Origin of the sequence: Mesorhizobium carmichaelinearum, from assembly GCF_900199455.1 — a bacterium.
Taxonomy (GTDB): domain Bacteria; phylum Pseudomonadota; class Alphaproteobacteria; order Rhizobiales; family Rhizobiaceae; genus Mesorhizobium; species Mesorhizobium carmichaelinearum.
This window is the reverse complement of sequence record NZ_FZQR01000013.1, coordinates 1-223,279: the sequence shown is the minus strand read 5'-3', so window position 1 is coordinate 223,279 and position 223,279 is coordinate 1. Positions and strand designations below refer to the sequence as shown.

201 protein-coding genes, 1 tRNA gene and 4 pseudogenes are annotated in these 223,279 nt (G+C 63.5%); 92 read left to right on the top strand and 114 right to left on the bottom strand.

Annotation, left to right across the window (positions count from 1 at the left end; translation table 11 throughout):
- Positions 1–388: 388 nt before the first annotated feature.
- From CKW40_RS27640 to CKW40_RS27625, 4 genes are all read left to right on the top strand, one after another.
- A complete protein-coding gene (locus CKW40_RS27640) occupies positions 389–1,915 on the top strand; it encodes an acyl--CoA ligase (RefSeq protein WP_095202991.1) in 1,527 nt (508 codons plus the stop codon).
- A 2-nt stretch (positions 1,916–1,917) separates the two neighbouring features.
- A complete protein-coding gene (locus tag CKW40_RS27635) occupies positions 1,918–2,898 on the top strand; it encodes a 2-dehydropantoate 2-reductase (RefSeq protein ID WP_095202990.1) in 981 nt (326 codons plus the stop codon).
- A 204-nt stretch (positions 2,899–3,102) separates the two neighbouring features.
- Positions 3,103–3,444 carry a hypothetical protein gene (locus CKW40_RS27630; protein ID WP_095202989.1) on the top strand — a complete coding sequence of 114 codons (342 nt, stop codon included), beginning with the start codon at positions 3,103–3,105 and terminating at the stop codon, positions 3,442–3,444.
- On the top strand, positions 3,437–4,531 hold the full coding sequence (locus CKW40_RS27625; RefSeq protein WP_095202988.1) for an ImmA/IrrE family metallo-endopeptidase: 1,095 nt from the start codon (positions 3,437–3,439) through the stop codon (positions 4,529–4,531). The genes CKW40_RS27630 and CKW40_RS27625 overlap by 8 nt, the downstream gene beginning before the upstream one ends.
- Here CKW40_RS27625 and CKW40_RS27620 read toward each other — a convergent pair.
- The 4 genes from CKW40_RS27620 to CKW40_RS27605 all read right to left on the bottom strand — a co-directional run bounded on the left by CKW40_RS27620 (position 4,528) and on the right by CKW40_RS27605 (position 8,758).
- Positions 4,528–5,469, bottom strand: a complete 942-nt coding sequence (locus CKW40_RS27620) for an alpha-glutamyl/putrescinyl thymine pyrophosphorylase clade 3 protein (RefSeq protein ID WP_143748377.1) — start codon at positions 5,467–5,469, stop codon at positions 4,528–4,530. The two genes, CKW40_RS27625 and CKW40_RS27620, sit on opposite strands and share 4 nt — an antisense overlap.
- A gap of 4 nt (positions 5,470–5,473) precedes the next feature.
- Positions 5,474–6,478 (bottom strand): thymidylate synthase, encoded by a 1,005-nt coding sequence (locus CKW40_RS27615; protein WP_095202986.1) that lies wholly within the window; start codon positions 6,476–6,478, stop codon positions 5,474–5,476.
- A 142-nt stretch (positions 6,479–6,620) separates the two neighbouring features.
- Positions 6,621–6,866: a hypothetical protein gene (locus CKW40_RS27610; RefSeq protein WP_095202985.1), complete on the bottom strand. Its 246-nt coding sequence runs from the start codon at positions 6,864–6,866 to the stop codon at positions 6,621–6,623.
- An 11-nt stretch (positions 6,867–6,877) separates the two neighbouring features.
- The gene (locus CKW40_RS27605; protein ID WP_244571305.1) at positions 6,878–8,758 is read right to left on the bottom strand and encodes a putative bifunctional diguanylate cyclase/phosphodiesterase; all 1,881 of its coding nucleotides are present in this window, start codon (positions 8,756–8,758) and stop codon (positions 6,878–6,880) included.
- A gap of 402 nt (positions 8,759–9,160) precedes the next feature.
- On the opposite strand from CKW40_RS27605, the gene CKW40_RS27600 reads away from it, so the two are divergent.
- Positions 9,161–9,553: a lysozyme inhibitor LprI family protein gene (locus CKW40_RS27600; RefSeq protein WP_095202984.1), complete on the top strand. Its 393-nt coding sequence runs from the start codon at positions 9,161–9,163 to the stop codon at positions 9,551–9,553.
- Between the two features lie 26 nt (positions 9,554–9,579).
- Here the strand turns inward: CKW40_RS27600 and CKW40_RS27595 are convergent, their stop codons facing one another.
- Both CKW40_RS27595 and CKW40_RS43920 read right to left on the bottom strand, forming a co-directional pair.
- Positions 9,580–10,539 carry an aldo/keto reductase gene (locus CKW40_RS27595; RefSeq protein ID WP_095202983.1) on the bottom strand — a complete coding sequence of 320 codons (960 nt, stop codon included), beginning with the start codon at positions 10,537–10,539 and terminating at the stop codon, positions 9,580–9,582.
- Between the two features lie 150 nt (positions 10,540–10,689).
- A pseudogene (locus CKW40_RS43920) lies at positions 10,690–10,855 on the bottom strand (ATP-binding cassette domain-containing protein); the annotation flags it as partial.
- A gap of 150 nt (positions 10,856–11,005) precedes the next feature.
- On the opposite strand from CKW40_RS43920, the gene CKW40_RS27585 reads away from it, so the two are divergent.
- The 4 genes from CKW40_RS27585 to CKW40_RS45395 all read left to right on the top strand — a co-directional run bounded on the left by CKW40_RS27585 (position 11,006) and on the right by CKW40_RS45395 (position 16,942).
- A complete protein-coding gene (locus CKW40_RS27585) occupies positions 11,006–11,893 on the top strand; it encodes a glycosyltransferase family 2 protein (RefSeq protein WP_095202982.1) in 888 nt (295 codons plus the stop codon).
- 154 nt (positions 11,894–12,047) lie between these two features.
- Complete coding sequence (locus CKW40_RS27580) at positions 12,048–13,214, top strand: rhamnan synthesis F family protein (protein WP_179298130.1); 1,167 nt, start codon at positions 12,048–12,050, stop codon at positions 13,212–13,214.
- Complete coding sequence (locus CKW40_RS27575) at positions 13,207–16,773, top strand: glycoside hydrolase family 99-like domain-containing protein (protein WP_143748376.1); 3,567 nt, start codon at positions 13,207–13,209, stop codon at positions 16,771–16,773. The genes CKW40_RS27580 and CKW40_RS27575 overlap by 8 nt, the downstream gene beginning before the upstream one ends.
- 46 nt (positions 16,774–16,819) lie before the next feature.
- Entirely contained in the window at positions 16,820–16,942 is a 123-nt protein-coding gene (locus CKW40_RS45395) for a hypothetical protein (protein ID WP_280175404.1), read from the top strand.
- 47 nt (positions 16,943–16,989) lie between these two features.
- Here the strand turns inward: CKW40_RS45395 and CKW40_RS27570 are convergent, their stop codons facing one another.
- Entirely contained in the window at positions 16,990–17,856 is an 867-nt protein-coding gene (locus CKW40_RS27570; protein ID WP_095202979.1) for a helix-turn-helix domain-containing protein, read from the bottom strand.
- 93 nt (positions 17,857–17,949) lie between these two features.
- Between CKW40_RS27570 and CKW40_RS27565 the strand changes: the two genes are divergently transcribed.
- Both CKW40_RS27565 and CKW40_RS27560 read left to right on the top strand, forming a co-directional pair.
- Complete coding sequence (locus CKW40_RS27565; protein ID WP_095202978.1) at positions 17,950–19,494, top strand: 4-hydroxyphenylacetate 3-hydroxylase N-terminal domain-containing protein; 1,545 nt, start codon at positions 17,950–17,952, stop codon at positions 19,492–19,494.
- A gap of 6 nt (positions 19,495–19,500) precedes the next feature.
- Positions 19,501–20,010, top strand: a complete 510-nt coding sequence (locus CKW40_RS27560) for a flavin reductase (RefSeq protein ID WP_095202977.1) — start codon at positions 19,501–19,503, stop codon at positions 20,008–20,010.
- 313 nt (positions 20,011–20,323) lie between these two features.
- Here the strand turns inward: CKW40_RS27560 and hpaR are convergent, their stop codons facing one another.
- Entirely contained in the window at positions 20,324–20,833 is a 510-nt protein-coding gene (gene hpaR / locus CKW40_RS27550) for a homoprotocatechuate degradation operon regulator HpaR (protein WP_439331010.1), read from the bottom strand.
- A gap of 104 nt (positions 20,834–20,937) precedes the next feature.
- Here hpaR and CKW40_RS27545 point away from each other — a divergent pair, with 104 nt between their 5' ends.
- From CKW40_RS27545 to hpaH, 5 genes are all read left to right on the top strand, one after another.
- Positions 20,938–21,324 (top strand): 5-carboxymethyl-2-hydroxymuconate Delta-isomerase, encoded by a 387-nt coding sequence (locus CKW40_RS27545; protein WP_095202975.1) that lies wholly within the window; start codon positions 20,938–20,940, stop codon positions 21,322–21,324.
- A 12-nt stretch (positions 21,325–21,336) separates the two neighbouring features.
- Positions 21,337–22,854, top strand: a complete 1,518-nt coding sequence (gene hpaE, locus CKW40_RS27540; RefSeq protein ID WP_095202974.1) for a 5-carboxymethyl-2-hydroxymuconate semialdehyde dehydrogenase — start codon at positions 21,337–21,339, stop codon at positions 22,852–22,854.
- Between the two features lie 14 nt (positions 22,855–22,868).
- On the top strand, positions 22,869–23,849 hold the full coding sequence (hpaD, locus tag CKW40_RS27535) for a 3,4-dihydroxyphenylacetate 2,3-dioxygenase (RefSeq protein ID WP_095202973.1): 981 nt from the start codon (positions 22,869–22,871) through the stop codon (positions 23,847–23,849).
- Positions 23,850–24,092: 243 nt separating this feature from the next.
- On the top strand, positions 24,093–24,965 hold the full coding sequence (locus CKW40_RS27530; protein WP_095202972.1) for a fumarylacetoacetate hydrolase family protein: 873 nt from the start codon (positions 24,093–24,095) through the stop codon (positions 24,963–24,965).
- Positions 24,962–25,768: a 2-oxo-hept-4-ene-1,7-dioate hydratase gene (hpaH, locus tag CKW40_RS27525; protein ID WP_095202971.1), complete on the top strand. Its 807-nt coding sequence runs from the start codon at positions 24,962–24,964 to the stop codon at positions 25,766–25,768. The genes CKW40_RS27530 and hpaH overlap by 4 nt, the downstream gene beginning before the upstream one ends.
- Positions 25,769–25,780: 12 nt before the next feature.
- Here the strand turns inward: hpaH and CKW40_RS27520 are convergent, their stop codons facing one another.
- The 6 genes from CKW40_RS27520 to CKW40_RS27495 are packed head-to-tail and all read right to left on the bottom strand — an operon-like array spanning position 25,781 to position 32,228.
- Positions 25,781–26,791: a phosphotransferase enzyme family protein gene (locus CKW40_RS27520; RefSeq protein ID WP_244571307.1), complete on the bottom strand. Its 1,011-nt coding sequence runs from the start codon at positions 26,789–26,791 to the stop codon at positions 25,781–25,783.
- A gap of 5 nt (positions 26,792–26,796) precedes the next feature.
- Positions 26,797–28,104: an aminotransferase class III-fold pyridoxal phosphate-dependent enzyme gene (locus CKW40_RS27515; protein ID WP_095202969.1), complete on the bottom strand. Its 1,308-nt coding sequence runs from the start codon at positions 28,102–28,104 to the stop codon at positions 26,797–26,799.
- 37 nt (positions 28,105–28,141) lie between these two features.
- The gene (locus CKW40_RS27510; protein WP_095202968.1) at positions 28,142–29,491 is read right to left on the bottom strand and encodes an aminotransferase class III-fold pyridoxal phosphate-dependent enzyme; all 1,350 of its coding nucleotides are present in this window, start codon (positions 29,489–29,491) and stop codon (positions 28,142–28,144) included.
- 21 nt (positions 29,492–29,512) lie between these two features.
- Positions 29,513–30,181 carry an HAD-IA family hydrolase gene (locus tag CKW40_RS27505; RefSeq protein WP_095202967.1) on the bottom strand — a complete coding sequence of 223 codons (669 nt, stop codon included), beginning with the start codon at positions 30,179–30,181 and terminating at the stop codon, positions 29,513–29,515.
- Positions 30,178–31,458 (bottom strand): Tm-1-like ATP-binding domain-containing protein, encoded by a 1,281-nt coding sequence (locus CKW40_RS27500; protein ID WP_095202966.1) that lies wholly within the window; start codon positions 31,456–31,458, stop codon positions 30,178–30,180. The genes CKW40_RS27505 and CKW40_RS27500 overlap by 4 nt, the downstream gene beginning before the upstream one ends.
- Positions 31,458–32,228 carry an IclR family transcriptional regulator gene (locus tag CKW40_RS27495; protein ID WP_095202965.1) on the bottom strand — a complete coding sequence of 257 codons (771 nt, stop codon included), beginning with the start codon at positions 32,226–32,228 and terminating at the stop codon, positions 31,458–31,460. The genes CKW40_RS27500 and CKW40_RS27495 overlap by 1 nt, the downstream gene beginning before the upstream one ends.
- A gap of 186 nt (positions 32,229–32,414) precedes the next feature.
- On the opposite strand from CKW40_RS27495, the gene CKW40_RS27490 reads away from it, so the two are divergent.
- The 5 genes from CKW40_RS27490 (at position 32,415) to CKW40_RS27470 (ending at position 38,337) form a co-directional block, all read left to right on the top strand.
- The gene (locus tag CKW40_RS27490; protein WP_095202964.1) at positions 32,415–33,863 is read left to right on the top strand and encodes an APC family permease; all 1,449 of its coding nucleotides are present in this window, start codon (positions 32,415–32,417) and stop codon (positions 33,861–33,863) included.
- Positions 33,864–33,925: 62 nt separating this feature from the next.
- Complete coding sequence (locus CKW40_RS27485; RefSeq protein ID WP_095202963.1) at positions 33,926–35,413, top strand: aldehyde dehydrogenase; 1,488 nt, start codon at positions 33,926–33,928, stop codon at positions 35,411–35,413.
- A 244-nt stretch (positions 35,414–35,657) separates the two neighbouring features.
- Positions 35,658–36,512 (top strand): MetQ/NlpA family lipoprotein, encoded by an 855-nt coding sequence (locus CKW40_RS27480; protein WP_095202962.1) that lies wholly within the window; start codon positions 35,658–35,660, stop codon positions 36,510–36,512.
- Positions 36,513–36,602: 90 nt separating this feature from the next.
- A complete protein-coding gene (locus CKW40_RS27475) occupies positions 36,603–37,700 on the top strand; it encodes a methionine ABC transporter ATP-binding protein (RefSeq protein WP_095202961.1) in 1,098 nt (365 codons plus the stop codon).
- Positions 37,681–38,337: a methionine ABC transporter permease gene (locus CKW40_RS27470; protein ID WP_095203010.1), complete on the top strand. Its 657-nt coding sequence runs from the start codon at positions 37,681–37,683 to the stop codon at positions 38,335–38,337. Before CKW40_RS27475 ends, CKW40_RS27470 begins: the two co-directional genes overlap by 20 nt.
- 239 nt (positions 38,338–38,576) lie before the next feature.
- Here the strand turns inward: CKW40_RS27470 and CKW40_RS27465 are convergent, their stop codons facing one another.
- The 5 genes from CKW40_RS27465 to CKW40_RS27445 all read right to left on the bottom strand — a co-directional run bounded on the left by CKW40_RS27465 (position 38,577) and on the right by CKW40_RS27445 (position 44,783).
- Positions 38,577–39,707 carry a glycine cleavage T C-terminal barrel domain-containing protein gene (locus CKW40_RS27465; protein WP_095202960.1) on the bottom strand — a complete coding sequence of 377 codons (1,131 nt, stop codon included), beginning with the start codon at positions 39,705–39,707 and terminating at the stop codon, positions 38,577–38,579.
- A 53-nt stretch (positions 39,708–39,760) separates the two neighbouring features.
- Positions 39,761–40,537 carry an ABC transporter substrate-binding protein gene (locus CKW40_RS27460; protein ID WP_095202959.1) on the bottom strand — a complete coding sequence of 259 codons (777 nt, stop codon included), beginning with the start codon at positions 40,535–40,537 and terminating at the stop codon, positions 39,761–39,763.
- Positions 40,538–40,635: 98 nt separating this feature from the next.
- Positions 40,636–41,004 carry a hypothetical protein gene (locus CKW40_RS27455; RefSeq protein WP_095202958.1) on the bottom strand — a complete coding sequence of 123 codons (369 nt, stop codon included), beginning with the start codon at positions 41,002–41,004 and terminating at the stop codon, positions 40,636–40,638.
- On the bottom strand, positions 40,991–42,682 hold the full coding sequence (locus CKW40_RS27450; protein WP_095203009.1) for a hydantoinase B/oxoprolinase family protein: 1,692 nt from the start codon (positions 42,680–42,682) through the stop codon (positions 40,991–40,993). Before CKW40_RS27450 ends, CKW40_RS27455 begins: the two co-directional genes overlap by 14 nt.
- Positions 42,683–42,698: 16 nt before the next feature.
- Entirely contained in the window at positions 42,699–44,783 is a 2,085-nt protein-coding gene (locus CKW40_RS27445) for a hydantoinase/oxoprolinase family protein (RefSeq protein ID WP_095202957.1), read from the bottom strand.
- Positions 44,784–45,003: 220 nt separating this feature from the next.
- Here CKW40_RS27445 and CKW40_RS27440 point away from each other — a divergent pair, with 220 nt between their 5' ends.
- The 7 genes from CKW40_RS27440 to CKW40_RS27410 all read left to right on the top strand — a co-directional run bounded on the left by CKW40_RS27440 (position 45,004) and on the right by CKW40_RS27410 (position 56,161).
- Positions 45,004–45,831 (top strand): ferredoxin--NADP reductase, encoded by an 828-nt coding sequence (locus CKW40_RS27440; RefSeq protein ID WP_095202956.1) that lies wholly within the window; start codon positions 45,004–45,006, stop codon positions 45,829–45,831.
- A gap of 525 nt (positions 45,832–46,356) precedes the next feature.
- The gene (locus tag CKW40_RS27435; RefSeq protein WP_244571303.1) at positions 46,357–47,505 is read left to right on the top strand and encodes an efflux RND transporter periplasmic adaptor subunit; all 1,149 of its coding nucleotides are present in this window, start codon (positions 46,357–46,359) and stop codon (positions 47,503–47,505) included.
- Positions 47,505–50,663 (top strand): efflux RND transporter permease subunit, encoded by a 3,159-nt coding sequence (locus CKW40_RS27430; protein WP_095202954.1) that lies wholly within the window; start codon positions 47,505–47,507, stop codon positions 50,661–50,663. Before CKW40_RS27435 ends, CKW40_RS27430 begins: the two co-directional genes overlap by 1 nt.
- Positions 50,664–50,760: 97 nt before the next feature.
- Positions 50,761–51,816 carry a deoxyribose-phosphate aldolase gene (gene deoC, locus CKW40_RS27425; protein ID WP_095202953.1) on the top strand — a complete coding sequence of 352 codons (1,056 nt, stop codon included), beginning with the start codon at positions 50,761–50,763 and terminating at the stop codon, positions 51,814–51,816.
- Positions 51,817–51,883: 67 nt separating this feature from the next.
- Complete coding sequence (locus CKW40_RS27420; protein ID WP_095202952.1) at positions 51,884–54,256, top strand: aldehyde dehydrogenase family protein; 2,373 nt, start codon at positions 51,884–51,886, stop codon at positions 54,254–54,256.
- Positions 54,257–54,557: 301 nt separating this feature from the next.
- Positions 54,558–55,289, top strand: a complete 732-nt coding sequence (locus tag CKW40_RS27415; protein WP_095202951.1) for an SDR family oxidoreductase — start codon at positions 54,558–54,560, stop codon at positions 55,287–55,289.
- Between the two features lie 26 nt (positions 55,290–55,315).
- Positions 55,316–56,161, top strand: coding sequence for a fumarylacetoacetate hydrolase family protein (locus tag CKW40_RS27410; protein WP_095202950.1), 846 nt, complete (start codon positions 55,316–55,318; stop codon positions 56,159–56,161).
- A gap of 174 nt (positions 56,162–56,335) precedes the next feature.
- On the opposite strand, the gene CKW40_RS27405 is transcribed toward CKW40_RS27410, so the two are convergent.
- The 6 genes from CKW40_RS27405 to CKW40_RS27380 form a co-directional block, all read right to left on the bottom strand.
- On the bottom strand, positions 56,336–57,334 hold the full coding sequence (locus CKW40_RS27405; RefSeq protein WP_095202949.1) for an ABC transporter ATP-binding protein: 999 nt from the start codon (positions 57,332–57,334) through the stop codon (positions 56,336–56,338).
- Between the two features lie 16 nt (positions 57,335–57,350).
- A complete protein-coding gene (locus tag CKW40_RS27400; protein ID WP_095202948.1) occupies positions 57,351–58,412 on the bottom strand; it encodes a Gfo/Idh/MocA family protein in 1,062 nt (353 codons plus the stop codon).
- Positions 58,413–58,662: 250 nt separating this feature from the next.
- Positions 58,663–59,502, bottom strand: coding sequence for a carbohydrate ABC transporter permease (locus CKW40_RS27395; protein WP_095202947.1), 840 nt, complete (start codon positions 59,500–59,502; stop codon positions 58,663–58,665).
- Between the two features lie 10 nt (positions 59,503–59,512).
- Positions 59,513–60,442 carry a carbohydrate ABC transporter permease gene (locus tag CKW40_RS27390; RefSeq protein ID WP_095202946.1) on the bottom strand — a complete coding sequence of 310 codons (930 nt, stop codon included), beginning with the start codon at positions 60,440–60,442 and terminating at the stop codon, positions 59,513–59,515.
- Between the two features lie 253 nt (positions 60,443–60,695).
- A complete protein-coding gene (locus tag CKW40_RS27385; RefSeq protein WP_095202945.1) occupies positions 60,696–61,955 on the bottom strand; it encodes an ABC transporter substrate-binding protein in 1,260 nt (419 codons plus the stop codon).
- 117 nt (positions 61,956–62,072) lie between these two features.
- Positions 62,073–63,002: an N-acetylmuramic acid 6-phosphate etherase gene (locus tag CKW40_RS27380; protein WP_179298129.1), complete on the bottom strand. Its 930-nt coding sequence runs from the start codon at positions 63,000–63,002 to the stop codon at positions 62,073–62,075.
- A gap of 198 nt (positions 63,003–63,200) precedes the next feature.
- Here CKW40_RS27380 and CKW40_RS27375 point away from each other — a divergent pair, with 198 nt between their 5' ends.
- From CKW40_RS27375 to CKW40_RS27350, 6 genes are all read left to right on the top strand, one after another.
- Positions 63,201–64,082, top strand: a complete 882-nt coding sequence (locus CKW40_RS27375; RefSeq protein WP_095202944.1) for a glucosamine kinase nucleotide-binding domain-containing protein — start codon at positions 63,201–63,203, stop codon at positions 64,080–64,082.
- Positions 64,079–64,861 (top strand): GntR family transcriptional regulator, encoded by a 783-nt coding sequence (locus tag CKW40_RS27370; RefSeq protein WP_095202943.1) that lies wholly within the window; start codon positions 64,079–64,081, stop codon positions 64,859–64,861. Before CKW40_RS27375 ends, CKW40_RS27370 begins: the two co-directional genes overlap by 4 nt.
- Positions 64,858–65,892 (top strand): SIS domain-containing protein, encoded by a 1,035-nt coding sequence (locus CKW40_RS27365; protein ID WP_095202942.1) that lies wholly within the window; start codon positions 64,858–64,860, stop codon positions 65,890–65,892. Before CKW40_RS27370 ends, CKW40_RS27365 begins: the two co-directional genes overlap by 4 nt.
- On the top strand, positions 65,889–67,061 hold the full coding sequence (gene nagA / locus CKW40_RS27360) for an N-acetylglucosamine-6-phosphate deacetylase (protein WP_095202941.1): 1,173 nt from the start codon (positions 65,889–65,891) through the stop codon (positions 67,059–67,061). The genes CKW40_RS27365 and nagA overlap by 4 nt, the downstream gene beginning before the upstream one ends.
- 10 nt (positions 67,062–67,071) lie before the next feature.
- Entirely contained in the window at positions 67,072–68,184 is a 1,113-nt protein-coding gene (locus CKW40_RS27355) for an NAD(P)/FAD-dependent oxidoreductase (RefSeq protein ID WP_095202940.1), read from the top strand.
- 75 nt (positions 68,185–68,259) lie between these two features.
- Positions 68,260–70,323 (top strand): ABC transporter ATP-binding protein/permease, encoded by a 2,064-nt coding sequence (locus CKW40_RS27350; protein ID WP_095202939.1) that lies wholly within the window; start codon positions 68,260–68,262, stop codon positions 70,321–70,323.
- 17 nt (positions 70,324–70,340) lie between these two features.
- On the opposite strand, the gene CKW40_RS27345 is transcribed toward CKW40_RS27350, so the two are convergent.
- The 6 genes and pseudogenes from CKW40_RS27345 to CKW40_RS27325 form a co-directional block, all read right to left on the bottom strand.
- On the bottom strand, positions 70,341–71,855 hold the full coding sequence (locus CKW40_RS27345) for a malonate--CoA ligase (protein ID WP_095203008.1): 1,515 nt from the start codon (positions 71,853–71,855) through the stop codon (positions 70,341–70,343).
- A gap of 178 nt (positions 71,856–72,033) precedes the next feature.
- Entirely contained in the window at positions 72,034–72,777 is a 744-nt protein-coding gene (locus tag CKW40_RS27340; protein ID WP_095202938.1) for a GntR family transcriptional regulator, read from the bottom strand.
- Between the two features lie 500 nt (positions 72,778–73,277).
- A complete protein-coding gene (rpe, locus tag CKW40_RS27335; RefSeq protein ID WP_095202937.1) occupies positions 73,278–73,955 on the bottom strand; it encodes a ribulose-phosphate 3-epimerase in 678 nt (225 codons plus the stop codon).
- Between the two features lie 220 nt (positions 73,956–74,175).
- Positions 74,176–74,955 (bottom strand): annotated as a pseudogene (locus CKW40_RS46200) (hypothetical protein); the annotation flags it as partial.
- A gap of 114 nt (positions 74,956–75,069) precedes the next feature.
- A pseudogene (locus CKW40_RS27330) lies at positions 75,070–78,147 on the bottom strand (DUF7929 domain-containing protein); the annotation flags it as partial.
- Between the two features lie 10 nt (positions 78,148–78,157).
- On the bottom strand, positions 78,158–80,395 hold the full coding sequence (locus tag CKW40_RS27325; RefSeq protein ID WP_179298128.1) for an NHL repeat-containing protein: 2,238 nt from the start codon (positions 80,393–80,395) through the stop codon (positions 78,158–78,160).
- A gap of 213 nt (positions 80,396–80,608) precedes the next feature.
- Between CKW40_RS27325 and dnaK the strand changes: the two genes are divergently transcribed.
- The 6 genes from dnaK to CKW40_RS27295 all read left to right on the top strand — a co-directional run bounded on the left by dnaK (position 80,609) and on the right by CKW40_RS27295 (position 86,507).
- Complete coding sequence (gene dnaK / locus CKW40_RS27320) at positions 80,609–82,525, top strand: molecular chaperone DnaK (protein WP_095202934.1); 1,917 nt, start codon at positions 80,609–80,611, stop codon at positions 82,523–82,525.
- Positions 82,526–82,747: 222 nt separating this feature from the next.
- Positions 82,748–83,878 carry a molecular chaperone DnaJ gene (gene dnaJ / locus CKW40_RS27315; RefSeq protein WP_095202933.1) on the top strand — a complete coding sequence of 377 codons (1,131 nt, stop codon included), beginning with the start codon at positions 82,748–82,750 and terminating at the stop codon, positions 83,876–83,878.
- Positions 83,879–84,027: 149 nt separating this feature from the next.
- Positions 84,028–84,630, top strand: coding sequence for a phospholipid N-methyltransferase PmtA (pmtA, locus tag CKW40_RS27310; RefSeq protein ID WP_095202932.1), 603 nt, complete (start codon positions 84,028–84,030; stop codon positions 84,628–84,630).
- A gap of 238 nt (positions 84,631–84,868) precedes the next feature.
- Positions 84,869–85,465: an NADPH-dependent FMN reductase gene (locus CKW40_RS27305; RefSeq protein WP_095202931.1), complete on the top strand. Its 597-nt coding sequence runs from the start codon at positions 84,869–84,871 to the stop codon at positions 85,463–85,465.
- 11 nt (positions 85,466–85,476) lie between these two features.
- Entirely contained in the window at positions 85,477–86,190 is a 714-nt protein-coding gene (gene pyrF, locus CKW40_RS27300; RefSeq protein ID WP_179298133.1) for an orotidine-5'-phosphate decarboxylase, read from the top strand.
- 29 nt (positions 86,191–86,219) lie between these two features.
- Complete coding sequence (locus tag CKW40_RS27295) at positions 86,220–86,507, top strand: DUF1330 domain-containing protein (protein WP_095202930.1); 288 nt, start codon at positions 86,220–86,222, stop codon at positions 86,505–86,507.
- A 24-nt stretch (positions 86,508–86,531) separates the two neighbouring features.
- Here the strand turns inward: CKW40_RS27295 and CKW40_RS27290 are convergent, their stop codons facing one another.
- A complete protein-coding gene (locus CKW40_RS27290) occupies positions 86,532–87,278 on the bottom strand; it encodes a GntR family transcriptional regulator (RefSeq protein ID WP_095202929.1) in 747 nt (248 codons plus the stop codon).
- A 78-nt stretch (positions 87,279–87,356) separates the two neighbouring features.
- Here CKW40_RS27290 and CKW40_RS27285 point away from each other — a divergent pair, with 78 nt between their 5' ends.
- A complete protein-coding gene (locus CKW40_RS27285; protein WP_095202928.1) occupies positions 87,357–87,908 on the top strand; it encodes an autotransporter in 552 nt (183 codons plus the stop codon).
- Positions 87,909–87,919: 11 nt separating this feature from the next.
- Here the strand turns inward: CKW40_RS27285 and CKW40_RS27280 are convergent, their stop codons facing one another.
- The 8 genes from CKW40_RS27280 to CKW40_RS27245 form a co-directional block, all read right to left on the bottom strand.
- On the bottom strand, positions 87,920–89,239 hold the full coding sequence (locus tag CKW40_RS27280) for a low temperature requirement protein A (RefSeq protein ID WP_244571302.1): 1,320 nt from the start codon (positions 89,237–89,239) through the stop codon (positions 87,920–87,922).
- A 51-nt stretch (positions 89,240–89,290) separates the two neighbouring features.
- Complete coding sequence (locus CKW40_RS27275) at positions 89,291–90,364, bottom strand: D-alanine--D-alanine ligase family protein (RefSeq protein WP_095202927.1); 1,074 nt, start codon at positions 90,362–90,364, stop codon at positions 89,291–89,293.
- Positions 90,365–90,497: 133 nt separating this feature from the next.
- Positions 90,498–91,379, bottom strand: coding sequence for an SMP-30/gluconolactonase/LRE family protein (locus CKW40_RS27270; RefSeq protein ID WP_095203005.1), 882 nt, complete (start codon positions 91,377–91,379; stop codon positions 90,498–90,500).
- The gene (locus tag CKW40_RS27265) at positions 91,379–92,017 is read right to left on the bottom strand and encodes a 2-dehydro-3-deoxy-6-phosphogalactonate aldolase (protein ID WP_095202926.1); all 639 of its coding nucleotides are present in this window, start codon (positions 92,015–92,017) and stop codon (positions 91,379–91,381) included. Before CKW40_RS27265 ends, CKW40_RS27270 begins: the two co-directional genes overlap by 1 nt.
- Positions 92,014–92,964 carry a 2-dehydro-3-deoxygalactonokinase gene (locus CKW40_RS27260; RefSeq protein ID WP_095202925.1) on the bottom strand — a complete coding sequence of 317 codons (951 nt, stop codon included), beginning with the start codon at positions 92,962–92,964 and terminating at the stop codon, positions 92,014–92,016. Before CKW40_RS27260 ends, CKW40_RS27265 begins: the two co-directional genes overlap by 4 nt.
- Positions 92,961–93,728, bottom strand: a complete 768-nt coding sequence (locus CKW40_RS27255; protein ID WP_095202924.1) for an SDR family NAD(P)-dependent oxidoreductase — start codon at positions 93,726–93,728, stop codon at positions 92,961–92,963. Before CKW40_RS27255 ends, CKW40_RS27260 begins: the two co-directional genes overlap by 4 nt.
- A 165-nt stretch (positions 93,729–93,893) precedes the next feature.
- The gene (locus CKW40_RS27250) at positions 93,894–95,243 is read right to left on the bottom strand and encodes a putative bifunctional diguanylate cyclase/phosphodiesterase (protein ID WP_095202923.1); all 1,350 of its coding nucleotides are present in this window, start codon (positions 95,241–95,243) and stop codon (positions 93,894–93,896) included.
- Positions 95,244–95,395: 152 nt separating this feature from the next.
- Positions 95,396–97,189 (bottom strand): polysaccharide biosynthesis protein GtrA, encoded by a 1,794-nt coding sequence (locus CKW40_RS27245; protein ID WP_095202922.1) that lies wholly within the window; start codon positions 97,187–97,189, stop codon positions 95,396–95,398.
- A gap of 163 nt (positions 97,190–97,352) precedes the next feature.
- Between CKW40_RS27245 and CKW40_RS27240 the strand changes: the two genes are divergently transcribed.
- The 4 genes from CKW40_RS27240 to CKW40_RS27225 all read left to right on the top strand — a co-directional run bounded on the left by CKW40_RS27240 (position 97,353) and on the right by CKW40_RS27225 (position 101,445).
- The gene (locus tag CKW40_RS27240) at positions 97,353–98,342 is read left to right on the top strand and encodes a glycosyltransferase (protein WP_095202921.1); all 990 of its coding nucleotides are present in this window, start codon (positions 97,353–97,355) and stop codon (positions 98,340–98,342) included.
- A 3-nt stretch (positions 98,343–98,345) separates the two neighbouring features.
- Positions 98,346–98,720, top strand: coding sequence for a GtrA family protein (locus CKW40_RS27235; RefSeq protein ID WP_095202920.1), 375 nt, complete (start codon positions 98,346–98,348; stop codon positions 98,718–98,720).
- A 71-nt stretch (positions 98,721–98,791) separates the two neighbouring features.
- A complete protein-coding gene (gene gshB, locus CKW40_RS27230; protein WP_095202919.1) occupies positions 98,792–99,733 on the top strand; it encodes a glutathione synthase in 942 nt (313 codons plus the stop codon).
- 179 nt (positions 99,734–99,912) lie between these two features.
- Positions 99,913–101,445, top strand: coding sequence for a YifB family Mg chelatase-like AAA ATPase (locus tag CKW40_RS27225; protein ID WP_095202918.1), 1,533 nt, complete (start codon positions 99,913–99,915; stop codon positions 101,443–101,445).
- A gap of 61 nt (positions 101,446–101,506) precedes the next feature.
- Here the strand turns inward: CKW40_RS27225 and CKW40_RS27220 are convergent, their stop codons facing one another.
- The 8 genes from CKW40_RS27220 to CKW40_RS27180 all read right to left on the bottom strand — a co-directional run bounded on the left by CKW40_RS27220 (position 101,507) and on the right by CKW40_RS27180 (position 109,982).
- Positions 101,507–102,094 carry a TetR/AcrR family transcriptional regulator gene (locus CKW40_RS27220; RefSeq protein ID WP_095202917.1) on the bottom strand — a complete coding sequence of 196 codons (588 nt, stop codon included), beginning with the start codon at positions 102,092–102,094 and terminating at the stop codon, positions 101,507–101,509.
- Positions 102,095–102,306: 212 nt separating this feature from the next.
- Positions 102,307–102,897: a DUF308 domain-containing protein gene (locus CKW40_RS27210; RefSeq protein WP_095202916.1), complete on the bottom strand. Its 591-nt coding sequence runs from the start codon at positions 102,895–102,897 to the stop codon at positions 102,307–102,309.
- Positions 102,898–103,339: 442 nt separating this feature from the next.
- Positions 103,340–105,508, bottom strand: a complete 2,169-nt coding sequence (locus tag CKW40_RS27205) for a malate synthase G (RefSeq protein ID WP_095202915.1) — start codon at positions 105,506–105,508, stop codon at positions 103,340–103,342.
- 266 nt (positions 105,509–105,774) lie between these two features.
- A complete protein-coding gene (locus tag CKW40_RS27200) occupies positions 105,775–107,817 on the bottom strand; it encodes a hydantoinase/oxoprolinase family protein (RefSeq protein ID WP_095202914.1) in 2,043 nt (680 codons plus the stop codon).
- Between the two features lie 161 nt (positions 107,818–107,978).
- Complete coding sequence (locus CKW40_RS27195) at positions 107,979–108,299, bottom strand: endonuclease domain-containing protein (protein WP_280175399.1); 321 nt, start codon at positions 108,297–108,299, stop codon at positions 107,979–107,981.
- A gap of 171 nt (positions 108,300–108,470) precedes the next feature.
- Positions 108,471–109,097, bottom strand: a complete 627-nt coding sequence (locus tag CKW40_RS27190; RefSeq protein ID WP_095202913.1) for a CDGSH iron-sulfur domain-containing protein — start codon at positions 109,095–109,097, stop codon at positions 108,471–108,473.
- 120 nt (positions 109,098–109,217) lie between these two features.
- On the bottom strand, positions 109,218–109,589 hold the full coding sequence (locus CKW40_RS27185; protein WP_095202912.1) for a hypothetical protein: 372 nt from the start codon (positions 109,587–109,589) through the stop codon (positions 109,218–109,220).
- 144 nt (positions 109,590–109,733) lie between these two features.
- On the bottom strand, positions 109,734–109,982 hold the full coding sequence (locus CKW40_RS27180) for a DUF1127 domain-containing protein (RefSeq protein WP_179298127.1): 249 nt from the start codon (positions 109,980–109,982) through the stop codon (positions 109,734–109,736).
- A gap of 238 nt (positions 109,983–110,220) precedes the next feature.
- On the opposite strand from CKW40_RS27180, the gene CKW40_RS27175 reads away from it, so the two are divergent.
- Positions 110,221–111,729, top strand: coding sequence for a winged helix-turn-helix domain-containing tetratricopeptide repeat protein (locus CKW40_RS27175; protein WP_095202910.1), 1,509 nt, complete (start codon positions 110,221–110,223; stop codon positions 111,727–111,729).
- 28 nt (positions 111,730–111,757) lie between these two features.
- Here the strand turns inward: CKW40_RS27175 and CKW40_RS27170 are convergent, their stop codons facing one another.
- The 3 genes from CKW40_RS27170 to CKW40_RS27160 form a co-directional block, all read right to left on the bottom strand.
- On the bottom strand, positions 111,758–112,114 hold the full coding sequence (locus tag CKW40_RS27170) for a hypothetical protein (RefSeq protein ID WP_095202909.1): 357 nt from the start codon (positions 112,112–112,114) through the stop codon (positions 111,758–111,760).
- Between the two features lie 67 nt (positions 112,115–112,181).
- Positions 112,182–113,669: a pyridoxal phosphate-dependent decarboxylase family protein gene (locus tag CKW40_RS27165; RefSeq protein WP_095202908.1), complete on the bottom strand. Its 1,488-nt coding sequence runs from the start codon at positions 113,667–113,669 to the stop codon at positions 112,182–112,184.
- A 12-nt stretch (positions 113,670–113,681) separates the two neighbouring features.
- Positions 113,682–114,770 carry a PLP-dependent cysteine synthase family protein gene (locus CKW40_RS27160; RefSeq protein ID WP_095202907.1) on the bottom strand — a complete coding sequence of 363 codons (1,089 nt, stop codon included), beginning with the start codon at positions 114,768–114,770 and terminating at the stop codon, positions 113,682–113,684.
- Between the two features lie 218 nt (positions 114,771–114,988).
- Between CKW40_RS27160 and CKW40_RS27155 the strand changes: the two genes are divergently transcribed.
- The 3 genes from CKW40_RS27155 to CKW40_RS27145 all read left to right on the top strand — a co-directional run bounded on the left by CKW40_RS27155 (position 114,989) and on the right by CKW40_RS27145 (position 117,812).
- On the top strand, positions 114,989–117,010 hold the full coding sequence (locus CKW40_RS27155) for a transcriptional regulator (RefSeq protein ID WP_179298126.1): 2,022 nt from the start codon (positions 114,989–114,991) through the stop codon (positions 117,008–117,010).
- Positions 117,011–117,109: 99 nt separating this feature from the next.
- Positions 117,110–117,289 (top strand): hypothetical protein, encoded by a 180-nt coding sequence (locus CKW40_RS27150; RefSeq protein ID WP_179298125.1) that lies wholly within the window; start codon positions 117,110–117,112, stop codon positions 117,287–117,289.
- A 142-nt stretch (positions 117,290–117,431) separates the two neighbouring features.
- Positions 117,432–117,812, top strand: a complete 381-nt coding sequence (locus CKW40_RS27145) for a YkvA family protein (RefSeq protein WP_095202905.1) — start codon at positions 117,432–117,434, stop codon at positions 117,810–117,812.
- Positions 117,813–117,883: 71 nt separating this feature from the next.
- On the opposite strand, the gene CKW40_RS27140 is transcribed toward CKW40_RS27145, so the two are convergent.
- On the bottom strand, positions 117,884–118,426 hold the full coding sequence (locus CKW40_RS27140) for a phosphatase PAP2 family protein (RefSeq protein WP_095202904.1): 543 nt from the start codon (positions 118,424–118,426) through the stop codon (positions 117,884–117,886).
- 47 nt (positions 118,427–118,473) lie between these two features.
- Between CKW40_RS27140 and CKW40_RS27135 the strand changes: the two genes are divergently transcribed.
- Together CKW40_RS27135 and CKW40_RS43160 are read left to right on the top strand one after the other, a co-directional pair.
- Positions 118,474–118,947, top strand: a complete 474-nt coding sequence (locus CKW40_RS27135; protein WP_179298132.1) for a DUF2127 domain-containing protein — start codon at positions 118,474–118,476, stop codon at positions 118,945–118,947.
- A complete protein-coding gene (locus CKW40_RS43160; protein WP_143748375.1) occupies positions 118,944–119,279 on the top strand; it encodes a hypothetical protein in 336 nt (111 codons plus the stop codon). The genes CKW40_RS27135 and CKW40_RS43160 overlap by 4 nt, the downstream gene beginning before the upstream one ends.
- An 81-nt stretch (positions 119,280–119,360) precedes the next feature.
- On the opposite strand, the gene CKW40_RS27130 is transcribed toward CKW40_RS43160, so the two are convergent.
- From CKW40_RS27130 to CKW40_RS27120, 3 genes are all read right to left on the bottom strand, one after another.
- Positions 119,361–119,669, bottom strand: coding sequence for a UBP-type zinc finger domain-containing protein (locus CKW40_RS27130; RefSeq protein WP_095202902.1), 309 nt, complete (start codon positions 119,667–119,669; stop codon positions 119,361–119,363).
- Between the two features lie 14 nt (positions 119,670–119,683).
- Positions 119,684–121,423 (bottom strand): FAD-dependent oxidoreductase, encoded by a 1,740-nt coding sequence (locus CKW40_RS27125; protein WP_095202901.1) that lies wholly within the window; start codon positions 121,421–121,423, stop codon positions 119,684–119,686.
- Positions 121,424–121,571: 148 nt separating this feature from the next.
- Positions 121,572–122,117 (bottom strand): cytochrome b, encoded by a 546-nt coding sequence (locus tag CKW40_RS27120; RefSeq protein ID WP_095202900.1) that lies wholly within the window; start codon positions 122,115–122,117, stop codon positions 121,572–121,574.
- Between the two features lie 568 nt (positions 122,118–122,685).
- Here CKW40_RS27120 and CKW40_RS27115 point away from each other — a divergent pair.
- The gene (locus CKW40_RS27115; RefSeq protein WP_179298124.1) at positions 122,686–123,276 is read left to right on the top strand and encodes a DUF4145 domain-containing protein; all 591 of its coding nucleotides are present in this window, start codon (positions 122,686–122,688) and stop codon (positions 123,274–123,276) included.
- A gap of 144 nt (positions 123,277–123,420) precedes the next feature.
- Here the strand turns inward: CKW40_RS27115 and CKW40_RS27110 are convergent, their stop codons facing one another.
- Positions 123,421–124,167 carry a hypothetical protein gene (locus CKW40_RS27110; RefSeq protein WP_244571301.1) on the bottom strand — a complete coding sequence of 249 codons (747 nt, stop codon included), beginning with the start codon at positions 124,165–124,167 and terminating at the stop codon, positions 123,421–123,423.
- A gap of 190 nt (positions 124,168–124,357) precedes the next feature.
- Here CKW40_RS27110 and CKW40_RS27105 point away from each other — a divergent pair, with 190 nt between their 5' ends.
- From CKW40_RS27105 to CKW40_RS27095, 3 genes are all read left to right on the top strand, one after another.
- Positions 124,358–124,996: a recombinase family protein gene (locus tag CKW40_RS27105; protein ID WP_095202898.1), complete on the top strand. Its 639-nt coding sequence runs from the start codon at positions 124,358–124,360 to the stop codon at positions 124,994–124,996.
- 109 nt (positions 124,997–125,105) lie between these two features.
- Positions 125,106–125,807, top strand: coding sequence for a hypothetical protein (locus tag CKW40_RS27100; RefSeq protein ID WP_244571300.1), 702 nt, complete (start codon positions 125,106–125,108; stop codon positions 125,805–125,807).
- Positions 125,808–125,817: 10 nt separating this feature from the next.
- Positions 125,818–126,642 carry a ParB/RepB/Spo0J family partition protein gene (locus CKW40_RS27095; RefSeq protein WP_095202897.1) on the top strand — a complete coding sequence of 275 codons (825 nt, stop codon included), beginning with the start codon at positions 125,818–125,820 and terminating at the stop codon, positions 126,640–126,642.
- 167 nt (positions 126,643–126,809) lie between these two features.
- Here the strand turns inward: CKW40_RS27095 and CKW40_RS27090 are convergent, their stop codons facing one another.
- The 14 genes from CKW40_RS27090 to CKW40_RS27025 all read right to left on the bottom strand — a co-directional run bounded on the left by CKW40_RS27090 (position 126,810) and on the right by CKW40_RS27025 (position 145,103).
- Positions 126,810–127,736 carry a restriction endonuclease gene (locus CKW40_RS27090; RefSeq protein ID WP_095202896.1) on the bottom strand — a complete coding sequence of 309 codons (927 nt, stop codon included), beginning with the start codon at positions 127,734–127,736 and terminating at the stop codon, positions 126,810–126,812.
- Between the two features lies 1 nt (position 127,737).
- Positions 127,738–129,093, bottom strand: coding sequence for a restriction endonuclease subunit S (locus tag CKW40_RS27085; protein WP_179298123.1), 1,356 nt, complete (start codon positions 129,091–129,093; stop codon positions 127,738–127,740).
- Positions 129,090–130,556 (bottom strand): class I SAM-dependent DNA methyltransferase, encoded by a 1,467-nt coding sequence (locus CKW40_RS27080; RefSeq protein ID WP_095203001.1) that lies wholly within the window; start codon positions 130,554–130,556, stop codon positions 129,090–129,092. The genes CKW40_RS27085 and CKW40_RS27080 overlap by 4 nt, the downstream gene beginning before the upstream one ends.
- Complete coding sequence (gene hsdR, locus CKW40_RS27075; RefSeq protein WP_095202894.1) at positions 130,556–134,059, bottom strand: type I restriction-modification system endonuclease; 3,504 nt, start codon at positions 134,057–134,059, stop codon at positions 130,556–130,558. The genes CKW40_RS27080 and hsdR overlap by 1 nt, the downstream gene beginning before the upstream one ends.
- 84 nt (positions 134,060–134,143) lie before the next feature.
- Positions 134,144–135,940, bottom strand: coding sequence for a site-specific integrase (locus CKW40_RS27070; protein WP_095202893.1), 1,797 nt, complete (start codon positions 135,938–135,940; stop codon positions 134,144–134,146).
- 96 nt (positions 135,941–136,036) lie between these two features.
- Positions 136,037–136,121 (bottom strand) — tRNA-Leu (locus tag CKW40_RS27065).
- 202 nt (positions 136,122–136,323) lie between these two features.
- Positions 136,324–136,944, bottom strand: coding sequence for a 2,3-bisphosphoglycerate-dependent phosphoglycerate mutase (locus tag CKW40_RS27060; protein WP_095202892.1), 621 nt, complete (start codon positions 136,942–136,944; stop codon positions 136,324–136,326).
- Between the two features lie 77 nt (positions 136,945–137,021).
- Positions 137,022–137,864 (bottom strand): 4-hydroxy-tetrahydrodipicolinate reductase, encoded by an 843-nt coding sequence (dapB, locus tag CKW40_RS27055; protein ID WP_095202891.1) that lies wholly within the window; start codon positions 137,862–137,864, stop codon positions 137,022–137,024.
- On the bottom strand, positions 137,861–139,717 hold the full coding sequence (locus tag CKW40_RS27050) for an ABC transporter ATP-binding protein (protein ID WP_095202890.1): 1,857 nt from the start codon (positions 139,715–139,717) through the stop codon (positions 137,861–137,863). The genes dapB and CKW40_RS27050 overlap by 4 nt, the downstream gene beginning before the upstream one ends.
- Before the next feature lie 288 nt (positions 139,718–140,005).
- Positions 140,006–141,031: a glucokinase gene (locus CKW40_RS27045; protein ID WP_095202889.1), complete on the bottom strand. Its 1,026-nt coding sequence runs from the start codon at positions 141,029–141,031 to the stop codon at positions 140,006–140,008.
- A gap of 188 nt (positions 141,032–141,219) precedes the next feature.
- The gene (gene mepA, locus CKW40_RS27040) at positions 141,220–142,314 is read right to left on the bottom strand and encodes a penicillin-insensitive murein endopeptidase (RefSeq protein ID WP_095202888.1); all 1,095 of its coding nucleotides are present in this window, start codon (positions 142,312–142,314) and stop codon (positions 141,220–141,222) included.
- A gap of 65 nt (positions 142,315–142,379) precedes the next feature.
- Entirely contained in the window at positions 142,380–143,279 is a 900-nt protein-coding gene (locus CKW40_RS27035) for an SDR family oxidoreductase (protein ID WP_095203000.1), read from the bottom strand.
- Positions 143,276–144,430, bottom strand: coding sequence for a tRNA epoxyqueuosine(34) reductase QueG (gene queG, locus CKW40_RS27030; RefSeq protein ID WP_095202887.1), 1,155 nt, complete (start codon positions 144,428–144,430; stop codon positions 143,276–143,278). Before queG ends, CKW40_RS27035 begins: the two co-directional genes overlap by 4 nt.
- Positions 144,411–145,103 carry a glutathione S-transferase family protein gene (locus CKW40_RS27025; protein ID WP_095202886.1) on the bottom strand — a complete coding sequence of 231 codons (693 nt, stop codon included), beginning with the start codon at positions 145,101–145,103 and terminating at the stop codon, positions 144,411–144,413. The genes queG and CKW40_RS27025 overlap by 20 nt, the downstream gene beginning before the upstream one ends.
- A gap of 160 nt (positions 145,104–145,263) precedes the next feature.
- Between CKW40_RS27025 and CKW40_RS27020 the strand changes: the two genes are divergently transcribed.
- Positions 145,264–146,070, top strand: a complete 807-nt coding sequence (locus CKW40_RS27020; RefSeq protein WP_095202885.1) for an undecaprenyl-diphosphate phosphatase — start codon at positions 145,264–145,266, stop codon at positions 146,068–146,070.
- 46 nt (positions 146,071–146,116) lie between these two features.
- Complete coding sequence (locus CKW40_RS27015) at positions 146,117–146,440, top strand: hypothetical protein (protein WP_095202884.1); 324 nt, start codon at positions 146,117–146,119, stop codon at positions 146,438–146,440.
- 17 nt (positions 146,441–146,457) lie between these two features.
- Here the strand turns inward: CKW40_RS27015 and CKW40_RS27010 are convergent, their stop codons facing one another.
- Together CKW40_RS27010 and rsmI are read right to left on the bottom strand one after the other, a co-directional pair.
- The gene (locus tag CKW40_RS27010; protein WP_179298122.1) at positions 146,458–146,835 is read right to left on the bottom strand and encodes a YraN family protein; all 378 of its coding nucleotides are present in this window, start codon (positions 146,833–146,835) and stop codon (positions 146,458–146,460) included.
- On the bottom strand, positions 146,828–147,739 hold the full coding sequence (gene rsmI, locus CKW40_RS27005) for a 16S rRNA (cytidine(1402)-2'-O)-methyltransferase (protein ID WP_095202882.1): 912 nt from the start codon (positions 147,737–147,739) through the stop codon (positions 146,828–146,830). The genes CKW40_RS27010 and rsmI overlap by 8 nt, the downstream gene beginning before the upstream one ends.
- Positions 147,740–147,927: 188 nt before the next feature.
- On the opposite strand from rsmI, the gene CKW40_RS27000 reads away from it, so the two are divergent.
- Together CKW40_RS27000 and CKW40_RS26995 are read left to right on the top strand one after the other, a co-directional pair.
- Entirely contained in the window at positions 147,928–148,113 is a 186-nt protein-coding gene (locus CKW40_RS27000; protein ID WP_095202881.1) for a hypothetical protein, read from the top strand.
- Positions 148,114–148,120: 7 nt separating this feature from the next.
- Positions 148,121–148,309 (top strand): hypothetical protein, encoded by a 189-nt coding sequence (locus CKW40_RS26995; RefSeq protein ID WP_095202880.1) that lies wholly within the window; start codon positions 148,121–148,123, stop codon positions 148,307–148,309.
- 39 nt (positions 148,310–148,348) lie between these two features.
- Here the strand turns inward: CKW40_RS26995 and CKW40_RS26990 are convergent.
- The 5 genes and pseudogenes from CKW40_RS26990 to rph form a co-directional block, all read right to left on the bottom strand.
- Positions 148,349–148,673, bottom strand: a pseudogene (locus CKW40_RS26990) (low molecular weight protein tyrosine phosphatase family protein).
- 4 nt (positions 148,674–148,677) lie between these two features.
- Positions 148,678–149,856 (bottom strand): radical SAM family heme chaperone HemW, encoded by a 1,179-nt coding sequence (gene hemW / locus CKW40_RS26985; RefSeq protein WP_179298121.1) that lies wholly within the window; start codon positions 149,854–149,856, stop codon positions 148,678–148,680.
- Entirely contained in the window at positions 149,853–150,515 is a 663-nt protein-coding gene (gene rdgB, locus CKW40_RS26980; protein WP_095202879.1) for an RdgB/HAM1 family non-canonical purine NTP pyrophosphatase, read from the bottom strand. The genes hemW and rdgB overlap by 4 nt, the downstream gene beginning before the upstream one ends.
- On the bottom strand, positions 150,515–150,925 hold the full coding sequence (locus CKW40_RS26975) for a VOC family protein (protein ID WP_095202878.1): 411 nt from the start codon (positions 150,923–150,925) through the stop codon (positions 150,515–150,517). Before CKW40_RS26975 ends, rdgB begins: the two co-directional genes overlap by 1 nt.
- 178 nt (positions 150,926–151,103) lie before the next feature.
- Positions 151,104–151,820 (bottom strand): ribonuclease PH, encoded by a 717-nt coding sequence (gene rph, locus CKW40_RS26965; RefSeq protein ID WP_095202876.1) that lies wholly within the window; start codon positions 151,818–151,820, stop codon positions 151,104–151,106.
- 157 nt (positions 151,821–151,977) lie between these two features.
- On the opposite strand from rph, the gene hrcA reads away from it, so the two are divergent.
- The 6 genes from hrcA (at position 151,978) to CKW40_RS26935 (ending at position 157,575) form a co-directional block, all read left to right on the top strand.
- Positions 151,978–153,060: a heat-inducible transcriptional repressor HrcA gene (gene hrcA, locus CKW40_RS26960; RefSeq protein WP_041164512.1), complete on the top strand. Its 1,083-nt coding sequence runs from the start codon at positions 151,978–151,980 to the stop codon at positions 153,058–153,060.
- A 40-nt stretch (positions 153,061–153,100) separates the two neighbouring features.
- On the top strand, positions 153,101–153,298 hold the full coding sequence (locus tag CKW40_RS26955; RefSeq protein ID WP_095202875.1) for a hypothetical protein: 198 nt from the start codon (positions 153,101–153,103) through the stop codon (positions 153,296–153,298).
- Between the two features lie 82 nt (positions 153,299–153,380).
- Entirely contained in the window at positions 153,381–154,751 is a 1,371-nt protein-coding gene (locus CKW40_RS26950; protein ID WP_244571299.1) for a PQQ-dependent sugar dehydrogenase, read from the top strand.
- Between the two features lie 277 nt (positions 154,752–155,028).
- Positions 155,029–155,646: a LysE family translocator gene (locus tag CKW40_RS26945; protein ID WP_095202873.1), complete on the top strand. Its 618-nt coding sequence runs from the start codon at positions 155,029–155,031 to the stop codon at positions 155,644–155,646.
- Positions 155,647–155,825: 179 nt separating this feature from the next.
- Entirely contained in the window at positions 155,826–156,806 is a 981-nt protein-coding gene (cysK, locus tag CKW40_RS26940) for a cysteine synthase A (RefSeq protein ID WP_095202872.1), read from the top strand.
- A 142-nt stretch (positions 156,807–156,948) separates the two neighbouring features.
- Positions 156,949–157,575, top strand: coding sequence for a glutathione S-transferase family protein (locus CKW40_RS26935; RefSeq protein ID WP_095202871.1), 627 nt, complete (start codon positions 156,949–156,951; stop codon positions 157,573–157,575).
- Between the two features lie 3 nt (positions 157,576–157,578).
- Here the strand turns inward: CKW40_RS26935 and CKW40_RS26930 are convergent, their stop codons facing one another.
- The 5 genes from CKW40_RS26930 to CKW40_RS26910 all read right to left on the bottom strand — a co-directional run bounded on the left by CKW40_RS26930 (position 157,579) and on the right by CKW40_RS26910 (position 161,835).
- A complete protein-coding gene (locus CKW40_RS26930; protein ID WP_095202870.1) occupies positions 157,579–158,823 on the bottom strand; it encodes an RNA polymerase sigma factor in 1,245 nt (414 codons plus the stop codon).
- Between the two features lie 7 nt (positions 158,824–158,830).
- Entirely contained in the window at positions 158,831–159,199 is a 369-nt protein-coding gene (locus tag CKW40_RS26925; RefSeq protein ID WP_095202869.1) for a YciI family protein, read from the bottom strand.
- 141 nt (positions 159,200–159,340) lie between these two features.
- On the bottom strand, positions 159,341–161,014 hold the full coding sequence (locus CKW40_RS26920; protein ID WP_095202868.1) for a saccharopine dehydrogenase family protein: 1,674 nt from the start codon (positions 161,012–161,014) through the stop codon (positions 159,341–159,343).
- A 24-nt stretch (positions 161,015–161,038) separates the two neighbouring features.
- Positions 161,039–161,515, bottom strand: coding sequence for a thiol-disulfide oxidoreductase DCC family protein (locus CKW40_RS26915; protein ID WP_244571298.1), 477 nt, complete (start codon positions 161,513–161,515; stop codon positions 161,039–161,041).
- Positions 161,516–161,694: 179 nt separating this feature from the next.
- On the bottom strand, positions 161,695–161,835 hold the full coding sequence (locus tag CKW40_RS26910) for a hypothetical protein (protein WP_080680878.1): 141 nt from the start codon (positions 161,833–161,835) through the stop codon (positions 161,695–161,697).
- A 378-nt stretch (positions 161,836–162,213) separates the two neighbouring features.
- Here CKW40_RS26910 and ku point away from each other — a divergent pair, with 378 nt between their 5' ends.
- Both ku and ligD read left to right on the top strand, forming a co-directional pair.
- Complete coding sequence (ku, locus tag CKW40_RS26905; protein WP_095202867.1) at positions 162,214–163,083, top strand: non-homologous end joining protein Ku; 870 nt, start codon at positions 162,214–162,216, stop codon at positions 163,081–163,083.
- Between the two features lie 12 nt (positions 163,084–163,095).
- Positions 163,096–165,588 carry a DNA ligase D gene (gene ligD, locus CKW40_RS26900; RefSeq protein WP_095202866.1) on the top strand — a complete coding sequence of 831 codons (2,493 nt, stop codon included), beginning with the start codon at positions 163,096–163,098 and terminating at the stop codon, positions 165,586–165,588.
- A 217-nt stretch (positions 165,589–165,805) separates the two neighbouring features.
- Here the strand turns inward: ligD and CKW40_RS26895 are convergent, their stop codons facing one another.
- Positions 165,806–166,480, bottom strand: coding sequence for an ArsR/SmtB family transcription factor (locus tag CKW40_RS26895; protein WP_095202865.1), 675 nt, complete (start codon positions 166,478–166,480; stop codon positions 165,806–165,808).
- A 172-nt stretch (positions 166,481–166,652) separates the two neighbouring features.
- Between CKW40_RS26895 and CKW40_RS26890 the strand changes: the two genes are divergently transcribed.
- Positions 166,653–166,985, top strand: a complete 333-nt coding sequence (locus CKW40_RS26890) for an NIPSNAP family protein (RefSeq protein ID WP_019862263.1) — start codon at positions 166,653–166,655, stop codon at positions 166,983–166,985.
- The gene (locus CKW40_RS26885) at positions 166,982–167,326 is read left to right on the top strand and encodes an antibiotic biosynthesis monooxygenase family protein (RefSeq protein WP_095202864.1); all 345 of its coding nucleotides are present in this window, start codon (positions 166,982–166,984) and stop codon (positions 167,324–167,326) included. The genes CKW40_RS26890 and CKW40_RS26885 overlap by 4 nt, the downstream gene beginning before the upstream one ends.
- A 151-nt stretch (positions 167,327–167,477) precedes the next feature.
- On the opposite strand, the gene mbfA is transcribed toward CKW40_RS26885, so the two are convergent.
- Positions 167,478–168,461, bottom strand: a complete 984-nt coding sequence (gene mbfA / locus CKW40_RS26880; RefSeq protein WP_095202863.1) for an iron exporter MbfA — start codon at positions 168,459–168,461, stop codon at positions 167,478–167,480.
- Positions 168,462–168,637: 176 nt separating this feature from the next.
- Here mbfA and CKW40_RS26875 point away from each other — a divergent pair, with 176 nt between their 5' ends.
- Positions 168,638–168,958: a hypothetical protein gene (locus CKW40_RS26875; RefSeq protein WP_095202862.1), complete on the top strand. Its 321-nt coding sequence runs from the start codon at positions 168,638–168,640 to the stop codon at positions 168,956–168,958.
- A 312-nt stretch (positions 168,959–169,270) separates the two neighbouring features.
- The gene (locus CKW40_RS26870; protein WP_095202861.1) at positions 169,271–170,248 is read left to right on the top strand and encodes a threonine/serine dehydratase family protein; all 978 of its coding nucleotides are present in this window, start codon (positions 169,271–169,273) and stop codon (positions 170,246–170,248) included.
- Positions 170,249–170,328: 80 nt separating this feature from the next.
- On the opposite strand, the gene CKW40_RS26865 is transcribed toward CKW40_RS26870, so the two are convergent.
- The gene (locus tag CKW40_RS26865; RefSeq protein WP_244571297.1) at positions 170,329–171,291 is read right to left on the bottom strand and encodes an AraC family transcriptional regulator; all 963 of its coding nucleotides are present in this window, start codon (positions 171,289–171,291) and stop codon (positions 170,329–170,331) included.
- 158 nt (positions 171,292–171,449) lie between these two features.
- Here CKW40_RS26865 and CKW40_RS26860 point away from each other — a divergent pair, with 158 nt between their 5' ends.
- Both CKW40_RS26860 and CKW40_RS26855 read left to right on the top strand, forming a co-directional pair.
- The gene (locus tag CKW40_RS26860) at positions 171,450–171,746 is read left to right on the top strand and encodes a DUF4242 domain-containing protein (protein WP_095202860.1); all 297 of its coding nucleotides are present in this window, start codon (positions 171,450–171,452) and stop codon (positions 171,744–171,746) included.
- A gap of 80 nt (positions 171,747–171,826) precedes the next feature.
- Positions 171,827–172,066 carry a hypothetical protein gene (locus CKW40_RS26855; RefSeq protein ID WP_095202859.1) on the top strand — a complete coding sequence of 80 codons (240 nt, stop codon included), beginning with the start codon at positions 171,827–171,829 and terminating at the stop codon, positions 172,064–172,066.
- A 123-nt stretch (positions 172,067–172,189) separates the two neighbouring features.
- On the opposite strand, the gene CKW40_RS26850 is transcribed toward CKW40_RS26855, so the two are convergent.
- From CKW40_RS26850 to CKW40_RS26835, 4 genes are read right to left on the bottom strand one after another with little or no spacing between them, the layout of a single operon-like run.
- Positions 172,190–173,326 (bottom strand): ABC transporter permease, encoded by a 1,137-nt coding sequence (locus tag CKW40_RS26850; RefSeq protein WP_095202858.1) that lies wholly within the window; start codon positions 173,324–173,326, stop codon positions 172,190–172,192.
- Positions 173,323–174,243 (bottom strand): ABC transporter ATP-binding protein, encoded by a 921-nt coding sequence (locus tag CKW40_RS26845; protein WP_095202857.1) that lies wholly within the window; start codon positions 174,241–174,243, stop codon positions 173,323–173,325. Before CKW40_RS26845 ends, CKW40_RS26850 begins: the two co-directional genes overlap by 4 nt.
- Positions 174,240–175,193: an HlyD family secretion protein gene (locus CKW40_RS26840; protein WP_095202856.1), complete on the bottom strand. Its 954-nt coding sequence runs from the start codon at positions 175,191–175,193 to the stop codon at positions 174,240–174,242. The genes CKW40_RS26845 and CKW40_RS26840 overlap by 4 nt, the downstream gene beginning before the upstream one ends.
- Positions 175,190–175,933: a CerR family C-terminal domain-containing protein gene (locus tag CKW40_RS26835; RefSeq protein WP_095202855.1), complete on the bottom strand. Its 744-nt coding sequence runs from the start codon at positions 175,931–175,933 to the stop codon at positions 175,190–175,192. The genes CKW40_RS26840 and CKW40_RS26835 overlap by 4 nt, the downstream gene beginning before the upstream one ends.
- A 90-nt stretch (positions 175,934–176,023) precedes the next feature.
- On the opposite strand from CKW40_RS26835, the gene CKW40_RS26830 reads away from it, so the two are divergent.
- From CKW40_RS26830 to CKW40_RS26820, 3 genes are read left to right on the top strand one after another with little or no spacing between them, the layout of a single operon-like run.
- Positions 176,024–176,497, top strand: coding sequence for a CYTH domain-containing protein (locus CKW40_RS26830; RefSeq protein WP_095202854.1), 474 nt, complete (start codon positions 176,024–176,026; stop codon positions 176,495–176,497).
- Positions 176,494–177,438, top strand: coding sequence for a CHAD domain-containing protein (locus CKW40_RS26825; RefSeq protein ID WP_095202853.1), 945 nt, complete (start codon positions 176,494–176,496; stop codon positions 177,436–177,438). Before CKW40_RS26830 ends, CKW40_RS26825 begins: the two co-directional genes overlap by 4 nt.
- 55 nt (positions 177,439–177,493) lie before the next feature.
- A complete protein-coding gene (locus CKW40_RS26820) occupies positions 177,494–178,321 on the top strand; it encodes a C40 family peptidase (protein ID WP_095202852.1) in 828 nt (275 codons plus the stop codon).
- 81 nt (positions 178,322–178,402) lie between these two features.
- Here the strand turns inward: CKW40_RS26820 and CKW40_RS26815 are convergent, their stop codons facing one another.
- Positions 178,403–179,779, bottom strand: coding sequence for an adenylate/guanylate cyclase domain-containing protein (locus CKW40_RS26815; protein WP_095202851.1), 1,377 nt, complete (start codon positions 179,777–179,779; stop codon positions 178,403–178,405).
- Between the two features lie 261 nt (positions 179,780–180,040).
- The gene (locus tag CKW40_RS26810; RefSeq protein WP_095202850.1) at positions 180,041–180,835 is read right to left on the bottom strand and encodes a helix-turn-helix domain-containing protein; all 795 of its coding nucleotides are present in this window, start codon (positions 180,833–180,835) and stop codon (positions 180,041–180,043) included.
- Positions 180,836–180,949: 114 nt separating this feature from the next.
- Here CKW40_RS26810 and CKW40_RS26805 point away from each other — a divergent pair, with 114 nt between their 5' ends.
- The 3 genes from CKW40_RS26805 to CKW40_RS26795 all read left to right on the top strand — a co-directional run bounded on the left by CKW40_RS26805 (position 180,950) and on the right by CKW40_RS26795 (position 182,902).
- A complete protein-coding gene (locus CKW40_RS26805; protein ID WP_095202849.1) occupies positions 180,950–181,810 on the top strand; it encodes an SMP-30/gluconolactonase/LRE family protein in 861 nt (286 codons plus the stop codon).
- Between the two features lie 106 nt (positions 181,811–181,916).
- Complete coding sequence (locus CKW40_RS26800) at positions 181,917–182,297, top strand: nuclear transport factor 2 family protein (protein ID WP_095202848.1); 381 nt, start codon at positions 181,917–181,919, stop codon at positions 182,295–182,297.
- Positions 182,276–182,902: a DNA-3-methyladenine glycosylase gene (locus tag CKW40_RS26795; protein WP_095202847.1), complete on the top strand. Its 627-nt coding sequence runs from the start codon at positions 182,276–182,278 to the stop codon at positions 182,900–182,902. The genes CKW40_RS26800 and CKW40_RS26795 overlap by 22 nt, the downstream gene beginning before the upstream one ends.
- A gap of 26 nt (positions 182,903–182,928) precedes the next feature.
- On the opposite strand, the gene CKW40_RS26790 is transcribed toward CKW40_RS26795, so the two are convergent.
- Positions 182,929–183,819, bottom strand: coding sequence for a LysR family transcriptional regulator (locus CKW40_RS26790; protein WP_095202846.1), 891 nt, complete (start codon positions 183,817–183,819; stop codon positions 182,929–182,931).
- Between the two features lie 205 nt (positions 183,820–184,024).
- Between CKW40_RS26790 and CKW40_RS26785 the strand changes: the two genes are divergently transcribed.
- On the top strand, positions 184,025–184,954 hold the full coding sequence (locus tag CKW40_RS26785; protein ID WP_095202845.1) for a DMT family transporter: 930 nt from the start codon (positions 184,025–184,027) through the stop codon (positions 184,952–184,954).
- Between the two features lie 81 nt (positions 184,955–185,035).
- Positions 185,036–185,758 carry a haloacid dehalogenase type II gene (locus tag CKW40_RS26780; protein WP_095202844.1) on the top strand — a complete coding sequence of 241 codons (723 nt, stop codon included), beginning with the start codon at positions 185,036–185,038 and terminating at the stop codon, positions 185,756–185,758.
- A gap of 124 nt (positions 185,759–185,882) precedes the next feature.
- Here the strand turns inward: CKW40_RS26780 and CKW40_RS26775 are convergent, their stop codons facing one another.
- The 4 genes from CKW40_RS26775 to CKW40_RS26760 form a co-directional block, all read right to left on the bottom strand.
- Positions 185,883–187,640 carry a SulP family inorganic anion transporter gene (locus tag CKW40_RS26775; protein WP_095202843.1) on the bottom strand — a complete coding sequence of 586 codons (1,758 nt, stop codon included), beginning with the start codon at positions 187,638–187,640 and terminating at the stop codon, positions 185,883–185,885.
- A 66-nt stretch (positions 187,641–187,706) separates the two neighbouring features.
- Positions 187,707–187,985: a helix-turn-helix domain-containing protein gene (locus CKW40_RS26770; RefSeq protein WP_013528670.1), complete on the bottom strand. Its 279-nt coding sequence runs from the start codon at positions 187,983–187,985 to the stop codon at positions 187,707–187,709.
- Between the two features lie 307 nt (positions 187,986–188,292).
- The gene (locus CKW40_RS26765) at positions 188,293–188,994 is read right to left on the bottom strand and encodes a phosphatase PAP2 family protein (RefSeq protein ID WP_095202842.1); all 702 of its coding nucleotides are present in this window, start codon (positions 188,992–188,994) and stop codon (positions 188,293–188,295) included.
- Positions 188,995–189,010: 16 nt separating this feature from the next.
- Positions 189,011–189,349, bottom strand: coding sequence for a hypothetical protein (locus CKW40_RS26760; protein WP_027054900.1), 339 nt, complete (start codon positions 189,347–189,349; stop codon positions 189,011–189,013).
- Positions 189,350–189,517: 168 nt separating this feature from the next.
- Here CKW40_RS26760 and CKW40_RS26755 point away from each other — a divergent pair, with 168 nt between their 5' ends.
- Together CKW40_RS26755 and CKW40_RS26750 are read left to right on the top strand one after the other, a co-directional pair.
- Entirely contained in the window at positions 189,518–190,909 is a 1,392-nt protein-coding gene (locus CKW40_RS26755; RefSeq protein WP_095202841.1) for a sensor histidine kinase, read from the top strand.
- Entirely contained in the window at positions 190,906–191,568 is a 663-nt protein-coding gene (locus tag CKW40_RS26750; RefSeq protein WP_095202840.1) for a response regulator, read from the top strand. Before CKW40_RS26755 ends, CKW40_RS26750 begins: the two co-directional genes overlap by 4 nt.
- 157 nt (positions 191,569–191,725) lie before the next feature.
- On the opposite strand, the gene CKW40_RS26745 is transcribed toward CKW40_RS26750, so the two are convergent.
- Positions 191,726–192,289 (bottom strand): hypothetical protein, encoded by a 564-nt coding sequence (locus tag CKW40_RS26745; RefSeq protein ID WP_095202839.1) that lies wholly within the window; start codon positions 192,287–192,289, stop codon positions 191,726–191,728.
- Between the two features lie 275 nt (positions 192,290–192,564).
- Here CKW40_RS26745 and CKW40_RS26740 point away from each other — a divergent pair, with 275 nt between their 5' ends.
- Together CKW40_RS26740 and CKW40_RS26735 are read left to right on the top strand one after the other, a co-directional pair.
- Complete coding sequence (locus CKW40_RS26740) at positions 192,565–194,568, top strand: PhoX family protein (RefSeq protein WP_095202838.1); 2,004 nt, start codon at positions 192,565–192,567, stop codon at positions 194,566–194,568.
- Between the two features lie 136 nt (positions 194,569–194,704).
- The gene (locus CKW40_RS26735; protein WP_095202837.1) at positions 194,705–194,929 is read left to right on the top strand and encodes a hypothetical protein; all 225 of its coding nucleotides are present in this window, start codon (positions 194,705–194,707) and stop codon (positions 194,927–194,929) included.
- 9 nt (positions 194,930–194,938) lie between these two features.
- On the opposite strand, the gene CKW40_RS26730 is transcribed toward CKW40_RS26735, so the two are convergent.
- A complete protein-coding gene (locus CKW40_RS26730) occupies positions 194,939–195,649 on the bottom strand; it encodes a potassium channel family protein (protein WP_179298120.1) in 711 nt (236 codons plus the stop codon).
- Between the two features lie 156 nt (positions 195,650–195,805).
- Entirely contained in the window at positions 195,806–196,987 is a 1,182-nt protein-coding gene (locus tag CKW40_RS26725; protein WP_095202835.1) for a flavin-containing monooxygenase, read from the bottom strand.
- A gap of 440 nt (positions 196,988–197,427) precedes the next feature.
- On the opposite strand from CKW40_RS26725, the gene CKW40_RS26720 reads away from it, so the two are divergent.
- Entirely contained in the window at positions 197,428–198,465 is a 1,038-nt protein-coding gene (locus tag CKW40_RS26720; RefSeq protein WP_095202996.1) for a phosphatidylglycerol lysyltransferase domain-containing protein, read from the top strand.
- 52 nt (positions 198,466–198,517) lie between these two features.
- Here CKW40_RS26720 and CKW40_RS26715 read toward each other — a convergent pair whose 3' ends face one another.
- Positions 198,518–199,279, bottom strand: a complete 762-nt coding sequence (locus CKW40_RS26715; protein WP_095202834.1) for an ABC transporter permease — start codon at positions 199,277–199,279, stop codon at positions 198,518–198,520.
- Entirely contained in the window at positions 199,276–200,202 is a 927-nt protein-coding gene (locus CKW40_RS26710) for an ABC transporter ATP-binding protein (protein ID WP_095202833.1), read from the bottom strand. Before CKW40_RS26710 ends, CKW40_RS26715 begins: the two co-directional genes overlap by 4 nt.
- Before the next feature lie 240 nt (positions 200,203–200,442).
- Between CKW40_RS26710 and CKW40_RS26705 the strand changes: the two genes are divergently transcribed.
- Entirely contained in the window at positions 200,443–201,804 is a 1,362-nt protein-coding gene (locus CKW40_RS26705; protein WP_095202832.1) for a cytochrome ubiquinol oxidase subunit I, read from the top strand.
- A gap of 1 nt (position 201,805) precedes the next feature.
- A complete protein-coding gene (locus CKW40_RS26700; RefSeq protein WP_095202831.1) occupies positions 201,806–202,810 on the top strand; it encodes a cytochrome d ubiquinol oxidase subunit II in 1,005 nt (334 codons plus the stop codon).
- Between the two features lie 17 nt (positions 202,811–202,827).
- Here CKW40_RS26700 and CKW40_RS26695 read toward each other — a convergent pair whose 3' ends face one another.
- Positions 202,828–205,416 carry a helix-turn-helix transcriptional regulator gene (locus CKW40_RS26695; RefSeq protein WP_095202995.1) on the bottom strand — a complete coding sequence of 863 codons (2,589 nt, stop codon included), beginning with the start codon at positions 205,414–205,416 and terminating at the stop codon, positions 202,828–202,830.
- 165 nt (positions 205,417–205,581) lie between these two features.
- Between CKW40_RS26695 and CKW40_RS26690 the strand changes: the two genes are divergently transcribed.
- A complete protein-coding gene (locus tag CKW40_RS26690) occupies positions 205,582–205,932 on the top strand; it encodes a DUF4242 domain-containing protein (protein ID WP_244571296.1) in 351 nt (116 codons plus the stop codon).
- 327 nt (positions 205,933–206,259) lie between these two features.
- Positions 206,260–206,760: a hypothetical protein gene (locus tag CKW40_RS26680; RefSeq protein WP_095202829.1), complete on the top strand. Its 501-nt coding sequence runs from the start codon at positions 206,260–206,262 to the stop codon at positions 206,758–206,760.
- A gap of 163 nt (positions 206,761–206,923) precedes the next feature.
- Here the strand turns inward: CKW40_RS26680 and msrA are convergent, their stop codons facing one another.
- The 6 genes from msrA to CKW40_RS26650 form a co-directional block, all read right to left on the bottom strand.
- The gene (gene msrA, locus CKW40_RS26675) at positions 206,924–207,652 is read right to left on the bottom strand and encodes a peptide-methionine (S)-S-oxide reductase MsrA (protein ID WP_095202828.1); all 729 of its coding nucleotides are present in this window, start codon (positions 207,650–207,652) and stop codon (positions 206,924–206,926) included.
- A 266-nt stretch (positions 207,653–207,918) separates the two neighbouring features.
- Entirely contained in the window at positions 207,919–208,218 is a 300-nt protein-coding gene (locus tag CKW40_RS26670; protein WP_095202827.1) for a hypothetical protein, read from the bottom strand.
- An 86-nt stretch (positions 208,219–208,304) separates the two neighbouring features.
- Complete coding sequence (locus CKW40_RS26665; protein ID WP_095202826.1) at positions 208,305–209,003, bottom strand: DUF1223 domain-containing protein; 699 nt, start codon at positions 209,001–209,003, stop codon at positions 208,305–208,307.
- 110 nt (positions 209,004–209,113) lie between these two features.
- The gene (locus tag CKW40_RS26660) at positions 209,114–209,440 is read right to left on the bottom strand and encodes a hypothetical protein (protein WP_095202825.1); all 327 of its coding nucleotides are present in this window, start codon (positions 209,438–209,440) and stop codon (positions 209,114–209,116) included.
- Positions 209,441–209,638: 198 nt separating this feature from the next.
- Positions 209,639–210,766, bottom strand: coding sequence for a TadE/TadG family type IV pilus assembly protein (locus CKW40_RS26655; RefSeq protein ID WP_095202824.1), 1,128 nt, complete (start codon positions 210,764–210,766; stop codon positions 209,639–209,641).
- 230 nt (positions 210,767–210,996) lie between these two features.
- Positions 210,997–212,076 carry a TadE/TadG family type IV pilus assembly protein gene (locus CKW40_RS26650; RefSeq protein WP_244571295.1) on the bottom strand — a complete coding sequence of 360 codons (1,080 nt, stop codon included), beginning with the start codon at positions 212,074–212,076 and terminating at the stop codon, positions 210,997–210,999.
- Positions 212,077–212,238: 162 nt separating this feature from the next.
- Here CKW40_RS26650 and lepA point away from each other — a divergent pair, with 162 nt between their 5' ends.
- Complete coding sequence (gene lepA / locus CKW40_RS26645) at positions 212,239–214,044, top strand: translation elongation factor 4 (protein WP_095202822.1); 1,806 nt, start codon at positions 212,239–212,241, stop codon at positions 214,042–214,044.
- A 9-nt stretch (positions 214,045–214,053) separates the two neighbouring features.
- Here the strand turns inward: lepA and CKW40_RS26640 are convergent, their stop codons facing one another.
- The 4 genes from CKW40_RS26640 to CKW40_RS26615 all read right to left on the bottom strand — a co-directional run bounded on the left by CKW40_RS26640 (position 214,054) and on the right by CKW40_RS26615 (position 219,180).
- On the bottom strand, positions 214,054–215,163 hold the full coding sequence (locus CKW40_RS26640) for a branched-chain amino acid ABC transporter substrate-binding protein (RefSeq protein WP_095202821.1): 1,110 nt from the start codon (positions 215,161–215,163) through the stop codon (positions 214,054–214,056).
- Between the two features lie 403 nt (positions 215,164–215,566).
- A complete protein-coding gene (locus CKW40_RS26635) occupies positions 215,567–216,223 on the bottom strand; it encodes a tetratricopeptide repeat protein (RefSeq protein ID WP_143748374.1) in 657 nt (218 codons plus the stop codon).
- A gap of 662 nt (positions 216,224–216,885) precedes the next feature.
- Positions 216,886–217,317, bottom strand: coding sequence for a Panacea domain-containing protein (locus CKW40_RS26625; RefSeq protein ID WP_095202993.1), 432 nt, complete (start codon positions 217,315–217,317; stop codon positions 216,886–216,888).
- Between the two features lie 795 nt (positions 217,318–218,112).
- Complete coding sequence (locus tag CKW40_RS26615; RefSeq protein WP_095202818.1) at positions 218,113–219,180, bottom strand: cyclic nucleotide-gated potassium channel; 1,068 nt, start codon at positions 219,178–219,180, stop codon at positions 218,113–218,115.
- Positions 219,181–219,475: 295 nt separating this feature from the next.
- Between CKW40_RS26615 and CKW40_RS43915 the strand changes: the two genes are divergently transcribed.
- The gene (locus tag CKW40_RS43915) at positions 219,476–220,012 is read left to right on the top strand and encodes a hypothetical protein (RefSeq protein WP_179298119.1); all 537 of its coding nucleotides are present in this window, start codon (positions 219,476–219,478) and stop codon (positions 220,010–220,012) included.
- Between the two features lie 200 nt (positions 220,013–220,212).
- Here the strand turns inward: CKW40_RS43915 and CKW40_RS26605 are convergent, their stop codons facing one another.
- Positions 220,213–221,853 carry an ABC transporter substrate-binding protein gene (locus CKW40_RS26605; RefSeq protein ID WP_095202817.1) on the bottom strand — a complete coding sequence of 547 codons (1,641 nt, stop codon included), beginning with the start codon at positions 221,851–221,853 and terminating at the stop codon, positions 220,213–220,215.
- 514 nt (positions 221,854–222,367) lie between these two features.
- Positions 222,368–222,871, bottom strand: a complete 504-nt coding sequence (gene secB / locus CKW40_RS26600; protein ID WP_095202816.1) for a protein-export chaperone SecB — start codon at positions 222,869–222,871, stop codon at positions 222,368–222,370.
- Positions 222,872–223,279: the final 408 nt, after the last annotated feature.

The following is a 223,279-nucleotide window of genomic DNA, read 5'->3' as shown; positions in this document are numbered from 1 at the left end:
GCACAAAGCGCACTCATCGTCTCCTCACCCGCAAGGCAGTCCACAACAAACCGTAGCCGCTCGTCCATGATGCCAGTCTCTCGCCAAACCATCGCCGGTCCTCCGGCGGACAAGAAAACTGTCACCCATGCTATCGGTCCATTCTGTTACCTATCTATCCGGTTCGGACATCGCGGCCACCTCTCCCCCATTTCATGGGGGCGAGGAAACGCTAACCGCCGAAGTCGCGGCCTTGAAAAGCTTGGGTTCCTCGCCCCCACAAAGTGGGGGAGAGGTGGCTCGGCGAAGCCGAGACGGAGAGGGGGCAGCGCCGACGTCGATAATTGTCCGGGGTCGGAATCATCCCTGGGCTTTCTAGAAGCAGTCGTTTGAAACATAGTCGGTGACCATGACCCAGACTGAAACCCACCCCGACCTCTCCCGCCATCTCGCCGCCGGTGCCGATGACACGCCGGCGATCCTGGCGCCCGACAGGGCGACGCTGACCCATGGCGGGCTGCGCAACCTGATCGCGGCCACGGCAAAACAACTGCATGCGCTGGGCATCGGCCGCGGCGACCGGGTGGCGATCGTGCTGCCGAACGGGCCGGAGATGGCGACAAGCTTCGTCGCGGTGGCGGCAACTGCCTCGACGGCACCGCTCAATCCTGCCTATCGGGCGGACGAGCTCGATTTTTATCTCACCGACATCGGCGCCAAGGCGATCCTTGTCGCGGAGAACGAGACTGGCCCGGCGGTTGCGGTGGCCGAGCGGCTGGGCATCGGCGTGCTGCGGCTCATCGTGCAGCCCGATGCACCTGCCGGCAACTTCACCATCGAAGGTGCGGCGGTTGGCCCACAAGCGGCGCCCGACATGGCAGGGGATGGCGACATTGCGCTTTTGCTGCACACATCGGGCACGACATCGCGGCCAAAGCTGGTGCCGCTCAGCCATGCCAACATCGCCGCCTCCGCCCGCCATATCGGCGCGACACTCGGCCTCAGCGCCGATGACCGCTGCCTCAACATCATGCCGCTGTTCCACATCCATGGCCTGATCGCGGCGGTGCTGTCGTCGCTGGCGGCGGGCGGCAGCATCTACTGCACCCCAGGCTTCAACGCGCTGCGCTTCTTCCAGTGGCTGAGCGACGCCAGGCCGAGCTGGTACACGGCGGTGCCGACCATGCACCAGGCGATCCTGCCCCGGGCGGCGCGCAATGAAGAGGTGTTGTCGGCAGCGCGCCTGCGCTTCATCCGCTCGTCCTCGGCATCGCTGCCGGCGCAAGTGATGGGCGAACTGGAGAAAACCTTCGGCTGTCCGGTGATCGAATCCTATGGGATGACCGAGGCCGCCCATCAGATGGCGTCGAACCGGCTGCCGCCGGGCCTGCGCAAGCCAGGCAGTGTCGGCGCCTCCGCCGGCCCAGAGGTGGCTGTCATGGCGCCGGACGGGCGATTGCTCACAGCCGGCGAGACCGGCGAGATCGTCATTCGCGGACCCAATGTCACGGCAGGCTATGAGAAGAACCCGGACGCCAACGCCACGGCCTTCGCGCATGGCTGGTTCCACACCGGCGACCAGGGCGTGCTCGACGAGGATGGCTACCTCAGGGTCACCGGCCGGCTCAAGGAGATCATCAACCGCGGCGGCGAAAAGATCTCGCCGCTCGAGGTCGATGACGTGCTGATGGACCATCCGGCGGTGGCGCAGGTGGTCACCTTCGCCATGCCGCATGACAAGCTCGGCGAGGAGGTGGCGGCGGCCGTGGTGCTGCGCGAAGGCATGAGCGCCAGCGAAAGCGACATCCGCGCTCACGCCGCGACGCGGCTCGCCGACTTCAAGGTGCCGCGCAAGGTGCTGATCCTGGACGAGATCCCCAAGGGCGCGACCGGCAAGCTGCAGCGCATCGGCCTTGCCGCCAAACTCGGGCTTTGACGATGAAGATCACCATTTTCGGCGCCGGCGCGATCGGCGGCTATCTCGCCGCCAAGCTGGCGATCGCCGGCCGCACCGAGCTGTCGATCGTCGCGCGCGGCGCGCATCTCGAAGCGATCCAGTCCAACGGCCTGCGCCTGATCGAGGACGGCGCGGAATCGGTGGCGCCGGTGAGAGCCGCTGCCAGGGCCGGGGAACTTGGCGTGCAGGACACCGTGGTTCTGGCGCTGAAGGCCCATTCGCTGACCCCGGCGCTGGACCAGATCGCGCCGCTGCTTGGGGACCACACATCCGTCGTCACCATGCAGAACGGCGTGCCGTGGTGGTATTTCCATGGCCTCAGTGGGCCGCTTGACGGCACCAGGCTGAACGCGGTCGATCCTGGCGGCGCGATCTGGCAGCGGATCGGGCCGCGGCGCGTCATCGGCTCGGTCGTCTATCCCGCCGTCGAGGTCGACGCGCCCGGCCTCATCCGCCATGTCGAAGGCAAGCGCTTCTCGCTCGGCGAACCCTCGGGCGCGCGCAGCGAACGGGTGACGCTTCTGGCCGAGGAAATGGTCAAGGCCGGCCTGCAGGCGCCGGTGCGCGACGATATCCGCAGCGAGATCTGGGTGAAACTGTGGGGCAACCTTTCCTTCAACCCGATCTCGGCGCTGACCGGCAGCACGCTTGCCGCCATCGTCGCCGACGAAGGCACCCGCACGCTCGCTCGCGCCATGATGCTGGAAGCACAAGCAATCGGCGAAAGCCTCGGCGTGCGTTTTCCCATAGGGGTCGACCGCCGCATCAAGGGCGCCGGCGATGTCGGCGAACACAAGACCTCGATGCTGCAGGACCTGGAACGCGGCCGGCCGATGGAGATCGACGCGCTGGTGACGGCAGTGCAGGAACTTGGCCGGCTAACGGACAAGCCGACACCGACCATCGATGCAGTGCTGGCGCTGGTGCGGCGGCTGGCGGTGGAGCGTGGGTGTTATTCCTGATATAGACGCAAGATCGAAGAGGATGCCAACTCGGATTTATGAAGTGTCAGCTGTTTGCAGGCTCATGAGCCCCTACAGTTTTGTGGGCGGATACATATTTTGGCAATTAAGAATAGCCGTGGTGACTGGAACAATTTTTCGTACTAATCCTGGATCGACGACCCCAATCGTGATTTCCATAAAGTTGGGCGTTCTTGCGATGTCGTGTATCTGGCCATGGAAATCTCGTTTAAAAACCGGGCGCTTCGCTCGCTTTGCGAAGACCCAGAAGCTGCCACTGCAGAATATGGCAGCGATGTTGCTCGTGCTCTTATGAACCGCGTTGCAGATATCGCAGCCGCTGAAACAATCGAGAATGTTATAGCCGGAAATCCGACTATATCTGACTCGGGGAAAGGCGATTCGATCTCGATACTTCTCGGTGAAGGACACAGCATTATATTGATGTGCAACCACCTTAATCCGCCCACGTCGGCTTTAGGCAAGGTTGATTGGTCTAAGGTCAGCAGGGTTCGGATAGAAGGAATCGAGGCCTGCGATGCCTGAAGCTGAAGGATTTCAACCCCGTTGGGGCTCGCCCCCGGGGGCAACCATTACGGACATTCTATCAGAGAATGCAATGAGTGTCGAAACGTTCGCCGACTTGCTTGGCGAAGGTGTCACATTCGCTTCCGAATTGCTCCGTGGCGAAGCGGTCATTGATGATGAGATTGCTTCGTCACTCTCTGAAACAGTTGGTGGGTCGAAGGCATTTTGGCTGCGTCGAGAAGAGCAGTACCGCAAGGCACAGGAGCAAGCCCGATCGAATGCGACCATCTCAAGTTCGGCTGAATGGATAGCAAGGCTTCCAATTGCCGATATGAAACGGTTCGGCTGGATTCCCAATACTCGAAGTGCCGATGTGCTTTTCGCCGAGTGCCTGAAGTTTTTTGCTGTGCCGAACCTCGCTGCTTGGGAAGCCAGTTATAGGCCTGTGGCACGTGCCGCTGCCTATCGCCTTTCAAAGTCATATGTTTCCGATCCGATGGCGATTGTTACTTGGCTCAGGTTCGCGGAGAAAAATGCCGAGCGGATTACTAGCCGTAAGTTTGATGCTGTGGCGCTTCAGGAATCCCTCCCTGCCCTTCGCAAATTGACGCTTGTGAAGGACCTTAGACTTTTCATGCCGCGCGTCTTGGAAATTTGCGCATCATGCGGCGTGGCAGTTGTGGTCGTCCCCACTCCAAGAGGCTGTCCTGCCAGTGGGGCGACTCGGGTAATGGGCGGCGGTACGGCGATGATTGCGCTGAGCCTACGCTACAAGACCGATGACCAGTTCTGGTTCACCTTCTTTCATGAGGTTGCGCACCTCTTGTTGCATTCCGACCGTGCGTTCTTCCTTGAAGACGGGAGTGACGTTACGCAGGTCGAAGAAGACGAGGCGAATGAATTCTCAGCAAAGCTTCTGATTCCCGATGAGTATTCGCAACGCTTGATGACAAGCAATAAGGGCTTCAGAAACGTGATCCGTCTGGCAGTTTCAGTGGGAACTTCACCGGGAATTGTCGTTGGGCAAATGCAGCACAAGGGTTACCTGCGTTTCGATCAACTAAACTCGCTGAAAAGGCGATATCGTTGGAATGAATTGGGCTAACCTCTGAAATATCGATAAAGAGTAGGGCTCTTCTGCCAGTTGCAAAGGGAATCTTCCCAGGCCTGCATACCAACGTCAATTCGCACGTTCAGCGACCGAATTCGATCTTCCAGTTCGCTGGCGCCTGTAGCCGAATCTGGATCATTGTCGAATAGGAGCCGAGCGCCTCGCAACGGTCCGGTCGCTTCCCCCAGGTAGGCCAACTGAGGCTCAATCGGCGCTAAGCCTAGTTTCCCCAACATTGTTAGATAATCGAATTTCGCGAGGCGGCCGAACCTACGTACTCGATTCATTTCACGGTATAAGCGATCAAAGGTTTCGCCAGGGTGTTGTCCCACCGCCTTGTGGGCCTCAACGATGAGATTTTGATTGCTACCAAACTCCATTACCCAATCAACAAATGACTCGATCACCTCAGGTGTCCCTGCTCCCTTTGGAGCTATGAGGCTTTCGTACTTGCGATGGTTGCTGAAACGCCGGCTAACGCCATCATTGCGGATATGATCAATGTTTTTGCGTAGCCAAATTCCAAATGCTGCGGGGTCATCAATTATCTGATCCCAAGTCCAGTACGATTCGTCCCCGAGCTTGCCATAGATGTCGCGGCACAACCTCCAGCCGTCGATAGCGTGCTTACCAAAATGCGTGGCTAGAAATACAAGCCAGAAAGCTTCGTCCGCATGTCTCTGTCGGCCATGAAGTACGGCGGCTTTCAGCGGGTCAAAAAAGTCCGAGGCGGGGTCCATGCGGCGCACATCGTGATCGTGGTCACGAATATGGTGGATGAACTCGATGCGGCGCAAACTGTCGACTAGTTGGTCTACTAACACATCCAATCTGCCGTCAGGAATGATCCCGGGCAAGGGCATGGTGTTGTCGTGAAATCGGACCAGTTCTGTGCGCAGCCAAACACCACGCTCGCGTTCTTTTGGCTTCATAGCGCTATGCCGATTGGGTTGTGAGGTTTGGGAGGGGTAATTGCTCCGCCGCTTTTTCAATTGGAATTAGACGATCATGCTCGCCCCTAATATAGGCGTCATAGACCCTTGAGCTCATTTCTCTCCTTATCTGACGCATGGCGCCCACTTTGCGCTCAGTGAACAGACGCTTAGCCATCAAAAGACGAGCCAAATCAGCCCAATACGGATCAAGCCCGTCAGTTGAGAAGTCTCGAATACTCTCTGTTCGATACTGACTTTCCAAGGCAATTAATTTGGATATCGCGTCGGATGGATCGCCCACGGGCATTGGAGGCATGGCTAGACGCGACTGCACGGCTTCTCCGAAATATTGCCGCACCTTGGCACGATTTTTATCATAAAGGTGCAAGCTGCCGGCAACATGGTGATACTCACCTAATTCGCAACCAACCTTCCGTGCCATAATCTCCTGTAACATGGTAAAGCAGAATACATCGTGCGGCAGCCCTATGAAGGCGTCATTCGAGCGCATGCTGACCAGAAGGTGGAGCCTGTTTTGCCGCTTAAAGAACTGGAGGGTGCACGTGCAAGGTACGTCCTTGTTACCGTCGTTTAGATCATCCCTCTTGAAAATTTGAACAACATTCTGGCGCGAGTCGGCGTTCTCGGAGATGGCTGCGGCAATTTCGTTGAACTGCGACGGGTTACCACCGAACATGCGGGGTCCGTACGCCCCACGAAGGGTCCGCCCATCATTCGAAAAATTGCGATAACGAGGAATGTAGTACTCGATATGGGCAAGGTTGTCGGATCCAGATAATATCCACATGAATTCGCCAAGGCAGCTAAACAATACCGCACGGGTCTCCGCTCGGCTAAAGCGAGCACGTGGATTTAGCAGAGTTAGCTTGGCTCCAATAACTTCTCTAGCATCACCTTTTCGTGGACTGATATTCAATCCGTCTCGCATTATTCGGCGAAAAACCGAACGCAACAAATCATCCAGAGAATCACCCCTTATGTGCATATTCTCTTATAAAACGACTCTTCTCTGGCTGCCAACAGCAGAGTGAATAACTGTAGAGCTGCTTTTTTGTCTAATGGCGGTAGCGAAATGGCCACTGTGGAACTCGAGCGCAACTGCTATTCCCGAGCCGACTTAAGCCCGCTCAAAGCCCCGACATCAGCCTCAGTAACTCGCGCGCATAAGCATGGTGCGACCGCTCGAACAGCTCCTCCATCGGCACCAGTTCGCAGATCTCGCCCGCACTCATCACGCCGATGCGGTCGTGGCGCACCAGGTCGTGGCTGATGATCAGCATGATCAGATGCAGCGCCTCCTGCAAATCCTTCAACAGGTTGAGGATATGCCTGGATGGACGGCGCGATCTCGGCTCGTCGCCGCCGGCCGGCATGCGGCCACTGCTTAAGCGGCGTTGCCCGTCTGAGATTTCCGCAACAGGCCCGCCGCGGGATCAAAAAAGGCCTTGGCGGCAGAGCTGTCGACGCGGCCTGCGTCGAAGGCCAGCGCTTCCTGCATGGGAAGGGCTGGCGAGAAGAGAAAGCCCTGCGCGATCATGCAATCGAGCGACCGCAGGATCATTCGATCCGCGTCGGTTTCGACGCCCTCGGCGACCACCTCTATTCCCAGCGTTCGCCCGAGATCGATGACTGCCTTGACCAGGGCCTGATCATCCACGGAGCTGGCGAGATCGCGGACGAAGTCCTTGTCGATCTTGATCTTGCGGATCCGGCTGTCCTTCAGCGAAACCAGCGTCGAAAAACCGGTGCCGAAATCATCCAGCACGATCGACAGGCCGGCATCCGCCAGGCGCTCCAGCTTTTCGTCAATCCGGTCGCGATCGACGGGCGCTTCTTCGGTGATCTCGATCTCGAGCATCGCCACCGGGACATTCTTCGTCCTGAGGCTGTCCAGTATCATCTCATCGACATTGCCTGCCTCGAGTTCGCGCGGCGACAGGTTCATCGCGACCCGGACATGCTGACGGCCGTTTCTCACAAGCTCTTCGATCATGGCGCAGCAGTTGAGAAACACCGTTTCCGTCAACAGGGAAAGCAGCCCGGTTTCACGCGCGGCGGTGACGATCTCGGGCGGGGAAATGGCGCCATGGACCGGGTGTCGCCAGCGCAGCAGCGCCTCGAAGCCGACGACGGCATTGGTGTCCAGCCGCACCAGGGGCTGGAACCATGAGCAAAGCGTGCCGGATTCGATGGCGCCGCGCAGATCGCGCTCGATGCAGTGCTTGCGTTCGAGCCCGCGGTCGAGCCCGGCATCGAAGAGACGGTATTCATTCCTGCCGCTGCGCTTGGCCGCATAAAGCGCGAAGTCCGCCCGCAGCAGCATCTGCGTCAATTGCGGCCTGTCCGAGACATAGATGCCGATCGACGCGCCGACGCGCACCGAATTCAACGCCGGATCCGGATTGGCGATTGCGGCGATGATCGAGGCGGCCAGTGCGTCGGTTGACTGCAGGGATTTGCCGGCGGGAAAGAGCAGCACGAACTCGTCGCCGCCGATGCGCGAAATGGTTGCGCCAGGCGGCGCATGCCCCTCTATCCTGCGCGCAACCCTGACCAGCAGGCCGTCGCCGATATTGTGACCATAGGTATCGTTGACGGATTTGAAGCCGTCCAGGTCGATCAGCATGGCCACGAACGGACCGTCGGCAAGTCCGAGCTGGCGGATGGCCTGCTCGAGCCCGTACCGGTTGAGCAAATTCGTCAGCGGATCGCGCCTGGAGTTTCGCTCCATCTGGGTGGCGAAGTCTTTCGCCTCGTATTTGAGGCGGCTTGTTTCCCGGAAGCGGGCCTGTCCAAGAAGCGCGCTTCTGATCATTCCAACGAGAAACAGCAGAACCGTGAAAGCCAGAATGTAATTTTCGATACCGCCTTTCGCCGAGAGGCAGCCGATGGCGACCAAAAGCGGCAGCGTCATGAAGTTGATCGAGGCCGGGGCGTATGACGTGCCGTAGGTCACCGAACCGGCCGACGTGCCGGCCAGAACGATCAGATAGATCGGCGCCTGGGGCGTGGTGTAGCCATCGGTCAGCACCGCCAGGAAAGACCAGGCGATGCCCGACGCCAGAGCCAGCATGCCATAGGAAGAAAGCCGCGCACCGACCCGCTTCAGCCAGTTGTCTTCCGTGCCCGACTGGGAGAGAGCGAGGGCGATGCGTGCGCCATTTATGGTGCCGACCGCCGCAAACCACAGCACCGCCGCAAACCCGCCGCCCGCAAGCAGCTGCACGGCCAGGATCAGCGCCGAAAGCACCGTGCCGATAGGCATCGAAATGAAGACACCTGCCCGCAGATCCGCGAACTGATCCCGGAGAATCCCGGCGTCCACGGATTCACCCTGCCCCTGAGGGGCGGACCCTTGAACAGGCTGCATGGAGTGCGTCATAGGGGCAAGTAGCTAGGCCAGTGGTGTGAAAATCGCGTTAAGGATTTCAGCACCTTACGGTGCAATCGCCCGATTGCCGGCCAGTGACGCCCGGTTCTTGTCCTCGCGGCGCTGGTGCGGCGGCTGGCGGTGGAGCGCGGGTCTCATGGGTGAGATGTGCGGGCGGGGCCGAGCCTTGACGCGCTCGCGCCCTGCCCAACATATCGTGAGCCTGCCCTCGTTGCCAATCCGAGAGGGCGTGGCGAAACCGACATGTCCTGACCCGCATTCATCGAGGAATCCCCCATGCGCCGATATGCCTGCCTCCTTGGAATTTCAGCCATGACCGCGGCCCATCCCGCGATGGCGCAGAGCGATGCCGAAATGAAAGCGTGCATCGACCGGTCCGCCGGCGCCACCTCGCAAATGCTGGATTGCGGAAAAGCCGAGATCGACAAGTTCGATGCCAGGTTGAACGCGGCTTACAACACGCTGATGCACCGCGAACATGGCCCCGAACGGACCCGGCTGCAGCGCGAGCAGCGCGCCTGGCTGAAGCATCATCTGCAGGAAACGCACCGTCTTGCCGCCGATCCCAACAACGGATCGGCAGCCTTCCTCTCATCTCAAGGGTTTGAACTGGACGATTTGAGCGCACGCACGGCCGAACTCGAAAAGCGTGTTCAGCAAAACCCGTAGTCACTCAACCGAGATCAAGCGGCCAGTCAGTCTTTCACATCCGTGTCGAGCGCGGCAACGACGCCACTCAGTCGCTCGGGTGTTGGATTGTTCTTCAATCGCAGCAGATTGAAATCGAGGTGCTCCTTCTTGAACATAGAGACCAGGGTGACGCCCGCTGAATTCGTTGAGAAGGCGTAGTCGGCGAGAAATGCGATAGCAATTTCAGTGGGGCTGCCGCGGTATCCGAGGTCGCCAAGGGCGACCAGTATCTCCTTTTGCGCGTTCATTTTCGCGACGATTCTGTCGAGGCCCGAGAATGTCCCGTGCGTTACAAACGTTCTGTGCGCGTGAGCGCGCTCCTTCAGCTTTCCGAGATTTGGTTCCAGCGGGGTATTGGCAATCTGGACGAATCGATAAGGTAGTGATTCATCGAGAGCGGTCATTCCGGCCTCAAGGTCTCCCGCGACCGAAATGGCCCGGGCCTTGCCGTCCTGAAGCACACGCTCCACGGCCCGGATGATATCCTCGCGAACAAGTTCTTCGGCGGTCGGACGGTGCAGCGCAAGAACATCGACGTAATCCGTGCGAAGACGCCCCAGGCTCTCCTCGACGCTGGATCTTATCAACTCCGCGGACAGCGGCACCTTGAACGGTGTGGGGCGCACTCTTGAAGCATACCGCTTGAGCCCCGGAACCGCCGCAATAGCGATCCGCGACAACGGCTTCAGCACGCGCATGGTGGCGGAGGTCTTCGGCGGGCGCATGCCAACCTTGGTGCAGACGCAGACGCGATCGCGCTTCCCAGATGCAAATTCGCCCCAGATCGATTCCGCCATCCCGTCGCCATACGAAGGTGCCACGTCGTACCATGTCACCCCGGCTTCGTACGCACGTTCGAGCGTCTCGAGCCCCTTGCGAACTCCAATGCGAGAACCAAGCGAAGCGCAGCCAAAACCGACACTTGAAACCTTGCTGCCGATAGCTTCGACAAAGACCAGTTTCATGGCGAAGACTCATTCTTCAAGCCGGCATCAAACCCGCCGCCATTTCAGTCGAATGATCTTTTTGACTTGCTGTCAAGGATGGCGCCCCTGACAACGATTGCTTCTGGCGGGGTATCTCGGGAGGAAGGCAGTATGGAATGGCATATCTGCGAGCGCCGAGGTCGGCTCGTCGCAGATGAGAAAGCGCGGCCTTGTCGCCAGCGCCCTGGCGATGGAGATGCGCTGGCGCTGGCCGCCGGAAAATTCGCGCGGGAATTTGTGGCCGGCGGCCTTGCCGAGGCCGAAAAGTTCCAGGAAGATCGTCGACGATGGCCGCGGTCTCCTGTCCGCTCGGTGCCTTATTGTGCCGCCGCGCCCCGTCATCCCCTATATTAGTCAATAGTATGGACTCGACCGCCTGAGTGGCACCGCTTAGATTGCGTATGGACCGCTAGCCTTCCACGGGGAAGCCAACTGAGATATCAGGATGGCTTTGGCAATGAATACGTCGATAACTGCTATCACTGTAACGCATAACAGCGCGCATACCGTGCGTGGCGCGCTTGCTCGCCTGCCGCCGGGGCTGGAGATCGTATGCGTCGACAATGCAAGCACCGACGATCTTTCCGCCGCACTATCCGGCCTTGCCGTTCATCGTATTGATAATGCTGTAAATCTCGGCTTTGGGCATGCCTGCAACATCGGCGCGGCGGCGGCATCGGGGGAGTATCTGCTGTTCATCAACCCCGACGTGCGTCTTGAGCCGGACGCCGTCGATGCGCTTATGCAGGCGGCTGAACGCTACCCAAATTGCGGCGTCTTCGTGCCGCGCACCAACACGGTGGATGGGCGGTTGTGGTTTCGCGAGCAGAGCGAAATCGATCGCCTTTCCGGCGTGTCACTGCCCACACGTGTTCGGCAGGTCTGGGGAGATTGTTGCGTCCGCTTCGTCAATGGCGGCGTGTTCATGATCAAGCGGACGCTTTTCCTGGATACCGGCGGGTTTGATGAGGATATCTTTCTGTATTTCGAAGATGACGACCTCTCATACCGTCTGCTGCAGCGTGACGAGCCGATGATCCTTGTCAGTGGCGCGCATGCCGTCCACGACATTGGCACTTCGGTTGCGCAATCAACCCGCTCACGGATCTTCCGATATCGGTCGAAGATGCGATCGGAGATCCACTTGCGCAAGAAGTACGGCATCGCCTATAGCCCATCCGTGGACATCCTCCGTTATTCGACGAAAATAGGCTTCTATTGCCTGACGCTTAATCGAAACAGACTGATCAATTCCTTGGGCCGACTGATAGGTATATTTGACAGCATCCTTGACCGATCGCGCGCGAATCGGAACAGCGGCTATGTCGCCTGACGCTGCCGACACGAGATTTGTCTTGGCTGATGTCCTGCCCCGCGAGCCGCAAAAAGGCGAGGCATGCGGCGTCGACCAAAGCGGTGCCCGGAGCGAAATCCACGTCCACGCGCCAGGACGATACATCTTGGAGCTTTCCCCTACAGACAGGCGGATGCCGTTTCTTCGCATCAATGTTCACCGCCGAGGACATGCCGACAGGGTCGTCTATATGCCGGCTGTCCAGCGGACTTCCTATCTGCTTCAAAGCAGCGAAGGCGGCCTGGTGTTGCAATTCGATGGAAGCGACATCGTTGCGTCAAGCATCCGCCCCTTGAGGATCAGGGATCTTGGCACAGTGTTGCGCCGCCGCCGTCGCCAGAAGCGATTTGAACTGCCGCTGGGCCAAGGCATTGTCCTGCGCCCTCTCCTGCATATTGCAGGACCGGAAGGGCGCGATCTGACGCATTCGCTCGGCAGCCTCGCCGGTTGGGGCTTTGGGGTGGCAAGTGCCAATCTGCAGAAAACCCTGGCGCGGCACTTTGACGGCCCCTCAATCCGGCCCCCGCAACGCCCGCCCATCGCCGGGCCAAAGATCGCCGTTGCGCTGCATTTGCACTACCCCGATCTCTGGCCCGAATTCGAGGCGCTGCTGGAAACGATCGATCGTCCGTTCCACCTCATCCTTACGCTGACCCGGCTCGACGCGGCACTCACGGAACGCGTTCAGGCGAAATTTCGGGATGCCGAGATCGTTGTCTATGACAATCGCGGTCGCGACGTCGGTCCGTTCATCCAGCTGCTTCGCGAAGGAAGGCTCGATCCTTTCGATCTCATCTGCAAGCTGCATGGCAAGAAGTCGGGGCAAAGTGGGCCGCGCATGTTCCTTGGTGAGATTTGGCGCCAGGCGAGCGCCTTCGACCTGATCGGATCCCGCGACGTGGTTGACCGCATCATCGCCGAGTTCGAGCGCTCGCGGGATATCGAGATGATCGGGTCCAGTCGCTTTCGACTGCCCAATGAATGGAAGGGCGACGAGGCCGCCTCGTGGGGTGAGAATAAGGCGATGATCCTCAACCTGTTGGAGACGATGGGGATAGAAGCTGACGCTCCCCTCGACTTCTTTGCCGGAACGATGTTCTGGGTTCGGCGCAGCGCACTGGAGCCGCTCAAGCGGCTTGATCTGTCTTTGGCGTCATTTCCCGCCGAGGCAGGCCAGCAGGACGGCACATTGCAGCACGCCCTCGAGCGGGTGTTCGCCATGATCTGCACAAAGATCGCCGGAACGGCCTGGGACGATGAGATGAAGCCTGATCGCTACGAGGCGGACCCGATTGAATAGATCCGACTTCATGGTCCTTATAGGATCGAGCACCAGCAGGAAGCGGTGGAAGAGATTTCGGATTTGGCAACGAATTCGCGCCAGCGGACAGTTCGATGAACCGTGGTATCTGGCTCAGAACCCGGATGTAGCCGCGAGTGGGATCGACCCGATCCTGCACTATATCGATCATGGCGTCGCAGAGTCGCGAAACCCGAATCCGGATTTCGACACCGAATACTATCTGACCAAGTATCCCGACGTCGCCTTCGCGGCGCTGAACCCGTTGGATCACTACGTTCGTTTCGGCAGGAATGAACAGCGCGAGACCCGGCGCGCTCCGGCAGCACGTTGGGTAATGGCCGCTAGCCGCGGCATACAAAGGCCCGCCACCTATGTGCCGCGATCCAGCGAGAGGCGACCCGCCGCTTTGCGCGCACGCGTCATCGCCTTCTACCTGCCCCAGTTCCACCCGATCCCTGAAAATGATGCCTTTTGGGGAAAGGGCTTCACGGAATGGACGAATGTAACACGCGCCGTGCCACAGTTTGACGGTCATTATCAGCCCCGACTGCCGGCGGATCTCGGCTTCTATGATTTGCGGGTGAAGGACATCCAGAAGGAGCAGATCGAGATCGCCATGCAGTATGGCATTTCGGGCTTCTGTTTTCACTTCTACTGGTTCAACGGCAAGCGTGTCCTTGAGATGCCGATCGCCCAGTTTGTCGAAAACGACGCGCATGAGATGGGCTTCTGCATCAACTGGGCAAACGAGCACTGGAGCCGCCGTTGGGATGGGCGCGAACAGGAAGTCCTGATCCCACAATCGCACTCACCCGAGGACGACCTGGCTTTCATCGAACATGTATCCGGCTATTTCCGTGACCGGCGATACATCCGGATCGGCGGCAAGCCGCTGCTTATGGTCTACCGGCCCGGATTGTTTCCGTCGCCAGCCGAAACCGCACAGCGCTGGAGAGCCTATTGCCGGGAAGCCGGTATCGGCGAGATTTTTCTTGCCTATCCGCAGTCATTCGCCACGGTTGATCCCGCCGAATTTGGGTTCGACGCCGCTGTCGAGTTTCCGCCAAATCTCGGAACGCTTCCCGAGGTCAGCGCCTCCATCCCAAATCTCAAGAGCGGCTTCACGGGAAGGATCTATGATTGGGGGGCACTTACCGATCGCAGCCGCGCCTATCCGCAGGTCCCCTATACGCTGTTTCGCGGAGTTTGCCCTTCCTGGGACAACACGGCAAGGAGAATGGAGGCCGCCAGCATTCTGGTGAACGCGTCGCCCTCCCGCTACGGAGAATGGCTCAGCAACGCAGTCGCCGATACATGCGATCGTTTCGCCGATTTCGACAGCCGGCTTATCTTCGTCAATGCCTGGAACGAGTGGGCGGAGGGCGCCTATCTCGAACCTGATGCGCGCTACGGCTACGCCTATCTGCAGGAGACGCGGGACGTCCTGTCGGCGCCGCCGGCGGCCGGCAAATCGCCTAGGGGTCGGTCCTGGAGCGTTTTGTTCGTCTCACACGATGCGGCTCTCGGTGGAGCGCAGGCATCGTTGGCCGACATCATCCATTGGCTGCAATCGCACACTGACCTGGAGATCAAGGTGCTGTGCCTGGCGGGTGGCCAACGGCTCGAGCAGTTTCGACGCATCGTCGATACCGTCCTTCTGGACGATCTGGTTTCGCACACCGAGACGACCGCCACAATGCTGGCCCGCATCACCGATTGGTACGGTGGCAGACCGGACCTCATCTATTGCAACAGTCTGGCCACCGGCCGTTTGCACGCGCTGCTTGGTGAACTGGGCATTCCTATCCTGACGCATGCCAGGGAATTGGCGACGAGCATGGCCCGATACGCCAAGGACGACATGAGGGATGTCGTTTCCCACACGCAGAGATTCATAGCGTGTTCCCCAAGTGTCCGGGATTATCTGGCAACCGAGTACAAGGTCGAAACGAACGCCATAGACGTCATTCCAAGTGCGGTTCCGCAAACCGACGCCGATCACAGTCGTACGGAAATCCAGCGCCTTGAAAGTCGCCAACGCGCCGGCTGGCCGATGGACAAGGCCATCGTGCTGGGATCCGGCCTCGGAATGCCATTCCGCAAGGGTGCCGACCTCTTTATCGAGGTGGCCCGCATTCTTCGTGCTCGCGGGGTTGAGGACTATCATTTCTACTGGCTCGGTTCGTTACCGGAGCGGGAACGGGATGAGGCTTTCGGTACGTGGTCGCAGCAACTCGACAGATTGCAAGCGGACGGGCTGGGCGAAAAGGTCACATTTCTGGGCAATGTCGAGGATGTGCGCGGCCATCTGCTGGCTGCCGATCTGTTTCTTCTGACATCCCGAGAAGAGCCGTTCGGCCGTGTCATGCTGGAGGCGGCATTCGCCGAGTTGCCGGTGATCTGCTTCGCAGGCAGCGGCGGGGCACCGGGTTTCGTCGAGGACGATGCCGGCATCGTTGTCAAATGGGCTGATCCTGTCGCGATGGCCGATGCCACGCAGAAACTGATCCAGGACCAGCCATTGCGGACGACGCTCGGCAGGCAGGCAGGCGCCAAGGCACGGCGGCATTTTTCCACCGATCGGGTCTTTCCGCGCCTACTGTCGACGATGCGGAAGGTCGCCGGCAAGCCGCCCGCGGTCTCGATCATCGTGCCGAACTGCAACTACGCCCGCTACCTGCACGAGCGTATGGACAGTATTCTGGGGCAGTCCTTCCAGGATTTTGAACTCATCATCCTGGATGATGCGTCGACGGACGATAGCCAATCGATTCTGGATTATTATGCCGGCGTCCATGGCACCCAGGTCATCGTCAATGAAAGCAATTCCGGGTCGCCCTATCCTCAATGGTTCAAGGGCATAGAGCTCGCAAAGGCCGATTTGATCTGGATCGCCGAAGCCGACGACGTATCCGACCCTAGTTTCCTCGAAACCCTCGTGCCCTTGTTCCGCGATCCAAGCGTGAAGTTTGCTTATTGCGCATCGAAGATCATCAACGATCGAAGCGAGATCGTCGGCGACTATCCGTCCAGCCCGTACCTCACCGATCTCTCCAATTTCAAATGGAACCGCAGCTACCAAGTTTCGGCGGAACAGGAAGTCAACGACGGGCTGGGTGTCAAGAATACGGTCTTCAACATCAGTGCGGCGGTTTTTCGGAAGTTTGAAATCACGACAGATTTCGCCGAGCACCTCCTGTCCCTGCCTACGAGCGGCGATTGGTACTTTATCCTCGAGGCAATACGTAACGGCTCCGTCGCCTACGAGTCCGCATTGCTCAACCATCACCGTCGGCACAGGGACAGCGTAACCAGCCTCATCATGGCTTCCCATTCAGAGGCCCTGCTGCGCACACGGCAGGTGATCCATCACCATGTGTTGCGCACATACGGGACGGATTTGGCCATCAAGCTGAAAATGGCCGAATATGTCGTACAGCTCTGGAACCGGCAGTTCCCCGAGCGCCCGGCGGAAGAAATGGAAAGCTTGTATTCGCTAAAGGCATTGGGCGAGTTCCCTGCGAGACCATCGGAGAGCAGTTCCCCGGTGGCGTGAGCTGGCGAAGTGAGCTGGCTGCGCTTTAATTGCTGGCAGCGACGAGATGGCCGTTGCCGACATCCTGCAAGGCCAGCTTCAGCGGTGCCTCGCCGATCCTGCGGGCGACTGGGAAGCCAACGCGCCCTGGCGCAAGAAGCGGGAAGCGCGCCAGCAGCAGGGGCGTTAGCCCGAAACAGGATGCGGGCCGCAAGGTCCGCATCCATCGGCGCACAATCAAGCCCGCAACTGCTTGCGGCGCCAGGCGGCGGGTGCCTCGCCTGTCCGCTCGCGAAAGAACCGCGAAAAATAGGCTGGGTCGTCGAAGCCGATCTCGTAGGCGATGTCCTCGACCGTGCGCACGGTGAACAGCAGCAGCCGCTTGGCCTCCAGCAGCCGGCGCTCGCTGACCACCCGCTTGACGCCGGTGCCCAGCACAGCATGGGTGGCCTTGTCGAGAAGATGCGGCGTCGTGGCGAGCGTCTCGACATAACGTTCTACCGGCCAGTTGTCGCGGAAATGCGCGTCGACGAGACGACGCAAGCCCATGGCCAGTGATGCATCGGGAGAAGGGGCGGCTGCGACGGTCGCCGGCGCGAGACGCGCGATGTGGGAGAGCGCGACAGCGATCAGCGCCGGCAGGATCTTGTCGTTGCCGGCCTGCGCCTCGGTGTATTCGGCGGCGATCATCTCCAGCACCGCCGCCAGCCTCTTCCACGCGGCACGGTCCGGCAGGCCGTCGGCAAAGACCGGCCTGTCCAGCGGCAGCAGGCTGTGGCCGGCAAGGGCGGCGAGCGCATCGTCGGCGACTGAGACGACGATGGCGTCGGTGCCGGGGCCGATCGAGAAGCCGTGCACGATTGTGCTCGGCACGAAGCTGACGGCGGGCGCCGAAAAGTCCCAGGATCGGTCCTCGATGCGGTAGGTGCCGGAGCCGCTGGTCCAGTAGGTGATCTGGCCCATCTGCGGATGCTTGTGCGCCGCGACCTGGCCGAGATGAATGTTGCTGCGCGCCAGCACTGTCTCGACATGCAGGAAGCCGACATCGAGCGGCCGCACCGGCTCGCCATAGACGAAGAAATCGGGAATGGAATTCTGACTCATGGCGCCGGAAAAAGTCCAATCGGTTTTGCCGTTTCGTCCATAACCGATCCTCAGGCCAGGCGCTAGGATCGGCGTTATCAGTGGAGGAACATCATGCGGTCAGAAGATTTCCGTGCCGACAAAGCGCGCCCGTTCACCGGGGCCGAATATCTGGAAAGCCTGCGCGACGGCCGCGAGGTCTATATCAACGGCGAACGCATCGCCGACGTCACCACGCACCCGGCGATGCGCAATTCGGTGCGGTCGCTGGCGCGGCTCTACGATGCGCTGCATGACCCCAAGCGGCGCGATACGCTGACCTCGGCCACCGACACCGGTTCGGGCGGCTACACGCACAAATATTTCCGGGTCGCCAAATCCTCGGGCGAACTCGCTGCCCAGCAGACAGCGATCGCCGAGTGGTCGCGCATGTCCTATGGCTGGATGGGGCGCACGCCCGACTACAAGGCGGCGCTGATGAACACGCTCGGCGCCAATGCCGACTGGTACGGGCCGTTCAAGGACAATGCGCTGTCCTGGCACAAACGTGCCCAGGAAGCCGTGCTGTTCATGAACCACGCCATCGTCAACCCGCCGATAGACCGCCACAAGCCGGCCGAACAGGTCAAGGACGTCTTCGTCCACATCACCAAGGAGACGGATGCCGGCATCTATGTCTCGGGGGCCAAGGTGGTGGCGACGTCGTCGGCGCTGACGCACTACAATTTCCTGGCGCAGGGCTCGGCGACGGTCACCGAGGATCCGTCGCTGTCGGTGATGTTCATCGTGCCGATGAACGCGCCGGGGATAAAGATGTTCTGCCGCGTCTCCTACGAGCAGACCGCCAACACCGTGGCGGCGCCGTTCGACTATCCCTTGTCGTCACGCTTCGACGAGAATGACGCCATCCTGGTGCTCGACAATGTCTTCATCCCCTGGGAGGACGTTCTGGTGCTGCGCGATGCGCAGAAGATCCTGTCGTTCCATCCGGCGTCGGGCTTCATGCATGGCTATTGTTTCCAGGGTTGCACGCGCTTCGCCGTCAAGCTCGATTTCCTTGCCGGCCTGCTCGCCAAGGCACTGCGCGCCACCGGCGGCGACGCCTTCCGCGGCAACCAGGCGGCGCTGGGCGAGGTCATCGCGCTCAGGCACATGTTCTGGAGCTTTTCCAACGCCATGGCCTACAACCCGATCCCGTGGGCGAATGGCGCCGTGCTGCCCAATCTCGACGCCGCACTCGCCTACCGCACCTTCATGTCGGAGGCCTATCCGCGCGTCATCGACACGGTGCGCCGGGTGATCGCGTCGGGGCTGATCTACCTGCCGTCGTCGGTGCGCGACTTCAACAATCCCGAGATCGACAAGTACCTGGCGCAATATGTGCGCGGCTCCAACGACATGGGCCATATCGAGCGCATCAAGATCATGAAGCTGTTGTGGGACGCGACCGGCACCGAATTCGGCGGCCGCCACGCGCTTTACGAGCTCAACTATGCCGGGGCGCCGGAAGAGGTGCGGCTGCAGGTGCTGAAGGGCGCCGAACGGGGCGGGCGGCTGAAGGCCATGGAGGAGCTCGTCGACACCTGCATGGCCGACTATGACGAGAATGGCTGGACTGATGATACCTGGCTCAATCCGCTAGCCTCACCGGCCGGGTGAACGCCGATGGCCACGCAGATTTCGAAGGCCGATTTCCGCGACGCCATGGCAAGGGTCTGCGCACCGGTCAACATCGTCACCACCGATGGGCCGGCGGGCCGCGGCGGCTTCACCGCCACCGCCATGTGCAGCGTCTCCGACGAACCGCCGACGCTGCTGGTATGCATGAACGGGCGCTCGACGCAGGCCGCCATGTTCCTCGCCAACCGCCGCTTCTGCGTTAACGTGCTGACGCATGACCACATGCATCTGGCGGGAAAATTCGCCGGCGCGACCAGGGACATGGAAGCCCGCTATTCGGCGGCGCGCTGGCAGACGCTGACCTCGGGCACGCCGGCGCTGTCCGACGCGATCGTCAATTTCGATTGCGAGATCGAGGACGTGCATGTCGTCGGTACGCACAATGTGATGATCGGCCGCGTCATCGACGTGCGCCACGGCAGCGGCGGCTCGGCGCTGCTCTATGTCGATCGGAATTATACGCAGCCGACGCGGCTTGGCAGTTTTGGCGGGTGAGGCGGAGCTGGTGCCTCCGCTTGATGGGTGTAGCCGAAGCCCAACTTCGTCATCCTAGGGCGGAGCAGGAGCGAAGCTCCGTCGCGGAGACCCTGGGATCCATTCCGTGACCATGCCACGGAGTGCAGCGGAGCAGAATTCTGCACCGTTGCGGCGCTCAGGAGTCCCGGCATGGATCCTCGGGTCTGCGCCGCGTCGCTTCGCTCCTTGCTCCGCCCGTGGATGACGAAGTGATGGGCGTTGCGGCTAATCAGGACGGCGGTCTGGCAACGCATGTGGCCGTGGAACGTTCTGCTGCGACGAACCGAAAGCCTCAGCTCTCGCCGTCGATCAGCGTCTCCAGCAGGTCGAGCAGCTGCTCCAATTTCTCGTGGCCGAAGCGGCGCTCGATATCGTCATAGATAACACGGCGCTCGGGCGACAGGGCGTCGATCAGGGCGGAACCGGCCGGGGCGATGGTCAGGACGACGCGGCGGCCGTCGCCTTCCGCCTTATTGCGGGTGATGAATTTTCGGCCCTCGAGCGCCTTGATGATGCGCGTCAGGCTGGGCGGCAGCACCGAGGCGCGATCGGCGAGTTCCGTTGCCTCGACCGAGCCGGCCTCGCTCAGCACGCGCAGCACGCGCCATTGCTGTTCGGTCACGTCATGCGCGGCGAGCATCGGGCGAAACCGCGCCATCACCACTTCGCGGGCGTGAAGCAGCGCCATCGGCAAGGAGCGGCGGGTGTTCTCGGGCAGCAAGTGAAATTCTCTCCAGCGCTGGCTTGCGATCGGCGGCAGGCTTTGCCCAGCAGCGCTGGCCGCCAAGCCCGTCACCGTCATCCCGTATCGTCGCCTCAGTCCTGATGCAAGGCTTGACTTCGGCCACACCACATGTAATTAACGCGTTAACTACAACAATACAAGCGACCAGGGAACGAAACGCCGTGCCTCACTTCTCCATCGAGTATTCGGCCAATCTCGATGCCAAGCTCGACATGGGCGAATTGTGCGCGCTGGTGTTGCGCACCGTGCTCGACACCGGGCTGTTCGAGACCGGCGCGGTGCGGGTGCGGGCCTTTCGTGCCGAGGCCTACGCCATTGCCGACAGCCTGCCGGAAAACGCCTTTCTCGACATGTCGTTCCGCATCGGCACAGGCCGCAGCGCCGAGGACAAGAAACGAACCGGCGAGGCCGTGTTCGCGGCAGTGAGCGAATACCTGGCCACGCTGTTCGAGACCCCGCATTTCGCCCTGTCGCTGGAGATCCGGGAAATCGACCCGGTGCTGAGCTGGAAGAAGAACGCAATCCACCCGCGGCTGCGCGGCAAGTGACGGAAAGCTGACATGTCCGATCTCGAAGGCAATCTGAAAAAGGCCGAGGCCTATCTGGCCCGCTTCAAGAAAGACGGCGTGTTGAACCAGATCGGCGGCGAGGCCGTGCCGGCCGCCGACGGCTCGACCTTCGAGACGCTGTCGCCGGTCGACCTGAAGCCGCTGGCCAAGGTCGCGCGCGGCAATGCAACCGACATCGACCGCGCCGCCAAGGCGGCGAAGACGGCATTCCCGGCCTGGGCCGCCATGCCGGGCGAAGCGCGCAAGAAGCTGCTGCACAAAATTGCCGACGCGATCGAGGCGCGTGCCGAGGAGATCGCCTTCGTCGAATGCATGGACACCGGCCAGGCGCTGAAATTCATGGCCAAGGCGGCGTTGCGCGGTGCCGAGAATTTCCGCTTCTTCGCCGACCGCGCGCCGGAAGCGCGTGACGGCGAAACGCTGCGGACCACGGGCCAGGTCAACGTCACCACGCGTGTGCCGATCGGCCCGGTCGGCATCATCACGCCTTGGAACACGCCGTTCATGCTGTCGACCTGGAAGATCGCCCCGGCGCTGGCGGCCGGCTGCACGGTCGTTCATAAGCCGGCTGAATTCTCGCCACTGACGGCGCGGCTGCTGGTCGAGATCGCCGAGGAGGCCGGCCTGCCGAAAGGCGTGTGGAACCTGGTCAACGGCCTTGGCGAGCATGCCGGCAAGGCGCTGACTGAGCACCCTGACATAAAGGCGATCGGCTTTGTCGGCGAAAGCCGCACCGGCTCGATGGTCATGAAACAGGGCGCCGACACGCTGAAGCGCGTGCATTTCGAGCTCGGCGGCAAGAACCCGGTGATCGTCTTCGCCGACGCCGACCTCGAGCGCGCGGCGGATGCGGCGGTGTTCATGATCTACTCGCTCAACGGCGAACGCTGCACCTCGTCATCGCGCCTTCTGGTCGAAGCCTCCGTGTATGATCGGTTCACCGATCTGGTGGCGGAGAAGGCCAAGCGCATCAAGATCGGTCACCCGCTCGACCCCAAAACCGTGGTCGGTCCGCTGATCCACCCGGTGCATGAGGAGAAAGTGCTGTCCTATATCGAGATCGGCAGATCGGAGGGTGCCGTGGTTGCCGCCGGCGGCGGCAAGTTCGCCGGCCCGGGGGGCGGATGCTATGTCAGCCCAACGCTGTTCACCGGCGCCACCAACAGGATGCGCATCGCCCAGGAAGAAATTTTCGGACCGGTGCTGACGGCAATCGCCTTCAAGGACGAGGCGGAGGCGCTGGCGCTCGCCAACGACACGCAATACGGCCTGACCGGCTATCTCTGGACTTCTGATGTGACCCGCGCCTTCCGCTTCACCGATGCGCTCGACGCCGGCATGATCTGGGTCAATTCGGAAAATGTGCGGCATCTGCCGACGCCATTCGGCGGCGTCAAGAATTCCGGCATCGGCCGCGACGGCGGCGACCATTCCTTCGACTTCTACATGGAGACGAAGAACGTCGCCTTTGCGACGACGGCACACGCGATCCAGAAACTCGGCGGCTGACGGAGGAGACCAGAATGCCCTTGCCCAAGCCCAACCTCTATCCCGCCTTCAACATCGTTCGCCTCAGCCATGTCGAGTTGGCGGTGACCGACCTTGCCAAGTCCCGCGCCTTCTATGTCGACACGCTTGGCCTGCAGGTCACCGACGAGACATCAGGCGCCATCTACCTGCGCGCCATGGAAGAGCGTGGCCATCATTGCATCGTGCTGCGCAAGGCGACGACGCCGGAAGCGCGCGACCTTGGCTTCAAGGTCTTTTCGGACGAGGACCTCGACAAGGCCGAGCACTTCTTCAAGGGCAAGGGCCTGCCGGTGGAATGGGTCGAGCGGCCCTATCAGTCGCGCACCTTCCGCACGCGTGATCCGCACGGCATTCCGCTGGAATTCTATGCGCAGATGGAGCGACTGCCGCCGATCCATCAGAAATACGCGCTCTACAAGGGCGTGAAGCCGCTGCGTATCGACCACTTCAACTGCTTCTCGCCCAATGTCGACGAGTCCGTCGCCTTCTACAACGAGCTCGGCTTTCGCGTCACGGAATACACCGAGGATGCCTCGAGCGGAAAGTTGTGGGCGGCCTGGACGCACCGCAAGGGCGGCGTCCACGACATCGCCTTCACCAATGGCGTCGGCCCACGCCTGCACCACGTCGCCTTCTGGGTGCCGACGCCGCTCAACATCATCGACTTGCTCGACCTGATGGCGACGACCGGCTGGCTGCCGAATATCGAGCGCGGCCCCGGCCGGCACGGCATTTCCAACGCCTTCTTCCTCTATATCAGAGACCCGGACAATCATCGCATCGAGATCTATTGTTCCGACTACCAGACGGTCGATCCGGACCTTGAACCGATCAAATGGGACCTCAAGGACCCGCAACGACAGACACTGTGGGGCGCGCCAGCCCCAAAAAGCTGGTTCGAGGAAGGCAGCAGCTTTGCCGGTGCCACCGCGCGCCAGCCGGATTTGACCGCGTCGCCGATCGTGGCGCCGTAGACGGGAATTTTAGATGTCAGCGTTCCTTCGCGCCCCCCTCTGTCCTGCCGGACATCTCCCCCACGAGGGGGGAGATTGGATGCCATCTCTGCCTTCGCCAATTTTCAGCGTTGCAAGAAAAGCGCCAGCCGCGCGGCCGGCCGATCTCCCCCCTTGTGGGGGAGATGTCCGGCAGGACAGAGGGGGGCGCCGTAGGGCTCCAACCTCGCCGATATTCAGCATCACCATCGGCGGAGCCGCACCATGAGACACCCACGGCTCGCCACCTTCACGGCCGGCGGCAAGGCGCGCTATGGCGCGGTCACCACAAAGGGCGTCGTCGACCTTTCGGCGCGCCACGAGGAATGGCCGACGCTGCGCGAAGTGATCGAAGCCGACGCGCTCGGCAAACTCGCCGAGGAAGCAGATGCCTTCGACGCCGATTTCGCGGTCGAGGATATCGGCTATCAAATTCCGGTCCCGTCGCCGGAAAAGATCATCTGCGTCGGTGTCAACTACCCGGACCGCAACGAGGAGTACAAGGACGGCCAGGCAGCGCCTTCGAATCCGTCGCTGTTCATCCGCTTCCCGCGTTCCTTCGTCGGCCATGGCGCCGCGCTGGTGCGGCCGCTGGAATCACCGCAGCTCGACTATGAGGGCGAGATCGTCATCGTCATCGGCAAGGGCGGGCGTCGCATCGCCGAGGCCGACGCGCTCGGTCACATCGCGGCACTGTCGCTGTGCAATGAAGGCACCATCCGCGACTGGGTGCGGCACGCCAAGTTCAACGTCACGCAAGGCAAGAATTTCGACCGCACCGGCTCGATCGGGCCGTGGCTGGTGCCGTTCACGGACGAGGCGCAGATCGCCGACATTGCGCTCTCCACCCGCGTCAATGGCGAGATCCGCCAGCAGGACCGCACCAGCCGGATGATCTTTTCCTTCCGCAAGATCATCAACTACATCTCGACCTTCACCACGCTGGTGCCTGGCGATATCATCGTCACCGGCACGCCGACCGGCGCCGGCGCCCGCTTTGACCCGCCGATCTGGCTGAAGCCGGGCGATGTCATCGAGGTCGAGGCAGACGGTATCGGTGTGCTCAGGAACAGCGTCGTCGACGAGGCAGCGGCATGACCCCGGAGCAAGTGGAGGACGCCGCGGCGCGGCTGTTCGAGGCCGAACGCTCGCGCCGCCAGATCCGGCTGCTCAGCCTCGATTTCCCCGAGGCGACCATGGAGGACGCCTATCGCGTCCAGGCGGCGCTGGTGAAACGCAAGACCGATTCCGGGCTGAAGCCGAAGGGCTGGAAGATCGGCCTGACCTCCAAGGCGATGCAATATGCGCTGACCATCGACACGCCGGATTCCGGCGTGCTGTTCGACGACATGTTCTTCAACGACGGCGCGACCATTCCCGCCGGCCGCTTCATCCAGCCGCGCGTCGAGGCCGAGATCGCCTTCGTCATGAAAGCGCCGCTCAAGGGTCCCGGCGTGACGATCTTCGACGTGCTCAACGCCACCGACTACATCACGCCGGCGCTCGAAATCCTCGACACGCGCATCGAGCGCGTCAATGCCGACACCAAGAAGGCGCGCAGCTTCTTCGACACGATCTCCGACAATGCCGCCAATGCCGGCATCGTCATCGGCGGCCGGCCGCAGCGGCCTGATGAAGCCGACATGCGCTGGATCGGCGCCATCGTCTCACGCAATGCCGAGGTCGAGGAGACCGGGCTCGGCGCCGGCGTGCTCAACCACCCGGCCATGGGCATCGCCTGGCTGGCCGACCGGCTCGGCCGCTACGGCCTATCGATCGCGGCTGGCGAAGTGGTGCTGTCGGGCTCCTTCGTGCGTCCGGTCGAAGCACGGCCGGGCGACACGATCGTCGCCGATTTCGGCAGTTCAGGCACGGTCAGCATCTATTTCGCCAAGAGCTGACGGCTCGGCAACTCACGCGCCGTGCAGATAGGCCGCCACGACGCCGCTGGCGATGGTCGAGATGCGCATGCCGGCTTCGCGGGTAATGTCGCCCTCGACGCGGCTCTGCACCCAGCCAAGGAAGGCAAAGGCGCGTAACGCGGAAAACAGCGGCAAGGCCGCGACGTCCTGCGGCGCCAGCTCCCGCTCCTGCCGGTAGCCGTCGAGCAGTGACGCCTCGATCAGCGGATAGATCGCTTCTTCGCGGTTCTGGTAGAGCGCGACGGCAAGATCGTAGGCGTGCCAGCCCTGGCCGCAATCGTCGAAGTCGATGATCTCTATGGTGTCGCCGTCGAGCAGCACGTTCTCGCGCACCAGATCGGCATGGATCAGGCCGAAATTGCGCGCACTACGCTCATGCCGCGAAAGTGCCGCGACCGCTTTTCTGTGGGCACGGTGGACCAGTTCACGATTGGCATCGTCGAGAAACGGGCAGGTCTCGAAGTGGCCCCAGGTCGGGTTCGGGCCGAAGAAGCCATCGAAATCCCAGGCATGGCGGGCAAAGCCTGGCGGCGGCGTCCAGCCGACAGCGGCATTGTGCATGCGCGCTATGGTTTGCCCTATGGCGGTGAAGACGTCACTCGCCCGTTGCGGCGAATAGCCGAGCGGCACGCCGCGCGCGCCGACGGCGCGGCCTTCGAGCCAGCTCAGGCAATCGACCTGACGCGGCGTGGAAGTGCCGAGGCCGACCGGCACGAACAGATCGCCGGCTAACGTCGGCACCGGGGACGGCGTGGCGACACCGGCCGATTGCAGAAAACCCATCCATTGCAGTTCAGAGCGCAGCGCCGCGTCGGTGTGATAGCCAAGCCGATGAATGCGCAAGGCGGCCGGCCGGCCGTCGGCCAAGCGAACGCGAAAGACCGCATTCTCGCGGTATTTCAAAAGCTCCGGCTCAGCGTTGCGGACGCCCCAATGCTCGAGCGCATGCCGGGCTAACTCGGTGACGTCAGCCGCCGTCTCAGGCTCGGATCGCGCCGACATTGCGTTCACGCCGTCACTCCGGCGACTTCACCAAGCACGTCGTCGAGCGTGCCGATCAAAAGGTCGGCATCGGCGCGGGAAAACGGCATGGGCGGTCGGATCTTCAGCACATTGCCGTGGATGCCGGTCTTGCCCATCAGCACGCCACGGTCGCGCATCGCGTTGATGACGCGCCCGGCGATGTCGGGCGCGGGCTCGCGGGTTGTGCGATCGCGGACCAGCTCGGCGCCGAAGAACAGGCCGGCGCCCCTGACCTCGCCGATGCATTCGTGACGCTTGGCGAGCGGCCGCAACAAATCGAGCGCATAGGCGCCGACATCGTGTGCGTTGGCGACAAGCTTCTCCTGCTCCAGGACGTCGAGGACCGCGTTTGCGACCGCGCAGGAAACCGGATTTCCGCCGAACGTATTGAAGTAGCGGAAGGCGTTGCGGAAAGTGGCCAGGATCTCCTTCGTGGTCACGACGGCGGCGACCGGGTGGCCGTTGCCCATCGGCTTGCCCATGGTGACAATGTCGGGCGTGAAGCCGGCGCGCTGGTGGCCCCAGAAATGGCTGCCGGTGCGGCCGAAGCCGGGCTGCACCTCATCGGCGATGACCAGCCCGCCCGCCTCGCGCACGGCCGAAATGGCGTCATTGAAAAACCCGCTGGGGAGCGCCGGAAAGCCTTCATTGGCGAGCAGCGGGCACAGGATCATGCCGGACAGGCCGATGCCGTCCTTTGCCAGCGAAGCGATGGCTTCGCGCACCGCGTCGCCGAAAGCCTTGCCGTTGGCCATCGCGTCGGGATGGCGATAGCTGTCGGGTGCGGGCACCAGCCTGACATAGGGAGCGCGACCGCCGACCGGCGGCATGCGGGTTGAGAGCTGCGAAACCGCTGATGTGTTGCCGTGATAGGTGGCGTCGGTGGCGATGATGCCCATCTGGCCTGAGGTCGCCTGCGCCATGCGCAGCGCGATGTCGTTGGCCTCGCTGCCGGTGCAGGTGAGGATGGCGGTGGACAGGCTGGCATCGAAACTCGCGGTCAGCCGCTCGACATAGTCGAGTATGGCGGTGTGGAGATAGCGCGTGTGGGTGTTGAGCAGGCTTGCCTGCCGGCACAGCGCCTCGACCACATGCGGGTGGCAGTGCCCGACATGGGCGACATTGTTGTAGGCGTCGAGATATTTGCGGCCGTCGGCATCATAGAGCCAGACGCCTTCGCCGCGCACCAGATGCACGGGCTCGTCATAGAACAATTGCGATTTCGCGCCAAGCAGCCGGCCACGCCGGCCAATCAGCGTTTCTCCGGCTGTTTTCTTCTGGGGTTGAGCCATCTGTGCTTACCAAACCTCCGTTGTGACCGTCGACCCGTCAGATCTTCGACAGGCCAGCGTCGAGCGCTTCGCCGATCTTCGCGACGTCAGCGGCGCTGATGATGAGGGGCGGCGACAGAATGATGTTGTTGCCGGAGACGCGCAGCATGACGCCGGCTTCGTAGGCAGCCTCGGAAACCACGGCCATGGTCTTCTTGTCGGTCGGCTTCTTGGTCGAGCGGTCGGAGACCAGCTCCAGCGCCGCCATCAGGCCTTTGTAACGGACATCACCAACGATGGCGTGCTTGGCCTTCAGGCTTTCCAGCACCGCCCCTAGCTCGACGCCGCGCGCGGCCGCGTTCTCGTTCAGGCGAAGCCGTTTGGTCTCGGCAAGCGCCGCCAGACCCGCAGCGCAGCCGACCGGATGGCCGGAATAGGTGTAGCCATGGCCGATCGACCCAAAACTGGTCTTGTCGGCCTCGAAGACATCGGCGACCTTGGCGCCGATTAGCGTCGCGCCGAGCGGAAAATAGCCCGAGGTGATCGCCTTGGCGATGGTCATGAAATCCGGCCACACACCGGTCAGCCGCGAGCCGGACCAGGCGCCGGTGCGGCCAAAGCCGGTCACGACCTCGTCGGCGATCAGCAGGATTTCGTGGCGGTCGCATATTTCGCGCACCAGCGGCATGAAGCTTTCGTGCGGAACGATGACGCCGCCGGCGCCGAGCACCGGCTCCATGATGAAAGCCGCAATGGTGTCGCCGCCCTGGAAGGCGATCTCGTCCTCCAGCGCCTTGGCGCAGAGTCTGGCCAGCCTTGCCGGATCGGTCTCGTCGAACGGGTTGCGGAAGGTCCAGGGCGCCGGGATGTGGAAGACGCCGGGCAGCAGCGGCTCATAGTTGCGGCGGAAATTGGCGTTGCCGTTGACCGATGCGCCGCCAAAATGGGTGCCGTGATAGCCCTTCTTCAAGGCGAGGAATTTTGTCCGGTCGCCCTGGCCGCGGATCTTCCAGTATTGCCTTGCCAGCCGCAGCGCTGTTTCGACCGAATCCGAACCGCCCGAGGTGAAGAAGGTCCGCACCATGCCTTCCGGCGCGAACCATTCGGCGAGTTCGTAGGCGAGCTCGATCGACGGTCCGGTCGAGGTGCCGCGGAAGCCGGAATAGTAGGGCAGCGCGCCGAGCTGATCGGCGATCGCTTTCTTGATCGGGTCGCAGCTGTAGCCGAGATTGACGTTCCATAGGCCGCCGACGGCATCGAGCACGGTGTTGCCGCCGATGTCGGTGACCATGACGCCCTCGCCTTTCATGATCACCTTGGGCGGATTGGCCCGCATCTCGGCCGGATGCGCCATCGGATGCCAGATCGGCTTGGCATTGGTCTCGGTGAGGAAATTGATGTCACGCATCACAAGGCTCCGCAAATGGTCTCAGACAGCTGGGACGAGGTCGAAATGAGCAAGCGCTCCGGCATAGGAAAGTGCTGGCCGGGCAACGTCGAAATGCACCGTGCGCATGCCGGCGGCACGGCCGCCATCGACGTTGCGCAGCTGGTCATCGACGAACACGCAGGCCTCGGCGGGCAGGCCGAGCGCCTCGGTGACGAAGCCATAGGCGCGCGGGTCGGGCTTGAGGATGCCGGTGTAGGTCGCGTCGACGATGGTGTCGAACAGGCCGAGCAGCGGCAGCCGCTGGCGGAAGTCCGCGCCGTAGAACAGGTCGAGTTCGTTGGACAGGATCGCCAGGCGAAAACCGGCCGCGTGGACGGCGCGAATGGCATGGTCGGCCTCGTGCCGCACCACCTTTTCCGGCTCGGCGCCACGCGCGCGCTGGACAAAGGTCTCCATCGCCTGCCAGTCCTCGCCGACGAGCCGGCCAACCTCGCTGGTGCGGGTGCGCCAATAGTCGCGCTCGCTGATTTCGTCGGCCTGCATGGAGCGCCACAGCGGATCGGTGCCCGGATCGAACGGTCCCCGCCATTGCAGCGTGCCGGGCGCAAGCCCGAGCGCCTGCTCGGTCAAGGCATGGGTCTCGAACAGGGTGCGGGTGACGACGCCACCGAAATCAAGCACAAGCGCCTGGGCCGGAACAGCGCTCACGCGGCCACTCCCTTGGCCGGCACGCCGCGCGGGATGATGCCTTCCTCGACCCAGCGGTCGAAGATTTCCAGCGCCTTGCCGACAAAGTCGTCGCTGTTGATGTGGGCGTCGATCTCATGGAACTCGACGCCGGCTGGGATTGCCTTGCGCATTTCGTCGACAAAGGCGGCAAGCGCTTCAGGCTCGTAGAGCGGCTCGCCCTCTGTGTCCCATTCCTGGATGCCCTGGGACGGCAGGATGAAGGCGGAACGGCCTTTCGACGCGCCGAGCTTGGCGGCGATGGTCCTGGCAACCTGGCGGCGGTCATCGGCGTCGACCGTGATCGAGGCGATCAGCCTGTTGTGGGCATGAAATGGGCGCTCGGAGAATTTAGCCGGCAAATCCTGCCAGGTCGGTAGATCGACCATGTCGACCGCGCCGGGGGCGGCGATCTGCGGAATGCCGCGGGCGCCGGCATTTTCCAGCCGGTCGCTGCCGGAGGAGACAACGGAACCGGCCAGATGGTTGGTGATTTCCTGCAGGCTGAAGTCGAACACCGCGCAGAAATGGTCCTGGCCGGCGATCGATTCGAAGGCGCGGCCGCCCATGCCCGTGGTGTGGAAGACGGCGACATCATAGCCGCGCCGTTCCAACGCCGGCTTCAGCGTCTTCATGTAACGCAGGCAGGAGCTGCCGAGCGAAGTCATGCCGATGGTCGGGCCGATCGCCGGCGCCGAGGCGCGGGCCTCCAGCACGATCCTCGCCGCGCCGACCACCGCGCCGCAGGCCTGCGACAGCACCAGCTTGCAGATCGAGTTGAGACCGTAGAGCCCGCCGGCCCAGAGGATCATCATCAGGTCCGGCGCGACGCGCTCGGGCGGGATCAGGTGCGAATAGGCGATGGTGGAGACGACGAATTTCGGCACGCCGAGCGGCAGGGAGAGCGCCACGTCGAGCGCCAGATCGGTGCCCATCGAGCCGCCTATGGCAATGAAGGCATCGATCTCGCCGTTGCGGTGCAGCTTACGAACGAGTTGGACGGCGCCGCCGGCCATCAATGTCATGGCGGTGTTCTCGTCACCGCTGGCGACGATCTCCTCGATCGTCACGTCGACGGCCCGGGCAACGGCATGCTTGTCGTGATCGGGGCTGTAGGGCGGATTGCCGAGAACGCTGACATCCATCATCACGGCGCTGCCGCCCGATGCCTCGATGCACTGCTTCATGAACAGCAGCTCGTCGGCCTTGGTGTCGCCGGTGCCGATGACCAGGATGCGGGGCGTTGTCTGTGCAGACATCAGACCTGCCTCCTCAGGGTTTGCAAATTGTCGCCATTGAGGCGCATCGAAATCTCCCGTGCCGCGGCCATGACCGCAAGTCCTCGTTGCGTGATGTCGGCCGGCGCCGTCCTGGCCTTGGGCGCCGCCACGGCGATGGTGCCGAGCGCGAAACCGTCCGCCGACAGGATTGCCGCCGCGACGGAGATGACGCCTTCTTCCAGGCCCTGGTCGCAGATCGAATAGCCGCGCTCACGCGCCTCAGCCATGGAACGGGCGATGGCGGCGGGCTCGATCAGCGTATGCGCAGTAAAGGCCTCGAGAGGTCCCGCCAGACATGCCTTGACGGCCTCATCCCTGGCGAAAGCCAGATAGGCGATGCCCGACGCGGTCGAATGCAGGGGCAGCAGCTGGCCGATGTCGATGTTGACGCGGTTCGCCCAGGCCGGATGTTCGACATGGACGGTGACCAGCCTGTCGGTGCCGAATTCCGACAGATGCACGGTCTCGGCCGTAGCACTTGCCAGATCCCGCACCAGCGGCACCGCGGTCTGCAGGAAGGGGAAGCGGGCCTCGCGGATGCGCGCCAGCCGCGACAGGCCGGCGCCGAGCCGATAGTGCCGCGTGCCGGCGTCCTGCTCGACAAAGCCATGGCCGGTCAGCGCCACCAGCAGCCGCCGCGTCGTCGCCTTGTCGAAGCCCGAGCGGCGCGCCAGCTCGGTCAGCCCGAGCTCGGGCTCGGCCACGGTGAACAGTTCAAGAAGTGAAATCGCCTTGCCAACCGTACCCAACACATCCTCCCGGCATTTGCCTGCCACCAGGGGCAATCATTTAACGTGTGAATTAACTTGACAGGAAGCCGCTTTGTTTGCAAGTCTATATTCAAAATAAGGGTTCAAATAATGAACCGACATCCAGAGCGTATGGGACAGGCCAAGCGGCCAGCGGACGACGATGTTCGCGAACAGGAGGGACCAATGACAGCAGTTTCGGAACAGGCGCCGGCCAACAGGCTGCGCAAGAACAGTCTTGGCGTCGGCGCCATCACCTTCATGGTGATCTCGGCGGCGGCTCCGCTCACGGCGGTCGCCGGCGGCACGCCGCTCGGCATGCTGATGGGCAATGGCGCGGGCTTTGCCGGCACCTATCTCATCGTGACGGTGCTGCTGCTCCTGTTCGCTGTCGGTTATGTCGCCATGTCGCGGCATGTCGGCAATGCGGGCGCCTTCTATGCCTATGCCGCGCGCGGCCTCGGCGGGCTCGCCGGCGGCGCCACGGCGCTGATCGCCATCCTGTCCTACAATGCCATGCAGATCGGCGTCATGGGCCTGCTGGGTGCCGCGACCGCCGGGCTGTTTGCCGGCTGGGGCATCAACCTGCCCTGGTGGGTGTGGAGTTTCATCGCCATCGCCATCGTCGCCGTGCTCGGTTACCGCCAGGTCGATCTGTCGGCCAAGATCCTGACGGTGCTGGTTCTCTGCGAATATGCCGTGGTGCTGATCCTCGATCTGACGATCCTCAAGACCGGCGGCGACAGTGGCCTATCGGCCGCGCCGTTCAGCTGGAGCCAGATCACGTCAGGCGCACCGGCGATCGCCATACTGTTCTGCTTTGCCGCCTTCATCGGTTTCGAGGCGACGACGATCTATGCCGAGGAAGCCCGTGACCCCAAGGTCACCATTCCGCGCGCCACCTATTTCTCGGTGCTTTTGATCGGCGTCTTCTACATGGTCACGGCCTGGCTGATGGCGGTCGGCGCCGGCGTCGACAAATTGCTGCCGGCACTGCAGGGCCTGCAGGATCCGACGACCTTCCTGTTCGGCCTGTCCGATCGCTATGCCGGAACGCTGCTCACCCATGCGATGAGCATCCTGTTCGTGTCGAGCCTGTTCGCCGGCGTGCTGGCCTTCCACAATGCGGTTGCCCGCTACATCTACGTCTCGGGCCGCGAGAAGCTGTTGCCGCAGTCGATCGGCGTGACGCATTCGGCGCATCAGAGCCCGCACGTCGCCTCGGTGATCCAGAGCGTGCTGGCGGCTGTCGTCGTCGGGCTGTTCGCCGTGCTCGGCCTTGACCCGGTGCTGGCGCTGTTTTCCTGGCTGACCAATGTCGCGACACTCGGCGTCATCGTCATGATGGCTGTCGCCTCGCTGGCCGTGGTGATGTATTTCCGTGCCAATCCGTCGGCGCAGGAGAACGCGGTGAAAACCACCATCCTGCCCGGGCTGACCTTCATCGCCTTCGTCGTCATCATCTATCTGATCGTCATCAATTTCGGCAGCCTTTCGGGAGCCGGTGGCTTCCTCGGCGTGTTCCTGCCGGGGCTGGTGCTGATCGCCGCGGTGGTCGGCCTGCTGCTCGCCGGTGCCTTGAGGAGCCGCGATCCGGTCGCCTTCGACAATCTCGGTGTGCCCCTGAAGGATTGAGCGAAATATCTGGGCGGCATACCAAGCCGCCCAGCAAGACACCTGCTTGAAATGAGAAGATCATGATCACTCAAAATGCCATCGACACGCTGCGCCACACGGGGATCGGCGCGCGCGGCCTGTTCATCGATGGCGCACAGTCGCAGGGAACAAGCGGCGCGACATTGCCTGTCATTTCGCCGATCGACGGTCGCGCTTTCGCCAGCATAGCCGACGGCAATGCCGCAGATATCGACCGTGCGGTGAAATCGGCACGCAAGGCGTTCGAGAAAGGTTCGTGGTCGCGGGCTGCCCCCGCCTTCCGCAAGAAGGTGCTGACCAGGCTCGCCGAGCTGGTCGAAAGACATGTCGACGAACTCGCCGTGCTCGGCGTGCGCGACAATGGCACCGAGATCGGCATGGCCTACAAGGCCGAGCCGCTGTCGGCCGCCGGCACCATCCGCTACTACGCCGAGGCGATCGACAAGGTCTATGGCGAGATCGCGCCGACGGCCGAGAACGTGCTGGGGCTGATCCACAAGGAGCCGCTCGGCGTCGTCGGCGTCATCGTGCCGTGGAATTTCCCGCTGATGATCGGCGCCTGGAAGATCGCGCCGGCCCTTGCCGCCGGCAATTGCGTGGTGGTCAAGCCGCCGGAGATCGCCTCGCTGACACTGCTGCGGCTGGCGGAACTGGCGGCAGAAGCCGGCCTGCCGCCCGGCGTGCTCAACGTCGTCACCGGCCGCGGCGCGGTCACAGGCGAGGCGCTTGGCCTGCATATGGATGTCGACGCCATCGCCTTCACCGGTTCGGGGCCGGTCGGCAGGCGGCTGCTCGACTATTCCGCCCGCTCCAATTTGAAGCGCGTCTTCCTCGAACTCGGCGGCAAGTCGCCCAACATCGTCTTTGCCGACGCGCCTGACCTGAAGCAGGCGGCGGTCGTCTCGGCCAACGGCATTTTTCGCAATTCCGGCCAGGTCTGCGTCGCCGGCTCGCGCCTGCTTGTGCAATCGTCGGTCTATGACCGCTTCATGGACGAACTGCTCTCGGCAACCACAAGGCTGAAGGTCGGCGATCCGCTCGATCTCAAGAGCGATATCGGCGCGGTGTCGAGCGCGGAGCAGCTGGCCAAGAATCTCGGGTTCGTCACCAGGGCCAGGGACGAGGGCGCAAGGCTGGTCACCGGCGGCGACCGAATCCTGGCCGAGACGGGCGGCAGCTACATGGCGCCGACGATCTTCGAGAACGTCACGCAGGACATGCAGCTTGCGCGCGAAGAAGTGTTCGGACCGGTGCTTGGCGTCATGCGCTTCGAGACCGAGGAGGAAGCGGTACGGCTTGCCAATTCGACCGTCTATGGGCTGGCCTCGGCGGTGTGGACATCAAACCTCTCCACCGCGCATCGCATGGTGCGCGCCATCCATGCCGGCGTCGTCCACGTCAACACCTATGGCGGCGCCGACATCACCGTGCCGCTCGGCGGCGTCAAGCAATCCGGCTTCGGCCGCGACAAGTCGCTGCACGCGCTGGAAAAATATCTCGAGTTGAAGACTGCCTGGATCGCGCTTTGAGGACCCGCTGGGCTCTCTGAGAATCTGACCGCTTCCGTTGCCTCAAGATCGCGGCGCCGCGCCGCCGCGGGCGGTCCGGCACCGTCTTGTGCTCCATGTCTTGAAATTTTTGAGAGAATATTCCTGGCATCGGGGGCAAAGGCGAAACACGTTCTTTGATAAAATCGATAGAATTTCTGACGATGTGTCCAAGCCTAGGCAATCCGCCTTGCTGCCATGACTTCACAACCGCAGAGATTCAGACATGTCCGACGTCAACAACACTTTGCCCTCTTCCCTTTGGTCAACCATCAACCGGCGCGGCGGCCTGGCTCTGCTGTTCGCATCGGCCGTGGCGATCGGCAGCCTGATGGCGCCGCATGCGTCCTTCGCCGAGGACAAGAAGGCGATCAAGGTCGGCATCATCAGCGGCGAGGACGAGGATGTCTGGCGCGTCGTCGTCGCTCAAGCCGCCGAAAAGGGCCTGACCATCGAGACCGTGGTGTTCAACGATTACACCCAGCCGAACGAGGCACTGGAGCGCGGCGAAATCGACGCCAACGCCTTCCAGCACCAGCCCTATCTCGACAACCAGATCAAGACGCAGGGCTATCACATCGTGCGTGTCGGCTATACCGGCGTCTGGCCGATCGGCCTCTACTCCAAGAAGTACAAAGCGGTCGCCGACCTGCCCGAGGGAGCGGTCATCGGCGTGCCCAACGATCCGTCCAATGAAGGCCGGGCGCTGCGCGTGCTGCAGAATGAGGGCGTGATCAAGCTGAAGGACGGCACCGGCATTCTCGCCACCACCGCCGACATCGCGGAAAACCCCAAGAAGGTCGAGATCAAGGAATTGGATGCCGGCATCGTCGGCCGCTCGGTCGAGGATCTCGACGCCGCCGTGGTCAACACCGACTGGGCGCTGAAAAGCGGCCTGACGCCGGACAACCGCATCGCGCAGGAGCCAATCGCCGACAATCCCTACCGCAACTTCATCGCGGTGAAGGTCGGCAATGAGAACGCAGCCTGGGTGAAGACGCTGGTGGCTTCGTACCAGAACGACGCGGTGAAGGCCGAGTTCGACAAGGTCTACAAGGGCACCGGCCTCAGCGCCTATTGATCCGCCGGACGTCCAGTTCGAGAGCAAATGCGGTCCGCGCCTGAGCGCGGGCCGCACTTGCGTTTCGAGCTGGCGAGAACAGGGACACGCATGAACCAGCATATTACGGCATCCCAGGAGATCGCCGATCCGACCCACGCCCAGCCCGACGCATCGCAAGACGTGGTGCGGCTTGTCGATCTGAAGCGCCGGTTCGGCCAGACGCCGGCGATCGACGGCATTTCGCTGACGGTGCGCAAGGGCGAGATCCTCGGCATTATTGGCCGCAGCGGCGCCGGCAAGTCGACGCTGATCCGCTGCCTGAACGGCTTGGAACGTCCGGATTCCGGAGAAGTGTTCATCGAGGGCCGTGAGATCAGCCGGCTCGGCGAGCGCGACCTGCAGCCGCTGCGGCGGCGCATCGGCATGATCTTCCAGCACTTCAACCTGCTGTCGGCCAAGACCGTCGAGGAGAATGTGGCGCTGCCGCTGAAGATCGAGGGCCGCCCGAAAGCCGAGCGGCTGGCACGGGCGGCAGAGCTGCTTGAACTTGTCGGGCTGTCGGAGAAGGCAAAAGCCTATCCGGCGTCGCTGTCGGGCGGCCAGAAGCAGCGCGTCGGCATCGCCCGCGCGCTGGCCGCGCGGCCGGCGCTGCTCCTGTCGGACGAGGCGACCTCGGCGCTCGACCCGGAGACGACGCGCTCCATTCTCACGCTGTTGAAAGACATCAATCGGCAGCTTGGCCTGACCATCCTTTTGATCACCCATGAGATGGAAGTGATCCGCTCGATCGCCGACCGCGTGGCGGTGATCGATGCCGGGCGCATCGTCGAGCAAGGACCGGTCTGGTCGGTGTTCGCCGATCCGCAGTCGGACATCACCAAAAGCCTGCTCGGCGCCATCCGGCCGCAACTGCCGACCGAACTGGCGGCAAGGCTGCTGCCGGCTTCCGGAGCCGAGACGATCCTGCGCGTCGACGTTGCCGGCGAAGCCGCAAGCGGGCCGCTGCTTTCCGACCTTGCCACTTCTGTTCCAGGCGCCTTCCGCCTCGTCCATGGCGGCATCGACTATATCCAGCAGCAGCCCGTCGGCACGCTGTTTCTCTCCGTTCCCGGCAGCGATGCAAGCCACCTCGCTGACGTCATCACATTCCTGAAGGCCCGCCAGGCGCGGGTGGAGGTGCTTGGCCATGTCGCCAATCCTGTTTGAGCTTCTGCTGCGGTCGATCTGGGAAACGGTGCTGATGACGGCCGCCTCCGGCCTGATCTCGCTGGTCTTCGGCCTGCCGCTTGGGCTGGCCTTGATATCAACCGAACGCGGCGGCATTGCCGAAAACCTGTGGGTCAACCGCGCGCTCGCCGCAATTATCAACGGCTTCCGCTCGGTGCCGTTCATCATCCTGCTGGTGGCGCTGATTCCGCTGACACGGCTGATCGTCGGCACCTCGATCGGCACCTGGGCCGCCATCGTGCCGCTGTCGATCGCCGCCACGCCCTACTACGCGCGCATAGCCGAAGTGTCGCTGCGCGAGGTCGACCATGGGCTGATCGAGGCGGCGCGGGCCATGGGCGGCAACCGCTGGACGATCATCCGCGAGGTGCTGGTGCCCGAGGCGCTCCCCGCCATCGTTGCCGGCTTCACCGTGACGCTGGTGACGCTGATCGGCGCCTCGGCCATGGCTGGCGCGATCGGCGCCGGCGGCCTCGGCGACCTCGCCATCCGCTACGGCTATCAGCGTTTCGAGACCTCGGTGATGGTCGCAGTGGTCATCGTGCTGATCATCCTGGTGTGTGGCATCCAGTGGGCGGGGGATCGATTGGTGGCGAGGTTGGACCGGCGGGGGTGAGCCGGCTGAACATTGAGGTTAGGCGGGCCTCCCTCAACTTCGTCATCCACGGGCGGAGCAGCCGCGAAGCGGCGTCGCGGAGACCCGAGGATCCATGCCGCGACCTGGGCCGAAGAGTACAGCGGAGCAGAATCCGCACCGTGGTGACGCGTTGGAGTCCCGGCATGGATCCTCGGGTCTGCGCCGCGTCGCTTCGCTCCTTGCTCCGCCCGTGGATGACGAAGTGATGGGCGTTCCGGCTAAGCCCGCAACCTAGTCCCTTCCGGATCGAAGAACGGCATCGGCGCCACGACCGCGCGGGCCGGCTTGCTATCGATCTCGATGCTGAGTTCGGTGCCGACAGCCGTGAAGGGCAGCCGTAGATGCGCGGTCGCCAGCACCTTGCCGAGGGAATGGCCGTGGTCGCTGTAGGTGACGATGCCTGCATCCTCGCCATCGGCCAATACACGGGCACCTGTCGCGGCCGGTTTATCGCCGTCGAGGATCAGGCCGGTCCAGCGCTCGTCGAGGCTCTTGTCCCGAATCTTGAGCAGGGCTTCGCGGCCGATGAAATCGCCCTTGTCGAACTTGATCCAGCGGTCGAGGCCGACATGGAACGGCGTGCGGGTCTCGTCCATGTCGATGCCATGCGCCGGATAGGCCTTTTCCAGGCCGAGCGTGAACATTGCCAGCACACCATAGGGTTTCAGGCCGAAGTCCGCTCCCGTCCGCATCAGGACGTCCCAGACCGAGGCTGCTTCGTCGGCAGGCACGAAGAGTTCGAAGCCGAGCTCGCCGGTGACGCCGGTGCGTGAGATCAGTACCCTTGTGCCGTTGACATGCCCTGGTGTGAACGCCCAGCGCTTCAGCCCGTCGAGATCGGCATCCGAGACCAGCGCCTTCAACAGTTCGCGGGAGCGCGGACCCTGGATGGTCGGGAAGGCGATGGCGGCGGTGATGTCGGTGACATAGGCTTTCCGCCCCTGGGCATGATGCTGCAGCCAGGGCAGCATCTTCAGGCGGTTGACCGAGCCGGTGACCAGCATGAAATGCTCCGGCGCCAGCCGGAACACGGTGAGGTCGTCCATGATGCCGCCATCCTCGCGGCAGATGGTGGAATAGCGGACCTGGCCCGGTTTCATCGCAGCCGCATCGTTGACGATGACATGGTTGACCAGCGCCTCGGCGTCCGGCCCCTTAATGTCCATCTTGCCCATGGTGCTGAGGTCCTGGACGCCGACATGCCTACGCGTGTTCAGGTGCTCGTCGGCGATGCCGGAATAATATTTGGCCGAGATGAAATCGCCGCCGACCCGACCCATGGTCGCGCCGAGCCCGACAATGCTGCTGTAAAAAGGGGAACGCCGCTCAGCCAAGAAGGTCTCCATCATTCATGAAAACGGCAGCGCCAAGCGGCGCTGCCGGAAGGCTTTTGTTGTCGGTCTCAGGTGCCGTAGACGTCGAAGGCAAAGTACTTGTCGTTGATTTCCTTGTATTTTCCGTTGGCGCGCAGCGCGTCTATGGCCGCATTGAACTTGTCGGCCAGTTCCTTGTTGCCCTTCTGCAGCGCGATGCCGACGCCGGGGCCGTGAATGGCCGGATCGGCGGTCAGCGTGCCAAGCAGCTTGCAGCAGGCGCCGTCGGGCTTCTTCAGCCATTCGGTCAGGATGATCGAGCCATCCATCATCGCATCGAGGCGGCCATTGGTCATGTCGGTGTGGGCGTCATCGCCGGTCGGATAGGCCTTGATCGTCGAGCCCGCATATTTCTGCTCAGCGAATTTCTGGTGGATGGTGGCAGTCTGCACGCCCAGCACCTTGCCTTTCAAATCGTCCGGCGAGGTGCCAGCGATGGTCGAATCCTTCGGCACTGCGATGGCCGGCGGCGTCTGGTAGTATTTATGGGTGAACTCGACCTTTTCGGCCCGCTCCGGCGTGATGGTGATGTTGATGATGGCATCGAACTTGCCGGCCTGCAGCGCCGGGATCGAGCCGTCGAAATCCTGCACGGTGAATTCGCATTCGGCCTTCATCTCGGCGCACAGCGCCTTGCCGAGATCGATGTCGAAGCCGCCGAGCGTGCCGTCGGCACTGGCATAGTTGAAGGGCGGATAGGCGCCCTCGGTGCCGATCCTGAGTTTTTTGTCCTGGGCGGAAGCAGCACCGGTGGCAAGCGTAAGGGCGACGGAAGCGGCAAGCACGAAACGACCGAAAAGACGCATGTTCCAGATCTCCGTTGACTGCGGAAGTCTACGGGCTTTGGTGCTCCCGGCGGAGACGGAAACGACATGTGCTGCGGCGATCACGGCGCTATAGCGCGCTACCGGCTCGGCTTCTCAACCGCGCTCAAGGCAGCCAAACCTTTTGGAGATGGCTCTCCGGCGTCCAGATAGGTCTGGATCAGCCGCTCGTCGTCAGCGCCTTTGTAGGCCAACGGGATGCCTCTGATCTGGACGGCCATATCCCAATCGACAGGCCGCTCCTTCGGCGCGAACCATTCGCACCGCCTGATTTCCACCCAATGCTGGCGAATGAACAAACAGTTTTGAAGACCATCATCTTCGTACCCGGCCTCCACTCCGCAACATGCGCATATGAAGTAGGTGGGGTCTTGCCCGTCCTCGCCCCATGGCAGATCCGGGAACTGGCTCAATCCGCAAACGCGGCACTTGAACTTATCCTCGACCACCCCCGAACATCTCCCTGGCTTGCTCTTCCGTATAATAACCAAGCCTGACGTCTTCGGCGACCAGTTCCGGATCACGCTCGCGCGGATCGCCGTAGCCGCCACCGCCCGGCGTGCCGACGCGCACGCGGTCGCCGGCCTTGAGCGGGATGTCCTGTTCCTTGGACAGATGCGGCGGCACGTGTTCCTCGCCGTTGCGGAACACGGTCACCGTGTTCACCGCGCCATCGCTGCCGCCGAGCGCGCCTTGCGGGCCGAAACGGCCGTGATCCATGACGAAGGAGGCTCGCGCATCGCCGCGCAGGATTTCGACCTCATAGGCGAGGCCGAAGCCGCCGCGATGCTTGCCGGCGCCGCCCGAGCCTTCGCGCAAGGCGTAGTGGCGATAGAGCACCGGAAAGGCCTGCTCCATGATCTCGACCGGCGGCGATTTGGAAATGCCGATGGTCGAGCAGCCATTGGTCAGGCCGTCATGGCCCGAATTGCCGCCATAGCCGCCACCGGAGATCTGGTACATGACGTAATCGCGGCCGCGCGCCGGATCGTTGCCGCCGAGCGCGAAATTGCCGCTGGAGCCGGCGGGGGCCGCCGTCACCTTGTCCGGCAATGCCTGCACCATCGCCGCGAACACCGCCTCGGCGATGCGCTGCGACACTTCGGCCGCACAGCCGGACACGGGCCGCGGGTACTTCGCGTCGAGGAAGGTGCCTTCCGGCCGCTTGACGATCAGCGGCTCGAAAGCGCCGGCACTGATCGGTACATCCGGAAAGATATGACGCATGGCGAGGTAGACCGACGACAGCGTCGTCGCCAGCACGCTGTTCATCGGCCCGGCGCAGGGTTTCGACGAGCCGGTAAAATCGAAGGTCAGCGTATCGCCCTGCTTCTCCACCGCGAGGGCGATGGTCAGCGGCTCGTTGACCACGCCGTCGGAATCGACAAAGGCCTTGGAACTATAGGTGCCATCGGGAATGGCCGCTATGTTGGCGCGCATCTGCTCGGCGGCTCGGCGGCGCAACTCGGCGATCGCCTCGATAACGGTTTCGTCTCCGTAACGATCCAGGATTCCGTTGAGCCGATCCTGACCGATCAGCAGCGCGGCGGCCTGCGCCCTGATATCGCCGATGCGCTGGTCGGCGACGCGGATGTTGGAGCAGATGATGGCGTAGATTTCGGGATCGAGCACGCCTTTCTTGAACAGTTTTACGGGTGGCAGCCGCAGGCCTTCCTGCTCGACGGCGGTGGCGGAGGCGGAAAAGCCACCCGGCACCGAACCGCCAATGTCGGGCCAGTGACCGGTGTTGGACAGCCAGCAAAAGATTTTTCCGCCCCGGTAGACCGGCATGGCGAAGCGGACATCCATGAGATGGGTGCCGCCGAGATAGGGGTCGTTGACGATGTAGATGTCGCCGGGCTCCGGCGCCAGGCAGCGGCCGTCGGCGATCATCTCGATCACCGTTTTCGTCGAATACTGCATGACGCCGACGAACACCGGCAGGCCCTGGCTTCCCTGTGCGATCAGCGAGCCGTCGACGGCCGAATAGATGCCGTCGGAACGGTCATTGGCTTCCGCAATGACCGGCGAGAAGGCTGCACGGGAAAAGGTCAGGTCCATCTCGTCGCAGACCTGCTGCAAGGCGGCCTGGAGGACCGAAAGCGTGATGGCGTCGAGCTTTGCCATATCAATGTCAGGCATCTCAGGCCTCGCCAATGTCGATGATGATGTTGCCGTCGGCGTCCGATCTTGCGCGGTCGCCGGGTTCGAGCACGGTGGTGGCGTCCATCTGTTCGAGGATCGCCGGGCCTTCGATGATGGCATCGAGCGGCAGTTTTTCGCGCGCATACACCGGCGTGTCGTGCCAGTGTCCGGCGTACCAGACTGGTCTTATCTCGCGCAGCGCTTCTTCGAGCGTCTCGGCGCGGCCGGCCGGGTCGATCAGCCGCGACAGGTCGATCGCGGGCCGCACACCGGTGACCGAAGTGTTGAGGTTGACCAGATTGGCGCGGATTTCCGGCAGCTCGACCTTGAAGCGGGCGAAATAGGCTTTTTCGAACAGCGCTTGCAATTCTAGCCGGGTCACCGACGACGAGGGCAGCGGCACGTTGATGATGTGGGTCTGGCCGACGAACTGCATGTCGGCGGAGTGGGTGACGCGGATCGTCTCCGGCTTCACCGCTTCCTTGCCGATCAGCTCTTCGCCTTCGTTTCGATGCCGTTCCAATACTTGATGAAGCTGGGCTTCATCGAGAACCGCGACCGGCTGGTTGATGGTGTTGACGAAGTCGTGGCGCAGATCGGCGACGACGCAGCCGAGCGCGTTGGTGATGCCGGGGCGTGCCGGCACCAGAACACGCGGCAGGCCGAGTTCGCGGGCGAGTGCCGTGGCATGCAGCGGCCCGGCGCCACCGAAGGCAAACAGCGCGAAATCGCGCGGGTCGTGGCCGCGCGACACCGAGACCATGCGGATGGCGCCGGCCATCTTCATGTTGCCGAGCCGCAGCACCGCGCCCGCCGCCTCGACGCCAGACAGGCCGGTCGCCTTGCCGATCTTGTCTTCAAAGATGCCGGTGACGCGCTCTGACGTGACCGGGTTTTCGACCGCCAGCAGCTTTTTCGGCGCCAGCCGGCCGAGCACCAGATTGGCGTCGGTTATGGTCGGCTCCAGGCCGCCGCGGCCGTAGCAGATCGGGCCGGGATTGGCGCCGGCACTTTCCGGGCCGATCTGGATCAGGCCGGCCGCGTCGACGCGGGCGATCGAGCCGCCGCCGGCGCCGACCGTGTGCACCGCCACCATCGGCACATGGATCGGCATGGCATATTCGATCTCGATCTCGTTCGACACCGCCGGTTCGGCGTTGCGGATCAGCGCCACGTCGGTCGAAGTGCCGCCCATGTCGTAGGTGACGAGGTTTTCGAAGCCGGCGCGCTTGCCCGTATAGGCGGCGGCGATGACGCCGGAGGCCGGGCCGGACATCACGGTCTTGGCCGATTCACGTGTGACGAAGCGGGCCGAGATCATCCCGCCATTGCCGTTCATGATCAGGAAGTCGCGGGCATAGCCTTTCGCAGCCAGTTCCTTGCGCAGCCGCTCGACATAGCGTTCGAGGATCGGCTGCACCGAGGCGTTGACGGAAGCCGTCACCCCACGCTCGAATTCGCGCGCTTCCGACAGCAGCGCGTGGCCCGTGGTGATGTAGCTATTCGGCCAGAGCTCGGCGGCGATTTCGGCGGCGCGCCGCTCATGCGCAGGGTTGGCGTAGGAATGCAGGAAGTGGATGACGAGGGATTCGCAGCCGGCCGCGATCAGCGCCTTCACCGCCTCGCGCATCCCGGCCTCATCGAGCGGCGTGCGCACCGCACCCGACGCCTCGACGCGTTCCGACACTTCGAGCCTGAGATTGCGCGGGATGATCGGAACGAAAGTGCCGGTCATGCCATAGGGCTGCGGCCGCGTGCGCCGGCCAAGCTCGATCACGTCGCGAAAACCGCGCGTGGTGATCATGCCGGTCTTGGCCAGCCGGCGCTCCAGCACGGCATTGGTGGTGGTGGTCGTGCCATGCACGATGAGGTCGATGCCGTCGATCGCAAAACCGGTGGCGCCGAGCGCCGAAACCACGCCGAAGGCCTGGTTGTCGACCGTGGTCGGCGTCTTGGCGATATGCACCTTGCCGCCGTCCTTGCCGTCGATCAGAAGCAGGTCGGTGAAGGTTCCGCCGACATCGATGCCGGCAACGACATTTCCCAGGGAATCGCGCGCTTGCGCTGGAAAATTCTCTTTCATCGTCGAAACCCGAAATGCTGGGACTACGGATATGCGTCAGTTTGGAAAGGTGTTTTAAGGTAGCATCTTGACGCAAATATCGTTTGTATACTAATAAATTCCGGACACAAGAGCTTACCGCTTTGGAGTGTGCGAACGGCACGCCGGGACCTGAACGGTCCGGGCGCGCAGGTGAAAGTTTGGCGCCCGCGTCCTTGGCTGGGCCAGAAAGTTGGATTTGATGAACACCACATCCGCTCTCAACACCGCCGGCGCCCGCCCACTGCAGTTTCCGGTTCCGGCGAATGTCTATGCGGAGACCGTCGTCTCGGTGAAGCACTACACCGACCGGCTGTTCTCGTTCCGCATCACCCGTCCGCAGTCGCTGCGCTTCCGCTCCGGCGAGTTCGTCATGATCGGCCTGCCCAATGCCGAGAAGCCGGTGTACCGCGCCTATTCGGTGGCGAGCCCGGCCTGGGACGAAGAGCTGGAATTCTTCTCGATCAAGGTGCCGGACGGCCCGCTGACCTCGGAACTGCAGAAGATCCAGGTCGGCGACACCGTCATCATGCGGCAGAAGTCGACCGGTACGCTGGTGGTCGACGCGCTGACCCCGGCCAAGCGGCTGTTCATGATCTCGACCGGCACCGGCATCGCCCCCTTCGCCAGCCTGCTGCGCGACCCCGACACCTACGAAAAGTACGATCAGCTGATCCTGACCCACACCTGCCGCGACAATGCCGAGCTGACCTACGGCCAGGAATTGGTGGCGGCACTTGAAAGCGACCCGCTGATCGGCGAGCTGACCGCCGGGCGCGTCACGCTCTACAATTCGACGACCCGCGAAGAGTCGGCCTGCATGGGCCGCATCACCGCGCTGATCGGTTCCGGCAAGTTCTATTCCGACCTCGGCATCGAGACGCTCAATCCCGAGACCGACCGCATCATGATCTGCGGCTCGATGCATATGCTGAAGGACGTCAAGGAACTCGCCGAAAGCCTCGGCTTCCAGGAAGGCTCGCTCAGCCATCCCGCGACTTTCGTCGTCGAGCGCGCCTTCGTCGGCTGAGCGCCGCAGCCCGAAACCTGCTGCCTTTCCAGGCGAATATTGAAGTCTGGATTGGCTGCCGCAGTAGCTCGGGTCCCTCCATCCCCACCGCAAATACGGCAAGTGTGCGTCTCCCGTCGCGTACCAGCCATATCTGATTTCTGCCAGGCACGATGTGCCCTGGATTGGCAACGACGACGTCTCCTGCGTCGGCCAAGCCGGCGCCTACCCGTGGGCGGTTGAGACGCTTCTCAAATCCACGGGCGATCGAGGCTCCAACGCGCGATGGGGGTAACTTTATCGCGATGGCGCATTCAACGCGGCCTCACGCATCCTTGAATGCTGCGGCGCAACATGACCGACTTGTAACCTGACAGGGCCGGGCCATCGGGACTACTCTCCCGGTGATCGACACGGTCGGTCCTAACCCCCAACCATCCTGAAAAGGCTTGATATTCTTGCCCGCAGGTGGACGGCATCATGACTATTTCCACAACACAGCAAGTCAGGCGAAACCGACCCATGCGTTCTCGGCGTATCGTCCTATTGACCACAATCCTCCTCTTGAGCGGCGGCTACGGGATATGGCGCAACCACGCCGGCGGAGTAGCAAGGGCAGCCACTCAATCGGCGCAGCCCGCACCCAAGGTCCCGGTCACCGTGGCCACAGTGCAAAAGACCGATTTCCCGCTTTACCTCTACGGGCTCGGAACGGTGACGCCGCTGAACAGCGTCAGCATCTCAAGCCGCGTCGCCGGCGTCGTTAACCAGGTTCCGGTCGAGCAGGGACAGATGGTCAAGCAGGGCGACCTACTCGCCGAGATCGATCCTCGCCCGTATCAGGCGGTGCTCGACCAGGCGAAGGCCAAGGAGGCGGAGGACGAAGCGACGCTCAGGAATGCGCAGGTCGTTCTCAATCGCCTTTCCACGCTCCTGAAAAAGACCTTCGAAACCCAGCAGGATGTCGATAACCAGCAAGCGGTGGTGACGACCGCCGCCGCTACGATCGAGGGCGACAAGGCTGCCATCGAGGCGGCGCAGCTCAACCTCGACTTCACCCGGATCACGGCGCCACTCACCGGCAAGACGAGCTTCCGCACCATCGATCCGGGCAACATCGTGCAGGCCGGCCAGAGCCCCGGGCTTTTCACGGTCGTGCAGCTTCAGCCCATCTATGTGTCGTTCACGCAACCGCAGGACGAGGTTTCGACCATCAACAAGGTTTTCGCTTCTGGCCCGGTTGCGATCGATACGCTGGGCGCGGATATGAAGACCGTGCTGGCGAGCGGCAGGCTGGAAGCGATCCAGAACGCGGTCGACCAGGCGTCCGGCACGATTTCGCTCAAGGCGACGTTCGCGAACCAGGACAATGCGCTATGGCCGGGCCTGTCCGTCAACACGCGCATACGCATCGGCACGATGGCAGGCGCGATCGTGGTGCCGGACGAAGCCGTCCAGCATGGCCCTGACGGGCTCTTCGCCTATGTCGTCGGCGACGACGGCAAGGTCCGTCGTCAAACCGTCAAGACGGGTCCTTCGGACGGCGGTGAGACGGTCGTCACCGACGGCCTCAGCCAGGGGCAGCGTGTCGTGGTTGGCGGTCAATACCGCGTGGTTGACGGTGCAAGCGTCGATCCGACGCCGACTCCCGGTGCCGGACCGGCGCAGAACGGCGCTGCCGGAGGTGCAAGCTGATGGCTGCCATCGGAGTTTCCACGCCTTTCATCCGCTATCCCGTCGCCACGTCGCTGCTGATGATCGGCGTGCTGTTCGTCGGCGTGGTCGCCTATCTCAACCTGCCGGTCGCGGCGATGCCCAATGTCGACTTTCCGACGATCCAGGTGTCGACCAGCCTGCCGGGCGCCGACCCGATCACCATAGCATCATCGGTGACCCAGCCGCTCGAAACGCAGTTCGCGCAGATCCCCGGCATTGCCGAAATGACATCGAGCAGCCTGTCCGGTTCCAGCCAGATCACCCTGCAATTCGCTCTCGACGTCGACATCGCATCGGCCGCCGGGCTGGTGCAGTCGGCCATCAATGCCGCCGGCGGACAATTGCCGAAGAACCTTCCCAATCCCCCCACTTACAGGGAGGTCAACCCGACGGATTCGCCGATCATGCTGATTGGCGCGAGTTCGACCGACTTGCCGCTGACGACGCTGAGCGACGACGTCTACACCAAGCTCGCGCAGGTGATCAGCCATGTCGACGGCGTCGGCCAGGTGCTGGTCGGCGGCCAGCAGACGCCTTCGATCCGTGTCCAGCTCGATCCGGCCAAGCTCGCGGCAAGGGGCCTGTCGCTGGAAGCGGTGCGCACCCCGCTGTCGATCGGCACCGTGGACCTGCCAAAGGGCAACATCCAGGGCCAGGTGCGCTCCTTCACCATCTTCTCCAACGACCAGATGACCGCGGCCAATGACTGGAACAACGCCATCATCGCCTATCGCGACGGCGCTCCGGTGCGGGTCAAGGATGTCGGCCGGGCCGTGCTCGACGCGCAAGACTACACCCAGGCCGGCCGGACCGACACAACGCGCGGCGTCGTGCTCGTCATTTTCAAGGAGCCCGGCGCCAACATCATCAACACGGTCGACAAGATCAAGGCCGAGCTGCCGATGCTGACCGCCTCGATGCCGGCTTCGCTGAAGCTGCAGGTGCTTTCCGACCGGACGCAGACCATCCGCGCCTCAGTGGCGGACGTGCAGTTCACGCTGATGCTCACCATCGGGATGGTGGTGATGGTGATCTTCCTGTTCCTGCGCAATGTCTGGGCAACCGCAATCCCTGCCTTCACCGTGCCGCTGGCGCTGCTTGGCGCATGCGCCCTGATGTGGTCCGCCGGCTACAGCATCGACAATCTGTCGCTGATGGCGTTGACGATCTCGATCGGCTTTGTCGTCGACGACGCCATCGTCATGCTGGAAAACATCGTCCGTTATATCGAGCATGGCGAGAAACCGATGGATGCCGCTATCCGCGGCGCCAGCGAGATCGGCTTCACCATCATGTCGATCTCGATTTCGCTGGTGGCCGTGCTGATCCCGCTGCTCCTGATGAGCGGCATTATCGGCCGCCTGTTCAAGGAGTTCGCGGTGACGCTGGCCATGACCATTCTGGTTTCGGCCTGCGTTTCGCTGACACTGACGCCGATGCTGGCCTCGCGTTTCATCAAGCCCGCCAACGAGGAACATCACGGCAGGCTCTACCGGTGGAGCGAAAGTGTCTTCGACGGGATGCTGCGCGCCTATGAGCGCGGCCTCGACCGGGCGCTTGGACATCGTTTCATCACGCTGCTGGCGTTCCTGACCTGCGTGGGGTTGACCGGCTATTTCTTCACGCTGGTTCCAAGCGGCTTCTTCCCGCAGCAGGACACCGGCCTGATTTTCGGCCAGGTGATCGCAGGCCAAGATGTCTCCACCGGCCAGATGCAGTCCTATATGGCGCAATTTGCCGGGATCGTCTCCAAGGATCCGGCGGTGGCGCATTTCGCCGCGTCGACGGGCGGCAATGGCAACACGCAAAACACCGGCCGCATGTTCATCCAGTTGAAGCCTCGTGACGAGCGCGACGTTTCGGCCGACCAGATCATCCGGCGATTGCAGCCGAAGCTCTCGGCCGTCCAGGGCGCGCGCCTGTTCATGCAGGCCTCGCAGGATGTGCGCGTCGGCGCCAGGCTGTCGGCGTCGCAATATCAGTATGTGCTGGAAAGCAGCGATCTCGATACGCTGGACGATTGGGCGCCCAAGCTGTTGACGGCCTTGCAGCGCCTGGCCGAATTGCGGGATGTCTCGACCGACCAGATGAGTTCCGGCACGACGCTGACGCTGCAGGTCGATCGCGACCAGGCTGCCCGCTATGGGCTGACCGCGAACGATGTCGACAACACGCTCAACGATGCCTTCGGGCAGCGCCAGATCGCCCAGTATTTCACGCAGCTTTCGACCTATGACGTGATCCTGGAGGTGCTGCCGTCACTGCGCGGCGACCTCAAGGCGCTCAACCAGATCTATCTGACGACATCGACCGGTTCGCAGGTGCCGCTCTCGGCCATCGCCAAATGGACGACGAAGCCCGTACAGCCGCTGGTCATCAACCACGAAGGCCAGTTCCCGTCGGTGACGATCAGCTTCAACCTGGCGCCCAACGTCGCGCTCGGCCAGGCCACCGCGGCGATCGACCGGGCCGCCGCCGAGATGCGGCTGCCGGCGACCATCCAGACCAATTATACCGGGACGGCGCAGGCCTTCCAACAGTCGCTGTCTTCGGTGCCGGTGCTCATCCTCGGCGCCTTGGTGGTGGTCTATTTGATCCTCGGCATCCTTTACGAAAGCTACGTCCACCCGCTGACCATTCTCTCCACGTTGCCCTCCGCCGGGCTTGGCGCGCTGGGCACGCTGCTGGTCTTCCATATGGAGTTCAACCTGATCGGCCTGATCGGCGTCATCCTGCTCATCGGCATCGTCAAGAAGAACGGGATCATGATGGTCGACTTCGCCATCGCAGCCGAAAGGGACCAGAACCTCAGCTCGCTGGAATCGATCCGCCAGGCCTGCCTGCTACGCTTCCGGCCGATCATGATGACCACCATGGTCTCGATGCTGGGCGCACTGCCGCTGATGCTGGAGAACGGCACGGGGGCGGAAATCCGTCAGCCGCTCGGCTACACCATGTTCGGCGGCCTGCTTGTCAGCCAGGCGCTGACGCTGTTCACCACGCCGGTGATCTATCTCTACCTCGACGACCTCTCGCATTGGCTGACTTCATTCCGCAAGCACGAGCAGGATGACAGCGAACCCGAACATATGGAGGCTGAAATCGGCCCGCCTCAGCGAAAACTGGCGGCCGAGTAGGCTGCCTCGACGCGCAGGCCGGCATCAGACAGGACAGGCTTGTGGCCTCGACACAAACGATCGTGTAAGTATCGCCCTAAACGAGAAAGGGCAGGAAATGAGCAACACGATCCGCGAAGCCGAGCCTGGCACCAGCGCGTCCAAGGTGACGCCGCTGCCGGCCCGCGCCGCCGCCAACACCCCCGTAGCGCTGGACCATCGCATTGCGCGCAATCCGGGCATGAAACTCGACCTCGGCTTCATGGAATCGGTGCGCAGCGTCAACCGCTCGGCGCTGGAACGGCGCGTCGCCAGCCTGACCAAGCGGCGCTCGATCAAGGCTGACAACCAGGCGGCATGGCTGCTGCGCGCCGTCGCCTGCATGGATCTGACAACGCTGAATTCCAACGACACCGAGGAGCGTGTGCGCCGGCTTTGCGCCAAGGCCATCAATCCGTTCCGCCGCGACATCGTCGAGGGCCTCGGCATTGCGGGCGAAACCATCCGCCCGGCCGCCGTCTGCGTCTATCATCCCTTCGTCGCCACGGCAGTCGACGCCGTGCGCGGCACCGGCATCCACGTCGCCGCCGTCTCCACCGCCTTCCCGCATGGCCTGGCGCCGCTGTCGACCCGCCTGCAGGAGATCGAGGCCTCGGTGCGCGACGGCGCCGACGAGATCGACGTCGTCATTCCGCGCGGGCTGGTGTTCGGCGCCAAGTGGCGGGAGCTCTACAACGAAATCGTCTCGATGCGCGCCGCCTGCGGTGACGCGCATCTGAAGGTCATTTTGGGCACCGGCGATCTTGCCACGCTACGCAATGTCATGCTGGCCTCGATGGTGGCGATGATGGCGGGCGCCGATTTCATCAAGACTTCGACCGGCAAGGAAAGCGTCAATGCGACGCTGCCCGTTGGGCTGGCCATGGTGCGCGCCATCCGGGCGTATTTCGAGGAAACCGGCTATCTCATTGGCTTCAAGCCGGCCGGCGGCATTTCCACGGCAAAGGCCTCGCTCGACTGGCTGGTGCTGATGAAGGAGGAGCTTGGCCGGCCGTGGCTGGAGCCGGAGCTGTTCCGCTTCGGCGCGTCGAGCCTGCTTACCGACATAGAGCGGCAGCTCGAGCATCATCTGACCGGGCACTATTCGGCCAATCACCGCCACGCAATGGCTTGAGCACCCAACCCGATCGGCCTGGCCGATCGACCCTCCCCGCGAAGGGGGAGGGTGAAGGAGGCACCCCATGAATATTCTCGACCGCTATCACGCCATGGAATACGGCCCGGCACCGGAAGCCCGCAACGAGGCCGATGCGTGGCTTGCCGCGCGCGATTTCGGCAAGGCGCTGTTCATCGACGGCGGCTGGAAAGCCGCTTCTGGCGGCAAGACCTTCGACACCAGCGAACCGTCTTCCGGCAAGCTGCTGGCCAAGGTCTCGGACGCCAGTGCGGCCGATGTCGACGCAGCGGTTGCGGCCGCCACCAAGGCATTGCCGAAATGGAGCGCTAGCACCGGCTACCAGCGCGCCAAAGTGCTCTACGCGATCGGCCGCGCCATGCAGCGCCATCAGCGCCTGTTCGCCGTGCTGGAATCAATCGACAACGGTAAGCCGATCCGCGAAAGCCGCGACATCGACGTGCCCTTGGCGATCCGCCATTTCATCCATCATGCCGGCTGGGCCCAGGCGCTGGACAAGGATTTTCCCGGTCACAAGGGTGTCGGCGTCGTCGGCCAGATCATTCCGTGGAATTTCCCGCTGCTGATGCTGGCCTGGAAGATAGCGCCAGCCCTTGCCGCCGGCTGCACGCTGGTGCTGAAGCCGGCCGAATTCACGCCACTGACAGCTATCCTGTTCGCCGAGATCTGCGAACGCGCCGGCGTGCCGAAAGGCGTCGTCAACATCGTGCAAGGCGGACCGGAAGCGGGTGCGGCCATCGTCAACCATGCCGGCATCCAGAAGATCGCCTTCACCGGCTCTTCCGAGGTGGGAAAGATCATCAGGAAAGCCACCGCCGGGTCGGGCAAAAAACTGTCGCTGGAGCTTGGCGGCAAATCGGCCTTCATCGTCTTCGAGGACGCCGATCTGGACAGTGCGGTCGAAGGCCTGGTCGACGGCATCTGGTTCAACCAGGGCCAGGTCTGCTGCGCCGGCTCGCGGCTCTTGGTGCAGGAAGGCATTGCCGAAGCCCTGATCGCCAAGGTCAAGACGCGGATGAGCCGGTTGCGCGTTGGCAGCCCGCTCGACAAGAACACGGATATCGGCCCGCTGGTCGACTTGACCCAGCTTGACCGGGTCAAAGGTCTGGTCGCCGAAGGTGCGAAACAGGGTGCAGTCTGCTGGCAGCCGGATGCGGCGCTGCCGTCCACCGGCTACTATCACCTGCCGACACTCGCCACCGGTGTTTCGCCGGCTAATATTCTGGCGCAGGAAGAGGTGTTCGGACCGGTTCTGGCGACCATGACCTTCCGCAACACCGAGGAAGCGATCGAGCTTGCCAACAACACGCGCTACGGCCTTGCGGCGAGCGTGTGGAGCGAGAATATCAACCTCGCTTTGCATGTCGCGCCGCAATTGAAGGCCGGCGTCGTCTGGGTTAACGGCACCAATATGTTCGATGCCGCCTGCGGTTTTGGTGGCTACCGCGAAAGCGGCTTCGGCCGCGAGGGCGGGCGCGAAGGCATGTTCGAGTATCTCTCGGCAAAACTGCCGCTCGGCCCGGTCATCAAGCCGGCAACGATCTCCGCGCAGCCCGCCGAGCAGGCCGACGGCGCGGCCATCGACCGCACCGCAAAACTGTTCATCGGCGGCAAGCAGGTGCGCCCAGACGGCAATTATTCACTCGCCGTCGCCACAGCCAAGGGCAAGCTCGCCGGTGAAGTCGGCTTTGGCAACCGCAAGGATATCCGCGACGCCGTCGCGGCCGCCCGAGCTTGCAAGGCGTGGCCGGAGGCGACCGCCTATAACCGGTCCCAGGTGCTTTATTATCTGGCCGAGAACCTTTCCGGCCGCGCGGGTGAATTCGCCGCCCGCCTGACCGAGCTGACCGGCGCTACGCCCAAGGCCGCGCGGGAAGAAGTAGACCAATCGATCGAACGGCTGTTCCTCTATGCCGGTCTTGCCGACAAATTCGAGGGGCGCGTGCACCAGCCACCGGCCCGCGCGGTGACGCTGGCGCTGCATGAGCCGGTCGGCGTCGTCGGCATCGTCGCACCCGACGCCTCGCCGCTGCTTGGCCTGATCTCGCTGGTCGCGCCGGCACTGGCCATGGGCAACACCGTGGTTGCGGTGCCGTCCGAACGCTATCCGCTGCTCGCCACCGATCTCTATCAGGTGATCGAATATTCCGACGTTCCGGCCGGCGCCATCAACATCGTCACCGGCCGCACGGCGGAGCTTGCCGGCGTGCTGGCCAAGCATGACGATGTCGACGGGCTGTGGATATTCGCCGATGCCGAGACCTGCGCCAAGGCGGAAGCCGAGTCCATCGGCAACCTCAAGCGCGTCTGGAGCGGCAATGGCCGCGGCCTCGACTGGGCGTCGGACGAAGCGGCTGGCGATGCCTTCCTGCGCCGCGCCGTCGAGGTCAAGAACGTCTGGGTGCCTTACGGAGATTGATTGATACTGCCAGACAATGTGCCCATTTTTGCTGCAATACGCCTGAACCCGTGTGGTAGCGCGACTCATTGTCCGGTTGTCATACATGTCGTTGCATCAGCGCAAGCGATATGCATTACATCTGACGTCGCGAAGGTGATCGTGTTCGGGCTTGACGCCCGGACGCATGTTCTTTAACGAGAAAAAACATCTTTATCAGTGAACTGGCTGCGACACAGGCCGCACAATCGAGCCTGACTGGCACATGACGCCTTCGCCGGCCGCCGATAAAGGCAGTTGACCCAAGCTGACGAGGAAAAACATGGCGGATCTGGCAGGCAAGGTCGTTGTCATCACGGCAGCGGCGCAAGGCATCGGCAAGGCGAGCGCGCTGGCCTTCGCCAAGGCTGGAGCCACCGTCCATGCCACCGACATCAACGAGACGCTTCTCGCCGAGCTCGCCAAGACGCCAGGGATCAAGACCCGCAAGCTTGATGTGCTGAACGACGAGGCAGTCAACGCCGCCTTTGCCGAAATCGGCCGCGTCGACGTGCTGTTCAACTGCGCCGGCTTTGTCCATTCCGGCTCGATCCTGGAGATGAAGGATGGCGACCTCGATTTCGCCTTCAACCTCAATGTCCGCGCCATGATCCGCACCATCAGGGCCGTGCTGCCCGGCATGCTGGAGCGCGGCGACGGATCGATCGTCAACATGTCTTCCGTCGCCGGCGCCGGCAAAGGCGTGCCGAACCGCTTCGCCTATGGCGTCACCAAGGCCGCTGTCATCGGCCTGACCAAGGCGATTGCCGCCGATTATGTCGGCAAGGGCATACGCTGCAACGCCATCTGCCCGGGCACGGTCGAGAGCCCGTCGCTGCAGGACCGCATGCACGCGCAAGGCGACTATGAGGCCGCCCGCGCCGCCTTCATCGCCCGCCAGCCGATGGGCCGGCTCGGCACCCCTGAGGAAATCGCCGATCTCGCCGTCTATCTGGCCGGCGCGACCTACACGTCCGGACAGGCCTACAATATCGACGGCGGCTGGTCGATCTGAACCAATCTGACTGAGGAGAGAATTCAATGAAACTGCTGCGCTATGGCGAAGCCGGGAGCGAACGTCCCGGCCTGCTCGATGCGGATGGAACGATCCGCGATCTCTCCGCCCATGTCGCCGACATTGCCGGTACCACGCTTCATCCGGCCTCGCTGGAGATGCTGGGCAAGCTCGATCCGAAGTCGCTGCCTGTGGTTTCCGGCAAGCCTCGCCTCGGCGCCTGTGTCGCCGGCACCGGCAAATTCATCTGCATCGGTCTCAACTATTCCGACCACGCCGCCGAAACCGGCGCCACCGTGCCGCCGGAACCGATCATCTTCATGAAGGCAAGCTCGGCCATTGTCGGCCCGGATGACGACGTGCTGATCCCGCGCGGCTCTGAAAAGACCGATTGGGAAGTCGAACTCGCCGTGGTCATCGGCAAGACGGCAAAATATGTCAGCGAAGCCGACGCGCTCGACTATGTCGCCGGCTATGCCGTCGCGCATGACGTCTCCGAGCGCGCCTTCCAGGCCGAGCGACAGGGCCAATGGACCAAGGGCAAGAGCTGCGACACGTTCGGCCCGACCGGCCCCTGGCTGGTGACCAAGGACGAAGTCGCCGACCCGCAGAACCTGAAGATGTGGCTGACCGTCAACGGCAAGACCATGCAGAACGGCTCGACCAAGACCATGGTCTATGGCGTCGCCTTCCTGGTCTCGTATCTCAGCCAGTTCATGTCGCTGCACCCCGGCGACATTATTTCGACAGGCACGCCGCCCGGCGTTGGCCTCGGCATGAAGCCGCCGGTGTTCTTGAAGGCCGGCGATGTGGTGGAGCTGGGCATCGAAGGGCTCGGCCAGCAGAAGCAGACGTTCAAGGCGGACGTGTAAAACTGCGGAATTCCGTCGCTGCAGCCCTATGAGTCCCCCTCATCCGGCCGCTTCGCGGCCACCTTCTCCCCAAGGGGAGAAGAGGCTGGCGCCAGCGCTCGTAATCTCCTCTCCCCTCGGGGAGAGGTCAGCCGAGCGAAGCGGAGGCTGGGTGAGGGGGAGTTGCTCCAGAAACTACTTCAGCACCTTCCCATCCGCGCCAAACCGATACGTCTTCGCCGGATCCGGCGTCGCGTAAAGCGTGGCACCCGGCTCCGCGTCATAAACACCGAAAATCCGCACCGTGATCAGCCCGGCCTTCTCGCAGTCGAGATAAAGGTTGGTGTCGGCGCCGAGATGCTCGGCATGCACCACCGTGCCCTTCCAGGCGCCTGACTTCGTGTCGACCGTCAGATGCTCGGGCCGCACGCCGATGGTCTTGGCCGTCTCGCCGAGCCTGGCGCCGTCGATGAAGTTCATCTTCGGCGAGCCGATGAAGCCGGCGACGAACTCGTTTGCCGGCGCATTGTAGAGCTCCATCGGGCCGCCGATCTGCTCGATGCGGCCGGCATTGAGCACGACGATCTTGTCGGCCAGCGTCATCGCCTCGACCTGGTCGTGGGTAACGTAGATCATCGTCGCCTTTAGCCGGCGGTGCAGCTGCGCGATTTCCAGCCGCGTGTTGACGCGAAGTGCGGCGTCGAGGTTCGACAGCGGCTCGTCGAAGAGAAACAATTTTGGCTCGCGCACCACGGCGCGGCCGATGGCGACGCGCTGGCGCTGGCCGCCGGAGAGTTCGGCCGGCCGCCGCTCCAGATAAGGCTCCAGCGACAGCATCGACGAGGCGATACCGATGCGTCGGTCGATCTCTGGGGCGGGCGTGCCGGCCTGTTTCAGGCCGAGGCCCATATTGTTCTTCACCGTCAGATGCGGGTAGAGCGCATAGGTCTGGAACACCATGGCGATGCCGCGTTTTGCGGGCGGCGTGGCCGAGACATCCGCGCCGTCGATGACCACCCGGCCGGAGGTCGAATCCTCCAGCCCGGCGATGACCCGCAGCAGCGTAGACTTGCCGCAGCCCGACGGGCCGACGAAGACGACGAATTCGCCATCGGTCACTTCGAGGTTGATGCCCTTCAGCACCTCGACCGGCCCGAAGGCCTTCTTCACATTCTCAATCTTCAGCGAGCCCACGGCTTCGTTCCTGTCGTTAGAGTTTGACGGCTGCGCCGCTGCGCACGCTCTCGTCGGCTGCGAGGCAGACGGCGAGCGACTTCACCGCGTCGTCCATGTGTTTGGTGAGGTCCAGGTCCTCGCGGATCGCCTTCAGCACGAAGGCCTGTTCGAGGTCGCAGAGGTCCTGGTGGCCGGGTTCGCCGGCCATCGACAGCATCTCATCCTCCCTAGCGAATTTGCCGTCCGGGCCGGTTTCAGCGCTGTGTAGGCGGATGGTCGAGGTCTTGGTGTGGGTGTCGATGTCGTCGGACTTCACACCTTCCTTCATGACGATCGACACGCAACCATTCGGCGAAATGACGTCCTTCACGAAGAAGGCCGTCTCCGAAATCATCGGCCCCCAGCCGGCCTCGTACCAGCCGACCGAACCGTCATCGAACAGCACCTGCAGATGGCCGTAATTGTACATCGTGGGCGCGACCTCCTGAGTCAGCCGCACGCCCATCCCGCGCACCTCGACCGGCCTGGCGTCGGTGATCTGCAGCATGACGTCGAGATAGTGGACGCCGCAGTCGACGATCGGCGAGGTCGTCTGCATCAGCTGCTTGTGCGTCTCCCAGGTATGGCCCGAGGATTGCTGGTTGAGGTTCATGCGGAAGACGTAGGGACCGCCGAGCTTGCGCGCCTCGGCGATCAGCCGGATCCAGGACGGGTGATGGCGCAGGATGTAGCCGATCACCAGCTTTCTGCCATTGGCCTTGGCGGCCGCGACGACGCGTTTGGCATCGGCCACCGTCGTTGCCAGCGGCTTTTCGACGAAGACGTGGCAACCGGCCTCGAACGCCTTCACGGCATAGTCGGCATGGCTGTCGGAATAGGTGGCGATGCAGGCGACATCGGGCTTTTCGTCGCGCAGCGCCTCGTCGAAGGAGCGCCTGATGCCATAGCCCGACAGGCCATCCGGCAGCGGCACGTCGGAACGGTTGATGAGTGCCGCGATCTCGAAACCCGGATTGGTGTGATAGGCCAGCGCATGGCTGCGGCCCATATTGCCGAGGCCGGCGACGACGACGCGAAGAGGGGATTTAGAGCTCACCTGGCTACTCCAGACATTCCAGTTGTTCCTACTGAGAGGGTGTCACCCCACCCGGCGCTTCGCGCCGACCTCCCCATCGAGGGGAGGTAGGACGTTGGCGCGAACACCCGCACTGCCAAAGAAGCTTCGCCGAAAGGTGCCCCTTGACGGTCGTAAATGAAGCCGCGACCTTCTACCTCCCCTTGATGGGGAGGTCGGCGCGCAGCGCCGGGTGGGGTGAAGGCTCCAGCAGAGATTTGTAAGGCTCCGCTCACTTGACGGCTCCGGAAGTAATGCCGCGGATCAGTTGCCGCGAGAAGATGACGTAGAGGATCAGCACCGGCATGATCGCCAGCGACAGCGCCGCCAGGATGGCGTTCCAGTTGGTGACGAACTGGCCGAGGAACAGCTGCGCGCCGAGCGTCACCGTCTTGGTCTCTTCCGACGGCGCCAGGATCAGCGGGAACCACAGATCGTTCCAGATCGGGATCATGGTGAAGACGGCGACCGTCGCCATGGATGGCCTGACCAGCGGCAGCACCAGCCGGAAGAAGATGGTGTATTCCGACAGGCCGTCGATGCGGCCGGCGTTCTTCAGATCGTCGGAGACCTGCTTCATGAATTCCGACAGGATGAAGACGGCGAGCGGCAGGCCTTGCGCGGTATAGACCAGGATGAGCGCCGTCAGCGTGTTGACCAGTCCGCTCGCCACCATCAATTGCAGGATGGCGACGGTGCCCAGCCGGATCGGGATCATGATGCCGAGCGCCAGATAAAGGCCCATCAGCGTGTTGCCGCGGAAGCGGTATTCCGACAGGGCGAAGGCGGCCATGGCGCCGAACAGCAGCACGAAGAACAGCGAGGCGACGGTGACGACGAGGCTGTTCTGGAAATAGTGGGTGAAGTCGCCCTGGCCGATGACGGTGGTGTAGCCGATCAGGTCGAATGTCCCGGGCGTCGGCGGCGTCAGCGGCGCGCCGAAGATGCCGGCGCGGGACTTGAACGAGTTCATGATCACCAGGATCACCGGAAACAGCGCGATCGCCGTGTAGGTCAACAGGATCGCGTGAGCGCCGATGGTGCGGGGCAGCGAACGGGTGGCGGTGCTCATCTCTTGCCCCTCAGAACTGGTAGCGACGCAGGCGCGTCTGGACGAGGAAGAGGTAGACGCAGACGCCGCCGAGGATGATCAGGAACATCATCGTGGCGATCGCCGCGCCCATATTGGGGTCGCCGACCTGCAGCTGGAAGCCGAAGAAGGCGCGGTAGAGGAAAGTGCCGAGAATATCGGTCGAATAGTTCGGCCCGGCGAGCGCGCCTTGCGCGGTGTAGATCAGGTCGAAGGCGTTGAAATTGCCGACGAAGGTGAGGATCGAGATGATGCCGATAGACGGCAGGATCAGCGGCAGCTTGATCTTCCAGAACTGCGACATGCCGGTGATGCCGTCGCATTCGGCCGCCTCGATCACCTCTTCAGGGATCGACAGGAGTGCGGCGTAGATCAGCATCATCGGGATGCCGACGAACTGCCACACCGAGATCAGGCTGAGCGCGGTCAGCGCATATTGTTCCTTGCCGAGCCATGGCGTGAAGAAGCTTTTCAGGCCGACTAGGTCCATCATATGCGGCGCCACGCCCCACAGCGGCGACAGGATCAGCTTCCAGGCGAAGCCGACGATGACGAAGGACAGGATGGTGGGCACGAAGATCGCCGTGCGGTAGAAGGCGGCGAATCTCAGTCTTGGGCTCGACAGCAGGGCGGCCAGCATGACGCCGATCGGGTTCTGCACCAGCATGTGGATGATGAAGAACCAGACGTTGTTGCGCAGCGCATTCCAGAAATTCACCGACCAGTTGGGGTCGCCGAACAGGGTGCGGAAATTGTCCAGACCGACGAAGATTTGGTGCTGCTCGATGTTGCGGAACAGCGACAGCTGCAGCGTGCCGGCGAGCGGCAGGATCATGATCGCCGTATAGACAAGCACGGCCGGCGCCAGGAAGATGCCGATGTGCCAGCGAAACGGTCTTTTCGGTCGGATATCTGCGGCCATGAGTTCGGTCCCCGCCGTCTCTCGGTTCTAAAGGGTGTCGATGCTAGATAATGCCTCGATGCACGGCCCACACATCCCTGCCCGGTACGGCAAGAACAAAGGCCTGCGACTGATCAGCTAGCCTTCCCCAAGACGAACAAGGGTAAGGCCGCGAGGCGGTGCCGACAATCGCTATCTGAATGTGCTTATTCTGAAAGCCAGGGTATCCGGAACCGGCCAGGCATGCGCCCAGCCGGCTCCGTTGCCTGAGCTCTTACTTCGCCGGCTTGTACCAGCTGTCGAGACCGGTCTGCAGCTTCTTGGCCGCGGCTTCCGGGGTGTCGGTGCCGTTGATGACGTTGGCCGATTCAACCCAGGTCTCGTTTTCGAGGTTCGGCGTGCCGCGCGACAGGATCTGGTAGGTCGAGCGGATCGTCGACTTGCACTTGCCGCGCCAGGAGACGAATTCCTGTGCGAGCGGGTCGGCCATCTTCACCGGAGCGGAGTTCAGGCTGAAGAAGCCCGGCAGCGCGTTGGCGTAGATGGTGGCGAAGTCCGGCGAGGCCACCCAGGACAGGAAGGTCTTGGCGGCGTCGGCGTTCTTCGAGGCTGCATTCAGGCCCATGCCGATATCGGTATGGTCGGAGATGTAGCAAGTGTCGCCGGCCTTCTCGACCGGGGGCGGGAAGGCGCCCATCTTAAACTGGGCCTGGGTGTTGAACAGGCCGATTTCCCACGAGCCGGCGGGGTAGATGGCGGCGCGGCCGAGGGTGAACAGGTTCTGGCTGTCCGGATAGGTCTGGGCTTCGAAACCGTCGCCGAGATACGGCTTCCACTTGGCCAGTTCCTCATAGGGAGCGACCCAGTCCTTGTCGGTCAGCTTCTGGTCGCCCTTGATCAGCGCTGCACGGCCGTCTTCGCCCTTCCAGTAGTTGGGGCCGATGTTCTGGTAGCCCATGGTCGCGGCTTCCCAGAGGTCCTTGGTGCCCATCGCCATCGGGATGTAGGTGCCGTCGGCCTTGATCTTGTCGAGCGCGGCGAAGAACTCGTCACGGGTCGTCGGCACCTTGATGCCGAGCTTGTCGAAGGCGTCCTTGTTGTAGATGAAGCCGTGGATGACGGAAGCCATCGGCACGCAGAAGCTCGCCTTGCCGTCGTCGGTCTGCCAGGCGGACTTGGCCACAGGCGAGAAGTTCTCCATGCCGGGCAGGGCCGAGAGATCGGCGAGGTTGCCCTTCTTGTAGAGTTCAAGCGACTTGTCGAACGGGCGGCAGGTGATCAGATCGCCCGCCGAGCCGGCGGCGAGCTTGGCGCCAAGGGCGGCGTCATATTCGGTCGGCGCCGAGGGTGCGAATACCACCTTGATACCCGGATTCTTGGCCTCGAAGGCCGGGATCAGCTTGTCCTTCCAGATGGACAGGTCGTCGCCGCGCCAGCTTTCGATGTTGAGCGTTACGTCCGCGGCAGAAGCCATCCCGGCCGAGCCGAGAATGCTGGTGCCCAAAAGCAGTGCCGTCAGTAGTTTCGTTGTCATGCTCAGTCTCCCTGTTGACCTTTTTCAGGTTCGGTTTTGATGAGAACAGAGGCTTTTGACCCCTTGCTCCCCTCGCAAACCCGCTTCACCCCGATGGAAATCGGGATGAAACAGGCTCTATTTCTTTGTTCGGGCATGATCTTTTCCGGGATCACGCTCAAGCGCGGAAAGGGCCGGCCGCAGCTTCTGGCCGGCCTCTTCCAGTATCTTCTGCGCCGCATCGGCGCTGTCGGCGCCGGCGGCGAGCAGAATGGCGGTCTTGACCGCGCCGCCGCTCTTTTCGAGCAGACGGGCGGCATCATCCGTGCTGCGCCCGCTGACGGCGGCGACGATGCGCGCGGCGCGGTCACGCAGCTTGATGTTGTCGGCCATGAGATTGACCATGTAGCCGTCATGGACATGGCCGAGATGCACGGCGGTCAGTGTCGACAGCATGTTGAGCGCGATCTTCTGCGCGGTGCCGGCGCCCATGCGCGTCGAGCCGGCGATCACTTCCGGCGGTGTTTCCAAGAGGATGGCGGTTTCGGCCTGACGCAGCAGCGCCGAATCCCGGTTGTTGGCGATGCCGATGGTGGCAGCGCCGCGACGAGCGGCTTCCTCGATGGCGCGCACGGCATAGGGTGTGGTGCCGCTGGCGGAAAGGGCGATCAGGCAATCGCCCGCACCGATGCCGGCATTGGCGACGGCGGTCGCGGCCTCCTCGGTATCATCCTCGGGCCCGCCGGCCAGCGTCTTGAAAGCTTCGTCGCCGCCGGCGATCAGGATGGCGATGCGGTCGCGCTGGATGCCGAAGGTGCCGGGAAGTTCCAGGGCGTCGGCCAGCGCCATCAAGCCGGAACTGCCGGCCGCGGCATAGGCAAGCTTGCCGCCGCTGCGCAATCGGCCGGCGATGATCTCCGCGGCTTTGGCGATGGCGGGGATGGCGTTGCGGACGGCCTTGGCGGCTTCGATCTGCGCGTCGGCCAGCGAAACAAGGATGGCTTCCGGAGCCTGGATATCCAGCCCCTCGGCATTCCTGTGAAGCGCTTCGGTGCGCGTTTCAGCCATCCGTGTTCCTCCAATACCAGAACAATACCAAAAAAATACCACTTGTCCACATGCATTAACGAATTCGCGAGCAGGAAATCGCTGAGCCGGCGAAATGTGCAGATTTTTCAATAAAATACGGCTTAATCTTTTTGAAACGGAAATTAACTCTTGGCTATTGGTATTTTATTGGTATTATCCGCCCGGAGGAGAAATCGCGTGAAATTCGTGCTCGGTATCGATGGCGGCGGCACCAGCTGCAGGGCCGCCCTGGCAACAGTGGACGGCGCCGTCATTGGCCGCGCCAAAAGCGGCGCCGCCAACATCCGCACCGACCTCACCGGGGCACGGTCGAACATTGTCGACGCCGCGCGGCAGGCTTTCATTGTTGCCGGGCAAGATCCCGAGCTGATCCCGCAAACACCGGCGATTCTCGGCCTTGCCGGCGCCAATGTCGGCACTTACCGGCAGCAGCTCGAAGCCATCCTGCCGTTCAGCATCAGCCGGGTCGAGACCGACGCCGAGATCGCGCTCGAAGGCGCCGTCGGCTCAGGCGACGGCGCCATGGCCATCCTCGGCACCGGCACCGCCTATATGGCGCGCAAGAATGGCAAATCGCGCGCCATCGGCGGCTGGGGGTTCCAGGTCGGCGACCAGGGCAGCGGCGCCCGCATCGGCCGCGATCTGCTCGAACAGACCCTGCTTGCCTATGACGGAGTCCGCGCAGCTTCGCCGCTGACCGACGCCATGATGGCCATCTTCCGCAACAATCCCGAGGACGTGGTCGAATTCACCACCAATGCCAAGCCCGGCGATTTCGGTGGCTTCGCACCCAAAGTGTTCGAACATGCCGAGAAGGGTGATGCCGTCGCCAACTGGATCGTCGACAAGGCGGTCGGCGATGTCGAGGCCTCGCTCGGCGCACTCGGCCTCGCGGACGATGCGCCGCTTTGCCTGCTCGGCGGGCTGGCGCCGCTTTATGCGCCGCGCCTGTCAGCACGCTACCAGGCGCTGCTCAAGCCGCCGCTCGATGACGCGCTGGGCGGCGCGGTGCAGATGGCGGCTCGTCTGTTCGCAAAGCAAGCGGAGGCGGCGCGATGAGCGACGCCGCCGACCAGATCTTCGCCACGCTCAAACAATCCGCGCAGAGCGGCGCGCCGCTTTATCTGCAGCTGCGCAAGAGCATCGAGGACGCCGTCAACCGCGGCCTGATCGGACCGGGTGATGCACTGCCTTCCGAGCGCGACATCGCCACCAAGGCCGACATTTCGCGCGTCACCGTGCGCAAGGCGGTGCAGGACCTGGTCAAGGGCGGCATCCTGGTGCAGCGCCATGGCTCCGGCACGTTCGTGGCGCCGCGCATGGAGCGCGTCGAGCAGTCGCTGTCGCGGCTGACCTCGTTCACCGAAGACATGGCGCGGCGCGGCATGGCGGTGCGTTCGGCATGGCTCGACCGCGGTCTTTACGCGCCCTCACCCGACGAGATGATGGTGCTTGGCCTGTCGTCAAGCGAACTGGTGGCGCGCGTGGCGCGCCTGCGTATCGCCAATGACACGCCGCTGGCGATCGAACGCGCCTCGCTGTCGGCCAGCGTGCTGCCCGACCCGGCGGGAATCGGCTCCTCGCTCTATGCCGCGCTGGAATTGACCGGCAACCGGCCGGTGCGGGCGGTGCAGCGCATTTCCGCCGCCAATCTCGGCGACAGCGATGCGCGCCTGCTCGAAGTGCCGCCGGGTATTGCCGGCCTGCACATCGAACGCATTTCCTATCTGGCGAGCGGCAAGGTGATCGAATTCACCCGCTCCATCTACCGCGGCGACGCCTATGATTTCGTCGCCGAACTGCGGCTGACAGGGCCGAGCGAAGAGGGCCGACCATGATCTCCAACACCACCCATATGCAGCGCGAGATCGAGGAGATCCCGCAGGCCGTCGCCCGCCTGCTCGATGGCTCCGGCGCCGTGCTTGCCGAAGCCGGGCGCGGCATCAGGGAACGTGACCCGCAATTCGTCGTCACCGTGGCGCGCGGCTCCTCCGACCATGCCGCTACCTTCATGAAATATGCCGTGGAACTGACCGCGGGCCTTGCTGTGGCCTCGGTCGGCCCCTCCATCGCTTCGATCTATGGCCGCAAACTCCGCCTTGGCGGCTCAGCGTGTCTGGCGATCTCGCAGTCGGGCAAAAGCCCCGACATCGTCGCCATGGCTGAAACCGCACGCGCCGGCGGCGCGCTGACTATAGCAATCACCAACACTGCCGATTCGCCGCTGGCGCGGGCCTCGGACTATGCGATCGACATATTGGCCGGGCCTGAGCGCAGCGTCGCGGCGACCAAGACCTTCGTCAATTCCGCCGTCGCCGGCCTTGCGCTGATGGCGCATTCCACCGGCGACGAAGCGCTTCTGGCGGCGCTCGCCCGCTTGCCCGAGCATTTCGGCAAGGCGATCGCTTGCGACTGGATGAGTGTGCTCGCCGAAACCATCGAGAAGCAGAAGTCGCTGTTCATCCTTGGCCGCGGTCCATCCGCGGCGATGGCCAACGAGGCGGCGCTGAAGTTCAAGGAGACCTGCGGCATGCATGCCGAGGCCTACAGCGCGGCGGAAGTGATGCATGGCCCGCTGGCGCTGATCGGCCCCGACTTTCCGGTGCTGGCATTGGCCGCGCGCGATGCGTCGGAGCCGTCCATCACTGAGGCGGCCGACGGCCTGGCGGTCAAGGGGGCGCCGGTGTTCGTCACCTCAGCGCTTGCCCAGCGCGCGACGCGCCTGCCGCATGTCGCCACCGGTCACCCGCTGACCGATCCGCTGACGCTGATCGTCTCCTTCTACGTGTTCGTCGAGGCCTTCGCGCGCCACCGCGGCCTCGATCCGGACACGCCGCGCAATCTTCGCAAAGTGACGGAGACGGTATGAGCGACCGTTTTGCCCTGACCGGCGCCCGCATTTTCGACGGCGACGACTGGCATGAAGGCGCCGCGCTCGTCGTGCGCGACGGTCTTGTCGAGGCTATTTTGCCCACTGGCGCCATCCCCTCGGATATCCGCACCGTCGACACCGGCGGCGGCATGCTGGCGCCGGGCTTCGTCGACATCCAGGTCAATGGCGGCGGCGGCGTCATGCTCAACGACCATCCCGATGTCGCCTCGATCGAAACCATCTGCCGGGCGCATGCGCCGTTCGGCACGACGGCGCTGCTGGCGACGCTGATCACCGACATGCCCGCCATCACCGCCTCCGCCATCGCTGCCGGCGAGGCCGCCACGCTGCAAAAGGTACCAGGCTTCCTCGGCCTGCATCTCGAGGGCCCGCATCTGTCGATCGCCCGCAAGGGCGCGCATGATCCGGCGCTAATCCGGCCGATGACGGATGCCGATCAGGCGATGCTGATCGCGGCGCGGCAGAAACTGCCGGTGCTGCTCACCACGATCGCGCCGGAATCCGTCGATCCGGCGCGGGTCGCGGCATTGGTCAAGGCGGGAATCGTCGTCAGCCTCGGCCATTCCGACACGGGTTACGCCACGGCAAAAGCCTTCGCCGAAGCCGGTGCCAGCGTGGCTACCCATCTGTTCAACGCCATGAGCCAGATCGGCAACCGCGAGCCTGGCCTCGTCGGTGCGGCCATCGACATCGGCACCTTGTCCGCCGGGCTGATCGCCGACGGCATCCATGTCCATCCGGCAAGCATCAGGATCGCGCTCGACGCCAAACAGGGACCGGGCAAGATCGTGCTGGTCTCAGACGCGATGGCGACGATCGGCACCGACATGACTTCGTTCACGCTGAACGGCCGCACCATCTACCGCCGGGATGGCAGTCTCAGGCTTGCCGACGGCACGCTGGCGGGCGCCGATCTCGACATGATCTCGGCCGTGCGCTTCATGCACAATGTCGTCGGCGTCAATCTGTCCGAAGCCTTGCGCATGGCCTCGCTTTATCCGGCACAGGCGATCGGCCAGTCGCACCGGCTTGGCCGTTTCGCCAATGGCACGGCCGCCGACATCGTTGCGCTGTCGGACGATCTTGGCATAGGAAGCGTCTGGATCGGCGGCGCCAAAGTGTTCGAGGCTGTCGCTCCGCACTGAGAGCGAGGCCATGCAGACAATCGATTGCGTCGTCGCCGGAGCAGGCGTCGTCGGACTTGCCATTGCCAGGGCGCTTGCCGTATCGGGCCGCGAGGTGGTGGTGATCGAACAGGCCGACGCGATCGGCACCGTCACCAGTTCGCGCAATTCCGAAGTCATCCATGCCGGACTCTATTATGCGCCCGGGAGCCTGAAGGCCCGGCTTTGCCTTGAAGGGCGGCAGCGCCTCTACGCCTATTGCGCCGAGCACAACATCGCCCATACGCGCACCGGCAAGCTGATCGTCGCCAGCGAGCCCAGCCAGACGGACGGGTTGCGGGCAATCGAGGCCAATGCCCGACGCTGCGGGGTCGATGATCTCCAGTTCTTGACGCAAAGCGAGGCCGAAAGCCTGGAACCGGCGCTGACATGTGCCGGCGCGCTGTTGTCGCCGTCGACCGGCATTGTCGACAGCCATGCGCTGATGCTGTCGTTGCGCGGCGCCGCCGAGACCGCCGGCGCGTCCTTCGCCTTGCTCACCGCGTTCGCCGGGGCGACGATCGAGACCGACGGGATCCGGATCGACACGCGCGATGCCAATGGCGAGACCTTTGCGCTGGAGGCGGCAGCCTTCGTCAATGCCGCCGGCCTCGATGCGCAGGCCGTGGCCGGCCGGATCGCCGGCTTCCCACAAGGGCTCATCCCCCGGCAGTGGCTGGCGCGCGGAAACTACTTCTCCCTGCCAGGCCGGTCGCCCTTTTCGCGGCTGATCTATCCGGTTCCGGTCGACGGTGGGCTTGGCGTCCATCTGACGCTCGACCTCGGCGGCAGTGCGCGCTTTGGGCCCGATGTCGAGTGGGTCGACCATGTGGATTACATCGTCGATCCCAGCCGAAGCGCCGTCTTCTACGAAGCGATCCGGCGCTATTGGCCCGCCCTTGCCGACGGCGCGCTGCAGCCGGCCTATGCCGGGGTCAGGCCGAAACTGTCCGGCCCCGGCCAGCCTGCCACCGATTTCGTGATCCAGGGTCCTGCGGATCATGGCGCTGGGCGCATCGTCAACCTGTTCGGCATAGAAAGCCCCGGCCTGACGGCAAGCCTGGCGATCGCCGACCATGTGGTCGAACTGCTCTATCCGCAATGAGAGGCGCCGCTGGGAATTTATCATCCCAAGCGGAGGTCATGAAACCTTTTGATTTCGAGGTCGTTGTCGGAGCGTATGTCCGAGGCGAAACCCAGATCGAAACCGGCTGACGGCATCGAACCGCGCGGCGCCCCGAAGCCGCGACGGCAAACGCCGCGTGACGAGAGACTGCGCGAGCAGGAACCGCGCGAAAAAAAGCCACGCGACAAGAAGGCATCGGCCGTCGAAGCGGCCGCCTCCGAAATTGTCGGCGAAGCTCCGCCACCAGAGGCTGTCGAGCCCGATCCGGAGTTGACGCCCGAGGCGGCCGAACAGGCGCGCAAAAAATACTTGCTGAAGCGTTTCTGGATCAGCGGGCGCGGTTATTGGGGACGGCACGGCGACAAGCTCGGCTGGCCGCTGACGATCGGGCTGTTGATCCTGATCGGCGTCAATGTCGGCTTTCAGTACGGGATCAATCTCTGGAACCGCGCCATCTTCGACGCCATCGAGAAGCGCGACGCCCATACCGTCTATTTCCTCAGCGCGGTGTTCGTGCCGCTCGTGCTTGGCAGCATCAGCCTTGTCGTTGCGCAGGTCTATCTGCGCATGACGATGCAGCGCCGCTGGCGCGCCTGGCTGACCACCTCGGTGATAGCGCGCTGGCTGGCCAATGGCCGCTACTACCAGCTGAACCTCGTGAAGGGCGACCACCAGAACCCCGAGGCCCGCCTCTCGGAAGATCTGCGGGTGGCCACCGATGCGCCCGTCGACTTCGTTGCCGGCGTGATTGTCGCTACCCTGTCGGCCTCGACCTTCATCGTGGTGCTGTGGACGATCGGCGGGGCGTTGAGCGTCAACCTGGGAGGCTCGACCTTCACCGTGCCGGGCTTCCTCGTCATCACGGCAGTGATCTATGCCGCGATCACCTCGACCTCGATGTTCGTCATCGGCCGCGACTTCGTGCGGTTGTCGGAGGAGAAGAACCAGACGGAAGCCGAATTCCGCTATGTGCTGACGCGCGTGCGCGAAAACGGCGAGAGCATCGCCTTGCTCGGCGGTGAGGAGGAGGAACGCAGCGGCATCGACAGGACCTTTGCCGGCGTGCTGAAGCGATGGGCGCAGCTGACCGGACAGCATATGCGCACGGCCCTGGTCTCGCAGGGCTCGAGCCTGTTTGCGCCGGTCGTGCCGGTCTTGCTCTGTGCGCCAAAGTTCCTTGACGGCTCGATGTCGCTCGGCCAGGTCATGCAGGCCGCCTCCGCCTTCGCCATCGTGCAGGGCTCGTTCGGTTGGCTGGTCGACAACTACCCGCGTCTCGCCGACTGGAACGCCTCGGCACGCCGCATCGCCTCGCTGATGATGTCGCTCGACGGGCTGGAGCGCGCCGAGCAGAGCGACGAGCTGGGGCGCATCCTTCACGGCGAGAGCAAGGGCGATACAATGCTCTCCCTCGACAATCTCTCCGTGACGCTCGACGACGGTACTTCCGTGGTCAAGGAAACGGAAGTCGGGGTCGAAGCGGGCGAGCGGGTGCTGGTTTCAGGCGAATCCGGCTCGGGCAAGTCGACGCTGGTGCGGGCGATCGCCGGCCTGTGGCCATGGGGAAGCGGCAGCGTCAATTTCCATCCCGATAAGCGATTGTTCATGTTGCCGCAGCGGCCCTACATCCCGTCCGGCACGCTGCGCCGGGTGGTCGCCTACCCCGCGGCCGCCAACAAGTGGAAGCTCGAACAGATCAAGGCCGCCCTCAACAAGGTCGGCCTCGGCCACCTCACTGGCCGGATCAAAGAGGAAGCGCCCTGGGACCAGACTTTGTCGGGCGGCGAAAAACAGCGGGTTGCCTTCGCGCGGCTTCTGCTGCATCGCCCCGACATCGTGGTGCTGGACGAGGCGACCTCGGCACTGGACGAAAAGAGCCAGGACCAGATGATGCAAACGGTGATCCGCGAATTGCCTGAGGTCACCATCGTCAGCGTGGCGCACCGCGCCGAACTGGAAGCCTTCCACACCCGCAAGATCACGCTGGAGCGGCACAAGGGCGGCGCAAAGCTGGTCGGGGATATCGACCTTGTACCACGCAACCGCAAACGTGGCCTGATCCAGCGCGCCTTGTGGGGCTCCGGTACGAAGGCCGAAAAGCCGCGCAAGCCGAAGTAACGGGGCGCACCCGCCACCTAGGATGCGTAGAGGTCCTTGTAGGTGTCGCGCAGAAGATTCTTCTGCACCTTGCCCATCGTGTTGCGCGGCAAGTCGTCGACGAAGATCACTTCCTTCGGACGCTTGTATTTTGCCACGCGTTCCGCGATGGCGCTGAGGATTTCGGCTCCGGTGATCTGCGATCCCGGCGCCCGCACGACGACAGCGGTGACGCCTTCGCCGAAATCCGGATGGGCAACGCCGATGACGGCGCTTTCGCTCACGCCGTCAAGCGCGTCGATCTCGCTTTCAAGCTCCTTCGGATAGATGTTGTAACCGCCCGATATGATCAGATCCTTGCCGCGGCCGACGATATGGACATAGCCATCGGTGTCGATCATGCCGAGGTCGCCCGTGATGAAGAAACCGTCGGCGCGGAATTCCGCCTTGGTCTTTTCCGGCATGCGCCAGTAGCCGCCAAACACGTTCGGACCCTTGACCTCGATCATGCCGACCTCGCCTTGGGCCAGCGGCTTGCCATTGTCGGGATCGGCGATGCGCAGGGTGACACCGGGCAAGGGGAAGCCGACCGTGCCGGCGCGCCGTTCGCCCTCATAGGGGTTCGACGTGTTCATGTTGGTCTCGGTCATGCCGTAGCGTTCGAGGATGGCGTGGCCGGTGCGCTCGCGCCAGGCCTTGTGCGTATCAGCCAGCAGCGGCGCCGAGCCGGACACGAACAGGCGGATGTTCTTCGCTGCCTCACGGCCCAGTCCATCCTGCTGCAGCAGCCTGGTATAGAAGGTCGGCACGCCCATCAGCGCCGTGGCGCGCGGCAGCAATGCGACGATGCGGGCCGGATCGAATTTCTGCTCGAACAGCATCGCGGCGCCGGCCATCAGGATGACATTGGTGGCGACGAACAGGCCGTGGGTGTGGAAGATCGGCAGCGCGTGGATCAGCACATCGTCCGATGTGAAGCGCCATTGCTCGACCAGCACCCACGCGTTCGAAGCCAGATTCTCGTGGCTGAGCATGGCGCCCTTCGAGCGTCCGGTGGTTCCCGAGGTGTAGAGGATCGCGGCGAGATCGTCCGCGCCCCGCTCGACATCATGAAATTGCGAAGACTGCCGCGATGCCTGGTCCGTAAGGGATCCCCGGCCATTGCGGTCGAGCGTGATCACGACCGCGCCTGATGGTTCGACCATCCGTTCGATGTCGGCCGACCTTGCCGGATCGCAGACGATGACCCGAGGTGCTGCATCCCCAAAGAAATAGCCAAGCTCGGTCAGCGTATAGGCGATGTTGAGCGGCAGGAAGACCGCACCGGCGCGCACGCAGGCGAGATAGAGCAGCAGCGCCTCCGGGCTCTTCTCGACCTGCACGGCGACCCGGTCGCCGGGCTCGACGTCCAATTGCAGCAGCGCATGCGCGAGCTGTGCCGACCGCGCCAGCATGTCGCCGTAGCTCAGCGAGCGCCCATCGTCGGTTTCCATCAACAGGCGCTCCGGCGCCGGCATCCGGGACCGGAACGCATCGAACAGATGATTGCTCATGAAGTCTTCCCTGGGTGGCGGAACGGCAGGCTTAGCATGCGCTTCGAGCGGCATGTTTGGCGGCGAAGCGTTCGCGTTTCCCAGCCATGCCGTCAAGACTGGATATGGCGGTCCAACGCGTCACGTCGGCCGAAAGGTCGCGAACGACGACGGCAAGGCTCGCCAAAGGAAGTGATCGTTAGCGCCGGACGCGTTCGGCCGGGGCGGCGGCTTTTGCGATTTCGCCCTGCTTGAAGCGTTCCATGCACATGGACGCGGTCAGCTGGTAGTGATCGATCAAGGCCTGGACGGCGCCGTCGGCATTGCCGTCCAGCGCGCATTCGGCGATCAGCCGATGTTCGCCGAAATCGTCGCGCTGGACGCTTTCGCCGTCATTGGCCATTTGCCGGTAGCGATAGGCGTGATCGGAAAGCTGGTCGCAGAAACCCACGAGCCAGTGCGACCGGCAGGCCGAAATCAGCACCCGATGGAAGGTGCGGTGCAATTTCTCCCAATCCGGATCGAGCGACGAGGCATTTTGCGGCGAAAGACGTGAGGCGCGGCCCAGGCGGTGCAACGCCAGCACCAGCTGTTCTTCCCATTCGGCGGTGCGGTGGGCAATGGATTCGCGAAGCGCCCGCTCCTCGAGCCAGCAGCGGGTGCGCGTCAGCTCCTCGAGCTCCGTCGCACTAACCGGCATGATGAAAAAGCCACGCTGGTCATGACGACCAAGAAGTCCTTCGGAGGCAAGGCGGTTAAGGGCTTCACGAACCGGGGAAGCACCGGCGCCATACTTGGAAACAACCCACTCGACCCGCAGTTTGCTTTCGGTTTCAAGAGCGCCGCCGAGAAGATCATCCCGCAATTGGTGATAGACCGTACTGGCAAGCGTGCTCTTGGATCCCGTGCCGTCGTCGTTCAGGTTGGCAGCTCCGTATGTCAAAATCGACTCCTTGTCCCCATTTTTCTCCGGGCAATTCGAGTCCGAAACGATTCCTTCCGTACATGTATCATACAGTGCTTGCGTCAAGGGGCTCAAGCAGAAGATGGCGTTATTGTACTTAAGCACAAAGGAATATACCCCGATCTGCATCTGAGCGTGGAAAATCGCGCATCTCTACAACCAGTAGAAACTTAACATGTTTTGTATGCACGCATGATCATCTATTTCCTGTGTGCCCATGCGAGCATCTTTTCTGTCGCGCGCAAAGACACCGGTCGGTTCACCCGAATTAGACCTCTTGGGCGAGACTGATTCGGGCGAACCGACCCCAAAGGGTCATGTCCGCATAAGAACCTTAGCCAACCGTTTGGATTTGAAGCGGGATGGAACGTGGCGCGTTAGAGCGTTTCACCGTTTCATGGAAACGGCGAACCGCTCTAACTCTTTGTTTTGACGCAATTTCCGGACGGAAAACCGTTCACACTTTTCCTGGAATTGCTCTAACCGGCGGCCTTGTCGGCGGCGGTCCTGATCGCCTCGATGTTGGCGCGGTAAGCTTCGACGCTGCCGCCCTTGAAGATCGCGGCACCGGCCACCAACACATCGGCGCCGGCTGATGTGACCAGGGGGGCTGTTTCCGGCGAAACGCCGCCGTCGATCTCGATGCGGATCGGCCGGTCGCCGATCAGCGCCTTGACCCTTCTCACCTTGTCGACGATCCCCGGGATGAAGGCCTGGCCGCCGAACCCTGGGTTGACGGTCATGATCAGGATCAGGTCGAGCCGGTCGAGCACATATTCGATCATCGCTTCAGGCGTCGCCGGATTGAGCGCCACGCCGGCCTTCTTGCCGAGGTTCCTGATGGTCTGCAGCGAGCGGTCGAGATGCGGCCCGGCCTCCGCATGCACCGTCATGCCGTCACAGCCGGCCTCGGCGAAGGCGGCGAGATAGGGATCGGCCGGCGCAATCATCAGATGGCAGTCGAAGAAAGCCTTGGTGCGGTTGCGGATCGCCTTGATCACCGGCGGGCCGAAGGTGATGTTGGGGACGAAATGGCCATCCATGACATCGAGATGTATCCAGTCGGCGCCGGCGGCCGCGACGGCTTCGACCTCGTCGCCGAGCTTCGAAAAGTCCGAAGCCAGCACCGACGGTGCGATCAGGGTCTTTTTGCTCATCGTGCGGCCTCTCCAAGCGCCTTTTTTGCGGTCACTCCGGATCGACTGCCTAATGCGCGGCGGATAACTTGTCGAGGGTGAACACACACGACGGCTGCCAGGCTTGGGTGGCGTTGTGGCATCCCGATCGTGTTGTAACCAATTCCCGCTTGCCACGGGCCATGAAGAAAAACCCGCCGGATTGCTCCGGCGGGTTTTGACCTGGCGTTGAGCAGAATGGTTACTGCTGCTGAAGTTTCAGGATCCTGTTTGGTGTCGGATCCTGCTGCTGTTCGACCTGCGGTGCGCGCCGTGGCAGGACCTGCTGCAGCAGCAGGCCCGGATTGATATCCAGCGACGGCTGCCCGCGTATCGGCCGGCAGTTGGGATAGCGCCCAATCGTGCCTTCCGGGCAGCGCCGCCTGAAGATCGGCTGGCACTGGCCGTTGACCATCTGCGAGCCCGGTGCGCATTCCGTCTGTTGCCTGGGCTTGCGGCACGCGCCGTCGATAACCTCGGTCCCACGCGGACAGACGCAATCGCCGCGCTTGTTGTGGACCTGGCCGCGTATGTCGCACTGCTCCAGCTGCGGCTGCTTGCGCCGGCATGCCCCGTCGATCACCTCGGTCCCACGCGGGCAGACGCAATCGCCATTGGCATCGTGCACCTGGCCGCGGATGGTGCACTGGTCAGGCTTCGGCCGGACCGGTCGGCAGGCGCCATTGCGCACCTCGGTCCCTTGCGGACAGACGCAATCGCCATCGGCATTGCGGATCTGGCCAGGGATGCGGCACTGGTCAGGCTTCGGCCGGATCGGTCGGCAGGCGCCATTGCGCACCTCGGTCCCTTGCGGACAGACGCAATCGCCATTGGCATCGTGCACCTGGCCGCGGATGGTGCACTGGTCAGGCTTCGGCCGGATCGGTCGGCAGGCGCCATTGCGCACCTCGGTTCCTTGCGGGCAGACACAATCGCCATCGCCGTTGTGGACCTGGCCACGGATGGTGCACTGCTCAGGCTTCGGTCTGTCCCTCACACACGCATTGGCTTGCCTGTCGAGATGCGTGCCGTCAGGGCAGTAGCAGCCATTGCCGTCCGAAGTCGGGACCGAACCGGGTATGGTGCAGCCTGGTTTGGAGGTCTTGACGCAGGCGCCGTTCTCCAGCTCCGTGCCGCGCGGGCAGATGCAGCGCCCGTCCTCGGTGCGGATCTGGCCTTCGAGCAGCACGCAGCGCTTCGGCGGCGGTGGTGGCGTCGGCAGGATGTTGGTGCCGCCGCCGGTGCACTGGCCGTTGCGGAAGGTGGTGCCTTCCGGGCAGACGCAGCGGCCGGCGTCGTTCATGACGAAGCCCGGCGAGCACTGGTTCTTCACCTCATGGGTGATGATGAAGGGGTGGCACGCATAGGCCTTGCCGCGATCGCCCTGCACGTTGGTCTGGTCGCCGCCCAGCACGTCGCCGCCGCCCTGCACCCGCGTGTCGGGAGACAGGACGCCAACGCAGTTCTGGCCATTGACGTTGCCCTGCAGATTGGCCAGACGCCCGTCGTCGGGAATGACCACGGTGACGTGATGCGACTGGCTTTCGCCGGCACCGAGCGTCAGGTTGGCGATGCAGGACAGAGGCAAGGTTGCCGGTTCGGGCGAGCAGCCGAAGGGCGGGTCGATCGAGGTGATCGCAACGCCGTCCAGCCGGCCGAGACCTTCCACGCCGATCGCATCACCGATGCGAACCGGGCCGGAGAAGGGGCTCGTCCCGTCATTGGTGATGGTGATGTCGAACGAGCAGGGCTGGCCGAGCCGGCATTCGCGGTCGCCGGTCTTTTCGACACGGATGGTCGAAGAGCCGCCGCCCTTGGCGCAGGCCTGGCCGATCGGATAGACGATGTCGTCGCCTTGCGCCGGCCCATAGGAGCCGCGCGCGCAGTTCTCGAACTCGCCATTGGCCGACACCGTCACGTCGAAGTGGCGGCTGGTTCCAGGCGTCATGACGGCACCCGGAATCTGGCACGACAGCGTGTTGGCCGGAACCGGTCCGCACGCCCATTCCGCGCCGTCGGGGGTGACGGTCTGGATCTGGACGGGCGCGCCGCCCGATACCAGCGTGGCGGCATCGTTGACCCGCACCGGACCGGTGGGGGCTGCCGTGCCGGCGTTGGAGACGGTGATGCGGCAAGAGACGACCGCGGCACCGGCCAGCGAGCCGTTGCACACCTTGGTGATGCGCAGGCCAGGCTGGCCGCCATTGGGACGACGGATGCGTTCCTTGGCGCAGGCCTTGTTGTTGGTGAGGTCGACCTCACCGGGGATGGGCTTCACCGCGGCGCAGTTCTCGACTGTGTCCGACTGATAGCCGGCCGGCATGACCGCCTTGACGAAGATCGGTGTCGAGGCGCCCGCAGGCAGCGAGATGCCTGCATTGTCGCAGCGGAACTGGCCGGGGCCGTTCGGTCCGCATGTCCAGGGCGGGCTCGGGCCGAAGGTCGAGGAGGCCGGGGCGCCGCCAGGATAGTTGTCGATCACCGTCAACGGCCCGTTATAGGTCGATGTGCCGTTGTTGATGATGTCGATCACGAAGTAGCAGACGCCGTCGGCCGTGCAGATTTCGGTACGGGCCCGCTTCTTCAGGATCAGGTCGACCTTCTTTTCGACCGGCGGCTGGCAGTCGCGGTCACGATCGCCACGGCGGCAGATCGGGATCGAGGCGCAGCCACGGTCGTTCGACTGGCTGCCGAACAACAGCTTGCCGCTGGCGGCATAATTGTAGGTGGCACAGTTGCGCAACACCTTGCCTTGCCAGCCCCCTGCCGGCTTGAAGCCGAGCTTGAGGTCGACAAAAGCCCCCGGATTGAGCGTGGTCACCGGAAAGGTGCATGTCATCGGGGTGGTGCCGGGCACGCAGACCCAGGGCGGATTGGGCCCTGAACTCAACGTCGAGCCGGCCGGCAGCGTCACCTCGTCGAGCACGATCTTGCCGTTGTAGGGCGCGGTGCCGACATTGGTGACCCTGATGGTGAAGTCGCAGCCGCCGGCCATGGTGCAGCGCGCGACATCGGCGCGTTTCTCGACCTTGAGGTCCGGCTCCTTGTCCTTGGGCGGGCAGCGCTGGTCACGCGGGATGACGATGTCGATGGTCTGCGTGCAGCACAGGCCCCAGCCTTCCTTCGGCCCGGCATAGGTCTCGATGCCGGTGACGATGAGGTGGATGACGTCGCCGGGCGATGCGCCGACGATCTTCCAGTTGAGCACACCGCCGCCCGGAGGCACCAGCTGAGTGTCTGGGATGATGGTGATGCCCGGCGTGGTGGTCGACACCTGCACCCACTTGCCGCCCATCTCCGGGCCGACCGGCATGTGGTAGATGAAGGCGCCGCCGCCGGGCACGCAATCGACCGTGCCGCGTTCCACCTTGAAGCATTCCTTGCCGGGAGGTGGTGGCGGCGGTTCGCACTTGGTGACATCGATCTTGATCGAGGTCTTCACGCCGGTCTTGTAGTCGCCGTCGTCGGGCTTGCTCGGATCCTGCGACGGGATGATGGTCCCGGTGCCGGCTTCGTTGCTCACCTTGATCAGGCCCTGATTGTCGATGATCGTCGGCGCGGGAAACGCCGCATGGTCGATCTTGGCCGCGATCTGGAAATTGATGACGCGTTCATTGGCGGCACCCGCGCCGTCGAGATCAGCGGCTGAGAGCCGGAAATCGGACACCGTGGCGGTATCGTTGGGACCCGCCGAATTGCTGATCGTCGCGCCCGGCAGTGGTCCGCCGGAGGCTTCCGTGCCGTCGCCGGACACATTGACGTTGACGATCGAAAGGCCGTGCGGAAGCTGGTCCTTGAACTCGATCTTGAGTTTCTTCAGCAGCGCCACCAGGCCCGGATCGGCAAAGCCCTGCGGATCCCCGCGCAGGCCGAAGCTCAGGGAGTAGACGACATAGTCGCAGCCTCTCTGGGTGCCTCTTTTGGTGAAGAAGGGGACCACCCGTTCCGGCCGCGGATTGACGACGCGAGAATTGTCGAGGTCGAGCCTCAGTTCCGGGGTGATCGGAGCGGCGTCTTCCGCATGGCTTGCAAGAGGGGTGAACATGGCGACCGCGATACCGGCCGCCATCAGCCAGCGCGCGCCGCGCCTGGCGTATGACAGGGGTTTCATGATCGTCTCCATGACGGTTGCGTTGTTGGCGACGCCAAGCGGGGAGAGTGCGAGATTGTTCATCTTCCCCTCCTCAACGTTCGCAGCTGACGGCTGGGGTGCGGAGCGGCAAGGTCATCTTGCAGCAAGGGTAGTAGCCACCCTTGTCCTTGTCGGACTTCCTGTAGAAGCAAAGTCCAACATCCACTCTGTCGCCCGGATAGTGGCCGGTGATGTTGATCGTGTACGGCGCGCCGGGCGCATGCGACATGGGTGACGTCACCCCGACGCCTGGCGTCCTGGACTGGGCCTTGATCGAATCGCCGCCGAAGCCGGCATGGTCATGGAGATAGAGATCGGCCTCGAGGCCCGAGGGCGTGCAGTAATACTGGACGTCCTCGACATCGAGACAGGGAGGCAGATTGCCGGGCGGTGGGAAGTCCGGCGGGTAGAAGGGAGGCAGATAGCCGCCCGGGATTTCTTCATAATAGCCGGCACGGCCCTCGCAGGGATGCCAGACGGCGACGTCGCCGACATGGCCTTCCACTTCGGGATCCTCGAAATAGCCGTCGAAATCGACGAACCAGGAGCCGAAGGGCGGCACATTGGCCGGCTTGACCAGGTCCTTTGGCGTGATCTGCACGCCATGCACGGCGAGCGGGCCGCCAGCGGCGAGCTGCTCGGCAAGCGTTGGATTGTCGCGCAATTTGTCGCCGGTGTTGACCAGCGTCTGGGTACACACCGAAGTGTCGAGATTGCCGTCGGCATCATAGCCATATTGCAGGTCGAGACCGCCGGCCGACTGCCGGTTGCCTTGCGGGAAACCGACCGCATATTCCTGCGGCACTTCCACCCAGACCGATCCCGTCGCCGGATCGTCTGGGTTTTCGCGCCAATAGCGGATGGCTTCGCCCTTGCCGGAATCGGCGAAGCGGCTGTAATCGTAGCGGTTTTCGACCGGGCCGCGCTGGGCGAGGTACATGAAGCCGCTGTTGTCGAAGGCAATGTCGGTGACGGCGTAGTCCTTGTCAGCCTTGACCGTCAGCTCCCAGCGCGGGTCGCCGGCAAAGCTGCCGTCGCGGGCAATGCCCACCGACCAGATTTCCGACTTTTCGCCGACCGAATAATAGAGCCGGCCGCCATGATAGGAGACGGCCCAGACGCGGCGCTCGTCCTGGGTGTAGCCCCAGGTCTCGGGATCTTCCGTGTCGAAGGCGGCACCCTGTATGTCCATCACCGCGCCATCGTCGGCGACGGGAGTCAGGCCATGCGCCGGACGCCCGGCGACACCATGGTCGAACGTGTCGATCAGTCTGCCGTCGGCGCCGATGCGGTGGATCAGGCCGGTGTCGAGGTCGGAGGCGAAGAACTGGCGGTGGTTGGGATCGAAGGTGAGATTGCCGATGCCGGGGCCGCTGTTGGTGTCGATGTCGGCGAATTTGGCGACCTGGCCGGTGATGCCGTCGATCTTCCAGATGGTGCCCGGCCCGCCGCCGTTTTCGCTGCCGAACTGGCCTTCCATGAAGGTGGCGCCTGCCGTGCCGCGGCGTTGACGCTCCGGCCTGCCGTCATTGTCGGCGTCCGGCGTGACGATGCGGATGCCGTGCAGCGAGGTGGCGGCGGCGTAAAGGTTGGGAATGCCCGATGGAACACCATCGCGCACGCCGTCATCATAGGTGACGCCGAAAACCTGGCCGATCTGGCCGGCCGTGACCTCGAAAGGCGGCGGCGTGAAGACGAGCTGGCCCGAAGCCGGGCCGCCGAGATGCGAAACGTCGAAAACGCGCAAGGTGGCGCGCGTGGTGTCGATAAAGGTTTCATCGACCGGATCGACCCCGGGCGGCAGGCCTTCGTCGAAATTGGGGATGATTGTGCCGGAAAATCCGGTGACCGCCATCGAGCCGGGGAAAATGATCTGGGTGTCCTGCGCCTTGGCGGCGCCGCCAAGCCAAAGGCTGGCGGTCAGGGCAAACACGAGAAGTCCGCTGGTTGCCTTGATCAGGCGGCGCAAACGGCTGGCTAAAGAAGGCACGAACGGGCCGTGATCGCAAGACATAGAACTCCCCCCGAAGTCTATGGGCGGAACCTCCGGCTGAGCCGCGCGAACCAGGGCAAGGCGCGGCGGTCCGGCTCGTTCTTCCCTGATCGAATTGTCTGCTTTCCTCATTGTCACGATACGCCTGCTCTTACGCAGGGTCAACGGAATCAGCGGGAAGCCCAGCGCATCGACCCCGTCCCGAAGGCGGTGGTCGCGCCGAGCTCCTGTTGTTCCCGGAGACCTGGGAGTCTCTGGGTTGCTGGTCATGGGGGCTTCCTTTCCGGGCCGCACCATGCGGCACCTGGACCTCAGTCGCGGGCGGCGGTGGAAAGGTTCATGGAAGCCTTGCGCAGAATGCTTGCGCCCGATGCCGCCTGTTCTTATATACGCGCCAAGCCGTGCGGCGCCGGAACCCTGGTTGCCGAACGGGATTTCTTATGAACAGGGGCTTTCGTCGGAACGCCTTCATGGGTCCTGAGAGCCTGCTTAGCGGAGAGACTAGAAAAAATGGCAAAAGTAATCGGTATCGATCTCGGCACCACCAATTCCTGCATCGCCATCATGGATGGCAAGGAGCCCAAGGTGATCGAGAATGCGGAAGGCGCGCGCACGACGCCCTCCATCGTCGCCATCTCGGGCGACGGCGAACGTCTCGTCGGCCAGCCGGCCAAGCGCCAGGCGGTCACCAATCCTGAAAACACCATCTTCGCGGTCAAGCGCCTGATCGGCCGCCGCTATGACGATCCGGTGACGGAAAAGGACAAGAAGCTTGTCCCTTACAAGATCGTCAAGGGCGACAATGGCGATGCCTGGGTCGAGGCCGGCGGCAAGAAGCAGTCGCCCAGCCAGATCTCGGCCATGATCCTGCAGAAGATGAAGGAAACGGCGGAGGCCTATCTCGGCGAGAAGGTCGAAAAGGCGGTCATCACCGTTCCGGCCTATTTCAACGATGCCCAGCGCCAGGCGACCAAGGATGCCGGGAAGATCGCCGGCCTCGAAGTGCTGCGCATCATCAACGAGCCGACGGCTGCCGCGCTTGCCTACGGCCTCGACAAGAAGGATGGCAAGACCATTGCCGTCTATGACCTTGGCGGCGGCACGTTCGACATTTCGGTGCTCGAAATCGGCGACGGCGTGTTCGAGGTGAAGTCGACCAATGGCGACACCTTCCTCGGCGGCGAGGATTTCGACATGCGCCTGGTCGAGTATCTGGCGGCCGAGTTCAAGAAGGAACAGGGCATCGACCTGAAGAACGACAAGCTCGCCTTGCAGCGCCTCAAGGAGGCGGCTGAAAAAGCCAAGATCGAGCTGTCGTCCACCACGCAGACCGAAATCAACCTGCCCTTCATCACCGCCGACGCGACCGGCCCGAAGCATCTGACGCTGAAGCTGACGCGCGCCAAGTTCGAAAGCCTGGTCGAAGACCTCGTCCAGCGCACCATCGACCCGTGCAAGGCGGCGCTCAAGGATGCGGGCCTGAAGGCTGGCGAGATCGACGAAGTGGTCCTGGTCGGCGGCATGACCCGCATGCCCAAGATCCAGGAGATCGTGAAGCAGTTCTTCGGCAAGGAGCCGCACAAGGGCGTCAACCCGGATGAGGTCGTCGCTTTGGGCGCCGCCATCCAGGCCGGCGTGCTGCAGGGCGACGTCAAAGACGTGCTGCTGCTCGACGTGACGCCGCTGTCGCTCGGCATCGAGACCCTGGGTGGCGTGTTCACCCGGCTGATCGAGCGCAACACGACGATCCCGACCAAGAAGAGCCAGGTGTTCTCGACCGCTGAGGATTCGCAGTCGGCCGTGACCATCCGCGTCTTCCAGGGCGAGCGTGAAATGGCCGCCGACAACAAGGCACTCGGCCAGTTCGACCTGGTCGGCATTCCGCCGGCTCCGCGCGGCGTGCCGCAGATCGAGGTCACCTTCGACATCGACGCCAACGGCATCGTCAACGTTTCGGCCAAGGACAAGGGCACCGGCAAGGAGCACCAGATCCGCATCCAGGCCTCGGGTGGTCTTTCGGACGCCGACATCGAGAAGATGGTCAAGGACGCCGAGGCCAATGCCGAGAGCGACAAGAAGCGGCGTGCCGTGGTCGAGGCCCGCAACCAGGCCGAGGCTCTGGTGCATTCGTCCGAGAAGTCGCTGAAGGAATATGGCGACAAGGTCTCGGAAGCCGAACGCACGGCGATTTCCGATGCGATCGCGGCGCTGAAGACGGCGGCCGAAGGCGACGATCCGGCCGACATCGAGGCCAAGAGCCAGGTGCTCGCCGAAGCTTCGATGAAGCTCGGGCAGGCCATGTACGAGGCCTCGCAGAAGGAAGCGGCGGAAGCCGACGCCAAGGCGGATGCCGCCAAGGACTCCGACGTGGTCGATGCCGATTTCGAGGAAATCGACGAGGACGACGACAAGAAGAAGTCGGCCTGAGCCGCCTGACGGCAAAATAAAGCGGAAAGCCCGGCGTAAAGCCGGGCTTTTTTGCAACCCTTGCTGAAAAAATGCGGGCCTTTCCGAAAAAATGACAGAAAAACCCGGACCGGCGCTTACCAGCACTGGCATCCGGGCGGCACCGATCCTAAATCGAGGCGACGTGCCGGCAAACGACGCGACAATGCATCAAGACGTTGAGCATCCGGACAGCGGGAAAAAATGAAAGCTGATTTCTACGAAACGCTGGGCGTGCAAAAGGGCGCCGACGAGAAGGAGCTCAAGAGCGCTTTCCGCAAGCTCGCCATGCAGTTCCATCCTGACCGCAATCCCGGCGATCATTCCTGCGAGCACAAGTTCAAGGAAATCAACGAAGCCTACGAGACGCTGAAGGACCCGCAGAAGCGCGCGGCCTATGACCGCTTCGGCCACGCCGCCTTCGAACATGGCGGCATGAATGGCGGCGCGCAAGGCTTTGGCGCCGGCGGCTTCGCCGACATCTTCGAGGATATTTTCGGCGACATGATGGGCGGGCGGCAGCGCCGTTCGTCCGGCGGCCGCGAACGCGGCGCCGACCTGCGCTACAATATGGAAATCTCGCTGGAAGAGGCGTTTGCCGGAAAGACCGCGCAGATCCGCGTTCCGGCCTCGATCTCGTGCACGGAATGCTCAGGCAGCGGCGCCAAGCCCGGCACCCAGCCGGTGACCTGCTCGATGTGCCATGGCCACGGCAAGGTGCGCGCCACGCAAGGCTTCTTCTCGATCGAGCGCACGTGCCCGCAGTGTCAGGGCCGCGGCCAGACCATCAAGGATCCGTGCCCGAAATGCGCCGGCCAGGGCCGCGTCACTGAGGAGCGTTCGCTGTCGGTCAACATTCCGGCCGGCATCGAGGACGGCACCCGCATCCGGCTTGCCAATGAGGGCGAGGCCGGCCTGCGCGGCGGGCCGTCGGGCGACCTCTATATTTTCCTGGCGGTGAAGCCGCACGAATTCTTCCAGCGCGATGGTGCCGATCTCTATTGCAAGGTGCCGATCTCGATGACGACGGCGGCCCTCGGCGGCTCCTTCGAGGTGACGACGCTGGATGGCAGCCAGACCAAGGTGAAAGTGCCCGAAGGCACGCAGAACGGACGCCAGTTCCGGCTCAAGGGCAAGGGCATGCCGGTGCTGCGCCAGCCCAATGTCGGCGACCTCTACATCCAGACCGCTGTCGAGACGCCGCAGAACCTGTCGCGCCGCCAGCGCGAGTTGCTGGAGGAGTTCGAACAGCTCTCCTCGCAGGACAATTCGCCCCAATCGAGCGGATTTTTCGCCCGCATGAAGGATTTCTTCGAATCCTTCGGCGAGCGCTGACAGTGCAAGAACAGCGCAGGAATCGATGAAACGCGCCGCATTTTGAGACGCGACGAAATCTATCTTATCCACGACATGCGTCTCGCTGCGCCTTGCCTTGCGTCACGCAGGTGTTAAGTAACTTGCGGGGAGCGTTGAGGAGAGCTTGCATGACACGTCCCGGACTGCGGAAGGCGCTTGCCGAAAAGTTCGACGACGAGCTCAAATTCTTCAAGGGCTGGATCGACAAGCCGAAGACGGTGGGTTCGATCGTGCCGACCAGCTCGATCACCGCGCGCAAGATGGCCTCGATCGTCAATCCGAGGTCCGGCCTGCCGGTGCTCGAGGTCGGTCCTGGCACCGGCGTCATCACCCGCGCCATCCTCGCCCAAGGCGTGCGGCCCGAAAACCTCTATGCGGTCGAATACAACACGGATTTCGTGCGCCATCTGCGCCAGCTCTATCCCGGCGTCAACGTCATCGAGGGCGATGCCTTCAACCTCAACGCCACGCTTGGCGAGAGGAGCGGGATGATCTTCGATTCCGTCGTCTCCGGCGTGCCGCTGCTCAACTTCCCGGTCGCCCAGCGCATCGCCTATATTGAGAGCCTGCTCGACCGCATCCCGGCGGGCCGGCCGATCGTGCAGCTGACCTACGGCCCGATGTCGCCGATCCCGGCCGGCCGCGGCGACTACACGGTCAAACATTTCGATTTCATCTTCCGCAACATCCCGCCGACGCAGCTTTGGATTTATCGCCGCGAGGCGCATTAGGGTGTGCCGATATTCAGGTGAGGCCGGCCTGCAAATGGCGGCCTCCTGCGCTTCCGGTGCTCACGTACGAAAAGTACGCTCCGCTCCGGTTCTCGGAAGCCACCATTTTCGACTCGGCCTGACCTGAATCTCAGCACACCCTTCAGGCGTTTGCCCTCAAATCGGTTTCGATTTTTCGGCTGCGGCGCGTTGATTTGAATGGCCTCTGGCTGTACGTGTCCGGGAACAAGGGTGGCCAATGGCAGTGATCCCGAAAATCCTCGTCTTCGCCGGTTCGGTGCGCAGCGGCGCCTATAGCGGCAGGACCGCCGACGTGGCGCAGAAGGAACTTGCGGTGCAAGGCGCCGAGGTGACCCGCATTTCGCTTGCCGACTATCCCTTGCCGATCCTCGACGAGGATTTCGAGAAGGAAAAAGGCGTTCCCGAAAACGCCGTCAAACTCGGCCGTCTGATTTCAGTCCATGACGGGCTGCTGATCGCCACGCCCGAATATAACGGCTCGATCCCGCCGCTGCTCAAGAACACGATCGACTGGGTGAGCCGGGTGCGCCGGGATGGCGGCCGGACGGTCAGGCCGCTTGCCGGCAAGGTCGTCGGCCTATGCTCATCCTCCAACGGCCACTTCGCCGGCATACGCTGCATCAACCATCTGCGCGCCGTGCTGGTACGCTGCCAGATGGAGGTGGTGACGCCGGAATGCTCGGTGCCGGACGGCGGCGACGCCTTCGACCAAGGCGGCAATTTCCGTGACGAAAGACTGTACAAATCGATGGAGCACCTATGCCGCACGCTGATCGAAACCTCGCGCATGCTGTCGACCCGGATCGAGGCGTGATCGCCACAACGATGCAGAGCCAATCCATGCAGGCCAAATCCATGCAGGAGAGATTGATCGTTGGCCTCGACCTGCCGACCGTGCGGGAAGCCGAGCAGGCGGTGCGCGAACTTGACGGCGTCGTCTCCTTCTACAAGATCGGCTATCAACTGGCCTTTGCCGGCGGACTCGACTTTGCCAGGGAACTGGCCAGCGGCGGGACCAAGATCTTCCTCGACATGAAGCTGCTCGACATCGACCACACAGTGGCCAAGGGTGTCGAGAACATCGTCAAGATGGGCATGACCATGCTGACCATCCACGCCTATCCCAAGGCGATGCGGGCGGCGGTGGAGGCGGCCAGGGGCAGCGAGCTTTGCTTGCTCGCCGTCAGCGTGCTGACCTCGATGGACGAGCAGGACATGATCGATGTCGGCTATGAATATGATCCGCACACGCTGGTGCTCAGACGCTCGGAACAGGCGCTGCATGCCGGCATGGGCGGCATCGTCTGCTCAGCCGCCGAGGCCGAAGCGGTGCGCCGCATCGTCGGCCCCGACATGGCAGTGGTGACGCCCGGCATCCGGCCGGCCGGCAGCGACCATGGCGACCAGAAGCGTGTGGTGACGCCGGCGCAAGCGATCCGCAACGGCGCCAGCCATCTTGTGGTGGCCCGGCCGATCGTCGCGGCGGCCAACCGACGCGAGGCGGCCGTAGCCATTCTGGAAGAAATGCGCTCGGCCTAACGTGCCCGATACAAACTCGGAGAAGAACAATGCCCAAGGGATACTGGATCGCCCGCGTCGATGTGCGCGATGCCGAAGGCTACAAGGAGTATGTCGCCGCCGCCAAGCTCGCCTTCGATCGTTTCGATGTGAAATTCCTGGCACGCGGCGGCGAGCACGAGTTTGCCGAAGGGCAAGGCCGGGCCCGCAACGTCATCATCGAGTTCCCGTCGCTCACTGCTGCGCATGACTGCTACCACTCGCCGGAATATCAGCGCGCGGTCGCCATTCGCCAGAAGGTCGCCGACGGCGAGATCGTGCTGGTTGAAGGGACCTGAGGCGGGTCAACTGGGGCCGGCACTTCAGACGAAATCCTGCAGGTTCACGTCGCGCAGCTTGGCTCCGCCAAGCAGGGCGCCGACAAGCTGGTGCTTGAGGGCAAGGCACTGCGAGCGGGCAAGTTTCACGATGCCGGGGACGTCACTCTTTTCGCAGGCCTGCAGCAACTGCTTCTGCTGTTCGATGATCAGCGGCATGAAATCACGCGATTTGAAGCCGAGGTGGAGCGCCCGCTCCGACTGGTCGAGGATCTGGCTGAGCAGCTGTGCCAGCCGCAGATTGCCGGACAGCTCGGCGATCGCCAGCCGAAAGGCACGGTCGGCCGCCAGGAACGCAACCGGGCTGCGCAACGTCTCGGGCTTCAGCACCTTTCGGGCCGCCAGCCTGATCTCCTCCAGCCCGCGCTCGGTGATGCCAGTGGTGGCAACCCGGAACACTTCGGGCTCGATCAGGCTGCGCACATCGAAGATCTCGTTGACGTCGCGCAAGGTCAGCGTCGTGATGACATAGCCACGGCGCGGCTCGCTCCTGACCAGTCCTTCCTGCATGAGACGGGCAAGTGCCGAGCGGATCGTCGCCTTCTTGATGCCGTAGCGCGCCTCGATCTGCTTTTCGGTCAAGGCTTCACCGGGCGACAGGACACACGCGACGATATCGCTCTTCAGCTGCTCGTAGGCCTGTTCGCTGCGCAGCAGATCCGCCGTCGACAGCGCCGGTGTCGCGCCCGGGGACGCGGCGGATTTCGGTGGCATGGCTTTTGTCGACTTCATGCGTCTCTCGCTTCGCATCGGCCTTGACATTGGCCATCTTAGCTATTCTAACTGAGCATCTCAGTCAGGAGCTGTGGCATGCCTCTATCCGCCGACTCCCCTCTCTACCCCGCCATCACAGATATCGTCAACGCGGCGGCAGGCGCCCATCCCTTCGATGCGGTCAAGACCGTCTTGGGCGACTACACCAACCGCTTCCATGCGCTCGGCAGACTTGTCCATGAGGAGGATGAGGACGAGCTCTTGCTGCATGCCAGCCCGAAGCTGACGATCTACCACATCACGCTCTCGCCCGGGGTGCAGTATCCGCCGCACAACCATCTGATGGACGCCCTGATCGGCATCTATTGGGGCGACGAGACCAATTTCATCTACCCGCTCGCCGGCGAAAAGGTCGACGCGCCGGAGCGGCAGGATTTTTCGGCGCCCGCGCTGGTGCACATGTCCTCCAACACCATTCACTCGGTCGCCAATACCGGCAAGGCCCGCTCCGGCGCCCTGCATGTCTATCTCGGCGATCTGCCAGGCACCGAGCGCCAGCTGTGGAGCCTGGCCGACAGCCGGCCGGAGCCGTTCGACAACGCGAGGTACATGGCCGGGGCGCGACCCATCCAGCAATCGCAGGGATAGGCCGGAGCCGGCTAATGCTGTGTCGAGGGCTCGTCGCCGGCGAGCGCTTCGGCCTGATGGTGATGCCCGAGCGTTTCGTAGCCGACCACGCTGACGGCCGGCGCCAGCATCAGGATGACGAGGCAGAGCGCCATGTCGACGCCGGCAGACGCGGCGAGGACGGCAAGCGCCACGACCGCCGCCGTTGCGACCAGCAGCCAGATGTGGAACAGGTCGAAGCGCCTGACGAGATAGGTGTAGAGCGCGTAGATCGCCGCCAGGAAGACACCGACGGGGATTGCGGTGGCAAGCAGCGTCGCAAGCGGGCCGATATGCGCCTTGTGCTCGATGAAATAGGCGCCGACATGCAGGCCGGCGCCAGTCGCGACGATGGCGGTGACGATCAGCATCTGGCCATAGCCCCAGACGAAGGCGCGGTTGCGGTGGGCGTGCAGGATCGGCGCCGAAGGCAGAATGTAATAGACCCACCACATGCCGAAGGTGAGCCCGGTGCCGGCAATGCAGACCAGGGCCGCATCCACCGTCCAGCCCTGCTCCTCGACCACGGCGGACAGGCTCGCGAGCGTGCCGACAACGCCTTCCCCCAGCGCGATGATGGCGAACAGGCTGTAGCGCTCGGCCATATGGTGCGCATGCCATGGCGTGCCGCCATCCCAGCGTTCGGCAACCACCGGCCCCGCCAGCTCGATGAGGCCGAGGATGACGGCCAGTATGATGCTGGTGCCGACCGGGAAATCGACGACGATCTGCACCACCCAGCCGATCTGGGCGACCGCAATGGCCGTGACATAGGTCAGGCAGGCGCGGCGCCGGGCGGGGTCCTGTCTCGCGGCACGCAGCCACTGGAAGATCATGGCCACTCGCATGATCACATAGCCAAGCACCATCACCGAATTGTCGAGATGTTCGCCATGCTCGATGGAGGCGAACATGCGCGGCAGGCCGATCGCCAGCACCAGCACGCCGATCATCTGCACCATGGTGACGAGACGGAAAATCCAGTCGTCGGTGTCATAGGCCGAGGAGAACCAGGAGAAATTGATCCAGGCCCAGCAGATGGCGAAGCTGGCGAAGGCGAAACCGAGCAACGCGGCCATGTAGTGACCTTCGGCCAGCGCGTGGGCGAGCTGCGAAGAGGCAAAGCTGAATGCCGTGACGAAGGTCAGATCGAACAGCAGTTCGAGCGGGGTGGCGACGCGATGCCCTTCATGCGGATCGCGCCCGGCCATGCGCCTGACGTGATGGTGCAGGGAACCGACAGGCGTGGTGTTCATCGCGCGGCCTTCGCTGGGGTCGTCAGCCGACACTAGAGACAGGACAGTCAGCGTCAAGGCGGGCAGCCAGAACCGCGTCCGGCCAACCAGAGGTTTGCGATATACCGCCTAGCCGCGATGGCGCTGGCTGATCAGCCGGCTGGCGGCGGTTTCGGCCATGGCGTCGGCGAGGCTCAGGCCCCATTGCTGGCGGCAATAGGCGCGGAAATCGAAGCAGGGCAGGCCGGGACAGACCTCGAATTCGATCAGGTGGACTGTGTCGTCGGCCTCGACCCGCAGGTCGACGGAGAACACGTCACGCAGGCCAAGCCCGCTGATCAGTCGCTCGGTGATCGTCCTGATCCTGGCGTCGGCTCCCGGCTGGACGTCGGCGACGGCAACGAGCTCCGGTTCGGCATAAAGTCCCGCCGCCTTCGCCGCCTCGCCGGTTTCTCCATAGAGCGCCATGCTGTCCGCCATGGTCTGGAAATCGCCGCCTGAATCGACAAAGACGATGCCGAGCGCTTCGATGCCGGTTTGCGGCGTCAGCCCGAGGAAGCTGGCACGGACATTGCGGCCGGCGACATAGGGCTGCACCACGACATCGTCGCGATAGGCGGCAAACACGCGCCGGCTAAGCTCCAGCGCATGATCGAGATTGCTGCTGCGCGAATCCGGCCAGATACCGATCTTGGCGCCGAGCCGGTTGGGTTTGACGAACCAGCCGGCGGCGGAAGCCGGCGGCTCGACCAGCCATTTGCCGTCGCGGGCAAGGCCGGCCTGCGGCGCCGGCAGCCCGAGCGCGCCAAGCACGGCGCCGGAGCGGAACTTGTCCTGGCAGAGCGCGAACAGAGCATCATCGGCGCCGATCGTCCTCAATCCCTTGAGCCGGGCCAGCGCGGGCGCGGTGCCGCCACGGAAATAGGCGATGCCGTCGGACAGTGTCCAGACCAGCGTGTTCTCAGCGTCCGCATCCTCCAGCGCCCCGGCGGCATCGTCGAGCGCCACCGGCGCGAAGGCGAGACCGCGCGCTTCGCAGGCGGCGGCAAGTGCGGCGAAGTCGGGGGCTATATCCGTAGACTGCGCCAGGTAAGACGAGATTTCGGTGGCGCGCTGCGGCGGGAAGCCGTCTGATATCAGACGGTCGAAGCAAGCCTTTTCCGGCTCGTAGACAAGGATCAGCTTTGGCTTGTGGCTCGACATCAGATGAACGATTCCTGGCGATGCAATCGCCTACCATCGCACGGCCAATGCAAACGGCTTTCGCGAAACCGACGCAAGCCGGACGCCTGCGTGACAGCTAGAAGGTATGAGCAGCGCCGATCGCCCGGTTTGTTCAGGCGATCAGCACGCGCGGTTCGAACCGGCCATTGACGGGAATGTCGAGCAGGAAGGTCATGCCGCCTTGCAGGTCGAGCAGTCGCTGCTTCTCATTCTTGCCCGACCAGGCCGACGTGACCGCCAGACGATCGGCGTTCTTGCCGACGAAGGCCGGACAGGATGGCTGTGTCACCGGCATGGCGACCGTGCGGACGAGCTTGCCGTCGGGCCCATAGGCCTCGATGACACTGCCGCCCCAGACGGCATTCCACAGGATGCCGTCGCGGTCGAGCACCGAACCGTCGATATAGCCCTTGGCAGAACGGTGATCGACGAAGATCTTCGGCTCGCCTGCCGGCAGGCCGGTCGACGGGTCGCAGGCGACACGCATCAGCAATCCGGTCGAGGTGTCGGTATAATAGGCAAGCGCGCCGTCGGCGGAAAAGCAGATCGAATTGGAGACGGTGATATCCGAAAACAGGCGGCGCAGTTCGCCCCTAGAGAACCAGTAGATCGAGCCGGCGCCCTTTTCCTCGCCCTTGCCCATGGTCCCGACCCAGAAGGCACCGCAGGGATGGACGCGGGAATCGTTGGAGCGGGTGACAGGATTGTCGGCTTCGATCGGCGTGTGCAGCGTCATCTTGCCGGTCGCGACGTCGCGGACAAAAAGTCCGGTCTCGGTAGCAATCAGCTGCCGCTTGTCGTCGATGATGGCGATGGCGCTGGCCATCTGGCCGAGCTCATGGACCTTGGTCGCGCCGCCGGACAGCTGCTTCTCCAGAAGCTGGCCATTGACGATGTCGAACCAGAACAGCGCATCGGTGGCGGGATCGTAGCTCGGTCCTTCGCCGAGTTGGCAGACATGGTCGGAAAAAACCGAAACGATCGCTTCAATCATCATGCCTCTCCAAACACCGCATCCCAGGCTGCCACGGCGGCGTGCGCACGTGCCGCCACATCATCGACGCTCATGCCGGGCTTGAACAGGCTGGAGCCGAGGCCGAAGACCGTGACCCCGACCGCCTTGTAGCCGGCAAAATCCTTCTCCGAAACGCCGCCGACGGCGCCGACCAGGGTCTGCGCCGGCAGCACCGCCCGGATCGCCGAGATGCCGCCCGCGCCGAGCGCGCTCGCCGGAAAGAATTTCAGCGCCGAGGCGCCGAGCCGGATCGCCTGGAAGGCTTCGGTCGGCGTGAACACGCCGGGCATGGTGACCATGCCGTAACGCATGGCGCGCGCCATCACTTCGGCATCGATGTTGGGGCTGACCAGGAGCCGCCCGCCAGCCTTGTGCAGCCCGTCGACATCGGCCGCCGTCAGCACCGTGCCGGCACCGACCAGGGCTGACTTCGGCAGCACTTCGGCGATCCTGGCGATCGACGAGAAGGGCTCGGGTGAGTTGAGCGGCACTTCGATCGCCTCGATGCCGGCGTCGAACAAAGCCTGCCCCATGGCAATCGCTTCGGCGGGTTTCAGGCCGCGCAGGATGGCGACTAACCCACGCTTAAGTTTTGGGAAGGCTGCGGTCTGTGTCATTTGGCGGCTCCAATCATGCCGTTTTCACGCGCGGCTTCGATGAGACCAGCGCGCACCGCTTCATCCGCGTCGACGGTGCGAACGGCAAGCCCTGCGAGGTCGAGTGCGGCTTGGTAGAGCAAAGCCAGCGCGCCCGAGACGATCAGCACGACCGGCGCATCGCCGGCGCCATAGCGGCGCTTCGCCGAGGCGATCTCGCCGCCGATCAGAAGCCCGGACAGGCAGGCCGCCGCATCTTCCGACTTCAGGTCCTGCAGGAGCCCGGCAGCGCGGATGGCGAACAGCTTCGAGGTGACGTCGCCGCCCTCGCCAAGCGCCCGTTCGCACCATTGCCGGAAGAATGGGCTGTCACCCGTGACCGGCGCCGGATGCTCGCCAAGCGAATGCTTGAGGATGGAGTGCGCTGAAAGCACCGAGAACAATTCGCCGGTCGGCCAAGTGCCGAAGCCGGCTACAGCGCCGTCCTCGACCAGCACCCATTTCGAGTGAGTGCCCGGCATGCAGGCGAGATGCCGGCCCTTTGCCGGCAAACCCGCACCGGCAAGCTGCGTTTCCTCACCGCGCATGACATCCGGCGCGTCGGCCAGGCGCTGGGCGAGACCCGGCACGATGCGGATGTCGCGTTTCTGATCAGCCACCCGGGCGGCGCCGCCGAGGATGGCGCCGATCGGCGCCGGCACGGTCACATAGGGCGCCTCGATCCAGCCTTGGCGAGAGCCGGCCATGCCGCAGATGATGACGGGCAGCGCATCAGGCGCGCCCATGGCGGCCAAATGGCCTTCCAGCACGTTCGAGAACCCTTTTTCGCGCGCGGTGATCAGGCCGTCATCGCCGCGACGCTCGGCAAGCACGTTGCCGCTGCCGTCGATCAGCCAAGCCCGGAGCCGGGTCGTGCCCCAATCGAGTGCAGCGACCGCCGGCTCATTGCCGGCAAATTCTGGGCTCACAGAAAACCTCCGTCGACGATCAGCATTTGCGCCGTCAGCATGCGCGAGGCATCCGAGGCCAGGAACAGCACCGTGCCGACCATGTCGTCCGGGCGCATGATCTCCTTGATGCACTGCTTGGCGACATGGGCGGCAAGCGCTCCTTCGGTGACCCAGCGTTCCTGCTGCCGTTCGGTGATCACCCAGCCGGGCGCGACGGCGTTGACGCGGATGCGGTCGGGCCCGAGCTTGCCGGCCAGACCCTTGGTGAGGCCGAGAATGCCGGCCTTGGCCGCGGTGTAGGCCGGCATGTCGGGGTGGTTGATGAGGTAGGATGTCGAGGTGAAATTGATGATCGAGCCGCCGCCGGCCCGCTTCATGCCCGGCGCCACCGCCTGCGCAGTGAAGAAATGTGGTCTGAGGTTAATCGCCTGGTTGTTGTCCCAGAACTCCACCGTCACGTCCTCGACGGCGTGGCGCTCGTCCCAGGCGGCATTGTTGATCAGCACCGTGACATCGCCCTGCGCCTCGGCCGCTTTGGCCGCCGAGGCGCGCAGCGCATCGATGTCGCGCAGATCGGTCTTGAAGTAGAGCGGCCGGCGGCCGAATTCTTTCTCGATGCGGTCGGCAAGCAGCGTGCTCGGGCCCTCGGCGATATCGATGAAGGCGACATTGGCGCCCTGGCGCACAAAACCCTCGGTCAGCGCCGCGCCGATCCCGGAGCCACCACCGGTGATCAGCACCGAGGCTCCCCTAAGGTCGGCAAAATCCGCCGATGGCATCATATCGTTTCTCTCCGCGCATGAACGGCGCGCATCCTAGCCACGCAAGTCGCGCGGGCAAGGGCGAAACGTCGGATTTTCGGGCTTATGTCAGACAAAACGACAATGCGCCGCACTGGATGCGCGCGACAGCATTGGTGGAGTTGCCGGCGGCGGCGAAATCGCCGGTCAGATCGCCTTGGCGCGCAACGCGCCGCGGAAGGAATCGCGGAGATAGCCGAGCGTGGCGTCGGCATCGACCGGCTTGCCGAACAGATAGCCCTGGCCGCCGGCGCAGCCGAACTGGACCAGGCGATCGGCCTGCGCTTCCTCCTCGATGCCTTCGGCGACCACATCCATGCCCAACCCCTCGCACATGGCGAGAATGGCGCGGATGATGTGCTCGGACGGGCGGTCGTCGAGGATGGAGGAGACGAAGGCGCGGTCGATCTTGAGCTTGTCGAAATGGAATTCGCGCAGGCGCCCGAGCGAGGACTGGCCGGTGCCGAAATCGTCGAGCGAGACGCGGATGCCGACGCGGCGCAGATCCTCGACGATCTGCGCGGCCGAGGCCGGGTCGTTCATCAGGCCGGTCTCGGTGATCTCGATCTCCAGCCGGCGCGGATCGAAGCCGGTGCGGTCGAGGATCGCCAATATGTGCAGGCCGGTGTTCTGGTCGACGAGCTGCGAGGGCGACAGGTTGAAGGACAGGAACAGGTCGCTCGGCCAGCTCCTGGCCGCCTCGGTCGCCTTGCGCAGCACCAGCTGCGACAGCGGGCCGATGATGCCGCGTTCCTCGGCGATGGGGATGAAGACCGTCGGCGGCACCGCGCCGAGATCGCGATCGGTCCAGCGCGCCAGCGTCTCGAAGCCGATGGTGCGGCGCGTTGTGAGGTCGACGATCGGCTGGAAATGCGGCTCTACCTCGCCGGCGGAGACGGCGCGGCGCAGGGCCTGCTCGATGCGGGTGACGCGCTTGGCCGCCTCTTCCATCTCGCGGGTGTAGACGACGACCCGGCCACGGCCGGAGCGCTTGGCGTGGTAGAGCGCCGTTTCGGCCTTGTTGATGAGGATCTCGGTGGTCTCGTCGCCGGAATAGAACAGCGAGCAGCCGACCGAGGCCGACAGCCTGGCGGTGCGTTCGCCGACATCGTAGGGTGCCGACAGGATCTCGATCAGCATGCGGGATTTTTCCGCCGCCGCCTCCTCGGAGAACACCAGCGGATAGAGGAAGGCGAATTCGTCGGCGCCGATTCGGCAGACCGTGGAATGGCCGTCCATCGAGGCGCGCAGCCGCATGGCGACCTGGATCAGGATGTCGTCGCCGGCTTTGTGGCCGAACAGATCGTTGATCGGCTTGAAGCCGTCGAGGTCGAGAATGCCGACGGTGAAAGGTGCGGGATCGTCGGCACGGTCGCTGATCAGGCGATCGACCTTGTCGAAGAAGCGGCGATGGTTGCCAAGCCCGGTCAACGGATCGGTGAAGGCCAGATCCGTGCTTTCCCTGTTTGCCTGACCGGTGCCAAACGAAGTTTGCATCGGTGTCCCTGTTTGCGACGTCGGATTTCTTTCCAGACTGGCAGCAAACCCTTTAGGAAACGTATCCCCAAATCGATTATTCGCGGGTAAAGCGCATTGCCTCGGGGAAGGTCGATGCAATGGGCGTCAACCCCTTGTTTTCAGACAGATCTTCAGCCGTTTGGCCGGACACGATAGAGCTCGAGCGGGGCGCCGCGCGTCTCCGCCACCGGCTCCAGCCAGTCCGGCACGCTGCCGCGCATCAGCCCGGCCAGGAAGCCGTCCGGCGCCTTGGCCGCGAACAGCCGGCTTTCCGTGTTGCCGCGGCAGAGCGCGACAAGGCCGACATGATGGCTTTCGACTATGGCTTTGGCATCAGCGGCCGACCCCAGCAAGGCATCGAACACCAGCAGGTTTCCGGCGACGTTGCGGTGGTAGGGGCCGGCGAACACGCGATGGCCGGTAAAGGCGAGGATCGGCGAGCCAAGATTGGAGATGGCAAGCACCGTGGTGGGGGCCATCGCGCCAAGCGCCGCGAACGAAGCCTTGCTGTTGCAGGGCGCATCAATGCTGGTGTCCTTGGCAGGTGTGCCGGTTTCGAAAGCGTTCGATGCGGCTTGAGCGGCGCCCGACCAGATTGCATTGACCGAGATCAGCCAGGCCGCGGCCATCCTCAGCACCGAGCCGCTGGATGGGCTGGCCTCGGCGCGCTGCCGCCATTTGGCGATCCAGGCCGAAAGCGGGATCACCGCGAAGGCGATGGAGAAGGTCGAGCCGCGCACTTCCCAGGCGCTGACCAGGACCGCCACCACCAGCAGCGCGCCGACGAGGCTGTCCTGCCGCCGCCAGCAGCCATGGCTGAAGTGAAGCGCCATCAGCACGATCGCTACCAGCGGCGTGGCAAAGCGCGCCACGGCCCTTGCCGGGTCATCGGAGACGAGCTGGACGATCGACTGCGCCTCTTCGATATAGCCGAGCCACATCTGCTGCAGGCGCGGGTCGAGATGGGCATAGGGCGCCGCCAGGCATTGCGGGAACAGGAGCACAACGACGAGAGCGAGCGCGAGGGCTAGCAGGCCAAGCGAGATCAGGCGCCGGGCGACCGTGGCGTTGGCGACCCTCAAGGAGGCGATGACCGCCAAGCCGGCACCGCCAAGCCCGGTAACGGCGAACTGCACGACCGAGAATGTGTCGCACTGGGCCTGGCCCCAGGATGAGACCGGGACGGTGGTGACGAAGACGAGAGCCGAGACGCCGGCGACGCCGAGGCCGAAATCCCTGGCGATCAGCCTTTCGCCGTCACCCCTCGCGAAAAACAGCAGCGCGACGACGGCGCCGAGGGCTCCGGCATAGGGAGCGCTTTCCATGCCGATGGCAAGGGTTAGCGTGGCGCAGATGCCGGCGACAAAGGCAGCCGGCCGGTGCGTGGGCGCCTCCAGCAGCAGAACGAGGCTCGCCAGCGTCAACATCAGCTGGACATTGTGATGATCGAGCGCACCGGGGGAAAAGATACCGATATAGTACAAGGCCGCGCCACCGACGACGGCGGCGGGCAGCACCGCATGCGGGCCGGCTGAAGCGCGCGCGGCGCGGATGATGAAGAAGATGGCGAGAAAGAACTGCAGGGTGGGCCAGACTATCTGCACCACCTGTTCGGCCAGAGCGGTGCTGCCAGTCAGGGCCGAAACGGCAAGGATGGCAAGCGCCAGCGGCGCGTCGAGCAACCGCGACCAGTGCATGACGAAGCCGCCTTCCAGCCCCATCCTGTACTGATGCAGGTCGAACCAGCCCTGGCCGGCCATGAGGTCGCGGACTTCGACCAGTTGCAGCAGGCTGTCATTGTCGCCCGCAGGATTGGCCAGCTGCGCGAACCCGGCATAGGCATTGAGGCCCAGCAGCAGCAAGGCGGCAAGCAGCGCGAACGCGATATCGGACTTCCCCGTGGAAGTTGCCGTTGCTGTGCCCATCCCGATCGCCCCTGGCGGAATGCCGGGCCTTTCCAAGCCAATCGACACTCATGAAGTCGGCCTTAAACCTAGCCTTAACGGCTTCAATAAATAGTAAAACCGCCTGGACGAGGCCGGTTTCCGGCGCACGACCGTATGGTCGACAAGGCATTCGGAGACGAAAATGCCGCAAGAACCTGTCATCGCCGTCCTCCTGCCTTGCTACAATGAGGAGCTGACCATCGCCGAGGTGGTGCGGCGGTTCCGCGAGACGCTGCCGGCCGCCACGATCTATGTCTATGACAACAATTCGAAGGATCTGACGGCGCTCCGCGCCCGCGCGGCCGGCGCCATCGTCGTGCGCGAGCCGCGCCAGGGCAAGGGCAATGTGGTGCGGCGCATGTTCGCCGACATCGACGCAGACATCTATCTGATGGCCGATGGCGACGGCACCTATGCGCCCGAGGACGCGCCGCAGCTGATCAACACGCTGCTGACCGAGCGTAGCGACATGGTGGTGGGCACCAGGCGCGGCGTCACCGACGATGCCGGCCGGGCCGGCCATGCCTTCGGCAACCGTGTCTTCAACAGCCTCTACCAATGGCTGTTCGGCAGCGATTTCAGCGACATCTTCTCCGGCTACCGCGTCTTCACCCGGCGCTTCGTCAAGAGCTTTCCCGCCGTCTCCGGCGGCTTCGAGATCGAGACCGAAATGTCGGTGCACGCCTCGCAGCTCAAATTGCCGGTCAGCGAAATCGCGCTCGACTATGGCCGTCGCCCGGAAGGTTCGTCGTCGAAGCTGTCGACCTTCCGCGACGGCGCCAAGATTCTCTGGATGTTCGCCATGCTGATGAAGGAGACGCAGCCGCTGCGCTTCTTCGGCGCCTTTTCGCTGTTCTTTCTCGCCTCCAGCCTGTTCCTGATGGCGCCGGTGCTGGTCGAATTCGCCGAAACCGGCCTCGTGCCGCGTATGCCGACCTGGGTGCTGTCGGTCGGCCTGCTGCTCCTGTCGATGCTGGCGGCGGTGACCGGGCTGATCCTCGATTCCGTCTCGCGCGGGCGCGCCGAACAGAAGCGCATTTTCTACCTGTCCATGCCTTCCGGGCGTGTCGAGCGCAGCGCCACCGAGGTGGTGCGGAAGCCGCAACCGGGCAAGACCCGGCGCGCGGCCTGAACGATGCAACGCCTTGTCCGGTTTGTCTTCGCCGGCGGCATCGGTTTCGCCGCCGACGCGGCCGCGCTCTGGCTGCTGCTCGCCGTCACGCCGCTCGGGCCGTTCGTCGCCCGCATGCTGTCGATCGGCTTTGCGCTCTGCGCCACCTGGCAGATCAACCGGCATCTGACCTTCTCGCCCTCGCGCCGTGGAGTGGCAGAGGAGGGCGCCCGCTATGGCAGCGTCGGCATCGCCACCAGTGTCGTCAACTATCTCGTCTACTCGGCCATCCTGCTCGCTCTGCCGGCGGCACCGCCGCTCATAGCTCTCGCGATTGCCTCGCTGGCCGCCATGGCGCTGTCCTTCCTCGGCTATTCCAGGCTGGTCTTCGACCGTTAAAGCTCTGGCCCGATTGGCAGAAGGCGCGGCGACCCTTATATCGCTCTCGTCGACTGCGCCGGAGACCCGCCATGAAGCTGAAAATCGCCGTCCAGATGGACCATATCTCCACCGTGTCGATCGCCGGCGACACTTCGTTCGCGCTGTCGCTGGAAGCGCAGCGGCGCGGCCATCAGCTGTTCCACTACACGCCCGACCGGCTGTCGCTGCGCGACGGCAAGGTGTTTGCCCGCATCGAGGAGATGCAGGTGCGCGACGAGAAGGGCAACCACTATTCGCTGGGCGACAAGGTGCGCACGGACCTTTCGGAGATGGACGTCGTCCTGCTGCGCCAGGATCCGCCCTTCGACATGAATTACATCACCACCACGCACATCCTCGAACGCATCCATCCGAAGACGCTGGTCGTCAACGACCCGGCCTGGGTGCGCAACAGCCCGGAAAAGATCTTCGTCACCGAGTTTTCCGACCTGATGCCGGACACGCTGATCACCAAGGATCCGCAGGAGGTCGCCGCCTTCCGCAAGGAGTTCGGCGACATCATCGTCAAGCCGCTCTACGGCAATGGCGGCGCCGGCGTCTTCCATCTGCTCGAGGGCGACCGCAACCTTGCCTCGCTCTTGGAAATGTTCGGCCAGCTGTCCCGCGAGCCCTACATCGTACAGCGTTACCTCAAGGATGTGCGCAAGGGCGACAAGCGCATCATCCTGATCGACGGCGAGCCGGTCGGCGCCATCAACCGGGTGCCGGCCGAGCACGATTCCCGCTCCAACATGCATGTCGGCGGCCGTGCCGAGAAGACCGAGCTGACGACACGCGAGCGCGAGATCTGCGCCCGCATCGGGCCATCGCTGAAGGCACGCGGCTTCATCCTGGTCGGCATCGACGTCATCGGCGACTACATGACCGAGATCAATGTTACGTCGCCAACCGGCGTGCGCGAGGTGCAGCGTTTTGGCGGCGCCGACATTGCCAGGCTGTTCTGGGACGCGGTCGAGGGCAAGCGCAAGTAAGCCGTTTTCAGTTCGTATTAACCATGTTCCGCTTTTGCAACCAGGCACAATTCGGCTGCAACCCCTGCGATTGAATGTTCTTGTAATGTTCTTGATTTGACCGACGAAGTGTGATTGTCTTCTGCGACGGCCATTCTAGGCCAATCGCATGGGTTGCGGCCCATATCCGGGGTGGGACAATGGTGGCGCGGGTTCGCACGGTCGCTTTCCAGGGCATCGAGGCCGTGCCGGTCGACGTGCAGGTGATGATCGCGCCCGGCAAGGTCGGCATGCAGATCGTCGGCCTGGCCGACAAGGCGGTGGCCGAGAGCCGCGAACGCGTGCAGGCGGCGCTCCATGCGTCGGGCCTGTCGATGCCGTCGAAGAAGGTGACGGTCAATCTGGCGCCCGCCGACCTGCCCAAGGAAGGCAGCCATTACGATCTGCCGATCGCGCTTGGCCTGATGGCCGCCCTTGGCGCCATTCCGGGCGACATGCTGGCCGGCTATGTCGTGCTTGGCGAATTGTCGCTCGACGGCACCATTGCCGCCGTCGCCGGTGCCTTGCCGGCGGCGATCGGCGCCAATGCCGAGGGCAAGGGCCTGATCTGCCCATTCGCCTGCGGCCCGGAAGCGGCCTGGGCCGGCAAGGACTTCGACATATTGGCGCCGCGCAGCCTGATCGCCATCGCCAATCACTTCCGTGGCACGCAGGTGCTGTCGCGCCCCGAAGCCGGGATCCACGCCGCGGCGCGTGACCTGCCGGACCTCGCCGACATCAAGGGCCAGGAGACAGCCAAGCGGGCGCTGGAAGTGGCGGCGGCCGGCGGCCACAATCTGCTGATGGTCGGCCCGCCAGGTTCCGGAAAATCCATGCTGGCGCAGCGGCTGCCGTCGATCCTGCCGCCGCTGGCGCCGAAGGAATTGCTCGAAGTCTCGATGATCGCTTCGGTGGCGGGCGAGCTCGGCGAAGGCAAGTTGACCGACCGGCGCCCGTTCCGCGCCCCGCACCATTCGGCCTCGATGGCGGCGATGGTCGGCGGCGGGTTGCGCGCGCGGCCGGGCGAAGTGTCGTTGGCGCATCACGGCGTGCTGTTCCTCGACGAATTCCCCGAATTCACGCCGCAGACGCTTGATGCACTGCGCCAGCCGCTGGAGACCGGCGACTGCATGATCGCGCGCGCCAACCACCGCGTCACCTATCCGGCGCGCATCCAGCTGGTGGCGGCGATGAACCCGTGCCGCTGCGGCATGGCCGGCGAACCGGGCTATCGCTGCCTGCGCGGCGAACGCTGCCGCACCGACTACCAGGCGCGCATTTCCGGTCCGCTGCTCGACCGCATCGATCTCAGGATCGAAGTGCCCGCCGTCTCGGCCAGCGACCTGATCCGGCCCGACCGGGCGGAGAAGAGTGCCGCCGTGGCACTGCGCGTGGCCCGCGCCCGCACCTTGCAGCGCGAACGTTTCGAGCGGCTCGGTGTGACCAGCGCCACCACCAACGCCCATTGCGCACCAGCGGTCATCGAAGACATCGCCATGCCCGACACATCAGGCCTGTCGCTGCTCAAGGACGCCAGCGAAAAGCTCGCCTTTTCGGCGCGCGCCTACCACCGCGTCCTGAAAGTGGCGCGCACGCTGGCCGATCTCGATGCCAGCGAAACCGTTGGCCGCATCCATCTGGCCGAAGCGATCTCCTACCGCATGAGTTCGGAGCGCGTAGCGCAGGCGGCATAGGCGAAGGGCATTTGCGGCTACGCCCGGTTCGTTTCTCCGGAGCGATCCTCTTTTGCCCGGATCAATCGGTCGCGGGGATCAGCTTCTGAAGCGTCGGCGTCAGGATCATGCCGAAGGTCAAGACATCGCCATAAGCTCGCGCCGAAAGCATTGCGCCATGCACGGTCGCCATGAAGGCTTCCGCCTCGACGCGTGGCGAAGCGGAGATTGCCAGCGTGCCTGTCTCCGCGCCGCGGTCAATGACGCCGGTCAGCCATTTCGAGAGAAACTGAAAATACGCCCGCACTTCCACGGCAACCTCCGGCGGGAGGGCCGGCAGTTCACTGGCAAGCAGCGCGCAGACGCAGAACGGCATGCTCGCGTCCTCGATGCATCGGGCCCAGATGCCGGCATAGGTTCGCAGCAACTCAGGCGGCTCGGGGACATTGCGCTCGAGCCCTCCCAGGCCCGTGATCGCCTCCTCGAGGTAGCGTTTGAGCAAGGTCCGCACGAGGTCGACCTTGCTGGGGAAGTGGTGATGGATGCTGGCTTTGCGGATGCCGATCACTTCGGCGATATCGGCGTAGCTGAAACCATTGTATCCGCCGGCGATGATGAAGGTTCGCGCGGCGGCCAGTATCTCATCGGCAGTGTTCGAAGGCTTGCTCATGACTTGCTCCGGCAGAGGGGCCCTCTGTGCTTAGAACGTTTCACCGTTTCATGGAAACGGCGAACCGCTCTAACTCCTTGTTTTGACGCAATCTCGGACGGAGGCTACGGCGAAGTCGCCGAGCCCAACCGTTCGCACTTTTCCTGGAATTAAGTCTTTGTTTCTATGCATGTCGTTGCCTCAAAACCGGGGCCACTTTTGAGCGACATGCATTAGCTTGCGACGCGCGGCGACTTGCGAAGGACGTCGCTGACCGACAGCCATATGGCAGACACGAGGAAGTAGAAGGCGCCGAACGCGGCATAGGGCGCAACATTGGCGATGCCGATGTTCTCCGTACCGCCGGCCATCTTGACGAAGAAGAGACCTGCCAGCGCCGATTGGGCGCCGCTCAGGATCATCGGCCATTGCGCACCGTTGGTTTTCCAGCGCCGCGCCGCCGTCAGGAGCTGAAGCACACCCGAGACAACGGCCCAGACGCCATAGACCGAAAGCACCGCGTTCATGCTCTGACCGAGTGCGATGGCGACCGCAATTGTGGCGACGATGCTGACGGCGAAATTCAGCAATTGCGACTTGTTGCGGCTAAGTCCGCCCGTGCGCTGTGCGTCGATATAGTTCGCCAGCGCGTCCCATGCAGGGTAGGCCACCAACATGGCCGCAGCGAGCGGCGGGCTGCTTTTCGCGACGGTGAAAGCCGCCGCAACCCAGGCTGCCGATACGGCAAAGCGCAGATAATAATAGGTTTTGAGCCAACCGTTCGATGACGGAGCGCTGTTCTGATCATTCATTTGTCCAGGCATGACGGGACCTCTTGTTTCAACTACCTACCAACTAGTAGGTAGAACCTCGATCGTCAAGACGCCTAGAACCGATCTCCGATCACCTCGACATCTCATTTATGTGATCCGGCGCTTGATCTCGTGACGCCAGTTCGCTGTCTAACCAATCGTAGCGCCGCCCTCATCCGCCTGCCGGCACCTTCTCCCCGTATAGTGACGGGGAGAAGGGAGCTACTGCGCCCTCGGCGCTCTTCTTGCGACGTTGGTGAATGGCGAAATCGGCGATAGCAGCATCTTTCTCCCCGTCACTATACGGGGAGTTGAGGAGCGGTCCGCGAAGCGGACGAAAAGCCAATTGCTTGGCTTTTCGAGTGACGAACGCCCGGCAGGGCAATGAGGGGCAGCACGGATCGACGAGACTTAATCGACCCGTTGCATCAGGTCATTTCAAACGCAGATCCGCTTAACCCTGCTTCGCCTTCAATTCCAGCCGCCGCGCATGCAGCACCGGCTCGGTGTAGCCATTGGGCTGGCTGGTGCCCTTGAACACCAGGTCGCAGGCGGCTTGGAAGGCGATGGAACTGTCGAAATCCGGCGCCATCGGCTGGTAGAGCGGGTCGCCGACATTCTGGCGGTCGACGATGGCGGCCATGCGCTGAAGGGAATCGCGCACCTGGATTTCCGAGCACACTTTGTGGCGTAGCCAGTTGGCGATGTGCTGCGAGGAGATGCGCAGCGTGGCGCGATCTTCCATCAGGCCGACATCGTTGATGTCGGGCACTTTCGAGCAGCCGACGCCCTGGTCGATCCAGCGCACGACGTAGCCCAGAATGCCTTGCGAATTGTTGTCGAGCTCGCGCTGGATCTCGTCCGGCGTCCAGTTCGGCCGCACCGCCACCGGCACCGACAATATGTCGTCGAGTTTCGCCTTGGGCCGGCTCTTCAGCGCCACTTGGACGGCATGCACATCGACCTTGTGATAGTGGGTGGCGTGCAGGGTCGCCGCCGTCGGCGACGGCACCCAGGCGGTGTTGGCGCCGGCCTTGGGGTGGGCAATCTTCTGTTCCAGCATCGCCGCCATCAAATCCGGCATCGCCCACATGCCCTTGCCGATCTGGGCGTGGCCGGCCAGCCCGCATTCGAGCCCCGTGTCGACATTCCACGCCTCATAGGCGGAAATCCAGGCGGCCTGCTTCATGTCGCCCTTGCGGATCATCGGGCCGGCTTCCATCGAGGTGTGGATCTCGTCGCCGGTGCGGTCGAGGAAGCCGGTGTTGATGAACACCACGCGCTCGCGTGCCGCGCGGATCGCTTCCTTGAGGTTGACGGTGGTGCGCCGCTCCTCGTCCATGATGCCCATCTTGATGGTGTTTTTGGCCATGCCGAGCAGGGCTTCGACGCGATCAAAAATCTCGACGGCGAAGGCGACTTCCTCCGGCCCGTGCATCTTCGGCTTCACGACATACATCGAGCCGGCGCGGGAATTGGCGCGGCGGCCCTTGGGCCCGACATCGTGCAGCGCGATCAGCGCCGTCAGCGCGGCGTCCATGATGCCTTCCGGAACCTCATTGCCGTCGCGGTCCAGGATCGCCGGATTGGTCATCAGGTGGCCGACATTCCTGACCAGCATCAGCGAACGGCCGGGCACGGTGAGCTGGCCGCCGGCGGGCGCGGTGTAGACGCGGTCGGGATTGAGCTTGCGGACGAAGCTCTTGCCGCCCTTGACGATCTCTTCGGCGAGGTCGCCCTTCATCAGGCCGAGCCAGTTGCGGTAGACGACGACCTTGTCCTCAGCATCCACCGCCGCGACCGAATCCTCGCAGTCCTGGATGGTGGTCAGCGCCGATTCCAGGATGACGTCGGCAATGCCTGCCGGGTCGGTGCGGCCGATCTGGTTGGCGCGGTCGATGACGATCTCGATATGCAGCCCGTTTTTCACCAGCAGCACGGCATCGGGGTTGGCGGCATCGCCGCGATAGCCGACGAATTGCCTGGGATCGGCCAGCGTGGTGCCGCCGGCGCCGGCGCCGAGCTTCAGCGCGCCATGCGCCACCGAAAGGCCGTTCACCCCGGCCCATTTGCCCGAGGTCAGCGGTGCGGCCTCGTCGAGGAAACCCTTCGTCCACGCCACGACCTTGGCGCCACGTGCCGGATTGAAGCTCTTGCCCTTTTCCGCGCCGCCGGCCTCGGGGATGGCATCTGTGCCGTAGAGCGCGTCGTAAAGCGAGCCCCAGCGCGCATTGGCGGCATTGAGCGCGTAGCGCGCATTCATCACCGGCACGACCAGCTGCGGTCCGGCAACGACAGCGATTTCCGGATCGACATTCTGCGTCGACACGCTGAAGGCCGGCCCCTCGGGGACGAGATAGCCGATCTCCTTGAGGAAGCCCTTGTAGGCCTCCATGTCGATCGGCGCGCCATTGTCGCGATACCAGCCGTCGAGCTTTTCCTGCATGGCGTCGCGTTTTTTGAGCAGCGCCCGGTTCTTCGGCGCGAGGTCGTGGACGATGGCGGAGAAGCCGTTCCAGAACGCATCGGCGGCAATGCCGGTACCGGGCAAAGCCTCGCCAGCCACAAAATCATGCAGCTCGCGGGCAATCCGCAATCCGGCGATCTCGATGCGATCGGTCATAAGCTTGTCTCCAGACGAAAGGCTCGGGCGGGCCTTTGGCATGTCGGGTTTGCAGGGTCAATTCGGCTTAAGGTGAAGGGGACATTTAGGCAAGGATGGCGAAGCGCCGATCTCCCCCCTCGAGGGGGAGATGGCCGGCAGGCCAGAGGGGGTCGCCGGACATAAGGCGCCAGCCTCTTCTGTTCAAGCAGGAGGTCGCGTCCCGTCGAACCGACCCCCTCTGTCGCCTTCGGCGACATCTCCCCCTCGAGGGGGGAGATCAGCCGCTACACCGCAATTCTCGGCCGTCCCGAGGCCACCGCCACCACATGCGCCTCGATGAACATGCGCTGGGCTTCGACCGTGGAAACCTTGAACTCGGTCGCGACGTCGATCTCGGCGTTGTCGGTGCCGGCATCCCGGGCGCGCTCGGCGACGATCGCCCGCACATCGGCCTCGGCGGCGGCGATCGCCGTCGCCTCGTCGAGGAAATCGCGCACTGTTTCTCCCGAGGCAAGGCGGAACAGCCCTTCCTTGGGCTGGCTGACCCGCGCTTCGGCCGAGACCCTGACCTGGCCGACGACGGCGCCGAGAGCATTGGCGACATCGGTATCTTCCGGCACCACGCAGTCGTTGCCGACCAGGGGCGCCAGGCCGGCATAGTGCAGCGGCGCCGAGGCGCCGAGGCCGATGACCGGACGGTCGAGTGCGACGCTCAGCCGGGCGATGCCGGGGTGGGCGTCGACGGCGCGCTGCACCAGCGCATGCGCCACGGTCGCGGCGCCATCGAGCCCGTCCTCGGCGAAGGCGGTTTCGAGGATGTATTCGGCCGACCAGCGCGTCAGCGTCACCAGCACACGCTCCGAGATCACTTCCGGCGACGCCGCGATCGGCTGGCCACGGCCGTCGCGCTTGCGGGCGAACAGTTCGGCGCCGAGGCGGGCGGTGGCGGCGTCCCAGTTGGCCTGTTTGCCCAGCACGTGTGCTGCGTCCGACGGGGTGAAGCCGCAGATGTGCACCAGCCCGCGCGAGACCAGCCGGTTCAAGGTGGCGTTCTGGGCATTCGACGTCAGCAGCCTGTCGAGGGCAAGCGGGGTCGCGCCGATCGCCTCGTAGAGCCGCGCTTCGGGAGCGGTAAGACCCGCCGCGAGCCTGTCCGGCACGCCGGTGCGCACCGCGAAGCGGCCATCCATGCGGCCGGGGTTGGGTGCGCGCAGCTGGCGTTCGAGTTCCGATCTGACGGCGTCGCCATGCGCCATGCCGGCCAGCGCCAGCGGCACCAGGCGGCGCGGCCCGAGCAGGATCTTCGGGTTGAGCGAACCGTCTTCCAGCGCCACTTCGGAATCGCCGCCAAGGCCGAAGGTGCGCATGGCGACCGCCTCGACCATGGTGCGGAAGCCGCCGACGGTGGCGCCTTCGGGGTCAAGCCGCGGACGGCCCTTGTCGAGCACTGCGACGTCGGTGGTGGTGCCGCCAATGTCGGAGACCACGGCATTGTCGAGCCCGGTCATGTGGCGGGCGCCGACCAGGCTGGCGGCCGGGCCGGAGAGGATCGTCTCGATCGGCCGCTGGCGGGCGAACGCCGCCGAGACCAGCGCGCCGTCGCCGCGCACCACCATCAAGGGGGCGGCGATGTCGCGGGCTTCCAAAAACCCTTCGGTCGCCGCCACCAGCCGGTCGATCATCGAGATCAGCCTGGCGTTGAGCAGCGTCGTCAGCGCCCGGCGCGGGCCACCGAGCTTGGCCGACAGTTCGTGGCTCGCGGTGACCGGCAGGCCGGTTCTGTCACGGATCAGCTCGCGGGTGGCGATCTCATGCGCCGGGTTGCGAGTGGCGAAATAGGCGCAAACGGCAAAGCCGGACACCGAGGCGCCGAGCTCCGGCAGGGCCTCTTCCAAACCGGACAGGTCGAGTTTGGCGGCATTGCCGTGGACATCGTGGCCGCCTGGGCAAAACACCACCGGATCGGTGCCGAGCGCCGTCTTCAACCCGTCGCGGGCAAGGTCGGCTTCGGAAAAGCCGATCATGATCAGCGCGACGCGGCCGCCCTGCCCCTCGACCAGCGCATTGGTGGCAAGCGTCGTCGACATCGAGACCAGTTTGATCGCCGCCGGGTCGGTACCGGCTTTTTCGAGCACAGCGTCGACCGCGCCGGAAATGCCGACGGCGAGATCATGCCTGGTGGTCAGCGCCTTGGCCTTGGCCAGCACCTTGCCCTTGTTCGGCCCCTGCTGGGGACCTTCGGTCTCGGACCACAGCACGGCATCGGTATAGGTGCCGCCGGTGTCGATGCCGAGGAACAGTGGTTTTGGCTTGGTCTTGGCGGTCATTACTGATGGCGGTCCGATTTATCTGCCCCAGCCCATTAGCCGATACGGAGCGGGCGATAAAGCCGCGAGCGCTGGGCCAAGGGAGGAGTTCGATCTCCCCCCTCGTGGGGGAGATGGCCGGCAGGCCAGAGGGGGGCGCTGTCCCGCCAGCCTTACAGTGACTACGGCTCCGCCAGCCGATTCGCTGAAGGCGCGTTTCCTAGCCCGGCCGCAATCACAATATGCTGGCAGACATTGTCGATGTCGCGGATGATGTCATCGTTCCAGAAGCGGAGGACGGTCCAGCCGTCTTGCTCCAGGCGCAACGTCCTTGCCTCGTCGCCGTCTACGGCGTCGGCTTCCGCATGCTGGAGGCCGTCGACCTCGACGACAAGTTTCTTCTCCCGGCAAGCAAAGTCGACAATGTACCCGGCGACCGGAAATTGCCGGCGGAAACCAAGCCCCATCAACCGGTGCGCGCGAAGCTCGTTCCAGAGCTTCAACTCGGCTCATGTCATGACCTTGCGCATCGATCTGGCGTTTGCGCGATGTCTCGGAGGCAATGGCGTATGAGGCATTGTCACCGTCCGCTGGGTATTGAAGGTAGCGCCCTACGGCGCCCCCCTCTGTCCTGCCGGACATCTCCCCCACGAGGGGGGAGATTGGCTACTCACCTACCCCACAAACCCCACCCGCTTATGCGACCCGTCGCAAAACGGCTTGTTGGCCGAGTGGCCGCAGCGGCAGAGGAAGGTGCGTTGCGTGCGGTCGATCGTGTGGCCGGTGCCGGTGACGATCTCGACATTGCCCTCGAGCTTGAGCGGGCCGTTGGTGGTCGGCGTCACTTTCAGCGGGCCATTGCGCGCTTCAAGCGCCGGCGCGTCCTTCAACGCCGGCTCACCGGTGGCGGCGAAACCCGATTTGGTATGACTGCCGTCGCAGAACGGCTTGTTTTCCGACGCGCCGCAGCGGCACAGCGTGGCGCGATAGAAGGTTTCGCCGTCGAGCACGATTTCGGCGTGCACGGCGAGCGGGCCGTTTTCGCGCAGCCGCACGGTGTTGACCACTGGCGGCTGTTCCTGCGGCCCGCCATCCTTCCTGACATAGGTGATGGCGCCGGACGGGCAGCTTTCGGCGATGGCGACGATTTTTTCGACGCTGGCCGCATCCGGGTGGATCCATTGCCCCGGCGCATTGGGCACGAAGACATGCGGGTCGCCGAGCACGCAATTGCGCGAATGGATGCAGCGCTTGCCGGCAAAGCCGACGTCGATCTTCTCGCCTTCGACCGTGCCTGCCATTGCCGTGCTCCTGTGCCTGGAGCACGCCGCGTCTCAAAGGGAGCACTACGGCGTGCTCTGGGTGATCGTCTCGGTGCAGGCTATGGCTCGAACAGGAAGACCGTCAAGCTGGCAAACCGGTCAGGGGACGAGATTGATCTCCTCGGTCTCGCCGCCGCTGCAGGTGTAGCAGCAATCCTCGCATTTTTCCTTGTTGCCGGGGCCGACGCCCCAATAGGTGCCCTCGTCGCCATCGACCCAGGCGCCGTAGCAGATCGATTCGCCCTCGTTGCAGGAAATCGGCAACGACTTGGTCTCGCCATCGTCGAGGTAGAAATCCTTGCCGTTGCCCGGCCAGACATAGTCGCGGTCCTGGCTGTAGAGCTCGAGGCGCATGGCGTTGGGATGGCTGTTCTTGACGGTGAAGGTGACGTCGCCGGCATGGGCGGCTGGTGCAAACAGGACGGCAAGCGAAAACGCGGCGGAAAGCCGGCGCGCTGGTATGAAAGACATGGAAACCCCCGATGAAGAATCGGCCCCCACGGCCGATGGAGGGGATCATACCCAAACATGTGCGGACGCTAAAGGGATGATGGCGACAATCCCTAACATAATCGCAGGAGCTAAACGACGAACCGGCGTCATCGCAGGCTTCGCCTATCGCTGCCAGAAAGGCAGCTTGGCGATCTCTTCCTCCACCTGCCGTTCGGTCAAACCGATGTCGTCGATCAGATGCGGATTGACTTCCGAGATCCGCTTGAGGTCCCAGCGAAAGCGTGTCTGTTGACGCCAGGTCGCGATGGTGTTTCGCAGGGTGGCAAGGCTGTAGCGCCGGCGCGATGTCTGCCCCACACACATTCCCCGCCGCAGTGCCTGATGCGGGGCTGATGCAAAAATATTGGTCATGACAACCTCCATGTGGTTTGGCGCCCATAGGGTTTGAGGATGGGCAGCCTGTGATCTGAACGAGGTTGAATTCTGCAGGATATGGAGGGCGCCGTAATTAAGCCCTGCCAAATAGTTCCCAAAAGTTCCAAATAGGCCCTAACGCTTTGTTTTGGCGTCATTCCCTGGGGAAGGCGCCGCGTGCTTTTCCCGGCAAACCGCCTCACACTTTTCGCGGAATTGCTCTATAGATGCGCCCATGCAGGGATCGCGCTTTGCCTTTGGTCCGTTCGTGCTTGATCCGGGTGCGGGAACGCTGCTTCGGAACGACGATCCCGTTGCCGTCGGCTATCGCGGGCTGAAGCTGCTTGCCGCACTCGTCGGACGGCCCGGCGAAATCCTGGAGAAAGCCGAGCTGATGGACGCGGCTTGGCCGGGGACGGCGGTCGAGGAAGGCAACCTCACTGTCCAGATCGCGCAGTTGCGCAAGCTGCTTGGTCCGCCCGCCGAAGGCGGCGAATGGATATCGACGGTTCCGCGCGTCGGCTACCGCTTCACGGGCGCCATCGAACAGCTCGATCGTGCGAAGCGCAAACCCTTGCCGCTGCCGGACAAACCATCCATAGCGGTGCTGCCTTTCGTCAACCTCAGCAACGACCCCGAGCAGGAGGCCTTCGCCGACGGGTTGACCGAAGATTTGATCACCGACCTGTCGAGGGCCCCAGGCCTGTTCGTCATCGCCCGCAACTCGACCTTTGCCTACAAGGGCAAGGCGATGGACGTGCGCGCGATCGCCGAAGAGCTTGGCGTGCGCTATCTGCTGGAGGGCAGCGCCAGACGGGCCGCCGGACGCGTGCGCATCAACGCGCAACTGGTCGACGCAAAGAGCGGCGAGCATCTTTGGGCCGAACGCTTCGATCGCGGCCTGGACGATATCTTCGCCGTCCAGGACGAGGCCACGGCCAAGATCGTCGAGGCGCTGCTCGGCCGGCTGCGCACGCCGCCGCCACGCAACCGGCCGACCAATCTCGAGGCCTACGATCTGTGCGTGCGGGCGCGCAAACTGATCGACGATTCGCCGCAGACGGCACGGGAAGCGCATCTGCTGCTGACGCGCGCGGTGTCCCTCGACCCGGACTACGCCGAGGCTTATCGCTGGCTTGCCATGAACCATTGGATGGGATGGGTGCATTGGGGCGAACCGGTCGAACCCAACCGTCGCATCGCACTGGAACTGGCGCGCAAGGCCGTGGCGATCGATCCCAACGATGCCGGCTGCCGCTGGGTGCTCGGCAATCTGCTTGCCTATGAGCGCAGCTTCGAAGAGTCGGATGCCGAATTCGCCAAAGCGTTCGAACTCGACCCGAACGAGGCCGACGCCTGGGCGACATTGTCCGACATCGCGGTGCTGGCCGGACGGGTCGAGGAAGGGCTCGAGCACATCCGCAAGGCGTTCCGGCTGAACCCCTATCCGGCAAGCTGGTACTATCTGACGCTCGGCGAGGCGCAGTATGCGGCGCGCGATTACGAAGCCGCCGTCGAGACCCTGCGCCGGGAGGAGACCTACCGGACGAGCTCACGCCGTTTCCTGGCGGCAAGCCTGGCGCAACTCGGCCGGCTCGAAGAGGCGCGCGCCGAGGTCGAACTGTTCCTCGTCGGCAACCCGCATTTCACGACCGGCTACTGGGTCTGGACGGAGCCGTTCCGCGACACCGCGATGCGTGATCATTTCGTCGATGGTTTTCGCAAAGCGGGTCTTCCGGACTGACGTGGCCTCCTGCGCGGAAGCACGCCAATCACGGCACCAGATCGATCGTTTCGGTCGTGTGTTCCACGCAGATGAAGCAACAGTTGTCGCAAGGCTGGTCGTTATCAGGCCCGACACCGGCGGAGATCCGGTCATTGCCGTCGACCCAGGCGCCGTAGCAGATGCGCTCTCCGGAATTGCAGGAGAGCGGCACCGATTTCTGGGAATTCGGGTCGATCATGAACACCTTGCCGTTACCCGGCCAGACCGTCTCGCGGTCGCGGCTGAACAGCTCGACCGCAACCCCTTCCTTGCGCAGGTTCTTGACGAAGAAGGCCATATCGGCAGCCTCGGCCGAATTGGTGCAGACCAGCGCCGCGAGCACGGCCATACGAAACAGCGTCACGGTCTGATCTCCCGAATCAACGCCGCAGAATCGCATGGCCGCCCATGCCTGTCGCTCGCTTTTGGAACTATTTCCCGGAAGGACCTTCCGCCGTGATCTCCCGCCCCAGCCGCACCGTTTCGCCGACCAAAAGGTCGAGATCTTCGCGCCTTGTGCGATGGTTGGTGATCGCCACGCGCAGCCAGTGCTCGCCATGCACGGTGGTGTCGGAGAGGGCGGCGATGCCCTGTTCCTGCAGCCGCAGCATGATCTCTGTGTTGAGTGCCTTCAGCGCCTCGCCGGTGACGCCAGGCTGATAGCGGAAGCAGACTATGTTGATGGTCGGCGACATGGCTAGCTCCAGCAGTGGCTCTGCCTCGATCAAACCGGCCAGATAAGAGGCCTGCGCGATGTTCTGGTCGATCAGGCGGCCGAATTTGTCGACGCCATGTTCCTTCAGCGCCATCCAGACTTTCAGCGCGCGAAAGCCGCGCGAGGTCTGCAGGCCGTAATCGTGCAGCCATTCGCCGGACGCAAGGCCGCGCGGCGTCGATTCCAGATATTCCGGCGTCACCGCGAAGGTCCGGCGATGCGCGATGGCGTCCCTGACCAGGGCGCAGCCGACCTCGAACGGCGCGTGCAGCCATTTGTGCGGATCGAGCGCGACCGAATCCGCCCATTCGATGCCGGCAACGCGGTGCGCATTGTCAGGCGCGATCGCAATCAGCGCGCCGATGCAGCCATCGACATGGAACCACATGTCCTCTTCATGCGCGAGTTTGGCCAGTGCCCGCAGATCGTCGATCGCGCCGGTGTTGACCGTGCCGGCATTGCCGATGACGCAGGCCGGTTTGAAACCGGCTTCGCGGTCTTCTGATATCGCCGCCCGCAAGGCCGGTATGTCGATGCGCAACCCAGCATCCGTCGGAATGCGGCGCAGCGCCCGGTTGCCGAGGCCGAGCGCTTCCATGGCCTTGCGGTGGCAGGAATGGATCTGGTCCGAGCCATAGAAACGCAGCGGCTTTTCGATGGCCGCGACGCCGTGCTCGCGCACGTCGATACCGGCCTTGGTGTTGCGCGCCACGGTCAGCCCGATGATGTTGGCCATCGAGCCGCCGCTGACCAGCGTGCCGGAGGCGGAAGCGGGAAAGCCCAGCATCTCTTTGCACCAGTTGACCACCTGGCTGTCCATCAGCCCGGCGGCGTGGTTGCCGCCGCCGAGATTGGAGCCCTGGATTGCCGCTAGGAAGTCGCCGAGCGCGCCGGTGAAGTTGCTCGACCCCATATACCAGGCCCAGAAGCGCGGATGGATGTTGCCCATCGGATAGGACATCACCGTGCGCGAGACCTCGCTGTAGACAGCGGCCAGCGGCGCCGGCGATCGCGGCAACGGTGCCGCGAAGGTCTCTCTCACATCCGCCGGCATCTCCCGCCAGGCCGGGCGGTCCCTGACATCGCTGAGATAGTCGACGGCATCGTCGATGACCTGGTGCGACAGGGCCTGCACTGCGGCCCAGTCTGCGGGGTCGAGTGTTTCCTCAGCGACCATGCCGAGGCTTTCCGGCGCGATATCCATGACGACCTCCCGTCAAGCCGCGGCGAATTGGCAGCCGGGCGTCGAGCGCGACAGCGCCATCTCCTCGGCATCCATCTCGGCCTCGATGCCGTCGAACAGCGGCGTCGACATGTAGCGCTCGCCGGTGTCGGGCAGCATGCACAGGATCACCGATCCGGCCGGCGCCTTCTCGGCGACCTGCCGCGCCACGGCGAAGGTGGCGCCGCCGGAAATGCCGGTGAAGATGCCTTCCTTCTGCGCCAGGGCCTTGGCCCATTTGATGCCTTCGGGCCCGGCAATCGGCATCACCTCGTCATAGAGGCTGGCGTCGATCGCCTCCTGCAGGACATTGGGGATGAAGTCCGGCGTCCAGCCCTGGACAGGATGCGGCTCGAAGGCCGGATGGCTGGCGGCAGGGGCGCCATGGGCACCGCGCTGCTGCGCCTTGCCGCTGCCGACCAGCTGCGCATTGGCCGGTTCGGAGAGGACGATGCGGGTGTCCGGCCGTTCGCGGCGCAGCACGCGCGCCACGCCGACGACGGTGCCGCCGGTGCCGTAGCCGGTGACGAAGCAGTCGAGCCGCGAGCCGGCGAAATCATTGACGATCTCGCGCGCCGTGGTCGCCTCGTGGATGGCGGCGTTGGCGGCGGTTTCGAACTGGCGGGCGAGGAACCAGCCATTCGCCTCGGCCAGCTCAACCGCCTTCTTGTACATGCCAAACCCCTTTTCGGCGCGCGGCGTCAGCACCACCTTGGCGCCCAGCATGCGCATCAGCTTGCGGCGCTCGACCGAAAAGCTGTCGGCCATGGTGACGACCAGCGGATAACCCTTTTGCGCGCAGACCATGGCGAGCCCGATGCCGGTGTTGCCGCTGGTCGCCTCGACCACCGTCTGGCCAGGCTTCAACGCGCCGCTGCGCTCGCCCTCCTCGATGATGTTGAGCGCCAGCCGGTCCTTCACCGAGGCGGCGGGATTGAAGAACTCGGCTTTGACGTAGATCGTCGCATGGGCCGGCCCGAGATTGTTGATACGGATCACCGGCGTGTCGCCGACCGTATCCAGAATGCTGTCGAACAGGCGGCCGCGCCCGGCCGTGGTTCTGATTTTCCATTGCTGCAACATGGAAGAACTCCTTGTCTGTGCTCGTTGTCATCACAGGCCGGTTACAAACCGGCGGGTTGGGCGGCGAGGTTTCGAGACCTTGCCACGCTAGGACTGACGTGCCGGCGATGCGGCAACAGCCGCATGCGGCGCGAAATTCGCCGCCGGATGCGCCGTGTCGTGTCTGGTGATACAGCAAGGGCCGACGGGCCAGCGTGGGAGCAGGCGTGGGAACGGACGTGGAATCCGCACCATCGAGACTGGCCGGCGATACGCCGATCCTGTCCGTGCGGCTGCTCGGACCACTGGAAATCCTGCGTGATGGCGCGCCGGTGGCGCTGCCGGCCTCACGCAAGCTGCGCGCGCTGTTGGCTTATCTGGCGCTGGCGCCGCACGCCGTGGGGCGCGGCCGCCTGTGCGAGCTGTTGTGGGACGTGCCCAACGATCCCCGCGGCGAACTGCGCTGGTGCCTGAGCAAGCTGCGCGCCGCCCTCGACACGCCGGACCGGCGCCGGGTCACCACCCAGGGCGATACGGTCGCGCTCGATCTCGAGGGCTGCCTTGTCGACGCGCTGGAGGTTGGCCACGCCGCCGCGCAAGGAATCGCCACGCTGGATGCGGAGCGGCTGCGCGCGCTGGCAGAACTCTTCGCCGGCGATCTGCTCGACGGGCTGGTGCTCGAGCGAAGCCCGCTCTTCGACAGCTGGCTGGTCGCCCAGCGCCGGCGTTTTCACGCATTCCACGCCGCCATACTGGAACAGCTTGCCGCAATCCATCCGGCGGGCTCGCCCGAAATGTCCACGCATCTCGACAAATGGGTCGAGCTGGCGCCCTTCGACACGCGCGCGCATCTGGCTTTGCTGTCCAATCTGGCCGAGCGCGGCGCCATCGGCGCGGCCGAGGAGCATCTGGCTTCGGCGGAACGGCTGTTTCGGTCGGAGGACCTGGATTTCGCCCCGCTTCGCGCGGCCTGGCAGGCAATCCGCGACCAACAGTCCGGCGCCTCGCCCAAGGCGCTGCCGGCCTGCCTGTCCACGCGACCGCCATTGGCAACCACATCGGATGATGTCGCCACGGTCGAGCCAAGCCAGGCGTCGCTGGCGGTGATGCCGTTTATCGAGGAAAGCGGCGGGCGCGGCGGTCTGGCCGACGGCCTCACCCATGACATCATCACCCGCCTCGCCAAGCTTCGGGATTTCTTCGTCATCGCCCGCGGATCAGTGTTTGCGCTTGCCGAGAAAACCATCGCGCCAGAAGAGGCCGGCAGAAAGCTTGGCGTCGACTATGTCGCCACGGGCACCGTGCGCAGCCTGACCGGCCGTCTCATCGTCAGCGTCGAACTGGTCGAGGTGAGCACCGCCAGGATCGTCTGGGCCGAAACCTTCGAGCGCAGGCCCGACGACCTTTTCGCCGTGCTCGACGATATCGGCGACAGCATCGTGTCGTCGATCTCGGCCGAGATCGAAACCGTCGAGCGCAACCGCGCCATGCTGAAGGCGCCCAATTCGCTCAATGCCTGGGAGGCCTACCATCGCGGCCTCTGGCACATGTACCGTTTCACCCAGGCCGAGAACGAGCAGGCGCGGCATTTCTTCGACAAGGCGTTGCTGCTCGACCCGACCTTTGCCCGCGCCTATGCCGGCCTGTCCTTCACCCACTGGCAGAACGCCTTCCAGCGCTGGGGCGACCGCGACCGCGAAAGCGCTCTGGCCTATGAGAGCGCCGGCCACAGCCTGCTGGTCGACGACCACAATCCGGCCGCGCACTGGGCAATGGGCCGGGCGCTGTGGCTGCGTGGCGAGCAGGATGGGTCGCTGTCCGAACTGGGACGGGCGGTGGATCTCAGCCCGAATTTCGCGCTGGGCCATTACGCACTGTCCTTCGTCCACTCGCAGTCGGGCGACCCGCAAGCGGCGATAAGCTCGTCGGACCATTCGCGGCATCTCAGCCCCTTCGACCCGCTGCTGTTCGGCATGATGGGCGCACGCGCGATGTCGCATGTCCGGCTCGGCCAGTTCGAGGAGGCGGCCGAATGGGCGCTGAAGGCGGCGGCGCGGCCCAATGCGCATACCATCATCCTGGCGATCGCCGCGCACTGCCTGGCGCTGGCCGGCCGGCTCGACGAGGCGCGCGGCTTTGCCGCCGCCATCCGCAGGACACTGCCTGACTACCGCGCCGACGATTTCATCGGCACCTTCCGCTTCGATCCCGATGCCGAGGCGCTGTTCCGGCAAGGCGCGAGGCGCATCGGGCTCAGCTGATTTCGCACCTGAAGTCCCCCGTTAACGAAGTCGGAAGGAGTTGCTTAACCGTTCACCTCTATGTGACCTCCCCGGGGGGTCCATGGCAAAGTGAGTATGATGAGCGACAGCCCCGACAAGCGCAGCAGCGAATGGCGCGCCATTCTTCATGTACAGGCCCGCGTCGCCGTCCTGTTCGTTCCTGTCGTCGCCAGCCTGCTGATCATAGCGGCACTTGCCGGCAATGAGCGCAAATCCGTTCCCGATGTCGACCGGACGGTCACAGGGTCCGTGCGATAGACGGAGCGGCTCTGAGCCGCCTATCGGGAAGCCCCGAACCGGGACAGTGCCTTGGAGGTCCGTCAGCTCTTCGCGGCGGACGCCAGGAAGGGGCGGCTGGCGCGCGCTATCGGCGGGTCGTCATTTGGCGCTAAGGTCGCCAATGGCTGCGACACTGAATGAATGGGCCCGAACGATCAAGCGCGACGTGCATGCGCTCTACCTCGCCGCGCGCGATCCCCGAACGCCGTGGTACGCCAAGGCGCTTGCCGTGTGTGTCGCAGGCTACGCCTTGTCGCCGATCGACCTGATTCCCGATTTCATCCCAGTGGTTGGCTACCTCGACGACGCGATCCTGGTCCCCTTGGGCATCCTTGCCGTGGTCAAGATGATACCGCCTGAGGTCATGGCAGAACACAGGGAGGCCGCCGCCCTTGCCATTGACAGGCCCGTGAGCCGCGGCGCGGCGGTGATCATCGCCTGTATCTGGGCCGCTTCGGCCGCGCTGGCGGGATGGCTGGCGTATCGATACTTCGCGGGCTGATCTTGAAGCCGCGTCCTGTAGTGTGGAAACAGTTCGATCACGCCCCGAACGCGCTTTTGAGCAGTGCCTGGCTAAAGAATTTTGGTCACCAGTTTGTCCAGCCGGGAGTTCTCGCCGTAAGCCAGTCGCACCACGATAGCAGCCAGGACGCCGGTTATGGCCCCACCGATAACGTCGGTCAAATAGTGCGTCCCGATATAGATTCTCGACCAGCAGATCAGCAATGCCATGACGAAAAGCGCCATCGTCCGGCGCGGGAGGCCTTGCATCGCAAAGGCAGCAACAATCGCGATGCTGGCTGTCGCGTGATCGGATGGGAGCGACCAGTCGGCGCTAGGCGCAATCAACAGGTGCGTCACGCCGGCATCGTAGGGCCGTATCCGATGTACGAAGAGAAGAATGAACTGGTTGATCGCCAGGCCTAGCAAGAACGCCAGACCGGCCGACACGGCCGCGTGACGAACATGGTAGCGGTCAACCTTCGCCCACCATTGCAGGACCACAGCCAGCACCATGAGAGGAACGCCGATTTGAGAAACGCCGATCATCGTTTCATCTAGAAAAGGGCTGATACCGGCCGCGGCATTTATCCAGTGTGTTAAAGCTACGTCCATTTGGCGTGGGCTTCCGTGGTTCGTTGTGAGGTGGATTCTTGAAACCCGTGAATGAACATCGCATCCATCAGATCTTTGAGGTCAGCGTATGGCTGAAGGGCGCGCATGCCCTGATCGAATGCATCGGCGGGATTCTGCTCTATGTCGTCACCACCGATACCATTGCCTCCTGGGTCAATGCCCTCACCGCAGAGGAATTGATCGAAGATCCGAACGATTTCATAGCTTGCCATCTGTCGCAGATGGCAAGCCATTTCTCGATCGCGAGCAAAGAGTTTTATGCCTTCTACCTGCTCAGCCACGGCCTGATAAAGCTTGCCTTGGTTGTCGGGCTTTTGAGAGGCAAGCTCTGGTCTTACCCGGCCTCGCTCGCGGCTTTGGGCTTGTTCATGGTCTATCAAGTCTATCGCTACTCATACACCCATTCCTACGGCCTGCTGGTCCTGACCGTCTTCGATGCTGTCGTCATGGTGTTGATCTGGCACGAGTGGAGGATCGTGCGACAGCACAAGCCGGCATGACGGTTGAGTGGCCGGCTTCGTCGCTGTTTCCTGAACGCCGCACAAAATGGAGCGACGGCTCACGTTACAAACGCCTGATCGCAGGAGCGCCCTGCTTTGCCGGCGGAACCCATGCACCCGCCGAACATTGTCTCCCTGGACAGCCCCTGGAGGACGTGATGACCAGAGCCTTCGATATCAACGAAAACACCGAAGAAAATCCCAAGCGTCCGCCGCAGCCTGAGACGGGCGACGATCTCAGGAAAACGAAGGTCGGGGGCAAAGCCTTCCAGGTAAACGAGAACAGCGTCGACAATCCGACACCCGCGCCGGTGACGCCAAGGCGGGACTGATCGCGAGCTCGGCATATCAGGCAAGAAAAGGCCCGGACGACCGGGCTTTTTCATCTCTGGAGCCGGCTGTCCGGTGGCGTCTCAATAAAATCGCGGGATCGGACCGTTCTGCGGCGTCGTGCGGTCGCCGAGGTCGAGAAAGACCTCGTCGACATAGCACCACCCCCAGCCTTCGGGTGGGTCATAGCCCTCGATGACAGGATGGCTGGTGGCGTGAAAATGTTTGGTGGCGTGGCGGTTGGGCGAGTCGTCGCAGCAGCCGACATGGCCGCAGGTGCGGCAGAGCCGCAGATGCACCCACCATGAGCCGCTCTTCAGGCATTCCTCGCAGCCGAGTGCGCTCGGCGTGACGTCCTTGATCCCTACCGCATGCTTGCATTCGTCCGCCATCACAACCTCCTGAACTATCTCTTCGTTGAAGCATGATCTTTTTCCGAAAACCGGTTCACACTTTTCGGGATCATGCTTTGAGGCGCGGCGGCTTGGCTACCGTCCTGCGCGAGATAAGCATGCAAGGCCGCAACCACCTGGGCGCCCTCGCCGACGGCGGCCGCGACACGTTTGACCGAACCGCAGCGCACGTCGCCGATGGCAAACACGCCGCTGCGGCTGGTTTCCATCAGGCCATGTTCAGGTCCGAGCTCCGATCCGGTGCGGATGAACCCCTTGGCATCCAGCGCCACATTGCATTGCGCCAGCCAGTCGGTGTTCGGGTCGGCGCCGATGAACAGGAAGAGATGGCGGATCGGGCGCGTCGTCTGCTCGCCGCTGACGCGGTTGCGCCAGCGGACAGTGGCCAGATTGCCCTCCTCGCCCTCCAGCGCCTCGATTTCGGTTTCGGTCAGCACCTCGATGTTCGGCTGCGCCTTGATGCGCTCGACCAGATAGCGCGACATCGAGGCATCGAGGCTGCCGCCACGCGCCAGCAGCGCCACCTTGCGCGCATGGCTGGCGAGATAGACCGCCGCCTGGCCGGCCGAATTGCCGGCGCCGACCAGCGCCACCTCCTGGCCGGCGCAAAGCCGCCCTTCGATGGGCGAGGCCCAATAGTGCACCGAGCTTCCTTCGAACTGCGACAGGTTGGCGATGTCGAGACGCCGGTAGCGCGCGCCGCTGGCGATCACCACGCTGCGCGCCCGCACCGTTTCGCCGTCGCCGACATCGAGCAGATAGCGGGCGCCTGAATTGTCGGTCGCCGCGCTCAACAGCTTTGCCTCGTCCGGAATCACCATTTCGACGCCGAATTTCTGCGCCTGATTGTAGGCGCGCGCCATCAGCGCCATGCCGGTAATGCCGGTCGGGAAACCGAGATAGTTCTCGATGCGGGCCGAGGCGCCCGCCTGGCCGCCGAAGGCCCGGCAATCGAGCACGATGGTCGACAGCCCCTCGGAGGCCGCATAGACGGCCGCGGCCAACCCCGCCGGGCCGGCGCCGACAATCGCCACGTCATAAAGCGTATCGGCATCGATCGGCCTGAGCAGGCCGATGCAGCGGGCTAGGTCCTTCTCGCCGGGATTCAGCAGCAGCCTGCCATTCGGGCACAGCACGACCGGCAGATGGTGCGGGTCGACGTCGAAGCGCTCGACCAGGGTTTTGGCGCAGGGGTCGCCGCCGGAATCGAGCACGCGGTGCGGCTGGCCGCTGCGGGCCAAAAAACCTTGCAGCCGCAACACGTCGGCATTGCCTGATGGTCCGATGATGATCGGCCCGCTGGTGGCGCTTTCCAGGAGCCCGACGCGGCGCAGGATCAGCGCCCGCATGATGCGCTCGCCGAGATTGGCCTCCTGCACCATCAGGTCGCGCACGCGCTGCGAGGGGATGACGAAGGCCTCGACCGGCTCGGCGGCCTCGGCATTGACCAGCGAGGGCCGGGCCGAAAGCTGCGCCAACTCGCCGACGAAGCTGCCGGGGCCGTGGGTGACGATCGTCTCGCGCCGGCCGAGGCTATCCTGGGTGATATCAACCTTGCCCGACAGGACCAGGATCAGGCCGGGCGCGACATCGCCGGCCTTGATGATGTGCTCGCCAGCGGCATAGAAGCTGGCCTCGCCGAACCGGCGCATGCGCTCGATGTCGGCCTCGGTGAGCGTTGGAAAGGCCTGGTCGCGACGGGCGCCGAAAATTGCGGTGCTGGATTGAGACATGGCCGCAAGCGTAGCGAAGCCGTCGCTCGGTTTGAAGCGGTTTGTTCAGCGCCTAGCCGCGAGGGCAGGTTTTATCAATGGCCGCGCCACGCCGTCCGCGATGACCACGGCTGCCCAAGGAACAATCGCCCTGGGCCGCATCCGCCTCTCAGGACCCAGCTCTGGTTTGCGGCAGCATTCGCCTGAGCACGTCATCCCCGCGGACATAATGATGCCAGAGCGCCGCCGCCGCATGCAGTCCGGCAAGGATGAGGATCAGATTGGCGCAGAGGCTGTGCAGTTCCCTGATGGATCGGGCCGTGGCGCTGTCGGGAGACACCGGAGCCGGAATGGTGAAGAGGCCGAAAAAGCTCAAGGCGTCGCCCCGGTACCAGGTCAGCAGGACGCCGAGCACCGGGATGGTCACCAGCAGCGCGTAAAGCAAGAGATGCGCGACCTTGGCAACCCATCGTTCCAGCTCCGACATTTCCGGCGGCAGACCCGGTGCTCCCAGCGTCAGGCGCAGGCCGACGCGGATGACGACCAGCGCGAACAGCAGCATCCCAAACGAGATATGGAACCACCAGACGAGCGCGCGGCCAGGGTCGCCGCGCGGAAAGAGGTCCGCGACATAGGTCAAGCCATAGAGACCGATGACCAGCAGAAACACGGCCCAGTGAATGGCTTTCTGGGCGCTTGTATAGGTAGGGTTCATGCCGGGCCATCCAGTTTTAGATGGTTCTAACCTAGCCGCGATCATGTCAAAGCTTTGTCGGCACAGCGGTCCTTTTGGGCCGAATTCGGCCGGACGGCGAGGCGCCGGACAAAGAAAAAGCCCGGACGAACCGGGCTTTTTCTCAGGGGTCTCTGAACCAATGAGCGGTTCGAAACGGGAATTTGGTGCCCAGAAGAGGACCGGCCTATCCATCCTCCTTAAGGCAGAAAAATCAAGTGCTTAAGCCTGCGCCACTGGCCGCTTTGTAGCGAGCTTTTGTACCACAAGCAAGCCTGTTTTTCATCCGCCTGCAGGTGGTGAAGCGGCTCGGCCGTTGGATGGTTGCTTGCAGCGTCGACCGGAGGCAGAGTTAGTGGTCGAAATTGGGGACTATTAAATGGCCGTATTTCCGTCAGCGCCGGCAGTTCAAGAAGAAGTGGCCGCAAGCGGTCTTCGCGAGCCTGGGGTTAGAGTTGAGTACCAACCCGAGTTTCGAGGGACGAAGTTCAAATGCCCTCGCTGTGATGTGGTCGCCGCGCAATCTTGGGCGACCGTGTATCGAAAGGGGATGAGAAAGACCCCGACAACCTACGTAAAGACGGAGGAGGTCCTCAGCGATCTTGGCATTTCCACGTGCGAGGCGTGCACCGCTAAGTGTCTGTGGTTCGAAGGCCAACTGGTCTTTCCGGCTCAGGTAAGCGCGCACCAGGTTCCGGCCGACTTGCCGCCGGAATTGCAGCGGGATTTCGAGGAGGCAGCATCCATCGCCGCCGCAAGTCCCAGAGCATCCGCCGCGCTGCTTCGAATGTGCGTCGAAGGCCTCTGCAAGACGATCACCGGTAAGGATAAGTTCGAGAGCGCCATAGAGGTGCTTGAGCAGCAGGGTATTCCTGACGAGATCATCATAGCCATGGATGTCGTCAGATTGACTGGCAACGAGGCTCTCCACGCCGGAAAGCTCTACGGTTCTGACGACGGCAAGACCGTCGCGATACTGTTTCGCTTGGCCAGCCTGATCGTCAATTGGGCAATCACCGAGAAGGCGGCTCTCAAAGACCTCATCGACAAAATTCCGCCCGAGAAGCTGGAACACATCAAGGAGCGTCGTCAAAAGGCCGCCGCAAAAGCCGCACTGAAGACCCCCCGAAGTAGCCTTTGAGGGCAGGCCCGAGGGTCGAAATTTCTGAGAAAAATCTGTCCGACCCCCATCGGATAGCCAGAACGCGCGAACACCCCCCGTCCCCCCAACGGTTCCACGACCCGCAGCGCCCAAGAAATCCAGAGAGCGTCGCCAAATCCGTTGCTACCATCTCGGCTCCGGCTGATAAGCCATTTGAGCGATCACCTTCGATGCGTCTCCGCGCCGTTGGTACTTCCCTATCAAGCCCTTCTCGTTCTCCTCCGAGACCGAACTGACGCGGTAGAGGTTCCACATTTTGTCCTTCGCCGGTGAGAGACGGTATGTCCTGCCATTGACGCGGCAAAACCAGTGAGGAGATTTCTGGAGCTGCGTCCACTTGCAGTCTGCGCCCGACAGGAGCCGCTGTTCGCGAGCCATTCGGTCCTCTTCACGCAACCTCTTAAACCGTTCCTCCCGCTCTACCCGAAGCTGCTCCTCTTCCCGTTCTACGTGGTCTCTGAGTAGGCCGATGATAGCAGGAAGCTCGGTGCCCTCGGCCCGTTCCCTTTCGTAGAGCGCGAGACACCCAGGGCGCAGCTCCTCTTTTGGGTACGAGAAGTATTCCTCGTCCTCGAACGCTCTCAATCGCTGGGCGACATCTGTCGCCGTAACCTGTGGCCCCGGCATCTCGTTGATGAAATCGCGCAGAGCCTCGATTGGTATCCAACAACCCAAGGCGGATTTGAGAAGGACCTCACGTTGCCCGTCCCACTTCCTCCAGATTGAATTGCTCCGGTCAATGCGCCTGACGATCTCCTGCGCCAACCTATTCACGGAATAGGGATCGCGGATGTGGCGCAGGGACGGGCTCTTCACGTAGGCAAAGAGAAGTTCCTTAACGATCGAAATCCGTTCGTCTTCGCTCATCATGCCGATCCTCCTCCAGCACAACCTTCCAATTAGGCCCCCGTTGTGGCGCTGTCTTGAACAGTCCGGTCACCCAGGTCTCTTTTGGGTGTGCCCTTTCAGAACTGGCTCTGACGTGGTTCGAGAAATACCCCTTGACCATTCAAAACGAACCATCTATTAGCGAACCAGTCAAATCGAACTGGAGGGCATCATGTCATTCATCCGAGCCTACCTCAGGGCCTCGACTAAGGAGCAGGACGCAGGACGCGCCCGGGGCGACCTTGAAGCGTTCTGCCGCGAGCGAGGGCTGACCATCGCCGCCACCTACGAGGAGAACGAAAGCGGTGCGTCGTTGCACAGGCCGGAGTTGTTCCGGCTGCTCAGGGACAGCAAGCCGGGCGACATCCTGCTCACCGAACAGGTCGACCGCCTGAGCCGCCTGTCAGACAAGGACTGGGACCAGCTCAAGCGCGAGATCAAGGACAGAGAGGTCAAGGTCGTGGCGCTGGACTTGCCGACCTCGCACATGATGTTGAAGACCGAGGACGCCTTCACCGGGCGGATGTTCGACGCGATCAACGGGATGCTGCTTGACATGCTCGCCGCCATCGCCCGCAAGGACTATGACGACCGACGCCGCAGGCAGGCTCAGGGCATCGCCAAGGCGAAAGCCGAGGGGCGCATGAAGGGTCGCCCCGAGGACGCAGAGCGCAACGAAGCCATCTTGGAAATGCTGCGGAACAAGCAGAGCTGGAACACAATCGTGCGGGCCACTAACTGCTCCCGCTCGACGCTCGCCAAGCTGGCAAAGCGCCTTGCACCCCCCGATGATCCGGTGCCGAACCCCTGACGCTGAGTAATGGAGGCTGGGACACATTGCCGATTGTCCCTGCCGCTTGCCCCGCTGTAGATGCTTGCCTTCCCGCCGATGCGGGGTGGCTACTTTGAGGACGATGACATTGACCAACTGGACGGCCAAGCGCGAGCGGAAGACCGAAGTGAAGGGCCGGGCCAATGAGCCCAGCGCGATGTTCACCCGGTGCCGCGTAGTCGGCTGCGGTAGGCCTGCCCGTGCGGGCACCGGAGACGGTCTGGATACGCGGTTCTGCCGCTCCCATGCTGATCACCACTCGCGACACGGGAGCCCCTACAAATCTTCCTACAAGGCGCAGGAGATCAACCCTTACCGGGCTGCCGCGCTGACATGGCTTGAGACAAACCAGAGTGACACCTACGTGGTCAATGCGGTCGACCGAGTGGCGACCCTCGTGCGAACCGCAGGGCCTCATGTGGAGGCGTTCCGGCTGCGTGGGTTGTCACCTCAGGACCGCGCGAAGGCCGCCTGGGCGAGGCTGCGGAAGGCCGGCATCGACCCGCGCCGTGTGGTCGCTGCGTGGCTTGCCGTGGAGATGATCATCAGGGACGACCCGCAAGCAGAGCGCAAATCTGAGTTCAAGCAGGTGCAGGCTGCCAAGCTCGTCCATCGGATGGCCTCAGGGACGCACAAGCGATGGGGCGAGGGTCCGACCGCGACCGAGCTGCACGTCTACCCGAGACCGCGTGGAAGGGTCCTTAGGCACATCGGCGAGGCGCTGGAGGCGGCTTGCGAACTGCTCGTTGAGCATCGGCGCAAAGCCTTCCCCGAAACCGCACGAGCATAGGATCAAAGTGATGGATGGAAATTCGACTGCGGCTATCAGTGAAGCCGCGACCAAGGATAGCTCATTTGAACCCGCGCGGCTCCTGGCCGAGTTGGTGTCGGCGACTGAAGTTGAGCAACAATGCGTTCGACCGGCTGAATTGGCCCTCGACGAAATCACGCTCATGCCGGAACTGTTCCAGCCTCGCGAGATCAGCGAGAAGCACATAGCTGACCTCGCTCGAACCATTCAGAATTTTGGCAAGGTCGAACCCGTGACCGTCCTGCCGGTCGGACCGAGGGCGGTTCTCGTTGACGGTCATCACCGAATTGAAGCGTACCGGCGGGTAGGAACGGTCGCCGGCATCCCGGTCCAGTACTTCCAAGGAACGCCTCAGGAAGCCGTGCTGGAGGCCGGAAGGGCAAACTCTCAGGTGAAGCTGCCGATGGCTTCACGGGAGCGCCAGGACTACGCTTGGCGGCTCGTTCAGCTCGATCAGCACAGCAAGGCCGAGATCGCCAAAGCGGCCGGTGTTTCAGTAGCGCAAGTCGGCAACATGCGGGCCGTTGGTAAGAGGCTCGGGCAAGATGCGTTCAACTACCCTTCGTGGTGGCGGGCTCGTGAGGCAGCAGAAGGGCCTGCTGAGGAGATGAGCGAAGGTGACCGCCAGCAATGGAAAGAGGAACTGGCCCAGCGGTTCGCGGACCGTCTCGCCAAGGAGTTCTCAACCAGCATGGCCAAGCATCCGGAGGTCGCCGCGATGGCGTTGGCGACGTATTTCGGTCGCAAGTTGCCCGAGGTTGTTGCTGAATTGCGGGACTTCTTGCCGGAGGACGACGAGCAGAGTGAGTTCTAGCCTACCCCTATCCAGTCCTTAGGTGTCCATTTTGGATAGGCCAATGACGGGCTGTCGATCCTTCGGCCGGGAACTCCACGGTATGGCTGACGTGAAACCCGACAGATAAGGCGGTTTACGGAGCTGGCCACATGGCCGCTGGGAATGTGTTCGACAGTATGGTCGCGCTATTCTTCTGAGAAGAAATCCTCGTCAAGTCGCTTGAACTCGATGGCACGACTGACACGAACCCCGACGCCATGTTCGATCATGAGGTCAGCGAGATGCTTGCCGTCGATCAGGATGATACGCTGGGACAGGTGCTTGACGAAGTCTCGAGCCTGCGGGCTGAAGGTCGAGGTGGTTACGAACACGCCCTTCGTCGCACCGAGGCCGACAAGGCTGCCAACGAACGCCTGCACATCAGGCCGGCCGACCGTATTGGCCTCGGCGTATCGCTTGGCTTGCACGTAGACACGATCAAGGCCGAGGCGATCTTCGCTGATCACGCCATCCACGCCGCCATCGCCCGAGCGTCCAAGCTGGGCAGCAGCGTTCTTGTGCGAACCGCCGTAGCCCATGGCGACAAGCAGATCGACAATGAGCTGCTCGAAGAAGGCCGGGCTGTTCTGGACGATACGCTCCAGCAACTCGTTGCGCAGCGCCGATTGCACGGACTGAAACGCCGCTTCGATCTGCTCTTCCGGCGTTGCGGCAGCGGGCTCTGCATGTGTCGTCGTGGCGTCAGGAGAGACCGGGTCGCTGCCCATGCGGTCAGCCTTGTAGAACTCCCGAAACGCTGGATTTCGCATTAGCGTTTTGACGTCGATCTGCTCGGGATTGGTGGCCAGCAACTGACGGCCCACATCGGTTGCGATGAAGCGCCCTCGTCCTGGCGACGTGATAAGTCCCGCCTTCGACATGTAGAACTTCGCCCAGTGGATGCGGTTGTGCAGGACGCGCTGGCGTCCGCTGGGCAGCAGTTCCTCTCGCTCTTCCGGTATCAGCTCGAACTCGTCAGCAATGCGGTCGACCACATCCACGACCCGCTTCTCGCCATTGGCAGCGACGCGGAGGACTGGAAGCATCAGCGACTGATAGTCGGGAATGGTCACGTTATGCGTCCGCCTTCGCTCTCCGTCCACGCTTCTCCGCCTTCGGTGCCGTGCCGCGCTCCCTGATCCGCTCCAACAGCACACTGGCGGGCTCGTCGCCGGGGTCTTGCGGCACGAGTTCGCCGCTAAAGGCTTTGGCGAGGACGGACTGGTCAAGGTGGTCGATCAGCCTGCGGGCGCTTGTCGCCTCGGAGGCAAGTCGGTCGATCCAAGTTAGGGCGGTTCTAATGCGATCGACAATTTCGAGCTGATCAATCTTAGAGAACGCCGGGATCGGGAGTGCCAGGAACTTTCCCTGTGTAAGGTTTAGACCGCTGTCACTAATGCCAGTCTTCATTTCCTCCAAGAGACCGAGGCATTGGGGCGCGTTTAACATATACGTCAGAAAAACTGGGTCAGTTTTGGCTTGATCAACACGAAGACGGTAAGCCTTATCGCAGAGCATCAGACGGGGGTGATCGGTGGTCACCACGCATGAGATGGCTACTCTGCTACGGGGACCTGCGCGCGTGATCAGAACATCTCCTTTCCTTACCGTGATACCTGGGCGAGGCGTGAAATCCGCCGGAAGTCTCTTGTTCTCTTGCGGGAGGAAGTGGATCGGCTGGATGGCCGTCGTCTTCATCACCGCCCATTCATCTGGTCCGGCAGCGTCGCTCTCGCATTTTGGGCTCCAGCCCTGGTCTAATGACTTGATGAAGTCCCCGAGCGGCGCGGGATCAGCGACAATCGGCTGGGGTAACAAATCACCTCGGAATGCTGCCGCCAGCACGGCCTGCTTGTACTTCTCGACGAGGCGGGGGATGTGGTCGAGGTGATCGCGGGCGCGTCTGGACTTACCAGTGAGGCTGTCGATCTTCCCCACGATCCGCTGCTGTTCGGGGAGCGGTGGTATGGAAATTGGTTGCCGAGCAATGATGGACAAGGTCAGCCTGCGGATGGCAGACCCCGTCATATCACCGGTCATCTGAGCATAAACTTCTGGCGAGTTGAGGAAATTGCAAAGAAACTCGCTAGTGGCCAGTGTCGGATGCGGCCTTAGCAACGCGACGCTAGAGAGCATCGAGAAGGGCTCATCAAGCGGGTTCACGACTGCGATCCCTGTCGTTGCGCCATCCTTGATATACAAAACATCGCCCTTGACAGGTGGACACCGGCGGTAGATTTCTGCGTGCGTTTTGGCATCAACATAGGTGATTTTGCCAAGATCAAGGCCCCAACGCTTAATGTTCTTCGCGGTTATATATTTGAACTCGCCCTCGAAGGTATTCTCAGGTGAATGGTGCGTCCCGTCAGTAATTAGAACGCATGCTTCGGCTAGCGTGGCCTCAATCCAGCCTGCTGGTAAGTTGCTCACTCCGCTGCCTCCGCCAGGGCAGCCGCCTCCTCCACGCTGTCCGGCCCAATTTCCTCTGACAATGCCTCGATTTCCTCCAGCGCGGCCTTGAGGTGTCCGATGATGGCGGCCGCGATGTCCTCCGGCTCGGTAAGCGCCTCCTCGGCCTCGGCCTCGGTGTCCCGCAGCCATGCAATGTCGAGGTTGTCGTTCCGGGCGGTGATCGCCTCGCGGGTGAACTTGCGCCACCGGCCTCCCTCGCCCTGCTCTTTGCGCTCGGCAGCGCCATTCGGATCAGAGCCAAAGGCGGCCTCGAAGTCGGTGAAGTCCGCAACAGCGAGCGGGCGCGTCTTGCCGAAAGCGGGCATGTTGGCTCGCATGTCGTAGACCCAGACGGCGCTTGTGTTGCCCTTGTCCGTCTTGCCGCGCCTAAGGAACAGCACGTTGGTCTTGACGCCCTGCGCATAGAAGATGCCGGTCGGCAGCCGCAGGATGGTATGCAGGTTGCAAAGGTCCATCAGCCAGGTGCGCAGCCGCCGGCCCGTATTGTCCTCGAACAGCACGTTGTCAGGCACAACCACGGCTGCGCGGCCACCGGGCTTCAGGGCGCGGACGATGTGTTCGACGAAGGCAAGCTGCTTGTTTGACGTGTCAGCCGTGACCGAGAAGTCAGAGCGGGTCGGACGACCGCCGCCCTTCTTGGTGCCAAACGGCGGATTGGTCAGGATCAGGTCGGCCCTGGGCAGCGCCTCGCCATCCGGCGACAGCGTGTCGATGTTGTCCACGCCGCCTTCGATGCCGTGCAGCAACAGGTTCATCATGCAGAGCCGATGCGTGTCGGGAACAAGCTCTGCGCCGACAAAGGCGTTATGCCGCTGGAAGAAGGCCTGCGCCTCCGGCAGCTTATACAGGTCGTCGGTGTGATCCTTGATGTAACGGTCGGCGGCGACGAGGAAGCCTGCGGTGCCGGCGGCCGGGTCCTGCACCATCTCGCCCGGCTGCGGCTGCATGAGGCGCACGATGGCGTCGATCAAAGGGCGCGGCGTGAAGTACTGCCCGGCACCGGATTTCTTGTCGGAGGCGTTCTTCTCCAGAAGTCCCTCGTAAAGGTTGCCCAGACCCTCCTCGCGGGCCGAGAACCAGTCCAACTGGTCAATGTTGGAGGTCAGCGCCTTGAGATTGGTCGGCTTGCGGAGACGGGTTTGCGCGTCGATGAAGATGGCACTGACAAGCCCATCCCTGGCCTTGCCGAGGTCAAGCAGCATCGCCTTGTAATAGTCGAGCTGCTCCATGCCCTCTTTCTTGGCGAGGATGCCCCACCGGTAATCGTCCGGCAGCCGGTTCTCGCGACCCGTCTCCTCCAGCATCTTCAGGAAGAGCAGATAGGTCAGTTCGGTGACGTACTCGTTGTAGGTGACGCCATCGTCACGCAGGACGTTGCAGAGGCCCCAGAGCTTGGCGACGATGTCGGTGGTGCTGGTCATCAGGCGGTCTTCTTCCACATTTCTTCGTTGATTTCGGCGAGCAGGGTTTCGAGCCCGCCGCCGAACACCTTGTTGAGCCGGTTGAACCCTCCATCCTTGATGAACGGCTCCTTGTCGATAGCCTCCCGGTCAACCAGGACTTCTTTCTCGATCTGTTCGCCGATGCGTTTCAGCCACTGCCTCTGCGGCTCGGTCCACGGTTTGCTGGCCATGATGGTTCGCATGGCGTCTCGCACACGGTCGGCATAAGGCTTCAGCGGGTCCCCGATGGCGGCTTGCCGAACGAAACCGATGATCGAAGCCGCGATCTCCTGGTTCTTTGCGTCGGCCCATGCCCGGCGCAGATTGGCTTCGGAATAGCCGCTGCGGTCCAGCGCGAGACGAAGCTCCTTCAGGTCGGCGCGGGTCAGGTCGCGCGGGCGCGTCACGACCAGCTTCAGCGCGGCAATGGTGTTGATGTTGTCGCGAACAAAGGCTGAGAAGCCGTCGAGGAAGTCTTCCGGCTTGGTCGCCTCACCGTAGCCACGGGTGACGGCCACAATCTTGTCGGCGTGAGGCGAGATCGGGATGAAGCGCGGGTTGTCGCCATCGCCTTGCCAGTCGAGGATCGGGCCAATGGCGGAACGATCCTTCAGCCACATAGCAACCGACGCAGCATTTCCTGCGAGCAGCCGCTTCAGCATTGCCTCCGGCGTCTCGCCCGCAACGGCCTCGAACTGCTGCCGGGCTTCGTCAGGCAGCTTCTTCAGGCGACGGCGCAACTTGACCGCAAGCTGGTCCCGGATTGTGTCGCGATGAGTATCCTCGGCTGCGTCGATTAGTTCGCGCACGAGTTGCTCGAAGCTGATTGAGGGATTGACCACGACCGGCTTCATGTCGGTGAGGTCCTGGAGATGTGGGTAGAGGTCCACGGCGTCAAAGATGCGGAACACGTCCTTTCCGATCTCGGGGCATTGGCGTGTCGCCCGCCCGATCATCTGCTCGTAGAGGATGCGGCTGTTGACCCGGCGCAGGAAGACGAGATTGGTAATCTTCGGCACGTCGATGCCGGTGGTCAGCAGATCGACCGTCACCACGATCTGTGGATTGGCGTCGTTGCGGAACGAGCGGATCAGGTTCTGCACCTTGTCCACACTCCCAGTGATCTTCTTCACCGCCGCGTCGTCGATCTCGCCGTACTGGTTCTTGAATGCGGTCTTGATGGCATCCACGACGATATCGGCATGGGCGTCCGTGGCGGCGAAGATCAGCGTCTTGCCGAGCAGTGCCGGGTCGATGTGTCTTGCCAGCTCCTCGGCCACCACGCGGTTGAACTCAGGTGTGATCACCTGCCTGTTGAACTGGTCGACCTCGAAGCGGATTTCGTCGGGAGCGTGGGCAAGGTCGATCTCGCCGGTCTGGGTGTTCAGAAGGTCGAGCTGCTCATCCTTCTCGAACTTGATCCCTGCCCGCGCCAGGGCAGTCTCGATGCGGACCGGCGGCTCATGGTCGATCAGGTAGCCGTCGATCACAGCCTCGCGATAGGAGTAGCGGAAGATCGGGTCTCCGAAGATGTCGGTGGTGTGCAGCGCGGGCGTTGCGGTCAGGCCGATCTTCACCGCGTCGAAGTACTCCAGCACACGTCGGTATTTGGAGATGTAGTCGTCCTGGCCCCGGAAGCTGAGTTCCGTATCGGACATTTCCCGATCCAGAAGGTAGCCGCGATGGCACTCGTCAATGACCATCAGGTCATATTGGTCAACCGGCGGGGCCTCCGACGTGTCGGCGGCGAACAGCACACGCTTCACCAGCCCCTGAATGGTGCAGATGTGAACCTTGGTTTCCAACTCCGGCACCACGTCCTCCAGCCCCTTCAGGCCGAAGATTTCGGCGAAGGTCTTGCCGGAGACGACCTTGGTGGTGGAGAACTCGCCCTCGGTCTGGTGTCCGAGCGCGCTGCGGTCGACGACAAAGCAGATGCGACGAAATCGCTTGGCCGACAGCAGCCGATAGAGCAGGGCAATGGCGAGCTTGGTCTTGCCGGTGCCGGTCGCCATCGCCACCAGCATCGAGCGTTGCTCGGCTGCCAAGGCGGCCTCTACGGCCCGTATGGCCCCTTCCTGATAGGGACGCAGCGGGAAGCCGAACTCGAACGGCTCGCTCTTCAAGGCAGCGGTGGCGGCGTCCTGATCGACCTCCAGAAGCCCGGCCAATCCCTCCGGCGTCAGCCAGTCCATAAGCGCGCGGCGGTGATTGGCACTACGCCGCGTGTCGCGGAACCAGATGCCACTCGCGATTTCGATCTGCTTCAGATAGGAGCGCCCGTTCGTGGCGAAGACGAAGGGCACGCGATGCCCGCCCCATGGTCCGCCAGCCAAGACGAAATCGCCGCTGTCGCTGATCCCGGCCGAGTAGCGTTCAGCCTGGTCGATGGCTGCCGACACATTCTTGCTCTGGCGTTTGGCCTCCACCACGCCGACCAGGGTCGTGCCCACGAAGAGAGCATAGTCAGCCGGGCCACTGGCGGTCGGCCATTCAGCAATCGCCATGTTGCGGCCCTTGGCAGGGCGGACGCCGGCGCTGTGGCGCAAAGCCTTGGTGTCGGCTTCCCAGCCACGGTCCCGAAGCTGCTGGTCGATGAGGGCGCGGGTCTGGCTCTCGTCCAGTTCAATCTTGGTGGCGGCTTCCTCGCCGCGTTCGACCAGTTTGGCGACTTCGGCGCGTGGCGCGGCTGCGGCCTCGGCTTGAATGCTGGCGAGCTTGGCGGCGAATGCTGCTTTCTCGGCTTCGCTCTCCGTAGGCTCGAACGCAATGAAGGCAGTGGACGCCTCGTTGAACCCAAGGGAAGGCGGAACCGCCAGCCCTGCCTGGAGACTGGCAAGCTGGGCAACAAGGGCCGACTTCTCGACCTCGCTCTCATGCGCAAGCTGTTCCCATGCCACCCGTTCCTCGGCCTCGCGCTTGAACCGTTCCTCGACCGTCTCGCGGACGCGGCTTTGCTCCTCGGCGTCGCGGCGGGCGATGGTGATTGCCTCTTCGCTCTCGGCGATCTTGCGGCGCAGCTCCTCGATCTCTTCGCGCAGCGATGCTGTGGCATCGACGGGCTCGGCTGGAGGAACGAAGGGCCCGGGGTTGAAGCCGGGCTGCCTGCCATAGGTCTGGTGGAACCAGACACCCAGCGACCGGGCATTCTTCAATGCGGTCAGCGCAAGGCCGTGGGAGCCCTTGATCTCGTGGGCCGCATCGTTCCCGACGTTCTTCAGCGTGTGGAAGAGATCGGCGACTTCCCTCGGAATGATGCGCTCGTAGGACAGCCGTCGAAGCAGTTCGTTGAAGGTCTCGCGCTCGTCACGATAGGCCGCATGGCTGGCGGCAATCAACTGGGCCATCAGCTCGGCAAACTGCCGCAACTTGAAGATCGCGGTCGAGGGATCATCGCGGAAATAGCGCTCCGCAAACGCCCCGAGCGTGGCAAGACGCTGGTCGTGCGCTGTCAGAAAGATGAAGTTGGACGTGCCGCTCATCGCTCCCCCAAGAGCAATGTTTGCACAATTTCCCTAACAGGTCATGGCCGAACTTATTCTGAACGACCGAGCGCCGAATGAAGCTCAACAGGCGGTGGTTTCGCCATCACCAGGATAGCTCGGTGCCAACAAGCCCGACAGGTCAAGACCTTTGAAGGTCACCTCATCTATCTTGCGACCGAAGTCACGTATGCCGTACCGCCGGTTGCTCGTCTTCCCCTTGCCGACATAGTGACCCTGTATCCATTCGCGCTCTTCCTCGGTCAATCCCGAGCGAGATGCCGCCGTTGTCCACGTGTCCCGGAAGCCACGCAGCGGCTTGTTTCCGTGTTCGGGAATAGCTCCATGGCTTCGTGCGTAGCCGCCCCACCAAGTCGCGAAGCTCGCGTGCAAATAGCCACGTTTGCCTTTGACGGTGAGCTGCGGGAATAGAGCGTGTTCACCCAACCGCCGAAGATGATCGACATAGTCGATGAACCCGAGATCAAGGAGAATACGAGCCACCGGCAGAGTACGCCGAACAAGAGGATTGCCATCGGCCTTGATGCTCCGGGAACCTTTGACCGGGTGGTCACCTTCGTCGGTGATCCGTAGGCACCAGATGCCTTCGTCTCCATCCTTGAACACGTCGCTGACCAGAAGCTGGCACATCTCCTCCGGACGCGTCCCATAGACCAGCAGCAGCAGCGGTAGCCAAAACGCTGCCTCACCTCGTCCGCCCTTGGGGCGTCCCCCAGCAGTGAAGACCGGCAGCCGGAAGATTGCCTGCAACTGGGCAGGCGTGAACCCTTCATCCGCGTCAGGGGCGACCTCTTCAACGCGTTGTTCGCTGAACGGGTTGTCGAGGCTTCGTTCCGCGTAGCCCCGTTGCCGCGCCCACGTCCAAATCGAGTTCAGGTGGCTGACGTGTCCATTCACACTTTTGCCGGCTATTCGCTGCACATCGGGTTGATCCTTGTAGACCTCGACCATTTCCCGCAATCCAAGCGCACGATGCTTCTTCTCAGGCCGCTTTGGCCTCTGCTGAAGCAGGAATATCCAATCGGCAACTTCCCGCCGTGTAATGGAGGCCATCGCCCGCTGCTCGCCGTAGACGCTCTCGAACAACCGCAGGGCGGTCTCGGTCGCTTCTGTCGTTGAATAGCCCTTCTTTTTCATGGCGAGTTTCTTCTCAGCCATCTCCCTGAGCGTGAGCCCCCGATCCGTCTCTGCATGGTCGGTCACTGGAGCCGGCGGCTCCGGCGTTGGCACAATTTCGCCGTTCTGCCGCTTCAGTTGCGCGTCGGTGACCTCAATCAACATCGCAAGATACGCTTTGCCGAGCCGGCGGAAGCTCAGGCTGCCCACTTCAACGTGCAGGCCATGCGCAGCGCAGAGCTGTTCTATCTCCCAATGCAGGCTCGCGGGTATGTTGCCCCGCGCGTAATGATACCTGCAATCGGCCAAGAAGGCCTCCAGGGCCTCCTGTCGATTGTTCCATCGCCTGTCTGGATCGGTGTTGACAATGGCGCCGGGCACCAGCTTGAGCTGTTCGCGGACGGCCTCGAAGAGGGCGTCGGCCTCACCATCGAACCTGTCGTCCTCGTCTTGATGCAGCATGTTGCTGCGCTCACAGGAAATGATATGGGCGATCATCTCAGCGCTCAGGTCGTCAAAACGGCCCTCAAGGCGCTTCTTCGCAATCGCGATGAGCCTCTCGCATTCCTCCGCCGCTTGGGCGCACTTGCCCAGGATAGCCGGATCGGACTTGCTGCCGCGCCCTAGCCAGCGGACGAACTCGGTGATGTTGCCGTCGATGTGGGGCCGCAGCCGTTCAGGGATGACCCTTCGGAACTTCGCCCGTCCTTCGACGAAATAGAGATTGCGCACGATAACGCCCATAGCACGCTGCCTTTGTACCAGCATCCTGTACCAAGCGCAGCGCTTAACCCTTTGATCTTTCAGAAAGGCTTGTCCTGGAAGGACTTGCCTTGAGAATGGTGCCCAGAAGAGGACTCGAACCTCCACTCCTTGCGGAACACGGACCTGAACCGTGCGCGTCTACCAATTCCGCCATCTGGGCTGGTGCGGGCTCATGTAAGCGGGCAAGCGATTGCTGTCAACGCGCTTTTTGGACCATGTCGCCGAAAGCTGGAATCCCGGCCTTGGCAACAGCGCAGGTCCCAGCCGGAGCCCAGACTTCCGCTTGCCGGCTCAGCAAGCTTGGACTCTCTGCTTGACGCAATTCCAGACGGAAAACCGCACACACTTTTCCTGGAATTGCTTTAGCCCTCCAGCACTTCCTTCGACGCCACGGTCGAATCGGCGTTGAGCTGGTAGATGACCGGCACGCCGGTGCCGAGTTCCAGCTTGACGATCTCCTCGCCCGACTTGCCGTCGAGCGCCATGATCAGCGCGCGCAACGAATTGCCGTGGGCGGCGACCAGCACGGTGCCGCCGCGCAGCACGTGCGACTGCATGTCATGCAGATAATAGGGCCAGACGCGGGCGCCGGTGTCCTTCAGGCTTTCGCCGCCGGGCGGCGGCACGTCGTAGGAGCGGCGCCAGACATGCACCTGCTCCTCGCCCCACTTCTTGCGGGCGTCGTCCTTGTTGAGGCCGGAGAGGTCGCCATAGTCGCGCTCGTTGAGCGCCTGGTCGCGGATGGTTTTCAGATCGCTCTGGCCGACGGCGTCGAGAATGTGCTGGCAGGTTTTTTGTGCCCGGCTCAGCGCCGAGGTGAAGGCGATGTCGAACTTCAGGCCACGCGCCTTGAGTTTCTGGCCGGCGGCCTTGGCCTCGGCGTGGCCCTGCTCGGTCAGGTCGACGTCACGCCAGCCGGTGAACAGGTTTTTCAGGTTCCATTCGCTCTGGCCATGGCGCACGAGCACGAGGGTTCTCGACATTTTTGCTCCCTTCAAGAGAAAAGTGTGAAGCGGGTTTCCGTCCGGAATTGCGTTAAAACAAGGTGGTTGTGGTTTGCTCAGCTGAGCCCGAGCACGTCCCGCATCGAATACAGTCCCGGCTTCTTGCCACGCGCCCACAGCGCTGCCTTGACGGCGCCGCGGGCGAAGATGGCGCGGTCCTCGGCGTGATGGGACAGCGTGATGCGCTCGCCGGTGCCGGCCAGGATGACGCTGTGGTCGCCGACCACCGAGCCGCCGCGCAGCGTGGCGAAGCCGATCGAACCGGTTTTCCGCACGCCCGTATGGCCGTCGCGTGAACGCACGTCATTGCCGGCCAGCGCGATGCCGCGCCCGGCGGCGGCGGCCTCGCCGAGCAGCAGTGCGGTGCCCGACGGCGCGTCGACCTTGTGCTTGTGGTGCATTTCCAGGATCTCGATGTCGAAATCGTCGGCGTCGAGCGCGCGCGCCGCCTGTTCGACCAGCACCGCCAGCAGGTTGACACCGAGGCTCATATTGCCCGATTTGACGATCGTCGCGTGGCGCGCGGCGGCAGCGATCTTGGCATTGTCTTCGGCCGAACAGCCGGTCGTGCCGATGACATGGACGATGCGCGCCTGCGCCGCGTAGCCGGCAAACTCGACGGACGAGGCCGGCGTGGTGAAGTCGAGGACGCCATCGGCCTTGGCGAAGACCGGCAACGGATCGTCTGATATCGGCACGTTGATGATGCCGATGCCTGCCAGCTCGCCGGCATCCTTGCCCAGATGAGGCGAATCCGCGCGCTCGACCGCGCCGATGACGCGCGCGCCGGGGATGGTATGGATGGCGCGGACCAGCGTCTGGCCCATGCGGCCGGCCGCACCGACCACCACAAGGCCCATATCGCTTGCCGGCTTGCCGGTTGCCGATGTCTCGCTCATGCCGTGCTCCGGGCGATGTTCCGCGTCTCAAAGTCCTTAGACGAAGTCTGGATCGATACGCTGTCGTCGACAAGCCCCAGACCCTTGACGCCCTGTATGCGGTGGAAGCGGGCATAGATGCTGTCCGGGTCGGCCATCAGCGTCGCATGGGTGCCTTCCTCGACCAACCGTCCCTCTTCCAGAACGATGATGTGGTCGGCATTGACCACCGTCGACAGCCGATGCGCTATGACGATCGTCGTGCGGCCTTGCATGACATGGCTCAGCGCCTCCTGGACGCGCGCCTCCGCCTCGTTGTCGAGCGCCGAGGTCGCCTCGTCGAGCAGGAGGATCGGCGCCTGGCGCACGATGGCGCGGGCGATCGAGACGCGCTGGCGCTGGCCGCCCGACAGCGTCGAGCCGCCTTCGCCGACCGGCGTGTCGTAACCTTGCGGCTGCTGGCGGATGAACTCGTCGGCGGCAGCGAGCTTTGCAGCCTGCTCGATCTCGGCGTCCGTGGCCGACAGCCGGCCGTAGCGGATGTTGTCGCGGATCGTGCCCTCGAACAGATAGGGCGCCTGCGCCACATAGGCGATCGACTGCCGCAGCGAATGCTTGGTCACCTTCGAGATGTCCTGGCCATCGACCTCGATGCTGCCCTGGTCGACGTCGTAGAAGCGCTGCAAGAGCGCCACCATCGTCGACTTGCCGGCGCCCGAAGCGCCGACGATGGCCGTGACCTTGCCGGCGGCGGCGGTAAAGCTCAGGTCCCTCAGCACCGGCATGTCGGCGTTGTAGCCGAACGTCACATTGTCGAAGCGCACCTCGCCGGTGGTGATCCTGGCCTCGACAGCGTCGGGGGCATCGCCCTGTTTCGGCTCCAGGTCGAGCAACTCGTAGATCATGCGCGCGTTGACCAGGGCACGTTCCATCCCGACCTGCGTGCGCGCCAGGCGTCTTGCCGGATCGTAGGCCATGATCAGCGCGGTGATGAAGGAAAACACCGCGCCCGGTGGTTGTCCAAGCACCAGCGCCCGATAGCCGGAATAGGCAAGCACGGAGGTAATGGCGAGACCGCCCAGAATCTCGGAAATCGGCGACAGCCGCTCCGCAACGCGGGCGATCTTGTTGTTACGCTGCTCGGCCGTATCGGCCATGATGCCGATGCGGCGCGCCAGTTCGTCCTCCAGGGTGAAGGCCTTGACGATGGCGATGCCTTGCGTGGCCTCCTGCACGGACCCGTTCAGCCGCGAGTTGATCAGCACGGATTCCCGGTTGATACGCCGCAGTCGGCGAGTGATGTAGACGACGGCCCAGATCAACGGCGGCCCTATCAGCAGCGAGCTGAGCGACAACACCGGATCCTGGTAGATCATGACGCCGACGAGAGCGACCAGCGTGACCGCGTCGCGGCTGATGGAGGTCAGTGTCAGCGACAGCAGATCGCGGACGCCGCCGACATTCTCGTTGACCTGTGCCGCCAGCCGACCGGAACGTGTATCGTTGAAGAAGTCGACGCCGAGCTTCATCAGATGGTCGAAGCTGCGCTTCTGGTAGCGCGCGACCAGATTGTTGCCGATCTTGGCCAACGCCACGGCCTGGCCGTAACCGGCGAAGCCGCGCAGCAGGGAGGCTCCCATGAAACCGGCACAGATCCAGACGATCATATCGCCGCGCCGTTCGTAGAAGATCTGGTTGATCATCGGGGCCATGATCCACGCCGTGAAGGCAGTGGTGCCGGAAACAATCAGCAAGCAGGTGACGGCAACGACATAGGTCCAGCGATATTCATCGCCATTTTCAGCGAGGATGCGGCGGAGCACCGCCGTGACCTCGCCGGGCTGGACTTTTTGTTTGGGGGCTTGAAGTGTCAAATCAGGAGCGCTTTGTGGTTTTCCGCCTCGTAGGACCGGCTGCGAATTCGGCACCCCTCTTAACGTCATGAGGCCGGCTTGCCTATGCCCGCGGCTGATTAACTTCGTCGCGGGCGGCTCAAGCGCGCCCGCGGGGAATATAGGCACATCCCGTCGAAGAGCTAGAGCAATTCCAGGAAAAGTGCGTAGCGGTTTTCCCAGGCAAAGCGCATAGCGCTTTGCCCTTGGGAATTGCGTCAAAACAAGGAGATAGAGCGGGTCGGCGTTTCCGTGAAACGGTGAACCGCTCTAGGCCTGCCAGCGCCGACCGGCGGTCTGGACGCCGAACAGCGACGGGTTTCGGGCATAGGCGGCAAGGCCGAGAAGTGCTGCCAGCGGATGGGTGATGACATAGACAGGCATGGTGCGCATCAGCGCGCTGTGCGGCGCCTTGTCCTCGAAGGCGGCGCGGAAATTGCCTTCCTTCAGCGCCGGCACGATCTTTTGCGCGATGCCGCCGGTCAAAAACACGCCGCCGCGGCTCATGAACACCAGGGCAAGGTCGCCGGCGGTGCGCCCGAGGCAAGTGACGAAGGTTTCCAGCGCTTCCTGCGCCACCGGATCGGTCTTGGCCAACGCCGCGCCTGTGATCTCGGCCGGCGTGGTGAAGGGCGACGGCTTGCCGTCTGCCTTGGCCACCGCCCGGTAGACGTTGACGAGACCGCGCCCGCACAGGATCTGCTCTCCCGAAATGCGGCCCTCGAGCTTCTCTATATGCGGGAAAACCTCGAAATCGCGCGGTGAGCGCGGGCCGATATCCATATGGCCGCCCTCGCCGGGCACCGGTATCCAGTGGCGCAGCGCATAGACCAGCCCGGCGACGCCGAGACCGGTACCGGGTCCGAGCACGACACGGCCGGCATTCGGCTCCGGCGTGCCGCCGCCGATCTTTTCCATATGCTCTTCGCCGAGCGCCACGACGGCCAGTGCCTGCGCCTCGAAATCATTGAGCACGACGATGTCGCTCAGGCCGAGATTGGCGAACATCTGCTTCGGCTTGACGACCCACGGGCAGTTGGTGAGCTCGATCTCGTCGCCGTCGACCGGGCCGGCCACCGCCAGCACCGCCGAATTGGGGCGGACCGACGAGCGGTCGAGCACCGCCGCCTGGATCGCCTCGTCGATGGTGTTGTAATTGGCGGTCTGGACGATCTGCGGCTCGGTCGGCTCGGAATTGGCGTCGAGCACGATCGAAAAGCGCGCATTGGTGCCACCAATGTCGCCGATCAGGATCGGAAACCGCAACGACGTGTCGGTATCGCTTACGCTTGGCATGCTCTCGTCCGTCCCCGGCGCCCCCTGACGGCGTCTCGCCGTTCTTCCGTTGACTAGCGCATGAGTTTGAAAAGGGAAACGGTTTTCGAACCCGGTAGCGCGCGCAGTGAGCTTCTGCGGCCAAACGGCCACTATTTCGCGAAAACAGCCCGCTAAACCGATTGAGCCGACCGATGGCGCAAAGGCAATCAGTTCGCGGACGGCCGGGGCCGAGGAACGGGCGCGCCCATTCTGGGCGTCGCCGCGAAAGCGTTCGCCGCGCCTGGCAAATCGCCGCCTCCACTGGCCGTGGTGGCAGGCTGCGACGGCGCTTCCGGTTCGGGCGCCGCGACCGCGACCGGCATGGCGCCACCGTGATAGGTCGCCGCTTCGGCTGACGCCGGCCCCGGCGCGTCGAGCACGGCGCGGCATTCCTTGGGCAGGTTGGCCATGGTCATCACGTCACGAGCCTTGGGCGCGTCCGGGTTCTTGTTGGGCCGCCAAGGCTCTTCCGTGAACCACCAGGCGAGCGGCTTGCCGCAGCCGTCATCATCCGGCGTCGTCTCCTGCGCCTTACAGTTGGGCGAACCCGGCTGGCAGCCGATGCGCATGTGGAAATGATAGTCGTGGCCCCAAAACGGCCGGATCTTGCGCAGCCAGGTGCGGTCGCCCTTGACCGTGTCGCAGAGTTTTTTCTTGATGCCGGGATTGACCAGGATGCGCTCGACCTCGGGGTAGCTCGCCGCCCGCTTCAGCAGCGCCGTATGCTGCGGCGTCCACAGCGCGTCCTTCACCAGATGCGTCTTCTCGTCGACCATCAAGGTGGCGCTCATCGATTCGCGCTGCGCCGTCGACAGCGGGCGGCTGGGCATCGGCGTCAGCCAGATGTCGGCGTCGAGGCCGATCTGGTGCGAGGCGTGGCCGGTCATCATCGGGCCGCCGCGCGGCTGCGCGATGTCGCCGATCAGAAGGCCCGGCCAGCCATCGGCGGCGGCGTCGCGCGACAGTTTCTCGATCAGGGCGATCATCGCCGGATGACCCCAGCGGCGGTTGCGCGAGGGCCGCATCACTTCCCAGGTCGGGCCGTCCATGGGAATGGCGACGCCGCCGGCAAAACAGCCCTTGGAATAGAAGCCGATCGACTGCGCCGCGGTCGCGGTCGGCAGTTTCTCGGCGCCGAACAGGTCCTTTGCCCGCTCCTCCGCGCTTGCGGGCTGCACGGCGAGACCGGTCAAGGCAAGCAGGCCAAGAGCGGCCGCCGACAGTGACGATTTGCCGAAATATGGACGCATCGCTGTCTTCATGAAACCGGATCCCCACCGCAATCCCGAAGCCGAATCATAGCACGCCGCGCCAGCGGCTTCGATCGTCAGCGCTTCATCGGGCTGCGCGCCTCGCCGTCACGCCAGTCGCCGCTTGCCCACATATGGTCGAAGGCGGCGCGGTAATCCGGAAAGCGCAGGGAATAACCCGCCGCCTTGATCGCCGCATTGGCGACACGCTTGTTCTCGCCATAGAAGGACCGTGCCATGGGCGAAAGTTGGGCGGTGTCGAAAGGAATTTCCGGCGGCGGCTCGATCCCCATCAGCGACGCGGCATAGGCGACGACATCCTGCGGCGGCGCCGGCTCATCGTCGGCGACATTGAAAATGCCGCCTGTGTTGCCCTCGATAAGCTGCCAGAGCGCGCCGGCAATGTCGTCGCAATGGATGCGGTTGAACACCTGGTCGGGCTTCACCAGCCGCCGCGCGGTGCCGTTTTCCAGATTGACCAGCGCGTTGCGGCCGGGGCCGTAAATGCCCGACAGGCGCAGGATCGCCACCGGCCTGCCGATATCCTTGCCGAGCTTCAGCCACTGCTGCTCGGCCTCAACCCGCATGACGGAGCGTTTCGACACCGGGCGGCAGGTGGTCTTTTCGTTGACCCAGGCGCCGCCATAATCGCCATAGACGCCGACGGTCGAGAGATAGCCGATCCATTCCAATGCCGGCATCCCTGCGATTGCCTCCCGGGCGGCATTCAAGACGGGGTCGCCGGCCTCTTCAGGGGCAACCGAAATCACCAGATGCGTGGTTTTCTTGAGCGCTTCGCCGATTTCGTCCGTCGACGCGCCGTCAAACAGCAGTGGTGCGATGCCAGCCTGGCGCAGTGCCTCGAATTTGTCGGGCGAACGCGTCGTGCCGAAGATCGTGGCGGTATCCTTGTTGGCGCGGGCAAAAGCCTTGCCGGAGTAGCCGGCGCCGAAGATGAAGACCTGTCTTTCGCTCATGCATGTGTCCTGGTTGGCCGCGCCAGACGCCATTCCTCGCGTACGGCCCCGTCAATCTCGGTGTTCAGGCCGGTCGCGGCCCGTTCGGAATATTCGGCATCCGGCACCAGCCGCGCCAGCGCCCATATTGCCGCGCCCCGCACCAGTGGCGAGGCGTCCGCCAGCAAGGCTCGCACAGGACCGGCAAGCGAGATATCGCCAGAATTGCCGGCGGCAATCAGCACATTGCGGACAAAGCGATCGCGGCCGATGCGCTTTATCGGTGAACCCGAGAAAAAGGCGCGGAAGGCCGCGTCGTCCAGTTCAAGGAGGTCGGCGAGCGGCGGCTCGCGCAGATCGTCGCGCGCGGCGAGTTTTGCCTCGGAGGCCGTCTTGGCGAATTTGTTCCACGGGCAGGCGGCCAGGCAATCGTCACAGCCATAGATGCGGTTGCCGATCTTTTCGCGGAATTCATGCGGGATCGGCCCTTTGTTCTCGATGGTGAGATACGAGATGCAGCGCCGCGCATCGAGCCGGTAGGGCGCCGGGAAGGCATCGGTCGGGCAGGCGTCGAGGCAGGCGCGGCAGGAGCCGCAATGATCGATCTCGGCCCGGTCGGGGGCGAGTTCAGCCGTGGTGAAGATGGTGCCGAGGAACAGCCACGAGCCGTGCTCGCGGCTGACCAGATTGGTGTGTTTTCCCTGCCAGCCAAGGCCTGCGGCCTCCGCCAACGGCTTTTCCATGACCGGTGCGGTATCGACAAACACTTTCACGTCGCCGCCGGCACGCGCCACGATCTTGCCGGCGATTTCCTTCAGCCGGCCTTTTATCACATCGTGATAATCGCGGTTCTGCGCATAGGCGGAGATGGCGCCCCGGTCGTGCCTGGCCTGCAGCGCACGCGGATCATGGTCCGGCCCATAATTCATCGCCAGAACGATAATCGAGCGCACTTCAGGCCACAGCGTGGAAGGCTCGCTGCGCCGCGCAATCGTCTCGGCGATCCAGTCCATCGAGCCGTGAAAACCGTCGGCGACGAATTCGGCGAGCCGGGCCGGCGCCAGCGGGATGGCATCGGGAGAGGTGACGGCAATGGCATCGAAGCCGGCGCGATGCGCCTCCGCGTCGATCAGCGCGCGCAGTTTTGCGGCGTCAGAAGTCGAGGTCCGCATAATGCGACACCGGCGACAGGCCGCGCACGCGGTCGGTCAGGAGCGGCCGGAAGGAGGGGCGCGACTTCACCCGCGTGTACCATTCGCGCGCAGCAGTGTGTTCGCGCCAGTCGATCTCGCCGAGATAATCGAGCACCGACAGCGTCGCGGCGGCCGCGAGGTCGGCATAGGTGACCCTGCCGCCGGCCAGCCAATGGCGGGTGCCGGCCAGCCAGTTGGTGTATTTCATATGCTGGCGGATGTTGGCGCGCGCGGCGCGGATGGCGCCCGAATCAGGCGAGCCGCCGCCCGCCGTTTCCGGCATGATCGGCTTCAGCACGCGTTCGCGCACCAGATGGCGGGTGACTTCGCTTTCGGCCTTGTTGAGATACCAGTCGATCAGCCGGCGGATTTCGGCCCGCTGCATCGGATCTTCGGCGAACAGCCGCTTGTCACGCTTGAGCACCCCGCGTGTCTCGTCGAGATATTCCGAGATCACCGTTGCGCCGACGATCGGGACGTCGCCTTCGGCGAGCAGGATCGGCAGCGTGCCGGCCGGGTTCAGCGCCAAAAACTCCTTGCGCCGCGTCCACGGCTTTTCCTCGATCAGCGCCAGCTCCTCGCCATACTCGCCGAAAGCGAGGCGGACGAAGCGGCAGGTTGCGAACATGGGATGGTGGAAAAGCGTCAGCATGGTTCCGCGATGATAAAGCGCACTGGCGAATCGCCGGGCGCGCCGGTAAGTCTTGGCCGCCCGGTTAGCGGGCCGTCAGGGTGTTGCGACCTATAGGGGCAGTTCAACGCCATGACAAGCAAGCCGTTCTGTTAGCCGTCGCGCAAAAGCCGAGGTAGCCATGGAAAGCCAGACCATCGTCGAAGCCCTGCTGCTCGGCCTGCTGGAGGGCCTGACCGAGTTCATACCGGTGTCCTCGACCGGCCATATCCTGCTCGCCGGCCATTTCCTCGGCTTCAATTCCACCGGCAAGGCCTTCGAGATCCTGATCCAGCTCGGCGCTATCCTGGCGATCCTGAGCGTTTATTTCCGCCGCCTGTGGCAGATGCTGCTCGACCTGCCGCATGACCGGCTGACGCGGCATTTCGTCATCGGCATCCTGATCGCCTTCCTGCCGGCGGCGATCATCGGCGCGCTGGCGCATGATTTCATCAAGACGGTGCTGTTTGAATCGCCAAGGCTGATCTGCATCATGCTGATCATCGGCGGCGTCGTGCTGCTGGCGGTCGACCGCATGAACCTGAAGCCGGTCTATCGCGACGTCGAACGCTTCCCGACAAGGCTTTACCTGCAGATCGGCCTGTTCCAGTGCCTGTCGCTGATTCCCGGCACCTCGCGCTCGGGTTCGACCATCGTTGGTGCGCTGCTTCTGGGCGTCGATAAGCGGGCGGCGGCGGAATTTTCCTTCTTCCTCGCCATCCCGACCATGGTCGGCGCCTTCGCCTTCGACCTGTTCAAGAACCGCAACGTGCTGACCTCAGCCGACCTGCCGATCATCGCCATCGGCTTCGTCGCCGCTTTCGTCACCGCCTTGGTCGTGGTGCGCTACCTCCTCGATTACGTCTCGCGCAACGGCTACTCGCTGTTCGGCTGGTGGCGGCTGGTGGTGGGAGGTGTCGGGCTGGTGGCGTTGATGATTTGGGGGTGACCCCCCGCCAGTTGCGGAGGCTCACCGAAACTGCATACTCCAGCACATGACCACGTATGCCGATGTGGATGTCGTCATCGACGCTTGGGTTAGGGCGACGGATTCAACCCTCTTTACCGAGTGGGCAGGCAAGCCCGCGAGATTTTTTCATATTGGCGGCTCTCGACAGTTCGAGTGCTTTCAAATTTCTATCGGCCTCCCTGATTCCAATGAGATTGCTGTGTCCGCAAGAGCAATCGACACCTACGACGATTCCGAGATGGAAATGGATCGGACGTGGCAGGGGCCAGTTTCGGAATTGAACGAGATGCTGGCGACCGCAGTGGCTACTGTCAAACAATGGAAGGCGCGCTGGGACGTTGCCCACTAGCCGCGCCGTCGCTCCCCCTAATTCCGTCCATAAAACGCATTCTCGACATGCACCGGCCAGCGCCACGGCAGAACCGCGACCATGTCGAAACGCATCGACAGTTTCCCATAGTCGGGCTGCCGCGAGAGCCAGATGTCGGCGGCCGCCTCGATGCGGCGTTCCGATTCGTGGCCGATCGCCTCCATGGCTTCCATTAAGGTGCGACGCGCCTTGACCTCGACGAACAGCACCAGGTCGCCGCGCCGCGCGATCAGGTCGATTTCGCCGAAGCGGGTGCGATGGCGGCGCGCCAGGATGCGGTAGCCCTTCAGCATCAGCGCGGCGGCGGCCAGCCATTCGCCGCGATGGCCGCGCCGATAGGCCTTTTGGCGGTTGGCGCTCGGGCGCTCAGCCACTACCCTCTCCGGAAGCATCCTTGAGCTCCAGCAACCGCCGGTAGAGGGCCTGTTTCTGGCCTCCGGTCATCTTGGCGGCTTCCGCCGCCGCCTTGGAGGCCGGCATTTCGGCGGAGAGCGACAACAGCAGGCGGTCAATATCGGCCGGCTCATCCGCCTTGGCCTCGGCCGGACCGACGCAGACGACGATCTCGCCTTTCGGCGTGTCGGCCGCCGCATAGTGATCCGCCAGCGCCCGCAGCGTGCCGATGCGCATTTCCTCGAAGGTCTTGGTCAATTCGCGGCCGATGGCGGCCTTGCGCTCGCCACCGAGCGCCTCGACCATGGCGCCGAGGGATTCTGCCAGGCGGCGCGGCGATTCAAAGAAGATCAGCGTTGCCGGCACGGCTTTCAGGGCTTCCAGCCGCGTCAGCCGCTGGCCTGATTTGACCGGCAAAAAGCCGGCGAACAGAAAGGCGTCCGACGGCAGGCCGGATGCCGTCAGCGCGGCCAGTGGCGCCGACGGGCCGGGAATCGGCACGACGCGAATGCCGTGGTCGATCGCCTCGCCGACCAGGCGATAGCCGGGATCGGAGACCAGCGGCGTGCCGGCATCGGAAATCAGCGCCACGCTCTGGCCGCCTTGAAGCGCTGCGATCAGCTTCGGCCCGGCCTCGCCGGCATTGTGCTCGTGATAGGCCGTGGTGCGGCGGCGAATGCCATAGCGGTCGAGCAGCACGCGCGACACCCTGGTGTCCTCGCAGGCGACGATGTCGGCGGCGGCCAAAGTCTCCAGCGCGCGCAGCGTGATGTCGGCGAGATTGCCGATCGGGGTCGCCACCAGATAGAGGGCCGGCTCGAGCGGGCGGGCCGGGATTTCGGTCTGCCCGACCACATAGCTGCGTCTGCCCGTCTCATCGGTCACTGATCAAGTCTCCGTTCAGCCCTGTTTGGCCTGCCAAATCTTGTTTGGCCTACCAAACCCTTGTTTGGCATGGCTGGCGCGGGCTTGCAAAAGCTGTCGTCGATGTAAGGTTATCGCCATTCCTTCGCCACAGTGGGGAACCAAACCGGCATTGGCAGATTTAGCCCCTGATTCCGGAGGAGGACAGGATGGACAGCCTGAAGATACAGGACGCTTTCGAGCCCTACTATGCCGGCCGCAAGCGCGTTGCCGCCCCCAGGGACAAGCGCCTGCCAGCCAAGACCGACACCAGCCTGACCGAGCGGGCGACAACCGCCCTGCCGACGAATGTCAGGCTTTCCGACAACAAACCCGACAGCACGACGGAGCACTGACCGAACGATGCCCAATCGCTTCGATATCTTCATCACCCGTCTTGAAACGAAAACCGCCAGGGAAGGCGTGCCCCCGCATCCGATGAACGACCAGCACAGCGTTCGCCGCGAAAAGGCCGACGCCAAACCGGCCCGGAACGGAGAGGCGCATGCCGAGAAGGATCGCGGCAAGCGCCGTTTCAAGCACGACGCCTGACAAGCGCGACTGGCCGAGACCGTTCTAACTTCCTCTGGGTCACCCCAGATAGCGTGAAACGCGCGCCTTCAGAAGGTCAATCAGCTCCAGATCCATGAATTCATAGTTGTCCAGGAATATCGAGGCAGATGACCCGGGCCTTGTTCAGGCTGGCCTTGAATTTCTTCTGCAGTTTGGTGCGGTGAACCTTTTCCATGACGAAGATGATGTCGGCCCAGGCGACCAGCTCATGCGTCAGTGGCGTGTCGGCGTCATGATTGGTTCCCGCCGAGGCGACCTCGATGTCCCGGCGCGTTGAAAAGACCTGCTCGGCGGTCGGGCTGCGCAAGCGGTTCTGGCTGCAGACAAAGAGGACGTTCTTCAAAGGATTACCGCGCCAGATCCGCCACCACGGCGTCGAGCACGATCATGCCGGCCGGCGTAGCGCGCAGCCGTGCATTGCCGATCGGCGCCACCAGCCCCTCGCCCTGCAGCAACGACAGCCGCGCGCTCGACAGGCCGCGGCCGGAGAAGGCTTCGTAACGCGAGAGGTCGATGCCCTCGGCCAGCCTGAGCCCCATCAGCAGGAACTCGTCGGCCTCTTCCGAGCGCGTCAGGATCTCGCCGCCGGTGACGCCATGGCCCTTGGCCTCGACGAGGTTGGCCCAGGTTTCCGGCATCCGCTCGGCGATGGTCACCGTGCGATGGCCATTCTCGACGAAGCGGCCATGCGCGCCGGGGCCGACGCCGACATATTCGCCATAGCGCCAATAAGTCAGATTGTGCCGGCTCTCGGCACCTGGCCTGGCGTGGTTGGAGATCTCATAGGCCGGCAGGCCATGCGCCGTGGTGATCTCCTGCGTCAACGCATAAAGGTCGGCGGCGTGGTCGTTGTCGGGAATGATGAATTTCTTCGCGGCATGCAAGGCGTGGAAGGGCGTGCCTTCCTCGATGGTCAGTTGGTAGAGCGACAGATGGTCGGCGGCGTGGCCGATCGCCTGTTCCAGCTCGGATGCCCAGGCCTCCGGCGTCTGGCCGGGCCGGGCGTAGATCAGGTCGAAGGACAGGCGCGGAAAGATTTCGCGTGCGAGCCCGATGGCATGCAGCGCTTCCTCGACATTGTGCAGGCGGCCGAGGAAACGCAAATCCTTGTCGTTCAGCGCCTGCACGCCCAGCGAGACACGGTTGACGCCCGCCGCCCGATAGCCGCGAAAGCGTTCGGCTTCGACCGAGGACGGGTTGGCCTCCAGCGTCACTTCGATGCCGTCCGGCACCGTCCAGTTCTTCGCCACGGCGTCCAGAACCCTGGCCACGGTTTCCGGCTTCATCAGCGAGGGCGTGCCGCCACCGAGAAAAACGCTGGTGACCTCGCGCGGCCCGGTGCGCTGGCGCATCGTCGCCAATTCCGCCTCGAAGGCGGCGGCAAAGCGCTCCTGGTCGACCGGCTGATGGCGGACATGGCTGTTGAAGTCGCAATAGGGGCATTTGGCCGCGCAGAACGGCCAATGGATGTAGACGCCGAAGCCGGGCGTCCGGTCGAGCAGCATGCTCATGCCGGATCCAATCATGCCGAGCCCAATCCCGGCGTATTCAACCGTGCCTGGGCGAATTTCTGGAAGGCGCGGGCGCGATGCGACAGCGCCGTCGGCTGGCCGGGTTTCCAGCCGTGCTTTTCCTCGGCGCTCATCTCGCCGAAGGTTTTGTCGAATCCATTGGGCAAAAACACCGGATCATAGCCGAAGCCGAGCGCGCCGCGCGGCGGCCAGACCAGCGTGCCTTCGGCCTCGCCGCGATAATATTCGGCCTCGCCGTCGGGAAAGGCGAGGCAAATGACGGCGACGAAGCGGCCCTTGCGCTGTTCGTCCGAAGCCGCACCCACTTCCTGCAGCGCCACTTCGGTGCGCTGCATGGCCATGGCGAAATCGCGCGATCCGTCAGGGGTTTCGGCCCAGTTGGCGGTGTACACGCCGGGCGCGCCGTCGAGCGCGTCGACGCAGAGGCCCGAATCGTCCGACAGCGCCGGCAGGCCGGTGGCCTTTGCGGCGGCCAGCGCCTTGATGTAGGCGTTTTCCTCGAAAGTGGTGCCGGTCTCGTCCGGCTCCGGCAGGCCATAGTCCTTGGCCGACTTCGCTTCGAAGCCGAACGGTCCCATCAGGTCGGCGAATTCGCGCAGCTTGCCGGCATTGTGGCTGGCGACGACGATCTTCTTGCCATCAAGACTATGCATCAAAGGCCCCAGATTCTCGGCTCGGCGAACTCGATCGAATTGCCCGAGGGATCGCGTATATAGATCGAACGGCCGCCTTGCGGCCATTCGAATTCGCTTTCGATGGCGATCTTCTTCGCCTCGAGTTGGGCTTTCCAGCCGGCGAGTTCGTCAGCGGTCGCCGCAAAGCAGAGATGGCCTTCGCCGACCGTGCCATGCGGCGGCACTTTCAGCCGTGCGTCGGGCGCCGGAGGAATTTTGGTCGCTTCGGCATTGAAGATGAGCAGTACGCCAGGCCCGCAGCGGAAGAACAGGTGGCGGCCTTCGACCTTGCCGAGGAGGGTGAGGCCGAGGATGTCGGTGTAGAAGGCTTCGGCGGCCGGCAGGTCGGTGACGTAGAGGGCGGATTCCAGGATGGCCGAAGGGATCACGAGGCACCCCCCTCTGCCCTGCCGGGCATCTCCCCCGCAAGGGGGGAGATTGGCAGTTTCGCTGACAGCGCCTCAACGTTGATGGTTGGCGAAATCCGAGACCACAGCCGATCTCCCCCCTTGCGGGGGAGATGGCCGGCAGGCCAGAGGGGGGTGCCTTGGCTCAGCATTGAAAAACCTAAGCCACCGCCATCTGCTGCAAACTCACCAGGCGCTGGATGCCTTTCTTCGCCAGGCCCATCAATTCGGCGAACTGTCCTTCGGAAAAAGGCTCGCCCTCGGCGGTGCCCTGGATCTCGACGATGCCGCCCTTGCCGGTCATGACGAAATTGGCGTCGGTGCCGGCCGCGGAATCCTCGAGATAATCGAGGTCGATGACCGGCTGGCCGTCATGGATGCCGCAGGAAATCGCCGCGACATGGTCCTTCAGCACCTTGGCGACACTGGCCATCTGCCGCGCTTCCATCCAGCGCAGGCAGTCATACAGCGCCACCCAGCCGCCGGTGATCGAGGCGGTACGGGTGCCGCCATCGGCCTGGATGACGTCGCAGTCGACGGTGATCTGCTGTTCGCCCAGTGCCTGCAAATCGACCACGGCGCGCAGAGAACGGCCGATCAGGCGCTGAATCTCCAGCGTGCGGCCGCCCTGCTTGCCGGCGGAGGCCTCGCGGCGCATGCGCTCGCCGGTCGAGCGCGGCAGCATGCCGTATTCGGCCGTCACCCAGCCCTTGCCGGAATTGCGCATCCAGCCCGGCACCTTTTCCTCGAGGCTGGCGGTGCACAGGACATGGGTGTCGCCGAACTTCACCAGGCACGAGCCTTCGGCATGCTTGGAGACGCCGCGCTCGAAGGAGATGGCGCGCATTTCGTCGAATTGGCGTTTGGAGGGGCGCATTCAGGCTTCTTTCCAGTCATTTTTCGGAATCGTGGCCGGCTTTTAGACGTATGGGGGGCAGCGCGCAAAGGAAAACGGACCGGGCGATCTGATACAGAGACCGGGTTGCGCCCACCGTGCCGAAGTCTATATCCTGAAGCAGGAGGTTTTTGGCCGAATGACCAAGGCAATCGATCCGGGTTCGCAGTCGCTTGCACTTCAATCACTCGACATGCGCTCACGCGACATCTTCCGGCGGATCGTCGATTCCTATCTCAGGGATGGCGAACCCGTGGGTTCGCGCAGCCTGTCGCGCATCCTGCCCTCCTCCCTGTCGCCGGCCACCATCCGCAATGTGATGAGCGACCTCGAGCATCTCGGGCTGATCTATGCGCCGCATATCTCGGCCGGCCGGCTGCCGACGCAGGCGGGCCTGCGTTTCTTCGTCGATGCCTTCATGGAACTTGGCGACCTCTCCGACGAGGAACGCCGCACCATCGAGGCGCAGGTGCGGGCCTCCGGCTCGGGCGCGACGCTGGAACATATGCTGACCGAGGCCAGCCAGATGCTGTCGGGCATGTCGCGCGGCGCCGGCCTGGTGCTGGCCGCCAAGAACGAGGTGGCGCTGAAGCATATCGAGTTCATCCAGCTGGAGCCGACCAAGGCGCTTGCCGTGCTGGTGTCGCAAAATGGCGATGTCGAAAACCGCGTCGTCGAACTGCCCGCCGGCATCACCGTCTCGCAGCTGCACGAGGCCTCGAATTTCCTCAACGCGCATATTCGCGGCCGCACGCTCGCCGAAGCGCGCACCGAGATCGCCCGCATCAAGGAAGAGACGAGAGCGGCGCTGGACACGCTGTCGCAGGACCTGGTCGAGAAGGGCCTGGCGGTGTGGGCCGGTGCGGAAAGCGGCCTGCCGGCACGGCTCATCGTGCGCGGCCGCGCCAATCTGCTCGAAAACGTCACCGCCCAGGCCGATATCGAATTGCTGCGGCATCTGTTCGAGGACATGGAAACGCAGGATGGGTTGATCCAGCTGCTTGATCTGGCCGAGCAGGGATCGGGCGTGCGCATCTTCATCGGTTCGGAAAACAAGCTCTTTTCGCTGTCGGGCTCGTCGCTGGTGGTCGCGCCCTATCGCGACAAGGATGCCCGCGTCGTCGGGGCGCTGGGCGTCATCGGCCCGACCCGGCTGAACTATGCCCGCATCGTGCCGATGGTCGATTATACCGCGCAGCTGATATCGCGCATGTTAAGGTAGCGGCCCGGATAGCGAGAGACGGGCAGCGAGGAGAAAAACAATGGCGCTCGAAGAACTCAAGGCCCGGATCAGCCTGCTGCTCGAGGAGATGGTCAACCAGCCGGAAGACCAGCACGAAATCCAGGAACAATTGCGCGAAAAGCTGCAGGAAATGCGCGCCATGGGCCTGCCGCTGCCGGCCGATCTCGTCGCGCTGGAAAAACGTCTCGACGACGATTTCTTGGCTGCCGGGACATAGACAGGGAACCGCTTCCCTCATCGTGTGGGGCGGAACCCAGGGACAAATCGGCCGTTTCCTTCGCGACCAGATGGAGGACAAAATGATCCGATTGGCCGGACTGGTGGTTCCAGCCCTCTTTCTTGTGACAAGCACGGCATTCGCCCAGCAGGCGGAGCAGCCGGTGCTGAAGGGTGCGGCCGCCTTTGGCGACTGGCGCGCCGACAGACCGGGCGTACGGCGCCTGATCAAGCCGGAAGACCTGCCGAAGCCCTATGTCACCAAATCGGCCTCGAACAGCGCCGGCCTTGCCGACATGCCGGCGGGCGCGAAACCGCAATTGCCTCCAGGCTTTTCGGCCGAGCTTATCGCGTCCGGCATCGACAATCCGCGCGTCGTGCGCGTCGCACCCAATGGCGACCTGTTTGTCGCCGACAGCGAGGCCAACCAGATCCGCGTCTACCGCCTGGCCAAGGACAGCGCCAAGCCCGCCGAAGAGAGCATTTTCGCCGGCAATCTCAACCAGCCCTATGGCATTGCCTTCTATCCGCCGGGCGACGACCCGCAATGGGTCTATGTCGCCAACAGCGACAGCATCGTGCGGTTCGCCTACCAAAAGGGCGAGCTGAAGGCATCCGGCGAACCGGAAACCATTGTCGACAACATCCCCTCGAACCATCACTGGACGCGCGACATCGCCTTTTCGCCTGATGGCAAGACGCTCTATCTGTCGGTCGGCTCGGGCTCGAATGTCGCCGAGGACATGGGCAAGACGCCGGATGGCGGCCTCGACGCGTGGGTGAAATCGAAGCCGCTGGGTGCGACGTGGGGTTCCGAAGACGGCCGCGCCGACGTGCAGGCCTTCGACCCGGACGGCAAGAACGGCCGCATCGTCGCCACCGGCCTGCGCAACTGTTCGGGCATGACCGTCCAGCCGGCGACCGGCGCGCTGTGGTGCGTCGTCAACGAGCGTGACGCGCTGGGCGACAACGTGCCGTTCGAATACGCCACCTCGGTCAAGGACGGCGCCTTCTATGGCTGGCCCTGGTACTATATCGGCAACCACGAGGACCCGCGCCACAAGGGCGCACGCCCCGATCTCGCCGGCAAGGCAACCATTCCCGATGTGCTGATGCAGGCGCATTCGGCGCCGCTCAACATTGCCTTCTACGACCGCAAGGACTTGCCCGCCGACACCGGCTTTCCCACGGAATACCGGGGTGACGCTTTTGTCGCCCTGCATGGTTCGTGGAATCGCGGCAACAGGACCGGCTACAAGGTCGTCCGCCTGCTGTTCAAGGATGGCAAGCCGACCGGCGAATATGAGGATTTCATGACCGGCTTCGTCGTCTCCAATGGCGAGGTCTGGGGCCGGCCGGTGGGCGTGGCCGTGGCCGGCGACGGCGCGCTGATCATGACCGAGGACGGCAACGGCACCATCTGGCGCGTGACCTATGATGGCGGCCGGTCCTGAGGAGTCTTAGGCAGCGCAGGCCCCCTCACCCGGATTGCCAAAACCGAATTGCAGGGCAATTCGGGGCAATCCGACCTCTCCCCGGTGGGGAGAGGAGCACGTTAGCGCCGGCGCCTTCCTCTTCTCCCCTCGGGGAGAAGGTGGCCGCGAAGCGGCCGGATGAGGGGGCTTCATAAGGCGAAGACCGCGCTGTCTGGTGCAATCAAATCCAATCCTCAGGAAATTCAATTCTATTCGGATGTATGCGATAAGACCCTCCGATCTGGGACCCCTATCCATGACCCTCACCGGCTTCCTCGCCTACAGTGCTGCCCTCGGCATCGCCGCCGCCATTCCCGGCCCCGGCGTCACCGCGCTTGTCGCGCGGGCGCTGGGCTCCGGCTTTCGCTCGTCGCTGGCCATGTCTTTCGGCCTGATGCTCGGCGACCTCACCTATCTGACCGCGGTCGTGCTCGGCCTCGCCTTCGTCGCGCAGACCTTCGGCATGGTGTTCCTCGCCATCAAATGGCTTGGCGTCGCCTATCTCGCCTTCCTCGGCTGGCGCTTCTGGACCGCGGGCATCACGCCCGAAACGGTCGAAGCGAAAAAGGGCAAGGGCGGACTGGTTTCGAGCTTTGTCGCCGGCCTGACCGTGACACTGGGTAATCCGAAGACCATGATCTTCTACCTGGCGATCACGCCGACCATCGTCGACCTGAAGACCATCACGCTGGCCGATTACGGCATTCTCGTCGCGCTGACGGTGGTCGTGCTGTTCGTCGTGCTGGTGCCTTACCTGGCACTGGCCGCCAAGGCGCGCTGGTTCCTGAAATCGCCGCGCGCGCTGAAGCTGCTGAACCGCACCGCCGCCGGCTTCATGGTGGGCGCCGCGGCAGCGATCGCGGCCCGCCAGTAGCACCCTTTCAGCCAAAACATTCCGGGGGCAGGCTTCCCCGCGAAATGCTTTTCCGGGACACGGGCGTTTTAGACACGAGGCCCACTCGGATATTTCCGGCCGACAGCTTATGTTGCGCGGCTGAAAGCCCTATCTTGCCGGCTGCAACGCCACTTGCCTGAAATCCTGGGAGCGAAACCATGAACAAGCCCGTCACCTCCGCCCGCGTCCCCGGCCGCGGCCGCATCTACAGTTCCATCACCGACACGATCGGCGACACGCCCCTGGTCCGGCTCGACAAATTCGCCAAGGAGAAGGGCGTCGTCGCCAATCTGGTCGCCAAGCTCGAATTCTTCAACCCGATCGCCTCGGTCAAGGACCGCATCGGCGTGGCGATGATCGAGGCGCTGGAGGCGGCCGGCAAGATTGCGCCCGGCAAGACGACGCTGATCGAACCGACCTCGGGCAATACCGGCATCGCGCTTGCCTTCGCCGCAGCCGCCAAGGGCTACAAGCTGATCCTGACCATGCCCGAGACGATGTCGGTCGAGCGCCGCAAAATGCTGGCGCTGCTCGGCGCCGAGCTGGTGCTGACCGAAGGCCCGAAAGGCATGAAGGGCGCCATCGCCAAGGCCGACGAACTGGCCGCGACGATCCCCAACGCCGTCATCCCGCAGCAGTTCGAAAATCCCGCCAATCCCGAAATCCACCGCAAGACGACGGCGCAGGAGATCTGGAACGACACGCAGGGCGAGGTCGACATCTTCGTCGCCGGCATCGGCACGGGCGGCACCATCACCGGCGTCGGCCAGGTGCTGAAGAAGCTCAAGCCTTCGCTGCATGTCGTCGCCGTCGAGCCGGAGGCCTCGCCGGTGCTGTCGGGCGGCCAGCCCGGCCCGCACAAGATCCAGGGCATCGGCGCCGGCTTCGCGCCAAAGATCCTCGACACCACGATCTATGACGAGATCGTCAAGGTTTCCAACGAGGATTCGGTCGCCAATGCCCGCCTCGTCGCCCGCCTCGAAGGCGTGCCGGTCGGCATCTCTTCGGGTGCTGCCCTGCAGGCGGCAATCGTCGTCGGCTCGCGGCCGGAGAACAAGGGCAAGACCCTGGTCGTGGTCATCCCCGACTTCGCCGAGCGCTATTTGTCGACGATTTTGTTCGAGGGGCTGGGGGCTTAGGCCGCCGCCTTTTCGACGGGCCACCGTACTTTGCTGGCCCGCTGAAAAATCCTTCCGTGGCGCCTGCCGCCCGGCTTGAGCAGAACCCTGCTTCCGGTTCATATCGCCCCGGCCCGCCTTGCACGGGCCAGGGGAGAATTTCATGTACAAGCTTTATACCCGCCCAGGCAGCGGCGGCTTCGTCGTCGAGGCGGCGCTGGCGCTGGCCAACGCACCATTCGAGCAGATCGATGTGCCGAAATCCGACCGGCCCGATCCGGCCTTCCTCGGCATCAGTCCACTGAACCAGGTGCCGGTGCTGACCCTGCCGGACGGACAATCGATGACCGAATCGGCGGCGATCTGCATTCTGCTTGCCGAGCGCCATCCCGAGGCCGGCCTGGCGCCGGCGGTCGATGCGCCGGCCCGCGCCGATTTCCTGCGCTGGATGGCCTTCATGTCGTCGGTGCTCTATCCGGCGGTGCTGCGGCTTTACTACGCCCATCGCTACACAGCCGACGCCGACGGCACGAAAGCCGTCAAGCAGGCGGCTGTCGCCGAAATGGACCGCGGCTTCGCCGTTCTCGATACCGCTCTCAAAGGCCGTGACTGGCTGGTGGGCGAGGCGATGTCGCTGGCCGACATCTATCTCGTCATGCTGGTGGCCTGGCATCCCGACATCGACAGAGCGCGGGCGGCATGGCCGAACATAGAACGTTTATGGGCCAGGCTGCGCGGCCATCCGCTGCTAAAGACGCTCAACACCTCGCATGAGATGTGGCCCGGCTGAGGGTCAGTTTCGCAGCGCCGCCCTTTTTCCCTGCAGGAACCGGCGCACCGCCGGGTCGCGCTCGAGACCTATCGCGCGATCGTAGGCCTCGCTTGCTTGCGGCACCTGACCAAGCTTGGCCAGGAGCCCGGCGCGCGCCGCCCAATAGGGCTGATATTCGTCGAGCCGCTTGTCGTCGCCCAGCACGTAAAGCGCCGCCAGCCCCGCCATGGCGCCCTCCGTCTCGGCAAGCGCCACCGCGCGGTTGATCGCCACCACCGGCGATCCCACGATCGAAAACAGCGCGTCGTAAAGCGCGCGGATCGCCGGCCAGTCAGTGCGGCCGGTCAGCCGTCGCGCCGCATGAGCGGACTGCACGGCCGCCTCGAGCTGGTAGCGGCCAACGACGCCGTTCGCCGCCGCGTGGGACAGCAGCGCCTCCGCTTCGTCGATGAGCGTGCGGTCCCATAGGTCGCAATCCTGCTCGGCCAGCGGCACGAAGTCGCCTTCGGCACTGCGCCGGGCCGTGCGGCGCGCTTCGGCAAACAGCATCAGCGCAAGCAGGCCAAGCGCTTCCGGCTCTTGCGGCATCAGCGTCGCCACGAGGCGGCCAAGCCAGATGCCTTCGGTGGCGAGGTTGCGGCGCCGCGTCTCGGTGCCGGCCGGATCGGACCAGCCTTCGGCGAAAGCCGCATAGATCGCCTCCAGCACGGCATCCAGCCGTTCGCCGAGTTCGGCCCGCTCCGGCACGCGGAACGGAATGCCGGTTTCGCGGATGCGGGCCTTGGCGCGCACCAGGCGCTGGCCCATCGTTGCCGGCGAGACCAGGAAGGCGGAGGCGATCGTCGCGGCATCGAAGCCGAGCACGGTTTGCAGGATCAGCGGTGCGCGCACGCCCGGCTCGATCGCCGGATGCGCGCAAGCGAACATCAGCCGCAGCCGTTCGTCGGGCAGCTCTTCGTCAGTCATGCGCGCCTCCATCTCTTCGGCGATCAGCTGGAGATGATCGCGGGCCGCCTCCCGGGTCAGCCGCCGCCGCACCGCATCGACGCGGCGGCGCCGCGCCACGGCCAGCAGCCAGGCTTCCGGCTTTTCAGGCACGCCTGATTTCGGCCAGCGTTCGAGCGCCGCTGCAAAGGCGTCGGCCAGCGCATCCTCGGCGGCGGCCACATCACGCGCGTGCGCCGCGAGCCAGGCGACCAGCTTGCCATAGCTTTGCCGGGCGGCGGCCTCGGCGGCCGCCCGGGCGATCTCCGGTCGACTGTCCATCACACAGTCATGTCTTGGGCAGGTAGTCGACCATTTCCCAGATCGGCCGCAACTCGACCGTGCCGGTGCTGGCCGCCGGACAGCGCGCCGCCCATTCGATGGCGGTATCGATGTCGGCCGCCTCGATCATGTAGAAGCCGGCAAGCTGCTCCTTGGTGTCGGCATAGGGGCCGTCGATGACATTGGTCTTACCGTCGGCGATCCGCACCGAGGTGGTCGCCTGGGTCGGGCGCAGCCTTTCGCCGGCCAGCCACGCGCCGGACTTCTTCAGCGCTTCGGTATAGGCGCTGTAGGCCGCGCTCATCTGCTGGGTCTTCTCGATCGGCATAGCCGCCAGTGCGGATTCGTCGTTGTTGATCATAAGCATGTATCGCATGGGTCTTCTCCCGTGATTTCGAAGGCCGCGTCCTTGCGGGGCCAGACGTATGTCGCGCGGCGGCGACCGATTTCGACAGGCCGCGCAAAAATCTTTCGGCCCTGATCGGGCCCGACGCAAGCGGAGAGCTCGTACCCATTGCTAGTCAACCGGCTCGAGCCGGCCGCGATAGCGCACGATCAGCCCGGTGAGCGGGTGCGAAATCTCGACATGGAAGCGGAAGCGGCCATTCTCGACTGTCTCGAAGGAGGCCGAGCGCGGGCAGAGCCACATCGGCAAGGGCAGGCCGAGAACGCTCCAACCGCGCAGGACGAGCGACAGCTTGCCCTCTTCGGCGACCAGCGTCATGGCGAAGGTCAGCGGGCCGAAGCGCTCGCATAAAAGGCGCTCAGAGCGCCCCTGCCCCGCGAACTGGCGGCTTGAAAAACTGTGCGTGCCGAATGTCCGCGTCCAGGTTTCTTCCGCTTTGTCGACGTCGAAGCGGACACGCACCGGAATATCGGTGCCTGGCCCGGGAAAGCCGATCAGCCAGGCCGTTATCCGGCTAAGGAAATTTGATCCGCGCTCGACGCTGGCACGACCTTCCGCCGTTTTCGCATGATCGTGCATGGCGCGGATTTTTTCGGGCACGCCTTGCCAGGCCTCGCCGAGCAATTCCGCATAGAGCGGTTTGCCCGGGTCGCCGGCAGTGTCGTCGCGAAAGCCGGAATAGATCGTCCTGCCCGCGAACAGCGCTTCATAGTCGGCAAGCTCGAGATCGTTCACCGCCGGGCGGGCGCCGGTCGCGGGCATGCGGCCATCCAACGCCTTGCGGACCAGCGCCTCGACCGCCATTGACGGGATCAACGGCCCGTCATCGCCTTCAGCCAGAAGATGCCATGAGCATTTGAGCTGCGTCCCGGCCGGGTCCGCACCTTCGACCAGCACGAACATGCCGCCGCGATGTTCGCCCCAGCGCAGCCGGTTGGTCGCCCAATGCATCAGCGGGGCGAGCGGTGCCAGCGAGCGGACCAGCCCGATGCGCACCAGCCAGGCAAGGCCGATCAGCGCGCGGTGCAGGATTTCGGGCACCGGCCCGGCGCCCATCCAGATGGTTTTCGCCTGCGGCCACAGCTCCGCCAACGCGCGCAGGTCCGGCACGTCGACCAGCGAAAACAGCGTGTTCTTGAGCGGCACGCGGCCAGGCGGCGCGATCGTGTAACGCATCTGTTCGGTCAGCGGGTGGCCCTGCGCCTTGATGCCGTCGCGCATCAGTTCGACCGGCTGGCCGGCATAGCCCGCGATCGCCCGGATGACGTTTTCGCCGACGCCGGCATAGGGCGACGGCGCGATGCCGCCCTTGATCGTGTCGATGCGCACCATGGCGCAGGACAGCCGGCGCACCGCCGCCGCCGTCAGCACCGGAAAGCTGGAGACACCGGACAGGACGAACAGCCCGGCCTGCTTCGCGGCCGCATCGAAAGCCCGCACGCCAGCGACGAAATCCGATCCATCGGCGAGGTCGAGATAATTGATGCCTTGCCCGATACAGGCCTCGATCAGGCGGTAGCGGCCTTCGCCATAGGCCTGGAACGGGCCGCTGGCATCGACCAGCGTGTCGGGGCGCAGCGACTCCAGCTGCGCGGCGAGATCGCCATCCCGGTCGAACGCTGCCGGCATCAGTTGCGCGGCGACCGCGCCACGGCTTTTGCACCAGGCCTCGGCCTTCGCCAAAGAGCGACCGGCAACGATCACCGTCAGACGCGGCTCGTTCTCCAGCAGCTGGATGATGCGTCCGCCGAAGGTGCCATAGCCGCCGACGATGAGAAGTCTCATGCGCTGCTCCCCCCGAAGCAAGGCCTAGCCGAGGAACCGCTCCCGCAGCTCGGCCGATGGAATGTCGCAGCTGTCCTTCCTGCCAAACAGCGCATAACGGTTTTTGGCGATGCGATTGTAAAGCCAGTCGCGCAGCGGGCGCGGCAGCAGCAACAGCGCCCTCGCCGCGCGCCACGGCCAGCCGAGTTCCGACATCACGGCGACAAAGCTGTCGAGCTTGGTGAAGGCAAGGCCGTCGACGAGGACGAGATTGGTTTCGTAAGAGTCCGTGCGCAGCCCATGCTTCCTGAACAACGCTTCGCCGAAGGGCGATTGCGCGGTGGCGAAGCGGAAACGGTTTTGGCGGTCGAGCCTGACCACCATGCGCACGAAGCCGGAGCACAGCACGCAGACGCCGTCGAAGACGATCAGCGGCTGGCGTGCATCGAAAGATGGTTCAGCGGGAGGACTGGGCTTGGCCAGATGTGATTGGGACAGACTTGACTGGGAAAGGTCGGTCACGCGGGCCTCGGCTGCTCGTGTCCTGGGACACTAAGCCAGCCGATGGCGGGATCAAAGACGTGGCGATGTCGCACGCCGCCTTTCGGCCAGCGCCGGGCGCTCGGAACGATAGGTGGTGGCGCGGGTATCGGCACCCGGCCTGCAGATGCGGCTGTTGTGGCGGCTCTCGAACGTCATGGTCAGTGCGCGCCCAGCGAGGTGCCGCGGCGGGCGCATGCCGGACCCGGGCCGCGCATGTAATAGCGCTCGGGCCGATAGGTCGGCGCGATGAATTCGCGGATGGCTGCGGCATAGCCGATGAGGTGCGTAAGGAAGTTCATTTACCCTGTCCCTGTCCCGATTTTCGGATGTCCCTTCCGATTGACGGACATCATAGCGTCGAGGCGTGAATAGTCGGTGAACACGATGTTAATATCTGGTCGAAAACCCGTTGCTTCGTGGCCGGAATGCGGCTGTTTCGGGGTGTTTCCATGCTCTTTGTCGCCATTCCGTCCAGTGTGACTTTTGCATCACATATGTTTCGTTTGAATGTCGCCTGCGCGCGGTTCTGTTTCAATTTCTGTCGCGCCCGTGAAATTTTCGTTCGGGCAGCGACAATGGCTCGGCCGTGCCGTGGTGTGCCTGATGTCACGCACTGGCGGAACTGGAGCGGGCCCTGGCCGTTCTCACCTTCATCTGATTGCTGAAGGGAAATTGCCATGGCACCGCGCCCCGCCTGGAAGGGTTATTTGAAGCTGTCGCTGGTCACCTGCGCGGTAGAGCTGACCAATGTCGTCACCCATACCGAAAAGGTCTCGTTCCGCATTCTCAACCGCAAGACCGGCAACACGGTGAAGCGCATCTATGTCGATGCCGAGACCGGCAAGCCGCTCAGCGATGGCGACGAGATCAAGGGCTATGAGCTCGACGACGGCAATTTCGTGCAGATCGAGGAAGACGAGATCGAGGCGGTGCAGATCGAATCCTCGCACACGATGGCGCTTGACGGCTTCGTCGACAAAGCCTCGATCCAGCAAATCTACCTCGACACGCCCTATTATGTCGCGCCGGCCGACAAGGTGTCGGAGGAGGCGTTCGCCGTCATCCGCGACGCGATGGTTGCGAAGAAGATGGCCGGGCTGGCGCGCATCGTCCTCTATCAACGCGAGCGTCCCGTGGTCATCGAGCCGCTCGGCAAGGGCATGGTGCTTACGACGCTGCGCTACGACAATACGGTGCGCCAGTCGGACAGCGTGTTCGGCGAGATCAAGGCGGTGAAGACCGACCAAGAGATGACCGACCTGGCCGAGCTGATCATCGACAAGAAGAAGGCCACTTTCGATCCGTCGAAATTCGACGACAAATACGAGGACGCCCTGCTTGAACTGATCCGCGCCAAGAAGGCCGGCCACCAGGCGCCGAAGGCCAAGGCCGCGCCCAAGCCATCCAATGTCGTCGACCTGTTCGACGCGCTGAAGAAGAGCCTGTCGGACTCCGGGTCAACGAAACCGTCTTCGTCGGCGAAAGCCAAACCGGCAGCCAAACGCGCCAAAGCGAAAGCCGCCGCGCCCAAGCGCAAATCGGCCTGAGGACACCAAGCCATGGCAAGCCTTGAGCCGTATCACGCCAAGCGCGATTTCAAGAAGACATCGGAGCCGGCCGGCAATGTTGTTCGCGGAACGAAAGCCGGCGGCATCTTCGTCGTCCAGAAACATGCCGCGACGCGGCTGCACTACGATTTTCGCCTCGAGCATGACGGCGTGCTGTGGAGCTGGGCGGTGACGCGGGGCCCGAGCCTCGATCCGCATGAGAAGCGGCTCGCGGTGCATGTCGAGGACCATCCGATCGACTATGCCTCCTTCGAGGGCACGATTCCCAAGGGCGAATATGGCGGCGGCTCGGTCATTGTCTGGGACGAGGGCACGTGGGTGCCCGAAATCGACCCGGCCAAGGCGATGAAGAAGGGCCATATCAGTTTCGAGCTCAAGGGCCACAAGCTGCATGGGCTGTGGCATCTGGTGCGGCTGAAGCCACGGGCGGGTGAAAAGCGCGACAACTGGTTGCTGATCAAGTCGGACGATGCCGCGGCGCGTCCGGGCGAGGACATTCTGAAGGAAGCGCCGGAATCGGTGAAGTCCGGCCTGACGATCGAAGAGGTCGGCGAGGGCAAAGCTGCCAGGGGCAAGAAGCCTGACGTCTGGCACTCCAACAAGCCGGCCGCCGGCAAGGCGAAAGCGGGAAGAAGCCGGCAACTCGACTTCATCGAACCGCAGCTGGCGACGCTGGAACGGGACGCACCGCCGGGCAAGGACTGGCTGCATGAAGTCAAATTCGACGGCTATCGCATGCAGGCGCAGATCGCCGGCACCGATGTGCGATTGCTGACCCGCACCGGCCTCGACTGGACGGAGAAGTTCGGCGGCGAGATCGCTGCCGAACTCGCCGCACTGAAATGCAGCGACGCCATCCTCGACGGCGAGATCGTCGTGCTGGCCGACAGCGGCGTTTCTTCTTTCTCGCTGCTGCAGCAGGACCTGTCTGCCAACCGCACCAACCGCTTCAGCTACTACGTCTTTGACCTGATGCGGCTCGACGGCAAGGATTTGCGCGGCGAGCCGCTGGTCGAGCGCAAACAGGCCCTGCAGGAGTTGCTCGGCAAGCCGTCGGAAAATGCGGCGGTGCGTTTCTCCGACCATTTTTCCGAGCCCGGCAAGATCATGCTGGAGCATGCCTGCCGCATGGGGCTGGAAGGCGTCGTCTCCAAACGCGCCGATGCGCCCTATCGCAGCGGGCGCGGTCCGACCTGGGTGAAGTCGAAATGCACGGCGCGGCAGGAATTCGTCATCGGCGGCTATCTGCCGTCGGACAAGACCGGGCGCGGTCTGCGCTCGCTGCTGGTCGGTTATTACGAGGACGGCAAACTGCATTATGCCGGCCGTGTTGGCACCGGCTTCTCGGCCAAGGGTGCGACTGAGCTCAAGAAAAAGCTCGAAGCCTTGAAGGCGATGGATTCGCCTTTCGACAAGGCCGTGCCCAAGGGAAAGGGCCTGGTCTGGGTCAAGCCGGAGCTTGTCGGCGAAGTGGAGTTTCGCAGCTGGACATCGGACCGTATAATACGCCATGCCTCGTTCCAGGGGCTGCGCGAGGACAAGCCGGCGGAGGACGTTGTGCAGGAAAAGCCCAAGGCAGCGACAGGCAAGGCCAGGCCGGCGTCAAGCGGCAGCGGCGCCGGAGCGATGACGACCAGTGTAAAACTCTCCCACCCCGACAAGCTGCTGTGGCCCGAGGAAAAGATCACCAAGCAGGGGCTGCTCGACCACTATGCGCAGGTCTGGCCGCGCATGGAGCAGTTCGTCATCAACCGGCCGCTTAGCCTGGTCAGAGCACCGGACGGCGTCGGTGGCCCGCGCTTCTTCCAGAAACACGCCTCGGCGGGCATGAGCGACAAGATCGCGCGGATGAAGGACCCCGGGGATGGCGAGGAGATCCTGTTCATCAAGGATTTCGACGGCGTTGCGGCGCTCGTCCAGTACGGCGTGGTCGAGATCCATATCTGGGGCTGCACGATCGACAAGCTTGAAGAGCCCGACCAGATCATCTTCGATCTCGACCCCGATGAGGGCGTTGAGGTGAAAGCGGTGCGCGAAGCGGCGCTCGATATCAGGGGCAAGCTCGACGAATTGTCGCTGCCGAATTTCGTCAAGACATCGGGCGGCAAGGGCTATCATGTGCTGGTGCCGCTGAAGCCATCGGCGGATTGGGAGGCGGTAAAAACCTTCGCGCATGATTTCGCCAAGGCGCTCGAACAAGGTGCCCCAGACCGCTACACGGCGACGCTGTCTAAGAAGGCGCGCACCGGAAAAATCTTCGTCGACTATCTCCGCAATGGACGGGGCTCGACGACGGTCGCGCCCTATTCGTCGCGGGCCAAGAAGGGCGCCACCGTGTCGATGCCGGTGACCTGGGCCGAGATCGGGGCCGGGCTGGCGCCGAATGCGTTCCCGATCGGCGACAAGACGACGCTGGCGAAGCTGGCGGAAGTCGATCCGTGGAAGGCGTTTTTCGAGCAGGGGAAGGTGTTGAAACGGGGGTAGTTCGCGCAATTTGTCAGCGCGGCGATCCTTCGCGCCCCCCTCTGGCCTGCCGGCCATCTCCCCCACGAGTGGGGAGATTGGCAGCGTCTACGCTTTCGCACCCCTTGCACCGTAAGAGATTGGCGAAAGCCGGAGTGACATCCGATCTCCCCGCTTGTGGGGGAGATGTCCGGCAGGACAGAGGGGGGCGCTGTCCCGCTGACGCCTCCTCAGACCATCAAGCCAAAAACACCCTCTCGAACGCCTGTTTCCCCGGCGGCGAAAATACCACGGCGCGGCTGTCCTTTTCCCGCCTTGCCCACTTCTCCAACAGAATCTTGTCGAGGATGGCGGCGCCCAGCGTGCCGGCGAGGTGCGAGCGGCGCACGCTCCAGTCGAGGCAGGCGCGGCAGACCGGGCGGCGCGGTTTGGCGTCGACATCGATGCCGATCGCGGAAAAATGCGATACCGCCGACGGGCCGAGCCTGATCTCCCTGTCGTCGCGCAGCAATATGTCCTTCTCGACGAGGCGGTCGAGCATCGCCACCGCCTGCTCGCCGGCAAGGTGGTCGTAGCAGACGCGGGCGATACGCATGGCGCCGTCGCGCGGGCCCGGCCGCACGCGCTTGGGGCCAACGGCTTCGGCGACGCCGGTGATGGCCTCGATCATGCCCGCCACCTGTGGACCGGCGAGGCCGTAATAGCGGTGTCGGCCCTGGCTGGCCAGAGTCAGCAACCCGCCCTCCATCAGTTTCGACAGATGCGACGAGGCGGTCGGCAGCGACACGCCGGCTTCCAGCGCCAGTTCGCTCGCCGTCAGCGCCGTACCGCCCATCAGGGCGTTCAGCATGTTGGCGCGGGCCGGGTCGCCGACCAGGCTGGCGATGCGGGCAATGTCAGGTCCTTCACGCATAGTTCGTTCCTCATCGAAGCATTCTTGTCAAAGAACCACTATTCTCCGGGCAGATCAAGGAGACGACGACGCAAGCGACGACGGCTCCTGACACGAAACTGCCTAGCACATCGATGCGCATGACGTTTCGACCGCGCTCGAAGCGTCGATGCCAGAACCCAAGGAGACGACCATGACCATCACCTGCTTCATCCGCTATGAGATCGACCCGTTCGGCAAGGCCGCCTTCGAGGAATATGCCCGCAACTGGGGCCAGGCCATTCCGCGCTGCGGCGCCGATCTGATCGGCTATTATGCTCCACATGAGGGCTCGGCGACGACGGCCTACGCCGCCTACAACATCGAAAACCTGGCGGCCTATGAAGCCTATCGCGCCCGGCTTGCCGCCGATCCCGCCGGCAAGGCAAACTATGAGTTCGCCAAGCGTGAACGATTCATCCTCAAGGAGGACCGCATGTTCCTGAAACACGTCTCCGGGCCGCACGCCAAGCTGGTGCTGCCGTGATCGCCGTCATCTTCGAGGTGCAGCCGGCGGAGGGCAAACGCGATGCCTATCTCGCCATCGCCGCCAATTTGCGTCCCTTGCTCGACGGCATTGACGGCTTCATCTCGATCGAACGTTTTCAGAGCCTGGTTGACCCGAAACGAATCCTGTCGCTGTCGTTCTGGCGCGACGAGGAAGCGGTGAAGGCTTGGCGCAACACCGAAGAACACCGGCAGGCGCAGCAGGCCGGTCGGGGAGAAATCTTTGCCGGCTATCGTTTGCGGATTGCGCATGTGGTGAGAGATTATGGGCTGACCGAGCGGGATGAGGCGCCCAGGGACAGCCGGGCGGTGAATGGGTGACAGCGTCGCGCTAGTCCCCCTCATCCGGCCGCTTCGCGGCCACCTTCTCCCCGAGGGGAGAAGAGGTTGGCGCCGGCGCCAAAAGTCTCCTCTCCCCTCGGGGAGAGGTCAGCCGAGCGAAGCGGAGGCTGGGTGAGGGGGCGCCTGGCCCTCAAGCATTCCCGATCAGCACACCCGCCGCGAACACCAGCGCGCCGCCCAGCACCACCTGGAAGGCAGCGCGCAGGAAGGGGGTCTGCATGTAGCGGTTCTGGACGAAGGCGATGGCCCACAGTTCGAAGAACACCACGACCGCGGCGACGGCGGTCGCCGTCCAGAAGCTCGGGATGAGATAGGGCAGCGCGTGACCGAGACCACCGAGCGTCGTCATGATGCCGACGGTCAGGCCGCGCTTGACCGGTGAGCCACGGCCCGACAGTTTGCCGTCGTCGGAGGCGACCTCGGTGAAGCCCATCGAAATGCCGGCGCCGATCGAGGCGGCAAGGCCGACCAGCAGCGTCTGCCAGGTGTCGTGCGTGGCAAAGGCGGCAGCGAAGATCGGCGCCAGCGTCGACACCGAACCGTCCATCAGTCCGGCCAGGCCCGGCTGCACATAGGTGAGGATGAACTGGCGCTGTTCGGCGCTGGCCTCTTCATCCTTCACGTCGCCCGGCACATGCTTCTGCTCCAGCCGCTGCGCCGAGTTCTCGTGCCCCTGCTCGGCCGCCGCCAGCTCGTCGAGCAGTTTCCGGGTCGAGGCATCGGTGGTGCGCTTGGCCGCTTCGACATAGAAACGGTAGGCCTGCTGCTCCATCGCCTCGGCCTGGCGGCGTACATGCTCGATGCCGAGCGGTCTTACCAGCCAGTCGGGCTTGCGCTCATAGTAACCTCTCACATGTTCGCGCCGGATCAGCGGGATGCGCTCGCCGAAACGCTTGCGGAAGAGCTCGATCAGCGCGTCGCGGTGGCCGTCCTCTTCCTCGGCCATCTCCTCGAAGACTTTTGCCGATTGCGGAAAACTTTCCGCCAACCCGTCGGCATAGGCCCGGTAGATGCGCCCGTCATCTTCCTCGGAGGAAATGGCCAGTGCCAGGATCTCCTGTTCGGAGAGCGATTCGAAGGGGCGGCGGCCGAAGCCGAAAACGCGGGAAAGCATGAGGAAATGACCCTAGTTTAGAATAGTTCTAAACTAGAGTTTGGCATGGCCCGGGTCAACCGCATGCTTGGTAGCGCGGTCAAGAATTGTTGAAGCGCTCGAGCGGCCTCACCTCTTCATTATTAGCAAAGATTCGCCTATATGGCTGAACCTAAGACAAGGACGAGGATCAACGCATGACGAAACCGCACGCACAGCCTTTCGACCCAAAACCCGTTCTCGATCTCATCGCCAGCATCGAGGCCGATCTGCAGCGCCTGAAGGGCCTGGTCGAGCAGCAGGTCGAAAAATTCGACCCCGCCAACCCGCACAACAAGGCCCCGGACGGCAAGCTGACCGAAGAGGGCGTCGAGTGCTGCTACCGCATGTTCGACGAAGGCAAGTCGCGCTATTCGGTGTCGCAGCAGATGAAGATCTCGTTTGCCGCGGCCACGCATCGGTTCAACAATTGGCGGAAGCTGGGTGGGAGTAAGAGGGAGCGGACATTGTTGGGGTGAAACTAGAGATGTCGGCGGGACAGCGCCCCCCTCTGTCCTGCCGGACATCTCCCCCACAAGGGGGGAGATTAACAGCGTCACCGTCCCGCCCTTCTTTCCCCGCTGAAAAGTGGCGAAAGCGCCAATGACTGCCGATCTCCCCCCAAGTGGGGGAGATGTCCGGCAGGACAGAGGGGGGCGCGACAGCCGAGGCCAGGGTGATCTCGCATTTCACGGATGACTTCCCAACTTTGTATCGGTTACATCTTTTCGTTGGCATCGCGCGGCCCTTTGCGTGCACCATGGCCGGATCACATCGCTACAGGATCCGCCATGACCACCCCTCCCGGCATCGCCGACATCCATGCCGCCGCAGCCCGCCTCTCCGGCCTGATCGTCGAAACCCCGTTGCTCGAATCGGCCGAGCTGAACAAGCGCTTCGGCGGGCGCATCCTGTTCAAGCCGGAGACGCTGCAGCGCACCGGCTCATTCAAGTTCCGCGGCGCCTACAACAAGCTCTCGTCGCTGAGCGAGGAAGAGCGCAGCCGGGGCGTCGTTGCCTTCTCCTCGGGCAATCATGCGCAAGGCGTCGCCGCCTCCGCCGCCATGTTCGGCGTTAAAGCGGTCATCGCCATGCCGGCGGATGCGCCGGCGATGAAGATCGGCAATGTCCGCAAGATGGGCGCCGAGGTGGTGCCCTTCGACCGTTTCCGCGATGACCGCATGAGTGTGGTTCGGCCCTACATCGAAAGGGGCATGGTGCTGGTGCCGCCCTTCGACGATCCGGCCATCATTGCCGGCCAGGGCACGATCGGCCTCGAACTGATGCGCCAGGCCAAGGTGCTCGGCGTCAGCCTCGATGCCGTCGTCATTCCCTGCGGTGGCGGCGGCCTGTCGAGCGGCATCTCCGTCGCGGTCAAGGATGCCTCGCCAGGCACCGCGGTGTGGGCGGTCGAGCCCGAGCATTTCGACGACACGCGCCGCTCGCTCGCCGCCGGCGCCCGGGTTTCCAACGAGCCGGGTCACAGCTCGATCTGCGATGCGATCCTCACCGCCGAGCCGGGCGCCATCACCTTCGAAATCAACCGCAAGAACCTCGCCGGCGCCATTGCCGTCTCCGATAGAGCGACGGCACAGGCGATGCGCGACGCCATGGCCTACCTCAAGCTGGTGGTCGAGCCCGGCGGCTGCGTGGCGCTGGCGGCGCTGTCGTCGGGCGAGATCAAGCTGTCCGGCCAATGTGTCGCCGTGGTGCTGTCCGGCGGCAATGTCGATTTCGGTACCTATGCCGAGATCATGGCCGCTGCATAAAGTCGCGATTGGCCGCGATGCAACGGCGTCGGGCCGCTATCTGCAGTGCGCAGGTTGGTGCGGAGTCTTCCTGTGTACGGTCATCCCAGTAGCTGCTTTGCCTTCCGCCATGCCGCGGGCGGCATCCCGAATTCGCGCTTAAAGGCGCGGGTGAAAGCCTCCTCCGCCTGGTAGCCGATTTCATAGCCCACCTGCGCGATCGACCGATGGCCGCTGCGCAGCTGCTCCTTGGCGAGTTGCATGCGCCAGGCGGTGAGATAGCGCATAGGCGGCATCCCGACGAGGCCGGCAAAACGATCGGAGAAAGTCGAGCGGGAGAGCGCAACCTCGCGCGCCAGCTGCTCCGCGGTCCAGTGAAGGTTCACCCCTGCGTGCATCAGGGCGAGCGCGCGCCCCACGGCCGGGTCGCGCATGCCGGCGAGCCATCCCTTTTGCTCTGGCACAAGCGACGCCGCGTAGCTGCGCACGGCTTCGACGAAAATCAACTCCGAAAGGCGAGACATCACCGCTGGCGAGCCGACCTGGCCCTCCTGCAGGCCCTTGAGGGCGAAGTTCAGAGAGGCCTCGATCCAGTCGCTTGAGCCCGCCGTTACCATGTCGACCTTCAACATCCGTGGCAGCGTGGCAATCAGCGGATTGCGTTGCTCGTCGCTGCCGAGAAAGCCGCAGATGAGCCGCGTGGGCTCGCCACCTCCCCCGTGAACGATTCGGGCAAGGCCGCCTCGCTCTCCGGGTTGAATGAGATGCTCGGTGCCGACCGGGCGCATATCGAGGGCGCTGCCGAGCAGGTGTGGGTCGTTGCGGGACAACACCACGGTTTCACCGGCGCGGACCTCGAACGGGCTCTCGCCTTCGACAGCGGCCAGCATGCGGCCGCTGACGACATAATGATAGGCGATGATCTGGACGGCGTCGGTCAGGAAAGGGCGGCACTGGTCCGAAGTGAACCTGGCTGACACACACCAAGGTGCGGTGAAATGGGTATCGAGAAAAACGCCGCCCGTCATTTTGACGGCACGCAGCACTTCCCCAAGCGCGTCCAAGATCAATTCCCTTCCGTCAGTCAGTCAAGTGTTCCGGCGGCCCGGTCATTCAAGCTCCGAACGCGGCACTATAGCTAATAGGCCATTGGACGTCGTCGGCGACTTCAGGGAAAGCACCGTCTCACGGCCAATTCGATCCACAAACCAGGGAGAAGACCATGGATCTCTATGTCATCCGCCGCAGGACCGCCTGGGGCAATCCGGTCGAGCTGAAGGCCGCGGCCGAGAAATCCGGCCGCATTGGCAATGAGGAGATGCCCGACCGCGTCCGCTGGATTCGCAGCTACGTGGTCAAGGAGGCCGACGGTCGGCTTGGCACCGTCTGCATCTACCAAGCTCGCGATCCCCAGTCGATCAAGGAGCACGCCAGCCGCGTCGGCATGCCGGCGGACGAGATCCTGCCGGTCATGGACACGGTCATCGTTCGCGCCGACCCCGAGAAAGCGGTCGCCTGACCCAGAGAAATTTGGAGCGGCGGCTCCGACCTAGTCGGAGCGTCCGCCGCTCTACCTCACAACCTGACAATGGAGTTCACATGAGAACGATTGCTCTTTCAGCCGCGTTTCTAGTTGCTGCCGGCACCGCGTTTGCCGCAGGCGGAAGCGACCACTATGGATCCGCCAACAACACCAACGCGTCTGCCGGCGCCGCCGAGTTCCACACCCAGTCCATCACAGTGCGGAACACGGCCACCATGGGCAGCCATGCCATGGCGACGGGCGACAAGGCGGAGATCCCAACGACGAACAGTATCAAGCCGCAATTTGAGCACTGACGGCACGCGGCGCATTTTGGAAAGCGGCGGGCTTGCTCGCCGCTTTTTAAGCTGGATTTCCGGACCTTCTTTCGAAAGCAGGAATATTCGAATTCGGTCGTTCAGAGTGAATGGGTTTTGATTCTAATCCAGCGTGCGGCGGAACCGCAGCAGCGCTGTCCCCGCGAACACCAGCACGAACACCACCAACCAGCCGATCTCGGCGGCGATGGCATGGAAGTCGGCGCCCTTCAGCATCACCGCGCGGGTGATGCGCAGGAAATGCGTCAGTGGGAAGATTTCGCCCAGCGCCTGGGCCCAGCCCGGCATGCCGCGATAGGGGAACATGAAGCCGGACAGGAGCAGCGACGGCAGGAAGAAAAAGAAGGTGAGCTGCATCGCCTGCATCTGCGAGCGTGCCATGGTCGAGATCGTATAGCCGAGCAGCACCAGCGACAGCACGAAGACAAGCACCGACGACAACAGCAGCGTCAGGCTGCCGACGAACGGGATATCGAACAGAAGCTTCGCCGCCACCAGCACCACCGCGACCTGCACCGCGCCGACGACAAGGAAGGGCAGCACCTTGCCCAGCATGATCTCGGCCGGGCTGGACGGCATGGCGAGCAGGTTTTCCATCGTGCCGCGCTCGGTTTCGCGGGTCAGCGCCATGGCCGTCATCATCACCATGGTCATCTGCAGGATGACGCCGAGCAGGCCGGGCACGATGTTGTATTGCGAAATGCCTTCGGGATTGTAGCGCTGGTGCACCACCACCTGCAGCTGCTGCCTGGCATCCTCGGCGGCAGCTGCCTGCATGCCTTGCGCGCGCAGCAGCGCCTGGCTCGCCACCGTGCTCAGCGTGGAAATGGCGCCGCTCGCGGCCGACGGATCGGTCGCGTCCGCCTCGATCAGGATCTGCGGATTATCGCCGCGCTCGACTCGGCTAGCGAAGTCGGCCGGGATGGTGACGACGAAGGAAACGTCGCCGCGCGCCATCAGGAATTCCGCCTCTTCGGCGCTCTCGGTCACATGGTCGAAACGATAGTAGCCCGTCACCTGCAGCGCCGAGACCATGGCGCGCGTATACTGGTCGTTGCTCATCGCCACCAGCGCCGTCGGCAAGCCCTTCGGATCGTTGTTGATGGCAAAGCCGAATAGCACCAGCTGCAGCAGCGGCACGCCGAGCATCATGGCGAAGGTGATGCGGTCGCGCCGCATCTGGATGAATTCCTTGATCAGCAGCGCGCCAAGCCGGGCGAAGGAGAAGATGCTGTTCATGCCATATTGTCCTTCGACCCCGACATGAACTGGATGAAGACGTCCTCCAGGCTGGTTTCGCCTGGCGCAACGGTCACGCCTTTGTGCTCCTTCTCGACATCGGCAAGCGCTGCTTCGAGCTTCTTCCCGTCGGAACCGACGACGTGCAGCGTCGCGCCGAACGGCGCCACCTGGTCGACGCCGGGGCGGCCCTGCAGCTCTTCCGCCACCTTGGCGAGCTGTGGCCCCTGCACCACGAAGGTGGTCAGGCCAGCGTTTTTCACCACCTCGGCGACGGTGCCGGTGGCCAGCATCTTGCCGTAGGAGATGTAGCTGATGCGGTGGCAGCGCTCGGCCTCGTCCATGTAATGGGTTGAGACCAGCACGGTCAGCCCGCCGCTGGCGAGGCGATGGATCTCGTCCCAGAATTCGCGCCGCGCCTTCGGGTCGACGCCGGCCGTCGGTTCGTCGAGCAAAAGCAGCTTCGGCTTGTGCATGATGCAGGCGGCGAGCGCCAGCCGCTGCTTCCAGCCGCCGGACAGCGTGCCGGCCAGCTGGTTGCGGCGCGAGGTCAGGCCGAGCTCTTCCAACGTCCTCGCAACGTACTCGCCTACCGGCTTCAGCTGGTAGAGCCGGGCCACGAATTCGAGGTTCTCGCCGATCGTCAGATCCTCGTAGAACGAGAATTTCTGCGTCATGTAGCCGACTTCGCGCTTGATCCTGAGCGACTCAGTGCGGATGTTGAAGCCCAGCACCGTGCCTTCGCCTTCGTCGGGCGTCAGCAGGCCGCACATGATGCGGATGGTGGTGGTCTTGCCCGAACCGTTCGGGCCGAGGAAGCCGACGATCTCGCCCTCGGCGACCGACATCGTCACGTGGTCGACGACGGTCTTGTCGCCGAAGCGCTTGACCAGGCCATGAACGTCGATGGCGTTCATTTTGCCGTTTCCGCAAGATCGACGTCGACGATCTGGCCGGGCTGCAGCAAGCCGGCATCGCCCTCCGGCCGTGCCTCGACCAGATAGACCAGCTTCTGCCGGTTCTCGAGCGAATAGATCACCGGCGGGGTGAATTCGGGATCGGGCGAGACATAGCTGACGCGCGCCTTCACGCCGTCGCCGCAGCCGTCGCAATGAACGGCGAGCAGGCTGCCGATCTTGACCGAGGAGAAGGCGGCCTCCGGTATATAGACGCTGAGCTTCACGGCGCCGTCAGGCAGGATCGAGATGACCGGCGCGGTCGGGCCGGCCGTGTCGCCGGGATTGCGGATGACGTCGTTGACGCGGCCGGGCGAGGGCGCCGCGAGCGTGCGCTTGGACAGCCGCCACTGAGCCTGCTCGAGTGCTGCCTGCGCCTGCTTGACCTGATTGTCGGCGGCCTTGATCGTCTCGGCGCGCGCCGGCAGGCCGCCGACCGCGAGATTGGCCTCGGCCTGGCCGACCTGGGCTTCTGCGGTCTCCAGCGTCGCCGAGGCGGTGTCGTAGTCGGCCTGCGTGCCGGTGCCGCGCTTGAACAGGTCGGCGGCGCGGTCGTATTTGCGCTTGGCATCGTCGGCCTGCGCCTTGGCCATGTCGACCTGTGCCTTGAGTGCGGCGATTTCTTCCGGCCGTTTGCCGACCTGCAGGTCGGCGAGCTGCGCTTGCGCCTGGGCGAGGCTCGCCTGGGCCTGCGCCACCGCGATCTTGGCGTCGGCGCTTTCCAATGTCACCACCGTCGCGCCTGATGTGACGCGATCGCCGCGCTTGACCGAGACGGTCTCGACCTGCGCCACCTCGATCGGTGCCAGCAGCACATAGTCGCCTTCGACATAGCCGACGGCGAGGGGCGCGGCGGGCGCACAGGCACTGAGGAGCTGCGCGGCGAGCGGCAAGGAGCAGAGGAAACTCATTGTTTTGATCCACTTGGGGGTTTTGGTCCCATTGCGGGTTTTGATCGCATTCGGGCAGCCAATATGGCGCTGAGATTGTCCGTCGTGACCGCCACGACCTTGGCGGCCTCGGCGGCGCCGATGTCGTGCCAGCCCATGCGGCGCATCACCGCCTCGCGGCCGATGCGGAAATAGATGACCTGGCCGATCAGCGTGAACACGGTGAGCCGGGTCCGCTCGCTTTCGGCCGGCTCGCCGGTCGCCTGCTCCCAGATCAGACACAGCCGGCGATGCGTCGGCTCGAACACGCCGTCATAGATGCGGTCGAGCGCGGTCGTCGGATGCGACAGCTCGCGCAGCACGAATTGCACGATCTCGCCGGCCTGCGGCTGCGCCAGGATGAAGCTGCCCATCCGCTCCAACGCCGCGAACAGCTGCGCCCGTGCCGCCTCCGGATCGGGTGCCAACGCGGCCTGACCGCTGCCCAGCGCCTGGCCGGCACCCAGCGCCTGGCCGGCAATCGTCTGGATGGTTTCGACGATATAGTCGGCCGCAGCGGCGCGAAGGCCTTCCTTGCCGCCGAAATGATAGGCGATCGAACCGATATTGGCCTGCGCCTCCGCCGCGATTTCGCGGGTCGAGGTCCCGTCGAAACCTTGCCGGCCGAACAGTTTCAGCGCCGCGCGGACGAGAGCGGCACGCGTCAGATCTGCCGGAGAGGTTTCGCGGCGTGGATTTTTGGTGTCAGGCAGTTTGATCATGGCCAGACTTTAATCAATCGATTGATTAAAGTCAACTTGTGTGCAGAGTTGTCTTGCCATCGCCCGCTCCAAACGCTTTAGTGCGCGGCCATGGGCAAGGAAGTCGAGCGCAAGTTCCTGGTCTCCAGCACCGCATGGCGGGGCCTGGTCGAGGCGGATATCCGCATCCTCCAGTTCTATCTCGCCACCGCGCCTGGTCGGACCGTCCGCATCCGCATCAGCGACGGCGTTTCCGCCGAGCTGACGCTCAAATTCGGCAGCAGGGGGCGCGAGCGCGACGAGTTCGAATATCCAATCCCGCTTGCCGAGGCCGTGGAGATGCTGGACTTCGCCGTTGGGCGTGTCATCGAGAAGACACGTCACCATGTTAGGCATCGCGGCTATCTCTATGAAGTCGATGTCTTTGGCGGCGCACTCGCGGGACTTGTGGTGGCCGAACTCGAGACTCCGGAGGATGTGCCGGACGAAATGCTGCCTGACTGGCTCGGCCGTGAAGTGACCGGCGAGCAGAAATTCTACAACGCGTCGCTCGCCCTCGGGGGGATACCGGAGATCGCCGCATGAGCTTTCGCATCGACCCGCGCCTGCCGCTGACCGGCGAGGTCAGACGCATCCTTGGCGAGGAAATCGGCAAGGCACTCCAGCATCTGGATGCCGCGCGCAGCCGGCCGGAACAGGGACTGCACAAATGCCGCAAGCGGCTGAAGAGCGCGCGTGCCTTGCTGCGCCTAGTTCATTCCGGAGACGAAACATTCTGCACGACTGAGAATCTGTGTTACCGCAACGTGGCGGCGCTGCTTGCCGGCCCGCGCGAGGCGATGGCGCTGATCGAGACCATCGATCGGCTGGCGGCGGATTTTCCCAAGGAAAGCGCCGATGGCGGGCTCGATGCCGTGCGCGACAGGCTGATCGCCCGTCAGCACGATCTGCATGAAGGCGCCGGCCTCGAAGCGGCGATCGGCGCGGCGACCGCCGCCTGCGAAGACGGCATGAAGCGGATCGAGAGCCTCGCTCTGCCCGACCAGCCGGAACAGGCGGCCGACGTGCTTGCTGAAGGCGCCCGCGTCACCTTGCGCCGTGCCAGGAAGGCGCTCGAGAGGGCCGGCGCGCGTGGCGCGGCCGACGATTTCCACGATCTGCGCAAGGCCGCCAAGACGCATGGCATGCATCTGTCGCTGCTCGGCAGGCTTTGGCCGACGCCGATCAAGGCGCGGCGCAAGGCGGTCGACGCACTGGGCGAACGGCTCGGCGACCTGCATGACCTGTTCGTCATGCGCGCCCTGCTCGAGGCCGGCGACGAGCCGCTCGGGCCGCGCGAGGACACAAAGCTTCTCGGCAAGCTCCTCAAGCGCTCGGAAAAGAGCCTGAGGAAGTCCTGTCTTGCCGAGGCGGCCGAGCTGTTCGGCGACAGCCCCAAGCATTCGACGAAGAAGCTCGCCCGCAAGGCGCGCGACGACCTGGCCAGCCCGGCGCCGCGCGACGAGACGAGCGCTGCCGCCGGCTGACGAAGCGCCGGCGCCCTGGCACTTCCCCACCGGCCCGTGCTAGTCACGCTCTACCATGACCGCGCCCGGCGACACGCTTCTGGATCGACTTGGCCGCTGGCTCGCCGGCCGGCTGCAGGAAGAATCCTCCGGCTATGAGCCCTACACCCCGTCCGACGCCGAAACACTGCGCCGCACGCTGGAACCCGGCGACATCCTGCTGGTCGAGGGCAACCAGAAGATTTCGGCGGCGATCAAGTACCTCACTCAGTCGACATGGTCGCACGCGGCCTTCTATGTCGGCGATGCCTTGCCCGAGCCGCAAGACGGATCGGAGCGACCGCGGCTGATCGAGGTGACGCTCGCCGAAGGCTGCGTGGCGGTACCCCTGTCGCGCTATCGCACCTACAACACCCGCATCTGCCGAGCAAGTGGGCTGGCGCCGGAGGACCGCGACCATGTCGTCGCCTTCATGATCGGCAAGCTTGGCCTGAAATACGACCTCAAGAACATTTTCGACATGCTGCGCTATTTCTTTCCGACGCCGCCGGTGCCGGTGCGCTGGCGCCGCCGCATGCTGGCCTTCGGCTCCGGCGACCCGACGCGAGCCATCTGCTCCTCGCTCATCGCCGAGGCCTATGGCCAGATCCACTACCCGATCCTGCCCGAGATCACCCATGCGCCGGGCCGCGCTTCTGCGCAGTCTACCTACATGCGCAAGGAAATCCTGCACATTCGCCACCACTCGCTCTACACGCCGCGCGACTTCGACCTGTCGCCGTTTTTCCGCATCGTCAAGCCGACGCTGGAATATGGTTTCGACTACCGGCAGATGGTCTGGGACGACACGGCAAGCACAGACGCCGAAGCCGCAAAGGCTGGAGCAATCGCCTCAGACACGTGAAGGCTTCGGCCTGGGTCAGGACATGCCGCTACAGCGCGGCCTATTCGGCCGAGGTGCAGGCGTTTCATATGGCGGCCTGCATCATGCCGAAATCGCAACAGCGCCCTGGTTTTCGGCTCTGCGTTCGACCCAGACATGGACCGGTTCGTCCCGGCCGCGGATGCTCACCGGTCCATGATCGCGCGCATTCAACCGTGTCGTCGGCGATTCCGCCTTCGCGGCTTCAATCAGTCGTGACCCAAAGCAAATATTCGCCTGAAGCTCACGGCAGAGCGCCTGCAAACGGCTGGCGACGTTGACGGTGTCGCCCACCACCGCGAAGGACAGATTGCGCTCGCTGCCGACCGCGCCGATGACGACCGCGCCATATTGTGCACCGATGCGAACGTCCAGCGGCGGATATCCCCTGGACACACGCTGCACATTCCAGTCTTCGAGAGCGGCGATCATCGCTTCAGCGCACTGGATGGCGCGAGTCGCGTCGTCCTGGCTGGCTAGCGGAACCCCGAATGTCGCCATTATGCAATCGCCGATATAGTTATCGACGGTGCCATGGTGATCGAAAACGACCTGCTCCATGCGACGGTGGAACTGACGCAGAAGTTCGAACACCGCTTCGGCCGGATGATCCTCGGAATAGTGTGTGAAGCCGACGATGTCGGCGAACAGCACCGCAATATCCTGCCGGCGGACCGGGCCGAACGGCTCATCATCCGTGGCAAGCTGGTCGACGACGTTGGGCGAAAAATGCCGGGCGAGATTGGCGCGGGCGCGCTCTGCCTTGACATAGTCTTCCGACAGACGTCGGGAACGAAAGACGACCAGCGCCATGATCGCGCCGATAATCAGGACAACCAACACGTTGGTCGCCTGCGCGAATGTATCGACGAAATTGGGGTTGAGATAGAGGTTCAGTCGCTCTGTCACCGGCAGCGAATAGAGGTTCGTCGCCGGAATGACGGTTCCTGGGTGAGAAATCACCCATCCCACCCCGATCGTCCACGTCAAGGCCGCGAGCGCGCCGAGATAGAGCGCCAATCGTGTCGAAAGGGTCAGCGCGCCAAGGCATACGAAAATCAGCAGGAATTTGAAGCTGCCCTCGCGCAGTTGCATCGCGGCCGGCGCGACCTCCTGGGAAAACGGGTTGGGCGTTACCAGCAGAATGGTCAACAGAATGATGTCCAGCGTACCGACGAGGTAACCGATCCACCATGGCGCCGTGCGACGGCGCGCAAAGAGAAACTGGATCAGGCCGACGAGCTGGAACAGCACGAGGCCCGCCAGCACGAAGAGCAGTGAGGCATCCCAGCGGCTGATCAATGAAAAGAAGCAGGAGATCACAGCGAGCGATGCCGTACGCGCCCAGAACTGCAATGCAGCACCCTGGCGTTCTGCGCGCGCCCGCAAATTTTTCAGGCGCGAATAGCGGCGATGTTCAAGTGTTGGTGCGGTCGGCATGGGATCACTTCGATTTCACGGGGGACGTGCCACGCATTCGGCAAACCCGCCCTCTACAGTCTGGCAAATCAGTGTGCGAATTCTATCATGAATGTTGGTGCCGGATCTGTTCTATCCCGACGCGCCCGACGGCGCGGTCGGCATCGCTGGTCGCATGGCTGGTCCGGGCGGCAAGCTGGTTGCGAATGGTGGCAGTCGGCGCCGGCGGAGCGGTGCGCGACAAGCTCAGCCGCCAGACACAATCCTGCTCGGGATGATTGGTCAGGCCGGCAAGGGACGGCGTCCCTTCGCAGGAGCGGCGGGCTGTGCGCCGGCATCGCGCGGGTGCGGGCCGATCGGCATGATCGCGGGAAACGGCGTCGCCCCAAAGGCAAACGTAAATTTGTAGCCGGTGAGCCCGTCCTCGGGCGTCGTGTGCTGGTCGTGATGGGCGAGCAGTTTGGCGCGCTCGGCCAGCTCTTCGGCCTCGCGGCGCACCATCTCCGCCGTCTCCGGCCGCATCCGCCTGGAGAAGCTGACGAAGGTCGCCTCCTTCTCGATATGGGTGATGGCCCAGCCGATGAAATTCTTGTTGGTCATCTCGAACAGCGGCCTGAGCGGCCCCTCGAAATTCCATTGGATGGGCGTCTCGACCTGCAATCTTGCCGTAAGACCCCGGCCAAGCGCGATCAGGCCAAGCTCCTCGAGGTCGCGCAGATAGAGGAACATCGAGGCTTCGCTCAGGCCTTGCGAACGCATGATGCCTTCGGGCGTGAATTTTTCCGACAGCATGACGAAGATGAACAGCAGCGCCGGACGGCCGGCGAGCCGGCGCTCGATTCCGGGCGCGATGTGGTTGACCGGTCCCGGCCCCCGGTTCATCGAGCCGAGGACGTTTTCCAGCTCGACGCCGGCAGCGGTGCAGATCTCCATCAGCCGGTCGAGCTTGCAGTTGCGCTCGTGGAAGATGCGCTTCACCGTCGGCTCGGAAACGCCCATGCGTTCGGCAAGCTCGCGATAGGTGACACCCCTCGCCTTCAGCGTCCGCTTCAGTGCCTCGAAGATCAGACCGTTCATGGCATGCACCCTCTTGCCGGCAGTTTCGTATCGATATTCGATACTAGCGGTAATCCGGCTTCCGGAAAAGTATCGAAAACCCTAGCTCTCGCCTGTCATCACAGGAGAACAGCCATGAACCGCCTCATCCTCTCAGCCTTCGCCGCCACCATCAGTATAGCGGCCGCGCCATGCGCCCAGGCCGGCGAGCTCTGGCGCGCCACGGGCCTCGAACAGCCGGAATCGGCGCTGTTCGACGCCGCCAACAATCGCATCATCGTCTCCAACATCGTCGGCAATCCCGGCGAGGCCGACGGCAACGGTTATCTCTCGGTGCTATCCACGGACGGCAAAACGATCACCCAGCACTGGACCGACGGCATGGATGCACCCAAGGGCATGGCGATATCGGGCGGCAAGCTCTATGTCGCCGACATCACCAAGGTCCGCGTCGTCGATCTCGCCAGCGGCAGGCTGGTCGCCAGCATCGTGGTGCCGAATGCCGTCTTCCTCAACGACATGACTTCGGACAGCACAGGCAAGGTCTATGTCAGCGACATGCTGGCCGACACGATCTACCGCATCGACGGCGACAAGCCGGAGCTGTTCGTCAGAGACCCGCTGCTCGCTTCGCCCAACGGCGTCTTCGCCGATGGTAACAGGTTGATCGTCGCTTCCTGGGGCAAGGGCATCAAGGCCGACTTCAGCACGGCGGAGCCGGGCGGGCTGCTGTCGGTCGACCTTGCCAGCAAGGCGATTTCACCGCTGCCCGGCGCGCAGGAATTCGCCGACCTCGATGGCGTCATCGCCATCGGCGACACCATCTATGCCACCGCCTACATGACCGGCACGCTCTACCGATACAAAGCCGGCGGTGCGCCGGAGGCGGTGGCGCATTTCAAACCGGGCAGCGCCGACATCGGCACCGACGGCAAGTCGATCCTCTATGTGCCGCTGATGAACGAGGGCGAGGTCGCGGCGCTGAAGCTCGATTGAGAGCCGGCGCCGCGGAGCGGATCTACGCGACCCCTCGCTAACGGCCGTGGAATGGACCGTGCTACGACGGTCCATCGCACGGCGATGGTGGTCACGGAGGTTTGACATGGACGGCCGAGAAATCCGGGCGGCTCTGGATCGCCACTGGGCTGCATCCGATGCCGGTGACTTCGAGGCGGAACATGAGATCTACCGGGAGGATGCGGTGCTCGACTATCCGCAATCGGGCGAGCGCATCCGCGGGCGGCGCAACATCCAGTCGTCGCGCGCCGCGCAGCCGAACCGCAAGCGCTTCAGCGTGCGGCGGATCACCGGCACGGATGACCTCTGGGTCACCGAATATGTCCTGACCTATGACGGGCGGCCATCCTACACGGTCAGCATCATGGAGTTTCTCGACGGCAAGGTAGCCCGCGAGACCCAGTATTTCGGCGACCCGTTCGAGCCGGGACCGTCGCGCGCGCAATGGGTCGAGCGGATACCGTGAGCCAGAGGGATGATCATCCGCCGATCGCTCGTGCGGAGCTGCCGAACGACACGGTCGCTCTCGCCCGCTTCCTCATCGGCAAGCTGGTGACGCGCGAACTGCCTGAAGGCATTGTCAGCGGCCGCATCGTCGAGACCGAGGCCTATGTCGTCGGCGACGCCGCCGGGCATGGTTTCAGGGGGATGACCCCGCGCAACCGTTCGCTGTTCCTCGAGCGCGGCCACGCCTATGTCTATCTCGCCTATGGCGTCTCCATGATGCTCAATGTCTCGAGCGAGATGCAGGGGATCGGCACCGGTGTCCTGATCCGGGCGCTCGAGCCGCTCGAAGGCATCGAAATCATGCGGCAGAACCGCGGCGTCGAGCGCCTGCGCGACCTGGCGCGCGGGCCCGGTCGACTGGCGGCGGCGTTGCGGATCGATCGTTCGCTCGACGGACTCGACCTCTGCCAGAAGGGCCCATTATGGCTTGCAAGCGATGACTTCGAGCCAGGCGAGATCGGGCAAGGCATCAGGATCGGCATTTCCAGGGATGCCGACCGGCTGCTGCGATTCTATGTCAGGGGCAGCTCGTTCGTCAGCGGCCCGAAATCGCTTCAGGAATAAGAGCCAGCTTTCGCAGCGCGGCGCGCTCAGACGGCGATTTGCAACGTTCCGTAACGCTTGACCTCGGCCTCGATCTCCCTGACCAAGGTCTCGAGCGCGGGGTTTCTGGGAGCGCGGGCGCGCCTGATGACATAGGCCAGGTCTGGAGGCTTGGGGAATTTGTCGTCGACAATCTCCATGTCGGGCTGCAGGTAGCGCTGGCTCAAGAGTGCGACGCCGAGCCCGGCGGTCACGCCTGCAACGATTCCGGCTGCGCTGGAGCATTCGAACACGGTCTCCAACACCCTATCCTCGTCCTGCCCGACGTCGATGCCCCAGCGCCGGTAAAAGCAATTCTCATCGAAGGACAGAAACGGCACCGGCTTCCCGGTCGACAGGACCAGGTCGCGCGATTTCACCCAATGCAGCGTCTCGCGGAACAGGAGGATGTCGGCGGGGCGGACCTCGTGCTGGAACACCTGGATGATGGCGGCATCAAGGGCTCCCTGGCTGAGCTGCTCCTGCAAGACGAGGCTCATGCGCACCTGCGTGCGGACGCTCACCTCCGGGTAGAGCCGGCGAAACCGGCCAAGAATGCGCGAAAGGTCCGTGCAGGTCGTATCCTCGGTCATTCCCAGCGCGATCTTGCCTTGCAAAGGGCTTTTCGACAGGCTCAGGACCGCCTCGTCATGGATGCCCAGAATGCGCCGCGCATAGCCAAGCAGGTCCTGCCCCGCCGTGGTGAACATCGGCGCGTTGGCTTTCCGGGTGAGGATTTCGCAGTCGAGGCTCGTTTCGAGTCTTCTGATCTTGTGGCTGACGGCTGACTGCGACAGGCCGAGAATCTCGGCCGCGCGCGTCACGCCGCCGTGCTTCTCGATCGCGACCAGGGCGCGCAAGGCGTCGACATCCAGGCGGCGGCTCATCAGTCCGGCCATGACAATCCTCGCTCGAAACAAAAGAGACACGCCAATTTCTGATCCTCTGATGCCTTTCAGGCAAGCTGATATGCTCGTTTTCGGACTGTTTCATCATCGTATCGAAATTTGTCATGTGCAAAGCCGCGTGCATGCCGTCAATAGTCCGCGCCAAAATTGGCCGTGATCCGCTTTCGGGTCACGGGCGCCTGACCAAAGAGATGCCATGACGCTCCTACTGCACGCCAAAGCCCATCGCCTCGTATGGCCAATGATGGCAACGGCGCTGGTCGTCAGCTGGAGTTCCGGCTTCGTCGGCATCCGCTACGCCAGCGAGAATGCCGATGTCATGCTGGTGCTGTTCTGGCGGACACTGATGTCCGGATTGATCCTCTTGCCATTTGCTCTCCTGATCGGACCGCGCATCAGTGCCCGTGCCCTGGTCCAGCAGATGGCCTTCGGCGTGGCGATGATGTTCCTCTATCTCGGCGGATTCGCGCTTGCCATCGGCCAGCGCGTGCCGACCGGCCTTGTCGCGCTGATTTCCGATCTTGTGCCGCTCGCCATCGCGGCCTTGTCGCAGCCTGTCCTGGGACACCGGTTGACCGGGAGACAATGGATCGGAACGGCTCTCGGCGTGACGGGCGTTCTCATCGTCTCGCTGGACAGCCTGAGCCTCGGGACAGCCCCGGCCTGGGCATATGTGTTGACGGTTGCTTCCATGGTGGTTCTGGCGCTGGCAACCCTGGTGCAGAAGCGGACGGGGACGATCAATATGCCCATCCATCAGAGCCTGTGCATTCAATGCCTGACGGCAGCAATCCTTTTCGCCGCTTGCGCCGAATGGAATGGCGGGCTGATGCCACCCGTCGATACCCGGTTCGGATTCGGCATCGCCTGGCTGGTGCTGTTTTCGACCTTCTTCTGCTACGGCACGTATTATGCAAGCCTGCGCCTCTACACGGCCTCACAGGTCAGCAGCGTGATCTATCTCAGCCCACCGGTGACGATGCTCTGGGGCTGGTCGCTGTTCGGCGAGCCGCTTTCGAAGGCGATGTTGGTTGGCCTTGCGGTGACACTGTTCGGCGTCTGGTTCACCTCTTCAGGCAGCGCGGCATTGAAGGACTTTCAGCCCAGTCGGCAGCATATCGGCTAATCCCGAGGCGAAATCGCCCTCACGATTGATCGCGATCCACGCCGGCATCGCTTCACGCATGGACATCAAGGAGGTAACCTCATGAAACTCACAGATTTCAAAGCCCTGACCTTCGACTGCTACGGCACCCTGATCGATTGGGAATCCGGCATGATCGACGGCCTGAAGCCGCTGACCGAACGGGCCGCCCGCAAATTGAGCCGGAACGACATTCTGGAGGCGCACGCCCGGCACGAAGCCAGCCAGCAGAAATGGACGCCGGGGAGACGCTACCGCGACCTTCTGCCGATCGTTTACAAGCGACTTGCGGAAGAGTGGGGTGTCATCGTCACCCCTGAGGAATGCGTGGCGTATGGCGAAAGCGTGAAGGATTGGCCGGCTTTTGCCGACTCCGCGGAAGCCTTGCAGTACCTCAAAAAGCACTACAAGCTGATCATCCTCTCCAACGTCGACAACAAAAGCTTCTCGTTCAGCAACAAGAAGCTCGGCGTGGATTTCGACGCGATCTATACCGCGGAAGATATCGGCTCCTACAAGCCTTCCGACCGGAACTTCGACTATATGCTCGAAAAGCTCGGTACGATCGGGATAGAGAAGCGAGAGATCCTGCACACCGCGGAAAGCATGTTCCACGATCATGCTCCCGCCAACCGCTTCGGCCTGACATCGTGCTGGATCTATCGCCGGCATGCGGATCAGGGCTTCGGCGCCACGATGAACCCCGGCGACGTCCCGACGGTGGATTTCCGCTTCGACAGCATGGCCGACCTAGCGAAGGCGCACGCGGAAGAATTGCGGGGCTGATATCCGAGCCGCCAGGCTGCCTAAAGCGCGTCGCGTTGAAACGGATTCATGCGACGCGCTTTAGATCTTTGTTTTTTATGCATGTCGTTCTCCCAAAACCGAGGTCACTTTTGGGCGACATGCACTAGTGCGTGACAGCACGCGCCGGTGTCCCCGCCAGCTGTGCCCGCGCGTCCTTGATCGACGCGGCGTAGGTCACCAGCGGCCGCTTGACGCCGTGGTTGATCAGCATGCGTCGTATTTGCGGCGCCGCACCTGCTATGATGAAGCGGACGCCGGCGCGGCTCGCCTTGCGCGCCGCGCTTTCGATGACATTGGCCGCCGTCGAATCGAAGAGCGGCACGGCGGAACAGTCGAGGATGAAATTCTTGCGCTGGTCGGCGATGCGGTCGAGCACGCTGCCGACAGTGGAGGCGGCGCCGAAGAAGAAGGCGCCCGAGATGCGGTAGACGACGGTGTCGGCGTCGCTCGCCTCGCTGGCATCATAGGCGCCGGCGGCGTTGACGCTGTCGGCGACATCGTCCTGCAGCAGGTCCGCCTCGACCGCAACGGACTTGGCCATGCGGTCGATGAACAGGATCGAGCCGAGCGCGAAGCCGACGACGATGCCTTCGGTCAGGTCGCGGAAGACGACGATCAGGAAGGTCGCCATCAGCACCAGCGCATCGCCGCGCGACGCACGCAACAGCGTCGCAAAAGCCTGCTTCTCGAACATGTTCCAGCAGACCACCGCCAGCACGCCGGCAAGGGCGGCGAGCGGGATGTAGCTGGCGAGCGGTGCGGCCACCAGCATCAGCACGAGCAGGATCGCCGAATGGACCATGCCCGAGACCGGTCCGTGCGCGCCGGCGCGCACATTGGTGGCGGTGCGGGCGATGGTGCCGGTGGCGCAGATGCCGCCGAACAGGGCCGACGCGATGTTGGCGAAGCCTTGCGCCACCAGCTCGCAATTCGAACGGTGCCGCCGGCCCGTCATGCCGTCGGCGACGACGGCCGACAGCAGCGATTCGATGGCGCCGAGCAGCGCGAAGGCGATGGCGTCCGGAAGAACCTCGATCATCCTGTCGAGGCTGATTGGCGGGAGGCCGGGCCATTGCAGGCTGCGCGGGATGCCGCCATAGCGCGTGCCGATCGTCTCGGCCGGCAGCGCAAACAATGCCACGACGAGGGAGGCGAGGCCGATGGCGACCAGCATGGCCGGCCATTTCGGCCGCCAGTGCTTCAAGAAGGCGATGGTCGCGATGGTGAGCAGCGCGACGAAGGTCGCCGCGGGATTGATCGTGTCGGCCGCTTGGCCAAGCGCAATCAGCTTCGGCACGAACGGTCCGGGCTCCTTGCCCGGCAGAGTCAGGCCGAACAGTTCGGCGATCTGGCCGGAGAAAATGATGACGGCAATGCCGGCGGTGAAGCCGACGGTGACCGGATAGGGGATGAACTTGATGTAAGTGCCGAGCCTGAGATAGCCGATGGCAAGCAGGAAGACGCCGGCCATCATCGTTGCCAGGAGCAGGCCATCGACACCGACACGCGCCACCGTCGCCGCCACCAGCACGATGAAGGCGCCAGCCGGCCCGCCGATCTGGAAGCGGCTGCCGCCGAGCGCCGAGATGATGAAGCCGCCGACAATGGAGGTGTAGAGACCGCGCTCCGGCGTCACGCCGGAGGCGATGGCAATCGCCATCGACAGCGGCAGCGCCACGATAGCGACGGTCAGCCCGGCCATGAAGTCGGCCTTGAACTGCGGCAGGTGGTAGCCCTCGCGCCAGACCGTCACCAGCTTGGGCGTGAACAGTTCGGCAAATGTCGGCTTTGCCGACCCTTGGGCCGATTTTTGGCCGGGCTTATGAGCCGGTTGATGCACTGCCCGCCGTGTCTGATCCATGGACTGCCTTCCACACATGAAGGCGGCGGGATCGTCGGCAGGAGTGTCGGCGGTCGCCGTCGCGACTTATGCCGGCTCAGCCTTGGGATCTGGCGGCACGGCGGGTTTGAGGCGCACGCCCCTGCCGCCGCGCTCGCTGGCCTGGTTCTCGCCGATCAACTCCACCCCGGCCTCATCGAGCGCCTGGATGACCTTCATCAGCGTGTCGACCACCCCCCGGACCACGCCATCGCTCGCTTCCATGCGCTGGATGGTCGGAAGCGAAACGCCGGCGCGCTCGGCGAGCGTCTTCTGGTCGATGCCGGCCAAGGCCCTTGCGGCACGCATCTGCGCGGCAGTGATCATCGGCCGGACCCCATGTCTGAGTCTGCAGGAATAACGTATAATACCATTATCATGATGTTTCAAGCATCAGTATGAATGTCTGAGGCGTAAGCCTTCGCCTGATTGTCCATTTTTTCCGATACGTCCCGAGGAGTGCAGGCTAGGGTGTTGCTCATCTGGGGCGGGGGGTAACGCGGTTGAATATTTTTCAAGGCCTTAATGACATCGGCATGCTTGCTGTCGACGGTTCTGGCACTGGCAGGCTGTGGCGGACACCTCATCAACAGATTGATCTGAGCGCAAGCCCGAGGAGCGCGGTCAGGCGCCATCAGGCATCGTCGCTCACCACCTTGCGCCGCTGCAGAAGCCGCGCCACCAACCAGCACAGCATCGCCCAGGCGAAGCCCGCGCACCAGCCCGCCAGCACATCCGACGGCCAGTGGACGCCGAGATAGATGCGGCTGACGCCGACCAGCACCGTCGTCAGCACGGCGAGCGACAAGACGTAGATCTTCGTTGCCCGGCCATGCACGAAGCGCGCCGCGAGCGAACCGAGCGTGAGATAGGTCACCGCCGACAGCATGGCGTGGCCGCTCGGGAAGGAAAGCGACGTCTCGCTGACCAGATGCGAAACGAGTTCGGGCCGCGGCCGGTCGACGCCGAGCTTCAGCAGGCTCGACAGCACCTGGCCGCCGGCCACGGCAACGAAGATGAGAAGCGCAGTCCCGGGCCTGCGGATCAACATGAGATAGATGACCGTCGCCGCCGTGATCAGCACCAGCACGCTGGCGCTGCCGAGGCTGGTGATGTCGCGCACCGCCCCTTCCAGCCATGGCGGGCCTAAGGGAATGCCGGGCTGGCCCGCCTGGCGGAAGGCAAGCAGGATTTCGGTGTCGAAGGCGTGCGGCGTGGTGGCACGCGCCACCTCCATCAACTCCTCGAACCCCCACAGCCCGCCGGCGATGACCAGGCCGGCCAGCAGGACCGGGAATTCGATGCGGTTGAGCAAGGTGCTTGCAGTGTCTTTCATCGAGTCTTCATCTCGGTCAACGCCCCTGCAGATAGGGCCCGAGCGTGATCAGCGCCACGGCGGCGATCGCCAGCACGATGCCGCTGGCCTGCAGCGCATTGACGCGTTCGCCGAAAAACACCAGCGCCACGACGTTAACCGAGACCAGCTGGATGACCGCCGAGAGGCTGAACGACACCGACATGCCGAATTCGCGAATCAGCCGCAGCATGATCAGATTGCCCAGCGAATAGAGCGCGAGGGTCAAAAGGATCTTGCCCAGGCTCGGCGCCAGTCCCCATTGCTTGGCGGCGGTCGCCGCCAAAAGGAAGATCACCGTCGAAAAGCCAAGCTGCAGCAATCCCGAAAAACTCAACGTCCGTCCCCTTCAAAGCGGCTGCGCCGCATGTGCCGCGGACCTTGTTTCCGAAGCACGCCGAGACGTCAAGCGACCTCGTTCTAACGAAGGCCTTGGCAACGGCAAGACTGAGGCTCAATGTACCGCTGTCGCCCGGCTGTCGATGGAGGGGGCGGTCAGGGGCTCATGATTCGTATTCTGCGGAACTTGGCGCGGCGCTGGAGCGAGCTTTCTCTTGCTCTGCAATTCCTCGTTGCCGGCGGCTTTGGCCTTCTGGCCGTCATGCTCGTGGTGGGCTCCTGGGTGACTTCGCAGATCCGAGACGGCGTCACCCGCAATTCGGCCGCCACGACGGCGCTCTATGTCGATAGCGTGATCGCGCCGCTGCTGCCCGACCTGCGCAAAAGCGAGGAGCTCAGCGACTCCGTCAAGCAGGCGCTCGACGAGACGCTCGGCCAGGGCGCGCTCGGCAAGCGGCTGGTCTCGTTCAGGCTCTGGCGCCGCGACGGCACGATCCTCTATTCGAAGAACTCGGCTTTGATCGGCCGCCGCTTCGACCTGAACGGCCATCTGCGTTCCGCCTTCCAAGGCAGCGTCGTTGCCCAGTTCGACACGTTCGACGACAACGAAGACAAGGAGCGGTCCGCGGGCGTACCGTTGCTGGAGATCTACAATCCCGTTCGCGAGCCTTGGTCCGGCGAAGTGGTGGCCGTCACCGAATTCTACGAGGTCGCCAGCGATTTCAAGGCCACACTGGCTTCCGCCCTGCTGTCGAGCTGGCTGGTCGTGGCCGGCACCACCTTGGCGGCCTTTCTGCTCCTGTCGGGCATCGTGCTGCGCGCCAGCCGCACCATCGACGATCAGCGCGGGGCGCTGCGCCGCCAGGTGGCGGAGTTGCAGGGGCTGGTGACTCAAAACAGCGCCTTGCGGCAGCGTGTGCAGCGGGCGTCCCGCCGCGCCACCGCACTCAACGAACGATATCTGCGCCGGATCGGCGCCGACCTGCATGACGGACCGGCGCAGCTCGTGGCCCTGGCGGCGCTGCGCATGGACAGCCCGATCTTTTCCGGCGACGGCCATTGGGGCGAAAACCGCTCGACCGAGGTCGCGATGATCCGCAAGACGCTGGAGGATGCGATGCGCGAAATACGCGGTATCTGCACCGGCCTCGTGCTGCCGCAGATAGAGACGGCCGCCACGATGGACATATTGCGGCTGGCCGTTGACGAACATCAGCGCCGGACGGGAACGTCGGTGACGCTCACACTGCCCAGGCATTTGCCCGAACCCGGCGCCTCCGAGAAGATCAGCATCTATCGTTTCGTGCAGGAAGGGCTGAACAACGCCTATCGCCACGGGCGGGCCAAGGACCAGGCGGTGCGCGCCGGTATGAAGAGCGGCAGGCTTTTTGTCGAAGTGTCGGATGGCGGGCCGGGCTTCGACCCGGCGCGGGTCGAGGGGCTGGGGCTCGCCGGCCTCAGGGAGCGGGTCGAAAGCATTGGCGGCCAGTTCCAGACCTTGACCGGAGCGCAAGGCACGCGATTGGTGATCAGTCTTTCGATTGAGGAGCAAGCATGATTGGGGTCATTCGGATTGCCATTGTCGACGATCACCCGCTGTTTCGCGAAGGTGTGACGCGCAGCCTGTCGGAGATCGGAGGCTTCGAGATCGTCGGCGAGGGGGCGACGGCGCAGGACGCCGAACGCATCGCCTCGACGGTGCAGCCCGACATATTGCTGCTCGACATCTCCATGCCGGGCGGCGGCCTGACCGCGGTTGCAAGCATCCTTACCGACCATCCCGAACAGAAGATCGTCATGCTGACTGTTTCGGAGGCCAATGCCGATGTAACCAAGGCCCTGAACGCAGGGGTGCAAGGCTATATCCTCAAGGGTGTCGGGTCGCGCGCGCTCGCCGACATCCTGCACAACGTGGCGGCCGGCGAGAGTTATCTGACGCCGACGCTGTCGGCGCGGCTGCTTTCCGATCTCCAGTCGCCGCACCCTGCCGACGGCGTGGCGGATCGGTTGCGGCATCTGACCGAACGACAGACGGAAATCCTGCGGCTGGTGGCGGAAGGGCTCTCAAACAAGGAGGTTGCCTTGCGCCTGGAGCTGCAGGAGAAGACGGTCAAGCACCACATGACCGGGGTGCTGTCGAAACTCCATGTGCGAAACCGCACTGAAGCGGCTCTCATGATGCGCGAGCTGCGCGACCGGGACAGGAACCGCCCCTAAGGCATGCATAAAGACAAAAATCCGAGGCGCGTCGCATGAATCCGTTTCAACGCGACGCACTCCAGGCCATCGCGGCGAGGGCCGAATAAAAAGAAGTCACCTCCGCCGGGGGCGGCGGAGGTGACTTGTGAAGCTGGTCGTTGCCTGTTGACCAGCCCTACAAGGCCTTCAGACGGCTGACATCGTCCGGCGTGGCCCGGCGGTCGATAATCGTGCGACCCAGCGCATCCTGCATCCTGAAACGGCCGTTCTCGATGTTTTCAGTTATGCCGTCGGGATGCGTGACCGTGATCTTGTTGCCGTTTACCTCGACCTTATCGCCGGTCGCTGTGTTGACATGGCTGGCGCCTTGGTCGTTCTGGCCCTTGCCGGATCCCGTGTCGCCGCCACCGTCATCCGTTCCGGAATTGCCGCCGTTTCCATTCCCGTTGCCGTTGTTGCCGCCACCGCTGTTGCCACCGCTGTTGCCGCCGCCATTGCCCCCGCTGTTGCCCCCGCTGTTGCCGCCGCCGTTGCCGCCGCCATTGCCGCCACTGTTGCCGCCGCCATTGCCACCGCCGTTACCGCCGCCATTACCACCATTGGCAGCCTGTGCGTATGCGGCATCGATTGCAGGGGCGGAGCCGTGCAGGGCAATTCGATAGGGAATAATGGTCAGCGCCAGAGCAGCCGACGAGACGAGCGCAAGCCGGCGACAACGGGCCGTGATCGATCCGTGCATCCTGATCTCCGTCGATTGAGCCGGTGCCCACCCCAAAGTTGCAGTGCACCCAACAACATCCCCGAAAGATGTAGTGACTGGAAGCGACCTGCGACCGTTGCGGTTGTCCTCCAGGACCTTTGCAAGCGCAAGGTTGGACCAAAGTCTGATGTCGTGCGTGACGAGTCGCATCGCCTCGGGCATTGGTGCTTGTATGATGTCACGAAAATGTGATCGGCCTGACGTAAGGGGTCGAACAGGCAACAAGCTCCAGCCACTCCAAAGCCAGAGGCCTCATGACCGAACATCGCTCCCCCGACGCCCGATTCCGCACCAGCCTGCTCGAGGAAAACGAAGGCCCGGCCATCAATCCCACCGACAACCGCACCATGGGCGAGATCATCGCCGCGCGGTTCTCGCGCCGGGGTTTCCTGAAGGGATCACTCGCCGTCTCGGCGATCGCCGCCACCGTCAGCCCGCTGGCCATGATCGCCGCGGACGATGCCCGCGCCGCGGAAGGCTCCGCCTTCAAATTCGACGAGCTCCAGGCCGGCATCGACGACAAGCATCACGTCGCGCCGGGCTACGACGCCGACGTGCTGTTGCGCTGGGGCGATCCGCTGTTTGCCGATTCACCGGAGTTCGACCCGACGAAGCAGTCGGCGCAGGCCCAGGCGAAACAGTTCGGCTACAACAACGACTATGTCGGCTATATCGCGATCGACGGCTCGGCCGAGCACGGGCTGCTGGTGGTCAACCACGAATACACCAACCCGCATCTGATGTTCCCGGGCATCGTTTCGATCGTCGAGAAGGACGGGAAGAAGAAGGCCGAGGTCGCCCCGCTCTCGAAGGAGCAGGTCGATGTCGAGATGGCGGCGCATGGCGGCACCATCGTCGAGATCCGCAAGGAGGGCGGCAAGTGGCAAGTGGTGCGTGACGGCAAGCTCAACCGCCGCATCACCTCCACCACCGAAATGGCGCTCTCCGGTCCGGTCGCCGGCCATGACCGCGTCAAGACCAATGCCGATCCGTCCGGCACCAAGGTGTTCGGCACTTTCAACAATTGCGCCGGCGGCGTCACGCCGTGGGGCACCTATGTGATGGCCGAGGAGAACATCCACGGCTATTTCTCCGGCGAACTGCCGGAAGACCACAAGGAAGCCGCCAACTACAAGCGGCTCGGCATTCCGGAGGGCGCCTACGAATGGGGCGCGCATTACGACCGCTTCAACCTCGCCAAGGAGCCGAACGAGCCCAATCGCTTCGGCTGGGTCGTCGAGGTCGACGTCAACGATCCGACCTCGACGCCGAGGAAGCGCACCGCCATGGGCCGCTTCAAGCATGAAGGCGCCGAATCGATCGTCGCCAAGGACGGCCGCGTCGTCTTCTATCTCGGCGACGACGAACGCTTCGACTATGTCTACAAATTCGTCACCAAGGGCGCCTTCAACGCCAACGACCATGCCGCCAACAAGGACCTGCTCGACGACGGCACGCTGCATGTCGCCAAATTCGCCGAGGACGGCACGGTCGACTGGCTGCCGATCGTCTTCGGCCAGGGGCCGCTGACGGCGGAAAACGGCTTCGCTGGCCAGGCCGACGTGCTGATCGAGACGCGGCGCGCCGCCGATCTGCTCGGCGCCACCAAGATGGACCGGCCCGAGGACATCCAGCCCAATGGGGTCAACGGCAAGGTCTATGTCATGCTGACCAACAATTCGAAGCGCAAGGCCGACCAGGTCGATGCCGCCAACCCGCGCGCCGAAAATGCCTTCGGCCACATCATCGAGATCACCGAGACCGACGGCGATTTCACCGCCACCAAGGGCAAATGGGAAGTGCTGTTGAAATGCGGCGATCCCTCGGTTGCCGATGTCGGCGCCACCTTCTCGACGGCGACGACGGCCAATGGCTGGTTCGGCATGCCCGACAATTGCGCGGTCGATTCGGCCGGGCGCCTGTGGGTCGCCACCGACGGCCAGGGCCCAAAGGCCACCGGCCGCACCGACGGCCTGTGGGCGGTCGACACGGAGGGGGCTGCACGGGCGACCTCGAAACTGTTCTTCCGCGTGCCGATCGGCGCCGAAATGTGCGGCCCGCTGTTTGCACCGGATGATCAGACCGCCTTCGTCGCCGTCCAGCATCCGGGCGATGGCGGCGAGGATTGGGACGGTTTTGGCCGCCCGTCCTACTATGAGGATCCGTCGACGCGCTGGCCCGATTTCAAGCCCGACATGCCGGTGCGGCCGTCGGTCGTCGCCATCACCAGGCAAGGCGGCGGCAAGATCGCGGTTTGATCTCGGGCGCCGGTTTGCAGCCTTGGGAGGGGGTTCGGTTCCCGAATGCCCCTCCTTCGGCATGAAGCCTATTCAAGCTCCGGGAAAGATTGGCAATTTACAGGTGGCGCCCTAACTCCTCCTTCAGGAGACCGCCATGTCGAAGTCCGTCTATGATCGTGGCCTGCTCAAGCCCGCCGATATCGCCAGGCTGCAGCGCGTCTTTGACGAAGCCTGCCTCAAGCGCGAAGCCCACCCCGATTCGCCGCAAGCGCGCGAAATCGCCCTGACCCTGCTCGCCCTCCACAATGCCGGTATGGTCGACGAGGAGATGCTGACGGACGCCGTCGGTTTCCGGCGGCTGGAACCGAAATCGGCGTGAGATAACGCTTCATTCCGCGGACGTCTGGCTGTCGGTGGGCGGCACGACGGTGGGCGCAACCGGACCGGCGTCCTTCGCGTGGCCGATCACCCATCCCAGCACCACGACGATCAGCCCGAAGGAAAACAGGATTTCGGCAATGGCCGCGATCTTCGCCGTCATCGTCAGCGGTTTGATGTCACCGTAGCCGACGGTCGCCATTGTAACCGCGCTGAAATAGATACAGTCGACAATTGTTGCCGCGGACGGCACGAAGATAAGCTTGTCGAACCAGTTGACCCAGGGCGACCAGCCGCCCTCCGGCATCGGGCGCAGGAGCCCATCATAGGCGACGCCGTCGGTTAACAGGGCGATGTAGTAGTGAACCGCCGCGAAGAAGATCATCGTGGTCGCGACGAGCTGCAGCACCTGGAAGACCGGCCGCGCAAAACTTCTGAGTTGCGACGCCGACAGGAAACTGACGAATGTGATGTAGAGGTAGTGGGCCGCGACGATAAGTGTGAGCGGACCCCAGAGGAAAATCACGGTGACGGGAAGGACGATGTTGAGCTTCGCGCCAGGCTCAAGACCGCGCCACAGGAAGTCGACAAGGCTGGAGACCACGACGACGCAACAAACCAGCAGGAACGCGACAAGACCGACATAGAGTGCTGCAAGTGGCACAAGCGAGATGGGATGCCGGCTAACGAAATCCAGATAGGCCCGATGGCAATCCCGCACGGAATGCCATTTTTTCCTTATCCACCGGCCCACAGCCATAGAGGAGTACCTCCGCTTCCCCGGCAGAATGTACCAACTGCTTACTCTTTGCACCTCGCCAATTATCCGGCGCGCTGAACCACATTCATCGTGGTCCTCAAGCGGAAGCCGATGGGATCAGCCGCCCGAGGGCCGAGAGGAGCCGGCGATCCGTCTGGCGATCGCCTTGCCCAAGATGGCGGCATTGGCGAAGCAGCCGCGAATGCTCGGCCGCATGCCGGTGAACCACAGGCCGGGCAGTTTCGGGTCGGCGTCGCCGCCGTTGAAGAGCGGGACGCCCTTGCTGTCGAGCACCCCGAGATTGCCGACCATGCGCTCCAGCCCGGTGCGGTAGCCCGTCGCGGCAATGACGATGTCGGGATCGATCAGGCTGCCATTGGCCAGGGTCACGCCGTCGCGGCTGAATTCCCGTATGGCCGGCACCACGGTGATCTTGCCCGATTTGATGGCGTCGACGGCGCCGTCATCCGCAGCGATCGCGGTGTAGTCGGAGGTCAGCCGGCTGGCGCCGCCTGACGGCGCGGGCGGCATGCCGAATTTGGTGAGATCGCCGAAAACCAGGCGCTGCGTCACGGCGATCGCTGCATCGGCGACGCGCAACGGCAAGCGCGCCATGAGCGGCGAAAGCCGGTGCACGGCGATCTGGCCGATGCGCTTGGGCAGAAGGGCTGGACCGCTGCGGGCCGACAGCCAGAGAGAAGCCGTGTCCACGCCGGCCAGATGGTTGAGGGCGTCGAAGCCCGAATTGCCGGCGCCAACGACCAGCACCTTCTTGCCGGCATAGGACTTGGCGTCGCCGAAATCCGCCGAATGGATGATCCGGCCGGCGAAGGCCTCTATGCCCTTCCACTGCGGCGTGAAGGGCTCCTTGTCGCGGCCGGTGGCGACGACGACATGGCGCGCCAGGCGCGAGCCGGTGCTGGTGCGCACCGCCCAATGGTCGCCCCGGAACACGATGGTCTCGACGGCGACGCCAAACTCCACCGGCAGCCGGTTCGCCTCGCGGAAATCGTTCATATGGCGGATAACGACGCTCTTGGGTGGAAAGGCGGGGGTATCCCCGGGATAGGCAAGGCCGGGCAGTGCCGAGAGATCGCGATGGGTGTTGAGATGCAATTGCTGGTGCCGCCGATGCCAGGGCTCGGCCAGCCGGCTCTCCTTTTCCAGGATCGCCACCGGCACGCCGGCCTTGATCAAAGCCTGCGCGACAGCCAGTCCGGCGGCGCCGGCGCCAATGACGATCGCCGGCTCGACTGCCACCACCTGCTCCATCATCGGTCCGGTCGTCGTATCAGCCATTCACTCTTAAAACCCATTCAACCACTCCAGCATCCCAACAAGCTCGCAGGACGCTGTAACCGTTTGATCGCGCGCAAACCCATACAGCAGATCGGTGCCGATTGCCGAGGCCTGTGCCGAGCCGCTTGCGCTCCAGAGCATTGCGCCGCCAGGCGCAAACAACTCTCATCGCGGAAATGCGGCCAAAACAACGACATGGAGCGGATTGTCCGCTTCTGTCGGAAACCATGCAGCCCTATATGGCATATCGGCGGCATCGGCGATAATCAGGTCGCGGCAATGTGATTGATTCGAGTTCCGGGGGGCTGGCGGATCTCGTTACCGACGCAGGAATCCGAAACCGCAGCGATTTCGGCTTCCCGCGAAAAATCAAGACGCCGTGGCGCGTCCAGCGTGTCGAAAGGCACGTCGCGCCACAGACGGTACGCGGAATCTCGACCATGCCCTCCTTGCGGATCTATTTCGACAAAATCCTAGAGGGCGCCTCGCCCAAGGTCGAGCGCCAGGCACTGACGCATGCCGAACGCCTGGCGATTGTCCGCCGCCATGGCGACTTCTCGCTCGCCTATTCCAGTGCCGTACAGCACAAGCTGTCCTATTTTGGCGACGCCGACGGCTACATCGCGTTCGGGACCAAGATGAAGCATCATTTCGCGCTCGGCGACCCGGTGGCGGCGCCGGCCCGGCGGCCAGACTACATCAGGCGCTTCGTCGAGACCGCCGGCGACCCGTGGTTCGTGCAGATCAGCGAAGACACGGCGCGCGTGCTGGCCGGGCTCGGCTACAAGGTCAACCGGCTGGGCATCGACACAAGCCTCGTCCTGCCCGAGCATGACTTTTCCGGCAAGCGCAACGAGACCGTGCGCTATTCTGAGCGCTGGCTCTTGAAGAAGGGCTTCTCGTTCGAAGAAGACAAGCGGACGGTCTTCCTCGACGAGATCGCCCGGCTTTCCGAGAACTGGCGGGGCGACCGCATCGTCAAGCGCTGGGAGATGGGTTTCCTCAACCGCCCATTCTACGATCAGCTCGGCACCGACATGCGCCGCTTCGTCCTGCATGGGCCCGATGGCGAGCTGATCGCGCTGCTCGATTTCGATCCGTTGTTCCGCGACGGCAAGGTCATCGGCTACACCACCGCCTTCAAGCGCAAGCATATCGACGCCTCGCCGCATGCCGAAATCGGCCTGACCAAATTCGCCGTCGACCGGTTTCGCGAAGAGGGCATATCGGTGGTGACGCTTGGCCTGTCGCCGCTCGTCGATATCGGGCCGAGCGGATTTGCCGAAAGCGAGTTCTGGCGCAACGCTTTCCAGCGCGCCTATGATTCGCCCTGGGTCAACCGGCGCCGGTTCAACCTGCAGGGCCAGGCAGCATTCAAGCGCCGATTCCATGGCGTGGAAGAGCCGGTCTACATCGCCTTCCGCGAGGGGACCTATATCGAGATGCTGGGGTTGCTGCGGCTGGTCAAGGCCATTTGAGGTTCTGGTTCCTCTCCCCCACTTCGAGGAACCCAGGTTTGGCTACGCCGCGTCAGTTCCGCAGCCGGTAGCCCGTCCGGAAGATCCAGGCGACGATGGCGATACAGACCGCCAGGAAGACGACGGTCATGCCGAGGCTGATGCCGACCGAGACATCGGACTTGCCATAAAAGCTCCAGCGGAAGCCGCTGATGAGATAGACGACCGGATTGAAGAGCGTCACGGTGCGCCAGATGCCGGGCAGCATGTTGATCGAATAGAAGCTGCCGCCAAGGAAAGTCAGCGGCGTGATGATCAGCAGCGGCACCAGCTGCAGCTGCTCGAAACTCTTCGCCCAGATGCCGATGATGAAGCCGAACAGGCTGAAGGTCACCGCCGTCAAGATCAGGAAGGCGAGCATCCAGAACGGGTGCTCGATGTGGAGCGGCACGAACAAAGAGGCGGTGGCGAGGATGATCAGGCCGAGGATGATCGACTTGGTCGCCGCGCCGCCGACATAGGCGATGACGATCTCCAGGTAGGAGACCGGCGCCGACAGAAGCTCGTAGATCGAGCCGACGAATTTCGGGAAGTAGATGGCGAAGGAGGCGTTGGAGATCGACTGCGTCAAGAGCGACAGCATGATCAGCCCCGGCACGATGAAGGCGCCGTAGCTGATGCCGTCGATCTCGGTGATGCGCGAGCCGATGGCCGAGCCGAAGACGACGAAATAGAGCGATGTCGAGATAACAGGCGAGATGATGCTCTGCAGCACGGTGCGAAAGGCCCGCGCCATCTCGACCCGGTAGATCGCCCATACTGCACGGAAATTCATGGCTCTCTCCTCACCAGATTGACGAAGATCTCCTCGAGCGAGCTGTTTTGCGTATCGATGTCGCGGAACTGGATGCCGCCGGCCTCGAGATCGCGGATCAGCGAGGCGACGCCCGGCCGCTCGGCCTGGTTGTCATAGGTGTAGGTCAGCTGCCCGCCATCCGGCGACAGCTCCAGCGCATAGTGCGAAAAGGCCTCCGGGATGGCTGTCAGCGGATTACGCAGCTCCAGCACCAGCCGCTTGCGGCCGAGCTTGTGCATCAGCTCGGCCTTGTTCTCGACCAGGATGATTTCGCCGCGGTTGATGACGCCGACGCGGTCGGCCATCGCCTCGGCTTCCTCGATATAGTGGGTGGTGAGGATGATGGTGACGCCATCCTCGCGCAGCCGGCGCACCATCTCCCACATATCCTGGCGCAGCTCGACGTCAACGCCGGCGGTCGGCTCGTCGAGGAACAAGATGCGCGGTTCGTGCGACAGCGCCTTGGCGATCATCAGCCTGCGCTTCATGCCGCCCGACAGCGTGATCGCCTTGGCATCCTTCTTGTCCCATAGCGAGAGGTCGCGCAGCACCTTCTCGACGAAGCCATGATTAGCCGGCTTGCCGAACAGGCCGCGGCTGTAGTTGACCGTCGCCCAGACGCTCTCGAAAGCGTCGATGGTCAGCTCCTGCGGCACCAGGCCGATCAGGCTGCGCGCGGCGCGGTAGTCCTTGGAGATGTCGTGGCCGTCGACGGTGACGGTGCCGGTCGAGCGGTTGACGATGCCGCAGACGATCGAGATCAGCGTCGTCTTGCCGGCGCCGTTCGGCCCGAGCAGCGCGAAGATCTCGCCGCGCTGGATGTCGAGATTGACTTCCTTGAGTGCGGTGAAGCCGGTGGCGTAGGTCTTGGAGACCCCGGAAATGGACAGAATGGAGGGCATGGGCTGAAAACGGCTGCCTGAAAGAGGTCCCCTGATATAGGCCGAATGTCGGTGCGCGCAACCGGAAGTCAATGGCGCTGCTGACAGTTCTGGACAGCCAGTGCAGGGAACGGCTGGAGATGTGCCGCATGAACCGGTAAAATTGTCCTGTGGCGTTCAGCCTCGCGGCAGGACGCCGCTTTGACCTGAACCCGCTTCGGGCCTACTCTCCGCCAGTACTTTCAGCAGCCGGAGCCCGCCATGGACCCGCTCATACTGTCGCGCATCCAGTTCGGCGCGAATATTTCGTTTCATATTCTGTTTCCGACAATCACCATTGCACTTGGCTGGGTGCTGCTGTTCTTCAAGCTGCGCTACAACGCGACCAACGATTCCGCCTGGATGCGCGCCTATTTCACCTGGGTGAAGGTGTTTGCGCTGTCCTTCGCCATGGGTGTCGTCTCGGGCGTCACCATGAGCTTCCAGTTCGGCACCAACTGGCCGGGCTATATGGAAAAGGTCGGCAACATTGCCGGGCCGCTGCTGGCCTATGAGATCCTCACCGCCTTCTTCCTCGAAGCGGCCTTCCTCGGCATCATGCTGTTCGGCTTCCGCCGCGTCTCCAACCGTGTCCACACGCTGGCGACAGTGCTGGTCGCCGGCGGCACCACGCTGTCCGCCTTTTGGATCATCGCGCTGAATTCCTGGATGCAGACGCCGGCCGGCTTCGAGATGATTGACGGCAAGGCTCATGCCGTCGACTGGTGGGCCATCGTCTTCAACCCGTCCATGCCATACCGCCTCGTCCACATGCTGCTCGCGTCGGGCCTGACGGTGTCGTTCCTCATCGCCGGCCTGTCGGCGCTGCGTTATCTCAACGGCGACCGCTCGGAATCGATGTGGAAGGCGCTGCGCACCGGTGTCTTCACCGCCGCGATCCTGATCCCGATCCAGATATTCGCCGGCGACCAACATGGGTTGAACACGCTGCAACACCAGCCGCAAAAGATCGCCGCCATGGAAGCCAACTGGACCACCGGCGCCAACGTGCCGCTGGTTCTGTTCGCGCTGCCCGACGAGGCCGCCAAGGAAAACAAATTCGAGATCGCCATCCCTGACGGCGCCAGCCTGGTGCTGCGGCACTCGACCAACGGCGTGGTGCCCGGCTTGGACGCCTATCCCGGCAACCATCCGCCGGTTTTTCCGCTGTTCTGGAGCTTTCGCATCATGGTCGGCACCGGGCTTTTGATGCTCGCCGTCTCTTGGTCCGCCGCCTTCTTCCTCAAGCGCCGGCACAGCCTGCCGAAGCCGCTCGCCATGCTGATGGTGCCGATGGCGCTGTCGGGCTGGCTGGCGACGCTGGCCGGCTGGTACACGACCGAGATCGGCCGTCAGCCCTGGCTGGTGACCGGCGTGCTGAAAACCGCCGACGCCGTCGGCCCGGTGGCGGGCAGCCATGTCGCGCTGACGCTCGCCGTCTATCTCATCCTCTACGTGCTACTGCTGATCGCCTATCTCGGCGTGCTGGTGCATCTGGCGCTGAAGGCGGCCAAGGATGGCGATACCTCGCCGCTGCCGGGGGTGATGAAGGCAGCATTGTCGCAGCCGGCTGCAGGAGAGTGACATGAGCTTCGACTGGCCTACCGCTCTCCCCCTCATCTTCGCCGGCCTGATGGGGCTCGCCATCCTGATCTACGTCATCCTCGACGGTTTCGACCTCGGCATCGGCATATTGTTCGCCGCGGCCGAGGACAGCGAGCAGGATACGATGATCGCGGCGATCGGTCCGTTCTGGGACGCCAACGAGACCTGGCTGGTGCTGGCGGTCGGCCTGCTGCTGGTCGCGTTCCCTATGGCGCATGGCGTCATCCTGACCGCGCTCTACATTCCGGTGTTCGTGCTGCTGGTCGGCCTGATCCTGCGCGGCGTCGCCTTCGACTTCCGCGCCAAGGTGCCGAGCGGCAAAAAGCATCGCTGGAACCGCATCTTCTTCCTGGGGTCCGTCATCGCCTCGCTGGCGCAGGGCTATATGCTGGGCGTCTATGTGCTCGGCCTCGATGTCGGCTTTGGCGGCATGGCGTTCGGCGTGCTGGTGGCGTTCTGCCTGGCCGCGGCCTACGCGGCGATGGGGGCTGCCTGGGTGATCTACAAGACCGAGGGTGAGCTGCAGAAGAAGGCCGTGCGCTGGCTGCGCACCGCGCTGGTGTTGACCGCGCTCGGCATGGCCGCAGTGTCGCTGGCGACCCCCTTCGCCAGCCCGCGCATCTTCGACAAATGGTTCGTCTGGCCGGAAATGCTGTATCTCTCGCCACTGCCGATCCTGTCGGCGCTCTTGTTCCTGTGGCTGTGGCGGCAGACATTTCACCTGCCGAAGCCCGACGACCGCCATGCGCTGACGCCGTTCCTGACGCTGGCCGCCATCTTCGTGCTCGGCTTTGCCGGTCTTGCCTGGTCGTTCTACCCGTTCGTGGTGCCCGATAAATTGACCATCTGGCAGGCGGCGTCGGCGACCGAAAGCCTGGCCATCATCCTGGCCGGCACCGTGGTGGTGCTGCCGATCATCATCTTCTATTCCTTCTATGCCTATCGGGTGTTCGGCGGGAAGGCGACGGACCTGACTTACGACTGATCCGGCCTGTAACCGCCTCAGATCAGTCCGCTATCGCGCGCTGCCGCCGTGGCCTCGCCGCGCGAAACGGCGTCGAGCTTCCCCAGCACCGCCGAGACATGGTGATCGACCGTCTTGGGCGAAATGGCGAGATGTTCGGCGATGCGCTTGTTGGACAGGCCGCGCTCGATCAGCTGCAGCACTTCCATCTGGCGCTGGGTGAGACCGGCGCTGTTGGCGCGGGTGGTGCGGCGCGGCCCCCGGGCGATGTGAATGACGCCGTTCTGCCGCATGGTGTCGCGCACATGGCTTGCGACCGGCCGGGCGCCGAGCGCCTCGAATACCTCCAGCGCCGTCCGCTGCGCGGCCTCATCACCCTGGGCGAGCGCCAGCGCGCGTTCGTACGGCGCGTCCAGATCCGCCCAGGCGTCCGCCGCCCCCCGCCAGTCATCGGCCAGCAGCATCCGGTAGGGCGCGGCCATGCCGGCAATGTCGCCCGGGTCGACATCGGGTTCCAGCATTTGCCGCCAGCCGGCCAGCTCGGCGAAGACCGCCCGCGTCGGCGACAGGCTCTCGGCAAGGCTGATCAGCCGCAGCGCCTCGTCCTTGTCCGCTTCCCCGAGCCAGGCCTGCTCGGCGATCACGGCCGCGTAGGCCAACAGGCGCTGCAACTCGGCGCCCTTTTCCAGGAATTGCTTCATCTCGGCCAGCAGCGGCTCGGCCGAGGGGTCGCCGCGGCGGACCCTTAGCCGCGACAGCGCCACGAGGGCGGGATAGCGCACGAGGGCGGCGGCATGAGTGCCGGTGAGGACTTCGAGCGCCTCGGCGCCGGCTTCGTCCCACCGGCCATGGCGCAGCAGCAATTGCGCCCGCACGCCGCGCATGTAATCGCGCCAGGTCGCGAGGTCGTTCTCGACGCAATAGTCGATGCCGCGATCGAGGAAGGACTGGGCCTCGGAATATTCCAGCTGGTTCATGCCGCTGCAGGCGCAGTTGGTGAAGGCACGCGCGGCGTGTTCCTGAAAGTTTTGCGCCAACGCGATTTCCAGGCTGCGGGCGAGATGCAGCCGCCCGCTGTCCAGGTCCAGCCACTGCTCGGCGGCGCCGACATTGTTGAGCGCGTGGCAGACAATGTCCGGCCGGTTCGCCGCTTCGGCGAGCTCGATTGCCCTGGCGCCCAGCGACAAGGTTTCGTCGAGCCGTTCGGCCAGCATCGCCAGCTGCGAGAGATTGGAATAGGCCATGGCCAGTTCCGGCCCGGCCGGCGCCGTCTCGAGCAGCGCCACCGCTTGGGCGCCGAACAGATCGGCGGCGTGGCGGTCGCCCATCAGATAGGCGAAGCGCGACAGGCAGCGCAGGCTGTCGCCCTCCTTCAGCACATTGCCCAGGGCCTGATGTAGCGCCCGCGCCTGCTGCTGCGCCTTGATCGCCTCGTCGATGCGGCCGATCAGATGGCACTCGAAGGCGTATTGCTCGTAAAGCCCGGCGCGCTCCTCTTCAGGCAAGCTGTCGGCCTGGCGCAAGGCAACCTCGTAGTAGCCGGCGGCGTCGCGATGGGCGCCGACACGGGAGGCCTCGCGGGCGGCGACCGGCGCCAGTTCGCGCACCGTCTCCAGATTGTGCGCCTCCACCGCGTGATGGACGAGCCGCGCGGTGGCAATGTCACCCCTTTCGAGCAGCGCGGACAGAGCGCGCTGGTTGAACTCCCGCCGGTGGCTGGTGGTCAGCATCGCCTCGATGGCGCGGCGGGCGATCTCGTGGCGGAAGGCATAGGCATCGCCGAGATCGTCGAGCAACCCATTGGCGACGCATTCGGCAAGCTGGCCGGCGCTGGCCACGCCGCACAGGCCGGTCAAGGCCCAGGCGTCGGCGCGTCTGGGAAACACCGACACCGCGTCGAGCATTGCGCGGGCGCCGGCCGACAGGCGCTCGGCGCGCGCCAGCACCGCATCGCGCACGCTGGCCGGCAGCGCCGTTTCATTTTCGGCGCTCAACAGTTCGGTGACGAAAAAGGCGTTGCCGGCGGTCGCCCGGTAGATGGCATCGCCATCGCGGCCGGCGCCGGCGGCGAGCGACAGCACCGCCGCTTCGCTGAGCAGCGGCACGTCGATGCGCGCGACATTGCCGGCCGGGATTTCACCCAGCGCCCGGCGCACACGCATCTGGCCCTCGCTGCGGTCGGTGCGCGCCGTCAGCAGCACAAGGATGTGGGTGTTGGCGATGCGCCGGCCGAGAAAGCGGACGAAGTCGAGCGTCGCGTCATCGGCCCAGTGCAGGTCCTCGATGACCAGCAGAGTCGGCTGGGTCCTTGTCTCGAAGACGTCGAGCGCGTCGGAAAACAGCGGCAGCCGTTCTCCCCGGCGCGCGGCGACCGCCTGCGGCATTGCCCATTGCGCCTCGCGGGCGAGATCGTAGAGCGGCCCGAGCGGATCGGGGATCGACAGATCCTCGCAGGCGCTGCGGAAGATGCGCGCGCCATCGGCAACTGAGCCGGCGAACGCCTCGACAAGCGCCGATTTGCCGGCGCCCGCCTCGCCAGACAGCGCCGCGACATGGCCGCAGCCTCGCGCGGCCTGCGAGAGAAATCCGCCCAACTGCTCCAGCTGTGTCTGCCGTTCCAGAAGCATCGTCATACGCTCAACAGGGATTGTGTTTCGGCGGTTCCCCAGACATCCGCCACCAGCGTCCGGGACCATGACCGGAAATGCGACCCTCCACATATTCCGGTGCGACTTCACACATAACGCCGCCACTATAGGGAATCTTCCCACAAAACATAGGGAAAGGCTCCGATGCACGCCGTCGGCGAGCATGATCAATGTCCAGCCGCGCTCAAATCGAGCGTGAAACAATGGAAAAGGGAACTTGATATGCCTCGCTATGTGGTTGAACGCACATTTCCCAACGGCCTCAGCGTGCCGATGAACGATGCCGGCGCCGATGCGCTGGGTGGTGTCATCATGCGCAATGCGGAGAAGGGCGTGACCTGGGTGCAATCCTTCGTGTCGCCCGACAAGAAGCAGAGCTTCTGCATCTACGATGCGCCCTCACCGGAAGCGATCCGCAGCACGGCCCAGAAAAACGCCCTGCCGGTCGACAAGATCACGGAGGTGCGGGTCCTTGACCCTTACTTTTACCGTTGATCCCGACAATGACCATCCAACTGCCCTTCGCGGCGATGGCCGCTTGCCTGACAACGCGTCCAGCGCGGTGTTGGCGGGTTCGAGACCAGTCCGACGAGGCCCGTTACTGGGCCGGATTCTCCGGCGGCTTGCCTCGCTGCTGTTCGCACCATTGCGCAAGTGTCGGCGTCGGTTGCCTCCGCAGGACGACTATCTGAGACGCGACATCGGCTTGGCGGAGCTCGAGGAGCTGCCGCACTACTGGGATTTCACCCGGTACCACTGACAGCCATCGACTTCGCAGCGGGAGCGGCTGCTCCCGCGCACTTTCAACAACGAGGAGAGAAAATGAACATCCATCTGTGGACCAAGCACCTCATCAACCTGTCGATCCTGTCGATCGCGGCCACGGCGGCGAATGCCCATGATACGGGCAGGCTGGATGAGAAGGTGCGGGCAGCCAACAGCCGTTTCGAGAATGTGGCGATGGCCACCGCCGAAGGCTATGCGCCGATCCCTTGCGCCAGCGGCATCACCGGCGGCGCCATGGGCATCCACTATGTCAACGCGGCCTACCTGAAGGATGACGCGATTGATCTCGCGAAGCCGGAGGCCGTGATGTACGAGCCGATGGCGGACGGTACACAGAAGTTGGTGGCCGTCGAATACATCACCTCGAAAGGCCCGGCCTCGCTCGAAGGACAGCTGTTCAACTTCAACAGCACGCCCAACCGTTATGGCCTGGGCGCCTTCTATGAGTTGCATGTCTGGGCCTGGAAGAAGAACCCGACCGGCACCTTCGCCGACATGAATCCCGATGTGTCATGCGACGCGATGAAGGCCATGTAGGCGCGTTATCTCCCCCCTCGAGGGGGAGATGGCCGGCAGGCCAGAGGGGGTCGGTTCGACCGGATGCGACTTCCTTGCAACAGAGAGGAGGTTAGCACCCGGTCGCACCGACCCCCTCTGTCGCCTTCGGCGACATCTCCCCCTCAAGGGGGGAGATACGCACTCAGTTGCTCGCCGACAGCACCAGCACCGGCTTGTCGCTGTACAGCGTCGGGAACAGCTGCTTCAGGTTGGCCACCTTGGGCAGGTCGTTGTAGACGATGTAGGGATAGGTCGGGTTCAGCGTCAGAAAGTCCTGGTGGTAGTTCTCGGCCGGATAGAAGGTCTTGCCGGTCTCGATCGTGGTGACGATCGGCGCCGGATAGAGCTTGGCCTTGTCGAGCTGGTCGATGTAGCTCTGCGCAATCTTCTGCTGCGCGTCGTTTTCGGCAAAGATCGTCGAGCGGTACTGGGTGCCGGAGTCCGGTCCCTGGTAGTTCAGCTGCGTCGGATTGTGGGCGACCGAGAAATAGACCTGCAGCAGCTGGCCGTAGGTCACCTTCGAGGGATCGTAGGTGATCTCGACGGATTCGGCATGGCCGGTGCGGCCGGTGCCGACGGTCTCGTAGACGGCGTCATCCTTGGCGCCGCCGGTGTAGCCGGAGACGGCCTTGCTGACGCCCTTGACGTGCTGGAACACGCCCTGCACGCCCCAGAAGCAGCCGCCGGCGAAGATTGCTTTCTCCGTGCCGCTCGCCGCTTTCTCGTCCATTGCCGGCGGCGGGATCACCACCGCGTCCTCGGCCGAGCGCGCCGGGGTCTGCCAGAAGGCCGCCGCCGCCACCGCTGCAAAACCGAGTACGGCCAGCGCGCCGCGGGTAAAGAACGGCCGTGTCTTTTCGATACCGGTCATGTTCTGATCTCCTGTTGTTGTTCCAATATATACGACGCAAGCCGAGAAGCAGTTCTCAATTTGCCGTGCGGCAGCTCCTGTCGGCGGCGCTCCCCCTCATCCGGCCCTTCGGGCCACCTTCTCCCCAAGGGGAGAAGAGATTGACGCCGGCGCGGACGATCTCCTCTCCCCGCCGGGGGTCCGAAGGACGGGCGAGACAAGCGGCTCGCCCCGGAACGGTCAGCCGAGCGAAGCGGAGGCTGGGTGAGGGGCCGTCCAGCCTGGTTTTACTGCGCAGGCTTCATCGCATCCGCCGCCGGCTTCATCGCGTCAGCCGCCGGCTTCATGGCGTCGGCCGCTGGCTTCATCGCATTGGTGGCCATCGGGTCGGCAGGCTTCATCGCGTCGGTCGCGGGCTTCATGGCATCCGCCGGTTTCATGGCATCCGTGGCCGGTTTCATGGCGTCGGTCGCCATCGCATTGGCGGGCTTCATGGCGTTGGTCGCGTCGTCGGCACGGGCGCCGGCGACGAAAACGGCGGCCGAAAGCGCGAAGGCGAGCGCCGGCAGGGTCAGGTACTTGGTCATCAAGAGTCTCCTTGGGTTTTGGCGCGCGGAAGCGGGCCGGGTGATGCGTTGCCGCTGCATGCGGCCCCGCGCGAAGGGAAAGAAAATCAGTTGGTCGCGGCAGCGAGGATCGGTCCGCCGCCTGGCGATTGCACCAGCACGGCGGTGCTGAAGTCACCGGGCGTGGCAGGCAGCGCATAGGCGGTGGCGTCGCCGGTCCAGCTGCCGAGTTTTGTCAGCGCATGCACGACATTGGCATGCGGCAGGGTGCGGCCGGTGTTTTCGCCGCGCGCCACCGGCACCTGCACGACGCCCTTGGCATAGCGCACCAGCCAGACGTCGGCCTTGCCGCCCGGGGCGGCGCCGGCGCCGATCGCGACCTTGCCGCCCTCGAGCGACAGCGAGGGGCCGCCGGTCTTGCCCGTTGCGGAAATCAGATGCTCGATCTCGCCGGGTGCGGCGCCGACGACGTCTGCATGGCCGTTGACCACGACTTGCGGCGTGAACGGCCCGTCATGGCCGAGCGGCGGTTCGTAGGACACCTGGCGCTGGGTGAATTCCTGTTTGCCGAACGTGTCCTTCCAGCCGAGATAGTCCCAGTAGGTGACGTTGAAGGACAGCGCCAGCACGCCGGGCTGGTCCTTGACCTTGATGAGATTGGCGTTGGCCGGCGGGCAGGAGGAGCAGCCCTGGCTGGTGAACAGCTCGACGACGCTGAGCGGCTGCGCGGCAGCGGCGCCGAGCGACGCGGCGAGCGCAAGGGCGCCCAGGCTGGACAATGCGGCGAATGTTCTGGCTCTCGACATCGGCTGGCTCCGTGTGGGACGGCGCTGAGATGCGCCGGTCATTCCCCCACTTCGCTGCCATTTGCCGCTTCGTTACAGCGCTCACCGGTTTGTGATCATGGCCGCCAAGCCTACGCGAGCGGCCCAAACCGCCATAGCGCGGTGTAGTGCATGATCGGCCGCTCAAACCTTGCGCCTGCAGCGACAAATCGCTTTCCCGCGTCCAGCATGGGCTGGAAGGTATCGAGTTGCCTGGCGTGCTCCAGCGTGTCCCACACACTGGTGTTGATCAGCGACAATGTCGCCTCGTCGGCGCCGGCGTAGAAGAGGAGCAATCCCGGCATGGCCTCGATGCCGGGCCGCAGCGCCGCCTCGGCCTCCAGCATCATCTCTCGCAACAGCGCAAACTTCGTGGCGTCGCAGCGCAAGATGGACACGCGTGTCACGGGGTCGGACATCGGATTCTTCTCCAGGGGCTGATGTCCGTCATGATAGCCGATCTCCCCCCTTGAGGGGGAGATGGCCGGCAGGCCAGAGGGGGTCGGTCCGACTGGGCGCGGCCTTTTGCGGCATTTGAAGGTTGGCGTCCGGTCGTGCCGACCCCCTCTGTCGCCTTCGGCGACATCTCCCCCTCGAGGGGGGAGATTAGCAGCGCCCTACTGCGTCAGCGCCGTCAGCGAGGGGCGCTGGTTGAAGTCGCATTTGCCGGTGACGTTGTAGAAGAAGTCGGCGTTGCTGACATCGGCCGGTACCGGGTTGCCGCCGTCTTCCCAGGCCTGGTAACCCGTCGCGCCGCAAGGCACCGCGGAGAAGATGTCGACGATCTGGCCGAGCGCGACCTCGGGCATGACCGTTGCGCTCGTGCCGATGTACAGCCGGTCCGAGGTGGCCGGGTCGTTCGACTTCAGCACGGTCGGGTTGCCCGAGGGCACATCCATCTGCAGATAGAGCTGGCCCATCTGGCTGACGTCGACGACGGCGCCGGAACCGGTGGCCGGAATGTTGGTGGTGGCGCATGTGGTCTGGAAATAGATCGTCTTGCCGCTGTTGCTGTCGTACTGCCCGGCGCTCAGTATCGCGCCCGACGGCGCGTTGGTGAAAGCGGACGTTGAGCCGGCGGTGGAGCATGTCTGCGTCTGGACCACCGTCGACGTCGAACCATTGACAAGCGATATCGTCGTCGTGCCGTAGCCCTTCGGTTCCGTCATGGAATAGGACCTGCCCCCCACCTTGTATGAATAGGTGTAGGGCGCGTAGACGTAGCTGGCCGTCATGAGTTTTTGCGCCGTCGTCGCGGTGAAGTTCGTGCCGTAAAGCGTCATCGTCTTGTTCCAGTAACCCGACACCTTGTCGATCTTGAAGGTCGCCTGCACCAGGCCCGGCGCCTTGTTGACGGCGGAGGTTACGGCGACCGGCACGGTGTTGATCCGGGCAATGGTCATGAAATCGGTCGGCATGGCGAAGCTGGCCGAGGTCGTGGCGGTGACGGTGCCGTCGGCGGCGACGTTGAAGCTCACCAGCGTCGCCGTGCCCTGGCCACTGTTGGCGGTGAAATTGTCCTGCAGCGCCTGCTGGCGGGCGGCCGTCGTCGTGGTCGCCGGCAGCGTGGTGATGGCCAGCGTCGCTGCATCCAGCGCCGACTGCATGTCGGAGCGGGTCTGGACGGCATCGGTATAGTCGACCGAGAAGCCGACGACGGTGATCAACGGCACCAGGCTCAGGAAGAACAGCGGCATCATCGAGCCACTGCGCGAACGGGCGAACCCGCCTGCAACTTTCAGCATTTCTCTACCCCCAACAGACATTAGCGAGCGCGCAGATACCACGCAGCCGGCAAATCAAGGTCTAATGGGATCGATCAAAGTTTAAGCATCTGCCACCGCCGGGCCGGTGTTCACCGCTTTGTGACCGCCGGGGCAGCCCTTGCGCCGCAAGCGGGCCGCTCGACCGCGCGACGCAAAATCGCCATAAGGCGATTGCCCTGCGACGAGGGGGGCGATCGGCAGTTCCAGCCTTACTGCGTCAGCGCTGTGTCCGAGGGCCGCTTGTTGAAGTCGCACTTGCCGGTGACGTTGTAGAAAAAGTCGGCATTTGAGGACGGAGTCGGCACCGTTGTGCCACCGTCTTCCCAGGCTTGATAGCTGGTGACGCCACAAGGCACGATGGCGAAGATGTCGACCTTCGTTCCGGTCGCGGTCTCGATCAGGGTGTTCGCGTCCACCCCGCTATAGAGCCGGTTGGAGGTGCTTGCATCGTCCGATGTGAGGTATTGCGGATTGCCCGATGGCACGTACATCTGCAGAGAGAGGCCACCCATCTGGCTGACATCGATCGCCGCGCCGGCGCTGTTGGCCGGATACATGGTGTCGACGCAGGTTGTCACATATTTGGTGCTGCCGCTGGTCTGCGTGATCGCACCGGCGGGGAGATTGTTGAAATTGTTCACCTTGGTGGTCGTGCAAACCTGCGACTGGACGAGCGTCTTGATGTCGGCGCCACCATTGTTGGTGATCGTATACACATTCGTGGTGCCGTAGCCCTTCGGATCCCCGAAGCCGTTATAGATATAGTCGATGGACATCAGCGGCTTGGCCGTCGTCGCTCCGAATTGCGTGCCGTAGAGCGTCATCGTCTTGTTCCACCAGCCCGACACCTTGGAGATCTTGAAGCTCGCATTGACCAGCGCCGGCGGCTTGCTGACCGCCGACGCGACGGCAACCGGCACGGTGTCGATCCTGGCGATCTTCATGAAAATGGTCGGCATGGAGAAAGTTGCCGAGGCCTGGCCGGTGGCGGCGGCGGTGGTGGTACCAGCCACAAAATTGTTCAGCGTCGCAGTGCCCTGGCCACCATTGGCGATGAAGGAATCCTGCAGCGCCGTCTGGCGCTGCGCCAGCGTCGAGGTGGTGTCCATGGTGGTGATCGACAGCAGCGCGGCATCCAGCGCCTGCTGCTGGTTGGACCGGGTTTGGATCGCGCTGGTATAGTCGACCGAAAAGCCGACCGCGGATATAATCGGCAGCAGGGTGAGAAAGAACAATGGCATCATCGAGCCGCGGCGCGACCCCAGGAACCTGACTACAACCCCCCGCATTTCCTGTCCTTTCAATAGAATATCTTGCAGGGCTAACACACAGGTCGCAAATTATGCTCTAACGCGTTTGGTTAAAATTTATCGATATTCCGGCGATCCGGCCGAAAGGGTCGCCAAATGCCGCCGCTTGCCGCAGCTTTCCGCCCCTGCTAAAGCGCGCGGATGAGCACGCCCCTCGACCACATCCGCAATTTCTCCATCGTCGCCCATATCGACCATGGCAAATCCACGCTTGCCGACCGGCTGATCCAGTCCACCGGCGGGCTGGAGCTGCGCGACATGAAGGAGCAGGTGCTGGACTCGATGGATATCGAGCGCGAGCGCGGCATCACCATCAAGGCGCAGACGGTGCGGCTGAAATACCGCGCCAACAATGGCGAGGACTATATCCTCAATCTCATCGACACGCCCGGCCATGTCGACTTCGCCTATGAAGTGTCGCGTTCGCTGGCCGCCTGCGAGGGCTCGCTGCTGGTGGTCGACGCCAGCCAGGGCGTCGAGGCGCAGACGCTGGCCAATGTCTACCAGGCGATCGACAACAACCACGAGATCGTCGTGGTGCTGAACAAGGTCGACCTGCCGGCCGCCGAACCCGAGCGCATCCGCGAGCAGGTCGAGGAAGTGATCGGCATCGATGCTTCCAACGCCGTGCTGATCTCGGCCAAGACCGGCCTTGGCATTCCGGATGTCCTGGAAGCCATCGTCCACCAATTGCCGCCGCCGCGCGAGGGCGATGCGACAGCGCCGCTGAAGGCCATGCTGGTCGACAGCTGGTACGACGCCTATCTCGGCGTCATCGTGCTGGTGCGCATCATCGACGGCGTGCTGAAAAAGGGCCAGACCATCCGCATGATGGGCACGGGCGCCAAATATCTGGTCGAGCGCACCGGCGTGTTCACGCCCGCCCGCATCAATGTCGACGAGCTCGGCCCCGGCGAGTTCGGCTTCTTCACCGGCTCGATCAAGGAAGTGGCCGACACACGCGTCGGCGACACCATCACCGAGGACAAGCGCGCCACCGCGCATGCCCTGCCCGGCTTCAAGCCGGCGCAGCCGGTGGTGTTCTGCGGCCTGTTCCCGGTCGACGCCGCCGATTTCGAGGATCTGCGCGCCGCCGTCGGCAAACTGCGCCTCAACGACGCTTCTTTCTCTTATGAGATGGAAACCAGTGCCGCGCTCGGCTTCGGCTATCGCTGCGGCTTCCTCGGCTTGCTGCATCTGGAAATCATCCAGGAGCGGCTGGAGCGCGAGTTCAACCTCGACCTGATCGCCACCGCACCGAGCGTCGTCTACCGGCTGTTGCTCAATGACGGCTCGGTGAAGGAGTTGCACAATCCGGCCGACATGCCCGACGTGGTGAAGATCTCGGCGATCGAAGAGCCATGGATCCGTGCCACCATCCTGACCCCCGACGACTATCTCGGCGGCATTCTAAAACTCTGCCAGGACCGGCGCGGCATCCAGGCCGACCTGTCCTATGTCGGCAAACGCGCCATGCTGACCTACGACCTGCCGCTCAACGAAGTCGTCTTCGACTTTTATGATCGGCTGAAGTCGATCTCAAAGGGCTATGCCTCGTTCGACTATCACCTGACCGACTATCGCGAGGGCGATCTGGTGAAGATGTCGATCCTGGTCAATGAGGAGCCGGTCGACGCGCTGTCGATGCTGGTGCACCGCACGGCGGCGGAAAAGCGCGGCCGGCAGATGTGCGAGAAGCTGAAGGAGCTGATCCCGCACCACCTCTTCAAGATCCCGATCCAGGCCGCGATCGGCGGCAAGGTCATCGCGCGCGAAACCATCTCGGCGCTGCGCAAGGACGTGACCGCGAAGTGCTACGGCGGCGACGTCTCGCGCAAACGCAAGCTGCTGGACAAGCAGAAAGAAGGCAAGAAGCGGATGCGCCAGTTCGGCAAGGTGGATATCCCGCAAGAGGCGTTTATTCAGGCGCTGAAGATGGGTGATTAAATTGCCTTGTTATGGCCAAGGTCGTCCGCAGCACTCGGTCCACCCTTTCCCTTGGTCCCATTGATAGAGCAGGTAGTCGGAGCGGGTGACGTCGCCCTTCATGTCGTAGCTAATATCGCCGATCGCGTTCCATGGGCCACCCGCCTTGATCTCTGCTGCAACCTTCTGCGCGTCGTCTGACGAGCCTACCTTGGCCGCGGCGGCGGCAACGATCTGCAGGGCGGCATAGGAATAGAGCGTATAGGATTCAGGCTCGAAACCGGCGGCGCGGAACTTCTCTACGAGCTCCTTGGCGTTCGGGTTCTTGCGAGGATCGGCAGCGAACGTCGTCAGCACACTAGTAAGCGCGTCACCAGCAATCGAGGCCAATTCGTTCGACACGATGCCGTTGCCGGATATCATTCCCGCCCTTAACCCCTGATCCCTCATCTGACGTACCAGCAGGCCGGCCTCCGTATGCAGCCCGCCATAGTAGACGGCGGTTACGCCGGCTTCCTTCATCTTGACGATGAGGGCTGAGAAGTCCTTGTCGCCGACATTGATGCCTTCATACATGGCTTCGGTCACGCCATCGGCGTTGAGCGTCTTTTTAGTTTCGTCGGCGAGGCCCTGACCGTAAGGCGTCTTGTCATGGATGATGGCTATTTTTGCATCCCGAACATTTGTGGCGAGATAATCGCCGGCAACCTTGCCCTGTTGGTCGTCGCGCCCGCAGGTGCGAAACGTATTCCACATGCCACGCTCTGTAAGCTGCGGGTTGGTTGCCGAAGGTGTGATGACGAGAATGCCGTTCTCCGCATAAACTTCCGACGCCGGAATGGTGACGCCGGAGTTGAAGTGGCCGATGACATACTTGACGCCGTCAGCGACGAACTTGTTGGCGACTGAGATGCCCTGCTTCGGATCCGACACGTCGTCGCCGACCTCAAGCTTGATCTGCTGGCCGTTGATGCCGCCGGCCGCATTGATGTCGGCGGCGGCCTGCTCGGCGCCCTTCTGCAACTGAGCGCCGAAGGCCGCGTTCGGGCCAGTGATCGGACCGGCGACGCCGATCAGGATGTCTGCTCGAGCTGTCGCGGGAATCAGTAGACACACCGTCGCAAGAAACGATAACCTCATAAGTCGTTTCAACGAATCCTCCTATTCCCTAGGTTGGACCACAAGATTCGCAGGGGTTTTGAAGTAAACAACTACGAAAACCGCAAGCGCACCACCGGCCTTTATGAATGTTGAGACGTCTACATTAAGAAAACCAGTAAGTAACGTTGCAACACCAGCGCTAGCCAAAGCTAAAACTATCCTACAGACCGCATATTGAAAGTTAGTAGGTGTAGGAAAAACGAAAGCTAAAAGCAAAATAACTGATAAAAAGAGAACTCCGAACGCGAATATTGCTATCGTCTGCCACATTTCAGGTCTCCTATCTACCACTAAAAGCCCTTCGACGCCGCCGGCGCCTTCAACTATCTTGCGCAAGAGTTCGAAGCTTTCATTCTTGCTGGGGTAACCTCCACTCAGAACATCAACCCCACACAGCGGGATCTTTCTGGAACGCCTCAGTAAACATTCTCCGTGCATTGGTGTTAATCGATTCCTTATTATGATTCGTTTTGGAATCCTCAACAAGTATAATTGCTACCTTCAGCATCAACGCCCGGCCAACGATGTTCCCATCCTCGTTAAATTCAGGCGGCACTTCCCGAGAAAGAGCTTCGGCGGCCACCGTATCGCCCTGTAATAGTTTCGCCCAAGACATCTTATACGACCAGAGTGCGTCTTTCGTCGAAATCATGTTATAGTACAAAATAGCTGCTTCCGGATCTCCGGCCTCAAAATACGAATCTGCTAAATTTTTTTTTGTAACATCATTGCGTGGATCACCCCTCTCAGCAGTGGGCAGCGATTCGAAGGCTTTTAAGAAGTGTTGAACAGCAGCGCTGTACTCACGTTGATAGTAGGCCACAATGCCGCGACCAGTTTCAGCGTGAAGAATGGAGCATTGCTCAACAAAGTTTGCACTATTCAACGCGTCTGAATATCGAATCGAAGTTCCCGAAAGAGCGTCATACATAGACTGCGTTGCGGCTAGACAAGCACTTTCAGAGGGAGCGGTTGCACTCTCACCTTCGGCGCTATTCAAAGTAAAAACAATGGCCAGAACCATAAAAATAGCACGCACGTGATATGCCAAGTCTACCGGGCGACACAGAGCTGAGCTACAACTTGACAATGATACACCAGCCAATTGCGAGCAATTTTCTTACGTTCGCATAAAAGTGAATTTCGCTCAAGCGACGACAACAACCGGTAGTGTCTCAGTTTGAAGGAGAAGGACGCCATTGCGCCGAAGCCCGGCAAGCGCGGTCCTTACAAAAAGCAGCCTAGCTGAACTCGTAAGCGCACTTGCCGTGGTCTTTGTGATGCGGGTCGAAGAACACGATGCGGAGGCAATTTAGTTCACGGACACCGTAAATACGTGTTCCCTGGTCAAGCCTGAGAGAGAACAGAGTGTCCGCGTGAATGTTTCTAGTCTCTAGCCTTTTCTGAACGTCTTTCTTGAACTTGTCCCTGGGTATGTGGTGATTGTTATTCCCGGATTTCTTCCCACCTGTCGCCTTTAGGATTTCGTCCCACGTCATCGATTCGAAGTTGGCTAAATGGTCCTCAATATGGCTTCTGATATTGGCTATATGCGATAGGCAAGACTCATGACCAAACGGACCGTCCCAATCAAAATCACTGAATCGCCAAACCGGCTTCAACTTTAGGTAGGATTCAGGGTCCGTTCCTATCCGAACGGATTCGCCCCCCGGTTTCTTCTTGACTTTCGGCTTGGCCATTTCAGGTCAAAGAGGCATAGTATCGCTGCATCGCAGACGCCGTGATTTCAACGTTGCTCCTCTCACCCGGCCTCGCCCCTCGTCTGGCATCCAGCCAAGGGTCTTCCGCGTGGGTGAGATCGCTGAGCCATTGCGCAGACTTGCCGCCGTAGAACTTCAGTACGTTTTTGACAGTGCGCCGCTCGCGCTTATCCAATTTCTCGGGATCACCACGTGCGATCTTGGCGACCTTGAATTCGTTAGCGTGTTCACGCCACAACGCAGGGCAGACAGGACCGTCCTTCCAAGCCTCGACTTTTTCTCTGAAGAGGGTGTGGTCGGCCCATACGGTGTGCCAAGCTTGAGAATAGTACACGAGCTTTTGCAACTTCATGGCCGACAGGTCACCCATCTCTTCCAGGATGAATTGGGCGACGTCGAAAACATTGGCCATTTTTGTCTGCTCCTTCTTCGGCATTCCAGCCGAAGAAGCTCCCCCGAGCTTCGAATCGGCACACTATGCCTAATGTGCAATACGCACAATACGGGGCTTTTGTTCGGCGCACAATGAAATGCCCCACATACTCCTGACGGCCGATAGGATGCGCTGCGGACCCTAAAGGAACCGTTGACAGTCTGATGGGTTCCAAATTTCAAACTGAGACACTCCCCAACAACCAGTCGAAACTGGTGTCTGACGGGGTTCATCAGTAGCCAGTTCTTTTTCGCGCAGCGTCATTGTGAACGTGGATCTCCAGCGGTGACGCTCGACACCGGATCGACAGGAGGCGATTTGGCGTCGAAGACGCTTGCCGGCCAATATCTCCTAATTGGAGTGCCACCAACCATTGGAGAACATCCCTTTCATGAAGTTCCCTCTCCTCAGCTTGGGGAGACATCAAATGCGCACCACCTCAGACACTATCGCCCGCCATCGCCATCGGCGGCGCCCTCGGCCTGGCCGCACTTTCGTGACCAGCGCTCCGCTGCTCGAAACGAGCTAGACCATCAACGGCACATCGCTCGTCGTCGCCACCGCGCTGGTCACCATAAAAGACCAGACGGGGCAACGATTGCGCCGCTGCGGGGTTCCTGACCTTCCTGACCGGCGAGAGCCTGCTGCCATCAGGCAATGGGACGGGGTTGGAGGCCAGAGTGCCCTCCTTTGTCGGCGGCGTCGCGCTCAGGGCGGGCCTGCCGGAGGCAGCCCGGCCCCGCCAGCGCGACGCTGAACCTGCCCGCATCGGCATCAAGCCGTCGGCGCTGCGCCGCGCCGCTCGAGCGCGGTCTTGCGGATGATTTCGGCGATCTCCGGGCTGCTGCTGCACAGCATCTGGAAATCCGCCGCGTGCAGCGACAGCAGTGAGACCTCGGTTGCGGCGCTGACGGTCGCCGAACGCCGTTCCCCGGTGATCAGCGCCATCTCGCCGAAGAAGGCGCCGGGGCCAAGCTCGACCGGGCTCGGCGTCGCGACGCTGACGCGCCCCTCGACGAGGAAGAACATCCGATCACCGATCTCGCCATTGCGGAAGATCACGGCGCCCGGCGGCAGCGTGCGCGGTCTCAGCGCGCGCACGATCTCGACCAGCACGGCCGGGCCGAGCTTCTGAAACAACGGCACGGCGGCGACCAATTGCCAATTGCGGACGAAATCCTCGCGACGGATCTCCTGATAGAAGCCCGTGGCAAGAATGCCGGCCCAGAGCCCGAAGATGCCGATCCCACTCATCATGACCGCCCCGGCGAGGACGCGGCCGGCGAAGCTTTGCGGGATAGTGTCGCCATAGCCGGTGGTGGAAAGCGTGACCACCGCCCACCACATCGCCTGGGGGATGGTGCCGAACTTTTCCGGTTGGATGTCGCGCTCGACGACATAGGCCGCGAGCGCGACAGCGAACAGAACGACGCCGAAAAGCGTGGTGACGCCGATCAGATTGCGCGCTTCGTTGGCCAGGACCCTGCCCAGCACCGGGAAGAAAGTCGAGTCGCGCAGGGGTTTCAGCAGCCAGACTGCACAGTAGAGGCTCCGGTCGGGCGTGCCGACGAGCAGAAATGCGGCGAGTGGAACCAAGACCGCGAGCACATCGATGGCGATTTTGGGCGTCCCGTCCCGAAGGTCTCCCGCCCGGCGCTTGAGCAGCGTCGCGGCCAGTTGCAGGAGATAGACGCCCCAGATGACGGCGAGCAGGGCAGCCAGAGCCAGTGTACTTCGTCCGGACAGGCCCGGTATCGTGAGCGCAGCCACCGCCAGCAACCCAGGCGCAGCCAGCACCGCGTTGAGCGGCGCGTAAATTCTCAGGAAAGGCAGTACCGACATTCCATGCCCACCAGCGGCTACGACCCGCCAAAATAGGATGGCTTCAAGGCAAGCGTAAAGGGGCCTGCTGCGATGCAGCAATATCGGTTCTCGGGCAAGGCTGACCTTGTCGGCCGTGGGCGCCGCGGACCACTCTGTCGTGGTCTCGGCTTTTTTCTCCCTCACTGCCTTGTCAATTTCGGGCTGACAGCGGAGCCGCGCGGGGACGCCAAACCGGCAACAGCGCCTCGCCATCGGCGGGCATTGGATCAGGCACCGCCCTGCGGTATCCTCAGGCAGCTTGGGGAGACATCACATGCGCACCACGTCAGACACCGCCGCCGCAATCGGCCTCGCCATCGGCGGCGCCTTCGGCCTCGCCGGCACCTTCGTCGCCAGCGCACCGCTGCGCGAAACGCTGTGGACGATCGACGGCGTGGCGCTGGTGGTGGCCACTGCGCTGCTCACCATGAAATACCAGCGGCTGGGCAATGATTGCGTCGCCGCCGGGTTCCTGACCTTCCTCGCCGGCGAGAGCCTGCTTCTGGCAGGCAATGCGGCGGGGCTGGAGGCCAGCGTGCCGTCCTATGTCGGTGGCATCTCGCTGTGGGCGGCGGGGCTGGTCATGGTCAGCGCGCCGAAGACTTTCGCGCTGTGGATGCGGCTCACCGCGCTCGTGGCCGCCTTGCTGTTTGTCGTCTCGGCCGGCATGATCCTGTGGGGCGCGCCCTTGCTGCCGACCTCGTCGCCGCTGCCGGCGGCAGGCTATCCGTTCCTGGTGCTGACTTTTGTCGGATGGATCTGGACGCTTTTGAGGGATGGGCGGGCGGCCGTAGGGACTGACCCAAGGTAAAGCCAGGCTGGCGCTCTACGAAGCCCCCTCATCCGGCCACTGCGCGGCCACCTTCTCCCCGAGGGGAGAAGAGGAGGCGCAGGCGCAGGCAATCCTCCTCTCCCCTCGGGGAGAGGGTGGCCGGAGCGAAGCGGAGGTCGGGTGAGGGGGTGGCGCCGACCTCGGCTTAGGACACTTCAACGCGTCTCGCTAGACGTCTATCAACTCTCAATCCACACCTTCTCAAAATGCTGCTCCAGCGCCTGGTGCTGTTCACACCCCTCCACCCCCTTGCGGTACGTCCTGTACACCGAGCGCCAGTAGGGCTGGATGATGATGCCTGAGTCGCGCAAATTCTGCTCGATCTCAGCCATGATCTCCTTGCGGGCCGTGGCGTCAGGCATCGCCAGCGCCTTGTCGAGCAACTCGTCGAATTCCTTGCTGGCGTAGGCGCTTTCGTTCCAGGCGGCGCCGGATTTATACGCCAGCGCCAGCACCTGGACGCCGAGCGGGCGGCCGAGCCATTCGGTGCAGGAGAAGGGGTATTTGCTCCAGTCGTTCCAGAAGGTGGCGGCGGGCAGCACGGTGCGCTTGATCTTGAGGCCGGCCTCGCGCATCTGCGCGGCAATCGCGTCGCCGGTGCTCTTCTGCCATTCGACGTCGACCGAGATCAGCTCATATTCATGGTCGGCCTTGCCGGAGGCGGCGAGCAGTTTTTTGGCCTCCTCCATATCGCGCTTGGCCGGGCCGATATCGGCATATTCGGGGTGCATGGGGCCGACATGGTGGTTGTCGGCGGGTTTGCCCCTGCCGTCGAGGCCGAGCTTCAGCACGGCGGCATTGTCTACGGCGAGCTGCGCGGCCCGGCGCAGCTTGACATCGTCATAGGGCGCGTTGCCGATGTTGAAGCGGGCAACGATGGTTGAGCCGGTGGCGATCTCGGAATTTTTCAGCCCCATCTTGTCGGTCTGCGAGACGGCGTCGGAGGCGGTTTCGTGGTCGGTGTCGATCTCGCCGGATTCGAAGGCCGACAGCATGGCATTGGGATCGGAGCCGTAGTCGACCCACTGGATACCATCCAAATAGAATTCACTCTTCCACCAGGGCTTGTCCTTGCGCTTCACTTCCGCACCCGTCTCGGCGTCCCATTTCACCAGCTCGCAAGGGCCGGTGGTGATGGCGAGCGCCTTCATGGGGTCGCCGTCGCCGTCATAGGAGCGATGCATGATCAGAGCGGGATAGTCGGCCATGCCGGCGATCAGCGAAATGTCGGGCTTGGGCAGGTTCAGCTTGATGGTGTAGTCGTCGAGCTTCTCGATGCCGCCATCGACCACTTTCTTGGTGTCGGCATTGACCAGCGCGCCCATGCGCGCGGCGACCGAATTGCCGGCGACGCCGGCCTCGCACCAGCGGGTGAGGTTGTGGATGACATCGTCGGCGTTGAAGGTGTCGCCGTTCGACCAGGTGATGCCCTTGCGCACATGCAGCGTCAGCGTTTTGGCGTCGTCGCTCATCTCCCATTTTTCGAGCAGCCAGGGCTCGAACGAGAAATCGGTGTTCCAGCGTACCAGATATTCGTTGCAGTGGCGGGCGACGTTGGACATTTCGACACCGTCGAAGGTGCGCGGGTCCTTGAAACCCTTGACGTTCATGGCGACGCGCAAGGTGCCGCCCTTCTTGGGCTCGGCGGCGCGGGCAAGTGTCGCGGCGAGGCCGCCCAGCGCCAAGGCGCCGGCGGCGCTGACGCCGAGGCCGGCCATCAGCGCCAGATATTCGCGGCGGCTGATGGCGCCGGTTTTGAAATCGGCCGCGACGGGCTTGGCTTGCGGGTGCAATTTGCGGTCGGTCAGCATGAATTTCATCGTCGTTCCCTCTTTTGTTGGGCGTCCCGACGAATCGCCAACGCGGGGGCGGCTGCGACCGCCGGGACGCCTTTGCCTGAGGGCGCGATGATAGGGCGGGGTGACGTTGGGGAGTGTTCTGGAATCCGCAGGAGTTGTGCGGTGCTCCGCAGGGGGAGCGCCGGTTCACGAAGTGAATTCATCGTGCCAGTGGCACGATGAAAGGCAGCGAACGCCGGGACGCTGCGAAGCAGCGGGGACCCGGCCGGCCGCTCGCGACTTCGTCATCCACGGGCGGAGCAGGAGCGAAGCTCCGTCGCGGAGACCCGAGGACCCATGCCGCGACCCTGGTCGAAGGGCGCAGCGGAGCAGAACTTGGACCGTGGCAACGCCTCGGAGTCCCGGCATGGATCCTAGGGTCTGCGCCGCGTCGCTTCGCTCCTTGCTACGCCCTAGGATGACGAAGCGATGGGTGGCACCCCAACAAAAAACCCGGCTCAAGGCCGGGTTTTTCGAGGCATTCTGTAGATATAGCTCAGCTCACCTGGACCTTCGACGCGGCCTGGTCTTCGGCGATCTTCTGCTGGAACATCTGCGCGAAGTCGATCGGGTCGAGCATCAGCGGCGGGAAGCCGCCATTGCGGGTCGCCTCGGCGATGATCTGGCGGGCGAAGGGGAACAGCAGGCGCGGGCATTCGATGAACAGGATCGGCAGCATGTGCTCCTGCGGGAAGCCCGAAATGGCGAAGACGCCGCCATAGACCAGCTCGACATTGAACAGCACTTCCTGGTCGAAGGAGGCCTTGGCGTTCAGCGTCAGATTGACGTCGAACTGCTTGTCGGAGAGCGGGTTGGCGTTGACGTTGACGTTGATGGCGATGCCGGGCGCCTTGTCGCGACCGCGCAGCGAGTTCGGCGCGCCGGGGCTTTCGAAGGACAGGTCCTTCACATACTGGGCGAGCACGTTGAGCGACGGCTGCGCCCCCGTGTTGCCGTTTCCGTTGGCAGCGCCGACCGGCGCGTCATCATTGCTGGCCATGAGCCTTATATCCTTTTCCCCTGGGCAGCGTTGCTGACCGAATTGAAATCGGGCGTTCGCTACCATGGCCGGCATGACAAGACAAGGTTTGCCGCCTTGGGGCTCCGTCGGCTGCGGTTGGGTGTGGAGAGATCATCGTCGAGGTCAGCGCTGCCCCTCATCTGGCTGCCCGTCCTCCGCAGCCGTTGCGGAAGGGCGCCCTTCCTCTCCCCCGTCGATCGGGGGAGAGGTGTCGAGCTGTCCGAACCGGATAGATAGGTAACAGAATGGACCGATAGCAAGGGTGACAGTTTTCTTGTCCGCCGGAGGACCGGCGATGGTTTGGCGAGAGACTGGCATCATGGACGAGCGGCTACGGTTTGTTGTGGATTGCCTTGCGGGTGAGGAGACGATGAGTGCGCTTTGTGC

Excerpts from the sequence above, each read along its gene's own strand:
- CKW40_RS27640 (WP_095202991.1), top strand. The coding sequence starts at position 389 with ATGACCCAGACTGAAACCCACCCCGACCTCTCCCGCCATCTCGCCGCC.
- CKW40_RS27635 (WP_095202990.1), top strand. The coding sequence starts at position 1,918 with ATGAAGATCACCATTTTCGGCGCCGGCGCGATCGGCGGCTATCTCGCC.
- CKW40_RS27625 (WP_095202988.1), top strand. The coding sequence starts at position 3,437 with ATGCCTGAAGCTGAAGGATTTCAACCCCGTTGGGGCTCGCCCCCGGGG.
- CKW40_RS27620 (WP_143748377.1), bottom strand. The coding sequence starts at position 5,469 with ATGAAGCCAAAAGAACGCGAGCGTGGTGTTTGGCTGCGCACAGAACTG.
- CKW40_RS27615 (WP_095202986.1), bottom strand. The coding sequence starts at position 6,478 with ATGCACATAAGGGGTGATTCTCTGGATGATTTGTTGCGTTCGGTTTTT.
- CKW40_RS27610 (WP_095202985.1), bottom strand. The coding sequence starts at position 6,866 with ATGCCGGCCGGCGGCGACGAGCCGAGATCGCGCCGTCCATCCAGGCAT.
- CKW40_RS27605 (WP_244571305.1), bottom strand. The coding sequence starts at position 8,758 with ATGCCTATCGGCACGGTGCTTTCGGCGCTGATCCTGGCCGTGCAGCTG.
- CKW40_RS27600 (WP_095202984.1), top strand. The coding sequence starts at position 9,161 with ATGCGCCGATATGCCTGCCTCCTTGGAATTTCAGCCATGACCGCGGCC.
- CKW40_RS27595 (WP_095202983.1), bottom strand. The coding sequence starts at position 10,539 with ATGAAACTGGTCTTTGTCGAAGCTATCGGCAGCAAGGTTTCAAGTGTC.
- CKW40_RS27585 (WP_095202982.1), top strand. The coding sequence starts at position 11,006 with ATGGCTTTGGCAATGAATACGTCGATAACTGCTATCACTGTAACGCAT.
- CKW40_RS27580 (WP_179298130.1), top strand. The coding sequence starts at position 12,048 with ATGCCGTTTCTTCGCATCAATGTTCACCGCCGAGGACATGCCGACAGG.
- CKW40_RS45395 (WP_280175404.1), top strand. The coding sequence starts at position 16,820 with ATGGCCGTTGCCGACATCCTGCAAGGCCAGCTTCAGCGGTGCCTCGCC.
- CKW40_RS27570 (WP_095202979.1), bottom strand. The coding sequence starts at position 17,856 with ATGAGTCAGAATTCCATTCCCGATTTCTTCGTCTATGGCGAGCCGGTG.
- CKW40_RS27565 (WP_095202978.1), top strand. The coding sequence starts at position 17,950 with ATGCGGTCAGAAGATTTCCGTGCCGACAAAGCGCGCCCGTTCACCGGG.
- CKW40_RS27560 (WP_095202977.1), top strand. The coding sequence starts at position 19,501 with ATGGCCACGCAGATTTCGAAGGCCGATTTCCGCGACGCCATGGCAAGG.
- hpaR (WP_439331010.1), bottom strand. The coding sequence starts at position 20,833 with ATGACGGTGACGGGCTTGGCGGCCAGCGCTGCTGGGCAAAGCCTGCCG.
- hpaE (WP_095202974.1), top strand. The coding sequence starts at position 21,337 with ATGTCCGATCTCGAAGGCAATCTGAAAAAGGCCGAGGCCTATCTGGCC.
- hpaD (WP_095202973.1), top strand. The coding sequence starts at position 22,869 with ATGCCCTTGCCCAAGCCCAACCTCTATCCCGCCTTCAACATCGTTCGC.
- CKW40_RS27530 (WP_095202972.1), top strand. The coding sequence starts at position 24,093 with ATGAGACACCCACGGCTCGCCACCTTCACGGCCGGCGGCAAGGCGCGC.
- hpaH (WP_095202971.1), top strand. The coding sequence starts at position 24,962 with ATGACCCCGGAGCAAGTGGAGGACGCCGCGGCGCGGCTGTTCGAGGCC.
- CKW40_RS27520 (WP_244571307.1), bottom strand. The coding sequence starts at position 26,791 with ATGTCGGCGCGATCCGAGCCTGAGACGGCGGCTGACGTCACCGAGTTA.
- CKW40_RS27515 (WP_095202969.1), bottom strand. The coding sequence starts at position 28,104 with ATGGCTCAACCCCAGAAGAAAACAGCCGGAGAAACGCTGATTGGCCGG.
- CKW40_RS27510 (WP_095202968.1), bottom strand. The coding sequence starts at position 29,491 with ATGCGTGACATCAATTTCCTCACCGAGACCAATGCCAAGCCGATCTGG.
- CKW40_RS27500 (WP_095202966.1), bottom strand. The coding sequence starts at position 31,458 with ATGTCTGCACAGACAACGCCCCGCATCCTGGTCATCGGCACCGGCGAC.
- CKW40_RS27490 (WP_095202964.1), top strand. The coding sequence starts at position 32,415 with ATGACAGCAGTTTCGGAACAGGCGCCGGCCAACAGGCTGCGCAAGAAC.
- CKW40_RS27485 (WP_095202963.1), top strand. The coding sequence starts at position 33,926 with ATGATCACTCAAAATGCCATCGACACGCTGCGCCACACGGGGATCGGC.
- CKW40_RS27480 (WP_095202962.1), top strand. The coding sequence starts at position 35,658 with ATGTCCGACGTCAACAACACTTTGCCCTCTTCCCTTTGGTCAACCATC.
- CKW40_RS27475 (WP_095202961.1), top strand. The coding sequence starts at position 36,603 with ATGAACCAGCATATTACGGCATCCCAGGAGATCGCCGATCCGACCCAC.
- CKW40_RS27470 (WP_095203010.1), top strand. The coding sequence starts at position 37,681 with ATGTCGCCAATCCTGTTTGAGCTTCTGCTGCGGTCGATCTGGGAAACG.
- CKW40_RS27465 (WP_095202960.1), bottom strand. The coding sequence starts at position 39,707 with ATGATGGAGACCTTCTTGGCTGAGCGGCGTTCCCCTTTTTACAGCAGC.
- CKW40_RS27460 (WP_095202959.1), bottom strand. The coding sequence starts at position 40,537 with ATGCGTCTTTTCGGTCGTTTCGTGCTTGCCGCTTCCGTCGCCCTTACG.
- CKW40_RS27450 (WP_095203009.1), bottom strand. The coding sequence starts at position 42,682 with ATGGCAAAGCTCGACGCCATCACGCTTTCGGTCCTCCAGGCCGCCTTG.
- CKW40_RS27445 (WP_095202957.1), bottom strand. The coding sequence starts at position 44,783 with ATGAAAGAGAATTTTCCAGCGCAAGCGCGCGATTCCCTGGGAAATGTC.
- CKW40_RS27440 (WP_095202956.1), top strand. The coding sequence starts at position 45,004 with ATGAACACCACATCCGCTCTCAACACCGCCGGCGCCCGCCCACTGCAG.
- CKW40_RS27430 (WP_095202954.1), top strand. The coding sequence starts at position 47,505 with ATGGCTGCCATCGGAGTTTCCACGCCTTTCATCCGCTATCCCGTCGCC.
- deoC (WP_095202953.1), top strand. The coding sequence starts at position 50,761 with ATGAGCAACACGATCCGCGAAGCCGAGCCTGGCACCAGCGCGTCCAAG.
- CKW40_RS27420 (WP_095202952.1), top strand. The coding sequence starts at position 51,884 with ATGAATATTCTCGACCGCTATCACGCCATGGAATACGGCCCGGCACCG.
- CKW40_RS27415 (WP_095202951.1), top strand. The coding sequence starts at position 54,558 with ATGGCGGATCTGGCAGGCAAGGTCGTTGTCATCACGGCAGCGGCGCAA.
- CKW40_RS27410 (WP_095202950.1), top strand. The coding sequence starts at position 55,316 with ATGAAACTGCTGCGCTATGGCGAAGCCGGGAGCGAACGTCCCGGCCTG.
- CKW40_RS27395 (WP_095202947.1), bottom strand. The coding sequence starts at position 59,502 with ATGAGCACCGCCACCCGTTCGCTGCCCCGCACCATCGGCGCTCACGCG.
- CKW40_RS27390 (WP_095202946.1), bottom strand. The coding sequence starts at position 60,442 with ATGGCCGCAGATATCCGACCGAAAAGACCGTTTCGCTGGCACATCGGC.
- CKW40_RS27385 (WP_095202945.1), bottom strand. The coding sequence starts at position 61,955 with ATGACAACGAAACTACTGACGGCACTGCTTTTGGGCACCAGCATTCTC.
- CKW40_RS27380 (WP_179298129.1), bottom strand. The coding sequence starts at position 63,002 with ATGGCTGAAACGCGCACCGAAGCGCTTCACAGGAATGCCGAGGGGCTG.
- CKW40_RS27370 (WP_095202943.1), top strand. The coding sequence starts at position 64,079 with ATGAGCGACGCCGCCGACCAGATCTTCGCCACGCTCAAACAATCCGCG.
- CKW40_RS27365 (WP_095202942.1), top strand. The coding sequence starts at position 64,858 with ATGATCTCCAACACCACCCATATGCAGCGCGAGATCGAGGAGATCCCG.
- nagA (WP_095202941.1), top strand. The coding sequence starts at position 65,889 with ATGAGCGACCGTTTTGCCCTGACCGGCGCCCGCATTTTCGACGGCGAC.
- CKW40_RS27355 (WP_095202940.1), top strand. The coding sequence starts at position 67,072 with ATGCAGACAATCGATTGCGTCGTCGCCGGAGCAGGCGTCGTCGGACTT.
- CKW40_RS27350 (WP_095202939.1), top strand. The coding sequence starts at position 68,260 with ATGTCCGAGGCGAAACCCAGATCGAAACCGGCTGACGGCATCGAACCG.
- CKW40_RS27345 (WP_095203008.1), bottom strand. The coding sequence starts at position 71,855 with ATGAGCAATCATCTGTTCGATGCGTTCCGGTCCCGGATGCCGGCGCCG.
- rpe (WP_095202937.1), bottom strand. The coding sequence starts at position 73,955 with ATGAGCAAAAAGACCCTGATCGCACCGTCGGTGCTGGCTTCGGACTTT.
- CKW40_RS27325 (WP_179298128.1), bottom strand. The coding sequence starts at position 80,395 with ATGGTGCGGCCCGGAAAGGAAGCCCCCATGACCAGCAACCCAGAGACT.
- dnaK (WP_095202934.1), top strand. The coding sequence starts at position 80,609 with ATGGCAAAAGTAATCGGTATCGATCTCGGCACCACCAATTCCTGCATC.
- dnaJ (WP_095202933.1), top strand. The coding sequence starts at position 82,748 with ATGAAAGCTGATTTCTACGAAACGCTGGGCGTGCAAAAGGGCGCCGAC.
- pmtA (WP_095202932.1), top strand. The coding sequence starts at position 84,028 with ATGACACGTCCCGGACTGCGGAAGGCGCTTGCCGAAAAGTTCGACGAC.
- CKW40_RS27305 (WP_095202931.1), top strand. The coding sequence starts at position 84,869 with ATGGCAGTGATCCCGAAAATCCTCGTCTTCGCCGGTTCGGTGCGCAGC.
- pyrF (WP_179298133.1), top strand. The coding sequence starts at position 85,477 with ATGCAGAGCCAATCCATGCAGGCCAAATCCATGCAGGAGAGATTGATC.
- CKW40_RS27295 (WP_095202930.1), top strand. The coding sequence starts at position 86,220 with ATGCCCAAGGGATACTGGATCGCCCGCGTCGATGTGCGCGATGCCGAA.
- CKW40_RS27290 (WP_095202929.1), bottom strand. The coding sequence starts at position 87,278 with ATGAAGTCGACAAAAGCCATGCCACCGAAATCCGCCGCGTCCCCGGGC.
- CKW40_RS27285 (WP_095202928.1), top strand. The coding sequence starts at position 87,357 with ATGCCTCTATCCGCCGACTCCCCTCTCTACCCCGCCATCACAGATATC.
- CKW40_RS27275 (WP_095202927.1), bottom strand. The coding sequence starts at position 90,364 with ATGTCGAGCCACAAGCCAAAGCTGATCCTTGTCTACGAGCCGGAAAAG.
- CKW40_RS27270 (WP_095203005.1), bottom strand. The coding sequence starts at position 91,379 with ATGATTGAAGCGATCGTTTCGGTTTTTTCCGACCATGTCTGCCAACTC.
- CKW40_RS27265 (WP_095202926.1), bottom strand. The coding sequence starts at position 92,017 with ATGACACAGACCGCAGCCTTCCCAAAACTTAAGCGTGGGTTAGTCGCC.
- CKW40_RS27255 (WP_095202924.1), bottom strand. The coding sequence starts at position 93,728 with ATGATGCCATCGGCGGATTTTGCCGACCTTAGGGGAGCCTCGGTGCTG.
- CKW40_RS27250 (WP_095202923.1), bottom strand. The coding sequence starts at position 95,243 with ATGCAAACTTCGTTTGGCACCGGTCAGGCAAACAGGGAAAGCACGGAT.
- CKW40_RS27245 (WP_095202922.1), bottom strand. The coding sequence starts at position 97,189 with ATGGGCACAGCAACGGCAACTTCCACGGGGAAGTCCGATATCGCGTTC.
- CKW40_RS27240 (WP_095202921.1), top strand. The coding sequence starts at position 97,353 with ATGCCGCAAGAACCTGTCATCGCCGTCCTCCTGCCTTGCTACAATGAG.
- CKW40_RS27235 (WP_095202920.1), top strand. The coding sequence starts at position 98,346 with ATGCAACGCCTTGTCCGGTTTGTCTTCGCCGGCGGCATCGGTTTCGCC.
- gshB (WP_095202919.1), top strand. The coding sequence starts at position 98,792 with ATGAAGCTGAAAATCGCCGTCCAGATGGACCATATCTCCACCGTGTCG.
- CKW40_RS27225 (WP_095202918.1), top strand. The coding sequence starts at position 99,913 with ATGGTGGCGCGGGTTCGCACGGTCGCTTTCCAGGGCATCGAGGCCGTG.
- CKW40_RS27220 (WP_095202917.1), bottom strand. The coding sequence starts at position 102,094 with ATGAGCAAGCCTTCGAACACTGCCGATGAGATACTGGCCGCCGCGCGA.
- CKW40_RS27210 (WP_095202916.1), bottom strand. The coding sequence starts at position 102,897 with ATGCCTGGACAAATGAATGATCAGAACAGCGCTCCGTCATCGAACGGT.
- CKW40_RS27205 (WP_095202915.1), bottom strand. The coding sequence starts at position 105,508 with ATGACCGATCGCATCGAGATCGCCGGATTGCGGATTGCCCGCGAGCTG.
- CKW40_RS27200 (WP_095202914.1), bottom strand. The coding sequence starts at position 107,817 with ATGACCGCCAAGACCAAGCCAAAACCACTGTTCCTCGGCATCGACACC.
- CKW40_RS27190 (WP_095202913.1), bottom strand. The coding sequence starts at position 109,097 with ATGGCAGGCACGGTCGAAGGCGAGAAGATCGACGTCGGCTTTGCCGGC.
- CKW40_RS27185 (WP_095202912.1), bottom strand. The coding sequence starts at position 109,589 with ATGTCTTTCATACCAGCGCGCCGGCTTTCCGCCGCGTTTTCGCTTGCC.
- CKW40_RS27180 (WP_179298127.1), bottom strand. The coding sequence starts at position 109,982 with ATGACCAATATTTTTGCATCAGCCCCGCATCAGGCACTGCGGCGGGGA.
- CKW40_RS27175 (WP_095202910.1), top strand. The coding sequence starts at position 110,221 with ATGCAGGGATCGCGCTTTGCCTTTGGTCCGTTCGTGCTTGATCCGGGT.
- CKW40_RS27165 (WP_095202908.1), bottom strand. The coding sequence starts at position 113,669 with ATGGATATCGCGCCGGAAAGCCTCGGCATGGTCGCTGAGGAAACACTC.
- CKW40_RS27160 (WP_095202907.1), bottom strand. The coding sequence starts at position 114,770 with ATGTTGCAGCAATGGAAAATCAGAACCACGGCCGGGCGCGGCCGCCTG.
- CKW40_RS27150 (WP_179298125.1), top strand. The coding sequence starts at position 117,110 with ATGAGCGACAGCCCCGACAAGCGCAGCAGCGAATGGCGCGCCATTCTT.
- CKW40_RS27145 (WP_095202905.1), top strand. The coding sequence starts at position 117,432 with ATGGCTGCGACACTGAATGAATGGGCCCGAACGATCAAGCGCGACGTG.
- CKW40_RS27140 (WP_095202904.1), bottom strand. The coding sequence starts at position 118,426 with ATGGACGTAGCTTTAACACACTGGATAAATGCCGCGGCCGGTATCAGC.
- CKW40_RS43160 (WP_143748375.1), top strand. The coding sequence starts at position 118,944 with ATGACGGTTGAGTGGCCGGCTTCGTCGCTGTTTCCTGAACGCCGCACA.
- CKW40_RS27130 (WP_095202902.1), bottom strand. The coding sequence starts at position 119,669 with ATGGCGGACGAATGCAAGCATGCGGTAGGGATCAAGGACGTCACGCCG.
- CKW40_RS27125 (WP_095202901.1), bottom strand. The coding sequence starts at position 121,423 with ATGTCTCAATCCAGCACCGCAATTTTCGGCGCCCGTCGCGACCAGGCC.
- CKW40_RS27120 (WP_095202900.1), bottom strand. The coding sequence starts at position 122,117 with ATGAACCCTACCTATACAAGCGCCCAGAAAGCCATTCACTGGGCCGTG.
- CKW40_RS27115 (WP_179298124.1), top strand. The coding sequence starts at position 122,686 with ATGAGAAAGACCCCGACAACCTACGTAAAGACGGAGGAGGTCCTCAGC.
- CKW40_RS27110 (WP_244571301.1), bottom strand. The coding sequence starts at position 124,167 with ATGATGAGCGAAGACGAACGGATTTCGATCGTTAAGGAACTTCTCTTT.
- CKW40_RS27105 (WP_095202898.1), top strand. The coding sequence starts at position 124,358 with ATGTCATTCATCCGAGCCTACCTCAGGGCCTCGACTAAGGAGCAGGAC.
- CKW40_RS27095 (WP_095202897.1), top strand. The coding sequence starts at position 125,818 with ATGGATGGAAATTCGACTGCGGCTATCAGTGAAGCCGCGACCAAGGAT.
- CKW40_RS27080 (WP_095203001.1), bottom strand. The coding sequence starts at position 130,556 with ATGACCAGCACCACCGACATCGTCGCCAAGCTCTGGGGCCTCTGCAAC.
- hsdR (WP_095202894.1), bottom strand. The coding sequence starts at position 134,059 with ATGAGCGGCACGTCCAACTTCATCTTTCTGACAGCGCACGACCAGCGT.
- CKW40_RS27070 (WP_095202893.1), bottom strand. The coding sequence starts at position 135,940 with ATGGGCGTTATCGTGCGCAATCTCTATTTCGTCGAAGGACGGGCGAAG.
- CKW40_RS27060 (WP_095202892.1), bottom strand. The coding sequence starts at position 136,944 with ATGTCGAGAACCCTCGTGCTCGTGCGCCATGGCCAGAGCGAATGGAAC.
- dapB (WP_095202891.1), bottom strand. The coding sequence starts at position 137,864 with ATGAGCGAGACATCGGCAACCGGCAAGCCGGCAAGCGATATGGGCCTT.
- CKW40_RS27045 (WP_095202889.1), bottom strand. The coding sequence starts at position 141,031 with ATGCCAAGCGTAAGCGATACCGACACGTCGTTGCGGTTTCCGATCCTG.
- mepA (WP_095202888.1), bottom strand. The coding sequence starts at position 142,314 with ATGAAGACAGCGATGCGTCCATATTTCGGCAAATCGTCACTGTCGGCG.
- CKW40_RS27035 (WP_095203000.1), bottom strand. The coding sequence starts at position 143,279 with ATGAGCGAAAGACAGGTCTTCATCTTCGGCGCCGGCTACTCCGGCAAG.
- queG (WP_095202887.1), bottom strand. The coding sequence starts at position 144,430 with ATGCGGACCTCGACTTCTGACGCCGCAAAACTGCGCGCGCTGATCGAC.
- CKW40_RS27025 (WP_095202886.1), bottom strand. The coding sequence starts at position 145,103 with ATGCTGACGCTTTTCCACCATCCCATGTTCGCAACCTGCCGCTTCGTC.
- CKW40_RS27020 (WP_095202885.1), top strand. The coding sequence starts at position 145,264 with ATGGAAAGCCAGACCATCGTCGAAGCCCTGCTGCTCGGCCTGCTGGAG.
- CKW40_RS27015 (WP_095202884.1), top strand. The coding sequence starts at position 146,117 with ATGACCACGTATGCCGATGTGGATGTCGTCATCGACGCTTGGGTTAGG.
- CKW40_RS27000 (WP_095202881.1), top strand. The coding sequence starts at position 147,928 with ATGGACAGCCTGAAGATACAGGACGCTTTCGAGCCCTACTATGCCGGC.
- CKW40_RS26995 (WP_095202880.1), top strand. The coding sequence starts at position 148,121 with ATGCCCAATCGCTTCGATATCTTCATCACCCGTCTTGAAACGAAAACC.
- hemW (WP_179298121.1), bottom strand. The coding sequence starts at position 149,856 with ATGATTGGATCCGGCATGAGCATGCTGCTCGACCGGACGCCCGGCTTC.
- rdgB (WP_095202879.1), bottom strand. The coding sequence starts at position 150,515 with ATGCATAGTCTTGATGGCAAGAAGATCGTCGTCGCCAGCCACAATGCC.
- rph (WP_095202876.1), bottom strand. The coding sequence starts at position 151,820 with ATGCGCCCCTCCAAACGCCAATTCGACGAAATGCGCGCCATCTCCTTC.
- hrcA (WP_041164512.1), top strand. The coding sequence starts at position 151,978 with ATGACCAAGGCAATCGATCCGGGTTCGCAGTCGCTTGCACTTCAATCA.
- CKW40_RS26955 (WP_095202875.1), top strand. The coding sequence starts at position 153,101 with ATGGCGCTCGAAGAACTCAAGGCCCGGATCAGCCTGCTGCTCGAGGAG.
- CKW40_RS26950 (WP_244571299.1), top strand. The coding sequence starts at position 153,381 with ATGATCCGATTGGCCGGACTGGTGGTTCCAGCCCTCTTTCTTGTGACA.
- CKW40_RS26945 (WP_095202873.1), top strand. The coding sequence starts at position 155,029 with ATGACCCTCACCGGCTTCCTCGCCTACAGTGCTGCCCTCGGCATCGCC.
- cysK (WP_095202872.1), top strand. The coding sequence starts at position 155,826 with ATGAACAAGCCCGTCACCTCCGCCCGCGTCCCCGGCCGCGGCCGCATC.
- CKW40_RS26935 (WP_095202871.1), top strand. The coding sequence starts at position 156,949 with ATGTACAAGCTTTATACCCGCCCAGGCAGCGGCGGCTTCGTCGTCGAG.
- CKW40_RS26930 (WP_095202870.1), bottom strand. The coding sequence starts at position 158,823 with ATGGACAGTCGACCGGAGATCGCCCGGGCGGCCGCCGAGGCCGCCGCC.
- CKW40_RS26925 (WP_095202869.1), bottom strand. The coding sequence starts at position 159,199 with ATGCGATACATGCTTATGATCAACAACGACGAATCCGCACTGGCGGCT.
- CKW40_RS26920 (WP_095202868.1), bottom strand. The coding sequence starts at position 161,014 with ATGAGACTTCTCATCGTCGGCGGCTATGGCACCTTCGGCGGACGCATC.
- CKW40_RS26910 (WP_080680878.1), bottom strand. The coding sequence starts at position 161,835 with ATGAACTTCCTTACGCACCTCATCGGCTATGCCGCAGCCATCCGCGAA.
- ku (WP_095202867.1), top strand. The coding sequence starts at position 162,214 with ATGGCACCGCGCCCCGCCTGGAAGGGTTATTTGAAGCTGTCGCTGGTC.
- ligD (WP_095202866.1), top strand. The coding sequence starts at position 163,096 with ATGGCAAGCCTTGAGCCGTATCACGCCAAGCGCGATTTCAAGAAGACA.
- CKW40_RS26895 (WP_095202865.1), bottom strand. The coding sequence starts at position 166,480 with ATGCGTGAAGGACCTGACATTGCCCGCATCGCCAGCCTGGTCGGCGAC.
- CKW40_RS26890 (WP_019862263.1), top strand. The coding sequence starts at position 166,653 with ATGACCATCACCTGCTTCATCCGCTATGAGATCGACCCGTTCGGCAAG.
- mbfA (WP_095202863.1), bottom strand. The coding sequence starts at position 168,461 with ATGCTTTCCCGCGTTTTCGGCTTCGGCCGCCGCCCCTTCGAATCGCTC.
- CKW40_RS26875 (WP_095202862.1), top strand. The coding sequence starts at position 168,638 with ATGACGAAACCGCACGCACAGCCTTTCGACCCAAAACCCGTTCTCGAT.
- CKW40_RS26870 (WP_095202861.1), top strand. The coding sequence starts at position 169,271 with ATGACCACCCCTCCCGGCATCGCCGACATCCATGCCGCCGCAGCCCGC.
- CKW40_RS26860 (WP_095202860.1), top strand. The coding sequence starts at position 171,450 with ATGGATCTCTATGTCATCCGCCGCAGGACCGCCTGGGGCAATCCGGTC.
- CKW40_RS26855 (WP_095202859.1), top strand. The coding sequence starts at position 171,827 with ATGAGAACGATTGCTCTTTCAGCCGCGTTTCTAGTTGCTGCCGGCACC.
- CKW40_RS26850 (WP_095202858.1), bottom strand. The coding sequence starts at position 173,326 with ATGAACAGCATCTTCTCCTTCGCCCGGCTTGGCGCGCTGCTGATCAAG.
- CKW40_RS26845 (WP_095202857.1), bottom strand. The coding sequence starts at position 174,243 with ATGAACGCCATCGACGTTCATGGCCTGGTCAAGCGCTTCGGCGACAAG.
- CKW40_RS26840 (WP_095202856.1), bottom strand. The coding sequence starts at position 175,193 with ATGAGTTTCCTCTGCTCCTTGCCGCTCGCCGCGCAGCTCCTCAGTGCC.
- CKW40_RS26835 (WP_095202855.1), bottom strand. The coding sequence starts at position 175,933 with ATGATCAAACTGCCTGACACCAAAAATCCACGCCGCGAAACCTCTCCG.
- CKW40_RS26830 (WP_095202854.1), top strand. The coding sequence starts at position 176,024 with ATGGGCAAGGAAGTCGAGCGCAAGTTCCTGGTCTCCAGCACCGCATGG.
- CKW40_RS26825 (WP_095202853.1), top strand. The coding sequence starts at position 176,494 with ATGAGCTTTCGCATCGACCCGCGCCTGCCGCTGACCGGCGAGGTCAGA.
- CKW40_RS26820 (WP_095202852.1), top strand. The coding sequence starts at position 177,494 with ATGACCGCGCCCGGCGACACGCTTCTGGATCGACTTGGCCGCTGGCTC.
- CKW40_RS26815 (WP_095202851.1), bottom strand. The coding sequence starts at position 179,779 with ATGCCGACCGCACCAACACTTGAACATCGCCGCTATTCGCGCCTGAAA.
- CKW40_RS26810 (WP_095202850.1), bottom strand. The coding sequence starts at position 180,835 with ATGAACGGTCTGATCTTCGAGGCACTGAAGCGGACGCTGAAGGCGAGG.
- CKW40_RS26805 (WP_095202849.1), top strand. The coding sequence starts at position 180,950 with ATGAACCGCCTCATCCTCTCAGCCTTCGCCGCCACCATCAGTATAGCG.
- CKW40_RS26800 (WP_095202848.1), top strand. The coding sequence starts at position 181,917 with ATGGACGGCCGAGAAATCCGGGCGGCTCTGGATCGCCACTGGGCTGCA.
- CKW40_RS26795 (WP_095202847.1), top strand. The coding sequence starts at position 182,276 with ATGGGTCGAGCGGATACCGTGAGCCAGAGGGATGATCATCCGCCGATC.
- CKW40_RS26790 (WP_095202846.1), bottom strand. The coding sequence starts at position 183,819 with ATGGCCGGACTGATGAGCCGCCGCCTGGATGTCGACGCCTTGCGCGCC.
- CKW40_RS26785 (WP_095202845.1), top strand. The coding sequence starts at position 184,025 with ATGACGCTCCTACTGCACGCCAAAGCCCATCGCCTCGTATGGCCAATG.
- CKW40_RS26780 (WP_095202844.1), top strand. The coding sequence starts at position 185,036 with ATGAAACTCACAGATTTCAAAGCCCTGACCTTCGACTGCTACGGCACC.
- CKW40_RS26775 (WP_095202843.1), bottom strand. The coding sequence starts at position 187,640 with ATGGATCAGACACGGCGGGCAGTGCATCAACCGGCTCATAAGCCCGGC.
- CKW40_RS26770 (WP_013528670.1), bottom strand. The coding sequence starts at position 187,985 with ATGATCACTGCCGCGCAGATGCGTGCCGCAAGGGCCTTGGCCGGCATC.
- CKW40_RS26765 (WP_095202842.1), bottom strand. The coding sequence starts at position 188,994 with ATGAAAGACACTGCAAGCACCTTGCTCAACCGCATCGAATTCCCGGTC.
- CKW40_RS26755 (WP_095202841.1), top strand. The coding sequence starts at position 189,518 with ATGATTCGTATTCTGCGGAACTTGGCGCGGCGCTGGAGCGAGCTTTCT.
- CKW40_RS26750 (WP_095202840.1), top strand. The coding sequence starts at position 190,906 with ATGATTGGGGTCATTCGGATTGCCATTGTCGACGATCACCCGCTGTTT.
- CKW40_RS26745 (WP_095202839.1), bottom strand. The coding sequence starts at position 192,289 with ATGCACGGATCGATCACGGCCCGTTGTCGCCGGCTTGCGCTCGTCTCG.
- CKW40_RS26740 (WP_095202838.1), top strand. The coding sequence starts at position 192,565 with ATGACCGAACATCGCTCCCCCGACGCCCGATTCCGCACCAGCCTGCTC.
- CKW40_RS26735 (WP_095202837.1), top strand. The coding sequence starts at position 194,705 with ATGTCGAAGTCCGTCTATGATCGTGGCCTGCTCAAGCCCGCCGATATC.
- CKW40_RS26725 (WP_095202835.1), bottom strand. The coding sequence starts at position 196,987 with ATGGCTGATACGACGACCGGACCGATGATGGAGCAGGTGGTGGCAGTC.
- CKW40_RS26720 (WP_095202996.1), top strand. The coding sequence starts at position 197,428 with ATGCCCTCCTTGCGGATCTATTTCGACAAAATCCTAGAGGGCGCCTCG.
- CKW40_RS26715 (WP_095202834.1), bottom strand. The coding sequence starts at position 199,279 with ATGAATTTCCGTGCAGTATGGGCGATCTACCGGGTCGAGATGGCGCGG.
- CKW40_RS26710 (WP_095202833.1), bottom strand. The coding sequence starts at position 200,202 with ATGCCCTCCATTCTGTCCATTTCCGGGGTCTCCAAGACCTACGCCACC.
- CKW40_RS26705 (WP_095202832.1), top strand. The coding sequence starts at position 200,443 with ATGGACCCGCTCATACTGTCGCGCATCCAGTTCGGCGCGAATATTTCG.
- CKW40_RS26700 (WP_095202831.1), top strand. The coding sequence starts at position 201,806 with ATGAGCTTCGACTGGCCTACCGCTCTCCCCCTCATCTTCGCCGGCCTG.
- CKW40_RS26695 (WP_095202995.1), bottom strand. The coding sequence starts at position 205,416 with ATGCTTCTGGAACGGCAGACACAGCTGGAGCAGTTGGGCGGATTTCTC.
- CKW40_RS26690 (WP_244571296.1), top strand. The coding sequence starts at position 205,582 with ATGCACGCCGTCGGCGAGCATGATCAATGTCCAGCCGCGCTCAAATCG.
- CKW40_RS26680 (WP_095202829.1), top strand. The coding sequence starts at position 206,260 with ATGAACATCCATCTGTGGACCAAGCACCTCATCAACCTGTCGATCCTG.
- msrA (WP_095202828.1), bottom strand. The coding sequence starts at position 207,652 with ATGACCGGTATCGAAAAGACACGGCCGTTCTTTACCCGCGGCGCGCTG.
- CKW40_RS26670 (WP_095202827.1), bottom strand. The coding sequence starts at position 208,218 with ATGACCAAGTACCTGACCCTGCCGGCGCTCGCCTTCGCGCTTTCGGCC.
- CKW40_RS26665 (WP_095202826.1), bottom strand. The coding sequence starts at position 209,003 with ATGTCGAGAGCCAGAACATTCGCCGCATTGTCCAGCCTGGGCGCCCTT.
- CKW40_RS26660 (WP_095202825.1), bottom strand. The coding sequence starts at position 209,440 with ATGTCCGACCCCGTGACACGCGTGTCCATCTTGCGCTGCGACGCCACG.
- CKW40_RS26655 (WP_095202824.1), bottom strand. The coding sequence starts at position 210,766 with ATGCTGAAAGTTGCAGGCGGGTTCGCCCGTTCGCGCAGTGGCTCGATG.
- CKW40_RS26650 (WP_244571295.1), bottom strand. The coding sequence starts at position 212,076 with ATGCGGGGGGTTGTAGTCAGGTTCCTGGGGTCGCGCCGCGGCTCGATG.
- lepA (WP_095202822.1), top strand. The coding sequence starts at position 212,239 with ATGAGCACGCCCCTCGACCACATCCGCAATTTCTCCATCGTCGCCCAT.
- CKW40_RS26640 (WP_095202821.1), bottom strand. The coding sequence starts at position 215,163 with ATGAGGTTATCGTTTCTTGCGACGGTGTGTCTACTGATTCCCGCGACA.
- CKW40_RS26625 (WP_095202993.1), bottom strand. The coding sequence starts at position 217,317 with ATGGCCAATGTTTTCGACGTCGCCCAATTCATCCTGGAAGAGATGGGT.
- CKW40_RS26615 (WP_095202818.1), bottom strand. The coding sequence starts at position 219,180 with ATGTCGGTACTGCCTTTCCTGAGAATTTACGCGCCGCTCAACGCGGTG.
- CKW40_RS43915 (WP_179298119.1), top strand. The coding sequence starts at position 219,476 with ATGCGCACCACGTCAGACACCGCCGCCGCAATCGGCCTCGCCATCGGC.
- CKW40_RS26605 (WP_095202817.1), bottom strand. The coding sequence starts at position 221,853 with ATGAAATTCATGCTGACCGACCGCAAATTGCACCCGCAAGCCAAGCCC.
- secB (WP_095202816.1), bottom strand. The coding sequence starts at position 222,871 with ATGGCCAGCAATGATGACGCGCCGGTCGGCGCTGCCAACGGAAACGGC.